This window comes from Nocardia sp. CNS-044 (assembly GCF_059570515.1).
Map to the genome: position 1 here is coordinate 115,966 of NZ_JCANSX010000008.1, position 230,686 is coordinate 346,651.

General features: G+C 67.8%; 193 protein-coding genes, 1 tRNA gene and 5 pseudogenes (2 of these 199 running past the window's edge). 91 read left to right on the forward strand and 108 right to left on the reverse strand.

Annotated elements, in window-relative coordinates:
• The 6 genes and pseudogenes from T333_RS19775 to T333_RS19800 all read left to right on the forward strand — a co-directional run.
• Positions 1-413, forward strand: partial view of an arylsulfatase gene (locus T333_RS19775; RefSeq protein WP_496425398.1) — the 3' portion only. It extends 1,939 nt beyond the left edge of the window; only the last 413 of its 2,352 coding nucleotides appear in the window; its start codon lies off the left edge, out of view; it ends in the stop codon at positions 411-413.
• A 102-nt stretch (positions 414-515) separates the two neighbouring features.
• Positions 516-815 carry a hypothetical protein gene (locus T333_RS19780; RefSeq protein ID WP_496425399.1) on the forward strand — a complete coding sequence of 100 codons (300 nt, stop codon included), beginning with the start codon at positions 516-518 and terminating at the stop codon, positions 813-815.
• Positions 816-874: 59 nt separating this feature from the next.
• Positions 875-2,581: a dihydroxy-acid dehydratase gene (gene ilvD / locus T333_RS19785; protein ID WP_355003193.1), complete on the forward strand. Its 1,707-nt coding sequence runs from the start codon at positions 875-877 to the stop codon at positions 2,579-2,581.
• 13 nt (positions 2,582-2,594) lie between these two features.
• Positions 2,595-2,801, forward strand: a pseudogene (locus tag T333_RS19790) (mycothiol transferase); the annotation flags it as partial.
• 188 nt (positions 2,802-2,989) lie between these two features.
• Positions 2,990-4,018 carry a methyltransferase gene (locus T333_RS19795; RefSeq protein WP_496425400.1) on the forward strand — a complete coding sequence of 343 codons (1,029 nt, stop codon included), beginning with the start codon at positions 2,990-2,992 and terminating at the stop codon, positions 4,016-4,018.
• 120 nt (positions 4,019-4,138) lie between these two features.
• Positions 4,139-4,546, forward strand: coding sequence for a GlcG/HbpS family heme-binding protein (locus T333_RS19800; RefSeq protein ID WP_496425401.1), 408 nt, complete (start codon positions 4,139-4,141; stop codon positions 4,544-4,546).
• A 102-nt stretch (positions 4,547-4,648) separates the two neighbouring features.
• Here the strand turns inward: T333_RS19800 and T333_RS19805 are convergent, their stop codons facing one another.
• Both T333_RS19805 and T333_RS19810 read right to left on the reverse strand, forming a co-directional pair.
• The gene (locus tag T333_RS19805) at positions 4,649-5,803 is read right to left on the reverse strand and encodes an FAD-dependent monooxygenase (protein WP_496425402.1); all 1,155 of its coding nucleotides are present in this window, start codon (positions 5,801-5,803) and stop codon (positions 4,649-4,651) included.
• A gap of 288 nt (positions 5,804-6,091) precedes the next feature.
• On the reverse strand, positions 6,092-8,218 hold the full coding sequence (locus T333_RS19810; RefSeq protein ID WP_496425403.1) for a type VI immunity family protein: 2,127 nt from the start codon (positions 8,216-8,218) through the stop codon (positions 6,092-6,094).
• Positions 8,219-8,436: 218 nt separating this feature from the next.
• Between T333_RS19810 and T333_RS19815 the strand changes: the two are divergent.
• Positions 8,437-8,589, forward strand: a pseudogene (locus tag T333_RS19815) (hypothetical protein); the annotation flags it as partial.
• Positions 8,590-8,671: 82 nt separating this feature from the next.
• Here T333_RS19815 and T333_RS19820 read toward each other — a convergent pair.
• Both T333_RS19820 and T333_RS19825 read right to left on the reverse strand, forming a co-directional pair.
• Positions 8,672-9,406 (reverse strand): GTP pyrophosphokinase, encoded by a 735-nt coding sequence (locus T333_RS19820; protein ID WP_355003200.1) that lies wholly within the window; start codon positions 9,404-9,406, stop codon positions 8,672-8,674.
• A gap of 77 nt (positions 9,407-9,483) precedes the next feature.
• Positions 9,484-10,137: a TetR/AcrR family transcriptional regulator gene (locus T333_RS19825; protein ID WP_496425404.1), complete on the reverse strand. Its 654-nt coding sequence runs from the start codon at positions 10,135-10,137 to the stop codon at positions 9,484-9,486.
• Between the two features lie 134 nt (positions 10,138-10,271).
• Here T333_RS19825 and T333_RS19830 point away from each other — a divergent pair, with 134 nt between their 5' ends.
• The 5 genes from T333_RS19830 (at position 10,272) to T333_RS19850 (ending at position 18,228) form a co-directional block, all read left to right on the forward strand.
• Positions 10,272-11,405: a VOC family protein gene (locus T333_RS19830; protein ID WP_496425405.1), complete on the forward strand. Its 1,134-nt coding sequence runs from the start codon at positions 10,272-10,274 to the stop codon at positions 11,403-11,405.
• Positions 11,402-12,340: a fumarylacetoacetate hydrolase family protein gene (locus T333_RS19835; protein ID WP_496425406.1), complete on the forward strand. Its 939-nt coding sequence runs from the start codon at positions 11,402-11,404 to the stop codon at positions 12,338-12,340. Before T333_RS19830 ends, T333_RS19835 begins: the two co-directional genes overlap by 4 nt.
• A complete protein-coding gene (locus tag T333_RS19840) occupies positions 12,337-14,250 on the forward strand; it encodes an acyl-CoA synthetase (RefSeq protein WP_496425407.1) in 1,914 nt (637 codons plus the stop codon). Before T333_RS19835 ends, T333_RS19840 begins: the two co-directional genes overlap by 4 nt.
• Positions 14,251-14,341: 91 nt before the next feature.
• The gene (gene mhpA, locus T333_RS19845) at positions 14,342-15,880 is read left to right on the forward strand and encodes a bifunctional 3-(3-hydroxy-phenyl)propionate/3-hydroxycinnamic acid hydroxylase MhpA (RefSeq protein WP_496425408.1); all 1,539 of its coding nucleotides are present in this window, start codon (positions 14,342-14,344) and stop codon (positions 15,878-15,880) included.
• 113 nt (positions 15,881-15,993) lie between these two features.
• Positions 15,994-18,228 carry an MMPL family transporter gene (locus T333_RS19850; RefSeq protein ID WP_496425409.1) on the forward strand — a complete coding sequence of 745 codons (2,235 nt, stop codon included), beginning with the start codon at positions 15,994-15,996 and terminating at the stop codon, positions 18,226-18,228.
• Between the two features lie 17 nt (positions 18,229-18,245).
• Here the strand turns inward: T333_RS19850 and T333_RS19855 are convergent, their stop codons facing one another.
• Positions 18,246-18,785 carry an LLM class flavin-dependent oxidoreductase gene (locus tag T333_RS19855; RefSeq protein WP_357255296.1) on the reverse strand — a complete coding sequence of 180 codons (540 nt, stop codon included), beginning with the start codon at positions 18,783-18,785 and terminating at the stop codon, positions 18,246-18,248.
• Between the two features lie 323 nt (positions 18,786-19,108).
• Here T333_RS19855 and T333_RS19860 point away from each other — a divergent pair, with 323 nt between their 5' ends.
• Positions 19,109-21,316, forward strand: a complete 2,208-nt coding sequence (locus T333_RS19860; RefSeq protein WP_355003208.1) for a serine/threonine-protein kinase — start codon at positions 19,109-19,111, stop codon at positions 21,314-21,316.
• 31 nt (positions 21,317-21,347) lie between these two features.
• Here the strand turns inward: T333_RS19860 and T333_RS19865 are convergent, their stop codons facing one another.
• Together T333_RS19865 and T333_RS19870 are read right to left on the reverse strand one after the other, a co-directional pair.
• Positions 21,348-22,016 (reverse strand): hypothetical protein, encoded by a 669-nt coding sequence (locus T333_RS19865; protein ID WP_496425410.1) that lies wholly within the window; start codon positions 22,014-22,016, stop codon positions 21,348-21,350.
• 63 nt (positions 22,017-22,079) lie between these two features.
• Positions 22,080-23,405 (reverse strand): cytochrome P450, encoded by a 1,326-nt coding sequence (locus T333_RS19870; RefSeq protein WP_496425411.1) that lies wholly within the window; start codon positions 23,403-23,405, stop codon positions 22,080-22,082.
• A 242-nt stretch (positions 23,406-23,647) separates the two neighbouring features.
• Between T333_RS19870 and T333_RS19875 the strand changes: the two genes are divergently transcribed.
• From T333_RS19875 to T333_RS19885, 3 genes are all read left to right on the forward strand, one after another.
• Positions 23,648-33,742: an HAD-IIIC family phosphatase gene (locus T333_RS19875; protein ID WP_496425412.1), complete on the forward strand. Its 10,095-nt coding sequence runs from the start codon at positions 23,648-23,650 to the stop codon at positions 33,740-33,742.
• 380 nt (positions 33,743-34,122) lie between these two features.
• Positions 34,123-36,171 carry a thioester reductase domain-containing protein gene (locus T333_RS19880; RefSeq protein ID WP_496425413.1) on the forward strand — a complete coding sequence of 683 codons (2,049 nt, stop codon included), beginning with the start codon at positions 34,123-34,125 and terminating at the stop codon, positions 36,169-36,171.
• The gene (locus T333_RS19885) at positions 36,168-37,241 is read left to right on the forward strand and encodes an alpha/beta hydrolase (RefSeq protein ID WP_496425414.1); all 1,074 of its coding nucleotides are present in this window, start codon (positions 36,168-36,170) and stop codon (positions 37,239-37,241) included. The genes T333_RS19880 and T333_RS19885 overlap by 4 nt, the downstream gene beginning before the upstream one ends.
• On the opposite strand, the gene T333_RS19890 is transcribed toward T333_RS19885, so the two are convergent.
• Positions 37,224-38,219: a Gfo/Idh/MocA family protein gene (locus T333_RS19890; RefSeq protein WP_496425415.1), complete on the reverse strand. Its 996-nt coding sequence runs from the start codon at positions 38,217-38,219 to the stop codon at positions 37,224-37,226. The two genes, T333_RS19885 and T333_RS19890, sit on opposite strands and share 18 nt — an antisense overlap.
• 98 nt (positions 38,220-38,317) lie before the next feature.
• Here T333_RS19890 and T333_RS19895 point away from each other — a divergent pair, with 98 nt between their 5' ends.
• The 3 genes from T333_RS19895 to T333_RS19905 are packed head-to-tail and all read left to right on the forward strand — an operon-like array spanning position 38,318 to position 41,313.
• Entirely contained in the window at positions 38,318-39,622 is a 1,305-nt protein-coding gene (locus tag T333_RS19895; protein ID WP_496425416.1) for a glycosyltransferase, read from the forward strand.
• A gap of 3 nt (positions 39,623-39,625) precedes the next feature.
• Complete coding sequence (locus T333_RS19900) at positions 39,626-40,861, forward strand: glycosyltransferase (RefSeq protein ID WP_496425417.1); 1,236 nt, start codon at positions 39,626-39,628, stop codon at positions 40,859-40,861.
• A gap of 44 nt (positions 40,862-40,905) precedes the next feature.
• A complete protein-coding gene (locus T333_RS19905) occupies positions 40,906-41,313 on the forward strand; it encodes a transcriptional regulator (protein WP_496425418.1) in 408 nt (135 codons plus the stop codon).
• 32 nt (positions 41,314-41,345) lie between these two features.
• Here T333_RS19905 and T333_RS19910 read toward each other — a convergent pair whose 3' ends face one another.
• Positions 41,346-41,975 carry a TetR/AcrR family transcriptional regulator gene (locus T333_RS19910; protein ID WP_355003218.1) on the reverse strand — a complete coding sequence of 210 codons (630 nt, stop codon included), beginning with the start codon at positions 41,973-41,975 and terminating at the stop codon, positions 41,346-41,348.
• 322 nt (positions 41,976-42,297) lie between these two features.
• On the opposite strand from T333_RS19910, the gene T333_RS19915 reads away from it, so the two are divergent.
• Positions 42,298-43,548 carry a PucR family transcriptional regulator gene (locus T333_RS19915; RefSeq protein WP_496425419.1) on the forward strand — a complete coding sequence of 417 codons (1,251 nt, stop codon included), beginning with the start codon at positions 42,298-42,300 and terminating at the stop codon, positions 43,546-43,548.
• 2 nt (positions 43,549-43,550) lie between these two features.
• Here T333_RS19915 and T333_RS19920 read toward each other — a convergent pair whose 3' ends face one another.
• The 5 genes from T333_RS19920 to T333_RS19940 all read right to left on the reverse strand — a co-directional run bounded on the left by T333_RS19920 (position 43,551) and on the right by T333_RS19940 (position 47,017).
• Positions 43,551-44,933 carry an ABC1 kinase family protein gene (locus T333_RS19920; protein ID WP_496425764.1) on the reverse strand — a complete coding sequence of 461 codons (1,383 nt, stop codon included), beginning with the start codon at positions 44,931-44,933 and terminating at the stop codon, positions 43,551-43,553.
• A 118-nt stretch (positions 44,934-45,051) separates the two neighbouring features.
• Positions 45,052-45,348, reverse strand: a complete 297-nt coding sequence (locus tag T333_RS19925) for a hypothetical protein (protein WP_355003221.1) — start codon at positions 45,346-45,348, stop codon at positions 45,052-45,054.
• A gap of 76 nt (positions 45,349-45,424) precedes the next feature.
• A complete protein-coding gene (locus T333_RS19930; RefSeq protein WP_355003222.1) occupies positions 45,425-45,577 on the reverse strand; it encodes a hypothetical protein in 153 nt (50 codons plus the stop codon).
• A gap of 209 nt (positions 45,578-45,786) precedes the next feature.
• On the reverse strand, positions 45,787-46,044 hold the full coding sequence (locus T333_RS19935; RefSeq protein WP_355003223.1) for a DUF2798 domain-containing protein: 258 nt from the start codon (positions 46,042-46,044) through the stop codon (positions 45,787-45,789).
• Positions 46,045-46,312: 268 nt separating this feature from the next.
• On the reverse strand, positions 46,313-47,017 hold the full coding sequence (locus tag T333_RS19940) for a DUF8020 domain-containing protein (RefSeq protein ID WP_357255255.1): 705 nt from the start codon (positions 47,015-47,017) through the stop codon (positions 46,313-46,315).
• Between the two features lie 343 nt (positions 47,018-47,360).
• Here T333_RS19940 and T333_RS19945 point away from each other — a divergent pair, with 343 nt between their 5' ends.
• The 8 genes from T333_RS19945 to T333_RS19980 all read left to right on the forward strand — a co-directional run bounded on the left by T333_RS19945 (position 47,361) and on the right by T333_RS19980 (position 62,259).
• Positions 47,361-48,320, forward strand: coding sequence for a FecCD family ABC transporter permease (locus T333_RS19945; RefSeq protein WP_496425420.1), 960 nt, complete (start codon positions 47,361-47,363; stop codon positions 48,318-48,320).
• Positions 48,317-49,369 carry a FecCD family ABC transporter permease gene (locus tag T333_RS19950; RefSeq protein ID WP_496425421.1) on the forward strand — a complete coding sequence of 351 codons (1,053 nt, stop codon included), beginning with the start codon at positions 48,317-48,319 and terminating at the stop codon, positions 49,367-49,369. Before T333_RS19945 ends, T333_RS19950 begins: the two co-directional genes overlap by 4 nt.
• An 8-nt stretch (positions 49,370-49,377) precedes the next feature.
• The gene (locus T333_RS19955) at positions 49,378-50,214 is read left to right on the forward strand and encodes an ABC transporter ATP-binding protein (protein WP_355003227.1); all 837 of its coding nucleotides are present in this window, start codon (positions 49,378-49,380) and stop codon (positions 50,212-50,214) included.
• A 148-nt stretch (positions 50,215-50,362) separates the two neighbouring features.
• Entirely contained in the window at positions 50,363-58,918 is an 8,556-nt protein-coding gene (locus tag T333_RS19960; RefSeq protein WP_496425422.1) for an amino acid adenylation domain-containing protein, read from the forward strand.
• Positions 58,919-58,952: 34 nt separating this feature from the next.
• Positions 58,953-59,951, forward strand: a complete 999-nt coding sequence (locus T333_RS19965; RefSeq protein WP_496425423.1) for an ABC transporter substrate-binding protein — start codon at positions 58,953-58,955, stop codon at positions 59,949-59,951.
• Positions 59,948-61,177, forward strand: a complete 1,230-nt coding sequence (entS, locus tag T333_RS19970; RefSeq protein WP_355003230.1) for an enterobactin transporter EntS — start codon at positions 59,948-59,950, stop codon at positions 61,175-61,177. The genes T333_RS19965 and entS overlap by 4 nt, the downstream gene beginning before the upstream one ends.
• On the forward strand, positions 61,177-62,013 hold the full coding sequence (locus tag T333_RS19975; protein WP_355003231.1) for a siderophore-interacting protein: 837 nt from the start codon (positions 61,177-61,179) through the stop codon (positions 62,011-62,013). Before entS ends, T333_RS19975 begins: the two co-directional genes overlap by 1 nt.
• A 6-nt stretch (positions 62,014-62,019) precedes the next feature.
• On the forward strand, positions 62,020-62,259 hold the full coding sequence (locus tag T333_RS19980) for a phosphopantetheine-binding protein (protein WP_355003232.1): 240 nt from the start codon (positions 62,020-62,022) through the stop codon (positions 62,257-62,259).
• Positions 62,260-62,297: 38 nt separating this feature from the next.
• Here T333_RS19980 and T333_RS19985 read toward each other — a convergent pair whose 3' ends face one another.
• Entirely contained in the window at positions 62,298-63,947 is a 1,650-nt protein-coding gene (locus T333_RS19985) for a (2,3-dihydroxybenzoyl)adenylate synthase (RefSeq protein ID WP_496425424.1), read from the reverse strand.
• A 98-nt stretch (positions 63,948-64,045) separates the two neighbouring features.
• Here T333_RS19985 and T333_RS19990 point away from each other — a divergent pair, with 98 nt between their 5' ends.
• From T333_RS19990 to T333_RS20000, 3 genes are all read left to right on the forward strand, one after another.
• Positions 64,046-64,834, forward strand: a complete 789-nt coding sequence (locus tag T333_RS19990) for an SDR family oxidoreductase (RefSeq protein ID WP_496425425.1) — start codon at positions 64,046-64,048, stop codon at positions 64,832-64,834.
• A gap of 9 nt (positions 64,835-64,843) precedes the next feature.
• Positions 64,844-65,986, forward strand: coding sequence for an isochorismate synthase (locus tag T333_RS19995; protein WP_496425426.1), 1,143 nt, complete (start codon positions 64,844-64,846; stop codon positions 65,984-65,986).
• Positions 65,987-66,057: 71 nt separating this feature from the next.
• A complete protein-coding gene (locus tag T333_RS20000) occupies positions 66,058-66,723 on the forward strand; it encodes an isochorismatase family protein (protein ID WP_496425427.1) in 666 nt (221 codons plus the stop codon).
• Positions 66,724-66,876: 153 nt separating this feature from the next.
• On the opposite strand, the gene T333_RS20005 is transcribed toward T333_RS20000, so the two are convergent.
• The 5 genes from T333_RS20005 to T333_RS20025 all read right to left on the reverse strand — a co-directional run bounded on the left by T333_RS20005 (position 66,877) and on the right by T333_RS20025 (position 70,751).
• A complete protein-coding gene (locus T333_RS20005) occupies positions 66,877-67,539 on the reverse strand; it encodes a DUF3159 domain-containing protein (protein ID WP_496425428.1) in 663 nt (220 codons plus the stop codon).
• An 80-nt stretch (positions 67,540-67,619) separates the two neighbouring features.
• The gene (locus tag T333_RS20010; RefSeq protein ID WP_496425429.1) at positions 67,620-69,074 is read right to left on the reverse strand and encodes a sulfatase family protein; all 1,455 of its coding nucleotides are present in this window, start codon (positions 69,072-69,074) and stop codon (positions 67,620-67,622) included.
• Between the two features lie 62 nt (positions 69,075-69,136).
• Positions 69,137-70,078: a formylglycine-generating enzyme family protein gene (locus tag T333_RS20015; protein ID WP_496425430.1), complete on the reverse strand. Its 942-nt coding sequence runs from the start codon at positions 70,076-70,078 to the stop codon at positions 69,137-69,139.
• Positions 70,075-70,386, reverse strand: coding sequence for a DUF202 domain-containing protein (locus T333_RS20020; RefSeq protein ID WP_496425431.1), 312 nt, complete (start codon positions 70,384-70,386; stop codon positions 70,075-70,077). The genes T333_RS20015 and T333_RS20020 overlap by 4 nt, the downstream gene beginning before the upstream one ends.
• Positions 70,383-70,751, reverse strand: coding sequence for a YidH family protein (locus tag T333_RS20025; RefSeq protein WP_496425765.1), 369 nt, complete (start codon positions 70,749-70,751; stop codon positions 70,383-70,385). Before T333_RS20025 ends, T333_RS20020 begins: the two co-directional genes overlap by 4 nt.
• 319 nt (positions 70,752-71,070) lie before the next feature.
• Here T333_RS20025 and T333_RS20030 point away from each other — a divergent pair, with 319 nt between their 5' ends.
• On the forward strand, positions 71,071-71,772 hold the full coding sequence (locus T333_RS20030; RefSeq protein WP_496425432.1) for a DUF8020 domain-containing protein: 702 nt from the start codon (positions 71,071-71,073) through the stop codon (positions 71,770-71,772).
• Positions 71,773-71,824: 52 nt separating this feature from the next.
• On the opposite strand, the gene T333_RS20035 is transcribed toward T333_RS20030, so the two are convergent.
• Positions 71,825-72,433, reverse strand: a complete 609-nt coding sequence (locus T333_RS20035; protein WP_496425433.1) for a TetR/AcrR family transcriptional regulator — start codon at positions 72,431-72,433, stop codon at positions 71,825-71,827.
• A 371-nt stretch (positions 72,434-72,804) separates the two neighbouring features.
• On the opposite strand from T333_RS20035, the pseudogene thrS reads away from it, so the two are divergent.
• Both thrS and T333_RS20045 read left to right on the forward strand, forming a co-directional pair.
• Positions 72,805-74,028 (forward strand): annotated as a pseudogene (gene thrS / locus T333_RS20040) (threonine--tRNA ligase); the annotation flags it as partial.
• Positions 74,029-74,120: 92 nt separating this feature from the next.
• Positions 74,121-75,449, forward strand: coding sequence for an alpha/beta hydrolase family protein (locus T333_RS20045; protein WP_496425434.1), 1,329 nt, complete (start codon positions 74,121-74,123; stop codon positions 75,447-75,449).
• Here the strand turns inward: T333_RS20045 and T333_RS20050 are convergent.
• Positions 75,433-75,621, reverse strand: a complete 189-nt coding sequence (locus T333_RS20050) for a hypothetical protein (RefSeq protein ID WP_496425435.1) — start codon at positions 75,619-75,621, stop codon at positions 75,433-75,435. The two genes, T333_RS20045 and T333_RS20050, sit on opposite strands and share 17 nt — an antisense overlap.
• 928 nt (positions 75,622-76,549) lie before the next feature.
• On the opposite strand from T333_RS20050, the gene T333_RS20055 reads away from it, so the two are divergent.
• From T333_RS20055 to T333_RS20065, 3 genes are all read left to right on the forward strand, one after another.
• Positions 76,550-78,184 (forward strand): CocE/NonD family hydrolase, encoded by a 1,635-nt coding sequence (locus tag T333_RS20055; RefSeq protein ID WP_496425436.1) that lies wholly within the window; start codon positions 76,550-76,552, stop codon positions 78,182-78,184.
• A gap of 243 nt (positions 78,185-78,427) precedes the next feature.
• Positions 78,428-79,315 carry a cyclopropane mycolic acid synthase family methyltransferase gene (locus T333_RS20060; RefSeq protein ID WP_496425437.1) on the forward strand — a complete coding sequence of 296 codons (888 nt, stop codon included), beginning with the start codon at positions 78,428-78,430 and terminating at the stop codon, positions 79,313-79,315.
• Positions 79,316-79,557: 242 nt separating this feature from the next.
• The gene (locus tag T333_RS20065; protein WP_496425438.1) at positions 79,558-79,950 is read left to right on the forward strand and encodes a VOC family protein; all 393 of its coding nucleotides are present in this window, start codon (positions 79,558-79,560) and stop codon (positions 79,948-79,950) included.
• Positions 79,951-80,098: 148 nt separating this feature from the next.
• Here the strand turns inward: T333_RS20065 and T333_RS20070 are convergent, their stop codons facing one another.
• Together T333_RS20070 and T333_RS20075 are read right to left on the reverse strand one after the other, a co-directional pair.
• Complete coding sequence (locus T333_RS20070; RefSeq protein WP_355003243.1) at positions 80,099-81,049, reverse strand: sterol desaturase family protein; 951 nt, start codon at positions 81,047-81,049, stop codon at positions 80,099-80,101.
• Positions 81,050-81,092: 43 nt separating this feature from the next.
• A complete protein-coding gene (locus T333_RS20075; RefSeq protein WP_496425439.1) occupies positions 81,093-81,821 on the reverse strand; it encodes a helix-turn-helix transcriptional regulator in 729 nt (242 codons plus the stop codon).
• Between the two features lie 145 nt (positions 81,822-81,966).
• Here T333_RS20075 and T333_RS20080 point away from each other — a divergent pair, with 145 nt between their 5' ends.
• Complete coding sequence (locus tag T333_RS20080; RefSeq protein ID WP_496425440.1) at positions 81,967-82,215, forward strand: hypothetical protein; 249 nt, start codon at positions 81,967-81,969, stop codon at positions 82,213-82,215.
• 199 nt (positions 82,216-82,414) lie between these two features.
• Here T333_RS20080 and T333_RS20085 read toward each other — a convergent pair whose 3' ends face one another.
• A complete protein-coding gene (locus tag T333_RS20085) occupies positions 82,415-83,308 on the reverse strand; it encodes an alpha/beta fold hydrolase (protein ID WP_496425441.1) in 894 nt (297 codons plus the stop codon).
• A 124-nt stretch (positions 83,309-83,432) separates the two neighbouring features.
• On the reverse strand, positions 83,433-83,843 hold the full coding sequence (locus tag T333_RS20090; RefSeq protein WP_357255205.1) for a MerR family transcriptional regulator: 411 nt from the start codon (positions 83,841-83,843) through the stop codon (positions 83,433-83,435).
• 50 nt (positions 83,844-83,893) lie between these two features.
• On the opposite strand from T333_RS20090, the gene lipP1 reads away from it, so the two are divergent.
• Positions 83,894-84,847, forward strand: coding sequence for a LipP1 family hormone-sensitive lipase (gene lipP1 / locus T333_RS20095; protein WP_496425442.1), 954 nt, complete (start codon positions 83,894-83,896; stop codon positions 84,845-84,847).
• Positions 84,848-85,011: 164 nt separating this feature from the next.
• Here lipP1 and T333_RS20100 read toward each other — a convergent pair whose 3' ends face one another.
• The 3 genes from T333_RS20100 to T333_RS20110 all read right to left on the reverse strand — a co-directional run bounded on the left by T333_RS20100 (position 85,012) and on the right by T333_RS20110 (position 87,722).
• On the reverse strand, positions 85,012-85,446 hold the full coding sequence (locus tag T333_RS20100; RefSeq protein ID WP_496425443.1) for a hypothetical protein: 435 nt from the start codon (positions 85,444-85,446) through the stop codon (positions 85,012-85,014).
• Positions 85,447-85,608: 162 nt separating this feature from the next.
• Positions 85,609-86,718: an alanine dehydrogenase gene (ald, locus tag T333_RS20105; protein ID WP_496425444.1), complete on the reverse strand. Its 1,110-nt coding sequence runs from the start codon at positions 86,716-86,718 to the stop codon at positions 85,609-85,611.
• Positions 86,719-87,011: 293 nt separating this feature from the next.
• On the reverse strand, positions 87,012-87,722 hold the full coding sequence (locus T333_RS20110) for a GAP family protein (RefSeq protein ID WP_496425445.1): 711 nt from the start codon (positions 87,720-87,722) through the stop codon (positions 87,012-87,014).
• Between the two features lie 198 nt (positions 87,723-87,920).
• On the opposite strand from T333_RS20110, the gene T333_RS20115 reads away from it, so the two are divergent.
• Positions 87,921-88,445: a MepB family protein gene (locus T333_RS20115; RefSeq protein ID WP_355003253.1), complete on the forward strand. Its 525-nt coding sequence runs from the start codon at positions 87,921-87,923 to the stop codon at positions 88,443-88,445.
• 6 nt (positions 88,446-88,451) lie between these two features.
• Here T333_RS20115 and hutG read toward each other — a convergent pair whose 3' ends face one another.
• From hutG to hutU, 4 genes are read right to left on the reverse strand one after another with little or no spacing between them, the layout of a single operon-like run.
• Complete coding sequence (gene hutG / locus T333_RS20120) at positions 88,452-89,387, reverse strand: formimidoylglutamase (RefSeq protein ID WP_496425446.1); 936 nt, start codon at positions 89,385-89,387, stop codon at positions 88,452-88,454.
• A 13-nt stretch (positions 89,388-89,400) separates the two neighbouring features.
• Positions 89,401-90,576, reverse strand: coding sequence for an imidazolonepropionase (gene hutI, locus T333_RS20125; protein ID WP_496425447.1), 1,176 nt, complete (start codon positions 90,574-90,576; stop codon positions 89,401-89,403).
• A gap of 9 nt (positions 90,577-90,585) precedes the next feature.
• On the reverse strand, positions 90,586-92,022 hold the full coding sequence (locus T333_RS20130) for a purine-cytosine permease family protein (protein WP_496425448.1): 1,437 nt from the start codon (positions 92,020-92,022) through the stop codon (positions 90,586-90,588).
• 46 nt (positions 92,023-92,068) lie between these two features.
• Positions 92,069-93,742 (reverse strand): urocanate hydratase, encoded by a 1,674-nt coding sequence (gene hutU, locus T333_RS20135; protein ID WP_357255187.1) that lies wholly within the window; start codon positions 93,740-93,742, stop codon positions 92,069-92,071.
• Positions 93,743-94,169: 427 nt separating this feature from the next.
• Here hutU and hutC point away from each other — a divergent pair, with 427 nt between their 5' ends.
• A complete protein-coding gene (gene hutC / locus T333_RS20140) occupies positions 94,170-94,940 on the forward strand; it encodes a histidine utilization transcriptional repressor HutC (RefSeq protein ID WP_355003258.1) in 771 nt (256 codons plus the stop codon).
• Between the two features lie 58 nt (positions 94,941-94,998).
• On the opposite strand, the gene T333_RS20145 is transcribed toward hutC, so the two are convergent.
• Positions 94,999-95,394, reverse strand: a complete 396-nt coding sequence (locus tag T333_RS20145) for a hypothetical protein (protein ID WP_357255182.1) — start codon at positions 95,392-95,394, stop codon at positions 94,999-95,001.
• A gap of 164 nt (positions 95,395-95,558) precedes the next feature.
• Positions 95,559-95,949 (reverse strand): annotated as a pseudogene (gene proY, locus T333_RS20150) (proline-specific permease ProY); the annotation flags it as partial.
• Positions 95,950-96,342: 393 nt separating this feature from the next.
• On the opposite strand from proY, the gene T333_RS20155 reads away from it, so the two are divergent.
• Positions 96,343-96,416 (forward strand) — tRNA-Pro (locus tag T333_RS20155).
• 86 nt (positions 96,417-96,502) lie between these two features.
• Here T333_RS20155 and T333_RS20160 read toward each other — a convergent pair.
• From T333_RS20160 to T333_RS20190, 7 genes are all read right to left on the reverse strand, one after another.
• Entirely contained in the window at positions 96,503-97,771 is a 1,269-nt protein-coding gene (locus T333_RS20160) for a hypothetical protein (RefSeq protein WP_496425449.1), read from the reverse strand.
• A 213-nt stretch (positions 97,772-97,984) separates the two neighbouring features.
• Positions 97,985-98,185 (reverse strand): helix-turn-helix domain-containing protein, encoded by a 201-nt coding sequence (locus T333_RS20165; RefSeq protein ID WP_496425450.1) that lies wholly within the window; start codon positions 98,183-98,185, stop codon positions 97,985-97,987.
• A 2,002-nt stretch (positions 98,186-100,187) separates the two neighbouring features.
• Positions 100,188-101,024 (reverse strand): ABC transporter ATP-binding protein, encoded by an 837-nt coding sequence (locus tag T333_RS20170; RefSeq protein ID WP_496425451.1) that lies wholly within the window; start codon positions 101,022-101,024, stop codon positions 100,188-100,190.
• Positions 101,021-102,805 (reverse strand): dipeptide/oligopeptide/nickel ABC transporter permease/ATP-binding protein, encoded by a 1,785-nt coding sequence (locus T333_RS20175; RefSeq protein WP_496425452.1) that lies wholly within the window; start codon positions 102,803-102,805, stop codon positions 101,021-101,023. The genes T333_RS20170 and T333_RS20175 overlap by 4 nt, the downstream gene beginning before the upstream one ends.
• Positions 102,802-103,743, reverse strand: coding sequence for an ABC transporter permease (locus T333_RS20180; RefSeq protein ID WP_496425453.1), 942 nt, complete (start codon positions 103,741-103,743; stop codon positions 102,802-102,804). The genes T333_RS20175 and T333_RS20180 overlap by 4 nt, the downstream gene beginning before the upstream one ends.
• 4 nt (positions 103,744-103,747) lie before the next feature.
• The gene (locus T333_RS20185; protein ID WP_496425454.1) at positions 103,748-105,247 is read right to left on the reverse strand and encodes an ABC transporter substrate-binding protein; all 1,500 of its coding nucleotides are present in this window, start codon (positions 105,245-105,247) and stop codon (positions 103,748-103,750) included.
• A 160-nt stretch (positions 105,248-105,407) separates the two neighbouring features.
• On the reverse strand, positions 105,408-106,970 hold the full coding sequence (locus T333_RS20190; RefSeq protein ID WP_496425455.1) for a sulfatase family protein: 1,563 nt from the start codon (positions 106,968-106,970) through the stop codon (positions 105,408-105,410).
• Positions 106,971-107,257: 287 nt separating this feature from the next.
• On the opposite strand from T333_RS20190, the gene T333_RS20195 reads away from it, so the two are divergent.
• Positions 107,258-109,471, forward strand: coding sequence for a glycoside hydrolase family 3 N-terminal domain-containing protein (locus T333_RS20195; protein ID WP_496425456.1), 2,214 nt, complete (start codon positions 107,258-107,260; stop codon positions 109,469-109,471).
• A gap of 192 nt (positions 109,472-109,663) precedes the next feature.
• On the opposite strand, the gene T333_RS20200 is transcribed toward T333_RS20195, so the two are convergent.
• The 4 genes from T333_RS20200 to T333_RS20215 form a co-directional block, all read right to left on the reverse strand.
• A complete protein-coding gene (locus tag T333_RS20200) occupies positions 109,664-110,284 on the reverse strand; it encodes a TetR/AcrR family transcriptional regulator (protein ID WP_496425457.1) in 621 nt (206 codons plus the stop codon).
• Positions 110,285-110,533: 249 nt separating this feature from the next.
• On the reverse strand, positions 110,534-111,271 hold the full coding sequence (locus tag T333_RS20205; RefSeq protein ID WP_496425458.1) for a DUF8020 domain-containing protein: 738 nt from the start codon (positions 111,269-111,271) through the stop codon (positions 110,534-110,536).
• A gap of 22 nt (positions 111,272-111,293) precedes the next feature.
• Complete coding sequence (locus tag T333_RS20210) at positions 111,294-112,001, reverse strand: DUF8020 domain-containing protein (RefSeq protein ID WP_496425459.1); 708 nt, start codon at positions 111,999-112,001, stop codon at positions 111,294-111,296.
• A 243-nt stretch (positions 112,002-112,244) separates the two neighbouring features.
• Positions 112,245-114,008, reverse strand: a complete 1,764-nt coding sequence (locus T333_RS20215) for a sulfatase family protein (protein WP_496425460.1) — start codon at positions 114,006-114,008, stop codon at positions 112,245-112,247.
• A 122-nt stretch (positions 114,009-114,130) separates the two neighbouring features.
• Between T333_RS20215 and T333_RS20220 the strand changes: the two genes are divergently transcribed.
• Positions 114,131-115,048 (forward strand): lipase family alpha/beta hydrolase, encoded by a 918-nt coding sequence (locus tag T333_RS20220; RefSeq protein WP_496425461.1) that lies wholly within the window; start codon positions 114,131-114,133, stop codon positions 115,046-115,048.
• 50 nt (positions 115,049-115,098) lie between these two features.
• A complete protein-coding gene (locus T333_RS20225) occupies positions 115,099-115,713 on the forward strand; it encodes a PadR family transcriptional regulator (RefSeq protein ID WP_496425462.1) in 615 nt (204 codons plus the stop codon).
• Between the two features lie 26 nt (positions 115,714-115,739).
• On the opposite strand, the gene T333_RS20230 is transcribed toward T333_RS20225, so the two are convergent.
• Entirely contained in the window at positions 115,740-116,054 is a 315-nt protein-coding gene (locus T333_RS20230; RefSeq protein ID WP_496425463.1) for a DUF202 domain-containing protein, read from the reverse strand.
• Positions 116,051-116,416, reverse strand: coding sequence for a YidH family protein (locus T333_RS20235; RefSeq protein ID WP_496425464.1), 366 nt, complete (start codon positions 116,414-116,416; stop codon positions 116,051-116,053). The genes T333_RS20230 and T333_RS20235 overlap by 4 nt, the downstream gene beginning before the upstream one ends.
• 320 nt (positions 116,417-116,736) lie before the next feature.
• Here T333_RS20235 and T333_RS20240 point away from each other — a divergent pair, with 320 nt between their 5' ends.
• On the forward strand, positions 116,737-117,696 hold the full coding sequence (locus T333_RS20240; RefSeq protein WP_496425465.1) for a formylglycine-generating enzyme family protein: 960 nt from the start codon (positions 116,737-116,739) through the stop codon (positions 117,694-117,696).
• Between the two features lie 132 nt (positions 117,697-117,828).
• Here the strand turns inward: T333_RS20240 and T333_RS20245 are convergent, their stop codons facing one another.
• Together T333_RS20245 and T333_RS20250 are read right to left on the reverse strand one after the other, a co-directional pair.
• On the reverse strand, positions 117,829-119,094 hold the full coding sequence (locus T333_RS20245) for an MFS transporter (protein ID WP_496425466.1): 1,266 nt from the start codon (positions 119,092-119,094) through the stop codon (positions 117,829-117,831).
• Between the two features lie 82 nt (positions 119,095-119,176).
• A complete protein-coding gene (locus tag T333_RS20250; protein WP_496425467.1) occupies positions 119,177-119,749 on the reverse strand; it encodes a helix-turn-helix domain-containing protein in 573 nt (190 codons plus the stop codon).
• A gap of 73 nt (positions 119,750-119,822) precedes the next feature.
• Between T333_RS20250 and T333_RS20255 the strand changes: the two genes are divergently transcribed.
• Positions 119,823-120,785, forward strand: a complete 963-nt coding sequence (locus T333_RS20255) for a TauD/TfdA dioxygenase family protein (RefSeq protein WP_496425468.1) — start codon at positions 119,823-119,825, stop codon at positions 120,783-120,785.
• A 45-nt stretch (positions 120,786-120,830) separates the two neighbouring features.
• Here T333_RS20255 and T333_RS20260 read toward each other — a convergent pair whose 3' ends face one another.
• The 11 genes from T333_RS20260 to T333_RS20310 all read right to left on the reverse strand — a co-directional run bounded on the left by T333_RS20260 (position 120,831) and on the right by T333_RS20310 (position 133,874).
• Positions 120,831-121,652: an alpha/beta hydrolase gene (locus T333_RS20260; RefSeq protein ID WP_496425469.1), complete on the reverse strand. Its 822-nt coding sequence runs from the start codon at positions 121,650-121,652 to the stop codon at positions 120,831-120,833.
• 166 nt (positions 121,653-121,818) lie between these two features.
• Complete coding sequence (dgoD, locus tag T333_RS20265) at positions 121,819-122,964, reverse strand: galactonate dehydratase (RefSeq protein WP_496425470.1); 1,146 nt, start codon at positions 122,962-122,964, stop codon at positions 121,819-121,821.
• Positions 122,961-123,713 carry an SDR family NAD(P)-dependent oxidoreductase gene (locus T333_RS20270; protein WP_496425471.1) on the reverse strand — a complete coding sequence of 251 codons (753 nt, stop codon included), beginning with the start codon at positions 123,711-123,713 and terminating at the stop codon, positions 122,961-122,963. The genes dgoD and T333_RS20270 overlap by 4 nt, the downstream gene beginning before the upstream one ends.
• Positions 123,714-123,749: 36 nt before the next feature.
• The gene (locus tag T333_RS20275) at positions 123,750-124,706 is read right to left on the reverse strand and encodes a sugar kinase (RefSeq protein ID WP_496425472.1); all 957 of its coding nucleotides are present in this window, start codon (positions 124,704-124,706) and stop codon (positions 123,750-123,752) included.
• Complete coding sequence (locus T333_RS20280) at positions 124,703-125,350, reverse strand: bifunctional 4-hydroxy-2-oxoglutarate aldolase/2-dehydro-3-deoxy-phosphogluconate aldolase (protein WP_496425473.1); 648 nt, start codon at positions 125,348-125,350, stop codon at positions 124,703-124,705. Before T333_RS20280 ends, T333_RS20275 begins: the two co-directional genes overlap by 4 nt.
• A gap of 31 nt (positions 125,351-125,381) precedes the next feature.
• On the reverse strand, positions 125,382-126,317 hold the full coding sequence (locus T333_RS20285; protein ID WP_496425474.1) for an SMP-30/gluconolactonase/LRE family protein: 936 nt from the start codon (positions 126,315-126,317) through the stop codon (positions 125,382-125,384).
• 107 nt (positions 126,318-126,424) lie between these two features.
• A complete protein-coding gene (locus T333_RS20290; protein WP_496425475.1) occupies positions 126,425-127,705 on the reverse strand; it encodes an MFS transporter in 1,281 nt (426 codons plus the stop codon).
• 280 nt (positions 127,706-127,985) lie between these two features.
• Complete coding sequence (locus T333_RS20295) at positions 127,986-130,997, reverse strand: glycoside hydrolase family 2 TIM barrel-domain containing protein (protein ID WP_496425476.1); 3,012 nt, start codon at positions 130,995-130,997, stop codon at positions 127,986-127,988.
• A 505-nt stretch (positions 130,998-131,502) separates the two neighbouring features.
• Positions 131,503-131,910, reverse strand: coding sequence for a VOC family protein (locus T333_RS20300; protein WP_496425477.1), 408 nt, complete (start codon positions 131,908-131,910; stop codon positions 131,503-131,505).
• A gap of 30 nt (positions 131,911-131,940) precedes the next feature.
• Complete coding sequence (locus T333_RS20305; protein ID WP_357255165.1) at positions 131,941-132,888, reverse strand: 3-carboxyethylcatechol 2,3-dioxygenase; 948 nt, start codon at positions 132,886-132,888, stop codon at positions 131,941-131,943.
• Positions 132,885-133,874: a zinc-binding dehydrogenase gene (locus T333_RS20310; protein ID WP_357255163.1), complete on the reverse strand. Its 990-nt coding sequence runs from the start codon at positions 133,872-133,874 to the stop codon at positions 132,885-132,887. The genes T333_RS20305 and T333_RS20310 overlap by 4 nt, the downstream gene beginning before the upstream one ends.
• 311 nt (positions 133,875-134,185) lie before the next feature.
• Here T333_RS20310 and T333_RS20315 point away from each other — a divergent pair, with 311 nt between their 5' ends.
• The 7 genes from T333_RS20315 to T333_RS20345 are packed head-to-tail and all read left to right on the forward strand — an operon-like array spanning position 134,186 to position 139,685.
• Complete coding sequence (locus T333_RS20315) at positions 134,186-135,367, forward strand: aromatic ring-hydroxylating dioxygenase subunit alpha (protein WP_496425766.1); 1,182 nt, start codon at positions 134,186-134,188, stop codon at positions 135,365-135,367.
• Positions 135,364-135,705: a Rieske 2Fe-2S domain-containing protein gene (locus tag T333_RS20320; protein ID WP_357255160.1), complete on the forward strand. Its 342-nt coding sequence runs from the start codon at positions 135,364-135,366 to the stop codon at positions 135,703-135,705. The genes T333_RS20315 and T333_RS20320 overlap by 4 nt, the downstream gene beginning before the upstream one ends.
• Complete coding sequence (locus tag T333_RS20325) at positions 135,702-136,913, forward strand: NAD(P)/FAD-dependent oxidoreductase (protein WP_496425478.1); 1,212 nt, start codon at positions 135,702-135,704, stop codon at positions 136,911-136,913. The genes T333_RS20320 and T333_RS20325 overlap by 4 nt, the downstream gene beginning before the upstream one ends.
• Positions 136,914-136,970: 57 nt before the next feature.
• Positions 136,971-137,540, forward strand: a complete 570-nt coding sequence (locus tag T333_RS20330) for a 3-phenylpropionate/cinnamic acid dioxygenase subunit beta (RefSeq protein WP_496425767.1) — start codon at positions 136,971-136,973, stop codon at positions 137,538-137,540.
• Between the two features lie 28 nt (positions 137,541-137,568).
• Positions 137,569-138,441 carry an alpha/beta fold hydrolase gene (locus tag T333_RS20335; RefSeq protein WP_496425479.1) on the forward strand — a complete coding sequence of 291 codons (873 nt, stop codon included), beginning with the start codon at positions 137,569-137,571 and terminating at the stop codon, positions 138,439-138,441.
• A complete protein-coding gene (locus T333_RS20340; protein WP_357255152.1) occupies positions 138,438-139,271 on the forward strand; it encodes an SDR family NAD(P)-dependent oxidoreductase in 834 nt (277 codons plus the stop codon). Before T333_RS20335 ends, T333_RS20340 begins: the two co-directional genes overlap by 4 nt.
• 42 nt (positions 139,272-139,313) lie before the next feature.
• The gene (locus T333_RS20345) at positions 139,314-139,685 is read left to right on the forward strand and encodes a hypothetical protein (RefSeq protein ID WP_357255149.1); all 372 of its coding nucleotides are present in this window, start codon (positions 139,314-139,316) and stop codon (positions 139,683-139,685) included.
• Between the two features lie 35 nt (positions 139,686-139,720).
• On the opposite strand, the gene T333_RS20350 is transcribed toward T333_RS20345, so the two are convergent.
• Genes T333_RS20350 through T333_RS20360 form a run of 3 tightly spaced genes read right to left on the reverse strand, consistent with a single transcriptional unit; the run spans position 139,721 to position 143,237 of the window.
• Complete coding sequence (locus tag T333_RS20350) at positions 139,721-140,512, reverse strand: IclR family transcriptional regulator (RefSeq protein ID WP_357255146.1); 792 nt, start codon at positions 140,510-140,512, stop codon at positions 139,721-139,723.
• The gene (locus tag T333_RS20355; RefSeq protein ID WP_496425480.1) at positions 140,509-142,374 is read right to left on the reverse strand and encodes an acyl-CoA synthetase; all 1,866 of its coding nucleotides are present in this window, start codon (positions 142,372-142,374) and stop codon (positions 140,509-140,511) included. Before T333_RS20355 ends, T333_RS20350 begins: the two co-directional genes overlap by 4 nt.
• Positions 142,371-143,237: a fumarylacetoacetate hydrolase family protein gene (locus tag T333_RS20360; protein ID WP_496425481.1), complete on the reverse strand. Its 867-nt coding sequence runs from the start codon at positions 143,235-143,237 to the stop codon at positions 142,371-142,373. Before T333_RS20360 ends, T333_RS20355 begins: the two co-directional genes overlap by 4 nt.
• Before the next feature lie 171 nt (positions 143,238-143,408).
• Here T333_RS20360 and T333_RS20365 point away from each other — a divergent pair, with 171 nt between their 5' ends.
• From T333_RS20365 to T333_RS20385, 5 genes are all read left to right on the forward strand, one after another.
• Positions 143,409-143,921 carry a TetR/AcrR family transcriptional regulator gene (locus T333_RS20365; RefSeq protein WP_357255527.1) on the forward strand — a complete coding sequence of 171 codons (513 nt, stop codon included), beginning with the start codon at positions 143,409-143,411 and terminating at the stop codon, positions 143,919-143,921.
• 253 nt (positions 143,922-144,174) lie between these two features.
• Positions 144,175-144,690, forward strand: a complete 516-nt coding sequence (locus tag T333_RS20370) for a VOC family protein (RefSeq protein WP_357255138.1) — start codon at positions 144,175-144,177, stop codon at positions 144,688-144,690.
• Positions 144,687-146,348, forward strand: a complete 1,662-nt coding sequence (locus tag T333_RS20375; protein ID WP_496425482.1) for an FAD-dependent monooxygenase — start codon at positions 144,687-144,689, stop codon at positions 146,346-146,348. The genes T333_RS20370 and T333_RS20375 overlap by 4 nt, the downstream gene beginning before the upstream one ends.
• A gap of 29 nt (positions 146,349-146,377) precedes the next feature.
• The gene (locus tag T333_RS20380) at positions 146,378-149,893 is read left to right on the forward strand and encodes an indolepyruvate ferredoxin oxidoreductase family protein (protein WP_496425768.1); all 3,516 of its coding nucleotides are present in this window, start codon (positions 146,378-146,380) and stop codon (positions 149,891-149,893) included.
• Between the two features lie 169 nt (positions 149,894-150,062).
• Positions 150,063-150,284, forward strand: coding sequence for a hypothetical protein (locus T333_RS20385; protein ID WP_496425483.1), 222 nt, complete (start codon positions 150,063-150,065; stop codon positions 150,282-150,284).
• A gap of 49 nt (positions 150,285-150,333) precedes the next feature.
• On the opposite strand, the gene T333_RS20390 is transcribed toward T333_RS20385, so the two are convergent.
• The 5 genes from T333_RS20390 to T333_RS20410 form a co-directional block, all read right to left on the reverse strand.
• Positions 150,334-151,200, reverse strand: coding sequence for a fumarylacetoacetate hydrolase family protein (locus T333_RS20390; protein ID WP_357256310.1), 867 nt, complete (start codon positions 151,198-151,200; stop codon positions 150,334-150,336).
• Positions 151,201-151,245: 45 nt separating this feature from the next.
• Positions 151,246-152,190, reverse strand: a complete 945-nt coding sequence (locus T333_RS20395; RefSeq protein ID WP_496425484.1) for an alpha/beta fold hydrolase — start codon at positions 152,188-152,190, stop codon at positions 151,246-151,248.
• Positions 152,191-152,233: 43 nt separating this feature from the next.
• On the reverse strand, positions 152,234-152,860 hold the full coding sequence (locus T333_RS20400) for a malonic semialdehyde reductase (protein ID WP_496425485.1): 627 nt from the start codon (positions 152,858-152,860) through the stop codon (positions 152,234-152,236).
• A 48-nt stretch (positions 152,861-152,908) separates the two neighbouring features.
• Entirely contained in the window at positions 152,909-153,505 is a 597-nt protein-coding gene (locus T333_RS20405) for a transposase (RefSeq protein ID WP_496425486.1), read from the reverse strand.
• A gap of 331 nt (positions 153,506-153,836) precedes the next feature.
• Positions 153,837-154,568, reverse strand: coding sequence for an IclR family transcriptional regulator (locus tag T333_RS20410; RefSeq protein ID WP_496425487.1), 732 nt, complete (start codon positions 154,566-154,568; stop codon positions 153,837-153,839).
• 201 nt (positions 154,569-154,769) lie between these two features.
• On the opposite strand from T333_RS20410, the gene T333_RS20415 reads away from it, so the two are divergent.
• The 5 genes from T333_RS20415 (at position 154,770) to T333_RS20435 (ending at position 158,789) form a co-directional block, all read left to right on the forward strand.
• Positions 154,770-155,594 (forward strand): 2-keto-4-pentenoate hydratase, encoded by an 825-nt coding sequence (locus tag T333_RS20415; RefSeq protein WP_496425488.1) that lies wholly within the window; start codon positions 154,770-154,772, stop codon positions 155,592-155,594.
• A 5-nt stretch (positions 155,595-155,599) separates the two neighbouring features.
• Positions 155,600-156,580: an acetaldehyde dehydrogenase (acetylating) gene (locus tag T333_RS20420; RefSeq protein WP_496425489.1), complete on the forward strand. Its 981-nt coding sequence runs from the start codon at positions 155,600-155,602 to the stop codon at positions 156,578-156,580.
• Positions 156,577-157,602, forward strand: a complete 1,026-nt coding sequence (gene dmpG, locus T333_RS20425) for a 4-hydroxy-2-oxovalerate aldolase (protein WP_496425490.1) — start codon at positions 156,577-156,579, stop codon at positions 157,600-157,602. The genes T333_RS20420 and dmpG overlap by 4 nt, the downstream gene beginning before the upstream one ends.
• Positions 157,603-157,997: 395 nt before the next feature.
• Positions 157,998-158,405, forward strand: coding sequence for a transposase (locus T333_RS20430; protein ID WP_496425491.1), 408 nt, complete (start codon positions 157,998-158,000; stop codon positions 158,403-158,405).
• 36 nt (positions 158,406-158,441) lie between these two features.
• Positions 158,442-158,789: an IS3 family transposase gene (locus T333_RS20435; RefSeq protein WP_496425769.1), complete on the forward strand. Its 348-nt coding sequence runs from the start codon at positions 158,442-158,444 to the stop codon at positions 158,787-158,789.
• A gap of 93 nt (positions 158,790-158,882) precedes the next feature.
• Here T333_RS20435 and T333_RS20440 read toward each other — a convergent pair whose 3' ends face one another.
• Complete coding sequence (locus T333_RS20440) at positions 158,883-159,869, reverse strand: helix-turn-helix transcriptional regulator (protein WP_496425492.1); 987 nt, start codon at positions 159,867-159,869, stop codon at positions 158,883-158,885.
• Positions 159,870-159,980: 111 nt separating this feature from the next.
• Here T333_RS20440 and T333_RS20445 point away from each other — a divergent pair, with 111 nt between their 5' ends.
• Positions 159,981-160,448: a VOC family protein gene (locus T333_RS20445; protein WP_496425493.1), complete on the forward strand. Its 468-nt coding sequence runs from the start codon at positions 159,981-159,983 to the stop codon at positions 160,446-160,448.
• A gap of 77 nt (positions 160,449-160,525) precedes the next feature.
• A complete protein-coding gene (locus T333_RS20450) occupies positions 160,526-161,566 on the forward strand; it encodes an aldo/keto reductase (RefSeq protein ID WP_357256320.1) in 1,041 nt (346 codons plus the stop codon).
• A 125-nt stretch (positions 161,567-161,691) separates the two neighbouring features.
• Here the strand turns inward: T333_RS20450 and eutC are convergent, their stop codons facing one another.
• From eutC to T333_RS20480, 6 genes are all read right to left on the reverse strand, one after another.
• Positions 161,692-162,483, reverse strand: coding sequence for an ethanolamine ammonia-lyase subunit EutC (gene eutC, locus T333_RS20455; RefSeq protein ID WP_357256321.1), 792 nt, complete (start codon positions 162,481-162,483; stop codon positions 161,692-161,694).
• Positions 162,480-163,892: an ethanolamine ammonia-lyase subunit EutB gene (locus T333_RS20460; protein ID WP_496425494.1), complete on the reverse strand. Its 1,413-nt coding sequence runs from the start codon at positions 163,890-163,892 to the stop codon at positions 162,480-162,482. Before T333_RS20460 ends, eutC begins: the two co-directional genes overlap by 4 nt.
• The gene (gene eat, locus T333_RS20465; RefSeq protein WP_355003071.1) at positions 163,889-165,322 is read right to left on the reverse strand and encodes an ethanolamine permease; all 1,434 of its coding nucleotides are present in this window, start codon (positions 165,320-165,322) and stop codon (positions 163,889-163,891) included. Before eat ends, T333_RS20460 begins: the two co-directional genes overlap by 4 nt.
• 25 nt (positions 165,323-165,347) lie before the next feature.
• Positions 165,348-165,851 carry a DUF779 domain-containing protein gene (locus tag T333_RS20470; protein ID WP_496425495.1) on the reverse strand — a complete coding sequence of 168 codons (504 nt, stop codon included), beginning with the start codon at positions 165,849-165,851 and terminating at the stop codon, positions 165,348-165,350.
• Positions 165,852-165,904: 53 nt separating this feature from the next.
• Positions 165,905-167,428 (reverse strand): aldehyde dehydrogenase, encoded by a 1,524-nt coding sequence (gene adh / locus T333_RS20475; protein WP_496425496.1) that lies wholly within the window; start codon positions 167,426-167,428, stop codon positions 165,905-165,907.
• Between the two features lie 91 nt (positions 167,429-167,519).
• The gene (locus tag T333_RS20480; protein WP_496425497.1) at positions 167,520-168,827 is read right to left on the reverse strand and encodes a sigma-54-dependent transcriptional regulator family protein; all 1,308 of its coding nucleotides are present in this window, start codon (positions 168,825-168,827) and stop codon (positions 167,520-167,522) included.
• A gap of 256 nt (positions 168,828-169,083) precedes the next feature.
• On the opposite strand from T333_RS20480, the gene T333_RS20485 reads away from it, so the two are divergent.
• Positions 169,084-169,848, forward strand: coding sequence for an alpha/beta fold hydrolase (locus T333_RS20485; RefSeq protein ID WP_496425498.1), 765 nt, complete (start codon positions 169,084-169,086; stop codon positions 169,846-169,848).
• Positions 169,849-170,125: 277 nt separating this feature from the next.
• On the opposite strand, the gene T333_RS20490 is transcribed toward T333_RS20485, so the two are convergent.
• A complete protein-coding gene (locus tag T333_RS20490; RefSeq protein ID WP_496425499.1) occupies positions 170,126-170,749 on the reverse strand; it encodes a TetR/AcrR family transcriptional regulator in 624 nt (207 codons plus the stop codon).
• Between the two features lie 106 nt (positions 170,750-170,855).
• Here T333_RS20490 and T333_RS20495 point away from each other — a divergent pair, with 106 nt between their 5' ends.
• The 4 genes from T333_RS20495 to T333_RS20510 all read left to right on the forward strand — a co-directional run bounded on the left by T333_RS20495 (position 170,856) and on the right by T333_RS20510 (position 176,362).
• Complete coding sequence (locus tag T333_RS20495) at positions 170,856-172,604, forward strand: amidohydrolase (protein ID WP_496425500.1); 1,749 nt, start codon at positions 170,856-170,858, stop codon at positions 172,602-172,604.
• Entirely contained in the window at positions 172,601-173,917 is a 1,317-nt protein-coding gene (locus tag T333_RS20500) for a M20 family metallopeptidase (protein ID WP_496425501.1), read from the forward strand. The genes T333_RS20495 and T333_RS20500 overlap by 4 nt, the downstream gene beginning before the upstream one ends.
• Positions 173,918-174,348: 431 nt before the next feature.
• Positions 174,349-175,710: a phosphatase PAP2 family protein gene (locus tag T333_RS20505; RefSeq protein WP_496425502.1), complete on the forward strand. Its 1,362-nt coding sequence runs from the start codon at positions 174,349-174,351 to the stop codon at positions 175,708-175,710.
• A 28-nt stretch (positions 175,711-175,738) separates the two neighbouring features.
• On the forward strand, positions 175,739-176,362 hold the full coding sequence (locus T333_RS20510; RefSeq protein WP_496425503.1) for a GFA family protein: 624 nt from the start codon (positions 175,739-175,741) through the stop codon (positions 176,360-176,362).
• 479 nt (positions 176,363-176,841) lie between these two features.
• On the opposite strand, the gene T333_RS20515 is transcribed toward T333_RS20510, so the two are convergent.
• From T333_RS20515 to T333_RS20530, 4 genes are all read right to left on the reverse strand, one after another.
• Positions 176,842-177,159 (reverse strand): hypothetical protein, encoded by a 318-nt coding sequence (locus T333_RS20515; protein WP_355003060.1) that lies wholly within the window; start codon positions 177,157-177,159, stop codon positions 176,842-176,844.
• A 220-nt stretch (positions 177,160-177,379) separates the two neighbouring features.
• Positions 177,380-177,778 carry a PPOX class F420-dependent oxidoreductase gene (locus T333_RS20520; RefSeq protein WP_357256333.1) on the reverse strand — a complete coding sequence of 133 codons (399 nt, stop codon included), beginning with the start codon at positions 177,776-177,778 and terminating at the stop codon, positions 177,380-177,382.
• A gap of 44 nt (positions 177,779-177,822) precedes the next feature.
• Positions 177,823-178,299, reverse strand: a complete 477-nt coding sequence (locus tag T333_RS20525; RefSeq protein WP_496425504.1) for a DUF1772 domain-containing protein — start codon at positions 178,297-178,299, stop codon at positions 177,823-177,825.
• 424 nt (positions 178,300-178,723) lie between these two features.
• Positions 178,724-179,089 (reverse strand): hypothetical protein, encoded by a 366-nt coding sequence (locus T333_RS20530; RefSeq protein ID WP_496425505.1) that lies wholly within the window; start codon positions 179,087-179,089, stop codon positions 178,724-178,726.
• 302 nt (positions 179,090-179,391) lie between these two features.
• Between T333_RS20530 and T333_RS20535 the strand changes: the two genes are divergently transcribed.
• Positions 179,392-184,854, forward strand: coding sequence for an ATP-binding protein (locus tag T333_RS20535; protein WP_496425506.1), 5,463 nt, complete (start codon positions 179,392-179,394; stop codon positions 184,852-184,854).
• A 256-nt stretch (positions 184,855-185,110) separates the two neighbouring features.
• Here the strand turns inward: T333_RS20535 and T333_RS20540 are convergent, their stop codons facing one another.
• Entirely contained in the window at positions 185,111-185,803 is a 693-nt protein-coding gene (locus tag T333_RS20540) for a class I SAM-dependent methyltransferase (RefSeq protein WP_496425507.1), read from the reverse strand.
• 319 nt (positions 185,804-186,122) lie between these two features.
• Complete coding sequence (locus T333_RS20545) at positions 186,123-186,353, reverse strand: DUF6400 family protein (protein WP_496425770.1); 231 nt, start codon at positions 186,351-186,353, stop codon at positions 186,123-186,125.
• 40 nt (positions 186,354-186,393) lie between these two features.
• Between T333_RS20545 and T333_RS20550 the strand changes: the two genes are divergently transcribed.
• The 3 genes from T333_RS20550 (at position 186,394) to T333_RS20560 (ending at position 187,794) form a co-directional block, all read left to right on the forward strand.
• A complete protein-coding gene (locus tag T333_RS20550; RefSeq protein ID WP_496425508.1) occupies positions 186,394-186,624 on the forward strand; it encodes a hypothetical protein in 231 nt (76 codons plus the stop codon).
• Between the two features lie 243 nt (positions 186,625-186,867).
• On the forward strand, positions 186,868-187,275 hold the full coding sequence (locus T333_RS20555) for a hypothetical protein (protein ID WP_496425509.1): 408 nt from the start codon (positions 186,868-186,870) through the stop codon (positions 187,273-187,275).
• An 81-nt stretch (positions 187,276-187,356) separates the two neighbouring features.
• Positions 187,357-187,794 (forward strand): VOC family protein, encoded by a 438-nt coding sequence (locus tag T333_RS20560; RefSeq protein WP_496425510.1) that lies wholly within the window; start codon positions 187,357-187,359, stop codon positions 187,792-187,794.
• 708 nt (positions 187,795-188,502) lie between these two features.
• On the opposite strand, the gene T333_RS20565 is transcribed toward T333_RS20560, so the two are convergent.
• Positions 188,503-189,636 carry an AraC family transcriptional regulator gene (locus T333_RS20565; protein ID WP_357256339.1) on the reverse strand — a complete coding sequence of 378 codons (1,134 nt, stop codon included), beginning with the start codon at positions 189,634-189,636 and terminating at the stop codon, positions 188,503-188,505.
• A gap of 72 nt (positions 189,637-189,708) precedes the next feature.
• Here T333_RS20565 and T333_RS20570 point away from each other — a divergent pair, with 72 nt between their 5' ends.
• The 6 genes and pseudogenes from T333_RS20570 (at position 189,709) to istB (ending at position 195,371) form a co-directional block, all read left to right on the forward strand.
• Positions 189,709-190,110, forward strand: a complete 402-nt coding sequence (locus tag T333_RS20570; protein WP_357256340.1) for a carboxymuconolactone decarboxylase family protein — start codon at positions 189,709-189,711, stop codon at positions 190,108-190,110.
• Positions 190,111-190,152: 42 nt separating this feature from the next.
• Positions 190,153-191,202, forward strand: coding sequence for a beta-keto acid cleavage family enzyme (locus T333_RS20575; RefSeq protein WP_357256341.1), 1,050 nt, complete (start codon positions 190,153-190,155; stop codon positions 191,200-191,202).
• Positions 191,203-191,284: 82 nt separating this feature from the next.
• Positions 191,285-192,604 carry an MFS transporter gene (locus T333_RS20580; protein WP_496425511.1) on the forward strand — a complete coding sequence of 440 codons (1,320 nt, stop codon included), beginning with the start codon at positions 191,285-191,287 and terminating at the stop codon, positions 192,602-192,604.
• 19 nt (positions 192,605-192,623) lie between these two features.
• Positions 192,624-193,208, forward strand: coding sequence for an RBBP9/YdeN family alpha/beta hydrolase (locus T333_RS20585; protein WP_496425512.1), 585 nt, complete (start codon positions 192,624-192,626; stop codon positions 193,206-193,208).
• Between the two features lie 105 nt (positions 193,209-193,313).
• A complete protein-coding gene (locus tag T333_RS20590) occupies positions 193,314-194,078 on the forward strand; it encodes a DUF8020 domain-containing protein (protein WP_496425513.1) in 765 nt (254 codons plus the stop codon).
• Positions 194,079-194,571: 493 nt separating this feature from the next.
• Positions 194,572-195,371 (forward strand): annotated as a pseudogene (gene istB / locus T333_RS20595) (IS21-like element helper ATPase IstB).
• A gap of 109 nt (positions 195,372-195,480) precedes the next feature.
• Here istB and T333_RS20600 read toward each other — a convergent pair.
• Both T333_RS20600 and T333_RS20605 read right to left on the reverse strand, forming a co-directional pair.
• Positions 195,481-195,903 carry a VOC family protein gene (locus T333_RS20600; RefSeq protein ID WP_357256344.1) on the reverse strand — a complete coding sequence of 141 codons (423 nt, stop codon included), beginning with the start codon at positions 195,901-195,903 and terminating at the stop codon, positions 195,481-195,483.
• Positions 195,904-196,325: 422 nt separating this feature from the next.
• Entirely contained in the window at positions 196,326-197,513 is a 1,188-nt protein-coding gene (locus tag T333_RS20605) for a L,D-transpeptidase (protein WP_496425514.1), read from the reverse strand.
• Between the two features lie 583 nt (positions 197,514-198,096).
• Here T333_RS20605 and T333_RS20610 point away from each other — a divergent pair.
• The gene (locus tag T333_RS20610; RefSeq protein ID WP_496425515.1) at positions 198,097-198,822 is read left to right on the forward strand and encodes a hypothetical protein; all 726 of its coding nucleotides are present in this window, start codon (positions 198,097-198,099) and stop codon (positions 198,820-198,822) included.
• A 16-nt stretch (positions 198,823-198,838) separates the two neighbouring features.
• On the opposite strand, the gene T333_RS20615 is transcribed toward T333_RS20610, so the two are convergent.
• The 4 genes from T333_RS20615 to T333_RS20630 all read right to left on the reverse strand — a co-directional run bounded on the left by T333_RS20615 (position 198,839) and on the right by T333_RS20630 (position 202,398).
• Positions 198,839-199,501: a trypsin-like serine protease gene (locus T333_RS20615; RefSeq protein WP_355003046.1), complete on the reverse strand. Its 663-nt coding sequence runs from the start codon at positions 199,499-199,501 to the stop codon at positions 198,839-198,841.
• A gap of 586 nt (positions 199,502-200,087) precedes the next feature.
• On the reverse strand, positions 200,088-200,828 hold the full coding sequence (locus T333_RS20620; RefSeq protein ID WP_496425771.1) for an SCO6745 family protein: 741 nt from the start codon (positions 200,826-200,828) through the stop codon (positions 200,088-200,090).
• A 74-nt stretch (positions 200,829-200,902) separates the two neighbouring features.
• Positions 200,903-201,787, reverse strand: coding sequence for an alpha/beta hydrolase (locus T333_RS20625; protein WP_496425516.1), 885 nt, complete (start codon positions 201,785-201,787; stop codon positions 200,903-200,905).
• Positions 201,788-201,792: 5 nt separating this feature from the next.
• Entirely contained in the window at positions 201,793-202,398 is a 606-nt protein-coding gene (locus tag T333_RS20630; RefSeq protein ID WP_496425517.1) for a TetR/AcrR family transcriptional regulator, read from the reverse strand.
• A 177-nt stretch (positions 202,399-202,575) separates the two neighbouring features.
• Here T333_RS20630 and T333_RS20635 point away from each other — a divergent pair, with 177 nt between their 5' ends.
• A complete protein-coding gene (locus T333_RS20635; RefSeq protein ID WP_496425518.1) occupies positions 202,576-202,908 on the forward strand; it encodes a thioredoxin family protein in 333 nt (110 codons plus the stop codon).
• Between the two features lie 55 nt (positions 202,909-202,963).
• Here the strand turns inward: T333_RS20635 and T333_RS20640 are convergent, their stop codons facing one another.
• Both T333_RS20640 and T333_RS20645 read right to left on the reverse strand, forming a co-directional pair.
• Positions 202,964-203,926 carry an alpha/beta hydrolase gene (locus T333_RS20640; protein ID WP_355003041.1) on the reverse strand — a complete coding sequence of 321 codons (963 nt, stop codon included), beginning with the start codon at positions 203,924-203,926 and terminating at the stop codon, positions 202,964-202,966.
• 131 nt (positions 203,927-204,057) lie between these two features.
• Entirely contained in the window at positions 204,058-205,047 is a 990-nt protein-coding gene (locus tag T333_RS20645) for a GlxA family transcriptional regulator (protein WP_496425519.1), read from the reverse strand.
• A 109-nt stretch (positions 205,048-205,156) separates the two neighbouring features.
• Here T333_RS20645 and T333_RS20650 point away from each other — a divergent pair, with 109 nt between their 5' ends.
• The 3 genes from T333_RS20650 (at position 205,157) to T333_RS20660 (ending at position 208,641) form a co-directional block, all read left to right on the forward strand.
• Entirely contained in the window at positions 205,157-205,741 is a 585-nt protein-coding gene (locus T333_RS20650; protein WP_496425520.1) for a TetR/AcrR family transcriptional regulator, read from the forward strand.
• Between the two features lie 342 nt (positions 205,742-206,083).
• On the forward strand, positions 206,084-207,607 hold the full coding sequence (locus T333_RS20655; protein ID WP_496425521.1) for a GMC oxidoreductase: 1,524 nt from the start codon (positions 206,084-206,086) through the stop codon (positions 207,605-207,607).
• Positions 207,608-208,293: 686 nt separating this feature from the next.
• Complete coding sequence (locus T333_RS20660; RefSeq protein ID WP_355003037.1) at positions 208,294-208,641, forward strand: NAD(P) transhydrogenase subunit alpha part 2; 348 nt, start codon at positions 208,294-208,296, stop codon at positions 208,639-208,641.
• Between the two features lie 99 nt (positions 208,642-208,740).
• Here the strand turns inward: T333_RS20660 and T333_RS20665 are convergent, their stop codons facing one another.
• The 8 genes from T333_RS20665 to T333_RS20700 all read right to left on the reverse strand — a co-directional run bounded on the left by T333_RS20665 (position 208,741) and on the right by T333_RS20700 (position 217,494).
• Complete coding sequence (locus tag T333_RS20665; protein WP_355003036.1) at positions 208,741-209,199, reverse strand: TetR/AcrR family transcriptional regulator; 459 nt, start codon at positions 209,197-209,199, stop codon at positions 208,741-208,743.
• Between the two features lie 100 nt (positions 209,200-209,299).
• Complete coding sequence (locus tag T333_RS20670) at positions 209,300-210,871, reverse strand: MFS transporter (RefSeq protein WP_357256356.1); 1,572 nt, start codon at positions 210,869-210,871, stop codon at positions 209,300-209,302.
• A gap of 209 nt (positions 210,872-211,080) precedes the next feature.
• Complete coding sequence (locus tag T333_RS20675) at positions 211,081-212,292, reverse strand: acetyl-CoA C-acetyltransferase (protein WP_496425522.1); 1,212 nt, start codon at positions 212,290-212,292, stop codon at positions 211,081-211,083.
• A 23-nt stretch (positions 212,293-212,315) separates the two neighbouring features.
• A complete protein-coding gene (locus T333_RS20680) occupies positions 212,316-213,470 on the reverse strand; it encodes an acyl-CoA dehydrogenase family protein (RefSeq protein ID WP_496425523.1) in 1,155 nt (384 codons plus the stop codon).
• On the reverse strand, positions 213,454-214,995 hold the full coding sequence (locus T333_RS20685; RefSeq protein WP_496425524.1) for a 3-hydroxyacyl-CoA dehydrogenase: 1,542 nt from the start codon (positions 214,993-214,995) through the stop codon (positions 213,454-213,456). The genes T333_RS20680 and T333_RS20685 overlap by 17 nt, the downstream gene beginning before the upstream one ends.
• Positions 214,995-215,780, reverse strand: coding sequence for an enoyl-CoA hydratase-related protein (locus T333_RS20690; protein WP_496425525.1), 786 nt, complete (start codon positions 215,778-215,780; stop codon positions 214,995-214,997). Before T333_RS20690 ends, T333_RS20685 begins: the two co-directional genes overlap by 1 nt.
• Positions 215,777-216,562 carry a CoA-transferase subunit beta gene (locus T333_RS20695; RefSeq protein ID WP_355003031.1) on the reverse strand — a complete coding sequence of 262 codons (786 nt, stop codon included), beginning with the start codon at positions 216,560-216,562 and terminating at the stop codon, positions 215,777-215,779. The genes T333_RS20690 and T333_RS20695 overlap by 4 nt, the downstream gene beginning before the upstream one ends.
• Positions 216,559-217,494 (reverse strand): CoA transferase subunit A, encoded by a 936-nt coding sequence (locus tag T333_RS20700; protein WP_496425526.1) that lies wholly within the window; start codon positions 217,492-217,494, stop codon positions 216,559-216,561. The genes T333_RS20695 and T333_RS20700 overlap by 4 nt, the downstream gene beginning before the upstream one ends.
• 106 nt (positions 217,495-217,600) lie before the next feature.
• On the opposite strand from T333_RS20700, the gene T333_RS20705 reads away from it, so the two are divergent.
• Positions 217,601-218,515 carry a LysR substrate-binding domain-containing protein gene (locus T333_RS20705; protein ID WP_496425527.1) on the forward strand — a complete coding sequence of 305 codons (915 nt, stop codon included), beginning with the start codon at positions 217,601-217,603 and terminating at the stop codon, positions 218,513-218,515.
• Between the two features lie 5 nt (positions 218,516-218,520).
• On the opposite strand, the gene T333_RS20710 is transcribed toward T333_RS20705, so the two are convergent.
• From T333_RS20710 to T333_RS20740, 7 genes are all read right to left on the reverse strand, one after another.
• Positions 218,521-219,678, reverse strand: coding sequence for an acyl-CoA dehydrogenase family protein (locus tag T333_RS20710; protein WP_496425528.1), 1,158 nt, complete (start codon positions 219,676-219,678; stop codon positions 218,521-218,523).
• A gap of 95 nt (positions 219,679-219,773) precedes the next feature.
• A complete protein-coding gene (locus tag T333_RS20715; protein WP_355003027.1) occupies positions 219,774-220,532 on the reverse strand; it encodes a DUF8020 domain-containing protein in 759 nt (252 codons plus the stop codon).
• 78 nt (positions 220,533-220,610) lie between these two features.
• Positions 220,611-221,861 carry an ABC transporter substrate-binding protein gene (locus tag T333_RS20720; protein WP_355003026.1) on the reverse strand — a complete coding sequence of 417 codons (1,251 nt, stop codon included), beginning with the start codon at positions 221,859-221,861 and terminating at the stop codon, positions 220,611-220,613.
• On the reverse strand, positions 221,851-222,918 hold the full coding sequence (locus T333_RS20725) for a branched-chain amino acid ABC transporter permease (RefSeq protein ID WP_496425529.1): 1,068 nt from the start codon (positions 222,916-222,918) through the stop codon (positions 221,851-221,853). The genes T333_RS20720 and T333_RS20725 overlap by 11 nt, the downstream gene beginning before the upstream one ends.
• Entirely contained in the window at positions 222,915-223,796 is an 882-nt protein-coding gene (locus tag T333_RS20730; protein ID WP_357256365.1) for a branched-chain amino acid ABC transporter permease, read from the reverse strand. The genes T333_RS20725 and T333_RS20730 overlap by 4 nt, the downstream gene beginning before the upstream one ends.
• A 2-nt stretch (positions 223,797-223,798) precedes the next feature.
• A complete protein-coding gene (locus T333_RS20735) occupies positions 223,799-224,524 on the reverse strand; it encodes an ABC transporter ATP-binding protein (RefSeq protein ID WP_496425530.1) in 726 nt (241 codons plus the stop codon).
• The gene (locus tag T333_RS20740) at positions 224,521-225,279 is read right to left on the reverse strand and encodes an ABC transporter ATP-binding protein (RefSeq protein WP_355003022.1); all 759 of its coding nucleotides are present in this window, start codon (positions 225,277-225,279) and stop codon (positions 224,521-224,523) included. Before T333_RS20740 ends, T333_RS20735 begins: the two co-directional genes overlap by 4 nt.
• Positions 225,280-225,504: 225 nt before the next feature.
• Here T333_RS20740 and T333_RS20745 point away from each other — a divergent pair, with 225 nt between their 5' ends.
• From T333_RS20745 to T333_RS20760, 4 genes are all read left to right on the forward strand, one after another.
• A complete protein-coding gene (locus tag T333_RS20745) occupies positions 225,505-226,788 on the forward strand; it encodes a PucR family transcriptional regulator (RefSeq protein ID WP_357256367.1) in 1,284 nt (427 codons plus the stop codon).
• An 81-nt stretch (positions 226,789-226,869) separates the two neighbouring features.
• Entirely contained in the window at positions 226,870-228,351 is a 1,482-nt protein-coding gene (locus T333_RS20750; RefSeq protein WP_355003020.1) for a long-chain-fatty-acid--CoA ligase, read from the forward strand.
• 611 nt (positions 228,352-228,962) lie between these two features.
• On the forward strand, positions 228,963-229,274 hold the full coding sequence (locus tag T333_RS20755) for an STAS domain-containing protein (RefSeq protein ID WP_496425531.1): 312 nt from the start codon (positions 228,963-228,965) through the stop codon (positions 229,272-229,274).
• Positions 229,275-229,417: 143 nt separating this feature from the next.
• Entirely contained in the window at positions 229,418-229,903 is a 486-nt protein-coding gene (locus tag T333_RS20760; protein ID WP_355003018.1) for a hypothetical protein, read from the forward strand.
• 4 nt (positions 229,904-229,907) lie between these two features.
• Here the strand turns inward: T333_RS20760 and T333_RS20765 are convergent, their stop codons facing one another.
• A protein-coding gene (locus T333_RS20765) for a helix-turn-helix transcriptional regulator (RefSeq protein WP_357256370.1) crosses the window boundary here: on the reverse strand, positions 229,908-230,686 show its 3' portion. Its footprint extends 175 nt past the window's final position; 779 of the gene's 954 nt are visible here — the last part of the coding sequence; its start codon lies beyond the right edge, outside the window — the gene reads right to left on this strand; its stop codon occupies positions 229,908-229,910.

Below are 230,686 nucleotides of genomic sequence, written 5' to 3' on the forward strand. Positions count from 1 at the left end.
ACACCCTGTTCATCGAAGACGAGCACCTGTACTACATCTACAACTTCCTCGGCGAGGAGGAACAGATGATCGTCTCCGATCGTCCGGTACCACTCGGCGACCACATCCTCGGAATCCGCTACGAACGCCACGGAACCCGCCCCGACAACTTCACCCCCACCGGCGAGGCCGTGCTGTACATCGACGAGACCCCGGTCGGCTCCCTCGGCGACATGCGCACCCAGCCGGTGACGTTCTCCGGTGTGGGCGAGGGAGTTTGCGTCGGCCGCGACAACGGCCAATCCGTCTCCACCCGCTACCCCGCACCGTTCCCCCTCACCGGCGGAACCGCACACCAGGTGGTCGCCGACGTGAGCGGAAAGCCATACCAGGATTTGGCAATCGCCGCGGCAGCGGCGTTCTCACGGGATTGAGGGGCCGAGCTGCGTTGGCATCTGGGGCTCGGTGAACTACCGGAATCCGGCCTTCGGATCGAGAGCGGTAGCCACTGGCTGATCGAGGACGATGAAGGGCAGTTGGTCGAGCTGGATCCGCAACCGCTGCTCGACCAGCGCGGGCCCGCGTGTGGAACCGGCGGAATGCTGACCGCGAGCCTCGAGCGAACGCCGACCGGTTGGCGTCTCGAGGCACGGCAGGAAGTGCATCCCGAAATGTTTCCGGAGATCGGCGAGCTGATGCGCTGGCTGTACCGGCGGGTGGACTTCGGCATGGTCCGACTCGATGGTTCCGTCGAGCTCGGTCGACTGCGGGGGTATGAGGACGAGAACTCGGAACCGCTCGTCGTGCGAGATGATCACGTCTTCTGGCCGAGGTAGGCGAAGCATTCGGCGTGGTCGGCGGCGTAATCGGGGTGGAGCGAGGATGATGGGGAATCGTGTCCGAGAATCAGAAGGTCTCCGATCTCAAGCCGCGTAGCCGCGACGTCACCGACGGACTGGAGAGGGCCGCCGCGCGCGGGATGTTGCGTGCGGTCGGCATGGGGGATGCGGACTGGGAGAAACCGCAGATCGGCGTGGCCTCGTCGTGGAACGAGATCACGCCGTGCAATCTGTCGCTGGACCGGCTCGCCCAGGGATGCAAAGACGGTGTCTTCTCCGGTGGCGGTTACCCGATGCAGTTCGGCACCATCTCGGTGTCCGACGGCATTTCCATGGGACACGAGGGAATGCATTTCTCCCTGGTCTCCCGGGAGGTGATCGCCGACAGCGTCGAGACGGTGATGCAAGCCGAGCGGCTCGACGGCTCGGTGCTGCTCGCGGGCTGCGACAAGTCGCTGCCGGGGATGCTGATGGCGGCGGCCAGGCTGAATCTGTCCAGCGTGTTCCTGTACGCCGGTTCGATCCTGCCCGGCATCGCGAAACTCTCCGACGGCAGCGAGCGCGAGGTGACGATCATCGACGCGTTCGAAGCGGTCGGCGCCTGCGCGCGCGGGCTGATGAGCCGCGAGGACGTCGACGCCATCGAGCGGGCCATCTGTCCGGGTGAAGGCGCCTGCGGCGGTATGTACACCGCCAACACCATGGCCAGCGCGGCCGAGGCGCTCGGCATGTCGCTGCCGGGGAGTGCCGCGCCGCCCGCGACAGACCGCCGCCGCGACGGTTACGCCCGGCGCAGCGGCGAGGCGGTGGTGGAGTTGATCCGCCAGGGCATCACCGCCTCCGACATCCTGACCAAACCCGCGTTCGAGAACGCGATCGCGGTCGTCATGGCTTTCGGCGGCTCGACCAACGCCGTGCTGCACCTGCTCGCCATCGCGCACGAGGCGAACGTCGACCTGTCGCTGGACGATTTCGCGCGGATCGGTCGCCGGGTGCCGCACCTGGCCGACGTCAAACCCTTCGGCAAGCACGTGATGACCGACGTGGACCGCATCGGTGGCGTGCCGGTGATGATGAAGGCGCTGCTCGACGCCGGTTTGCTGAACGGCGACTGCCTGACCGTGACGGGCCGGACGGTGGCCGAGAACCTGGCCGAGATCACCCCACCCGACCCCGACGGCAAGGTGATCCGCGCGATGGCCTCGCCGATCCATCCCACCGGCGGTATCACCATCCTCACCGGGACCCTCGCGCCGGAGGGCGCCGTGGTCAAGTCGGCGGGCTTCGACTCCGATGTATTCACCGGCACGGCAAGGGTTTTCGACCGCGAGCGCGCCGCGATGGACGCACTCGAGGACGGCACGATCACCGCGGGCGACGTGGTCGTCATCCGGTACGAGGGCCCGAAGGGCGGTCCGGGGATGCGCGAGATGCTGGCCATCACCGCGGCCATCAAGGGCGCGGGCCTGGGCAAGGACGTGCTGCTGCTCACCGACGGACGGTTCTCCGGCGGCACCACCGGATTGTGCGTCGGGCACGTCGCCCCGGAAGCCGTCGACGGCGGCCCGATCGCGTTCGTGCGCGACGGCGACCGCATCCGCCTCGACGTCGCCGCGGGCAAGCTCGATGTGATGGTCGACGAAAGCGAACTCGTGCAACGCCGCGAGGGCTGGAAACCCTTGCCGCCCCGCTACACCCGCGGTGTGCTGGCCAAGTACACGAAGCTGGTCGGCTCGGCGTCCGGCGGCGCTGTCTGCGATTGACAACGCGCGCGACGAACGAGTCGCAGCCTGTAGCGCGGAAATCATCGCCTCCGTGCCCGACCTGTCGGCGACGCACCCCCTGCCCGAGGCGCCGTGGCACGAGCCGGGCGCCACGCGGAGCGTGCGCCGGGTACTTCTGCACGTCATCGCCGAGACCGCCCAGCATGCCGGGCACGCGGACATCTTGCGCGAAACGCTGGACGGGCAGAAGTCGAGCTAGAAGAAAACGGGCGGTCGCGGGTCAGCCCGCGGCCGCCTCCCGGCGACATACCACGCTCGGCTCGTCCACCCGGCGAACAGTTCGGACCGCCAAGGCGCCGGTGCGTGAGGCCGTCACCTGGCGCAGCGAACGAGTCCACGCCGAATTCGTTGGCCCCGGACCACTTCGGCATGCCACAGTGCCTCCTCATGGGACATGACGATGCCGATGCGCTCCGTCGCATGGCGAGTCTGGCGACGCCGATGGCTCTGCGGGTCGCGGTGACCCTGGGGCTGCCGGACCGGCTCGTCGGCAACGGTGCCGACGCCGCTGAACTCGCGGTCGAACTCGACGTTGCACCGGTCGCGCTCGATCTGCTGCTGGGCCACCTCACCACACTCGGGGTCGTGGAACGGACAGCCACCGGCTACCGCACCACCGAGTTCGGAGCGAACCTGTGCGCCGACGCGGGCAACGGCTTCACCAACATCCTGCTGCGCCTGGATTCCGCCGCCGGTCGCGCCGAACTGGCCATCATCGAACTCGCCCACAGCATCACCACCGGCCAAGCGGCCTACCCACGCCGCTACGGACAGGACTTCTGGGCCGACCTAGCCGAAAACCCCTCCCTCCGTGCGTCGTTCGACCGGCAGATGACCCTGCGCTTCCGAGAGCAGATCCCGCGACTCGTCGCCGGTTTCGAGTGGTCCCGATTCACCACGATCGTCGATGTCGGTGGCGGCCGAGGAACCCTGCTCGCCGCGATCCTGAAAGCCCATTCACGGATGCACGGCCATCTCGTCGATCTCACACCCACCGCGACCGAGGCCCGCCAAACCTTCCGCGCTCACGACCTCGACGACCGGACCGAAGTGACGGCGGGCAGCTTCTTCGACACTCTTCCGGCAGGGGCGGACGCGTACTTGCTGTCCGACATCCTCCACGACTGGGACGACGAGCACGCCCACCGCATTCTCGCCCGTTGCGTCGAAGCTGCCCACCCGACCGGCCGCATCCTCGTCATAGAACCAGTAGGAGGACGGCGAGCCAGCACCGAGATGGACCTGTCCATGCTCGCGATCTACGGCGGTCGCGAACGGCGCATCGACGAATTCCGCACGCTCGCCGCCCCGCACGGACTGGTCCTCGACACCGTGACCGACCTGACCGACCAACGCTGCCTTCTCGAATTCCGGTTCGGGCCCGAGCTATTCGTACCGTCGCATCAGTTTCAATGAGCCACGCTCGTCTGCAGCGCCACCTTTCGCCGGCGCGGCTACGACAATGTGATGGCGTCACTCGAAGGCACGCTGCCAGCGGCAAGCCTATCGATGCTGTGGGTGCGGGAGGATGGGCTCATGGGTATTTCGCTGCATCAGGCCGGGGCAGTGATCTCGGCCGCTCGTAAGGTGGCAGCCGAGCTGGGGGAGGTCGTCTCGCTTGCGGTCGTGGAGGCCGGGGGCGAACTGGTGGCCTTTGCGCGTATGGACGGTGCGGCCTCGTATACGGCCGAACTCGCAAAACGCAAGGCAGATACTGCCGTTGCTCTGGGATTCGACACCGTGCACATGACCACTGCCGCGTCTCAGGGACAGCCGATCGTTGGCGGCCCGCGGCAATCGGGTGCACACTCGCTGGTACCCAATGGTGGTGGCGTGATCATCCGGGTCGGCGGCGCGATCATCGGCGCGCTGGGTGTATCCGGTGCGGCCTCCTCGATCACAGACCACAAGATCGGCACAGCTGCTGTCGCCCAGGTGGATTGACCATTCACTGACACACCACGTCGAGCGGTGTTGCCGTCCCATCGTAGGTGTGCGGCAACGCCATAACCGACCTACCGGGCCGGTCTCGGGGTGGTGTCGGGGCTATTGGCGACGGGGCGCTGACGGCGATTCGACGGTCGGGCGGGTGGCCTCCGAGGTAGTGGCGGTATCGGTGGAGACGGAAGCCGGTGCGCGCCAGCGGAACAGCCGGGATACGGGGGCCAGGACCAAAGCATCGGGTACCGCGCGGGCGCTGACGTCGCGCACGGCTGCGCGCCAGCGGGAGTTGGGCATGTTGTTGCCGGTGGCTTGGCGCGACATCCACGACACTGTCCGCACCCGTCGCCGCCGCGCCTTCGAATACGCGCGCAGATCGGGCGCGTGGGCCGCGAGCGTCACCGCGTCCTCGAGAGCCATGGCGGCGCCCAGTCCGAGTTCCGGACGCATCGCGTGCGCCGAGTCACCCACCAACGCGACTTTTCCGAGGGCGAGTGTCGCGGGCACCGGCACCTCGAGGAACTCTCCCCGCAGAATCCGTGCCGGATCGGCCGCCGCGAGGATTTCGGGCACCGGAGACGCCCACTCGGCGAAATGGTCGAGACTGTCGAAGCCGGGTTGGGCGGCCGCGAAGAAGTAAGTGCGTCCACCCGGCATCGGTAGCACGCCGAATTCCGCGTGCACGCCCAATATGCCACCGGCGAAAGGTGCGGGGGTGTCGAGCACGCCTCGCCAGGCGGTGATCCCGGTGTGGCGCACGGCGGTGTCGCCCGGCCACAGGCCCTGTCGGATCGCGCTGTGCACTCCGTCGGCGCCGACGATCAGATCGTGGCGCACCGTCTCGCCGCCGACACGCAGGGTGCCGTCGAGTGCGACGTTCTCGACCGTGCTGCCCGGCCGCAGGCACTCGCTCGGCACTGCTTGGACGAGAAGCGCGATCAGGTCCGCGCGGTGCAGCACCGTGAATCCGCCCGGCAGCGGTTTCGCCCAGCGGGTGAACAGAACCCGCCCCGCGGCATTACGAATTTCACCGGGCCCCTCGCCGATCCCCGTGGCCCGGATGGCGGCGCCCAGACCGAGCGCGTCCAATGCGGTGATCGCGTTGGGGAACAACGAGATTCCCGCGCCTACTTCGGTGAACTCCGGCGCCTGCTCGTAGACGGTGACCTGCCATCCGGCGCTACGCAGCGCGATCGCGGCGGCGAGCCCGCCGATCCCGCCACCCACGATTCCCGCGCTGCGTGCCTGCGAATGTGGCATGCTCTGCCCCCCTTGGCATCTCGATGGACGATCCGAACCCGTTGTTACTGGACAGTAACAACGGTTCGACAAGGTTGTCCAGAGTCGATATCGGGCACCGGATTCGGCGTGCGAACCCGACCGGTGCCGCTGTGTCCTGCCTGCTACGCCGAGTGACACGTTGCCGCACGACCCATCGAGACGGAGTTGATGTTCACACTCGAGCCGCCGGAGCAGAGCTGGTTGCACGAGCCGGTCGTCTCTGTGCTCGCATCCCCGGCGGGCATTCCCTGCTGCCTGCACGCTCTGCTATTCCTCTCCGGAGCCGGAGCCGGAGCCGGAGCCGGAGCCGGAGTCCGAGCCGACCTCGGTCGTGAAGAGTTCGACGAAGGCGGGGTCGTCGTGCAGACCACGCAGGTCCCCGTCCTCGCGGATCGACGCGAAATCGACGTACCCGTGCTGCTTCGCGGCGCGTACGAATTCCAAGGCGCGCTTGTGGTCGCCGGTGCGGGCCGCGACGCAGGCGGCGTTGTGGAAGATGTGCGGGGCGCGCGGGGCGTGTTCGAGGGCGGTCGGCAGCAGAGCCTCGGCGCGGTCGAGGTGGTCGTGCCGCAGGTAGGCGTAGATCAGCCGGTTGTACGCCTCGGCGGGCGCGTCGCCCGGGAAGCCGGTGACGAACTCCAGGGCGGTGACACTCTCCGCGCTCGCCGCGGGATGGGCGGCGTTGGTGAGCAGACCGAGCAGCCACGCGAAGTCGTCGGGATCGGCGCGCCATTGGTCGGCCCAGTCGCCGCCGTGTCGGCGGCTGAGCTGATCGAGAAGTTCCTCGGCCTGCTCGCGGGCGGTGGGGCCGAGGAAGCGTTGCGGGTCAACGAGACGGGTCAGCCAGGCCGATGTGGCGCGGTGGTCGGTGAAACCGCCGGGAAGCTCGTCGTAGGTCAGCTGCCAGACCTGGCCGGGTGTGGGCCACCAGGTCGACGTGTGATGCCAGCCGCCGGTCTCGAGCGGCAGCAGGTACCGGCCGATCTCGGCCAGGGCAGAAGGAAACTCACCGCGGTGCACATCGCCGAGGGAAGGGCGCTCGCCCGCCCGGATGACGACCCCGCCACCTTGCGCGCGGGTCACGGTGATGCCGGGGGTGGTGAAGGTCGGCAGTGCGGTACCTGCGAGGTGCGTGACGAATGCGGGGCCGAGGACGGTCAGCCAGCCGGCGCCCACCACGCGTTCGGTCGCCGCTTCGAGCCAGCCGTCGACCTGTCCGACGTCGAGGGCGAAAAAGCGACGGCACCAGGAGAACACGTGCTGGTACGGGTCCTTGGCGGAGTCGCGGTCCCAGACGTACGCGCTGTATCCGCCGTGGCCCGACCGTGCCGGCAGCAGCTCGGTCAACTCGGTCGCCAGCCGTGCGAGCCGCTCCGGGTCCTCGTCGACCGGGACGATGACCTCGCAGAACGAGGCGCGCGGGCGGCCGTCGTCGGAGGGCGGGATGCCGCGGACGTTGAGGGTGTAGGAGCGCTCGGCGGTGGCCCCGGCCCGCACCGAGATGCGGATGCCGAAGTGACCGCCGACATCGACGCGCATCTGCCCGGCCCACGACTCGTCGTCGGGGTGTTCGGCGTCCTCGGGAAAGCCGCCGAACGCGTTCGGCACGGCCCAGACCATGGCGCCGTCGACGGGGAAATGGCGACGGAAGGCCCGGAAGCAGCCGATCACCTCATCCGGTGCGGGATAGGAGCCGAGGTACAGCACCAGCGCGAGCATCACCGACGCCTTGGGATTCTTCTTGCCTACCCTCAGCTCGCCGGGCTCGACGGCAGCAGGCATCGGGTCGTGCGCCGGTGGCACCGCGGCAGCCGGGACCGCCGCGCGAGGTGAGGTCGTGGCACGGCGCAGTTCCTCGACGAGCCGCGCTTCCTTGGCGGCGCGATGTGCCGGGGTCCAGTCGGCGCGCGCGGCCTCCTCGCACTGCGACAGCTGCTCCAGATAGGACTCCACCGCGGCGAGCCTGTCGGCCAGGAAGGCCGCGAAGCCGGGATACCGGGCTCGCTCCTCGTACAGAAAGTCGACCACCTCGCCGGTGCCGAGCAGCAGGACCAGGGAAGGATCGTTGCCGGAGGCGCCCACGATCACGGCGTCCATCAGTTCCTCCGGCGCCTCGCAGTCCTCCAGCGTCTCCTCGTAGTACGGGTAGGTCTCGTCATCGGTCAGCTCGCTCGTGCCGAAGAGTGTGATGCCCCAAGGGAATTCCGGCCAGCCGTCGTGCAGATGCAGGAAGTCGAGATACTCCGGCGAGAAATTTCCGCCCCGCGCCCGGCGGGCCTCGGCGACGGCGGGCGCCGACGCGGGCGGGCGCGGTCCCGGATCCGGCTCGTCCCCCTCGCGCTCGGCGATCTCGGACAGCACGGTCAGGATGCGAGAGATCGTTGCCTCGAGCATCAGCCGCGAGCCCGGCCGAACCACAGACAGCCGTGCTCCCGCAGCTCGTCTGGCCCGTTCGCGGTATCGGAAAGCTGCACGTCGTTCTCCAGGTCGTTGTCGACACGGCCCCAATGGATTCGGGTGTCAACGGCATCGTAGAGGCGGCCTCCGACTGAAGAAGCGCGCCGGGCGTCGCGATGCCTGCGGGACGATCACGGTGAAGCCCGGGCCAGCGGCTCAGCTATCAGCGGCATCAGCGCAGGGCCGAGCACTGGTTCATCGTGGCCGGCGAGGGCATCGGCACCCTCGACGGCATCGAGCACAAGGTTCAGGCCGTTGGTGAGGACGACATCGAGCGTCTCGCCGACGACTACGGACGCGCCGGCTGAGGCGACATGACGTCACAGGTCGGGGACTCAGGCTCGGCAGAAGGGGATAGCTGGATGACCGAAGGTTTGCGAGGGCCGCTCGCTAGCGGGACATGCGGTGTTCCCGGGCGAGGGACTCGAGCAGTTCGACCGGGGCGGGCAGCGGGATCGCGCCCTCTTCGCCGGGGGCGGTGAGCCGGGATTGCGCGACTCGCTCGTGCAGGTGCTCCATGCGCATGTCGAGCCGGTTCGCGGCGTCCGCGGCGTCGGTCAGTTCGGCGAGCAACTCGTCCGGGATCTCGCCGCCGTACTTGTAGTAGATCTTGTGTTCCAGGCTCGCCCAGAAGTCCATGGCGATGGTGCGGATCTGCAGTTCGGCGGGCACGTGCTCGACGCGGTCGCTCATGAAGACCGGCAGCTCGAGCAGAATGTGCAGGCTCTTGTAGCCGTTGGGCTTGGGGTTGGCGATGTAGTCGCGCACCTCGTTGACGGTGACGTCGGACTGGCTGGTCAGCATGTCCGCGATCCGGTAGGTGTCCTGGATGAAGCTGCAGGTGATGCGCACACCCGCGATGTCGACGATGTTCTTCCTGATGTCGGGCAGTGTGACCGGGATGTTCTTGCGCCGCAGCTTGTGCAGAATGCTCTCCGGCGACTTCAGGCGGGATCGGACGTGCTCGATCGGGCTGTACTTGTGGATGTAGGTGAACTCGTCCTTCAGGATGTTGATCTTGGTCATCAACTCCGAGGTGACGAACTGGTACGACATCATGAATCGGGCGAATTCGGTGCGAAAGTGTGCCAGGTCGTCGTCGCGCACGGTGTTCGGTGAATCCATCAATCTCGCTATCCCGCCAATCCGGATCTGCCGTGTCCAGCCAGTCTGCCACCGCGGGCTGAGACGTTGCTGAGGTGTCAGGCCGCGGTGCCGTCCTGGGGCGCCGCGTCGAGCGACGGCAGCGGTCGGCGGCAGATCTCGGTGGCCTCGTCGGCGGGCAGACCGAACATGCGCAGCAGGTCCTCGGCCACCTGATCGGCGGCCTCGGCGTCGTCGCGCTCGGGGTGGTCGTGCAGGAGCCTGCCGAGGCACAACGCGGCGCCCGCGACGATGGTCATCGCAAGTTCCGAGTCGCGGACCTGGAACCGTCCCGCGCGGGCCGCCGCTTCGATATCGCGACGGGCGCGGGGTGCGAGTCCTCGCTCGGAGCTCACGAGACCGAGGCCGTCGGCGAGCAGGACCTTGCTGAGCGTGGGGCTGCGGCGGTGCAGGCGGCCGGTGAGGCGGAAGCTCTGGGCGAACACCTGGGCGGGGTCGTCCAGGTCCTCGCACAGCAAATCGAGGACCGCGCCGTGTCGGTCGAGCGCTTCTTCGACCGCGGCTTGGAACAGTTCCTCCCGGCTCTGGAAGTGGTTGTAGAACGAGCCCATGCCGACGTCCGCGGCCTGGGTGATCTCCAGGATCGGCACGTTGAGCCTGCCCTCGGCCAGCAGCGACTGGGCCGCGCCCACCAGCGCGGCGCGGGTGCGCGCCTTGCGGCGCTCCAAGCGGTTGGGTTCCGAACCGGTCATCGCAGTCCACCTCTCCTGACGTCTTCGCACGTCATAGTAGCGCGCGGGTCAGTAGTGACGAATTTGTCAGAAACACTTGACTGAATACTTGGTCGTGAGTGACGATATCGTCAGTACTTGGAAGGGAGTGGTCGATGAGCGGCCAGCACGATGTGCACAGCGGTCTGCACAGCGAGCGCGGCGCGTTGGCGGGTGAACATCCGGGCCGAGCGCGCAATCCGGTGGTGAAGGTGCTCGATCTGGCGTGGCTGGAGTTCGAGAAGCCGGATCTCGAGCGTGCCGAGACCTTCGCGCATGCTTTCGGGTTCACGACGGCGCACCGCACGGCCGACGAGGTGCGGTTGCGCGGAACCGACGTGGGCTCGCCGTGCGTGCTGATCCGCCGCGGCGCGCGGTCGCGGTTCGTCGGTCCGGCGTTCCAGGCCACCGACGCCGCCGATCTACTGAGACTGGCGTCCGGGACGGACTCGAAGGTGGTGCCGCTGCCGGAATCGCTCGGCGGGTCGACCGTCGATCTGGTCGATCCGAGCGGACTGCGCGTCCGGGTCGTCGCCGAGACGCACCGGCTTCCCGCCCAGCCCGTGCAGCAGCCGCATGTGCTGAATCTCGGACATGACGTGGTGCGCGTGAACGCCATGCAGCGGCCGCCTCGGGTACCCGCGCGGGTGCAGCGGCTCGGGCACGTCGTGGTCCAGTCGACCAGGTATCGGGAGACGCTGGATTGGTACCTGAGCAATCTCGGCATGATCGTCAGCGACTTCCTGTACTACCCGGGCCAGCGCGAGCGCGGGCCGGTGATGAGCTTCATCCGTTGCGATCTGGGTTCGACTCCGGCCGATCACCACACGCTCGCGCTGACCTTGGGACCGTCCAACCGGTATGTGCACTCGGCGTATCAGGTCGCTGACCTGGACGCGCTGGCCGCGGGTGGTGAGTACCTCCGCGAGCGCGGTTACCACCGGTCGTGGGGGATCGGCCGCCATATCCAAGGCAGCCAGATCTTCGACTACTGGCGTGATCCGGACGGTTTCATGGTCGAGCATTTCAGCGACGGCGACATGTTCGACTGCACCTTGGAGCCGGGCTGGGCGCCGATGAGCGCCTCGGGTCTGGCGCAGTGGGGTCCGCCCGCCACCAAGGATTTCCTCGGCATCTCGCCGGGCGCTGACTCGCTGCGGGAGTTGCGCGCGGTCGTCGACGCGCTGCGTGAGGACAACGAATTCGATCTCCGCCGTTTGGGCGGCCTGTTGAAAGTAGCCAAGTCATGAGTGTTTCCGTTCTCCGTACCGCCGACGCTTGGTGGGTGCGCACGCCCGCCGGTGCGGCCCGTATCGATACCGCCGCGACGACGACGCGGGAACTGCTGGCCGACCGTGCGGCGATCGCCGCGGCCGCTATTAGCGCGGATGTGGTTGCGGTGGAAAGCCTTTCGCTTGTCTCGCCGGTGACCGCGCCGTGCCGGGTGTTGGCGCAGATGACGAACTTCTCCTCGCACGTGAAGGACTCGGGCATGGATCCGGAGACCGTGCCGCTGACGTTCTTCCGCAAGGCTTCCGGCTCGATCAGCGGCCCGCACGACGATGTCGTCCGGCCCGCCCACGTGAATCTGCTCGATTACGAAGTGGAGATCGGTCTGGTCTTCGGCCGCGAGATGCCGGTCGGCTCGGAGATCGACGCGGAGAACCTGGCCGACTACATCGCGGGTCTCGTCGTCACCAACGACATCTCCGCACGAGATGTGCAGCTGCCGAAAACGCAGTTCTACGAGGCGAAGTCGTATCCGACGTTCACCCCGGTCGGTCCGGCGCTGGTGCTGCTGGAGGCCGACGAGTTGAAGCGGTTCACCGATCTGCGGTTGCGGTTGTGGGTCAACAACGAAGTGCGCCAGGACATGACGGTGGCGGACATGATCTACCGGCCGGTGCAGGCGCTGCGTGAGTTGACCCGGTTCCAGCGGATGGACGCCGGTGACCTGCTGCTCACCGGGACACCGGTGGGTACCGCGATCAGCGCCCCGCCCAAGCCGGTGGAGATCATCAGTTCGCTGTTGCCGCCGAAGGTCAAGTGGAAGATGTTCTTCAAGGGCCAGGCCAAGAATCCGAAGTACCTGAAAGACGGCGACGTGGTCGAGGCGGCGATCGGCACCGATGACGGCGTCCTGGACCTGGGTCGCCAGCGCACGGTCGTGAGGTACGCCCGGTGACCGAGACGACGCTCGCGGCCTCCGCCGAAGATCTGCTCTGGCCTCGCTACGCCGAGCCGGAGGATTTGGCCGCCATCGAATCCGTGCCCCTGGCGGCGCGCGGTCTGCCCGAATCCACCTACGCGCTGCTCGTTCGTGCCGCGGCGCGGTGGCCGCGACGCGAGGCGATCACCGTGCTGCCCGAGGCCGCGCGCTGGCGAGAACCGTTGCGCCGCAGCTACGCCGAACTGCTCGCCGATGTGCACCGGCACGCGAATCTGCTGCACGAACTCGGGGTTCGCCGCGGCGACGCGGTCGCGCTCATCGCACCCAATTGCGCCGAGTTGATCCCCGCCACCCTCGCGGCCCAGCTCGCCGGGATCGCCGCACCGATCAACGGCGGTCTCTCGCGTGATCACATCGCCAAGCTGCTGGGCCGATCCGGGGCTCGAATCCTGATCGTCGCCGGGCCCGAATTCGGCGCCGAGAGATTGGCGTGCGCAGGTGAGCTGGCCGCGCGGGGTCTCGTGGACGCCCTGCTCGTGCTGCGCCCCACCGCCGCGGCGGAGCAAGCGCCCGAGCTGCCCGCGATCGACGGTGTGCACGTCGGCTATCTCGATGACCTTGCGGCCGCGCAGGATTCGTCGCGCTTCGTCGGAGTGCCGCCCGCGGCCTCGGATCTGGCGGCCCTGTTCCACACCGGCGGCACCACCGGTGTGCCGAAGCTGGCCGCGCACCGGCATTCCGGTGAAGTGGCCAACGCGTGGATGATCGCCGCCAACTCCCTGCTCGACGAGGACGCGGTCGTCTTCGCCGCGCTGCCGCTGTTCCACGTCAACGCGCTCATCGTCACCCTGCTCGCGCCGTTGTTCCGCGGCCAATCGGTGGTGTGGGCCGGACCGCTGGGCTACCGCGACTTCACCCTGTACGCGGAGTTCTGGAACATCGTGGCGCACTACGAGATCGCCGCGATGAGCGCGGTGCCGACCGTGTACGCCGTGCTCGCGCAAAGCCCGATCAACGCCGACATCTCCAGCCTGCGCTACGCGATGGTCGGCGCGTCACCGCTGCCGCCCGCCGTGCGCGAGAACTTCCAGACACATACCGGCGTGACCCTGGTGGAGGGCTACGGCCTCACCGAAGCGACCTGCGCGACGGCGCGCAGCTTCCCGGATCGGCCGCGACCGGGTGCGGTCGGGCAGCGCATGCCCTACCAGCGCGTCGCGGTCGTCCGCCTCGCCGGAGACGCTACGTGGGAGAGGTTGCCGGTGGGCGAGACCGGCGTCCTTATCATCAGCGGCCCAACGGTTTTCGCTGGATATGTGACAGGCCGTGCGGTGGGCGGTCACCTCGTCGACGGTCTCGGCACACTGGTCGACGGCTGGCTGAACACCGGCGATCTGGCCCACATCGACGACGACGGCTTCATCCATCTGCACGGCCGAGCCAAGGACCTGATCATCCGCGGCGGCCACAACATCGACCCGGCCGCCATCGAAGACGCCCTGCTGGAGCACCCACGGGTCTGTGCGGCGGGCGCGGTCGGTCGCCCGGACGCGCACTCCGGCGAGGTGCCCGTGGCCTATGTCGCTTTGACCGCGGGCGCGGACATCTCCGAGGACGAGCTGGTCGCCTGGGTCGCCGAGCGGGTGCAGGAGCGCGCCGCTGCCCCGAAGACGGTCACCGTGCTCGACGCGCTGCCGGTCACCGACGTCGGCAAGCCGTACAAGCTGGGACTGCGCGCCGACGCGACCCGCCGCGAATTGCTCGAGGCCCTTGGCGACAATGCCGGAGTGCGCGCCATCACGGCGGTGGTCGAAGACGGTGCGGTCGTCGCGACGGTCGAACTCGATCCCGCCACCGACGAGCGGGAAGTCGAGGCGATCCTCGGCCGCTACGCGATCGCCTGGAAAGTCGTGGTGGCGCAATGACAATCGTCTCGACTGTGCTCGGCGGCGTGCTGGCGGCCGTGACCGGCCTCGCCACCGCCGCGTACGTGCTCACACTGGGCGGAGCCCTCCCGTGACCACGCGCACGATCCCGGTCGTGCTCGTCGGAGCGGGCCCGGCCGGACTCACCGCGGCGACCTTGCTGGCGCAATACGGGATCGAATGCCTCGTACTGGAACGGTGGGACGGCGTCTATCCGCAGCCGCGAGCCGTCCACCTGGACGGCGAAATCCGCCGCATCCTCGGGCATCTCGGCGTCGGTGACGAGTTCGACGCCATCTCTCGCCCGGTGCTCGGTCTGCGCTTGCTCGATCCCGGCCTGCGGGTGCTCGCGCAATTCGATCGCGACCCGGTAGGCACGCGCAGCGGGCATCCGGAGGCGAACCTGTTCGACCAGCCGGAGCTGGAAGCGATCCTGCGCGTGAACCTCGCGCGACATCCCGCCGCGACCCTGCGCGGCAACGCCGAAGTCACGGCCGTGGCCGAGGAGAGCGGTTGCGTCCGTGTCGATTTCACCGACCGGACGACAGGCCGCGCGGAATGCGTCCGCGCGCGATACGTCCTCGGTTGCGACGGCGCCAACAGCCTCGTCCGCGGTGCGGTGGGCGCGCGCATGCGCGAGCTACGGTTCGAGCAGCGCTGGCTGGTCGTGGACATCGCCACGACCGCCGACCTCGGACACTGGGACGGGGTGCACCAGGTCTGCGATCCGGCCCGGGCCGCGACCTACATGCGCATCGGAAAGACGCGGTACCGCTGGGAGTTCCGGCTTCGCTCCGGCGAGACCGCCGACGACTACCCGGATATCGCTATGCTGCGTCCACTGATCGCCCCGTGGACGGCGGACGTCCCCGACGAAGACCTCGAACTCGTGCGGGTCGCCGCGTACACCTTCCGCGCCCAGCTCGCCGACCGCTGGCGCGTCGGCCGGATCTTCCTGCTCGGGGACGCCGCTCACCTCACGCCGCCGTTCATCGGTCAGGGCATGGGCGCGGGGTTGCGCGACGCCGCCAACCTCTCCTGGAAATTGGCCGGTGTGTTGCGCGGCGAGCTGCCCGAGCGTGTGCTCGACACTTACGAGACCGAGCGAAAGCCGCACGCGCGAGCCATGATTCGACTGGCCAAGCTCACCGGCGTGATGATGACCCAGGGTGGCGAGCTGGGCAATCGCCTGCGCGGCCTTGTCGCACCGCGGCTCCATCGCCTCCCCGGCTTCACCCGCATGCTCACCAGTGGTGAATCCCCGCCCCTGCGCCGCTCCGATCTGGTCGACGCTTCGCTGTTTCAACGCGGTCCGGTCGGTCGGCTGACGCCGAACGATCGGCTTCCCGATGGGCGAGCGATCGACGAGATCGTCGGCGGACGGTTCGCGATCCTCACCACGGTCGACGTGGCGCCCGAGGACCGGGCGCGGGTCGAAGAACGCGGAGGTGTCGTGCTCGCCGCGGCGCCGGGAACGGACCTGCACCGCTGGCTGTGCCGCGGTCGCGTGGCCGCCGCCCTCGTCCGACCGGACGGCGCCGTGCGACGCTGCGGAAGAAACCCGTCGGTCCTCTGCGCGGCGCTGCCACTGTTCGCGCCCAGCGCCCGGCCCTCCCGCGTCGCCGAATGATTGCTGACCATTGGTGCGTTTATGAGGAAATCATCACTTGGCGTGCTATCGTACGGGCATTTCGCGTTGCGTGTCGTCGCTGTGTGCTCTGGTGACTCCGTGAGAGGACCCGCATGTCTCGGTATCTGTTCGCCCTAGGCCAGGTCGTAGCCCGTCGCCGCTGGTGGGTCCTGGCGATCTGGATCGTGTTGCTCGGCGCCGCGATCGCGTTCGCCGCGGGAACCGGTGGGAAGACGAACGACAACTTCACGGTCCCCGGCACCGAATCGCAGGATGCCGTGTCGTTGCTGCAACAGCGGATGCCCGCGTTCAGCGGCGCGCAGATGCAGGTCGTCTTCGCGACGCCCGGCATGGCCGAGGTGACCGATCCGCAGGTGACCGGTGAGATCGAGCAGGTGATGGCCGGGTTGAAAGGGCTGCCGCAGGTCGCCGCGGTCGTCGATCCGTTCCAAGCCAAGGCGGTGTCGCCGGATCAGCGCGTCGCACTCGGCAGCGTGCAGTTCTCGGTGTCGGCGGGAGAGGTCGAGGAGCACACCCTCGACGAGGTGAACCGCGTCGCCGACCCGGCGCGGGATGCGGGCCTCGATGTGGAGTTCTCCGGCGCGGTGTATCCGGGTTTCACGGCCGAGATTTCGCACACCCCTGAACTTCTCGGCGTCGTCGTGGCATTGATCATCCTGTTGATCACCTTCGGCGCGGCGGTCGCCGCGGGCCTGCCCATCGTCACGGCATTGGTCGGTGTCGGTATCGGTATCACCGGAATCCTCGGTGTCGCAGCGTTCGTCGATGTGCCGTCGGCGGCGACGTCACTGGCATTGATGCTCGGACTGTCCTGCGGCATCGACTACGCGCTGTTCGTCCTGTCCCGGCATCGGCACAACATCGTGCTGGGAATGACGGCGGCGGAATCGATTCCGCTCGCGGTCGGGACCGCGGGCAGTTCGGTGGTGTTCGCGGCGGTCACCGTGATCATCGCGTTGTGCGGCTTGGCGGTGGCGGGCATTCCGTTCCTCACCGTCATGGGTCTGACCGCGGCGGGCGCGGTGCTGGTCGCCATGCTCGTCGCGCTGACCTTGCTGCCCGCGCTGCTGGGGTTCGCCGGTGATCTGGTCGCCAAGTTCATCTCGCCGCCGCTGCACCCCGGACGACCGCAGGAGGTGGCGCGCATCGCCGCCTACGAGCCCGAACGCACCTTCGGGCACGCGTGGGGACGCTTCGTCACCCGGTTCCGGATTCCGCTGCTGATCCTCGGTATCGCGATCCTCGCGGTGCTGGCGATTCCGGCCACGCGTATGGAGCTCGGACTGCCCAGCGGGGCGACGCAGCCGGATTCGAGCACCGCCCACAAGGCCTACGACCTGGTGGAGGAGTCGTTCGGTCCCGGTTTCAACGGGCCGCTGCTCGTCGTGACCGACCTGTCCGGTGCCACCGGCCCGGACGCGGCGCAGACGGTGATGGGTCGGCTGCAACAGGAACCGGACGTCGTCGCCGTGCAGCCCGCGGGCACGGGAAACGGACTGCTGCTGATTCAGGTCGTGCCCAAGACCGGACCCGACGATCCCGCGACCGCCGACCTGGTCAACCGACTGCGGGACGACCGGGCGCGCATCGTGAACGGCACCGGCGCAACGTATCTGGTCGGCGGCACCACCGCGGCCAATATCGACACCTCGCGGCGGCTCGCCGAGGCGCTGCCGATCTTCCTCGCGGTCGTCGTCGGGTTGGCGCTGGTACTGCTGACCATCGCCTTCCGCACCATCCTGGTCCCGCTGTCGTCGATCGTCGGATTCATCCTCTCGGTCTTCGCCGCGCTCGGGGCGCAGGTCGCGGTGTTCCAATGGGGTTGGGGCGCCGAGCTTTTCGACGTCACGAAGGCCCAGACGCTGAGCTTCCTTCCGATCATCACCTTGGCCATCATCTTCGGCCTCTCCAGTGACTACCAGATCTTCGTCGTCTCCCGGATCAAGGAGGAGCACACCCGCACCGCCGACGCGACGGTCTCGGTGCAGAACGGTGTCGGTCACTCCGCGCGCGTCGTCACCGCCGCCGCGCTGATCATGTTCGGTGTCTTCGTCGCCTTCACCACCGTCGACAGTCCGATCGTCAAACCCTTGGCGTTCACCCTCGCCGTCGGCGTCCTGCTCGACGCGTTCATCGTCCGCCTGACCTTGGTGCCCGCCGTCATGGCTCTCGTCGGCAACCGCATGTGGTACCACCCGCGCTGGTTCGCCCGCTACGTCCCCGACCTCGACATCGAGGGCGCCGAACTCGAACGCCTAGTCATCCACGAGACCGAAAAAGAGGTGTCACCGGGCACCGCTCGGCCTCGAGTCGAACACGAAATCTGATTCTGGACAACGGCGTATCACCGCCAGTCCGCGAAGGCGGTCAGGGTTCGTTCGCCGCCCGGGTCGCCGTCGGTCGCGGGGACCAGCACCACCTCGTCGAGACCTGCTGCGGTGTAGGCCTTCAGCTTCTCCCGCACGAGTGCGGCGTCGCCAACCAAGCCGACCTGGTCCTCGGCGAACAGCGCACGCACCGCCGCCGCGCTCTCGGCCATCGCGCTCACGGGCCTGCTGCGCGAACGCCCGTGCACCCCTTCGACCATTCGCACGCTCGAGGTGCCCAGTGCCACCCCGACCGGTCTGCCGACCAGCGCCGCCGTCGACGCGGCCGCGCGTGCGATCGAGGCGGGGTCGCGCACCGAAACGGGAATCGGTCCCACAGTCAGCGCGGCCCGGGTGGTTCGCAGGCCGATCGCCGTGGCAAGGGCGAACGCGTCCCAGATCCACCCTTCCCCGACCCAGATGTCGCGATACCCGAGCCGGTCGGCCGCGATGCCGGTCGCCACGTCCTGCTCGGGCGAGACATTGGGGCGCGAAGCGACGACGACGCTCAGTTCCATACCTGTCCTCTCCGGGGTGGCGGGCCGAATGTCGCGGTCAACGCCTCCGATCGCGCGTGGATTCCTCGGCGGATGTCGGACGCGGAGTGGCTATCGAATTAGCCATGCGATAGCGATTTCACTGCTCAGAGAAACAAGTCTGAGCAGTGCGGCCTCCTGTGCTCGCCTTCCACGACCGATCCGCTGTTGCCGCCCGTGCGCTGGTCTGCGGGCGATACCCTGGATCGGGGAGGTTTCGCGGAAAGGAGTCACCGTGGGGCAACTACCGCAAGGCCGCATCGCGCACATTCGCGCGATCGCCCGAGGCTGATTTCGGACCACCGATGCACGAGCCGCTCGACGTGGTCGACTCCGCCGAACGAACCCGCACGGCACTGGCCACGGCCGTCGCGTTGTTCTCCGAGGCTTGGGAGTCCGGTTCACCACCCGACCTGGCGACGTACCTACCGAGCGAACCCGCCGCGCGGCGCATGGTGCTGATCGAACTGATCAAGATCGATCTCGAATACCGGTTCCTGCGCCATCGCATCCCGAAACGACTGACCGAATACCGCGCGGAGTTCCCCGAGCTGCGCGACGGACCGATGCCCGACGAGCTCGTCTACGAGGAATTCCACGCCCTGCGCCGCAGCGCGCTCGCGGCCGGTGCGACTCCACGCACGGTCGCCGCCGACACGGCGATCACCCCCGAGACCGCCCAGGCGAGCGACTACCACAGCACGATGGTCGCCCGCCCGAACGCGCAAGTGCGGCTCGACGCCTTCGACGTCGGCGACCACGTCGACGACTTCGACCTGCTGATGCGGATCGGCGCGGGCGCGTTCGCCCAGGTTTACCTGGCGCGGCAGCAATCGATGCAGCGCCTGGTCGCGGTCAAGATCTCGCACAACCACGGCAGCGAGCCGCAGACCCTGGCCCAGTTGGACCACGAGTACATCGTGCGGATCTTCGACCAGCGACTCATCGCCGACGGCGAGCTGAAGCTGCTCTACATGCAGTATCTCCCCGGCGGAACGCTGCTCGACGTGCTGCGCTTGCGGCGCTCGACGCCCGAGGGACAGCACAGCGGGCAACTCCTGCTCGACGCGGTCGACACCGTGCTCGCCGAGAAGGGCGAGGTGCGGCCCGCCGAATCGGCGATCCGAGAACGGACCGCCGCGCTGACCTGGCCGGAGACGGTCGCCTGGCTGGGCCGCCGACTCGCGGACGCACTGCAGCACGCGTCCGAACGCGGGGTGTTGCACCGCGACATCAAACCGGCGAACGTGCTGCTCAGCGCGGAGGGAATTCCGAAGCTGGCCGATTTCAACGTCAGCTTCAGCAAGCGCGTGAAGGGCACGAGTCCGCTGGCGTACTTCGGCGGATCGCTGTCGTACATGTCGCCCGAACAGCTCGCGGCCTGTCATCCCGAGCTGCCCGCGACCGCCGCCGACCTGGACACGCGCAGCGACATCTTCGCGCTGGCCGTCATGCTGTGGGAACTGCTGACCGGGCGGCGTCCCTTCGAGGACGAGTCCTTCGCGGGCGAGTCGGAGACGTCGCTGGCCCGCATGCTCGAACTGCGCCGCCGACCCGTCGACTCGAAGTTCCTGTCCGATCTACCGCCGGACTGCCCGCCCGCCCTGTGCCGGGTTCTGCTGAAGTGCCTGTCGCCCGACCCCGCGGACCGCTACTCGAACGGTTCGGAATTGGCGCAGCAGCTCGATCTGTGCCTCGAGGCTCGGGCCCGCGACCTCGTCTATCCGCCGCCGAACAGCTGGCGGGCGCGTCTTTCGCGGTGGCCGACCCCGATCCTCTGGTTGTCGTCGCTGTTCGGCATCGGCCTTGCGACGGCCTACCTGGCTGTACACGCCCAGAAACTGATCAGGGAGCGCGTGCCCGACGCCGTCAACGCGCAGATGGACCGGGGCGTGATCGCTTGCGTCCTCGGTGTCTTGCCGTTGGCCGTCGCCATCTACGTCTACATCTCGCGCGAGATGCTCGCGGTCCTGCGCGGCTTGCGCGAGGGCAGGCGCTACGACGAGGCCACGCTCGCGCGAGTACGGTCGCGAACGCTGCTGTGGGGCGACCTGTGCGCGCTGAACACCCTGCTCGGCGCGCTGATCGCCACGGTGACGGGCGTGCTGATGGTGCGCTGGATGACCGACCTGCCGTTGCGGTTGCAGATCCATGCCGCGATGACGGTGCTGGTGGCGGGCACCATCTCCGTCGCCTACACGTTCTTTCTCTCCACTTTCTACATCGTCCGCTGCGTCTATCCGCTCCACCTGCGCCACGGCCGGAGCACCGCGCGCGACTCCGCCGGTCTGCACTCGCTGCGCCGCAGGACCACGGTCTACCTCGCGATAACGGCGTCGGTCCCGGTGCTCGGCGTCCTGGCCGGATTCAGCGCCCTCGAATCCGACGAGCTCTACCTCGTCCGCGACTCGGTCCTCGGCTTGTGCGCGGGCGGCGGCCTCGCGTTCGTCGCCGCCTATTGGCTCTACCGAAAACTGGACGCCGACCTCCGCGCGCTGGACCGGGTGATCTGACGGGGCCCGTACGTCCGGATGTTCGTGCGGCTCAGTGCAATATGTATCGGCTGGTGGGGACGACGTCGATGTCGCGGTCGGCGCCGAAGGTGGCCACGCTGGCCATCATGCGTTGGATGCGCCGGTTCAGTTCGGCGGGGTCGCCGCCGCTGCCGTAGAAGGCGTGCGGGTCGCGCAGGGCGGCCGGGGGGAACAGTTCCTCGACGACCGCGGCGATGTCCGGCGCTGTGTCGGTGACCGGCTCGAGGACGCGGTTCTGCACGTAACCGAAGGTGGCCTGGGTGGTGATGGCGACCTCGGTGTGGTGGGTGCGCCACCGGTCGAGCCATTCGTCGTACGGCAGGTCCGGCGGCCTGCGCAGGAACGCGACGTTGGCCAGGGCGGGGGTGCGCTCGCCGATCGCGACCGGTGGCGGCGTGAGCGGCGTCCTGACCTCGACTCGCCAGCCCTCGTGGCGCCCGGAAACGTGGCCGAGTGCGTCGAGCACGGCGCCGAGGTCGCAGCCGGACGGGGACGAGAGGGCGAGCACGGCTTCGATTGGTGTGTCGAAGGTCGTCAACCGCAGCATCGCGTCGGCCACGTCGGCGTCGGAGACGTTCAGCCGCACGCTTTCGGCGCCCGCCGCGACCAGCCGCTGGGCCAGTCGCGAGTCGTGCAGGTCGCCGACTCCCCAGAGCGCGAAGATCAGCTCCTCCGCCACACCGCCTCCTAGAACAGGTTCTAATACGGCGAGTCTAACCAGCGAACCGGCTGTGCGGAGGGGTCAGCGGCGCCGAAGGGTGATTCGGGCGTTGTCCGCCGGGCTGAGCCCGGTGTGGTACCGGCGCGGCGGTTCGACGGGTCCGGGGACGACGTCGATGCGGCGCTGTTCGAGGACGGTGCGGAACAGGATGCGGGCCTCGACCAAAGCGAACTGGGCGCCGAGGCAGCGGTGCGCACCCGCGCCGAAGGTCAGCCAGGTGTGGCTGTTCGGTCGCTCGTCGAGGAAGCGTTCAGGGCGGAAGACCATCGGATCCGGGTAGTGCCGCGGTGATTCGTGGATGAGCAGGATCGGGACGATGACGATGGCCCCCTTCGGAATTCGGACTCCGTTGACCACGGTGTCGCGGATCGCGCGCCGCCCGGTGAACGGGGACACCGGGCGCAGCCGCATCGTCTCGGCGACCACGGCGTCCAGGTAGGCGTCGAGCCGGGCGCTGTCGCCCGCGTCGGCGGCGGCATCCAGTTCGGCCATGGCCTCCGGGTGGGCCGCCAGCATGGCGGCGATCCAGCCGAGCGTGATCGCGGTGGTCTCGTACGCGCCCAACAGGACCCCGCGCATGTTGCGGGCGAGCGCCGCGTCGTCGTGCTGATCGAGGTCGGTGTCCACGTACCGGGACAGCACGTCTTTCCGCTGGCCTTCGCCCGGCGCGGCGCGGCGCGCGGCGATTTCCTCGAGGATGACGGCGTCGACCTCGGCCTGGCGGCGGGTGAGCGGCGGATAGGGCAGCGTGAGCCCGCCGACCAGCGGCGTGAGCAGCGTGACGGCGAGGAAACCGCGACTCTCGATCTCACCGAACCACGCGCTGATCGCCTGCTTCAGCCGTCCCCGCCGCGGCTCCGCCACATCACCGAAGACGACGCCGAGCAGCACGCCGATCGCCAAATCGTAACCGGCCTTCAGGAATTCGAACGGTTCACCGACCGGCCAGGTGGGCAGTTCGCGCTGCACCACCTCCACCATGAGCTCCTCGTAGGAACGCAGCGCCTTGCTCTGGAAGGGCGGAGCGAACAGCTTGCGCTCGCGACGGTGCTCCTCGCCGTCGAGGAAGATCAACGTCTGCTTGCCGAACATCACGTCGTGGCTGGAGAACCGGCTCAGCACCTGGCCGATCGAGAAGTCGTCGTGATTGGCGAAAAGCGCCCGCACGTCGTCCATCTCGTGGGTGACCAGCATGGTCGGAAAGCCCGGCGGCGACACGACGAATCGTTCCCCGAGTCCCAGCAGGGGCGAACGATGGGTGCCGGGGCGCATCAGTCCACCGATCTGCCCGAGGTGGCGGTTGCGGAGCCGGGGGAGTTCGCGCAGTGATATCGGGGCTTGTGACACGTGGCAATCCTCACCGCTGTCTCGACGACTCGCAAGCACGAAATGGCTGCGGCAGCAGCGTACTTCGTACGACGGCTGCCCCTATTTTTCGGGGCGCGGGACGGTTGCTCGCGTCCCGGCGAGAGGCGCGGTGGCGGCTATATTGTGGAGCGCTGTCAGTCACAACGCACGGCCTGCCACTCCTCGTGCCGCGGGGGAACCAGACCGGCTGAATCTCGGTTACCGGCAAGAGGAAGTAGTTCGTGCTCAAGTCTTTCGTCGACACACTGTTCGCTCAGGTCGAGAACCGACCCGCCGAGTTGGTGTATCGATTCTTGGCCAGTGGTGACGTCGACGGCGTCGTCCGCGAAATGTCTTACGCGGACCTGGGCGTTCGCGCCAGGGCGATCGCTGCGGCCTTGCAAGACGCGACGCCGGAACGGGCACTGTTGCTGTACCCGGCGGGACCCGAGTTCGCCGAGGCGTTCTTCGGTTGTCTGGCCGCGGGCGTGGTCGCCGTCCCGGCGCCACTGCCAGAATGGGAGAACCGGTCGCTGCGCAGGCTGCGGCGGATGGTGGCGCACGCGGAAGTCGGTGTGGTGCTGGCTCCGAGCCGGGTCGTCGCGGAGTCCGCCGCCCTGTGCGCCGAGATCCCGGAGCTGGCGGGTGTGCGCTGGCTGGCGACCGACGAGATGCCCGGCGATCTCGCCTCGTCGTGGCAGGAGCCGGATCTCGGACCGGATTCGGTCGCGTTCATCCAGTACACCTCCGGTTCGACGAGCGCGCCGCGCGGCGTGCTGCTCACGCACGGGAATCTGCTGCACAACCAGGACGCCATCGCCGCGGGCCTCGGTCACGACCGCGCGCTGGTCGAGTCGTGGGACGGCGCGCTGTTCGCCAGTTGGCTGCCGATGTACCACGACATGGGACTCATCGCGCCGCTGCTGCACACGGTCTACCTCGGCGCGCATTCGGTGCTGATGTCGCCGCTGCATTTCCTGCAGCGGCCCGAGCGCTGGCTGCAAGCGATCTCGACCTATCGCGCCCACACCAGCGGCGGCCCCAATTTCGCGTACGAGCTCTGTACCCGCCGTATCGCGCCGGAGCAGATCGATCGGTTTGATCTGAGCCACTGGCGGGTGGCGTTCAACGGCTCCGAACCGGTGCGGGCCGCGACGGTACGGCGGTTCACCGAGACCTTCGGCCGGGCCGGGTTTCGCGCCGAATCCCACCACCCGGTCTACGGTTTGGCCGAAGCGACCCTGATCGTGACCGCACCACCCGTCGCGGCGCCGCCGACCTTTCTGGACGTGCCGGGACGAAACGCTGTCGGAAACCGCGCTCGCGGCGCGGAGTTGGTCGGTGTCGGCGGTGCGGCCGAAGGAATGTCGATCGCGGTCGTCGATCCCGAGACCGGCGTCGAACGCGGCGACGGGGACGAAGGTGAGATCTGGGTCGCCGGAAACAGCGTGGCCGCAGGCTATTTCCGAGACGAGCGGGCTACCGCCGAGATCTTCGGTGCGGCATTGCCCGACGACGATCGCCGTTTCCTCCGTACCGGTGACCTCGGATTCGTCGCCGACGGGGAGCTTTTCGTCACCGGCAGGCGCAAGGATCTGTTGATCGTCGACGGACGCAATCACTATCCACAGGACATCGAGCAGACCGTCGAGGCCGCGCACGACGGGATCCGGCCCGGATGTGTCGCGGCGTTCTCCGTGGACCTCGGGGCGGACGGCGAGCAGCCGGTCGTGGTGGCCGAGGTGCGCGGCGAGGAGCCCGTCGAGCTGGCCGAGATCGAGGGCGCGGTGCGCGCCGCGGTGGCGACCGACCACGGCCTCACGCTCGCGGCGGTGCTGCTGATCCGGCCCGGCGCCATCTTCAAGACCAGCAGCGGGAAGATCCAGCGTTCGGCCTGCCGGGCGGCGTATCTGTCCGGCGAGCTGCTCGCCCTGTCGGCGGGGCCGGTTCGCTCGCCCGAAGACGAGCTGGACGACTACGAAACCGACTCGGAGAGCGCCGAATCCGCGGAGCGGACCGGCGCGGAGCCGTCCGCCGCCGCGATCCGATCCTGGCTGGTGACGGCGATCGCACGGCAGGCGGCGCTGGATCCGGAACGCATCGACGTGCACCGGCCGATGGTCGAATTCGGTTTGGGCTCCGCGGATCTGGTCGAGATGGTGATCGACCTGTCGGATTTCGTCGGCCGTTTCCTCGACACCAATCTGCTGTTCGACCATCCCACGATCGACGGGGTGGCCACCGCGCTGGCCCCGACCGAAGCCGACGAGCCGGCGGCGTCCGGTGCCGAGGTTCTGGACTCGGCTCAGGACGGCGAGGCCGACGACGACGCGATCGCCATCCTGTCGATGTCCTGCCGATTCCCCGGTGCGGTGGATTCACCCGAGGCGCTGTGGCGCCTCCTGGACAGCAACCGCGACGCCCTGACCGAGGTGCCCGCGGGCCGCTGGGATATCGAGGGCCTGTACGACCCCGATACCTCCGCGACCGGCAAGGCGTACACCTTCCGCGGCGGCTACGTCGACGGCATCGACCGTTTCGACGCCGCGTTCTTCGGCATCGGCCCGCGCGAGGCCGCGGTGATGGACCCGCAGCAGCGAATGATGTTGCAGCTCAGCTGGGAAGCGATCGAACGGTCGGGTCGCGATCCGCGCGCCCTGCACGGCAGCGCGACCGGTGTCTATCTCGGCGTCTACAGCACCGGCTATCTGGCCGATCCCGCGCCGGAGCAGCTGAACGGCCAGGTCGGCACCGGGTTGTCGCCGAGCGTCGCGTCCGGCCGGGTCGCCTACACGCTCGGATTGCACGGTCCGGCAGTCACTGTGGACACGGCGTGCTCCTCGTCGATCGTCGCGGTGCATCTGGCGACGCAGGCGCTGCGCGCGGGGGAGTGCGACCTCGCCTTGGCGGGCGGCGCGACGCTGCTGATGTCGCCGACCGCCCATATCGAGCTGTGCCGGTTGGGCGTGCTGTCGCCGACGGGCCGGTGCGCGCCGTTCTCGGCCGACGCCGACGGGACCGTGTGGGCCGAGGGCGCCGGTCTGCTGCTGCTGAAGCGGCTCGGGGACGCGCGCCGCGATGGCGACAAGGTCCTCGCCGTCATTCGTGGTTCGGCCGTCAACCAGGACGGCCGCAGTCAGGGACTGAGTGCGCCGAACGGAGCGGCCCAGGAGCAGGTGCTGCGGTCGGCGCTGCGTGTCTCGGGTCTGGCGCCGCACGATATCGACTACGTCGAGGCGCACGGCACCGGCACGGCGCTCGGCGATCCGATCGAGGCACGCGCGCTGGGCCGGGTGTTCGGGCCCGACCGTGATCCGCGCCGGCCGCTCGGCATCGGATCGTTGAAATCCAACGTGGGCCACACCCAGGCCGCGGCGGGCGTGGGCAGCATCGTCAAGCTGGTGCTCGCGCTGCAACACGAGCGAATCCCCGCCACCCTCGGCACGAGTGAGCCGTCACCGCAGATCGACTGGGAGCGAAGCGGTTTGGTCGTGCGCTCCGAGCCGATGCCGTGGCCGAAGGGCGATCGGCCGCGCCGCGCGGGTGTGAGCGCCTTCGGTCTCAGCGGCACGAACGCGCACCTTGTCCTCGAGGAGGCCCCGGCCGAACCGACGGTGGCGCCGGACCCGACGGTCGAGGACCCGAGCGTGGCGCTGCTGCCGATCTCGGCCCGCAGCCGGGAATCGCTGCACGGTCAGGCTCGACGGCTGCTGGACTTGGTGGTCGCCGATCCGCGATTGCGGCCCGGCCCGGTCTCGCGCGCGCTGGCATTGCAGCGCACCCAGTTCGAGCGTCGCGCGGTCGTGGTAGCGAGCGATCGAGACGAGATGATCGGCGCCCTGCGCGATCTGGTGGACGGACGGTCCTCGGCGAACGCCGTCGTCGGCGCCGGCCCGGTGCTCACCAACGCCAAGACCGCCTTCGTCTTCCCGGGGCAGGGCATGCAGTGGGTCGGCATGGCCCGCGACATGCTCGCCTCCTCGGCCGAGTTCCGGGCCGAATTCGCGCAGTGCGACAAGGCTTTCGGCGCGCACATCGAATGGTCGCTGGTGGACAGGCTGGCGACCATGACCGACGCCGATCTCGCCGACTTCCCGGTCGTGCAGCCGCTGCTTTTCGCGACCATGGCCGCGCTCGCGGCCACCTGGCGGGCGGCGGGCGTCACCCCGGACGCGGTCATCGGCCACAGTCAGGGCGAGATCGCCGCCGCCTACTGCGCCGGTGTCATCGAATTGGGTGACGCCGCACGGATCGTCCTCACGCGTAGCCGCCTGATGCGGGGCATCACCGAACCCGGGTCGATGGCGATGATCGGCCTGCCCGAGGCCGAGGTGAGCCAGCGGCTGGCGAAGTTCGAGGACCGGGTGTCGATCGCGGCGGTCAATGTGCGCCGCTCGACGATCGTGGCGGGCGAGCAGGCCGCGGTGGCGGAACTGCTCGCCGAGATGGAGCGAGCGGGAATCTACACGCGGCTCGGCGCTACCGGTCCGGGCTTCGCCGGGCACTGCCGGTTGATCGAATCCATCCGCGATCCGCTGCTGGCCGAATTGGCGGACGTGGCGCCGGATTCGCCGGTGACACAGTGGTATTCGACCGTCTCGGGCGAGCCGATGACCGACGAACCGATCGGGCCCGACTACTGGTACCGGAACGCACGCGAGACCGTGCGATTCGCCGCCACGATCGAACGCATGATCGCCGACGGGTTCCGGTACTTCGTCGAACTCGGCGTGCACCCGTCGCTGACCGCGGCCGTCAAGACGGTGTCGGAGGAACTCGCGCGCGAGGTCGTGGCCGTCGGATCGCTGGTCAGGGACCAGGACGGACCGACCTGCTTGGCCAGGGCGCAGGCCGAACTGTACGTCTCGGGGCACGAACTCGACTGGACCAGGCTGGTTCCCGAATACGGCCGGGTGGATCTGCCCACCTACGCCTTCGACGAGCGGCGGTTCTGGACCGACTCCGCGAGCCGGAACACCGCCTCCCTCGGACTGACGGACGTCGCGCACCCCATCCTGGGCACCGCTGTGCCGCAGCCGGATTCGGGCGGCGTGACACTGACCGGCCGACTGTCGCGCGGGCAACAGCCGTGGTTGACCGATCACGCGGGACCGAACGCGGTGCTGTTGCCCGGTGCGGCGCTGGTCGACCTGGCGATTCGGGCCGGTGACGAGGTGGACGCTCCGGTGCTGCGCGAGCTCGTGCTGCGCGCTCCGCTGCTCGTCCCCGAGCGCGGATCCGCGCAGATCCAGACGGTGGTCGGCGGCCCCGACGCTGAGGACCGCCGGACGGTGCGCGTCTACGCTCGCGACGAACACGATCCGGATGCCCAGTGGACACTGCACGCCGAGGGTGTACTGGCCGAGGAGCCCGAACCGGCTCCCCCGCAATCGGATTCGACGGCGTGGCCGCCCGCCGGAGTGGTGCGCGTCGACGTCGACGACCTGTACGCGAAGCTGTTCGCGCGCGGGCACCACTACGGTCCGCTGTTCCGGGCGATGCGGGCGGCATGGCGACGTGAGGACGAGATCTTCGCCGAGGTCGAGCTCCCCGAAGCCGCTCACGGTGACGCCGCGCGGTTCGGTATCCACCCGGCCTTGCTGGACGCCGCGTTGCACGCCACCGCGCTGTTCGCCGCCGACGGTGGGAACGCCCTGCTGCCCTTCGTGTGGACGGATGTCGCGCTGTGGGCCTCCGGCGCGACCGCGTTGCGCGTCCGGCTCACCAGGTCGGGCTCGGATGCCGTCACCATGTCCGCGACCGATCGGACCGGGCAGCCGGTGGTGTCCGTGGGTTCGGTCCTGTCGCGCCCGGTAGCCGCCGCGCAGTGGGACGCCGCCTCGCTCGCGCCCGCGTACCGTCGGCTGTTCCGGATGGAGTGGTCGCGGATATCGCTGTCCGTGCCGAACCGGACGATCACAGTGAGCGAGTGGAATCTCGGTGAGCCGGAGGTCGCCGACGCGATCGTTCTGCCGGTGCCCGAGGGTGATTCGCCGAGTGAGGTACACGACACGGCCCAGCGGACGCTCGCCGCGCTACAAAAGCTGTTGGCGGACAACCGCTTCGAGCAAGCCACGCTAGTGGTGCGTACCCGTGGGGCGGTGGCGCTTCCCGGTGTGGACAGCCCGAATCCGGCGGGCGCGGTCGTGTGGGGACTGGTCCGTTCGGCACAGTCGGAGAATCCGGGCCGGATCATGCTGCTCGATACGGGCGACTCCGAAGTGGATTTCGCCGCGCTCCTGGCCGCGGGCGAACAACAGCTCGCGGTGCGCGACGGCGTGGCGTTCGTGCCGCGGCTGGTTCGGCTGCCGGAGACGGCAGGGCGCGCGCCGGAGGGCCGGGTGCCGCTGGGGGACGGAACGGTGTTGATCACCGGGGCCCCTGGTCGGCTGGGTTCGGCGCTGGCTCGTCATCTGGCCGACGCCTACGACGCCCGAGACCTGGTGCTGGTCAGCCGTCGCGGTATCGACGGACCCGGCGGCGCGGAGTTGCGCGACGACCTGGAAAGCCGTGGCGTGCGTGTGCGTTTCGCGCGTTGCGACATCACCGACCGATCCGCTCTGGCGCGATTGCTCGACGGTATGCCGCTCGCCGGTGTGGTCCACGCGGCGACGGTGCTCGAAGACAGCACACTTGGCGCGTTGACGCCCGACCGGCTCGCCGCCGCGCTGCGCCCGAAAGTCGATGCGGCACATCACCTGCACGAGCTGACGGCGGACCGGAACCTGTCGATGTTCGTGCTGTTCTCCGCGGCGGGCGGCCTGTTCGGCACACCGGGCCAAGCCAACTACGCGGCGGCCAACGCCTACCTCGATGCCCTGGCGCTGCATCGCCGGTCGCTCGGTCTGCCCGCGCAGTCGCTGGCCTGGGGCGCGTGGGAAGTCGACATGCACGACCACATGGCGCAGGCCGACATCCGGCGTATCACGCGAGCGGGCATCCGCGCGTTCTCGGTGTCCGAGGGCATGGCCTGTTTCGACGCCGCGCTGCGGCTCGGCGATCCGATGCTGGTTCCCCTGCTGCTCGACACCGACGTGCTGCGCCGCGCGTCGGCCGTCCCGCCGCTGCTGCGCGGGCTCGTGCGCCGCGCGCCCCGGCGGGCCGCAGCCGACCGCGCACCCGTCCACGCGGCGGCGGGATCACGCTTCGCCGAACAACTTCGGGCGCTGCCGCGCGCGGAGGCGACCACCCTGGCGACGGCCGCGGTCACCGAGTGGACCGGGGAGGTGCTCGGCCACAGCGCCGCCGAAACGGTCGCGCCCGAGCAGACGTTCCAAAGCCTGGGCCTCGACTCCTTGATGGCGGTGGAACTGCGCAACAAGGTGCGCGAGCACACCGGAATCGCCGTGCCACTCGGCACCATTCTCGCCGAGCGGAGCCTCGCCGACCTCGCCGACTATCTCGTCGAAGAAATGCTGAGCCAAGCCGATTCCGCCGGAACGGACGCGACCGCCGAGGTGCCCGAGGTCGAAGTGCTACCGGTGACCAGGGACATGATGCGGTTGCTGCGGACCGAGCAACTCGGTATCCCGAGTGCCGCGCAGACCGGCGGCGTCGCCGTGCGGCTTGCTACGCCGGTCACCCGGCAGGGGCTGGAGGAAGCGCTGGCGCGGCTGGCGCGCCGACATGCCGCGCTGCGCACCACCATCCGGCCCAGCGCCGAGCACGGGCGCCAGCTCGAGGTTCATCGCGAGCCAGGGGAGCTGGCGGCGTGGCGCGATCTCGATCGACTCGACGACGCCGTACTGGAGCGGTGTTTTCGAGAGCTGATGGCGCGGCCGTTCGACCTGGAGACGGGTCCGCTGTGGCGCTTCGAACTGCTGAACGCTGAAAATAGCGACCAGACAGTGCTTTTCGGCGCGCATCACAGCATGAGCGATGTGCAGTCGATGCTGCTGGTCGCCGGTGAGCTCGCCGCGGAACTATCCGGCGTCGACCTCGGCGGCGCCGTGACGAACCGCGACATGCACCAGCTGCTGGCCGCACAGTCGAGCGGACGCGCCGACGCGGACCCCGCGATCGCTCGGTGGCGCGACGCGTTCTCCGGATCTCGCAGGCTCGAACTGACTTTCGCGCATCCGCGTTCGGCCCGGCGCAGCTACGGCGCGGAGTCGGTCGCGCTCGACATGCCCGCCGGACTGCACGACCGGGTCGCGGACCGGGCCCGAGACCTCGGCATCACCCCGGCCGCGGTCTTCCTCGGCGCGCTGACCATTCTGCTGGCACGTCGGCAGCAGGTGGATCGATTCGCGTTGGCGGTGCCGGTGGACACTCGCATGCACGCCGACGCGACCGATGCCGTCGGATATTTCGGTGTGCCCGTGCCCTTCCCGGCCTCCGCACCAGCGGGTGACCTCGTCACCGATGTGCTGCGGCGCACCGGCGAGCGGCTGCGGAACCTGCTCGCGCCCGGCGCGGGCTTCGCCGAAGTGCTCGCCGCGCTGGCCGCCGAGGGGCTGCACCGCGACAACGCGCCGATGATCGAGGTGTACTTCAACTACCTGCGCGCCAACTCGGCTGTCGCCCCCGCCGCGATCGTTCCGGTGAGCACGGGATACTCCGATCTCGATCTCATGGTCGCGGTGCTGCCCGACACCGGCCAGGTGTGGTTCACCTACAACAGCGACATCATCGACGCGCGGACCTGCGCCGAATTCGGCACGGACTATCTGGCGACGGTCGCGGCGGTCGTCACCGACCCCGGTGCGGCGGCTCGGCCGGAAATCGCTGAACAGCAGTCTGTTTCCGGCGTCCGCGCGGCGCTGGGCGCGACCTTCGCGCTCGGCAGGTTGCCCGAGCTGGTTCCCGCGGCCTCCGATGCCACGGCGATCACCGTCGTGGAGGCGCCGTATCACCATGTGCTGTCCTGCCTGCGGGACCCCTCCGGCGTTTTCGCGCAGCCGTCGACGGACTTGGGCATCGTGCTGCTACGCGCGGCCGACCTGGAACGTTTCGGCGAGATCTCCGACGACCTGCTGGCCGAACTGGCCGCCGAATACCCGGCGGCAGTCCTCGAGGTAGTCGAACGCACGCGTCGGCCGATCATCGTCGGCATCCTGCCTTCCGCCGGTTCGGCGGAGCGGTTGCTCGAATGGGAGCGGTCGGTCGCCGAACGCCTGCGCGATCGTCCCGGTGTCGCGGTGCTGGAAGCGGGCGAGTGGACGCGCCGCCACCCGGTGGACAACCCCTTCGACGGCCGGACCGAGATCCTGGCACACCTGCCGTTCACGCCCGAATTCCAGGCGGCGGTCGCGCTCACCCTGGTCGCCACCGCGACCGCCGTGACGGAGCCCGTGCCGAAGGTCATAGCCGTGGACGGTGACGACACCCTGTGGAGCGGTACGGCTGGCGAGATAGGCTCCGACGCAGTCGTTTTCGATGAACCGCGCCAAGCGCTGGCGCAGCGGTTGCTGCAATGGCGCGCCGCGGGAACACTGCTGGCGCTGGTGTCCAACAACGACGAGGACGTCGTCCGCGCGATCCTGGACCGGCCCGACAGCCCGCTGCGCCGCGAGCATTTCGCCGCCGTGTCCGCGGGCTGGGACGGCAAGCCAGAGCGGCTGGAGCGGATCGCACGCACACTGCGGCTCGGGCTCGACAGCTTCTGCTACCTCGACGACAACCCGGTCGAGGTGGCGCGGATGCGCGCGTCGCTGCCCGAGGTGCTGTCGGTGACGTGCCCGCCCGCCGCGGAACTGGAGTCGTTCCTGTCGCGACTGTGGCCGATGGTTCCGGTCGCGGCGACGGCCGAGGATCGGGCACGGGCCGACTTCTATCGGCAAGAGTACGAACGCGACAGCGCCCGCGCCGCAACGGAATTCGCGGAATTCCTCGCGGGGTTGAACCTCGAGGTCGATATCGAGCCGCTGAGCGACGCCACCCTGGCGCGTGCTCGGCAACTCGTCCTGCGGACCAATCAGTTCACCCTCGCCGAGGTGACCACCGACGATCTCGACACATGGCGCGCCGAGGGCGAGGTGTGGACGGCGTCGGCGCGTGACCGCTTCGGCGACTACGGCCTGATCTCGGTACTCGCACTGCGGGCGGACACGGACGAGCTGCGGATTCGCGGCTGGCAGCTCAGCTGCCGCGCCCTCGGTCGCGGCGTCGAGGAGCGGCTGCTGGCTTGGGTGGCGGATCGGGCCGACGCCCTCGGCCGCTCGACGGTACGGATGTCCGTCGAGCACACCGCCCGGAACGAACCCGCTCGGCGGTTGGCCGCACGGCTGGTCGGAGGATCCGCCGACCAGCGGCTGGATGTGTCGGTGACTTTCCAGCGCCTGCGGGCGTTCCGGTCCTGGGAGACCGAGGCACAAGGAGAGGACGTGGCCCGGTGACCGATTCCGACGAGCCGACGACGGTCCGCAATCCGGCTGTCGATCGTCGCGTGCGCGGCGAAGCACTCGAACGGGGCGCTGGCGGGCTCGATGTCGCCGCTTTGCTCGCGCGTACCGGTGCTGCATCTGTTGCCGAAACATCGAGCGCCGCTGCATCTTCGATAGTCCGAAGGTCAGGCAGCAGTCGCACCACCGAAGCTCTCGGCCACTCGGTCGGAGGGATCGGTGACGTACCGACGGTCGACTCCGGATCCACCGCCGCGGCTCTCGGCGACTCGGCCCAGCGGATCGGTGGTACGCCACCGGTCGAACCTGGACCCGCCACGGCGCCCACCGACTCCGCCGCGCCGTCGGCTCATGCGGACGCGGTGATCGCGGCGGTGACCGCCCTGGCGAACCGGTTCACCGCGACAACCATGGACGCCGACACCGACTTCTTCGACGCGGGCGGCACCTCCATCGCGGCGGTGGAATTCGTCGCCGCGCTGGCGCGTGAGCTGGATATCCACCTCGACCTCGACACGGTGTTCTTCGACGCGCGCCCGCGCAGGCTGGCCAACCGCTGGCTGGCCGACCACCCGGAAACCGCTGTACCGCAGCGGGATACCGAAGACGAGGGCGATACCGACGATCTGGCCCAGCTCTTCGCCGATCTCGCGGGCGTCGACCGACTGCCGCTGGTGGCGCCACCGGAGCGGGTCGCGCCGCGCCACATCCTGCTGACCGGCGCGACCGGCTTCCTCGGCAGTCACTTGCTGCTGGATGTGTTGCGGCACAGCGAGGCCCACGTGGTGTGTTTGGTTCGCGCCGCCGACGATCAGGCCGCCGCCGAACGGCTGGAGCACGCCGTGCGGCGCTTCATGCTGCCGTGGTCGCGGGAAGTGCTACGCCGCGTGACACCACTCGCCGGGGATTTGCGCGAACCACGGCTCGGTCTCTCCGACGAGCGCTGGGCAACTCTCGCCGCCGAGGTGGATTCGATCGTCAACGCCGGGGCCGCGGTGGACTTTTTGCGCGGCTACCCGTCGCTGCGCCGGACCAACGTCCTCGGCCCGCTGACCCTCGCCGAACTGGCCTGCACCGGCAAACCCAAACCGGTGCACCACATCTCCTCGCTGGCGGTGTTCAACGGAACCGACGCCACCGCGTTGGGCGAGGACGATCCGACCGCCAACGTCGCCGCGTTGCCCATCGGCTACGACCGGTCGAAATGGGCCGCCGAGGCCGTGCTGCGCCGGGCGGGCGAACACGGACTCGTGGTGACCGTCCTCCGGCCGGGCGGCATCGGTAGCCACCCCGAGACCGGTGCGCACAACCCGCGCGATCTCAATGCCGGAATCACCGCGGCGCTGATGCGTTTCCGCACCGCACCCGGATTCCGGTACCTCAACGCCGCACCGGTGGATTGGGTCAGCCGGGTGGCCGCCGAGATCGTCGGTACGCCGAGCGCCTGGGGGCACACCTATCATCTCACCGGCGCCCCCACCTCACTCGATCGGATCGTCGCCGAAACGACGTTGGGCGGCATCGGCATTCGTGTGCAGCATTGGGAGCAGTGGTGCGACGACGTGGTCCGCCGGATCAGAGAGGAACCGGTGCCGGAGCTAAAATCGCTCGCGCAGGTGTTGCAGAGTCCGGTCGCCCGTCGGCAGCTGGCGGCTATGGTCACCGCGCCGCCCGCATCGGCCACACGCACCGAGGCCTTCGTCTCCGCGAACGGCTTGCCCGCGCCCGCCACACCCGGTCCGGCGGCGCGCGGCCGGATGCTCGCGGCCATGACCGGCCTCGGGCCGCAGGCGAGCGAACAGCCCTACCTGCGGTTCAACGAGACACTCGCCGGGATGGTCGGCCCGATCGGCGAGCCCGCCGAAATCCTCTGCGACCTACGCCTGACCCTGTCCGTCGCGAGCGGCGCGCAGGTGTTCACCGCGCGAACACTCGACGTCACCGGCGAACTCACCTGCACCGGTCTGCACGACGAGCCGCTCACCGTCGAGGGCATCGCGACGGTGCGACCGCACGACGGACTGCCGCTGCGCCACGAAGTGCGGCACCCGATCATGCATTACCGCCTCACGCTGCGCGACGCCTCCGGCGGCGAGTGGTGGCTGGAGGGATACAAGTTCGCCGCGGCGCGCAGACGCCTCGTGCGGCAGCTCGGAACACAGGTGATCGAGCTCGGCCGCGCCGGAGAGCCCGCGTCCTACACCGGCGAGGTCGCCGTGCCGATGCACACCTACCTACCCGACCAGATCGACGGCATCCAGATCGATCCTCGGCTGCCCGAACGGCAACAGCGCCTGGCGAAAATGCTGTGGCTCAGCTGGTTCGGCGGTCAGCTCGGCAAGAGCCTGGTGGAACCGATTCTGCGGGTCGGAACCGATCTGCTCGATCTGCGCCGAGCCATGCGGATGGAACACCGCCGATGACAGACCTACGCGCGACACCGGAACTACCTGCCGTAGAGATGTTTTCCTTTCGTACCGCAGACGGCGTCGATCTGACGTTGCGCCGCGTGGGACCGGCCGACGCGCCCGCGGTGCTGCTGGTGCACGGGCACGGAGTGTCCTCGGAGATGTTCGCGCTGCCCGAGATTCGCGATATCACCGATGTGCTGGCCGATGCGGGCTACCAGTCGTGGCTGCTCGACTGGCGTGGCAGTTGCCGCCTGCCCTACAACGAATCCGGTCCCGCCTACACCTTCGACGACGTCGCGCTCTACGACATCCCGGAGGCGGTCGCGCGGATCAGGGAGCGGATCGGGGACCATCCGCTGTTCGTCGTCGCGCATTGCATCGGCGCCTTGGCGCTCTCGCTGAGTATGACGGCGGGACTGCTACCGGGACTGGCGGGCGTCGTCGCGCAGGGTGTCTTTCTGACGCCGAAGGTCAGCACGCCCGCGCGGGTGCGTGTGTTGCTCGGCAGTGAATTGCTCGGTTCGCGCGTCGGCCACATCGAATCCGACTTCCGCAAGGTCGGGCTCTGGTCCAAGCGCACCCTGCTGTACGCGGCATTGTCGCGCAAAGGCGACTGCCCCGACCCCACCTGCCGCATGGTGCACCACGGGTGGGGGATGGGCGCCAAACTGTTCGAGCACGACCACCTGGACCCGCGCACCCACGACAGACTGGCCGAATTGTTCGGTGCGATACCGCTTTCGGTGCTGCCGCACCTGCGGCAGATGGAGTTGGCGCACGCCGCGGTCCGATGGAACGTCGACGACGACCGTTACGGCTCGCTGCCGGAGAACGCCCTCGACCACGCCGACCGCATCGACTGTCCGGTGCTGTTGCTGTCCGGCAGCCGCAACGAGGCGTGGCTCGATTCGAACAAGTTGTGCTACGAGGTGCTGTCGGCACGGAATCCGGGAATCGATGTCCGCTACACCGAGATCCCCTCCTACGGGCACCTGGACACGTTCATCGGCCGCGGCGCCGCGCTGGACGTGTTCGGGCACATCGTCGACTTTCTCGACGAGACCTCAGCTCGGCTGGCGTAGCGGCAGACCTGCGGAGCGGTAGATGGCATCGATGACGGTCATGGTCTGCACGGCGTCGTCCGGTGCTGTCGGCACCGGCTCGCCGCGCAGCACGGCGGACGCGAAGGCGTCGAGTTGATAGTCGTAGGAAGTCCGATTGCCGAAGCGCCGCATCCGCCTGCCGCTTTCCGAGCGGACCGTGAGCAGATGCCCGAGGTGCGGCAGCACCGGATTGACGAGCCGCATCCGGCCGCGTTCGCCGATGACGGTGGCGCCGACGCGCAGCACGTCGGCCGACCATATCGAGCACCGGATGCGGCCGGTGTGTCCGGACGGGAAGCGCAGTTCGGCGGCAATGGCCCGATCGATGTAATCGTCGCGCCGCTTCGCCTGCGCCGCTACGACTTCCGGGTTCTCGCCGCCGAGGACGCGGGCCATGTGCACGGCGTAGCAGCCAGCGTCCATCAGCGCGCCGCCCGCGAGGGCGTAGTCGTAGCGGAAGTCGGAGAACTTCGGCAGGGGAAAGCAGAACGCGGCCTCCACGCGCAGCGGCGTTCCCAATTCGCCGGAGGCGATGATCTTCTCGGCTGCCGCGATCAGTGGGTGGTAGCGGTAGTGAAACGCTTCCATGACGACACGATCGGAAGCGTTTGCCAGATCGGCGATCTCGCGTGCTTCGGCGGCGTTGGCCGTGAACGGTTTCTCGCACAGCACATGCTTTCCGGCTTGGACGGCGGCGCGGGTCCAGCGGCCGTGCAAGCCGTTGGGCAGCGGGATGTAGACCGCGTCGAGATCGGGGTCGTCGATCAGCGCCTGGTAGCTGTCGTAGCTCCTCGGTATGCCGTGCTTGCGGGCGAACAGCTCCGCTCGCGACCCATCCCGGGCGGCCACCGCCGTGACGACGACCTCCGGATTGCGCCCGGCCGGTTGGATCACGGCCGCGGGCGCGATGCGGGCAGCCCCGAGAATCCCGATCCGGAGCCGCGTGTCTTCGGTCATCAGCAGACATTAACATCGGCACCGCGCCGCGGCCGGGCCGCTTCGAGGGCCGGACGAACACTCAGCGCGGGCGTATCTCGCCTGTGGACGAACAAGGAATGGAAGTCGAGAGTATGCGAATCGCGTTGCTGACGGCGGGAACCCGGGGCGATCATCAGCCGTATCTCGCACTGGCCGACGAATTCGGTTCGCGCGGCCACCATGTCGAGATGACCGCCACCGAGAACTACGCCGACGTGGTGCGGCGCGCGGGGCTCGACCCGCACGTCATCCCGTTCAACTCCGCGGAACTGCTGGAATCGCCCGCGGCCAAGCGCGCGCTCTCCTCGGGGAAGACGCTGCCGTTCGTCCGGATCATGCTCGACACGGTCAAGATCATGGCGGGCGAGCGCGGCGATCGGATGCACGAAGTGCTCAGCGGCGCTTGCGAATCGGCCGACGTGATCGTCTCGTGCGCGTCGACGCTGCCCTGGGCGATGGAGCGCGCGGAGAAGACGGGTCAGACCGTCGTGGGCTGTCTGCCGTATCCGCTGGAGCGTACCGGCGAATTCCCGTCGTCGTTCATGGTCAAGCGGATGATCTCCGCGCGGCGACTACGGCTGGCCAGCTACTCGGCCTTCGAAATGGCGTACGGCCTGGCGTATCACCGGGTGGACCGGCGGGTGCGCGAGCTGATGGAGTTGCCGGGGAAGCCGCGAAACCCGTTCCGGCGCATACGTGAGGACGGTATCCCGCTGGTGCACATGGTGAGTCCGGTGCTGCTGCCGAAACCGGCCGACTGGCCCGACCGCTCGACTGTCGTCGGCGCGCCGATCATGCCCGCGCGGATGCGCGAGGCATGGGGCGAGGCGGTGGTCGATCCGGCGCTGACCGAATGGCTCGACGAGGGCGAGCCGCCGATCTACTTCTGCATGACCGGAATGCCGATCCTCGATCCCGCCGGTTGCTGCGAACTCATCGCCGCCGTCTGCCGCAGGCTGGGCGCTCGCGCCCTGGTCACCGTGCGCGGCGACGGGTTCCCCCGTGGGGTCGGGTACGACCGAAAGCTGTTCGTCCTGGATTCGTTCGATTACGACCGGGTCCTGCCGCGGTGTCGCGCGGTCGTCCATCACGGCGGCAGCGGCAACACCCACGACGTGCTGCGCGCCGGTCTGCCCGCGGTGGTCATCGGCGTGCACAGCGACCAGTTCTTCTACGGCTGGCGGATATCGGAGCTGGGCATCGGGGCCGACTTCCCGTATCCGTCGCTGACCGAGGACCGGCTGCACGACGCCTTGGTTCGGACGCTGACACCCGAGGCGAGCAGGCGGGCGAAGGAACTCGGCCGCGCCGTCTCCGCCGAGAACGGCGTCCGTGCCACGGCCGACGCGGTGGAGCGTCTCGTCGTCTCCGCGTCGGCCTGAGCCGTGGTCGATTCCGTGCACGTCGCGATCTTCACCGACTTCCACCCGGACACCCTGGGCGGCGTCCAGACCGCGATGCGGTCGCTGTGTGACGGCCTGCGGCGGCTCGGCCATCGGGTGACCGTATTCTGCGCTCCCGCACCGGGAGACACGACGCCCGACGCCGATACGGTGATTCTGCGCGCGGTGCCGGTCTCGATGTCCAACGGGCTGCCCGTCGTGCTGCCGACCCGCGCCAACCGGCGCCTGATCGACGCCGCGTTCGCCGAGCGCGGCCCGATCGACATCGTGCACGCGCTGACCACCTACGGCTGCGGGATCTCCGGCGCGCGCGCCGCTCGCAGGCACGGCATCCCCGTGGTCCAAACCATGCAGAGCCGCGACGACACCGTCATCGAAAAGTACTCGCCAGCACCGTATCTGTCCGCGTTGACCATGCGGCTGATGCACGGCTGGTTCGTACCGTTGCGCGGACGCCCAGCGCACGACGGCGACAGCCGTATCGCCAGGCTGGCCTGGCGGCCGCTGATCGCGCAGGCCCAGGCGGCCGACCGGGTGATAGTCCCGACCCAGCACTTCGCCCGCCGCCTTGCCCGGCACGGCGTGGCTCGTCCGCTTCACGTGGTGTCCAACGGAATCGATGACGAACTGCTCGACCGCGTCCGAGTCGCGGAGAGCACGACGGCGGATCCGGACGCACCGTTGCGGGCGCTGTGGTGTGGTCGCCTGTCGGCGGAGAAACGTCCGCTCGAGGCGATCGAGGTGGCGCGCCGCGTCGAAGACTGCACCCTGACCGTCTACGGCAGTGGACCGCTCGCCGATCAGGCCCGCTCGGCGGTCGCCGAGGCGAACCTCGGCCACCGCGTGCACCTGCACGGCGAGGTCGACCAGGCCGACTGCCTGCGCGCGATGCGCACCCACGACCTGCTGCTGCTCACTTCCGACTGCGACACCCAGGGCATGGTGCTCCTGGAAGCGATGGCGATGGGCCTCCCGGTGCTGTACTGCGATCCCGAACTCTCCGAAACCGTCCCGGACGAGGGCGGCATCCGCACCCCGGACCCATCGGTGGAATCGCTTGCCGCAGTGTTGAACTCCCTCACCCGAGACCGCGCCCGACTGCACGACATGCGCCGCGCACTCACGGCACACACCGACGTACCACGCCAATCGAGGCACACCAGCGGAATCCTGTCGGTCTACGCCGACGCCCTGGCTGCCTCGGTCGTGCGCGAATAGCACCGCCGCCCGACGTCTACGGAGCGTGTAGTAGACACTGGGGTGTGACTACGAGGTTCATTTCCAAGCGTGCGGTCCTGCTGCTCGTCCTCACCGCGGTGGTGTGTGCCGTTCTGGGGGCGTGGCACTGGTCTCGGACGGAATCGGCGCTGGGCATCGATCAGAACATCGGCTACGTTCTGCTGTGGCCGCTGTTCGCGGGTTTTCTGATTTTCGCGGCGGTCCGCGCCCGGCGACTGGAACGGGAATCGATGCTCGCGCGCGACGAGAACCGCTGGGCCGCAGCGACTGTGCGTCAGCCGCCGCTGCCATGGTCACGGCCGCCGAGCGCCGACGACATCGAGCTGGCCGCCTACAACCGGTACTTGGCCGACCTGAACGCCCGGGAACTGCGGCACAAGCTGCGTGCCGCGGGACTCGACATCAGCACCGATGTCGACCGCGCACCCTAGCCTCGTCGAGGGATCGATGAAGACGCCTCCGGTCAGCGGCGGACGTAGGTCGGTTGCGCTTCGATCCAGGCGGCCATCATTCGGGCGGTCATGTCGATCGCTTCCTTGCGTTGACAGCTGTCGAGTTCGATGGTCGATGCGCGCAGCACCGCAGCGAAACCGGTGTTGATCACCACGAAGGTCATGACGTCGTATTCGTGGTCGTTCCCGGGGCCCAGCAGCTGGATGATCATGACCTTGACCAGCAGCCGCAGCCGCGGTTCGAACTCGGGAATTCCGCTGCTGTAGAACTGCACACCCGCCACCAGTGCGCGCACCAGATCGGCTCGAGCGACCAGCTCGTCGGTGATCACCCCCAACACACCGCTCACCAACTGCTCCGCCGACGTCTGACTGACATCGAAAACCTGCTGGGTGAAGCGACGTTCGATGCTCACCAGCAACCGCTCGAGCAGCTCTTCCACGATTTCGGTGCGGTCGGAGAAGTACCGATACAAGGTGCCGATACTCAGCCCTGCCTCGGCAGCGATCCGATTCGTCGAGGTGTCGGCGATTCCCCGGTCCCCGAACAACCGCGCCGCGGTGTCGAGAATGTGTTCCCTCGTCGCCTTCGCCCGCTCCTGCGTCGGACGGCGCCGCTGGCCGACAACTCTCGACGGCATCACGCACTCCTGCCTTGCGAGTCTCGAAAATGAGCTTTGCTCACCTTAACCCGGCCGACGCGTGCGGGTACCCGGTCTTCGACGAGTGGGCACACCGGGGCGCCCACGGGCGGTGCGTTCGGAAGCGGGCGCGTCCAAGAAATGAGCACCCGAGCATATTCGGCAGCGGAAAGGCTCCGCCGACCGACGGAGCGGGCAGTCGTTTCCGCAGGCAGACGCACCGAACCGGCTCGTGTCTCGCCGAGCGCGAAGCGAAGTAGAAGGTGAGCGCAAACTCGGCTTACCGTGCAGTGACGGCTCTTCTACGACAGGGAGGTCACCAGTGACAAGCGAAACAATCGGCCGCCCCGAAGTGGTTTCCGGTGAGCGGCCTTCGCCGAACGAGGTGGCCAGGATGGCCCGAGACCTCATCGCCTACCTGCTGGACTCGGTCATGCCGTGCAAGACGTCGGGCGCGACGGCAGGCAGCGAGCTCACTTTCGTGGTGCGCACCTGCATGGAGTGGGTGATCGACCGGCTGAACGGACACCCTTCGCCCGAAGGCGTCGAGCGTATCCGGGTGGCCGCGGCGGGGTGGGCCCACGAGGGTATCCCGATCGACACCGTCTTGCACATCGTCCACGAGGGCTTCAAAGCCGGTATCGAAATGCTGCTTTCGAGGTCGCTCCCGCGGACGAACAGTGACGCCGTCGCGGCAGCCTTCACCGCTTTGGAGTTGTTGCGGTCGGTGACGGCCACCATCGGCAAAGCCTATGTGCGCGAATGCAAATCCGTCGCGGCACAACACCACAGTGCGATCCACACCCTGACCTCGGCGCTGCTGGGCGGTCACGCCACCTCCGCGATGGCGCGCGAATGCGGGATACGGATCGCGGAGGAGTACTTCGTGCTCGCGGTGTCGGTGCCCGCCCATCCCGACGAGAGCCGGCCTGCCGTCGACGGGCGGGTCGTCGCGCGACGCAAACTCCGTCGGCTGCAGGCAGCCCTCGCGCACCAGTTCGGTGACCAGGCACTGGCGCTGCTGTCGGTGGATGGCGGCACCGTTCTGGTCGCCACCACGCTGTGCCGCGACGAGGAGCTCGTCGGCGTCGTGGAAACCTTGTCCGAAGCCGCGCGGGTGCCGATCACCGCGGCCGTTGTCGTCGCCGGGCCCGACGAGGTGTCCGCGGCGGCCGATCGAGCACACGAATTGCTGGACACCGCAGCACATCTCGGCCTCGAACCCGGGCTCTATCGGTTCACCGACCTCGCTCTGCAACACCAGCTGAATCGCCCCGGCCTCGGCCGCGATGTCCTCGCCGACAAGCTCGCCGTCTTGGACGAACACCCGGATCTGCTGGAGACCTTGGAAATCTTCATCGCCAACGATCTCAGCCGCCAGAAGGCGGCTCGACGACTGCGAGTGCATGCCAACACCGTCGACTATCGGCTACGGCGTATCGGGCAGCTCACCGGATTCGATCCCGGCGATGCCCGCGGGTTGTGGCAATTGCGCTCGGCGTTGGTCGCCCGCGCCGACGGGGTTCGGCCGCCGCGCACGGCAGCTTCGGTCGGCATTCGCACACCGGCCTGATTTCAATTCCGCTGGCGCGTCCTGTTTCGCCACCGCGCCGTCTCCCGGCCGATGTCCGTGCTCGCTGGTTCGTCGTAGAGCCATTCCCGTGCGATCCGATGCCAATTGTTGGTCGCGTCGAGCTGGCCGATGGCGGCGAAGGTGAACAGGTCCGCACGCCGCGAGAAAACGTGCTCCGGCGGCAGGGATTGGCGTCGCATACCCCGAAACTCGGCGGCGCGGGGATCCATGGCGAGTACCACTGCTCCGGTCGCGAGCTCGGGGGTGATCGTGAGCTCCTCGTCGACCAAGTGCCAGCCCGCGGCGGCCCAGACGTAGTCGAGGCATTCCCGCGCGGTGACGCCCGCGTCCGGGTCGATGATGCCGCGACCTACCCACGCCTGGTAGAGGTCGTCGGCTCGGTGCTCGCCCGCGGCGCGGAGGCAGTCGCGCTCGAAGGCGACATGCGCCGGGTCCATGTTGTGGTACAGGCCGAAATCGACGAACGCGACGCGGCCGTCGGTGGTGAGCAGGATGTTGCCGGGGTGCGGATCGCCGCAGAATTCGTGATCGGAGAACAGGGAATTGATGTAGAAGCGGTAGACGAGTTCGCCGATCCGATCGCGCTCGCTGTCCGGCAGCGTTCGCAATCGCCGAAACGCCAGCCCGTCGACGAACTCCGTCACCAGCACGTGGTGTCCACAGTATTCGGCGATGCTGTCGGGGACCGCGATGAAGGGATGGTCGCGGAAGCGCAGGGCGACTCGGTGCTGGGTTCGCGCTTCCCGCAGGTAGTCGAGTTCACCGGCGATGTTGCGCGCGATCTCGTCGAGCACCGCCTCGTCGGCGGCGCTGGGCAGCATCGATTTCCACAGCCTGCTCAGCATCGCGAGATTACGCATATCGGATTCGACGGCGTCGTCCACGCCGGGGTACTTCACTTTGACCGCGACCGCACGCCCATCATGTAGCCGCGCGCGATACACCTGGCCGATCGACGCGGCGGCAACCGGAGTCTCGTCGAAATCGCCGAAGATCCGCGCCAACGGTCCCAGGTCGTTCTCGATCACCTTCCGCATGTCGGAGAATTCGACCGCGGGCGCCTTGTCGCGCAATTCGGCAAGCTTGACTCGGAACATTTCCCGATGCGGTTCGGGAACGAGATCCACGTCGAGGACGGACAACATCTGCCCGAGTTTCATCGCCGCGCCCTTCATACCGCCCAGCACCGTGACGATCTGCTGCGCGGTTTGCAGCGTGGACCGTTCGGCCAGAATTCGCCGGGCTTCCTCGGTCCTGCCCACCATCGACAGCCGGGTTCCCACTCCACGCATGGCTTGCTCGGCCGCCAACCGGCCCAGCCGGCTCCCTCGCGCGAAGCGACCCTGCGGTACCCGACCGGCCACCATGTACCTCCCTCGGCACGTCACAGCGAGTGCTGCCGCGGGCCACATTACCGTCGCGATCGCCTCGGCAGTCGGCTCCGCGGTGCCGCACTGCAGGTTTCGCGCCGACGCCGAAGGGCTACAACAGTTCCGCGTACAAACCCCCGTCCAAGACGCCGAATTCGATCTGGCGCGGGAACATTGGCGTCTCCCCGGCGGAGAGGCAGGCGTGGTGCTGGGCGATCACGTCGATCGCCCAGTCGTGCAATGCCGTCGGGAGCAGGAAGACGCGCGCGTCGGTGCACTGTATATAGGGGCGTATGGGTTCCTCGCCGATTGCCAGCGGGTTGACCAGTCCGACGGCAGCTACGTCGAGAACGAGTCCGGTTCGATTCGGTGCAGCCACAACCGGCGGATCCAGCTCCACGTTGTCCATGCCTGGGTACGGTAGCTCGGAATGTGCCGTGGCGTGACCGAGATCGCGAACTCCGCTCGAAGATCGCTGACAGCGGTCAGCTCGTGGCCGCGGTGGTGGCCGATGCGCGGGGCCGCACCGTCGATCCGGACATGACGTCGGCCCACCAGGAGCTGAGGGGGCTGGGGTCGGGCCAGACGACCGGATCGAAGTCCTGGTCGTCGCCGCTTCGCACAGTGGGATTGTCCATCACGATGTCGTTCCTCCGCGATACAACGGCCATGCGAAGGGGCGCTCGCGGCGTGTGCTTGTCGCCGAACATGCGTGTGCCCCTTCGCGGTTGGTCTCAGGTCCGACCGCGCTGTCGGTCCGATACGCCGGGCGGGTACCACCGCGCGGGCGAATCAAACGCGGTGGCGGAAGCACTGATCGGGTTCCCGCCGAGCAGCGGCCCGCCGCCTATGACGGCGTGCGCACCATGGCCGCGGTGAGCCTGCGGACCAGCGGGAGCATCAGCAGGAGGGTGGGGAAGGCGATCGGCCAGGACACCGCCCACGCGCGCAGCCATTGGCCGACCGCGAGGCCGTCGCTGATCACTGTGCTGATGAGCGAGACCACGCAGGTCATCAGAATCGACAGCAGCATGGGCAGCAGCACCGCGGCGTAACGTGCGGGCAGCTTGCGGACTGGGCGAGGGGCGGTTGTCGTCTCGGACATGGGACGCTCCGTAAGGTCGTCAAGGGCAACGATCCACCGGTCGGCGAGATCGGTGCGTTGATTGACGTGAACGCTTACGGCGACGAGTCGCGGCGTCGAGCATAGAGACGACGGTATCCGCGGCGCAAGCCCGGCCATCCAACTCGGCCGCGCTCGAAGAGGTCGGACGAGTCAGGCCCGACGATAGCGCCGGGCCTGACTCTCGATACGAAAGTCTGCCCATTCCGGTGCGGAGCTTCCGATCGAATCACGTTGTCGTGCCGCGGAATTACTTCGCGGGAGCGGCCTGGTTCGGCATCGGGGAGTTGATGGTGCTGAAGTACTGGACGGCGGCCAGGATGGCGACCGGCGCGGTGATGAAGATCTGGCCAGCCAGGGTGCCGAGGAAGCCGACGGCGGCGGCGCCCGCGATGCAGCCCGCGATCGGGCCCGCGCCGAAGAGCGTCAGCAGCGCACCGGTCAGTGCGGCGCCGGCGACGGCGCCCGCGGCGCAGCCGAGCGCCGCGCCACCGATGCCGCCCGCCAGGGTGGCGATGGAGGCGCCGAGGGAGATGGTGCTGGTCATGCGGCTCCAGGCGGCGACCTCACGGTCGTACTCGGACTTCCACGGCGCCTTGTCCTCGTACGGCAGGCCGACCGGCTTGTAGGTGGCGTGCGCGATGTCGAACAGCGGGGTCAGGACGGCCTTGCGGTCGGAGATCTCCGCGGCGATCGGGAACTCGAATTCGTCTACGCGGAACTTCAATTCGGCGCCCGCGACGGTGGCGCCGTTGTCGGCCTTGATCTTGAAGACGCCGTCCTCGACAACCATGGCGCCCGCGTCGGTCTCGATGGCCAGGTTCTTGTCGGTGCGGTCGGCGGTGTAGTTGATCGCGGCCGGTTCGGCTTGCGGTTCGGCATGACTCGCGCCCGCGGTGACGCCCAGTGCGGTGCTGAGTCCGGCGGCCAACAGAGCGACCTTGGTGAGTTTCACGGGTGGTGACCTTTCTCTGTTCCCTCATACGGCATGCGCCGTCCACCCCGCCACGTCGCTGATGAATAGCTGTGTGGGGCAACTGGATACGGCTCTCGTCCGGGTGGCATCCAAGGGATGCCGATGTCCTCGCCGCAGCTGAGTGCTAGCTGAGAAACCGGACAGCACGACACGCTAGGCTAGGCAAACCTAAGTTTCAAGACCTACGCATAGCTAAGCTTCTCGGACCCCGGCGAGCGTGCCCGTCGGACGAGCCGAAACGGCGCGAGACACCGTGGAGGAAACGAATCTGATGGATAGCAAGCCCAAGCGGCTACAACCCTGGTCGGGGTGGTTATCGATAGTGGTACTGCTGGCCGTGGCCGGCCTGCTCAGCCTGATCGTCGGCACCAAATCGATTCCGGTCGCCGAGGTCTGGTCCGCGTTGTGGAACAGTGACGGTTCGCCCGACGATATGGTCGTCACCGAGTATCGGGTGCCTCGAACTTTGCTGGGCCTGCTCGCGGGTATCGCGCTCGGCGTGGCCGGTTGCCTCATGCAGGGACTCACCCGCAACCCGCTGGCAGATCCCGGCCTGCTCGGAATCAACGCCGGAGCGGCCTTCGCCATCACCTTGGCGGTCGCCTTCCTCGGTGCGACCGAGATCACTTCGTATGTGTGGTTCGGCTTCGCGGGCGCGGCACTGGTCTCCCTCGTGGTCTATCGACTGGGTACCGCGGGCAGGCAAGGCGCCGACCCGATTCGGCTGACCTTGGCCGGTGTCGCGGTGACCGCCGTGCTGACCGGCGCCACCAAAGGCCTGATCCTGTTGCACGCCAGCGCCTTCGACGCCATGCGCCAGTGGGACTCGGGTTCGCTGACCGGTCGCGGCTACGACATCATCGGCGGGGCAGCGCCTTTCATCGCCGTGGGGCTGGTCGCCGCCGTGATCGCCGCGCGCTCGTTGAACGCCGTCGCACTCGGCGACGACATGGCGCATGCGCTCGGGGTGAATGTCGGCCGCACCCGGCTGCTCACCGCGGGGGCGCTCACCTTGCTGTGCGGCACCGCGACCGCGGCGGTCGGCCCGATCACTTTCGTCGGCCTCGCGGTGCCGCATATCGCCAAATGGATCGTAGGCCCGGACCAGCGCTGGATCGTCGCCTATTCGATGGTGCTCGCGCCCGCTCTGGTGCTGAGCTCGGATGTGCTCGGCCGCGTGATACTGCCCGGCGACGAGGTTCCGGCCGGTCTGGTGACCGCCTTCCTCGGCGCGCCGGTGCTGATCTGGCTGGCCCGCCGCGCGAAGGCGAGTGCCGCGTGACCGCCGGGATCGACTTCGGCCGCCGCACGCTGGTCGTGCGCCATCGCGTTCTCACCGCGCGGATCGGCCTCCGCACGGCCGTGGTGTGCGCGGTGCTGCTGACGCTGGCCCTCGCGGTGGCCGTCTTGGCGCTCGGCACCGGCGATTACGCGATTCCGCCGGATCGGGTGGTGCGTGCGCTGTTCGTCGGCGATCAGCGATTCGACCGACTCGTGGTGTGGGAGTGGCGTTTCCCGCGCGTGGTGCTGGCACTGGCACTCGGCGCGGCGCTCGGGGTGAGCGGCGCGATCTTGCAGTCGGTGACGCGAAACCCGCTGGGCAGTCCGGATATCGTCGGCTTCAACACCGGCGCCTACACTGGCGCGCTGATCGTCATCCTGACCCTCGGCGGCGGTGGCCACTTCCCGACCGCGGCGGGCGCGCTGCTCGGCGGTCTCGCCACGGCGCTGGCCATCCAGCTGCTGGCGTTCCGTCACCAGGTCAGCGGATTCCGGCTGATCATCGTCGGTATCGGCGTGAGCGCGATGCTGGCCTCGGTCAACACCTGGCTGGTCCTGCGCGCCGATCTGCACGCGGCCATGTCGGCCGCCGCGTGGGGCGCGGGTTCGCTCAACGGTCTGTCCTGGCCGCAGGTCGCACCCGCGCTCGTCGTGCTGGCGATCCTGGGCATCCTGGTGGTCCCGTTCGCGCCCAAGCTGCACATCCTGGAACTGGGCGACGATCTGGCGCACGCCTTCGGCCTTCGCGTCGGCCGCAGCCGGACGGTGCTCATCGTGCTGAGCGTGGCCCTCACGGCGGCGGCCACCGCGGTCGCCGGACCGATCGCCTTCATCGCGCTCGCCGCACCACAATTGGGCCGTCGACTGGCTCGCAGCCCGTCCATCGCCCTGGTGCCCGCCGCGGCCATGGGCGCGCTACTGCTGGTGTCCTGCGACTGGATCGCCCAGCGCGCATTCGCCCCGACCACCCTCCCGGTCGGCGTGGTCACCGTTTCGATCGGCGGGCTGTACCTGGCCTATCTGCTGGTCGTCGAGGCCCGAAGGAGCTAGAGGAAGCGATGAACGACAACGACGCGCCCGTCCCGGTGACGGCGAAAAGCGCACGGCTGCGCGCGGATTCGGTACGCCTCGGCTACCGCGGCCGAACCATCAGTGAACAGCTGTCGGTGGATGTGCCCGACGGGGCCTTCACGGTGATCATCGGCCCGAACGCCTGCGGCAAATCCACCCTGCTGCGCGCGCTGGCCCGCCTGCTGACCCCCGAGTCCGGTGCGGTGCTGCTGGACGGCAAGGCGATCGGCTCGTATCCGGCCAAGGAGGCGGCACGCCGAATCGGGTTGCTGCCACAGACTTCCACCGCCCCGGACGGTATTCGGGTCGCGGATCTGGTGGCACGCGGCCGTTTTCCGCACCAGTCGCTGCTGCGGCAGTGGTCGCGGGCCGACGCCGACGCGGTGGCTGCCGCCATGGCCGCCACCGGTGTCGCGGAACTGTCGGCGCGCTTGGTGGACGAGCTCTCTGGCGGCCAGCGCCAGCGAGTGTGGATCGCCATGGTGCTCGCCCAGGACACCCCGGTGATCCTGCTCGACGAGCCGACCACCTATCTCGATATCGCCCACCAGATCCAGTTGCTGGATCTCTGCCGATCCTTGCAGCGAGACTCGGGCCGCACTGTGGTCGCGGTACTGCACGACCTGAATCACGCGTTCCGCTACGCCGATCACCTCATCGCCATGCGGGACGGCCGGGTGGTAGCGGCGGGTTCGCCGAAGGCGATCGTCACCGCCGAACTCGTGCGCGAGGTCTTCTCGCTCGGCGCGCGGATCATCGACGACCCGGAAACCGGGGCGCCGATGGTCGTTCCGCTGGCCGAACAGACCGTGCCGGCGCACTGAAAGCGCAGGTAGCGGCGGGTGGCGAAGGAAGCTCCCCACAAATCAGCGCACTTAGGCTAGCCTACCCTTGCTGCTCTTTCGCGGGAGTCTCGCGGAGTCCTCAGGGGCGGAAGAGGGGCCGAATGTCGTTGCGGTGAGAGGAGTTGCGGTGGTTTCGGTGGAGCGGGACAAGCCTAGGACCGACAATTCCGAGCTACCTCTCACCGGAGCGCAACTCGGTATCTGGAACGCCCAGCGGCTCGATCCCGAATCGCTGAGCTACCTGGTCGGCGAGGTGCTGGAGATCTCGGGGCCCGAGCCCATCGATGTGGCGCTGCTGGACGGCGCGATTCGGCGCACCATCGCCGAAACCGACACCATGCGACTGCGTTTCATCGAAACGCCGGACGGCCCGCGCCAGCGGATGACCGACGCGGCCCCGGAACTGCGCCCGCTGGTCGACCTGCGGAACGAAGCCGACCCGGTCGCCGCCGCGCATCGGCTGGTCACCGCGGAACGCGAACGGGCGGCGCGCTTTTGCCGGGGCATGGTGGACCGGCAGCTGTTCACCTACACGCTGCTGCGACTATCCGATCGCGATGTGTGGTGCGTCCAGCTCTACCACCACCTGATCATCGACGGCTACAGCGCCGCGTTGGTGTCGCGCCGGGTCGCCGCGCACTACACAGCACTGCGCACCGGCGGCGCGGTTCCTCCGCTGCGGTGGGGGTCGGTGGCGACGATGGTCACCGAGGACATCGAGTACCGCGCGAGCGAGGCGTACACCCGCGACCGGGACTACTGGCGCGACCTGCTCACACCGCTGCCGCCGCTGGACGGGCGCGGTCGCGCGCACGAGGGACCGGCGGCGCACACCCATGAAGCGCGCGCTGTCCTCGACGCCGACCTGGTGGTGCGGATCAAAGCGGCGGCGGAAGCGGCGGGCACCACCTGGGCGGACGTAATCGTCGGCTGCTACGCGGGATTCGTGCACCGGCTGCTCGGTGAGACCGATGTGGTCATCGCGTTGCCGGTGATGGCGCGCGTCGGCAAGACCGCCCTCACCACGCCCTCCATGGCGGTCAACGTGCTGCCGCTGCGGATCTCGGTGTGCAGTCACGACCGGCTCGGTGAGCTGAGCAAGCGGGTCGCCGACGCGCTGCGGGATGTCCGCGGCCACCAGCGCTTTCGCGGTGAGGAGCTGGCGCGCGCCTTCGGTGGCGCGCAGACCGGAGCGCTGCTGCACGGTATCGGCATCAACCTCAAGGCATTCGACTTCGCACTCGATTTCGCCGGTGCGACAGGGACTTTGCGCAATGTCGCCGGTGGACCACCGGAAGACCTCGGCCTGACCGTCACTCCGCTGGCGCAGGACCGGATCCAGCTCGGTTTCGAGGTCGATACGCGTTCGCTCGACGCCGAGACGGTGCGGCGGCGGCTGGACGCGCTGGTCCGGATGATCACCGAACTGGTCGACGGAGAGGACCGGCCGATCGGCAGAGTCGCGCCTTATCCGCCGGAAATCGGCGCGCGTATCACCGCGGAGCGGGCGAGCGCGGCCCTTCCCGGTCATCCTGAGGACCCGACGGCGGTATTCGATCATCTCGTCGCGGCACAGCCGGACGCTGTGCTGCTCGTCAGCGGCGCGGACCGCCTCACCGCTGCCGAGCTGGGGGCGCGGGTCCACCGCTTGGCCAGGTACCTGCGCGGCAAGGGCGTCGGGCCCGAAGACATCGTCGGCATCGCGCTGCCGCGCACCGCGGACATCGTGATCGCGATCCTCGCCGTCCAGCACGCGGGCGCGGCCTACCTGGTGCTCGATACCGAGCACCCCGCACAGCGACTGAACGACATCGTCGACGACGCGGCGCCGGTTGCGATCCTGACATCCGGCGCGGCGGGGGACGAGCTCTTCGCCGACCGCACGGACAAGCTGATCCGATTGTCCTCCAGAGCTATTCGTGAGGCGATCGACGGGCTCGCGAGCGGACCGTTGGACGCGACCGAACTCGCCGCGCCGCGTTCGCCCGGCCAGCTCGCCTATGTGGTGTACACCTCGGGCTCCACCGGACGGCCGAAGGGCGTGCAGGTGTCCTGCGGTGCGGCGGCGCAACTGCTGCACCACCACCGGTCGACCATCTACGCCGAGGCCGCCGAGCGCGCGGGCCACCGGCAACTGCACACCGCGCACACCGCGTCGTTCGCCTTCGACGCCGCGCTGGACCAGCTGCTGTGGCTGCTGTGCGGCCACCGGGTGCACCTCTACGACACCGACGTGCAGAAGGACGCCGCGGCACAGGTCGCCGCGTTCGTTGCCGACGGCATCGACGTCGTCGACACCACCCCGTCGATGGCCGCGGCGCTGATCGACAACGGCCTGCTCGGCGCGGGGCACCGGCCCGAACTGCTGCTCATCGGCGGCGAGGCCACCCCGCCCGCGCTGTGGTCGGCGATCGCCGGCTCCGGTGTGCCCGCCCGGAACATGTACGGCCCGACCGAAGCGACCGTCGACGCGCTGAGCGCGCCGGTGACGGGCGCGGTCCCGCACGTGGGCGGTCCGCTGGCCGGTACCCGCGCCTATCTGCTCGACAGCGCGCTGCAACCGGTTCCCGAGGAGGAGATCGGTGAGTTGTATTTGGCCGGACCGCAATTGGCGCGCGGCTACCTGGGCCGCGTGGCGGTGACGGCCGAGCGATTCGTCGCCGATCCGTTCGGCGCGGGGGAGCGGATGTACCGCACCGGCGACCGCGCCCGCTGGCTGCCCGGTCACGGCTACGAATTCCTCGGTCGCGGCGACCAGCAGATCAAGGTGCGTGGTTACCGCGTGGAACTCGGCGAGGTCGAGGCCGTGCTCGGCGCCCTGCCCGGTGTCGCCGCGGCGGCCGCGGTGATCAGGAAGGTCGCCGACAGCACCCAGTTGGTGGGCTATCTGGTGCCCGCGGCGGGCGTCGCGCTCGCCTCCGCCGACGAGCTGCGGCACCGGCTCGCGAAAACCGTTCCGGACCACCTGGTTCCGTCGGCGATCGTGGTGCTGGACGCGTTGCCCACCACGGTGAACGGCAAGCTCGATCGCGCGGCACTGCCCGCGCCCCAGCTCGTTTCGACCGGACGACCGCCGCGCACCGAGCCGGAGCGGGCGCTGTGCGCCGTGGTCGCCGAGGTGCTCGGCGTGTCGCGAGTGAGCGCGACGGACGACTTCTTCGGACTCGGCGGCGACAGCATCACCGCGATCAGCGTCACCAGCAGGCTGCGCGCACACGGTCTGCTCGTCCAGCCGAAAGCGCTACTGGGACAGCGCGATCTGGCCACCATCGCGGCTGCTGCCGAGCGGGTGGACGACGCGGCGGGCAGCGTGGCGCCGGACGAGGCGACCGGTGTCGTTCCCATCCCGCCGCTCGTCGCCGCGCTGCTCGAAGCGAATCCGAGCCCGACGGCGATCGCCGGGTACGCCCAGTGGACCGCGCTCGAACTGCACGAGGATCTCGCCCTCGACCACCTGGTCGCGGGCATGCAGACGCTGCTCGACCGACACGACGCACTGCGGCTGGTACTCGACGGTGCGGACGCCGAGCCACGGCTGGTGGTGACCGAAGCGGGCGCGGTGCGCGCGGGTGAGTTGGTCGTCGAGACGGTACTGCCGACAGCGAACAATACTGACCAGCAAGCGGATTCCGTGGTGGCGTCGGTTCCGATCGGGTTGGAGGTCGAGCGGACAGCGGCCGCGCTGGCTGCCGAGTTGGACCCCGCCCGAGGCGTCGAGATCCGCGGCGCGCTGGTCCGTACCGCGCCGGGTACGGCCGATCGTTTGGTCCTGGTCGTCAACCACCTTGTCGTGGATGGTGTTTCGTGGCGCATCCTGGTTCCCGAGCTCTACGAGGCGTGTGCGGCGGCGCGCGACGAACGCCCGGCTCGGTTGCCCGCGAAGGGCAGCTCGTGGCGTCGGTACGCCACCATGCTCGCCGATGCCGGCGCAGCGGGCGGCTATCGATCGGAACTGGAGTCCTGGCAGCGCGCACTCGGCGACGGCACCGTGGCTCCGGTGGGGGAGCGGCCGCTCGACCGTGCTCGTGATGTCGTCGAAACCGGCTCCCGCAGTCGGACTCTCGCTGGCCCCGAGGTTTCCGAGGCGGTTCTGTCCACCCTGCCCGCCGCCTACCGCGCGCGCACCGACGAGGTGTTGCTCGCGGCCCTGATGCTCGCGGTCAACGGGTGGCGGCACGACCGCGACGAGGCGCTGGAGTCGGGACGTCCGGTGACTGTCGAGGGACACGGGCGCGACCCGCTGTCGCCGGATACCGACTTCGCGGGCACCATCGGCTGGTTCACCAGCGAGTACCCGGTCTGGACGCCCGCGACAGGTATCGACCACATCGATGGTCTGGCCGATGCGCTGGCGGGCGGAGCCGCCGCCGGACGGCTGCTGCGCGCGGTCAAGGAGGCCAAGCGCGCGGTCCCCGGCAACGGCGTCGGATACGGCGTGCTCCGCAGGCTCGATCCCGACACCGCACCGGTGCTCGCGGCACAGCGTTCGCCGGAGTTGCTGATCAACTACCTCGGCCGCTTCAACGGTGGGACCGATATCGGCTGGCGGTTGCCGGAACAGGACGCGTTCTCGGTGTTGGAGCCGCCGGAAAAGGCGCTGACGGAGGTACTTTCGCTCAACGTCTTCGTCCACGAAGCCAGCCCCGCGGCCGGTCCGCGTATCGCGGTGGAGTGGACGGCGGCGAGCCGGGTCCTCGGCGCGGCCACCGTCGCGCAACTACAGCGGCACTGGGAACTCGCGCTGGAGGCATTCGCGGCGCACGCGGTGCTGTTCCCCGGCGGCCTCACCCCGTCGGACTGCCAGGGCGTGTCCGTACCCCAGGATGCGATCGACGCGCTCGAGGCCGCGCACGGTCCGCTCGCCGAACTGCTGCCGCTCTCGCCATTGCAGGAGGGGTTGCTGTTCCACGCGATTCGCGACGGCGCCGCGGACGTGTACACCTTGACCGCCCGTGTCGATCTGACCGGACCGCTCGACGAGCGGCGGTTGTCGGCGGCCTTCGACACGGTGGTCGCCCGGCATCCCAATATGTGTGCCGCCTTCCACTACGAGGGGCTGGATCAGCCACTGCAAGCGGTGCCGCGCTCGGTCCGGATGCCGTGGCGACAGGTCGACCTCTCCGGCTTGCCTGTGCGCGCCGCGGTCACCGCCGCCGACCGGCTGGAAGCCGAAGCGGCCGAGCACCGCTTCTCGGTGGATGAGTCGCCGATGTTGCGCGCCACGCTGATTCGAATGCCGGGGCAGCAGTACCGGCTCGTGCTCAACGCACACCATCTGATCATCGACGGCTGGTCGACGCCGATCGTCCTGCGGGAACTGCTCGCGACCTATCACGGCGACGAACTGCCGACACCGGCCCGGTACAGCGACTACCTGACCTGGATCGCGGCTCGCGATCACGACACCGTCCGCGCGGCATGGGCGCGGCGGTTGGCGGGGGTCACCGCGCCGACGCTGCTCCGTGCGGATACCGGGCGCGAACGCGAGTTCCCGCGGCGGCAGGTGCCGCTGACCGCTTCGCTCGCAGCGGCGCTCACCGAACTCGGCCGCCGCCGCGGCCTGACGATGAACACCCTGGTACAGGGCGCGTGGGCGACGGTGCTCGCCGCACTCACCGGACGCCGGGATGTGGTGTTCGGCGCGACCGTCTCCGGCAGGCCCGCCGAACTGCCCGGCGTCGAGGGGATGGTCGGCCTGTTCACCAATACCGTTCCGGTGCGCTGCCTTCTCGACCCCGACCGCGCACTGCTCGATCAGCTGGCCGAACTGCAAGAGGACCAGTTCGCCATGCAGGAATTCGACCACGCCGGGCTGGCCGAGATCGAGCGGATCGCCGGTATCGGACAGCTGTTCGACACCCTGGTCGTCTTCGAGAACTTCCCGAATTCCGCTGCTCGGCAACCGGACTCGCACGAACTCCGCGTCGGCGCCTTCCACAATCATGGAGCGACGCACTATCCGCTGACTCTGGTCGCGCCGCCGGGCGACCGGCTGGAACTGCTGATCGGCTACGACCGCAGCGCCGTCGCCGACACCACACTCGACTGGATCGCCGACCGGCTCCGCGCCATCCTGTCCGCGGTCACCGGCACCGAGGATGTGCACGCCGCCGCGCTGCTGAATCCTCCCGGACCGCTGACGGAGCCGGTAGCGAGCACACGCGCCATCGAACGCACCGTGAACAGCGCACAGCCGATCGACGTGCCGGACCTGCACGGTGAAACCCTCGCCGACTGGGGAACAACGGTCGACCCCGACTCACCCGCCATCACGGCCGACGGGCTGACGATTACCTACCGAGAGTTCGATGCGCGCGCGAACAGACTTGCCCGCTGGTTGATTACGCAGGGTATCGGTCCCGAGACGGTGGTTGCGGTCGGCATGCCCCGCACCATCGACTCGGTGATCACCGCGCACGCGATCAGCCGCAGCGGCGGTGTCTACCTGCCGGTGGATCTCGACCAGCCCGCCCAGCGGATCGAGCGCATCTTCGAAATAGCCGCTCCGGCACTGGTTCTGCGCACCCTCGACGACGTGGATACCGGCGGCTTCGCCGACACCGAGATCACCGACGCCGAACGGCTAGCGCCGCTGCGGCCAGGCAATTCCGCCTATCTGCTGTTCACCTCCGGCTCCACCGGTGTGCCGAAGGGCGTGACGGTCTCGCACGCGGCGATCGTGAACACCTTCGAAACCCTCTGGCGGATGCAGCGATTCGGCCCGGACGACACGGTGCTGTACCGCACGCCACCCGTCTTCGACGCCTCGTTGCTCGAGCTCTACCTGCCGCTGCACGTCGGCGCGCGCATCGTGCTGACCAGGGCGAACGGGCATCGCGACCCCTACTACCAGGCTCAGCTCATGCGCGAGGAGCGGGTAACCACCATCCAGATGACGACCTCCATGCTCACCGTGCTCGCCGAGGAGGCCGATCTGTCCGGGTGCACGAATCTGCGTTGCGTCATCACCGGCGGTGAAGCGCTGCCACCGGCGACCGCGCATCGGGTGCGCGCACTCACCGGAGCGAAGGTGAACAACCTGTACGGCCCCACCGAGGCCGCGGTGTCGATCACCTACCACGAGACCGTCGATGCCGACGTCGTGATCGTTCCGATCGGCAGACCCGCCGACGGTTCCGGTGTGCGCGTCCTCGACGACAGCCTGCGGCCGGTCGCCGCCGGGGTCATCGGTGATCTGTACTTGACCGGGACGCAGCTGGCCCGCGGCTATCTGGCCCGTCCCGATCTGACCGCCGCCGCCTTCGTGGCCGATCCGCACGGGCACGGCGAACGGATGTATCGGACCGGCGATCTGGTGAAGTGGAATCCGGACGGCGAACTCGAATACGTCGGCCGCGGTGACAGCCAGGTGAAGTTGCGCGGACAGCGCATCGAACTCGGTGACATCGAATCCGCGCTGCTCACCTGCGCGGGTGTCGCCCAAGCGATCGTCCTGCTGCGCGAGGACGAGCCGGGCGACCAGCGTCTGGGCGCCTACCTGATCGCACGGTCGGGCACCGAGTTGGACACCGCCGCGGTGCGCGCGCACCTGCGAAAGGCGCTGCCCGCGCATATGATTCCCGCGGCCTTCGTGGTGCTGGACAGAATTCCACGAACGGCCAGCGAGAAGATCGACCGCCGAGCGCTGCCGGTACCGGAGTACGAGTCGGGACCGGCCACGCCCCAGCGGACATCGACCGAGAGCCGCGGCAACGGACCGGTCGACACCATTCGGGAAGCCATGGCGGCGGTGCTCTCGGCACCCGAAATCGGTTCGGACGACGACTTCTTCGCGGCGGGCGGCCATTCGCTCACCGCGGTCCGGCTGATCGGCCGACTCGGGCGCGCGGGCATCCCGGCCGTCCTCGACGACGTGTTCGCGGCCCCCACACCGCGGGGGCTCGCGGCGCGCCTGGGTACGGCGGAAGCGGCGCCGATCGCCGTCGACGGTCTCGCCATGCTGGGTCGACGCCTCGATCACGTTCTGGAGCTGCGCACCGGCGGGTCCGCCGCGCCGCTGTTCTGCGTCCACCCGGTGGGCGGCACGGCATGGCAGTTCGGGCCACTGGCTCGCCTGCTGCGCGCGGACCGGCCGATCATCGGCTTGCAGCTGCCTACATTGAGCGACAACGCTTTCCACGCGCGAACCCTCGACGACTTGGCGCGCCACTACCTGGCCACCATCCGCCGCATCCAGCCGCAGGGTCCGTACCACCTGCTCGGCTATTCGCTGGGCGGCAATATCGTGCACGCCGTGGCGGCCGCGTTGGAAGCCTCCGGGGAGCCGGTCGCCTACGTGGGTCTCGTCGATTCCCACCCCCTGGTGAATCTCACCGAACGGGCCGCTCGGAGTCTCGCGGAGCCCGCAGAACTCGACCGGCTGCTGCCCGAAATCCCCGAGGACGCACCGGAACTCGGGGCGGCCATCCGCGACGCCGCGACCGCGCTGCTGCGCATGGTCACCGACTCCGACTCACCACGCTACCACGGCGTCATGTCCCTGTTCGCCGGTGACACCGGAACCGAACCCGAACGCGCCGAGGCCCAGCTGACCGGCTGGCGGTCCGTGGGCGCGCGGCTGGTGGTCCGCCGACTTCCCTACTCGCACTTCGACATCGTGTCCCCGAGGGGCTGGACCGAGGTCGCGGCGCTGCTCGACGCGGATCCCGTCATCCGCGCGTGAATCTTTGCCCAACAAGAAGAAAGAACGCCTGTCCATGTCGCTGTACCGAATGCCGGCGCGCCTGCGCGCCGCCGTCGCCCTACTGATCCTCGCGCTGGTCGCGGTGGTGGCCGGTTGTAGTAGCTCGTCCTCGGACGAGACGAGCAAGTCCGGCACCCGCGAGGTGCAGACCGCCCGCGGCGCCGTCACCGTGCCCGCAGATCCGCAGCGCATCGTGGTCGTGAACGGCTCGCTCGCCGGGTACCTCTACGACCTCGGCGCGAAAGTCGAGGCGGCCGATCCGCGGGTGCTCGGCGTCGCGCTGAAGCCCGGTGAGTTCCCCGCCGCCTGGGCCGAGGACGCCAAGAAACAGGGCACCGAGGTGCTGCCCTCCGGCGACAACATCAATTTCGAGTTCATCGCCGCCCAGCAGCCGGATCTGATCATCGGCGGCGGACAGGGCTTCCCCGGCCAGCAGTCCATCGACAACTACGACAAGCTCGCCGCCATCGCCCCCACCGCCCTGGTGCCCTCCAACAGCCCGAACTGGCAGGACCAGCTGAAGGCGGTGGCGGAGTTCGTGAACCAGTCCGCGAAGGTGGACGGCCTGATCGCCGCGTACGACCAGAAGGTCGCGAAGGTCCGGAGCGGCATCGAGCTGCCGCAGGGCGCTGTGTCGGTCTTCCAGTCGCGCAAGGATCTGAAGCCCTCGGTGATCGCGCCGGGCACCCCGCTGGCCACGCTGCTGACCGCGGTCGGTTTCACCATCGACGACAAGGTCGAGGCCAAGGCGGGTAACCCGACGCGCGCGGCGGCCGCCGACTGGGTCGCCTTCAGTCCCGAACTGCTGAACACCGTCGTCGACGCCCCGGCGCTGTTCGTCGTGCAGCTCGAGGGTGGGCGCACCATCGCGCAGCTGAAGGACGATCCGGTGATCGGTCAGCTCCCGGCCTTCAAGGCGGGCCAGGTCTACGAGCTGCCCGCCACCAGCCAGCGGCCCGACTACCGCAACGTCATGGCCACCCTCGACCTGCTGGGGGAGCGCTTCAAGTGACAGCTGTCGGCGGCCTGCTCATCGATACCTCGCCGCTGCGCGCCAGCCGGGAGTTCCGCAATGCCTTCGCGGCCCGGCTGGTATCGGTGCTGGGGATCGGCCTGCTCATGGTGGCCCTGCCCGTGCAGGTCTACCAGCTCACCGGATCCTCGCTGCATGTCGCCGGCGTGACCACGGTCACCGCGGTCGCCCTGTTCGTCGGAAGCCTGGCGGGCGGGGTGATCGCGGACCGGTACGACCGGCGCGATGTCATCCAATGGTCGCGTAGCGCGGCGGGTTTCGGCTTCCTCGTGCTCGGACTGAACGCGCTGCTGTCCGACCCCTTCCTGGCGGTGATCTACGCCGCGGGTGTGCTGGACGGCCTGGCCGGAGGCGTCAGCAGTTCGGCGCTCATGGCGCTGATCCCCATGCTCGTCGGACGGGACAAGGTGGCGGCGGCCGGTGCGCTGACCTCGCTCACCACCGATCTGGGCACCATGATCACACCGGCGCTGGCCGGTCTGCTCATCGCCAAAACTGGTGCGGAGCTGGCCTTTTTCCTTTCGGCGGGCGCCACCGCGGCCACCGTGGGGCTGATCCGGTCGATCGGACCGCAGCCGCCGCCGAAACGCGATGTCGGGCATCCACTGCGTGAACTGGCGATCGGGATCGAGTTCGCCGCGCGGCACAGGATCATTCGCGCCGCACTGGTGACCGGGCTGATCGCCATGCTGGTCAGCGGGCCGCTGGTGCTGTTGCCCGCCCTCGCCGAACACGAACTCCGCGCCGGGGCAACGACTCTCGGCGTGCTCTACGCGGCTCCCGGCGCCGGTGCGGTGCTCGGGTCGCTGACCAGCGGCTGGATCGGCCGCAGCCGCCGCAACGGCCGCGCGTTGCTGATCTCGCTGGCCGCCATGCCGCTCGGTGTGATCGTGGCGGGACTCTTCCCGCACACCGCTCCGGTGTTCCTCGGCTTGGCCGGATTCGGCCTGGCTCGCGCGGTGAACATGGTGCTGCGCTACACGATTCTGCAACAGCAGGCCCCCGAGGAGCTGCGCGGCCGGATCTCCGGCCTGCTCATGGTGCAGTCCGTCACGGGGACGGCGGTCGGTTCCATGGTGGCCGGTGTGGTCGGTCAATTCTTCGCGCCCGGAACCGCTCTCGTGGTTTACGGGCTGTCCGTACTGGTACTCGGCGCGCTGACGGCACTGGCCGCCGCGCCGCTCTTGGGAAAGGAGAAGCTCTGATGGATCGTGCCGCCTACGCCGAACGCATCGTCGAGGTGCTGTCGGGTGAGCACGGAGCCAAGGTCGGCTATCCGATCGGACTGTGCGAGGTGGAGGTGATCCGCACCGAGCAGGTGGGCTCCGGGCTGCTGCGCATCACCTTCGGCGGAGCGGATCTCGCCGGATTCCACAGCTACGTGCCGGACGAGCATGTGCGCCTGATCTTTCCGGACGAGGAAGGGGTGTTGCGGCTGCCGGAGAAGGACGGACTGTCCCTGTCGTGGGGCAAGCCGCGACCGGTCTCGCGGGAGTACACGGTGCGCCACTTCAGCGCCGAGGACCGCGAACTGAGCATCGACTTCGCCATCCACCCCGGCGGCCTGGCCTCGGAGTGGGCACTGAAGGTGGTGCCGGGCACCAAGATTCACATCGCGGGCCCGCCCGGCGGTGTCGTGGTGCCCAAGACCTACGACAAGTACCTGCTCGCCGGTGACATCACCGCCCTGCCCGCCATCGCCCGCTGGCTGGAATGGCTGCCGCGCGAGGCATCCGGTTGGGCGTTCATCGAGGTGAGCGGACCCGACGAGGAGATTCCGCTCGATCCGCCCGCCGGTGTCGAGGTGCGCTGGGTGCATCGCGGTGCGGCCGAACCCGGGACGAGCGACCGCTTCGAAAAGGCGGTGCGCACCGTCGAAGTGTCCGCCGGAGAGCGCGTGTACGTCTGGCTGGCCGGTGAGGCGGGCGTGCTGAAACCGCTGCGCCGCTGGGTGCGCACGGACCTCGGGGTGGACCCGAAGGACTACCTGATCGCCGGGTACTGGAAGCGCGGCGTCGCCGACTACGACCGAGACGAGTGAGGAACCATGACCAACGAGAACACCGCGGTGGCCGACCGCGAGCGCGTAATCGGCGACGTGGCAGCGGCTCTGGGCGTGCGCCCGGACGAGCTGACCCACGAGACCAACCTCCTCGACGCCGGACTGGATTCGGTGCGCATCATGTCGCTGGTGGAGAAGTGGCGAGCGGCTGGGCATGCGCACATCGACTTTCCCACTCTCGCAGCGGATCCCGTGCTCGGGTCCTGGCTCGAAGCCCTGTCGTGAGGACCGGTGGCGCGGCTCGCACCGCGCCACCGTCGGCGTCACTTCGCGTGCGTGCCCTCGGCGAGCAACTGTCGCAGCTCCTTGCGGCTGGTCTTACCCACCCCCGTCTCCGGGAACCGGTCGACCACCACCACGGAGTCCGGCATCTTCCACGCCGCCACCCCGCGCTCGCGCACGAAGGCGCGGACGGTGGCGAGGGTCGGCTGGTGCTCCGGATCGGCGGCCTGCACGAACGCGGAAATGCGCTGTCCGAGTATGCGGTCCGGGGTGCCGACCACGACGGCGTCACGGATGCCGGGATGGGCGAGCAGGTGCTCCTCCAACTCCTCGGCCGACACCTTCTCGCCGCCGCGGTTGACCCAGTCACCGGCGCGGCCGAGCACCACCAGGTTGCCGTCGGGTCGCACCCGCACCATGTCGCCGGTGCGATACCAGCCCTCGGCGGTGAAGCTGCGGGCGTTGGCCTCGGGATTGTCGTAGTAGCCGCGAATCGTATACGGCCCCTGCGTGATCAGGTTGCCGTCACCGCCCGGCGGCACCTCGGCGCCGTCGTCGTCCACGACCTCGAGTCGGTCGTGCTCCGACATCGGCCGACCCTGGGTGGCGATCACCGCGTCGATCGGATCGTCGAGGCGGGTGTAGCAGACCAACCCCTCGGCCATGCCGAACACCTGTTGCAGGGTGACCCCCAGCGCCGGTCCGATGCGCCGCGCCAATTCCTCCTGACAGCGCGCGCCACCCACCTGCACCACCCGGAGAGTGGACAGGTCCGGCGTCGAACCGGCCTCGGCTCGCTCCACCCAGAGCCGGGCCAGCGGCGGCACCAGACCGGTGATGGTCACACCGAACTTCTCGATCGCCGAAAACGCCGTCGCCGGAGTGGGATCCGGAGTCATGGCCACAGTGCCGCCCGCCCACAGCGCGCCGAGGATGCCCGGCGAACTCATCGGGAAGTTGTGCGCGATGGGCAGCGTCGCCAGGTACACGGTGTCGCTGTCGAGTTCGCAGATCTCCGCGCTGCGCCGCACGCTGTACAGGTAGTCGTCGTGGGTGCGTGGGATGAGTTTCGGGATGCCCGTACTGCCGCCGGAGAGTTGCAGGAAGGCAACGTCACTCGCGTCCACAGGCGGCAGTTCGTCCGGCTCGTCGCGGAATTCGTCGATACGGCGCGCACCCTGGGGCAGCCGCTGTTCCGGATCGTCGGCCACGACGAGGACGTGCCGCAGCGTCGGCGACTGTTCACGAATCGAATCGGCGAGCGCCGCATAGTCGAAACGCTGATGTACACCGGTGGTGATCATGGCCGTCGCGGCGCTCGCCGTGGCGATCGGGACGAGTTCCGCCTGCCGGTGGGCGGGCAGACAGAAGACCGGCAGCGCGCCGAGGCGGAACAGGGCGAAGATCACTTCGACGAATTCCGCGCGATTGGGCAGTTGCACCAGCACGCGGTCGTGGCGGCCGATACCCAGTCGCGCCAGGCCGGTCGCCAGCGACCGGGAGCGATGGTCGAGTTCGGCGTAGGTCCAGCGGTGCGCGTCGTCCACGACGGCGACCGCCTCCGGGGTGGCCGCGGCGCGCGCGTCCAGCAGGTCGCCGAACGTTTCTCCGGTCCAGCAACCGAGCTCGCGATACCGTCTCGCCTCCTCCGACGGCCACGGCGTGAAGCTCGGTGGAACGGTCAATGCCATTGTGGGACACCTCATTTCGCAGGGCATTCGGGTCGCTCCGCGATCGTGTGGAAAGCGGAGCCACCACATTCTTATCAGGTTAGGCTAACCTCATGTTCATGATCGATTCTGGTGCGCGGGTGGTCGTCGTCACCGGGGCGGCCGCGGGTATCGGCGCGGCGGTCGCGGCCGAACTCGCCGACGGCGCGCGGGCGGTGGCGCTGTGGGACCGAGACCCGCGAGTGCACGACGTGGCACGGGAAATCGACGCCCACACAGCCGGAGCGGTGCACGCCGCCGAGGTGGACGTCGCCGACCGCGAGTCGGTGTCCGAGGCATTCGACCGTTTCGGCGCCGCGCACGGCACCCCCGACGTGGTGGTGCACGCCGCGGGGGTGATGGATCCCGGCGCGGCACTGGACATCACACCGGAGGCGTGGGAGCGCAGCTTCGCCGTCAACGCCACCGGCACCATGCACGTCACCCAGCGCGCCGCCCGCGACATGGTCGCCGCCGGACGCGGGGCCATCGTGGTGGTCTCCTCGAACGCGGCGAGCACGCCGCGGCTTGGCATGGCCGCCTACTGCGCCTCCAAGGCGGCGGCCACCGCCTTCACGCGCGCCCTTGCCCTACAGGTCGCCCCGCACGGCGTGCGCGTCAACCTGGTGTCGCCGGGCTCCACGAACACGTCCATGCTGAGCGGCCTGTACGCCGACGGTCTCGACGAGGCCACCCGCGCCGGTCTGCTCGATGGCGACCCCGAGGCCTACCGCCTCGGTATTCCCCTGCGGCGCATAGCCGAACCCGCGGATATCGCCGCGGCCATCCGCTTCCTGGTATCCGACGACGCTCGCCACATCACCATGCACGATCTCCGGGTGGACGGCGGCGCGACCCTCGATAGGTGAACCGAGAGGATGATCCCCATTTCCGACACATCAGCCGATACTTCGGACCCCGCTTTTGTGCTGTCGCGCCCTTATCGCACCGTGGTCGCGCACGGCAGCGGTCGCACCTTCCGTTCCGCGCGGGACGCGGTGACCGCGCTGCGCCGCGGTGAGGTCAGCCATATCGTCGGGGCGCTGCCGTTCCTGCCCGACGCTCCCGCGGCGCTGTGGGCCCCGGAATCGTTGTCCACCAGCGACAGCGGATACCGGCCCGCCGCGGCGCGGACGCCGCGCTTCGACTTCGAGGCCGCCGTTCCCGAGCCCGAAACCCATATGCGCCGGGTGGCCACCGCCGTCCGGATGCTGGCCGATTCCGCTCATCCGATCCAAAAGGTAGTGCTGGCCAGGGCGATTCGCGCGCGCAGCGCCGAATCCGTTCGGCCGCACGCCGTTCTGGATCGCCTTGTCTCCACCGACCCGATGGGCAACGGCTTCCTGGTCGATCTGTCCGCCGCGGGCGCAGCGTACGCCGGAAAGCATCTGATCGGTTCCAGTCCAGAGGTACTGGTCCGACGGGACGGGCCGGAGGTGCTCAGCCATCCACTCGCCGGATCGGCGCGCCGCGTGCTCGACGACGAGGCGGCCGATCGCGAGGTCGCTCGGAGGCTGCTCGGATCCGCCAAGGATCAGCACGAACACCGGTATGTGGTCGATCAGGTGAGCGGCGTGCTGCGCGACCGGTGTGTCGAAGTCAACGCTCCCGCACCGGAACTCACCAGCACACCGGAGATGTGGCACCTCGGTACGCCCATCACCGCCGCGGTGCGCGCGGACGGACCCTCGGCGCTGGAGTTGGCCGCGGCGCTGCATCCGACGCCCGCCGTCTGCGGGACGCCCACCGCGGCGGCCGCGCGGCTGATCGCCGCACTCGAGGGTGATCGCGGCTTCTACGCGGGTGCCGTCGGCTGGTGCGATGCCGAGGGCAACGGCGAGTGGATGGTGAGCATCCGCTGTGCCGAGCTGTCCGCCGATGGTCGCAGCCTGCTCGCGCACGCGGGCGGCGGCATCGTGGCGGAATCCGATCCGGCGGCCGAATTGGCCGAGACCACCGGCAAATTCCAGCGCATCCTCGCTCCGCTCGGTATCGCGGATCTTCCCCTCACGGTGGCCTGACCCGCACACCGCGACCGCTCTTCCGGCCCTCGGCCGTTCTCGCACAACGCACACGAAAACCGGAGATTCACATGCCCATTCCCCCGATCGCGCCCTACGACATGCCGACCGCGGCGGAAGTCACCGACAACCAGGTGCCATGGACAGTCGAGCCGTCCCGTACCGCGCTGCTGATCCACGACATGCAGCGGTACTTCCTCGCGGCCTACGACCTCGACCAGGAACCGGCGCACACTCTCGTCGCCAATATCTCCCGGCTCCGAAACCGCTGCCACGAGTTGAAAATTCCGGTCGTCTACACCATGCAGCCCGGAAACCAGCACCCCTCGCGACGCGGCATTCTCGCCGACTTCTGGGGCAGCGGGATGTCCACCGGCGCCGATACCGAGGTCATCGCCGAACTGCGCCCCGACGAGCGCGACATCCAGGTCACCAAGTGGCGCTACTCCGCGTTCCAGCGCACCGACCTACGCGAGCTGCTGGGCTACTACAACCGCGACCACCTCATGGTCACCGGCGTCTACACCCACATGGGCTGCATGCTCAGCGCCGCGGAGGCATTCATGAGCGACGTGCGCCCGTTCCTGGCACTGGACGCCACGGCCGACTTCAGCCGTGACGAACACCTCATGGCGCTGAACTACACGGCACGCCGCTGCGGTGCGGTGGTGACCACCGACGAGCTGCTCCGACAGCTCGACGAGGCCTCGGTACCCGCCGCGAAACGCGCCTCGTGACGGTATGGAGCCGACCGACCGTTACGCCGGGAGCAGTATCCGGCCGCCGAGCGAACCCGATGGCGCGAGAAGAGGCGGGCCGCCACAGCGCCGGGGGTCGTCCGTGTTCCGGGGAGTGTCGTGGATCGCGGTGCCGCCGGATGGATTCGACGGTCAGCGTTCGGCGGCGCGGTCGTCGGTCCGCGCAGTGCGACGCACCCAGACCCAGGTGCCCGCGAACGCGGCGAGGAGCATCGGTTTGTTGAGGACGAGCGCGAGAGTGCCCAGTAGTACGACGTTGTCGGCGAGGTAGACCGGGCCCATGATCACCACGTGAGCGACGCAGAAGACCATCCACGCCGCGGTGACGCGGCGGTGCAGGCGTGTGCGCGCGGCGGGATCCGGCGTTTCGGCGGGTTCGAACCGGATCCGTCGGCAGATCGGCAGGGTCACCGGAGTCGCGGTGAGCAGGCTCGCGCCGAACGCGATCGTCAAAACGGTGTAGAGGATCAGCGGGGGCAGGAAGAAGTCACGGCCCTCGCCGGTCGCTGCGGCCATCGCCGAGAACACGAGCACCAGAGCGGTGGATACGGCGACCACCCGCGGACGGTCACCGTGCCGCAGCCGGATCAGGGCCACCGCCACCGCGATGCCGATGGCGGTGGCGATGCCGGTGAGTATGCCGTGCAACTGGTAGCCGAGGACGTAGCCGAGGATCGGTGCCGCGCCGTCGACGAGGTGGCGGGCGCCACCGAGATCGCGGATCTTCGCGCGTAGCTCGGCGGCACCGGAGACGGCGGCGGGTGGATGGGGGTTTTCGGCGGGGGTTCTGTTCACAGGTTCAGCGCCTTCGGTGATCCGAGTGGTGAATCGAAATCGTTGATGAGGTTGGGAAATGGCGCGGGCGCGTCAAGCGGTCAGTCACCCAGGGCCGGCGGCGGGGTTTCCCCTGGCGTGCCGATCGACGCGGCGGCGACCGGGCCACCGAAGCGATCCACCAGTGCCGCCTGGTCGGCCTTGGCGCGTTTGTCGACGGTGTCGGTCGTATCGGGGGCGAGGATGCCGGCCAGTTCACCGGTCAGATTCTCGAGAACCTCCGCGTAACTCGGATCGGCGGCGAGATCGTGGCTCTGCTCGGGATCGTCTGCCACGTCGTACAACTCGGGTGCGTAGCCGACGTAGTGGTGCAGCGCGAAGTCACCCTTGCGAATCAAATACGCCGCGCTGGGCGCACCCATGGCGTGATACTCGCTGAACACCACCCGCTCGGAATCGGCGCCTTCCGCGGCGAGGTCGACCAGCGAACGCCCCGGCCGCGGCGGAGTTCCGGTCGCCTCGACGCCTGCCGCGCCGAGAATTGTCGGATACAGGTCGACCAGGCTGGCCGGGGTCTCGCATACCGCGCCCGCCGCTACCCCCGGACCGGCCATGATCAGCGGCACACCGGCCGATTCGGTGTACATCAGCGACTTGCCCCAGAGGCCGCGGCTACCGACCATGTCGCCGTGGTCGCTGGTGTAGACGACCAAGGTGTTGTCGGCTTGCCCGCTGGCCTCGAGCGCGCCGAGGATGCGGCCCAGGTTGTCATCGAGATAGCTGACCAGCCCGTAGTAGGCGGCCGCGGCGCGGCGGCGCTCCTCCTCGGTATTGGCGTCGTCGAGGCCGGGCAGTACGTCGGCGAAGGTCTGCACCCATGGGTGCCGTGTGTGACCGTGCTCGGGACGCATTGTGGGAAAGGGCATTTTCTCGGGGTCGTACATGTCGAAGAACCGCGGCGGCGCGAGGTACGGAAAGTGCGGCGCCAGCAAGCCGGCGTAGAGCACCCACGGTTCGCGGTGGTTGTCGGCGTCGCCGAGCCACGCGCAAGTGCGTTCGGTCACCGCGGCGTCGTAGCGGGTGTAGTCCGATTCCGCGCCACCGGAGATGCTGACCATGAACGGAGCATTGTCACGGCGCGGCAACGGATCTCGGACCGAACCCCAGACCTGACCGATTCCGTCCTTCAGGTGCATCGGTAGATGCTGTGCGTCGAAACCGGTCGGATCGCAAGCGTTGCGGTAGTGCAACTTGCCGATCGACTCCACCCGCCGCCCCGCGCGTTGCAATTGGTGACCCCAACCCTCCACCGCGCCGTCGTAGCCCATCGCGTTGTCCCAGTATCCGGTCTGGTGCGGATACAGGCCGGTGGCGACGGTCGCGCGGGAAGGCACACAGATAGGGCTGGCGCAGTAGGCGGAGTCGAATCGGGTGCCGCGCGCGGCGAGCGCGTCCATGTTCGGCGTGTGGACGAGCGAATTACCCGCCGCGCCAAGTATTTTCGGGTTGTGCTGGTCGGACATGACGACCAGCACGTTCATCGGTTGTTCGGACACCGGTGATGTCCCCTTTCTGTGAGAGTGCCTCGCCGCGAAAGGCCGCGGCGAGCGGAAGTTCGTCAGCGGGCGACGCGGAACCCGGTGTTGCCGCTGGTGGAGTCGGGGGCGTTGTGGATGCGGGCGGCGACCCGGTAGCGGTTGCAGTAGCTGTCGTGGCACAGATACGACCCGCCGCGCAGCACCCGCGTCGCACCGTCTTCGGGGCCGCGTGGGTCGGCGACCAAGTCGCGGCTGTGCTCGGTTGACCAGTTGTCCGCGCACCACTCCCATACGTTGCCGACGGTGTTGTACAGGCCGAATCCATTGGGGGAGAACGCATCCACCGGTGCGGTTCCGCGGTAGCCGTCGTCGGCCGTGTTGTGTGCCGGAAACCGCCCGCGGAAGATGTTGCAGCGAGAGCGGCCATCGGGTTCGAACTCGTCGCCCCACGGATAACGGGCCTGGTCGAGACCGCCGCGCGCCGCGTACTCCCATTCGGCCTCGGTCGGCAGTCGCACGCTCGCCCACGCGCAGTAGGCCTGCGCGTCACGCCAGGACACGTGCACCACCGGATGATCACCCCGGCCGGACAGATCGCTGCCGGGTCCTTCCGGCGCCCACCAGGTCGCGCCGGACACCGCGCACCACCACGGCGTGTCCCGCGGGCGGCGGGCGTTGCGTCGCGACTCGGCGGGCAGCAGCCCGGCGAAGACGTAGGACCAGCCGTAGCGTTCGGCGTCGCCGCGGTAGCCGGTCGCGGTGACGAACGCGGCGAACTGGTCATTGGTGACGGTGTGCGCGGCGATCTGGAACCCCGGCAAGCGCACCGGCCGGACCGGTCCCTCGCCATCGCGGGGATAGCCGTCAGGGTCCTCACCGCCCATGCGAAATCGTCCACCGGGCAGGGTGATCAGGTGTGGGGCGGTCCTCGTGTCCGACCGGGGTGCCATCGGGGTGCACGGCGCGGGGCCGGGTAGCGAGGCGCGGGCGTGCGGACCTTGTCCGGGTGCGCAGCAGGTCATAGGCCGAGCCCAAGGGTAGTGGCGGCTGCGGCGGCCGCGACTGTGGTGGCGGTGGTCGCGAACAGCGCTCCGCTGAGGTTCGCGCGGCGTGCTCGCAACGCGCGATTGCGGTGGTAACCGACGGCCGCGACGAGAACGAGCGCCAACGCAGCTGCCGTGCTGGCGAGAGCCGCGGTAGGCGTGGTGAGCGCGGTGTGCGCGAGGACGGCGAAGGCGACCATCGCCGACAGGGTGGTCCGCCGCCACGCCAGCGCCGTGCGTTCGATGGCCAGCCCGGTGTCGGGTGCGCACCTGGTCGGCGTGGTCATGAGAGCAGCACCGCGGTGCCCGCGGCGAGCGCGATGCCGGTGACGCCCACCGCGAGCGCGGGAACCAGCACCGATCCGGGCAAAGGTTCTGCGCGGTGCATCGCGGCTTCCACCCGTCTCCACTGGCGATGGGCCATCGCCGCGATCACGACGGCAAGCGCCCCGCAGGCTGCGGCTATGAGGCGGCGAAATTCCGAGGTCGAGAACTGTTCGGCGAGGGTTTGCACCGCAACTCCTCCGGCCAGCAGCCCCAGCGCGGTGCGGATCCAGGCCAGGAAGGTGCGTTCGTTGGCCAGGCTGAACCGATAGTCCAGCGGCGCCGCGGTTTCCGCGCCCGTTGGTTCGGTGGGGGCTGTGTCGGCGATTCGCCCGCCGGGCGGGCAGTGGTCGATGTCCTCGTTCAGCACGTTCGTCCTTGCTGTGTGACGGTCCAGCACGATCCCCCTTTGTTGAACATGATGCCTAAAAATAGACGTCATGTCTAGAAACTGCCACTAGCGCTCTCGATGTGGCGTGCGGCACTGCATCGGTTGACGAGTGGGATGTGTCACAACTACAGTCTGACCCGTCGTTCAATATCAGACTAAATGTCTATTTATAGACAGCTTGTCTGTTTAGTTGCAACGGCGGTCGTGACCCAGGCGTCGATCGAGATGCCCTCGCAGAGAACGGAATTCGAGCAGAATGCAGATCAGGACCGGCGCGGTCGCAGCGCTACTGACCGTCGGAGTAGTCGCGGCGTCGAGCGGAATCGCCCACGCGGAACTCGCGCAGGTGCCCTCGCCCGCGTCGGGCGTGAACTACACCGCCACCCAGGTCGGGAAATCGGCCGTCATCACTACCGACGCGGGCGCGATGTCGGTGACCGGGGATCAATTCCAGGTGACGGCTGCCGACGGGCAGTTGCTGGCAAGTGTGCCGCTGTCGTTCCACCTCGATGACAAGATCTTTACCATCGAGGCAACCGTCGAGGGCCGCACCGCGACGCTGACTCCGATCACCGATCCGGCCCGCGCGACTCCCGCGACGCCGATCGCCACCGTCGAGGAGATCGCCGCGCGCACCCGCGAGGAGCGCGACCGCGAAGCGTTCACCAAGATGGACGGTCAGATCCGCTTCGCGGTCATGATCGGCGCGATCATCGGCGGTGCGGTGGCCAGCGGCGTCGGCTGCGTCGTGGGCGGACTGGTCGCCGCCCCGAGCGCGGTGCTCACCGCCATCTTCGGCCCCCTGGCCGGCTGTGTGGCCGGAGCTCTGGTCATGGCGCCGGTCGGTGCGATGGGCGGGACCTTGTTCATCGCCGCGCCAGCCGCGCTCGCGGCTGCCGTGCAGTACTTCACGACCGTGAACGCGCCCATGCCTGCGTCCCCGCCCGCGACTCGCTGATCCCGAGCTGCGTACGGGCCCCGCGCATTACAGCGCGGGGCCCGTGTCCTGATCAATGCCGTGCTGGTGGTTCGTCATCGAAACCCGACGCCCAGTACCGGCCGCGTAGCGACAGATCGAGCAGTTGGCCGGTGATCTCTTCGGCGCTCGCGGTGCTGCCCGACTCCAGCCACCACGACAACAGCGCGATCAGCTCACCGACCCACGCTCGCGCCAGCACCTCCGCGTCGATACGCAACCGCACGCCCTGAGCGGCGGCTCGCTCGGCGAACATCTCCGCCGCCGCGCTACTGCGGTCCTCGGTGAAACGGCGCAACGCACGGCCATCGCCCTCCCCGCGCAGCACGACACGGTAGGCGTCGCGCTCCTCCGCGGCGTGCCGGAACATCTCCAGCACCGGTTTTCCGGTGAATCCCTTCACCGACTCGGCCACCAACGGCCGCACACGCCGCTGCATCTCCTCGATCAGCTCGGTGACGACCTGATCGAGCAGTGCGTCCTTGTCGGCATAGTGGGTGTAGAAGGTCGCCCGGCCCAGATCGGCGCGCTCGGTGATGTCCTCGACCGTGACCGCGGAGTAACCGCGTTCGAGCACCAACGACAGGAACGCCTCGCGGAGCAGGCGACGACTGCGACGGCTACGGCGATCTTCGGACGGCATCGGGCCCCTTCCCAGGCGAATCCTGGACACCATATCGGAACACGACATCGTGGCGAATATCGACACAATGTCCAATAACGTTCCGGTCGGCTTGCGGCATCGGTATGGGCATCGCCGCCCAAGCCGTTTCCGGGTTTCCGGACGGTCGATTGCTGTACGCCACAACGGATCTCGCACTTCGTCCGGTGTGGTGCGGGCGGTATCGCGATTGTGCAGCGGTGGCCCTTGGAGGTAGCGTGCTCGGCATGCAGCGCGCTCAGTCCACGACGACGCCGGACGACGTCCCGGAGCGCTGAACCCTGTTCTGATCGAAGCCCCGGGCGAATGCCCGGGGCTTTCTCGCGTGGTCATTCGCCCTCGACTGGGAGGAGACCCACATGCACGACCACCGAAAACTCGGCCGCGAACTCGACCTGTTCGACACCGACCCGCTGATCGGAGCGGGCTTGCCGTACTGGCTGCCCGACGGGGCGATCGTGCGCCACACCCTCGAGGAGTACATCCGCGCCGCGGAACGACGGGCGGGCTACCGGCACGTGTACTCGCCGGTGCTCGGCAAACGCGAGCTGTACGAGATCTCCGGGCACTGGGCGCATTACAACGACGACATGTACCCGCCGATGGATATCGGCGGTGAGCAGGTGGTGCTGCGTCCCAGCCTGTGTCCTGGCCACGCGGTGATCTACCGATCCCGCTCACACAGCTACCGCGAACTGCCGCTGCGGATCGCCGAGCTCGGTGCGATGTACCGCTCCGAATTATCCGGGGTGCTGGGCGGTTTGACCCGCGTGCGCGCCATTCAGCTCAACGACGCGCACATCTTCTGCACCCTGGATCAGGTCGCCGACGAGGTCGCCGCCGCGTTGGCCCTGATCTGCTCCGCGTACCGTGCCATGGGGATCACCGCCGCCCGCTACCGGCTGTCGCTGCCCGGAGCGAGCGGGAAATACGTTGCGGCACCGGATATGTGGTCGCGTGCGAGCAAGCTGTTGAGCGAGGTGCTCGACGGGGCCGGATTGTCGTACGAGGCAGTCGAGGGAGAGGCCGCGTTCTACGGCCCCAAGATCGACGTTCAGGTAGCCGATCACGCGGGGCGCGAATCCACCCTGTCCACCGTGCAGGTCGACTTCTACCAGCCCGAGCGGTTCGATCTGCACTACATCGGCCCCGACGGCGGCAAGCATCGACCGGTCATGGTGCACCGCAGCATCATCGGCAGCGTCGAACGCGCGGTCGCCCACCTGATCGAACAACACGGCGGCGCATTCCCGGCGTGGCTGGCACCTGTTCAGGTCGCGGTGCTGCCGATATCCGCCGCCGAGGAAGCCCCGGCTGCCGAGCTTCGTGACCGGTGCGTCGATGCCGGGCTGCGCGCCCGCGTCGCCGGTCTCGAAGCGGGCAGTCTCGCGGCGCGTGTACGCGAGAACCGTTTGGCGCCATACCAGTTCATTCTCGGACCCGCCGAGATCGCACAGGCGGAGGTATCCGTGCGGCTGCGAGACGGACGCCGCCTCCCCGCCCAGTCGATGGGTGCCGCCGTCGCGCGTATCCGCGCTTCGATCGAGCGCCACGACACCCGCTTGTGGACCGACTGACGGCTGCGTCGCTCAGATCGTGCGGACGTCCTGTGCCTGTCTGCCTTTGGCTATTCCCGGGATTCGAATCCCGAGCCGGAGGCGGCGGAGTAGTGAACGTAGGCGTCAGGGCCGCCATCAATCGACAACGGCGGCCAGATCTCCGCTGGCTTCGGCCTGTGGTCGATCTTGTAGGCTGTGGAACCGAGAGCCGCTCGACCTGGGGAGTTGTCATAGCGCGCAAGGGTTTACGGCGATTCGTGTTTGCCGTCGCAACAGCATTGATGGTCGCCGCAAGCACCGTGGGCGCGGCGGGAGCGTCACCCGAGACATCACCGAGCCACTCTGTGACTCTCTCGTTTCCTGCTCCGACAGGCCCATATTCCGTCGGCGTCACCGAACTACATCTGATCGACCCAGACCGCGCCGACCCGTGGGACGCCGGTCGACGCCGCGAACTGATGATCCAGATCTGGTATCCGGCCGAGGGCAGCACCTCACCGCCCGCACCTTGGATGCCGCTCGGCGGACAAGAGGCACAGCACGTCTACCTCACCGAACTCGGTGTACCACAAGGCAGTTGGACACTCGGTCTCAGCCACAGTCGCGAGGATCTGCCCGCCCGCACCGATATCGGCCGGTTCCCGATCCTGCTGAATTCTCCCGGGATGGGCGACACCACAGGCTGGAGCACCGCCCAAGCCGAGGATTTGGCCAGCCATGGCTACGTCGTGGTCGCGATGAACCACACGCATGAAGCGTTCGCCGTCCATTTCCCAGATGGCCGGATCGAACGCACGGTGGTTCCGCTGGATTCGCCCCAGGAAGTGCTGCGGGATCTCCTGCTGCCGACACGGGTCGCCGATACCAGATTCGTGCTGGATCGGCTCGCCGCCTACGTTGCGGGCCAGCCTTCGGATCTCGGCAATACGCTGCCTGCGCATCTTGCTGAAAACATGGACTTGTCACACGTCGGAATGTTCGGACATTCGCTCGGCGGTTCGACCACGACCCAGGCTCTGCACGACGACCCAAGGATTCGCGCGGGTGTCAATCTGGACGGACCCATCCTGGGGTCGGTCGCCGACGACGGAATAGATCGTCCGCTGCTGATGCTCGCGAGTGAATCGTCGCCATGGTTCGGTAAGCCCGGCTGGGAACCCTACTGGCGGAACAACACCGGATCGAAACTGCCGCTGCGGGTGTCGGGCACCGAGCACATGTCCTTCTGCGACCAGCAGGCGATCCTGCCGCAACTCGCTACGGCCGGACTCCTCCTCGCGGACACGAGAACCAAGGCGGTCGGCTCCATCGACGCGGATCGGTCGATAGAACTCCAGCGCGGGTATCTGCGCGTCTATTTCGACGTGGTCTTCGGTCGTGTCGATGCCGATATCATCGAGGCGATCGAGCACTTGCCCGAGGTCATTCCGCATCCGTAGCTATCCCGCCGGTGGGGGAGCGGGTGGTGGCGGGTAGCACTGTGCCCAGCCAGATCTTCTTGCCGTGGCGGTACGCGGTGGCGACGAGTTCCTCGTACCTGGCGATCGTCGGCGTCGGCGTCGGGGGGGGGGGCGGTAGTCCGAGGCCGTTGATGCCATCCAGGACCAGCACCCCGCTGACGCCTGCCTGCCGCAGCGCGTCGCGTTCGAATCGTGTTCGATGCGCCAGAGAGTAGCGTTGTTACTGGCATCGGTATATCTCTTGGTCAGTGCGGGCGGCGCGAGCCCTGCCCGGTCTCTGCGGGCCTGCCGTCGATGAAGTTCGGTCAGTGGCGCGATGACGCCTTCCGCTACCTCGTTGACCGGCCCGAAGGCCAATCCCATCGGTGGCTGCACTGTCTACTGAACACTGCAGGGAGGGGAGCCGAGATCCAGCTACGGTGTCGCGACCGTACACGACTTCCTTCGGTACGAAGCCGCACACGCGGATATTGTCCTCGTTCGGTAGTCGATACCGGAGTGCGCGCGAGGCGCTTGTCGAGTAGCCGTATTCGATCTCGCTTTCATACGGTAAAATCGGGAGCGGCAGAGATCGGTACAGCGTTCGAGACGTAAAGGCGCACAACGGTACTTGATCCGTACCTCGGGTTCGATTCTGTGTGGGCACTACGAGCAGGGGGCGCGGCATGGTCATCGACAGGTCTCTCGTGATAGTGGACGCAGTTCGTACGGTTCGATTCCTCGAATAGTCATCGCCATCTCGCCGTATTCGTGGAACCCCGGTCGCCATTTTGGCAGGCTGGGTGATATCGGTCGTCTATTGGCCACGGCGACAGCCGGACGGGGTATTCGGACCGTCGATCAAGCGGGTTGTTCGTCCTGGGTGACCCAGGTCGGCGACCACGAGATGTTCTTCGCTGAACAGTTTCGCGATCAACTCGGCGTTCGCCGGGCGCGATCGTCGGCAATTCGACCGGTGCGGCGAATCCGCCTCCCCGTCTGCAGGATCGACACTATTCGCGATTCCGATACCTACTCGCGCCTCGAAACCAGCGGCGCGGCTCAGGAAACCCTCTCGCACGGAACAGGAAAGGAATGCAATGACCCAGCCTCGCCAGGACCGACTGCGACTACTTTCCCCCGATCAGGACCACGACGTCGACGCGGTCGTGCACGATCTGCTCACCGGAGACGCGACCGGTGTCCCCGCGGACCTCGTCGACGATATCGCCGCGGTCCGAGCCCAGTGCCGCCTCGGCGCCGAGCAGATTCCCGGTGCGGAAGGCGTGCTGCTCGACGCCTTCGCCGCATGGCCGAACACCGGCGGCCCGCACCCGCTCGTCATTCTTCCCGCCGGACTGGACCCCAAGGGCTGGAAGATGTACGGCGGCGCCATCATCCGATTGCTGATGCGCCGATACGCCGTCGTCGCGTACACCGAACGGGGGCTGCCGGGTTCCGACGGGAAACTGACGGTGGCAGGTCCCGAGGACATCGCGGACGGACGCAAGGTCATCGACTGGGCGCTCGCCAACAGCGGACTCGACGCCGACCCGGACCGGATCGGCATGCTCGGCATCTCCTACGGTTCCGGCATCAGCCAGCTGGTCGCCAACGAGGATCGCCGGGTCAAGGCGGTGGTCGCGCTGAGCACCTGGGCGGACCTCGGCCAAGCGCTCTACGACAACCGGACCCGGCACATCGCGGCCGCGGAAGCCCTCGCCGCGATCAGCGACCGGCCGAGCGACGAACTGGTACAGGTCCTCGAAGACTTCCGCGAGAACACCAACATCGACGAGGTGCTGGAGTGGGCGAAGCCGCGCTCGCCCGCGCACGTGAGTAAAAAGCGTTCCGTGCCAACATTCTTCACCAGCTACTGGCACGAAACGATCTTCCCGCAGAATCAGCTGCTCGACTACTTCGATCGCTACCCCGGCCCGAAGCGCCTCGACCTCGCCGTCGGCGACCACGGTGCGGTGGAGATTCCCGGCATCCTCCTGGGCGTCTACACCCGGACCACCGAAGCCGCCTACGACTGGCTGGACCACCACCTGCTCGGTGTGGACAACGGCATCGACCGAGACGGCGTCGTGCACACCGAGACCATGTACAACTTCGCCACAGAAGCCGCCGCGGACCTGAAATCCTGGTCGAACTCGATGCTGCGCTACTACCTGAACGCACCGAGCGGCGGGTCCACCGACGGTGCGCTGACGACATCTCCGGCGCAGACCTACAGCCAGAGCATTCAGGCGGGCACCGAACAGGTCAGGGCGGCCAGCACGCTGGTGTTCGACGGTTTCCTCGAACGACTGCTGATGCCCAAGCGGCAGCTGCTCGACGACGTCGACCGTGGCGCCGCCGCGGTCTGGACCACCGAGCCGTTCCCCGAGCCCCGTCGCATCGCGGGCGCCCCTGAAATGCAGGTCACCGTCACTCCCTCCGACAAGACGGTCACCGTTTTCGCCTACCTGTTCGACCACAATCCCTTCACCGGCAAAATGCAGATCATCACCCATGCTGCCGTCACCGTGCAGAATGCGGAGGCCGGTCGCCCGACCGTGGTGAACGCTCGATTGCAGGCGGCCGACTACCGGATCCCCGCCGGTCACCATCTGACGATGATCGTCGACACCAAGGATCACCTGTACGGCGACGAAACCATCGCGGGTACGACCGTCACGCTCTCCAACCAGAACGGTCCGGCCTACGTGGACCTGCCCATGTCGTCCTGACCGCCCCGCGACCGAGTACACGGATTCCGCGAGCCGCCGAGCCTCTTCGGCTCGGCGGCTCTCGGAACGGGGGCGCCGCCGAGTTCCGGCGCTCTGGTCAGCTGGCCGGACCCAGCGCGCGGATGTCTCCGGTCTCGAGGGCGCACTCCTGCCGATCGCGCCCGCGCGACCTCACCGCAGAGTATTTTGTGGTACGCGCTCCTCCTGTTCGACGCACATTTCATCCAGCTGGCGAGGAGGACTATGTCTCCGGAGAACGGAACGAGCACGGAGGGATTGGTCCCGTTCTATTCGGACGTCCAGTCGCATTACGACCTGTCCGACGATTTCTTCGCGCTGTTCCTGGATCCGACTCGCACCTACAGTTGCGCGTATTTCGAACGCGAGGGGATGAGCCTCGAGGAAGCGCAACTGGCCAAAATCGACCTGGCGCTGGGCAAATGCGATCTGCGCCCCGGCATGACACTGCTCGACGTGGGGTGCGGCTGGGGCTCGACGATGATGCGCGCGATGGAGCGCTACGACGTCGACGTGATCGGGCTGACCCTGAGCCGCAACCAATACGAGCACGTCAACAGCCTGTTCGAGGCGCATCGCGGACCCAGGCGCGGCCGTGTGCTGCTGCAGGGCTGGGAAGAATTCGACGAGCCGGTGGATCGTATCGTCAGCATCGGCGCGTTCGAACATTTCCGGCGTGAGCGGTACGAATGGTTCTTCGACAAGTGTCACCGCATGCTGCCCGCCGACGGACGGATGCTGCTGCATACGATCGTGCAGTTCGACCGGCACGAGTGGCGCGCGAAAGGACTGCCGATCAATCGCGAGATACTCGAATTCGGCAAGTTCATCGCCAGCGAGATCTTCCCGGGCGGCCAGCTGCCGGAGCCGCAATGGGTGATCGATTACGCCCGCGCGGCGCACTTCGACGTCCAGCGCGTGCATCCGCTCGGCCCGAATTACACCGTCACGCTCGAGCATTGGGCCCGTGCGCTGAGAGAACATCGCGACGAGGCGATCGCGCTGACCTCAGAGGAAACCTACGACACCTATTCGAAGTACCTGAGCGGCTGCGGCAGGTTCTTCCGCGATGGCTACATCGACGTCGTGCAGTTCAGCCTGGTCAAGAAGTAGTACCCGTGGGCGAGCGCGGTCAGCGCGGCGCGGTGAACTCGTCCGCGAGACCCGGTGGCGAAAGCGGATGCCGCACACCGATCGCCGGATCCTCGCCTACCGCCGAACCGGCTGTCGCGTGTCGGATTCCGTCGACACAGCCGTGTGTGTGTCGGATTCCGGCGATCGCACGGCGGGACGGGGCGTTGTGCGCGGATGCCGCCTGACACTCGGTTCGTCCGTTCCGAGAAGGAGGTAAAGAAATGTTGACTGTGCTGCCGATCAGGTATGTGTCGGATGTGCAGTCGTGCCGGAGGTTCTACGCCGGTCTGGGGCTCGCGTTCGACGCGGACGCGAGTGTCAATGTGTGGGCGCAACTTTCGGCCGACGCCGGGGCCGTCGGGTTGCACGACTTCAGGGTCTCGAAAGGGCGTCCGGCAGGCTCGGTCGAACTCGGGTTCGCGACCGACGAGAAGCTCGAGGTGGTCGCGAACCGGCTGCGCGAGCAGGGCTACGAGTACGAGATCTTCGACGAGGACTTCGGTCGCAGCCTGCGGGTCGTCGATCCGGACGGTGTGACGATCCAGATCCAGGAGATCGACATGGAGGTCGCCAAGGCGTCCGAATCCGCCTTGGCGGCGCCGGAAGGTCACTGACCAGTTGCCGAACCCGAGGGCGGAACGCACGACGACTCGCTCTCGGGTGGCAGTCCGTCACCCCGATGTGGGCTGCGGCCGAATCGTTCGACCAACTTCCCCTCGGTTGACACATCGCGCATGCTTCGCGATTACATCGGCTGGCATGTTACGAACTGGCTCGCGCTCGACTTGGCGGCACCTGACTGATCGATGGTGCGTCCGAACGCTTTTCGGTGTGGTCGCCCGAGGCCGTGGTGCAGGCGCCGTGGCGGGTGAAGGGTTCGGCGAGCTGAGCGAGGTAGCCCACCGGGTAGTCGGGTTTGGCGGCCATGCCGAGGTCGGCGCTGGTGAAGCGGCGGGCGGGGTCGTAGCTGAAGGTGCGCAGCAGGTGATCCCAGACGAGGGTGAACAACCCGAAGTTGACGTCGCCGATGCCCGCCCATTTGAGGTGGTGGAAGCGGTGGCCTTCGTTGAGCGCCAGGACGTATTCGAGTGGGCCGACGCGGTAGTCGGCGTTGGAGTGCTGTAGCAGCAGCTGCACCGCGACCGCCAGCGACAACGCCGCCGCGACCGGCACCGGAATCCCGGCCACCAGCAGCGGGGTGACGCCCGCGGTCATCTCGAGTGTCTGGTGCAGGGGGTGCTTCATCAGGCCGTTGAGGCCGTAGAACCGCGTAACACTGTGGTGCACAGCGTGAAACCGCCAGAGCAGCCCGATCTTGTGGCTGGCGTAGTGCGTCAGGGTGATGCCGAAGTCGGCGACCAGAATCGCGATCAGTACTTGAACGACGAAAGGCCACTCGGTGGGCCAGATCCCGTCGCCGGGGACGAGCGCGGCCAAGGCCGGGATGGCGGCGACACTGGTGAGAATGAGCGTTTCGTTGACGAAGGTGTGCGCGGTGTCGCGCCCGACGTCGCCGTGGGAGCTGTTCCAGACACCTTGATACGGCAGCAGGCGTTCGGCGCCGAACGACAATGCGATAGCGGCAACCAGCAGGGCCAGCAGCCAGGCTTTGTTGGCTCCGCTTGCGGCCAAGGCGATTCCGGCGCCGTTGATGCCCAGCAGCAAGAGCGGTGCGTAGCCGTAGCGGACCAGGGGGCGAATGATTGTGGACATGGGTTCAGCGTCGCCGTCGCGGCCCGGTCGAGGCTTGTAGAAATCAGCTGAGCCGCGCGGGTGGTGGTCGCCAGCCGGTGGCGATGAGTGCTTCGGTGGGGGTGATGCCGAACAGGTCGCGGCAGGTCTTGGTGAGGTGAGCGCTGTCGGTGAAACCCGCGGCGTGCGCGGCTTCGGTCAGCGAGCCGCCCGCGCGCACGGTGCCGACGGCCAGCTGAAGCCGAGTCCAACGCCGCCACGCCGCGTACGGCAGACCGACGTGCTCGGTGAACAGATGCGACAGGCGGCTCGGCGACATCGCGACGGCGGCCGCGAGATCGCCCAGCGACGGTGGGCCGCCCGCGGAGACCGCTGCCACGCGCAGCGCCTCGGTCACCACCGGGTGCGCGGACCGGCGCGGCATCGAATGCGGTTGCGGTGCTTCCACTCTGGTGCGCGGCGTTGCCGCGGTGATCCAGCTGATGGCCGCATCGGCTGGCAGGCCACGCAGTCGAGTGAGGGCGGCACGGCCGACGAGATCGGCGGAGTCGAGGTAGGCGATGAAGCCTTTGGCTCCGGGGGTGGCGCGCACTTCGTGGCGTACACCGGGCGGGATGATCGCCACCTCGGCGGTCGTGGAGCGTCCGGCGGCGTCGATCACCGTCACGTCGCCCGCGGTGACGAGCAAGATCTGCACGGCGGCATGGGAATGAGCCGCGGTGTCGCCGATGTCGCCCGTGAAGGCCATCAGGCCCGGCGTGAACAGGACCCCGCCGAGCCAGCGCGGCGTCACCGCGGTGCGCTTCCGGCTGAGCGAAGCGGAACGAGTACAGCCGGGGTCGCGCTGATCGCTGCACTGACCGAAAACGCCGACGACATCGCGTGAGCGTACCCGGGGAGCCGACAGCCTCAACTTCCACGAGCACCATTTCTTCCGTATGGAATACGCGCCGGAAGATGTCGACCAGCGCCGGTTGGTGCTGCGTCTGCAGTCCTCGACGCTCGATTGGACGATCGTGCGCCCGAACTGGTTCCACCAGAACGTCAGGGGCCGCTCCGCGATATCGCCCTCGCGGGCGCGGGAACGCTGCGGCTCCCGGTCGCCGGCGGCGCTGAGTTTCGTGGACACCCGGGATATCGCCGCGGTGGTGACCGAGGCGCTCGTCGCGGAACGCCACGCGATGTAGCCGACGTACTCGGGGCATCGCCGCGCTCGTTCGCCGGTTCGCACGAGAATCTCGGCCTGACCCGTAGCTTGGCGACGGGGTACGAGATCGCACCGCGTGGCGCGGCCTACCTGCGGGCCATCGAGGCCGAACAGCCGCACCGGTTCCGGGCGGCGACGTGGGTAGGGTCGGTGTCGGCTGTCTGTCGTGACGGAGTTCGCTAGGTCGTGGCCGCCGCGAGCTCGATCAGGCGGGCGCGGACCAGGTCGGGGCGTTCGTCGGCGATGAAATGTCCGCAGCCGGTGACGGTTTCGAGGGTGTAGTCGTCGGCGCGGGCGGTTTCGGGGGCGGCCAGGGAAGGATGAAGAGCGACGTCGTCCAAGCCGAACAGTGCGCGAATGGGGATGGTGACGCGCCGACGCTCGGGATTGCGTGCGGCACTCGGGATTTCGCGCAGCCAGAACGTGCGGTAGGTGTCGGTGGCGGCGCGGGCGCAGACCGGATCGCGGAAGCGGTCGGCGAAGATTCGCACCACCTCGAGGTCGACCGCGCTGCGGTCGGTGATCGCGGCGGAGATGAGCCGTTCGAGCAGACGAGTGCGCTGTTGCAGCGGCACGCCCGCGATGGCGAGCAGCGGTTGATAGGCGAGGAAGCGCCAGAGATGCCGCGTCACCGTTGCCGCGGGTACCCAGGGATGCGCCATGTTCAGTGCTAGGTAGCCGTCGAAACGTTCGGGCTCGCGCAGCACCATCAGGTATCCGACATAACCGCCCCAGTCGTGTCCGACGAGCAGCACTCGCTTCAGGTCCAGCGCATCGAGGAGCGCGAGCACATCGGAGGCGACGTCGTCCTTCGCCCACCGATGCGGCGCCGGGCCCGACCAGCCGTAGCCCGGCAGATCGGGCGCGATGATCCGGAGTCCCTCGGGCGGGTCGGCGAGGAGATCCCGGTAGGCGTAGTGGTGCTGCGGCCAGCCGTGCAGCAGCACGACCGGTCGGCCGTCGACTTGCCCGGCTTCGGTGACGTGGAATCGAACGCCGCGGGCGGTGCTGAACGATCGGCGCACCCCGGGGATGACTGGCGGTTCGGTAGCGGTACCGGCGGTAACAGGCATGACGCCACGATAGTTCGCCGGGTGGCCACCGAACCACCGTCCGCAGGTGGAGACGGCGATCCGACCGTGGGTGGAGAGCGAACCCTTCGGCCTCGTCGAATGGGAGCGTCGTCGGCGGATTCGGCTACACGGGCGCCTCCGCTGCCTCGGCTTCCGGAGTGGCGAGAATGCGCTGGAATTCCGGGCAGTCGACCAGCGGTCGGTGGGTGCAGGTCGCGGTGTGGCGGAGGCCGTCGCGCATTCTGGTGAGGCGAGCGATGTCCTCGTCGAGCTGGTTCGCTCTCTTGGCCAAGTGGGCGCGGAGTTCGGCGTCGTCGGGGGTGGCTGTCAGGAACCTGGCGATCTGCGTGAGGGTGAAACCGGCCGAGCGCGCGCAGGTCACCAGGGCCAGTCGGGCGAGCACATCGGGGCGGTAGGTGCGGCGTAAACCGTTGCGGCCGTCCGGCTCGATGAGGCCGCGCTTCTCGTAGAACCGCAACGCGGAGGGAGCCAACCCGGCCCGCTCGGCGACTTCGGCGATATCCAGCGACGTCATGCCCGATCACTCCTTGACTTGAACCGTGCTTCAAGTTGCACCATAGGCGCATGACCGAAGAAACAGAAGGCCAGATCTCGTTGCACCCGCAGGTCGAGGCATATTTGGAGCGGCTCGCACAGTTCAATTTCGGTGAGCTGCACACGTTTCCCCTCGAGCTGGCGCGCGAAGGGGTGCGCAGGGGTGCCGCTCTCCTGGGGGAGCCCGAAGCTGTCGCCGCCGTCGAAGACCGCGTGATCCCCGTGGCGGATGGGGAGATCGGAGTCCGGATCTACACTCCGGCGGGCGATGGCCCCTTCCCGGTATTGGTGTTCTTCCACGGTGGCGGGTTCGTGCTCGGCGATCTGGACACCCACGATGGCCTGTGCCGGAGTCTCGCGAACGGCGCCGAGTCCATCGTGGTCTCCGTCGACTACCCGCGGGCGCCGGAGCACAAATATCCGGCGGCGCCCGATGCCTGCTACGCCGCGACGCGATGGGTCGCCGAGCACGCGGCCGAAATAGGCGGGGATCCCACCCGGATCGCTGTCGGCGGCGACAGCGCCGGAGGCAACTTGGCGGCGGTTGTCGCGCTGATGGCGCGGGAGCACGGCGGGCCTGCCCTGGCCTTCCAGCTCCTGATCTATCCCGACCTCGATTTCCGGAGGTCGAATTACTCCATCCGCGAGTACGCGGGTAAGTACGGCAATATCAGCAGGGCCACCCAGTACTGGTTCATGGACCACTACCTGACCACCGAAGCGGAGAAGCTCGATCCCCGAGTCTCACCCCTGCTCGCCCCCGACTTGGCCGGGCTTCCACCGGCACTCGTCATCACCGCCGAATTCGACGCATTGCGAGACGAGGGTGAACAGTACGGTCGGCGTCTCGAGGAGGCCGGCGTCCCGGTCACCGTCAGCCGCTATCCCGGAATGATCCACGAATTCGTCCGGCACCCCTTCGACGACAGCGCGAAAGCCCGATCCGAAGCAGCGACAGCACTGCGAAAGGCGTTCGTCCGCTGAGCTTGGTCCCCGGATCCTGAGATAGCGGAGAGGCATCTTCCTCGTGGCGGCCGCCGTTCACCTGTCGGTGGCTTACCGCGTTGTCTCTGGACGCACACTTCCATCGGCTTCAAGCCAGGCTGGGGTCGCGGGCGATTTCAATGTGCCGACTGCTCAGGAGACGGTCACCTCGGGCGGAAGCGATCGGTTCTTTGTGTCGATGTCAGGGGCTGCGGGGGCGGTTGTTCGGTGTCGGCGCCTCGCTGCTTCTCGCGTAACTTCGTGTCCGGATCGACCTTGTCGGCGCGTTCCCACTCCTTGTCCAATTCGGTTCGCGAATCCGCCGCCGCGCTGCGATCCATGTGCGCTTGCTGGGCAAGCTGCTCGGCTTGCGCCACCTTGGCCTCGCCTTCCGCCTTCGCCGCCCGGCTCCTGGCGGCGATCTCCTCGGCCCGCGCCTCCCGCTGAGCGACCTCGGCGTCGCGTTCGGCCGCGCGGTCACGGAGAGCCCGAGCCTCGACCCGCTGGTGTTCGCGCCGTTTGCGCAACAGCACCCAGGCGGCGACCAGCAGGATGACCAGGGCGATGACAATGATCACGATCAGAACAGTGGTGCTCATCTTTCGACTCCTCGCACTCACCCCCCTTCACCCTAACGCCACTCGACCACCCCCGAACTGCGAAAACGCACGGCGGTCGGGCAGCGCCGGAGGACGGCGAGGCGAGGGGGCGGTGCGAAGATGCGCCTGCACAACGCCCACCGCCCAGGCCTCGGACGACGCTCAGGCCGCGACGAGCCGTCCGGCGGTGTATCCGTGTGCGGCGGCGACGGATTCGGACAGCAGCGTGCCCTGGTGAGTGCTCAGTCCGGCGGCCAGGCCGGGATCCGCGGCGACGGCGTCGCGCCAGCCGCGCTCCGCCAAGGCGATGACATAGTGGAGGGTGGCGTTGGTGAGAGCCACCGTGGAGGTGTTGGGTACCGCGCCGGGCATGTTCGCGACGCAGTAGAACACCGAATCGTGGACCCGGTAGGTGGGTTCGGCGTGCGTGGTCGGCCGGGAATCGGCGAAGCAGCCGCCCTGGTCGATGGCGATGTCGACCAGCACCGAGCCGGGCTTGAGCTGTTCGACGAGATCGTGGGAGATGAGTTCGGGGGCTTTGGCGCCGGGCACCAGGACCGCGCCGATCACCAGATCCGCCTCGCGCACGGAGTTCTCGACCTCGAACGCGTTGGAGACGACGGTGCGGACCTGCCCGCGGTACAGGTCGTCCACCTCGCGCAACCGGGCGACGTTCAGATCCAGCACGGTGACGTCGGCGCGCATTCCGACCGCGACGGCGATGGCGTTGCGTCCGGAAACGCCCGCGCCGAGTACGACCACTTTGGCGGGTCGCACGCCGGGAATCCCGCCCATGAGCACGCCGCGGCCGCCTTCGCTGCGCATCAGGTGGTAGGCGCCCGCCTGGGGTGCGAGCCTGCCCGCGACCTCGCTCATCGGCGCCAGCAGCGGCAGGCTGCCGTCGCGTCCGGTCACCGTCTCGTAGGCCACGGAGGTGATGCCGGAGTTCAGCAGCGCGTCGGTGCACTCCTTGGAGGCGGCCAGGTGCAGGTAGGTGAACAGCAGCTGCCCGGCGCGCATCCGCGAATACTCCTCGGCCACCGGCTCTTTCACCTTGAGCACCATATCCGCGACACCCCAGACCTCGTCCGCCGTCGGCAGGACGTGGGCGCCGACACAGCTGTAGGCGGCGTCGTCGAACGCCGATCCGGCGCCGGCATCCGCCTCGAGGAACACTTCGTGTCCGCGAGAGACAAGCTCACGGACACCGGCGGGCGTGCACGCCACTCGGTATTCGTGATTCTTGACCTCGCGGGGGATCCCGATTTTCATCAGCACTCCTGATCGTCTCGTCGCTGTTCGAGCTAGAGCGAGTCCCTATCGGACGGGGTCGCTTCAGGATCTAGTGTGAAGATTCTGCGATATCAGATCCAGATGTCTGAAGATGATTCTCGAAAGAGGCGAATCACACGCGGATCTATCGGATCGATTGGTTACCGCGGCCGCCTGGTCGAATCATCTTCGCCGTTTCCGGGAGACCTCCGCGGTGTGGTGCCGCAGAGCGCGGACGCCAGGAGTGAACGGCTGGATGCCGGGTTGCTTGCCGGCGCGATCCCCTGATGGGTTCAGGTCGGGTTGACGGCGAGGACGGTCGCGGCGTTGAGAGTTATGCCGATGCCGATCCCGCCCACGGTCCACCCGAGGGCCTTCGCGCTGTTCCGGGTGAACCAGTCGTTGATTCGTTGCAGGAACGGATCGACCCGCTGGTGCGCGGCGAGGCGGGCCAGTGCCAAGGCGATGGCGGGCAGGGTCATGACGACGCAGTAGGCGGCCAGGGTGAAGCCGGTCAGCTGCCAGGGGAGATCGGCATTGGCGATCAGTCCGACGGCGGCGAGGTAGGGGAGCATGGTGGCGACTTCCAGGGCGGCGGCCACGAGTGCGAGCTTCATCAGGCTCCCCGCGCTGCCGTCGCCCGCCATCGTTCTGGACCGCCAGCGCTGGATCCTGCTTGGCGTCCCGGCCCGTCGTTCGGCCCTGGCCTCCAGCCGGTAGCTCAGCGCGATGATGAGGATGCCGAGGATCAGTTGCCCGATTCGCAGCGGAACCGGTGGGACTTCGATCGCGCCCACCGCTGTCAGCGCGGCGTCCGCGCCGAGGACCAACAGTATTCCGACCCCGAAGTAGAACACCGCGACGGTCCCGAGGTAGACCGCGATCCGCCCGGCCCGCAACCGCCCCGGAGTCAGCAACAACCAGATGGGGATCAGCAGCGTGCCGAAGCTGGTGCTGTCGATGAGCGCGAGCCCGATCAACGCCGCGACGAGAGTGAAAGTCATGCAATTCCTTTCGGACCGGCAGGACTCTCATCGTCGAGCAGCTGAACTCCCACCCACATCCGACAAAAGAAGGACACCGGGTCGTACATCGACGTGCGCCTCGTAGGCTGCCTTGCCGGGGGCTCCGGCCTGTTGTGCCGTGGTGTTCAGCATGGGACAGGCCGTCGCGGGTCTTTGTTCGGTGAGGAGTTGGTTGGTGTGCATCCCGATGTGGCCGAGGCGAGGCTTCTTCTCGACTCGCTGGGTTTGGCGTTCGCGGCGGCGCTTCCCGAGACGGAGAACGCCGAGTACGGGGCGTTCGTTTCCCGCGTGGGTCGCGGGTCGATCAGGTTTCGAGTCGGCAAGCTGACACCGACCAAGGTCGGCCTGTTCGTCACGGTGTGGAGGCGTGCGGCGGATGGGTCGACGGAGCCGTTGGCGGCCGAGGACGGCGTCGATCTGCTGGTGATCACCGCCCGAGAAGAGCAGCGTTTCGGTCAGTTCGTGTTCCCGAAGGCGGCACTGGTCGAGCACGGCGTCGTTTCCGTGGCCGGTCGCGGCGGGAAGCGCGGATTTCGGGTGTATCCGCCGTGGTCCGCGACCCAGAACCGGCAAGCGATGCGGTCCCAGAAGTGGCAGTGCGACTTCTTTCTCGAACTCGACGACGGCGAAAAGGTAGATCTGCGGCGGGCCCAGCGGCTCTACGACCCGGTGTGTCCCGGTCTCGATGATCGGTCCCGCTGATAGCGGTCAGCCGAGGGCCCGGTGCGGGACGTGCCGGGTGGCGATGCGGTGCAGCAGCCGTGCCGCGGCGCGCGCGGTCCGGTTGTCGATATCCAGGCTGGGATTCAGCTCGGCCACGTCGACGACGGCCAGTTTGCCGCTCATGGTCACCCGGTCACAGACGGATTGGATCGTCGAAAGGGGGATCCCGAACGCCGCGGGCGCGCTGACGCCCGGCGCGACGGCGGCGGGCAGGACGTCGAGATCGATGGTCAGGTGCACCAAGTCGACTTCGGCGAGGAAGTTCTCGACGAAGGTGAGCGACGTGGTGGGGTCACAGTCGTCGTCGAGGAGGTAGCGGACGTCGAACTTCGCGGCGGTGTCGAACAGCGCGGCGGTGTTGCTCGGCTGGCTGATACCGAGCACGGCGTAGCGCACGGCGTCGCCCTCGGCTTCGAGGATCTGCCGGAACGGGGTGCCGGAGCTGGGGACCGGATCGGCGCGGAGGTCGAAATGCGCGTCGAGATTGAGGATTCCGACACGGGTGGTCGAGGTACGCCGCGCGGATCCGGCGACGCCGAGGTAGGTGCCGTAGGCGATTTCGTGCCCGCCGCCGAGAACGATAGGGAAGTGACCGGCGTCGAGCAGGGCGCTGACGGTGGCGCCGAGGTCACGCTGGCCTTCCTCCAGCTTCTCGTCGGTCACCGCGACGGTGCCCGCGTCGAACGCGCGATGCGGTTCGGCCAGCGCCATGGGTGCGAGTGCCTGCCGCAGGGCATCGGGTCCGGCCGCCGCACCTACGCGGCCCTTGTTGCGCCGCACCCCTTCCTCGCTGGCGAAGCCGACGAACACGCAGGCGCCCGGCTCGGCGCCAGGTACGTACGGTTCGACGACCTGATGCCAGCGCAGATGCTCGGGCGTGGTGCCGTCGGTGCGGCCGGTCCAGCGGGGCGCGGGGTGCATCGTGGTGGCCTCCTCACTTCGAGTAGGCGAGCGTGCCTTCGCGCCACACTCGGCTGATCAGGGGAACACCGGGCCGGTAGGCCAGGTGCAGGTGGGTAGGTGCGTCGAGCGCCAGGGCGTCGGCGCGGGCGCCTGGAGTGAGGGCGCCGATATCGGTGCGGCGCAGCGCCCTCGCGCCACCGGCGGTGGCGGCCCAGACGGCTTCGTCGGGAGTCATGCGCATATCGCGCACCGCGATCGCGATGCAGAACGGAAGGCTGGTCGTGTAGCTGGTGCCGGGATTGCAGTCCGCGCCGAGTGCCACCGTGATCCCGGCGTCGAGCAGTGCGCGAGCGTCGGGATAGCTGCCGCGGGTGCAGAAGTCGGCGCCGGGCAGCAGAGTGGCGACGGTGTCGCTGTGGGCGAGCGCGTCGATATCGGCCGAGTTCACGTGCGTGACATGGTCGACCGACGCCGCGCCCAGCTCCACCGCCAGCTGCACACCGGGCCCCTGCCGCAGCTGGTTTCCGTGCACCCGTGGAATCAGCCCGTGCGCCACACCGGCGCTGAGGACGGCATGTGCTTGATCTCGGTCGAAAGCGCCCTGCTCACAGAACACATCGATCCATTTCGCGTGCGGCGCGCATTTCGGGATCATCTCCGCGCACGCCATGGCTACGTAGTCGTCGGCGCGCCCGGCGTACTCCGGCGGCGGGACGTGCGCGGCCAACAGCGTCACCTCGTCGGTGTAGCGTCCCGCCACCTGAACGCTGCGCAATTCGTGCTCGACCGACTGCCCGTACCCGGATTTGCACTCGACGGTCGTGCTGCCCGTCCGCAGTGATTCGTCCATCAACCGCCGGACATTCGCCTCGAGCTGCTGATCGGTGGCGGCCCGGGTGGCCTCGATGGTGGTCCGGATACCGCCCGCGGCGTACTGCTGCCCGGACATCCGGGCCGCGAACTCCTCGGCCCGATCCCCCGCGAACACCAGATGCGAATGCGATTCCACGAATCCGGGTAGCACGGCGCGCCCGCCCAGCTCGTGGCCGGTATCCGCCGCGGGCGCGTCGGCGGAATCGCCGACCCACGCGACGATGCCGTCCTCGAAGACGACCGCCGCGTTCCGGCGCAGGCCGAGGACGCCGTCGCCCAAGGCGGGATCGTTGGTGACGAGCAGTCCGATGTCGGTGAGTGCGGTGGTCGGCATGGATGACTCCTAGATCCGGGTATCGACCATCTCGGTCTGCGAGGGATAGATCATCTGCGCGGGCGGGTTGTTGGTGCGCTTGGCGACGGGGTAGTAGATCGCGCCGGTGAACACGATGCCGACGATCCACGAGATATCGGCGCCGCCGAGCATGTCGGTGATGGGTCCGGTGTACATCTTCTGCGCCAGGAACGGGATCTGTGCGACGACACCCAGGGCGTAGCAGACCAGCGCGGGCACGTTCCAGGATCCATAGCGGCCCTTCGGGTCGTAGAGCGCGGGCAGGTCGATGCGTTCCTTGGAGATCAGGTAGTAGTCGATCAGGTTGATCGCGCTCCACGGGGTGAACACCATCAGCAACACGAGCACGAAGTTCTTGAAGTTGTTCAGGAAGTCCGCGCTCGCGGCGATGGCGATCAGCATCGAGACCGCGACGAAGCCGAGGATGTAGAGAGCGCGCGCGGCGGTGGAGATATGGGACCGGCCGTTGAACGCGGTGACGGTGGTCAGGATCGACATGAACCCGCCGTAGGCGTTGAGCACGTTGACCGTCAGCTTGCCGACCACGATCACCAGGTAGATCAGGAACGCGAGGACGGCGGGTCCGGCGAGTTCACCCAGGAAACCGACCTGATTGCCGAGGAAGGCATCACCCGCGACGGCGGCGACCAGCGCGCCGAAGGTCATCGACCACTGCGAGCCGATCACGCTGCCGAGGAAGGTGGACCAGAAGGTGGTGCGTTCACTGGTGCCGCGCGGCAGATAGCGGGAGTAGTCGGCGACGTACGGGCCGAAGGTCAGCTGCCAACCGGCGCCGAGGGAGATCGCGAGCAGGAAGGTGACCGTGTCGAAGCCGACGATGCCGACGAAATCGCCCATGTTGTACTCGGCGAACAGCCGGATCGCCAGATAGGTGAACCCGATGATGCCGATGACGGTGGCGATGCGCCCGACGATGTGGATCAAGCGATAGCCGGTGATCGCGACGAAGGCGGTGAGACCGCCGAAGATCAGAATGCCGACCGTCGGACTGTCGATGTCGAGCATCTTGTTCACGGCCTGGCCTGCCAGCACGGTCCCGGTCGCGGCGAATCCGAGGTACATGAGGATCACCATGATCAGTGGCACCACCGCGCCTTTGACGCCGAACTGGGCGCGACTGGAGATCATCTGCGGCAGCCCCATACGCGGACCCTGGGCCGAATGCAGCGCCATCACCGCGCCGCCGACGACGTTGCCGATGAGCAGACCGAGGATCGCCCAGAGCGCGTCGGCACCGAACACCACCGCGAGTGCGCCGTCGACGATGGCGGTGATCTGCATGTTCGCCCCGAACCACAGGGTGAACTGACTGCGCGGGGTGCCGTGGCGTTCGTCGTCGGGCACGACGTCGATGGTGCGACGTTCGAGGGTGAGGAGATCCTCTTGGTTGCCGTCGTTCTTCATTGGCGGGAGTGGCTTTCTGCAGTGAATCCGGCGTATATACAAGCTGTCAAGAGTTCATCGGAATGCGCACGCCGCGCTCGCGGGCCACCTCGGCGGCATGGTCGTAGCCGGCGTCGACATGCCGGATGACGCCCATGCCCGGGTCGTTGGTGAGTACGCGCTCCAGCTTCTGGGCGGCCAGTTCGGTGCCGTCGGCGATGCACACCTGCCCGGCGTGGATGGAGCGGCCCATGCCGACGCCGCCACCGTGGTGGATCGACACCCACGAGGCGCCGGAGGCGGTGTTGACCAGGGCATTGAGCAGCGGCCAGTCGGCAATGGCGTCGGAGCCGTCGGCCATCGCCTCGGTTTCCCGATACGGCGAGGCCACCGAGCCGGAATCGAGGTGATCGCGGCCGATGGCGATGGGCGCGGAGAGCTCGCCCGAGGCGACCATCTCGTTGAACTTCAGCCCGGCACGGTGTCGTTCGCCGTAACCGAGCCAGCAGATCCGCGCGGGCAGACCCTCGAACTTCACCTTCTCGCCTGCCAGCTCGATCCACCGCCGGAGGTGCTCGTTCTCCGGGAACAGCTCCAGGATCGCCCGGTCGGTGGCGGCGATGTCTTTCGGGTCGCCGGACAGCGCGGCCCAGCGGAACGGGCCGAGCCCCTCCTCGAACAGCGGCCGGATGTAGGCCGGGACGAATCCGGGGAACTCGAAAGCGCGGTCGTAGCCGCCCTTTCGGGCCTCGTCGCGGATGGAGTTGCCGTAGTCGAAGACCTCCGCGCCCTTGTCCATGAAGCCGACCATGGCTTCGACGTGCTTGGCCATCGATGCCTGCGACTCCGTGGTGAACCAGGCCGGATCCTTGTCGGCGAGGGTGTGCCAGTCCTCGAGCGCGACGCCGATCGGCAGGTAGGACAGCGGGTCGTGTGCCGAGGTCTGATCGGTGACGATGTCGATCGGCGCTGCCATGGCCAGCAGCTGTGGGAAGACCTCGGCGGCATTGCCGAGCACGCCGATGGACAGCGGCCTGCGCTCGTCGCGGGCGCGGATCGCCAGGTCGAGCGCCTCCTGCACCGTCTCGGCCTTGGTGTCGAGATAACCGTGATCGATGCGGCGGTCGATGCGCGCCGGGTCGCATTCCACGCAGATCGCCACGCCCTCGTTCATCGTCACCGCCAGCGGCTGGGCGCCGCCCATGCCGCCGAGGCCCGCGGTGAGCGTGATGGTGCCCGCCAGGGATCCGCCGAATCGCTTGCGCGCCACCGCGCCGAAGGTTTCGTAGGTTCCCTGCAGGATGCCCTGGCTACCGATGTAGATCCAGGAACCGGCGGTCATCTGGCCGTACATGATCAGGCCGAGCTGCTCCAGCTTGCGGAACTCTTCCCAGTTGGCCCAATCGCCGACGAGGTTGGAGTTCGCCAGCAGAACGCGGGGCGCCCACTCGTGGGTGCGGAAGACGCCGACCGGCTTGCCCGACTGGACCAGCAGCGTCTCATCGGATTTCAGGGTCTGCAAAGTGCGCACGATCGCGTCGAACGCGGCCCAGCTGCGCGCGGCCCGGCCGGTGCCGCCGTAGACGAGGAGATCGTCGGGGCGTTCGGCGACTTCGGGGTCGAGGTTGTTCATCAGCATCCGCAGCGCGCCTTCTTGCTGCCAGCCGAGGGTGCTCAGTTCGGTGCCGCGGTCCGCGGAGACGGGACGTGGGCCGGGTTCGGGCGTGGATGCGTCGGTCATGTTCTCTCCTCTGGCGGGTGTGCGCGGGGTCACTCGATGGGTGTATAGTCCTGTATATACAACCGGCTGTCAAGCGTGCTCCGAGGTTCTCCATCTGCTCGCGCCACTACGCATCGGCCATTACGGAAAGCTATGAGCGACATGTCGATCCGAACAGCGCGCGGCGCGAGCGTCCCGCGTCGGACGCGGTCGAGCTGCGCCGAGTGGTCGAAGCGAACGCAGTGTCGCTGGCGTGGGGGCGGGTGTTCGGCGACGTCGAGTGCGGTGCCGACCGCGGCGTGGCCCGACCGGTCCGTCCGCGACGTATCCTCGGGGCGATATCGGAATCGGGCGACCGAGACTCGGCGGCGCTGTCGGTCGTCGCCCGGCGGCTACGGGTGTCGGCGCGGAGCGTGTCGGTGCGAAGCCCCGTGAGGCAAGGGAACGGATGTCGGTGGTGGCGATCGAAATAGTCGACGCGGACCTGGCCGCGCTCTACGACGGACTCGGTACCGAGTTCGCCGCGTACGAGCGCGTCAAGCAGCTGATCGCTTCGCAGATCAAGGGCGGCCGGTGGCGGCCGGGCGATCAGATCCCCTCCGAGAACCAACTCGTCAACGCGTTGGGCCTGTCCCGGATGACCATCAACCGGGCTCTGCGCGACCTCACCGCCGACGGCGTGCTGAACCGGGTGATGGGCGTCGGCACCTTCGTGGCGCAGGCCAAAACGGCCTCACCGCTGTTCGAGGTGAAGAACATCGCCGACGAGATCCAGCAGCGCGGGCATCGGCACCGCACCGAGGTGGTGTTCGTCCGGGCCGAAGACGTCGAGATGGGTCACCCGGTGCTGGGTAACGCACTGGGCGGCAAGGTGTTCCATTCGCTGATCGTGCATTTCGAGGACGACGTGCCGATTCAGGTGGAGGACCGCTACGTCAACCCGGCCGAGGCGCCGGAGTATCTCCAGCAGGATTTCACCACGCTGACCCCGAACACCTATCTCAGCAAGGTGGCCCCGCTGGAGCGTGGTGAGCACGTCGTCGAGGCGGTCCTGGCCAGCGCCGAGGAATGCAGATTGCTCGGTATACCACGCTCGGAACCGTGCCTGTTGATCCGGCGGCGTACCTGGTCGTCGACCGGCCTGGTCAGCGCGGCCCGACTGATCCACCCGGGTTCGCGGAACCGGCTCGAGGGTAGTTTCGGCAGCTCTCCGATCTGACGCACCCGCGCGACGGCAGGAGTGTCGCCGTACCTCGGCCTGATTCCGGAACTGGCGGCTACGTCCGAGCTCGAATTCCCATCCATCCCAATGGCAATTGAAGACGCCGTGCTCGAATCTCCTCCACCATTTCCGCGTAGCCCTCTCGGGCTTCGCTCAGGTGACACCATGCCTCGTGGCGCGTTTCGCCATCCGCCGAATGCAGCACTGTCCACCACGTCTCCGCATACAACTTGGCAATGTGGCTCAACACCTCGCCCAGCGAATGCGTGTGCTTGCGTGCGCCTTTCGTACGTGGAAGGTTGCGCGCCGCCCACGAATCGATCTCGCGCACGACTCGGTCGATCCTTAAGCGAAGCCGCTCACGAGCAACCGCTTTGTACTGCGGCATCGGGGCGATTTGTGCGGGTATCAGTTCGGCATGCATATCGCCGAGCTCTCGTACCCATTCCACGAGAGGCAGGCTGCCGGTACGGCATCCGGAGATGGCCTGAAGTAGATGCGCGGGTTCCAACAACGGGACTGTCCTGATTCGGTCCATTGTGGGTGTCGATCCGTTCGAATACATCACTTTCTGCCTGTAACTGAGAGACGAGTTGTTCGATCCGCCTTCGGATTTCATTCGGACTTGGCGTGGCGCACACGGCAAGCGAGGTACCCCGCCCCGACGGCCACCGCCCAGACGCGTGACCGCGACGGCGGTGCGCCCGCTGCCGGTGAACAACAGCAGAACGACGACGAGAACGAGGAGTCCGAGTGCGAACCAGGTGGTCACCGGCGCGGCGGGCAGCCGGTAGTCGCTGGCGGGCAGTGCACCGGCCCTGACGCGGGCGCGGTAGATCATGTGGCAGACGAGAATGATTCCCCAGACGAAGATGATGCCGACGGTGGAGACCGAGGTGATGTAGGCGAACGCCCTGTCGGGGGAGATGGCGTTGACGATTACGCCCAGAACCATGACACCGGCGGAAAGGCAGATTCCGGCGAAGGGCACCGAGTAGGAGTTGAGCGGTAGTGCCGCTCGGTGTTCGGAGGTGTTGGATCCAGCCCAGTGCTGGGTCTGAGCGCCTGCGGATCGACGAGGACGCTGCATCGGGTGCCGAGCTGCCCTGGCTCATCGCCCCTGTCCGCCATGCTTGGAGGGTCTCGGGCACCACTACGACCTGTCGCGTCGTCTCCGCACTCGGAGGGCCCTGGCTCGGTTGTCTCCGCATGCTCGCGCAATACGATTGGCGGGAAGACGTCGATGAGATACGGAAGGTTTCACAGCGGCTCGGATCGCGGCTACGCTCCACGGTGCGACCGACCGCCCGCGGCCCGGAGCCACCCCGTTTGACCAGCGGATTAGCTCTCCAGACATACACTGTTGTAATCTCTTCAAGCGCCCCAAGCGGGCGCACCACGGGCTGTGGCGCAGTTTGGTAGCGCACTTGACTGGGGGTCAAGTGGTCGCAGGTTCAAATCCTGTCAGCCCGACAACCAAAACCCCTTCCGACCTGGTCGGAAGGGGTTTTCTCGTCTCGGCGACACGCCGCCGCATTCGAACCGAGCCAGTCAAAATCTCATACTTTCGGGCTCTGGCTGCCCTGTGCCCAGGCCTCGGGCACGTCCCGGTTGTCGGGCACGGTCTCGGGGAGGTCGATGTAGTGCTTCTTGGCGACCGCCTCGGTGTTGCCCAGCTGGCGCGCCGCCCGTTCCGGGTCGTCGTAGGCGTGATCGACCGCGGTCGCCACGCCCTTGCGGAAGGTTCGCGGGGTCACCCAGTCGAAGTTCTCCCCGCGCGCCGCCCGCCAGGTGCGCCCGAAGTTGTTCGGGTTGCGCACCGAGCCGTTGCGTGCCGGGAACAACAGCCCCATCGGGTTGGGGCGCGCGGTGACCTCGAGGTCCTTGATCGCCTCGCGGGTGGCTTGCACGGTGTGCTCGGGCAGCAGGATGCGCCGCCACCCGTTGTCGGTCTTCGGGGCGGGTTTGCGCACCCATCCGCCCGCTCCGGCGCCCTTGACTTCGACCAGGGTGCCGGTGACATCGAGGTAGGGATCGCTGGCGTCGAGATCGATGTCGTCGAGCAGCAGCGCGAACACCTCGTGCGGACGCATCCCGGTCCCGGTGATCACATCGACCACCCACACCACCGTCCAATCCCGCGCCGGCCCACTGGTGTAGGCGGGCGTGCCGGGGATGGCTTCCCCGCGCGCCCACGCGCGCACCTGCGCCCGGAACGCCGGCAACGCGTTCTGGTCTTCGACCTTGCCCCGCGCGGGATTGCGGCGCCGGACGAACTGTCCCACGCCGTCGACGGGGTTGGTTTCCACCGCGCCGTGACGGACCGCGATCTGCATCATCGCCCGCAGAATGATCTTGTGCTGTTTGGCCTTTCGCCGAAGACCCAGAGCGACAAGGCGTTTGAGGTGACGATCGAGCTCACCAGAGGTGGCTTGCCAGACCTGCAGGTTGCCGACCGAATTCTCGATCTTGATCGTCTTCGGGTTGGCACGCCGATCGGTCGAGACGAAGATCTCGCGGCGGTAGTCCTCGACGTTGCCCTCGCTGTAGGCGTCGTCGTTCTCCAACTCCACCAACAGCTCGGTGGCCAGGTCGATCAACTTGGTGGTGCGGGTGATTCGCCCGTAGCCGAGCTGCTCACGGTGATCGCGCATCGCCTCGGCCAGGCGATTGCGTGCCTCGTCCGCACTGGCGCCGACCCGCTCGAGCTGGGTACGTCCTGCGGCCCCGTAGTAGTACACCGTCGTGCGCCAGCGTCCGTTCTTCTGCTTCTTCGGCCGGGTGGGCACCCCGAAGGTGCCCACCGGCTTCGGTAGCCGTCCTCCCACGTGCCTCCCTTCCGATTCATCTCGATTGCCGCCAATTCGCCCAACCTGATATCCGCCCGGTGTGGCGTCGTTTGGTCTCGATGGCCAAGGAGCCGTTGTGTCGTTGCGCCGGGTGAGCGTGCAGCGAGCGCCCGGCTGGACACAAGTGCCAGAATGTTGCTAGAAAGTTGCTAGTGATGGGTTGCCGCAGCTACGGATTCCAGCGTTAGGCGGTCACAAACCGCTGCGCCCGCCGCCTCCGCGCTCCACCTGTGCTTGCTCCCAGGCGAGCAAGTCGCTGAGCCGGTAGCGGCGGTACCTGCCCATCCGCGCAAAGCGTGGGCCGCGACCACCCGCGGCCCACGCCGCCAGCGTCTTCACCGGAATCTGCAGGCGGCGCGCAACCTCGTTCGTACTCAGCCAGATCTCGTCCAACCCGCTGGTATCGACACCTGAGGTGGGCTCGGTCGGTGCGAAACCGCCCGAGGATGGCAATGGTTTCGATGTCGCCTTACCACCCATGGGAGAACGCTTCGATCGAAAGTCCTGGGAGGCTATAGATCCGGCGGCTGTGCACCTCAGCGATGATCGAAATGGGATTGCGCCTCGACGGCATACGAAGCGGGCGAGACAGTGCCGCGACGGCGTTTCGATTGGGGATGCCTGACACAGCGGTTAGCGTCCCGTCGCGCGGGCTGTCCTGCAGGTGCCCTGCTCGTGCTCTGCTGTGTGAAACCTTAGCTCTGCCGGGCGCTTTCGCGTGCAGCACAGGATAGTAGATTGGTTTCGAACTCGAATTCGGCATGACGAACTCCTCGCAGGCCCGTCTGCCTGATTCCCATCCGCGAGCCTACCAGTACACGCGGGCCATCCAGCTCTCCTCGTAGCCGGCTCGGCGTCAACGCATTGCCCGGCCTCAGCGCGGAAGCGCCATGCCACAAAGACCTGGAACAAGAAAGATCGACACGTGGGAACGCGCCTTCGGCCGTAGCCGATTCGTGTCGGACGGGGGATCGGACCTGGAGACGCAGGCTCTGGCCGGTGCTTGGATCGGCAGTAATGGCCCAGTGAGAGGCTAGCGCCGGTCATTCTGTGGCGGGATCGGGTTGCGACGGCGTCTGGTGCGGCGCCGGGCCGATCGATCGATGGTTGGCGCAGTTCGGGCTCGCTGGGGAAGCTGTGTGGCCGGTTGAGCCGTGACTTCGATGGCCGCGGCGATGTCGCTCGCGGTGAGGAACCACGTTCGTCCCGCCTTGTGGCCAGGCAGGCGCCCTGCCTTCAGCTGTTCGGTATACCAGCGCACTGATTTCCGTAGCGCGGCCGCGCCTTCGGCAACGGAATATGTCTTCTCGTATGGCTTTTGGTGCGACGGTTCATCGGGCACCGCTGGGGTTGCCTCAGATGTATCGGTCACTGTCGGCTCCGGTGGTAGGCGAAGAGCTACGTGAGATGCTGATCTATCCCAACGGCGGTGGGGTCGTCATCGACATTGCGGTCGCCCGCGGAACCCTAGGAGTCGCGCGGTCGATGCGAGTCGGCGGTCTGCTAGTTCATACCTCACTCCGCGAGGAGATACTCCTTCCGGGGCCATGGTCTCACCGAGGTCTCGGTGTCCGCCGGGGCGGACATCCATCGTGATGGAGTGGTCGGTCCCGAGCAGCACCACGCGTCGCTTGATCCGATGATGCTGGGTTGATGACTGCTCCCGGGTGTAGCGAGTGGTCACCACCCATCCCCAATGAGTCGGCCTGTATGCCGTCTGTCCGGCTGCCGTCGTTCACTTCTACGTTCGCCCAAGCCGCAGTCGGCACCCTGCCGCAGCGCCGGTGTCAACGAGCTGTTGCGATAACCTCCAGCGCGTAGCGGGGTGGTGACGCCGTCATCACTTCGTAGGCCGGATTCTGTCGTCAAATGCAACGACGTGTCGTGAACGGCCGAAGAACAGCGGTGCCGAGGCGACCGGAGGCTGCTGACCAGGATCTTTCCTGTAGAGGGGGTCGGGGGTTCGAGTCCCCTCGAGCACCTATCAGGTTCGGTTGCGGAGTCTTCGCCAGCAGATGAGGGCGGCGGCGAGGTCGAGAGTCCTTGGTGGATGTCGGTGCGTTCCCAGCGGGTGGCGAGGTGGCGGTACTGGTGCAGCAGGGCCAGGGATTGTTCGACGATCCATCTGGGCTCGGACCGGTCGCGGCGCCCCTTTTTTCGCCCGCACGTGCGAGGCGTCGGCGATGACCCGGTCGAAATCGATCAACCCGGCGCTGTTGGCGTGGGCGATCATCGGTTGGCAGCACGGCGTTCGCACGACGTGGTCGGCTTCGGTACTCGGAATTGCGCGAAGGCTGTCGGCGGAATGTGCATGTCTACTCCTGTGGGGCATGCCCCCCGACCGGGTGCCATCTGCTCATGGTTTCTGCGTTCCGATAGTCGCCGAAATCGGTGCCTATGCCGGATCACGCGTTGCGGCCCCCAGCGATTGTCGCCGGGCTCGACGTACCTGTTGCCGCTCGGGATCGGCGACAAGCGTTGATAGCAGGAGTTTCTGGGTGAATCGGTCTACAGGGGCGGTGGTGACCTGGGCGCAGGAGCCGAACTCCACGATGCGGCCGTGTTTCATCACCGCGACGCGGTGGCTGATGTGGCGTACGACGGCTATGTCGTGGGTGACGAACAGGTAGGCGACTCCGGTCTGTTGCTGAATGTCGATGAGCAGGGACAGGATTCGCTCTCGAGTGGACAGGTCCAGTGCGGACACGGCTTCGTCGCAGACGATCAGTTCGGGGGACAGTGCCAGTGCCCGCGCGATGGCGACGCGCTGGCGTTGCCCGCCGGAGAACTCACGTGCGTAGCGGTCTGCCGCGTTGCTGGGCAGCCCGACCTGGTCGAGCAGGGTCGTGACGCGGACGCGAGCTTCGGGGCGGGGCATTCCGGCAGCCCGCAGCGGCTCGGTGAGGATGTCGGCCACGCTCATCATCGGATTGAGCGAACTGTAGGGGTCCTGGAACACCACCTGGATGCGCGCGGCCAGGGGCCGCCGCTGGGCGCGGCTCCAGCTCTGGATCTCGGTGCCGTCGAAGCGGACAACCCCTGCGGTCACCGGGGCAAGCCCCAGCACGGCGCGGCCGAGAGTCGTTTTCCCCGAGCCGGATTCGCCGACCAGGCCGACGGTCTCGCCGTGCCGGATGTCGAGGTTCACACGGTCCACCGCGGTGAAGGGTGCGGCGCGCCGTCCCCGTCGGCGGAATCGGACGACCAGATCGTTGATTTCGAGCAGGCTCATGCGCGGGCATCGGCTTTCGGGTCGGCGGTGGGGGAGTAGTCGGGGCGGACGCGGTCCTCGTCCGGGACCGCGGCGAGGAGCCGGCGCGAGTACTCGTGCGCCGGACTGTCGAAGAACGCACGCACCGAAGCATTTTCGATGATCTCACCGTCGCGCATGACCGCGACGTCGTCGCATAGGTCGGCCACCACCCCGAGATCGTGGGTTACCAACAGAATCGACATGCCCAGCTCCTGCTGCAGATCGCGCAACAGGTCGAGGATTTCGCTCTGCACCGTGACATCGAGTGCGGTGGTCGGCTCGTCCGCGATGAGAATGCGCGGTTCGGTGGACACCGCGCCGGCAATGAGCACTCGCTGGGCCATGCCGCCGGAGATCTCGTGCGGATAGGAGCGCATGACCCGATCCGGGTCCGGCAAACCCATGCGGTTCAGCAGACCGGCAGCACGCTCCCGGGCCGCAGCCCGGGACATGCCGCGGGCGCGCAGAGGTTCGGTCAGCTGGAAGCCGATTGTGAAGGCCGGATCGAGATTGGTCATCGGTTCCTGTGGCACATAGGCGATGGAGGCGCGCACCCGGCGTTCGCGGTCGGCCGCTGGCAGGGTGCGCAGGTCGACTCCGTCCAGCCAGATCTGTCCGGACGTGAGCCGAGCCTGTCCGGGCAGGAGATCGAGCAATGCGAACGCGGTCTGCGTTTTGCCCGAACCGGACTCGCCCACCAGCCCGAGTGTGCGTCCGGCACGGACGGTGAGTGTCGCACCGCGCACCACCTCGACCGGCTCGCCCGTGGTGCCGGGGTAGGCGATGCGCAGATCGCGTACGCACAGCGCCTCATCCGGTCCGGGTGGAATCGAGTCGACCGGCGCCGAGGCTGCGGCGACCGGTGCGGATGCGCGCGCTGGTCGGGCGGGCGCCTGCACGGTCTGCAGCGCATCACGAATTCCGTTGCCCAGCAGGAACAATGCCAGCACCGTCAGCGACACTGCCAGTCCGGGCCAAGCGAACAGCACCGGATTGTGATGGATCGCGTTGAACCCCTCGCTCAGCATCCCGCCCCAGGTGATCACGTCCCGGCTGCCCAAGCCGATGAAATCCAGCCCGGTCTGCACTGTGATCGCGATACCGGACAGCGCCGTGAGCATGAGCAGCAGCGGTGCGCGCACCACACCGAAAACATGCCGGGCGATGATGCGGGAATCAGGCAGCCCGGACACCCGGGCGGCGTCGAGGTAGAGCTCCGATCGGATGGCGTGTACCTGCGCGCGGATCAACCGGAACACTCCCGGCATCATCATCACGCCCAGCGCGCTCATGGTGATCCACATCGAATTGCCCAGTCCCGCAATGATCGCCATCAGCACCATGAGCGCGGGCAGTGACAGGATGAGACTGGACACCCAGTCGAGGGCGAGATCGACCCGGCCGCTGTAATAGCCCGCGATCAGGCCGGCGGGAACGCCCAGCGTGATCGCGACGCCCAGCGCGATGGTCGCGCTGACCAGCGTCGACTCGGTGGCGACCACCAGCCGGACGAGTACATCGCGGCCGCCGCTGTCGGTGCCGAGCAGATGGCCCGCGCTGCCCGGCGGTGCGTTCAGATTGTTCAGATCCGCGTCCGTGGCAGCGGTCGGGGCGACCCAGCCGATGACGATGGCGGCGACGAACATGCACAGGATGGCGGTCAGCAGCACCGATCCGGTGAGTGCCAGCGGATTGGCGTAGAGCATGCGCAGGCGGGACGGCCGCACGGCCGGCCCCGCGGGCGGTAGTGGTTCGGTCATGCGGTGCGCGCCTTCGGGATCAGCCACAGTTGGGCGAGGTCGGTGAGGAGATTGACGGCGACGACCAGGCCGGCAGTGAGCACCACCAGACCCATCAGGACCGGGCGGTCCCCCGCGATGGTGGAGTTCACCGCGAGCGTGCCCAGCCCCGGCATGGCGAAGACCTTTTCGACCATGAACGAACCGCCGAGCATCGCGACGCTGCCCAGCGACAACGCCGTCAGCCACGGCGGCGCGGCGTTGCGCACCGCGTGCCGCCACAGCACCGAGCGGGTGGAGATGCCGCGCGAGCGCAAGGTGCGGACATAGTCCGCGTCGAGCACATCCAGCAGCGCGCCGCGTCCCTGCAGCAGCGCCCCGGCCATCCCCGAGAGAGCCACCGCAGTGACCGGCAGCACCATGCCCCAGAGCCAGCGGCTCGGTGAGGTGCTCAGCGGGACGTACCCGAGCACCGGGAAAATCTGCCATCGCACCGCGAACAGCGTCAGCAACAGCAGGGCGAGCAGATAGCCCGGCACGGCGTGACCGGTCAGCGAGATCAACTGGATGACCCGGTCGACCCGGCCGCGCCCGGTCGCCGCGAGCACGGCCAGCACCAGGCTCAGCCCGGCCACCGCCAGCACACTCAACCCCACCAGCGACATGCTCACCGGCAGATGGGTCACCAGCTCCCGCCCGACCGGCTGATTGTTCACATAGGACCGGCCGAGGTCGCCCCGCAGTAGATCGCCCACCCAGTCCGCGTACTGCACCAGCAGCGGACGATCAACGCCGAGAGCGTGATTCATCGCCGCGACCGATTCCTCGTCGGCTTGCGGACCGAGCCTAGTGCGCCCGGGATCGGAACCGCCGACCCCGGTCAGAAAGAACGACAGGGTGGTCACTCCCACCAGCAGCAGTAACGCGGACACCGTCCGCTTGAACAACAGCTTCGGCATGCGGTCAGCGCTCCGCTCGCTGAAAACGAATCAGATCCGGAATGCCCTGGCTCTGCTGTTCGACCCGCACCCCCGGGACCGAGGCCCACACCGCCTCCGAGGCGAATATCGGTGCGAACCAGGCATTCTCGACCAACCAGCGGTTGATCCGCTGAAACGCGGCATCCTGTTCCGGGCCGGGCACGGCGTGCTGCGCGGCGGAGAGCAGTCCGGTGAGTGCGGGATCGGCGACGCGGAAGGGATTCCACGCGGCGGCGGGCAGCACCGACAGCTGCACATCTTCCCAGGGCGTCTTGGTGCCCAGCGACATGAAGAACATCGGGAACCGGCCGGACATCATCGAGGACATCAGCTGGGTCGGCGGCACCTTCTCCCAGGTGATGCGGATGCCGATGGTGCCGAGCTGCATGTCGAGCGCGGTATTGAGGGCCGGGCTGCCGGTGTAGGACGACATGTCCGGCATGGTGACCGCGAATCCGTCGGGATAGCCCGCGCGGCTCATCAGGTCTTTGGCCTTGGCGATGTCGCGCGGGTATACGGTGTCGAGCGTCTCATCGTAGGCGCCGGTGCCGCGCGCGAAGATCTGGCTGGTGGTCGGCGGGTTACCCGGTGCGAGCCGGTGGAACAGCTCCCGGTCGACGACCATGTTGATGGCCTGGCGCACGTCCACCCGGCTCAGCGCTGGCTGCAGTGTACCGGCCCGATCGGCGAGGACCAGGCCGTTCCACGAATTGGGCAGCTGCATGGTCGCCAGGCCCGCGGCCTGCAGTTCCTTCGCCTCGATCGTCGCCGTCGACGCCGCGTCGAGCCGCCCGGTGGTGAGTCCGTTGCGAATGGTGTTGGGGTCGGTCAGCGAGACCACCTCGAGCCGGTCGAACGGATAGGCCGAGCTGTCGGGGAAATCGGCGTTGCGATGGAAGACCGTTGTGCCCGGCTGGGTTTCGCCGGAATCGAAGACGTAGGGGCCGGATCCGACCGGGTTCTGCTCGACGCCGCCGGCGGTCAGCGCGGTCGGTGAGACCATCGCGCCGAGCGCCGAGGCCAGATTGGACAACAGCGCCGGGTCCGGCGCGGACAGCCGCAGGATGAGCTGGTTCGGCCCCACCGCTTCGATGTCGGTGATGGCCTGGGCCATCGCGCTGTGGGGTCCCGGCGTCGACCGGAAGCGGTCCAGATTGGTTTTCGCGGCTGCGGCGTCGAAAGCCGTTCCGTCGCTGAACTTCACGTTCTCGCGCAGGTCCAGGGTGAGGGTGGTATAGGCCGGGTCGTAGCGGAAGGCAGTCGCCAGACCGGGGATGGGTTGGCGGTTCGCGTCCAGGCGGAGCAGGGTGTCATATACGGCCTGCCAGTACGGTTTTCCCGGCCCGGTATCGATATTGACCGGATCGAAACTGCCCAACGGCACGGCGGCGGCCAGGCTCAGGGTGTCCTCGGGGCCGACCGTTCCGGTGGACTGTCCACATCCGGTGAGCGCGGCCACGGCTATCGCCGCCGCGCTTGCCATCGTGAGAATTCGTGAGCTACGCAAGGATCGTTCTCCTGGTGTTCGGTGCCCGCCTGTGGGGGAATTGCCACGACGGACGGGGGTTGCCACGCGCGGGCGGCCGGTGCTGGGTGAGGAGGCAGGGGTGGGTCGGATCGGGTCGACGCGAGAGCTCGGCGGGTCAGCGCCGAAGCTGTCCGGCTGCGGCCAACTCGCTCCAGCGGCGAACCAGCTCGGCGGTGCGCGGGCGATCGGGCGCATGCCAGGAGACCGTAATGGTGTGGCTGGACAGACGCTGTTCGAGATCCTCGGCGAGATGGGACCGCCCAGTCTCGCGCAGGTGCTGAGCGTAGGTCGCCGGATCGTTGTAGTAGGTCGGCCCGGTGTGCAGGGTCGTCAGCATAGGGTCGGGCAGTGCGCCCGGATGCCCGGCATAGGTGTTCCACCACTCGGCCAGACGGGAGCGCATGTCGGCGACCAGATCGGGCCGGGCGTCGAACAGGTCGCGGGTCAGATGCGGGTCGGCGGTGACATCGAACAGCTGCTCCCACTCGGCGCGGAAACAACCGGGATGGTAGGTGCGGATGTAGAGGTGGTCGCGGGTGCGGACCGCGCGCTGATAGGTGTGCGCGCCATGGCTCAGCACCAAGTGCTCGCGGGAGTCGATCGAGTCACCGCGTATCGCGCCCGCGAACGACTCTCCTTGCCACCCGGCCGGCGTCGCGAGGCCGAGCAGATCACAGAGGGTCGGCGCGTAGTCGATGTTGTAGAGCAGCGCGTCATTGCGCCGGGCGGCGTCGTCGAGCGCCTCGGTCACGCCGGGCCAGAAGATCACCAGAGGCAGGCGGTGTGTGGGCTCGTTGGCCAGACCGTGCTCGGCGTAGGAACCGTTCTCACCGAAGGATTCTCCGTGGTCGGCGCTGACGATGACAGCGGTGTCGCCGTCGATGCCGAGCTCCTCCAGCGTCGCCATCAGCCGCCCGAAGTGATGGTCCCAGTAAGCGATCGCCCCGTCGAACCCGTTGATCAGGTGCTCGAAATCCGCCCGCGAGGTGATGGCGTCGGGCATGTGCCGTGGCACGGGGGACGGCCGGTTTCCCTGGGCGGTGTAGTGGAGGTCGAGGGCGCTGCGCGGTCCGTAGATCTCGGCGTGGGCGGCGATGGTCTCGGCGTCCGGCCAGGCCGGGGCCGGACCCGACGCGGCCATGCGCTCGGTCCATTCCGGAGGGTGGGTGTAGTCGGTGTGCGGGTCCCAATAGGTCAGGTGCAGATACCAGTTGTCCTGGTCGGCGTGGCGGCGAATCCAGTCGATGGCGGCGCGGTTGACGTCCGCGGCGTCCTCGTCTCCCCAATTCGCGGTGGCGCGAATCGATTCCCGGAAATTCCCGTGGAAGTAGTACGCGCGATGGCGCTCGGCGAATACCGAGATCGCCGCGGTGTGGTAGCCGCCGAATTGCAGTACCTGGCCGAGTAGCGGGCGATCGGGCTCTGGTCCATGGCCCGCGTCGAGCCGGAACCGTGCGGCCGGACCGAAGTGCCCGATGACTCCGTTGGAGATGCCGAACTGACCGCTGGTCAGTGCCGTGCGGGAGGGCATGCACGGCGAGTCCGAACAGTAGTAGCGATCGAACACCACCGATTTCTCAGCGAGTCGCTGCAGGTTGGGGGTGGTGGGGCGGTCGTAGCCATAGGGCGTGGTGTGGTCGGCGCGCAGGGTGTCGACGTCGACGTAGATGATGCGCATGGGGTGAAGGTCTCCTGGGGGACAGCAGCGCCGCTGCCGGGTGACCGGCTGTTGGCCGGTGCTACTCCCCGAACGATACTATTCTACAAGTGGAATGCAACCGGGTGATTTTTGAGGGGACATCTGGCATGCTTACGGAGCGATAAGTAGGTTACTGGCTCGATGCCGATTCGCACCGGCGAATCGCTTGTCGTCCTCCGCTGTGACCGCTCGGCGCACGTCCCCCGTCCCTCCGGGAGAAACCACTCCCGGCCCGAAAGGCACTCTCTCCGTTGAAATTACATCCGTTGATCCCGCAACTGACCGATGCCGAGAAGGCGGCGCTGTGCACCGGCGCCACCTTCTGGGAACTGAACGGCGTACCGCGACTGGGCATCGACGGGATATCGGTCGCGGACGGCCCGCACGGGCTGCGTAAACAGGATCAGGTCGTGGACCACCTCGGCCTCGCCGAATCCAAGCCCGCCACCTGTTATCCCACCGCGGCCGCCATGGCCTCGAGCTTCGACGTCGACCTGCTCACCCGAGTCGGCGCCGCACTGGCGGTGGAGGCGCGCGCCGCCGGTGTCTCGGTGCTGCTCGGGCCGGGCGTGAACATGAAGCGAAGCCCGTTGTGCGGGCGCAACTTCGAGTACTACTCCGAGGACCCCCATCTTGCCGGTCGGCTCGGCGCGGCCTTCGTCCGCGGTGTGCAATCCGGCGGCGTCGGCGCCTCGGTCAAACACTTCGCCGCCAACAACCAGGAGCGATACCGCCTGTCGGTCTCGGCCGAGGTGGATGAGCGCACCCTGCGGGAGATCTACCTCCCGGCATTCGAGACCGTGGTGCGCGAAGCGCGGCCCTGGACGGTCATGTGCGCCTACAACCGTCTCAACGGCGTCTACTGCTCCGAACATCCGTGGCTGCTCACCGAGGTGCTGCGCGATGAATGGGGCTTCGAGGGCCTGGTCGTCTCCGACTGGCTGGCCGTCAACGACCGCGCGGCCGGCCTCGCAGCAGGCCTAGACCTGGAGATGCCGCACAGTCCGGACGGCCCCACCCGGGTGCTGGAGGCGCTCGAATCCGGCGAACTCGAAACCGCAGACCTGGACCGTTCGGCCACACGCGTGCTCGAGCTGCTCGACCGAGCCCACGCCGCCACCGGACCTGCCGTCGTGAACGCCGAGGAACACCACCGGCTGGCTCGTGAAGCCGCGCGTAAATCCGCTGTGCTGCTCAGCAATTCGGGCGCGCTGCCGCTGGCGCGGACCGGCGGGCCGATCGTGGTCGTCGGCCCGTTCGCCGAGCAGCCCCGCTACCAGGGCGCGGGCAGCTCACGGGTCAATCCGTACCGGGTGGACGAACCCCTGGCCGCCCTGCGCGCCGAATTCCCGGACCGCCGCATCGACTACCACCCCGCCTACGACGACGCAGCCGCCGCGGCCGTAGCCGCCGCCGCGGAGGCGATCGTCTTCGCCGGTCTGTCCGAGGACGCCGAATCCGAGGGATTCGATCGCGACACCCTCGACCTGCCCGCCGAGCAACTGGAATTCCTGGAGCGGGTGCGCGCCCGGGACGGTCGCCTCATCGTGGTGGTGCAGGCGGGAGCCGCTGTGCGCCTGCCTTTCGCCGATCACGCCGACGCCGTCCTGCTGACCTGGCTCGCCGGGCAGGCCGGCGGTTCCGCGCTCGCCGAGCTGCTCAGCGGAGCGCACTCGCCCTCCGGCAAGCTCGCCGAAACCCTGCCCGTCGACCCGCGGCACGATCCGGCGTTCGGCGCGTTCCCCGGTGACGGGCGCACCGTGGCCTATCGCGAGGGAATCCTCGTCGGCTACCGCTGGTACGAAACCCGCGGTCTGCCGGTTGCCTTCCCCTTCGGGCACGGTCTGACCTACACGCGCTTCAGCTACTCGGATCTGGCTGTCGAGGTGGATCCGGTGACCGCCACCGGCACCGTGTCGTTCACCCTCACCAACGCCGGCTCGGCCGCCGCCGCTGAGATCGCCCAGCTGTACGTCGCCGATCCCGTCGCAGCACTGCAGCGGCCCGTCCACGAATTGAAGGGCTTCGCGCGAGTTCATCTGGAACCCGCCGAATCACGAAGGGTGACGATCGAACTAGACCGTCGCGCTTTCGCCTACTGGCATCCGGACGCTGGCGACTGGGTGGTCGAGGCGGGCGACTTCGACATCCAGGTCGGTGCCTCCAGCGCCGACCTGCGCCTCACCGCGGCCGTGCGGCTCGACGGAGAACCGCTGCCGAGCCGCCCGCTCACCCCCATCGCGGCCACCGGGGACTGGTTGGCCGACCCCGAGTACGGCTCGCGCGTCCGCGAGGTGCTGGCCCGTGCGGGCGGCGGCCTGGTCGGTCTGCTGCTCGACGATCCGGACCTCAACCGCGCCCACTACGACACCCTGCTGGCGATGCCCATCAACCGTCTCGGCCGATTGGGCGAGGTCGAGTTCGACACCGCGGCGCTGGCTGAAATCACGAGTGCGGCAGAGGTATTCGACCTCGGGTGAATTCATGCGGTGGGCGGCGTGCACAGAGCGCCGCCGTCCACCGCGGCGCGGGTGGCCGGATGGATTCCGGCTGTTCCCGAGAGAAGGGCGTCACCGACCGGGCGCGGGCTTGGCCGCGCCCGGCTTCCGGCGTGCGCGGTTCGCCGGCGGCAAGTGCGGATTCATCGCGAGAAGCGTTCGCGGGCGGTCGGTTCAGGCTTGGGGTGCGGGAAGGCCGAACCGGTTCGCGAGCAATGCCGCGAAGGTCCGCATGCCGGCCACCATGTCGAAATTCTCGTCCAGTAGCCACTGGTGTTCCAGGCCGAGGAAGGCGGCGATGACCAGTCCGGCGATATTCTCGGTATCGGGTGGGTCGCCGGATATCTCGCCGTCGCGCAGGGCGCGTTCGGCCACCGCCTCGATCTCGGTGCGCATGCGGGCCAGGCGGGCGCGGGACCATTCGCCGGCGATCTCGGCGCTGTCGCCGGGGGCGAGGGCGCACAGGTGCTCCAAGCGAATCACCTCGCGGTTGCGGAGGTTCTGCTGCGCTGTGCGCACCATGAGGTTCAGTGCCTCGGCAACGGTCAGATCGCCGTAACCCTGGACCACCTCGTCGGCGGCCGGGTTGCCGCGGTCTTCGAGTACCGCGATCAGCAGCGCCCGCTTATCCGGAAAGTGGTGCAGCACACCGGGTGTGGACAATCCGACGGCTTTGGCGACCGCGGCGATGGAGGTGCCGGCATAGCCGCGCTCGGAGAACAGGTGCAGGGCCGCGCGGCGGATGCGCGTGCGGGTCTCCCGGCCGGTTTGATCAGCCACCAAGGTACGTGCCACGCCACACCCCTTCCTGTTGTCGTGCTGGGAGACGCCGTCGTGCGTCGCACAACTCTATCCAAGGGGGCGGATAGATCCTCGTGGGCCTGGTCGCCCGCCACAAGGCCGCCCTCGGACCAGCGGCGGTGATCCGAGGGCGGCGCGGAGCGGGACGATACTCGCCCGCGTGGGGAGGGCCGGTCTCGCGGTCTATGTGCCGCAGCCGTAGGAGATCCGGCCCCGGCCGCAGCCGCCGCGCGGCCCTATCGGCTACCTGCCGGAGCCGCTGGAGGAGCCGGCCTTGAGGCCGCTGGCCGAACCGCTCGGCAGCCGCAGGTTCGCGTCCGGAACGCCCGTACCGTTCGGATCGAGCATGCCGTCCTGGCCGGCGAAGGGGCTCTCACCCGGCGCTGCCTGCAGTGTGGTCAGGTACTTCCACACGCCGTCGGTCAGGGCGACGCCGCCGACGACGAGGGTTCCGAGGACTCCGCCGCCCGCGGCGAACGCGGCGATCGCCGCGGGCGCCGTCGCCAGGCAGCCGGGCCCCACCACGAGGCATGAGCCCAATCCGATGGCGGCTCCGACCAGCGCGCCGATCACCGTGCCCGCCAGCGTCCCGATGAGCGGGCCCTTGGACATATTGGAGGCCAGTTCGTTGAGCGCGAGCTGATTCTCCAGCGGTGAGGCCACCGGCTGTGCAACGGACGGGGTCAGCAGCAGTCGCCGGCCGTCGTCAGCGATCTCGTGCAGGATCGGATGGGCGGCACCGTCGAGTTCGAAACTCAGGGGCAACGTGAGCAGCGACCCCTCCCCGGATTCGCTCTGGACCAGAACGGACTGCCGGTCCGGGGCCAGCGCGAAGCGGGCGTGGGTGAGTTCGGTGATCACGGTGGCCCCGACCGCGGCGGACCGGTACTCCGGCGCTGCGGGCTCCGCTGTCGCGGTGCCCGTGGCGGCCAGTGCCCCGGTGGCCAGCAGCGCCGCGAAAGTCGTTGTGCGCAAGGTCATCTGCATTACCTCGAATCCGGCGTCACTGCCCGGCGGCCGGGGTCTGGCCGGACCGGTCACCGACGTACTCGCCGTACTTGCTCTGACCGGGCTCAGCCCGCAGGGTGCTGACGTATTCGAAGAGTGCGACCGCGACGGTCGGGCCGCCGCCGAGTACCAGGCCGGTCAGACCGCCGACCGCCGCGACCAGGCTGACGATCGGCAGCACCGCCACCACGCAGCCCAGGCTCAGCACCACACACGCCGCTCCGGAGACAGCGAGGCCGACGCCGATGCCGAGTACCGCGCCGATGGCGGTGCCCACCAGGCTGCCGACCGAGGTGCCGATGCTGACCGAGTTGATCAGATCGTTCATGGCCAGCTGGTTCTCCACCGGCGAGGCGATCGGTTGCAGCGCGGTGCGGTCGACCTCGCTGACATCCGGGGTGAGCCGCAGTGTGCGGCCGTCGGCGTCGATCGCCGGGCGCAGCGGCAACTGCTGCCCGTTGAGGGTGACCGTCGTGGGCAGGGTGTCGAGCACGGTCCCGGACAGGTCTCTGATGGTGATCGCCTTGTCGGCGGCGAAGGCGAAGATGCCGTGTTCGAGGGTGGTGACGACGGTTTGCTGATCCAGCACCGTGTGGTACTCGACCGGCTGCGGGGCGGCTGGTTCGGCGTGGGCGGTCGCGGTGGCCGCGAGAACACCGGCGGCCACCAGGGCCGCGGTATGCGTCGCGTGGCGAATCTTCATGGGGTTCCTCATTTTCGGAGTGCGCCGATTCGGTGTCGGGCGCGGTGCTGCCGCGTCGGGTGGCGAAGACGCCTGCACGAGGGCCGTTGATGGGTCCTCCTGTTCACGGTGTGATCCGTCGAATCGAAGCCGTGAATGACGGGCGGCACTAACTTACTTAGTAATCGGTATGCCTGTTGCGGGTTTCCGAAAATTTCCGAAATCCCCATGCGCCAAGGCGGCGGCCGCCGCCCCGGCGGCGTGCTATAGAACGGCCAGCTCGTCCGCGATGGCGTGCAGGGTCGGCGCGGGCAGCAGCCCGGTCGCCACGGCGGCCAGATCGAGCAGGCTGACCCGGCCGAGGGCCTGGATCATTTCCGAATCGGCCATGGCGGGCAGATGGCGGCGCAGAATCTCGGCAGCCGCCGATTCATCCACCAGCTGCCGGATCGGCGTCCGGATCGACAGCCGGGACTCCGGAAAGTCTCCCGGTCCCGGCAGTGGGGTGGCGGCCTGCAGCGTTCGCTCCCGATGGGCGCGCACCAGCAGATGTTCGTGGCCGACCGCTCCGGTGGCGGGCAGGCCCATCCGCTCGAACTGGCTCGGCGGCGCGTCGCTGGCCCGCATCGCCTCCACCATGAGGGTGGTCATACGCAGTTCGACCTCGTCGTCGACGAGCGGGCACAGCTGCTCGGGATCCTCGGTGAGGTCGAACAGCAGGGTGCCCTGGGTGTACGGGTTGATCAGAGTGCGGCCCGTAATTCGCAGGGTGCGAACACCTTTGGTGAAGTCGAAGGGCTCGGTCAGTTCCAGATCCGTCAGTTCCTCCGGAGTGAAGCGGCTGCGCATATGCGTGGGCATGAGGGTGTGCTCGTACAACGGCGTGTTGTCGGCCCGCACGGGTGCGCGCATATAGACGTAACGCCCGTCGGTGACGTTCACGTGACCGCCGTGAACGCCGAACAGAGCTGCCCGCCGGGTGGGGGAGTCGGCGGCGGTAGGCAGCGGCCTGCCCTGCATATCGCGTGGTCGCTCGACGCCGAAGTAGTCCAGCAGGGTGGGGGCCAGGTCGATCGTCTGGACCAGCGCCGACCGGCGCTCGCCCGCCGTGCGGGTGCGCGGATCCCAGACGAACAGCGGCAGGTGGACCAGTTCGTTGAACCACGGTTGCACCGATTTGCCCCACCAGTTCTTCTCGCCGAGCAGGAAGCCGTGATCGGTGCAGACGATGAGCAGGGTGTCGTTCCAGAGATTCGCCTCGTCCATGGCGTCGAGCACGCGTCCGAGGGAGTGATCGCACATCGACAGCAGGGCGGCGTACTCATAGCGCGCGTGCTGCACCTGGTCGTCGGTCTCGGAGACGCGTTTGTAGTCGGGCCAGTCGAAGTGCGGGCCGTCGTAGTCGTGAGGGTAGAGATCCTTGTACGCCTGATGGCTGAAGAACGGCTCGTGCGGGTCGAAGGTCTCGATCTGGACGAACCAGCGATCGGCGCCGGCGTTGGTGTGAATGAACTCCAGGCCCGCGTCGAAGGTCAGGGTCTGCGGATGGCGGTCCTCGGTGGTCAGGTGCTGCCGGTTGACCCAGTCCTGCCGGTAGGACTCCAGGCGCAGTATCTTCAGATCCTCGGGCATCTGCGGGTCCGCGACCTGGCCCTTCCACGGATCGCCCTCCTGGCCGCGGAAACACTCCCAGGTGCTGTAGCGCGGATGGTAGGTGGCGCCGCCGTCCTCCCAGTAGTGCGGGTGGTCGCTGGCCAGATGGGTGTGGATGCCGTTCTGTTTCAGCAGCTCGGGCATGGAGTCGTCGAACGGCTCCAGCGGGCCCCAGCTGCGGTGCAGGAAGTTGTAACGGCCCGTGTGGATTTCGCGCCGGGCCGGCATGCACGGCATGGAACCGGCGTAGGCGTTGTCGAAGGTTGTCGCGCGCTGGGCCAGGCGGGCGAAGTTCGGCGCGTGCGTCCACTCCGACCCGTAGGGCGGCAGCATGCGCCGGTTGAGGCTGTCGAACATCACCATGATCGCCTTCATGGGCTGGTCCCTTCATCGGTCGTGATCGCCGGTGGCCTGCGGCCGGGCGCGTTGACCCACTATGACACAAGTGGCATAGTCGCCGAAGTAATCCACGTCGGCCGAAGGGGCTTCGAGAAGTGATGTCAACGATCTCCACGCCGTGGCGGTGTGCCGCGAGCGCGTTCCTCGCCGCGGGCATACTCGCGGCCGCCACCGCGACACCCGCGTCGGCCGCGCCCATCCCCGAAACGCTCGACGAGGCCGCCGACATCGCGCCGCCGCCGGGCTCCAACGAATGGGACTGCCGACCGTCGCAGCGTCATCCGCGTCCCGTGGTGCTGGTGCACGGCACGTGGGGGAACCGGAGCGCGTGGAATGTGCTGTCGCCCAACCTGAAAGCCGAGGGCTACTGCGTATTCGCCCTCAACTACGGCCGCGACACCAGCAGCCTCGTCGGCGCGATGCCGGGGAAATACGGGACCGGCGATATTCGTGAATCGGCGCGTGAGCTGGCGCGCTTCGTTGATCGGGTACGCGGGGCCACCGGCGTGGAACAGGTCGATATGGTCGGCTTCTCTCAGGGGTCGGTAACCGCCCGGCAGTTTCTGCGGTTCGAGGGCGGCGCCGACGAGGTCGCGACTATGGTGCTGATCGCGGGTCCCAACCATGGGACGACTCTGAGCGGCCTGGGCGGCGAACTACCCGCCGAGCTGCTCGAGCGAGTCCGTGACATCGCGGTCGATCGGGTCGCGGGCGTTGCGCTGCCGCAACAGTTCGTCGGCAGCGATTTCATCACCACGCTGAACGCCGGAGGCGACACCGAGCCGGGCGTCGCCTACACGGTGATCGCCTCGCATGCCGATACCGTCTCCACGCCGCCGGAGGCGACCTTCTTGACCGCCGGTCCCGGCGCTACCGTCCGCAACCTCTGGGTGCAGGACCTGTGCGTCTCCGATACCGCCGGACACGGCGACATGCCGAAGTCGCCGACTGTCGGCTATCTGGTGCAGGCCGCTCTCGATTCCGGATATTCCGGCGACCCGTGCCCGGGCGCGTAGCCCTGCGGTGAACCCCGCGCCGCACAGCCGGATACCATGGCACTAGTGGCATGGCAACGCTGTTCGGTGGAAGGGATCTCACTACGGTGAAACTGGAACTGCTGCTGCTCGGCATCCTGGGTGTGCAACCCGCCACCGGGTACGACCTGAAGAAATTCTTCGACACCCACGGCCGCTTCATGCGGCCCAATACTCAGATGAGCCAGGTGTACCGGGCGTTGGGCAGGCTGTCGGAACAGGGGTTGGTCACCTATGAGGTGCACGAGCGGCCCGGTCCGCAGGATGCCAAGACCTATCACGTCACCGCCGAGGGCCTGACCGTCTTCCTCGACTGGCTGACCGGCCCCTACACTCCGTCCACCCGCTACAAGGATCCGGAATTCGAGGTGCGCCTGAGCTTCGCGGGCTTCATGAGCGAGGAGCATCTCCTGCGGCTGCTCGAGGTGGAGATCGCCGCGCGCCGGGATCAGGTGGTGCGTTTCCGCGATCGCGACCGGACCATCGAACCGCAATCGGGTTTCCCCTTCGATCTCGAGCTGGAAAACGCGATCACCGAACGCCTGCATCTCTGGGGAACGACCGACATCGATCTGCACATCGAGCGGCTGGAAGTGCTCCGCAAAGATCTTCTGGACGGACGCCTGCGATCGCAAGACGCGCGCTGACTGGGCTGCGGTCGGGACGGCTGCTCTCAGGCGTGAAGGTCGAGCAGCAGGACGACCGCGACCACGCAGACCGACACGGCCGATGCCGCGGCCAGCGGCGGCAGCGCCGGGTGATCGCCGGGGGCGTTGTCCCGGATCAGCGTGCGACCGCGCCTCCAGGCCGCCACCGCGATCACGATCAGGGCCAATGCCGAGGAGGCGGGGACCAGTGCCGCGAGAGGACCGGTGCGCTCGGTGCCGTGGTGCACCAGCAGCAGGGTCACCGTCCCGGCGGTGGCGGCAGTGCGCCGCCACGCCAAGACTGTGCGCTCGGCCTGGAGGCCAGGGTCGCGGGCGCTCATGAGGCGGCCATCGCGAATGCCGCGACCCCGCTGATCAGTACAACCGACACAGCGAGAATCGGTAGCAGAGGTGACCTCGGCAGCGGGCGGTCGGCGCGGATCGCGGCGTCCACTCGCCGCCAGCGCTGATATCCCCCGGCTGCCATCAGTGCGCCGAGTGCGATGCACGCTATGGACATGCACGTTCGCGTCCACGGGGTGCCGAAATGGCGGACGAGTTCTAGTACGGCCACGCCGCCGGCGAGGAGGGCCAAGGCCGTCCGGATCCAAGCGAGGAAGGTGCGTTCGGCGGCGAGAGTGAACCTGTAGTCGACGATGTTCGGTTCGTCGGCTCCGTCTTCGTGAAATGCGTTGTCGGGCATGGCTTCTGCTGGGCTCCGTAAGTTCGCTGCGGCTGGCTGGGGGAGGGGCGGCGCGGCCGCGTCTGGCCGCGTCTGGGGGACGCCCCCGGGGTGTATGGATGGCACGGCCGCGCGGGGACGAGTGGTGGACAGCTGGGCGGGCGGCTCGATCTCCTGGCCGACGTGGTGCAGACACATCGCCCAGTATGACACTAGTGTTATAGTCTAGCGTGGGCAGCAGCTCGACGCCCGGGCGGGATTCGGAAGCTGTCTCCACCACGGCAGTTGCCGAACGCGTGCGTGCTCCCCGATTCCCGCTTGGACCAGCGCAGGAGGTTGCGATGGCGGATACCCGTGAATCCACGCACTGTTGTATGCCCGCGCGGAATACCCAGCGATCATCGCGACCGGCGCCGCTCCGTCCCTCGGACCTCGCCCCGAGTACTACCGAGGGTATGGTGCTGCTGCTCGGCGGGGAATTCCGCATGGGCACCGATTCGGCCGAGGGCTACGCCTCGGACGGTGAGGGGCCGGTCCGTACGGTCCGGCTGGCGGCATTCCACATCGACGCCTGCGCGGTGAGCAATGCGCAGTTCGCCGCATTCGTCGCCGCGACCGGATATCGCACCGAGGCCGAACAGCTGGGCTGGTCCTATGTTTTCGCCGGGTTCGTCCCGGCCGCACTGCGCCGGGCCGCGCCTCGACCCGAACGCACCCCCTGGTGGTGCGGCATCGAGGGCGCGAGCTGGAATCACCCCGAAGGTCCGGGCAGCGATCTGGCGGGCCGGGCCGATCACCCGGTGGTCCACGTGTCCTGGAACGACGCTCACGCCTACAGCCGGTGGGCGGGCAAACGCCTTCCGACCGAAGCGGAATGGGAGTACGCCGCACGCGGCGGGCTGGACCAGGCTCGCTACCCGTGGGGCGACGACCTCGACCCCGGCGGCGAATACCGCTGCAATATCTGGCGCGGCAGCTTCCCCGCGAAGAACACCGCGGCCGACGGCTATCGCGGCACCGCGCCGGTGACGGCATTCCTCCCGAACGGTTTCGGTCTCTACAACATGTGCGGGAACGTCTGGGAGTGGTGCGCCGACTGGTGGAGCACCGACCACGGAGTCGGGCCGCTCAGCAACCCGCGCGGCCCGGAAAGCGGTGACGCCAAGGTGATTCGAGGCGGTTCGCATATGTGCCACGACTCCTACTGTTTCCGATACCGGGTCGCCGCCCGTTCGGCGAACACCGTGGACAGCTCCGCGGGGCACACCGGCTTTCGCTGCGCGAAATCACTGGAAGAATAAGAACATTCATCGCAGGTGAATGTTGAACGGTCTGCGTGGTGCGGGCGAAACCCGCTACGGGGCAGAATCGCTCGCGAAGGCGGCGGATTGCGAGCGGGGCCGGACGGCCGGTCGGGACGGGTCCGTACGGGGTCAGCGGGCCTTGATCGGCACCACGGCCAGTGCTCCGACCAGTCCTACGGCGGCGACGGTGAGATAGAGCGCGTGGTATCCGCCGAAGGCGTTCACCGCCGTCGCGGCGGCGACCGGTGCGAGCGCATTCGGTAGCGCGGCAGCGATATTCAGCATGCCGAGATCTTTGGCGGCGTCCGCGGAACTCGGCAGGACCTGGGTGGCCAGCGCCTGATCGACCGAAATGAAGATGCCGAACCCCGTCGACAGCATCATGAACGAGGCCACGATGCCCGGCACGGTGGGTGCGGCGACCGGGATGAGCGAGGAGGCCGCGATCGTCAGCCCGCCGATCAGCACGATGATCTTGCGGTTGCCGATCCGGTCGGAAATCGGGCCCGAGAGGCTCACCGCGAGAAGGAATCCTGGCAGGCAGATGGCGGCGATCTTCGGCGTCAGGCCGGTGGCTTCGCTGACGGAGAGGCCGATGTGGTCCTGCAGGATGTACAACTGGAACGTCTGAATCATGAAATACCCGCCGAACAGCAGGAACCGGCCGAGGAAGACCCAGAAGAAGTCGGGGTGGCGGCGAGGGTCGATCCACATGGACGCGGCCGTGGCGCGCAGGGATACCGGCGGCACGGGCACGGCGCGGTTGTCGGCGTCGGGGTTCCGGGCCAGGAACAGGACGACGATGGCGACGATGGCCGCCGCACCGATGGTGTAGCCCAGCGCGATGCGGGTGGCGAAGACCGAACCCACGGTCGGCGCGATCACGCCGGCCGCGATGATGCCCAGCCCGGCCAGCGAGGAGTAGCGGCCGCGCGCGTATTCGGGCACTCGGTCCGGCTGGATCGCCGAGAGCGGTCCGGCCAGAATATGGCAGCCGATATGCGCGCAGGTGGCGGTGACGAGCAGCATCGCGATCGAGGTGGACAGGCCGGTGGCGACCAGGGCGACCGCCCCGAACACCGTGCCGCCGAGCATCCACGGGGCGCGGGCGCCGAAGCGGCTGCGGGTGCGGTCCGACAGCATCCCGGCCAGCGGCTGAATCGCGATGGACGCGCAGGCGACGACGGTGTGCACCAGGGCGAGGGTCGCGACCTTGTTCGCCGGGTCGAGGAGTTGCACCTGCAGTGCGGTGAAGTAGGCGATGAGGGCGAACCCGAGTTGCGGGGCGGCGGACGCGAGCGGCGTCCAGCGGAACAGTCGGCGCAGGGCGGGGGAGAGCGGGGGGTGCGCGGTGAGCGGGTTGTCGGCCGGTGGGGCGGGGGCGGGATGCGTCACGCGGGTCCTCGAAGTTCGAACGGGAGAGGAATCTATTCCACAAGTATCACGGATACTATGACACTAGTGGAATAAGAAGCCGCTAAACCTCCGGCGTCGGCTCCAGGATCGCCCGGGCACTTCGGTCGGCGTGCCGGTGCAGTTCTTCCTCGGTGAGATCGGTCAATCCAGTTGCCGCGCAAAGGAAACCGCCGAACAGCTGCCAACCGAGCTCGAGGGCGGCGGCGTCCGCGGCGGCCAACGCCGCCGCGCGATCGTCGGGATGATGGACCCGCGCGCGGGCGACGAGCTGGGACATGATCGGGAACTGCTGCTGTAGTTCACCCACCGGGTAGCCGTCGAGCAGGCAGCGGGCCAGCACGGTCCAGTGCAGGCGGATCTGGCTGTCGTCGACGGTGAGCGTATTGAGATCTCGATCCGCGCCGGCGCTGCTCAGGTACTCGAGCACCCCGCCGACCAGGTTCTCCTTGGCCCCGAAATGGCGGAAGACCAGGCCGTGGTTGACGCCGGCTCGTTCGGCGATGTCACGGATCGAGGTGGCGGCCGGTCCGCGCTCGGCGAACAGCTGCGCCGCGCTCTCCAGAACCGCGGGAACGATCGCCTCGCGTCCGGTGTGTGGGGGTTTACCGCGATTCGTTGCCGAATTTGTAGTCATGTGACTACAGTAGCGGCAACCGGATGTAGTCAATCGACTACAGGCAGCCGGTTTCGCACAGGAGGTTTCCACCATGTCCGACAATGCTGTGATCGCCGACCGTGATCCGGGCGCGGATATCGGCGTCCGAGCCATTCGCATCCCAGGATCACCGCTGATCAGCGGCCCGTTCACACATCTCGCCGCCGAACGCGACCGGCTCGCGGCGCTGCGCTGGAAACATTTCGACGCTGTCGGAGTCGGTTCGACACTGGGCGCCGAGATCCACGGCGTCGACCTGACCACCGATCTGCCGGACCCGGTGATCGCGGAGCTGCGGCAGGCGCTGCACGACTACAAGGTGCTCTTCTTCCGGGATCAGCCGGTCACCCCCGAACAGCACGTGGCCTTCGCTCGCCGATTCGGCACGCTCGAGGTGCACCCGTTCATTCCCTCCAACACCGGACAGCCTGAACTCGTGCGATTCGAGAAGAGCGAGCAGGTGGCGGGTTTCGAGAACACCTGGCATCACGACGTGACCTGGCGTGAAACCCCGTCGATGGGTGCGATCCTGCACGCCCTCTCCGTGCCCGCGATGGGCGGAGACACCTTGTTCTCCGACATGTACGCGGCCTACGAATCCCTGGAGGAGGAGGTGCGGGACCGGATCGAGAATCTCGAGGCGGTCCACGATTTCACCCGGGCCTTCGGGCACTCGCTGCCCGAGGAGCAGCGCGCGCAGATGCGGGCGAAGTTCCCGCAGGTGCGTCATCCGCTGGTGTGCACGCATCCGGAGACCGGCCGTCGGCATCTTTACGTCAATCGGGTCTTCGTCGAGCGCATCGAGGGGCTCGACCCAGACGCGAGCGCGGATCTGCTGGACCAGCTGTGCCGTCAGGCCGACTATGCCGAGCATCAGGTGCGGTTGCGGTGGCAGCCGGACACCATCGCGTTCTGGGACAACCGTGCGGTGCAGCACTACGCGGCCAGTGACTACTGGCCTCAGATCCGAGTGATGGAACGCGCTTCCATCGTGGGCGGACGACCGGTCCGCTGAGTGCGCCCGGCCGTCGGCGGAGTTCGCCGGCGGCCGGTGCGCCCGCTACAGGCGCTCGGCGAAGAAGTCGAGTGTCGGCGTGAGGGCCAGGCCGGTGTAGGCGATGGCATGTCCCTTGCCGGGGACGACATGGGTGGTGACCTCGGTGCCCTGCGCGCGCAGACGGGTGGCGAAACTCGTCATCTGCTCGATCGGCATCAGTTCGTCCTGTGCGTTGAACAGCAGAATGGGCGGACTGTCCGGGGTCGTGTGCAGGGCGGGGGAGGACTGCGCGGCCTGTTGCGCGCAGTCGGGCAGCAGCGGGGCGCAACCGAGGTATACCACGGCCGCATAGGTCGCTACCAACGCGTTGCGCGGGGTATCTCGCGCGGTCAGGTCGTAGGGCCCCGACCAGCCGGCGGCCGCGGCCAGCGGCGATCCCTCGGTGACCAGCGCCTGCATCATCAAGTGCGCTCCCGCCGAGGTGCCGAGTCCCCCGATGCGGCCGGGATCGATGCCGAAATCCGCGGCGCGGTCGTGGATGTGGCGGATGGCCGCGCCCACGTCCTGATACTGGCGCGGGGCGCGGGGTGCGGCGAGGCTGTAATCGATGGTGATCGCGACGAATCCGCGTTCGGCCGCCGCACGGGCGATCGGATCGAGCAGGTCGCGCTTGCCGCCGACCCAGGCTCCGCCGTGTACCAGGACGAGGCCGGGTCGCGGGCCGGCGTACCCGTCGGGTCGGTAGACGGTCAGTTGCTCGTCGCCGTGGGCGGTCGGGTAGCTCGATTCCTGCATCGAGATGCCCGACGCGGTCGCGTCCGGCGTGGACGCTCCGATAAGCGCGGCCACGACCGCCGCTGCGCCGAGGAGATTCCTGGTGCGCACGAGTGACTCCTGTGTGGTTCTGTCGGGCGCTCGTCACGGTCGTGACAAGGCTGTGGCCCGTGGTTCTTCGGCAATCAGACTATTCCACTTGTGGAATAGATGGCGCAAGGCGTCGGTGTCTTGCCGCCAGCCTCGGGTTGGTGATCGCCGTGCGCTTCGGGGCCGCTCACCACTCGGCCAGTGCGCCGTCGTCGCGCCGCCAGATGGGGTTTCGCCAGCGCACCGCCGATTCGGCGGCCTGCTCGACGGCCCGTTCGTCGATCGTCACTCCGAGGCCCGGCCGTTCGAGTAGGGCGATGTAGCCGTCGCGGAATGTGAACGGCGTGGGGTCGACGAGGTAGTCCAGCAGGTCGGAATGAGTGTTGTAGTGGATGCCGAGGCTCTGTTCCTGGATGAGCAGGTTCGGGGTGGCGAAGCCGACCTGCAGGCAGGCCGCGAGCGCGATCGGGCCGAGCGGGCAGTGCGGGGCCAGGGCGACGTCGTAGGTTTCGGCCATGGCGGCGATACGGCGCACCTCGGAGATACCGCCCGCGTGGGAGAGGTCGGGCTGTGCGACGGCAATGCCTTGCGCCAGAACGTTTTTGAAGTCCCATCGCGAATAGAGGCGTTCGCCGGTGGCGATGGGCACGCTGGTCGAGCGCACGATGTCGCCGATGTGATCGCTCATCTCCGGCACGACGGGCTCTTCCACGAACAGTGGCAGGTAGGGCTCGAGTAGAGGGAGTACCCGCCGTGCCATGGCGCTGGTGAGCCGCCCGTGAAAGTCCACGGCGATGTCGAATTCGTCGCCGACCGCGTCCCGGACGGCGGCGAGACGGTCCACGATCGCCATCGTCGCCGCGGGGGTGTCGAGGAGCCGCATCTCACTGGACGCGTTCATCTTGATCGCGGTGAAACCGGCGGCTTTGCGGTCGCGGGCGGTCGCGGCGACGTCGTCGGGCCGATCGCCGCCGATCCAGCTGTAGATGCGGATGCGGTCTCGGACCGCGCCACCGAGCAACTGCCACACGGGCACGCCGAGTGCTTTGCCCGTGATGTCCCACAGGGCCTGATCGATTCCCGCGACGGCGCTGGCGAGAATAGGGCCGCCGCGATAGAAGCCGCCCTTGGTGAGGACCTGCCAGTGGTCTTCGATGCGCATCGGGTCGCGGCCGACGAGATAGTCGGCGAACTCGTCGACCGCCGCGGCCACGGTGTGCGCTCGGCCTTCCACGATGGGTTCTCCCCAGCCGACGATGCCCTCGTCGGTGTCGATACGCAGAAAGCACCAGCGCGGCGCGACGATATAGGTTCGCAGGGCGGTGATCTTCATTTGGAATCCTTCTTCACGCTCCACCCGCCGTCGACGACGAGTTCGGCTCCGGTGATGTACGACGCCTCCGGGGAGGCGAGGAAAGTGATCGCGGCGGCTACCTCCTCCGGTGCCCCCATCCGGCCCAGGGCCGTCGCGCGTGCGGAGAGTTCCCGGTCTGCGGTGGCAACGCTGTCCCAGGCCGGCGTGAGGATGGGGCCGGGCAGGACGGCGTTGACGCGAATGGCCGGCCCGTATTCGACCGCGAGTTGACGGATCAGCGCGCAGGTTCCGCCTTTCGCGGCAGCGTAGGCCGGATACCCGGGCAGCCCGAAGTGCGCGTGCACGCTGGCGACCGCGATGAGCGTGCCCTCACGGGCGAGCAGTTCGGCGTGGAAGGTCCGCATCGCGAGGTGGAGCGGGGTGAGGTTGATCGCGAGTTCGCGCTGCCATGCCTGCAGCGGCAACAGGTGGGCGGGTGCATCCGCGTGCTGGGTTGCGTTGCTGCACAGAATGTCCAGGCCGCCGAAGCGTTCGATCACGGCCTGTCGCACGGCGGCCCAGTCATCCTCGGAGGTGACGTCGCACCGGTGGTAGTGCGCGCCGCCACCGGCGGCGCGGATATCCGCGGCGACCTTCTCGCCCGCTTCGTCGGCGATGTCGGTGATGATCACGGCCGCGCCGGCGGCGGCCAGCCGGTGGGCCGCCGCCGCACCGATTCCCGAGGCGGCACCGGTGACCAGCGCGGCCTTGCCCTGCAGTGGGGGCATGAATGACTCCTCGTCGAGCTCGGGCTGACCGCGGGGTCAGCGGATGATGTCGTCGTCGCTGAGCAGCGTCAGTTCGTCCGCGCGCGGCAGACCGTCCCAGTCGCCCGGGACCGAGATGCCGAATGCGGCGCATGTCGCCGCCTGGTGGAGCCGTTGCGGGATCGGCGCGGCGTCCAGCACCGCCGCGAGGTACCCGGCGACGAACGCGTCCCCGGCGCCGACCGGATCGACACAGGTGACTGGCAGTGCCGGTTGGTGGTGGTCGCGCCCGTCGCGATGGGTCATCGCGCCGTCGGCCCCGAGTTTGATCACCACCTCGCCAGGTCCGAGCGCCGCGATGGCCCGTGCCGAGCGTGCGGGGTCGGCGGGCGCGCCGGTGAGCAGTTCGGCCTCGTCGGTCCCGGCGAAGACCAAGTGGGAGCGGGCAGCCAGTTCCTGCAGTTCCCGGGACGCCTGCGCGCGCGACCACAGCGCCGATCGATAGTTGACGTCGAAAGAGACGGTGACGCCGTGCTTTTCGGCGATGTCGAGCGCCCGGTGCGCGGCGGCGGCGCTGGTGCTGCTCAGGGCCGGGGTGATGCCGGTCAGATGCAGCACGTCGGCGGCGGCGATCAGGGATTCGTCGAGGTCCACTGGCGCCAGGCGCGAGCCCGCCATCGCTCGCCGGTAGTAGCCGACGCGGGTGCGGTCCGCGGTGCGTCGCTCGCGCAGCATGAGTGCGGTGGGCGCGGTGGCGAGTGTTCTGGCGGCTGTCACGTCGACGTCTTCGCCGCGCAGGCACGCCAGCACCAGGCGCCCGATCGCGTCGTCGCCGACGCACCCGATCCAGGCAGTGTGGTGGCCGAGTCGCCGGACTCCGATCGCCACTGTCGATTCGGCTCCGGCGGTGCCTAGGCGCAGCAGTGCGCCGTTGGTGAGGGGGCCGGGCACGATCGTGGTGAGCGCACCCATGGTCTCGCCGAGGGTGACCAGCCGGGGCATGGGCCGGGTCATCCGCGCAGGGCTTCCAGGAGTGCGGCCGCCCGCTCGCGCAGCGCCGGCAGCGAGCCGCCGCGGCAGGCGTCGCCGAGCAAGGGTGCGCCCATGCCGAGGCCGCACGCTCCTGCCGCGAGATAGTCTGCGGCGGACTCTATTTCGACTCCACCTGTGGGGAGAAGCGCGATATCGGGGAACGGGCCACGCAGCGCTCGGAGGTAGGCAGGGCCGCCGAGCTGTCCGGCGGGAAAGACCTTCACGACCGATGCGCCCGCCTGCCAGGCCGCGAGCACTTCGGTGGGTGTGGCGGCCCCGGCCGCGATCGGCACGGCGAGCGCGTGGGATTCGGCGATGACGTCGAGACGGGCGGCGGGTGTCACCAGGAATTCCGCCCCGGCGTCGCAAGCTCGGCGGGCGTCCTCGACGGTGCGGACGCTGCCCGCGCCGAGCAGGAGTGATTCGGGTGCGGCGCGCCGGCATTCGCGCAGTGCGTCGAGTGCTCCTGGTGTCGTGAGCGTGAATTCGGCGGCGGTGATGCCCGCCTCGTGCAGGGTCATGGCGACGTCGGCGAGGTGGGTCGGCTCGGCGGCGCGCAGGATCGCGACGATCGGTGGATCGGGGCGCAGGTGTAGGCGTGGGGCGGGACGGGCAGGAGATTGCATGTGATCATTCCTCGGCGGGCGGCGCTGATGGTCAGCGAAAGACGTTGGGAGGCAATCCGATCGCGCCGGTACGGCAGGTGAACAGGCGACCGGCGTGTGGTTCGGCGCGGCGTGTGTGCGCGTTCAGGCCTTCGGATGCCGTGGTGATGACCAGAGTGTCGAGGTCCGGTCCCGCGAAGACGCAGCTACTGACCTGGGACGCGGGTACTTCGACGATTCCGGCCAAGCGCCCGTCCGGTTCGTAGGCCCGCACCTGGCCCGCCCCCCAGGCGGCGACCCACACCCGTCCGGCGGCGTCCACGGTGAGGCCGTCGGGTTCGCCGGTGTCGAACTCCGCGAACGTCCGGCGGTGGCTCAGAGCGCCGGTCGCGAGGTCGTAGTCGAAGGCGTCGACGCGGCGAGTGGGGCTGTCGGCGTAGTAGAGGGTCGTCCCGTCCGGGCTCCAGCCCAGTCCATTGGAAATGGTGATGCCTTCGAGCAGGATGTGCACGCGCGCGTCGCGGTCGAGGCGATACAGGGCGGCGGCCGCGGGCGCATCGGCCTTGGTGCCGGCGAGTAGCCGTCCGGCCGGGTCGCAGGCGGCGTCGTTCATACGCCGGGCGACGCCGTCCTCGGGCACCGGAACCGTTGCGACCCGGCATTGCTCGCCGTTGCCGCCGAGCCGGGTGAGCGACAACCCTGCCGCTGCGATCAGTCCGCCCTGACCGTCCGGTACGACCGCTCCGACCGGTTCGGGAAGCGTGCGGGTGGCGTGGCGCGTGATATCGCTTCGCCCTGAGGTGTCGTACCGCAGGGTGCCGCTGTGGATGTGGCCCGCGGTGATGTCGACCCAGTGCAGTTCGCCGGTCGCGGGGTCCCAGAGCGGTCCTTCGGTGAGGACGCCGGGCGCGATGCCGCAGGGCGCGGCTTGCCAGTACCGGACCGGCGGGGTGTCTGGGATCGAGCCGCCGGGCGTCGCGAGGCTCATCGAGAGCCCCCGGTGCAGGACGCCGACCGTAGGGGATGGGCGCCGATGTGTGGCGTGCTGGTGGTGGTGTCGGTGAGAATCACTGCTGCACAGATTCTTTCGGGTGATCAGCGGACGGAGCGGATGGGCAGGATGCACAGGGAGCCGAGTGCGGTGACCGTGCAGGCGGTGGCGAAGAACATCGCGTACCCGCCACCGGAGCCGATGATCAGGCCCGCGAGCGCGGGTCCGAGCGCGGCCGCCAGATGCGTGGCCACATGGGCGAGGCCGACATGCTGGGCGGCCGACTCCGTGGACGGCAGCACCAGCGAGATGAGCGCCTCGTCCAGCGAACGGAACGCGCCGTAGCCGAGGGCGACGACGACCACGCAGGCCAGTACCGCGGGGATCGACGCGGCGAACTGGAGCAGCGCCAGCCCGGCGGCGAGGAGCACGGCCGCGCCGAAGACGAATGGTTTGCGGCGTCCCGCCCGGTCCGACCAGATCCCCGACACCGCCAGCGAGATGACCACCGCGACCGCGCTGACGGCCGACACGACCGGCAGGTAGTGCAGCGCGCGATCGCGGCCGAGCCCGACATGATCGCCGAGGATGTACAGCAGATATCCGTTGACCATGATGAACCCGGTCATCACCAGCAGCCTGCCGAGGAAGACCCACGCGAAATCGGGGTGTGCGCGCGGGTCGACCCACAGCTCACGCCACGAGAACCGTGCGGCGTCGGCGGCTGGCCGGGGCTCGGGTCCGCTGACCACCGCGTACGCGATGGCGGTGCCCACGAAGATCAAGGCGATGACCGCGTAGGGCAGCAGGTAGCCGCCGCCCACCGATTTCGCCACCAGGAGCTGCCCGAGGATCGCACCCAGCACCCCGCCGAGTCCGATCACTGAGGCGAATGCCCCGCGCGCGGGTTCGGGCACCCGGTCGGGCAGTGCAGCGCCGAGGGTCGCGGTGGTGGCGGTGAGCGCGATGGAGGCGGCGCACCAGGCCAGCAGCAGTCCGAGGAACGTGTCGGTCACCGCCAGTCCCAGCAAGGCGACCGCGCAGGCCAGTGCGCCGCCCACGATGTAGGGTGCGCGCCGGCCGTATCGGCTGCGCGTGCGGTCGGAGACGATGCCCCACGCCGGCTGGGTGATGGTCACCAGGGTCGCGGCGACGGCGGCGAGCAATCCGAGCTTGAACTCCTTGCCGTCGGGATCGATGTCCTCGATCTGCATTGCGATCAGGACCTGGGGTACCGCATTGACCACCAGCTGCATTCCGAAATTGGCTGTGCCCAGGGTGATTCCGAAGCGGCGGCCGGGCGCTCGCGTGGCCGCCGCTTCGGGCGGCGAGACGGGGTCGTCGGACTGAGGTGGTTTGTCGTCGTTGACGGAGGTGTTGCGCACGAGCGCTCCTTCGAATGCGCCGCCGGCTGGCCGGCATGCTTACCAGTCGGTTGTTCAGTAGGGCCTGGCAGTGCACCGGCATCCCTGTCGTTCCGGTGCGCTGGCATCCGGAATCTCACCGCTGTGGGCGAGTTCCCGGCCACGTGGGCGCCGGGATGACAAGCGGCAGCTCTGTCCAGGCGCTGGTCAGTGGTGCGGCGGGTGCGTGGCGATATCGACCCGAACCAGGCGGGTGCGCCGATTCGGCCGAATCCGCGCACCCGCGAGCGTCTTTCGGGCGTCACGGTCGTGGTCGTGCGCTGTACTCCGGACGCGGGGTCGCCAGGAACCAACTCCAGGCCGTCCTACCGGGACCTATCCGGAACTCGGGGCGCACGTCCGGACCAACCGAGGCCGTTCCGAGCCCGCGGTGCGCCACGTCCATGTGCACGACGGTGTGCTCACGCGGCGGCAGCTCCCAGACATGGGCATGGGCGCTCAGATCCTCGACAGTGTGTCGTGACACCGAGATCTGCATCGGCTGCGCGAACCCGAATTCGATTGCCGCCGTGCCGGTCAGCGTCAGCCGTGTGACTCCGCCGCGGCCGCCGTTCTCCTGCGGGCGCAGATACGGCACCGCCATGTCATCGATCGGGGATTCCCAGCGACCCAGTAGCGCGGCCGCGCGCCGGTCCGCGTAGTTCTCGTGCGGTCCGTCGCCGAACCAGTCGCATCGGTCGAAGCCGGGTACGAGTCGCAGTTCAATTCCAATGCGGGGCAGTTCGGCGATCGCGTCGGGGACGTGCACGACCTCGTCGAAGCGGATCAGGCCGTCATCGAGCACGGTGATCTCCTGCGTGTGCTCGATCGCGACCCTCGCGGGGGTGAGCAGCCGCGCGCGGATTCGGGCTGTGTTCCCGGTCACGACGACCTTGTCGCAGATCCGAACCGTCTCCGCGAGCCCTGAATGCTGGAATCTGCCCCGCACGAAGCGGGACCGATCGTTGTCGGTGGGCGCGCGCCACAGGCACAGCCGGGGCGGCGCGGCGAGCAGCGGGTGCCGCAGCAGGCCGTCGTCATCGAGATCGAGGCGGTAGTCGCCGCGAGAGATCGGCCGCACCGCAACCCGATCGCGGATGATGATCTGCCGGACGTCCAGTTCGGTGCCGGCGTCGGCCCACCCGGTGGCGGTCGCCGTGCGGAGGTGGATGTGCAGGGCGGCCGGACCGGTGCCGACCAGCTCGGCGAGGGTCTCGCCGGGCAGCGCGACGCACGCCGTGGCCCCGGGGGCCGTGGGCGGCAGGGGTATCGGTCGCGCCGGGCCAGTGCCCGCGTCCGTCGCCACCGCGACCTCCAGCATCAGGCCGGTGAGGTCGGCGAAACTCTGCTCATTGCGGACCACCAGGCTTCCGGTGAGTGCTCGGGCGGCGTCACTCAGCACCGTCACCGGACCGAATACGTGGCGGACTTCGGTCATGGCCGGGTGCGGCGTCCCGTCCGGGAAGAGCAATCCGTCGATGCAGAACTCCCCGTCGTGCACCGCCTCGCCGAAATCGCCGCCGTAGCGGTATCGGCCGTCGTCGTCCGGGTCCAGCCCGTGATCCCAGAGCTCCCAGATGAACCCGCCCTGAAGGTAGGGTTCGCTGCGAATGACGCGCCAGTACTCGTCGAGCGAGCCGTTGGAGTTGCCCATGGCGTGCTGGTATTCGCACATGATCAAGGGCCGCCGGGCCTGCGGATGCCGGGCGTATATGCGCAGCGCCTCCGGGGTCGGATACATGGGGCACACGATGTCGGTGGCGGCGGCGCCGGTGTGCCAATCGTGGGCTATCGCGCCCTCGTAATGCACCGGACGCGTCGGATCGGCGCGCCGCACCCAGGCGGCCGCCGCGTCGTGATTGGATCCGTACCCGGACTCGTTGCCCAGTGACCACACGATTACGCTCGCATGATTCTTGTCCCGCAACACCATTCGCGCCACCCGGTCGACGAAGGCGGGAAGGTAGCGGGGGTCGTCGCACAGCGATGCCGCGAAGTCGTGACATTCGATATCGGCTTCGTCGAAGACGTAGAACCCGTATTCATCGGTCAGCTCCAGGAATTCGGGCTGATTCGGGTAGTGCGCGGTGCGGATCGCGTTCACGTTGTGCCGCTTCAGCAGCGCGAGCTCGCGTTCGAGGTCCGCGCGGGTGAGCGTGCGGCCGGTGCGCGGGTGGAAGTCGTGCCGGTTGACCCCCTGGATCCACACGCGCCGTCCGTTCACCAGCAGATCGCCGTCGCGGATCTCGACACGTCGGAAGCCGATGCGCCGGCTGACGCGCTCGATCAGCGTGCCGTCGGCGTCGCGCAGTTCGACGATGAGTTCGTGCAGCGCGGGCGTCTCCGCGGTCCACGGAGCGATGCCCGGCAACCTCAGCCGCAGTGTGGCGACCCCGGCAGGGCCGGGGAACAGGCGCGCACGCAGGGCTTCGGCGAACGGGGCGACCTGCGGCGGCAAAGGCTGCCCCGCGGTGGTGGCGCTGTGCAGTCCGAAGAGGTCGATGCCGTCGAGCTCGGGTGGAATGGCGCTGCCGCCGGGCAACTCCCGGCCCCGGCGGACCGGCACCTCAGCCTCCGCCGTGGCGCCCGCGACATAGGTGTGGACGGTCATTCCGGGGCGGAGGTCACCGCCGACGCGTGTGGTGAGATCGAGCGTTCCGGCGGCGCTGTCGCTGTCGTAGTCGGCGACGACAGTCAGATCCTCGATATAGGTCATGGCGGTGGCGTAGAGATGGACGTCGCGGGTGAGACCCGCGTGCCACCACTGATCCTGATCCTCCAGGTAGCTTGCCGCCGACCAGCGGACGACGTTGAGCACGAGTTCGTTGTCCCCGTCGCTCAACGCGTCAGTGATGTCGAACTCCGCGGCTAGATGGCTGTCGGTGCTGGTCCCGATCTCCTGGTCGTTGACCCGCACCAGCAGCAGACTCTCCGCCGCGCCCACCGACAGCACGACACGACGTCCGGCCCAGCGCTGCGGCACGGTGAAGGTCCGCGCGTAGACCCCGGTCGGATTGGCCGTCGGCACATGCGGGGGGACGCCGTCGAACGGCATCGTGACATTCGTATAGACCGGCCGGTCGCCGAAACCCTGCATGGTCCAAGCCCCCGGCACGGTGATCTCCGACCAGACGTCCCCGGGCGCCGCGTCGGGTGCGTTCAGCAACTGGAACGCCCACCGCCCGTTGAGATCCAGGCGGTCGTCGTGGGGGACGGCGTGTGCCGGCACCCGGCCGCTGCCGGTGTGTTCAGGAACGCTCCAGACAGCCTTCATGGGCGTCCTTTCCTTGTGGTGAAGTCTGCGTCGCGCCCGGGTTGAGTCGGGATGCGCGACGACAGAGTAGCCTACTTAGTTATAAGTAAGTTAGCTAGGTGGGCGGAGTCCCTGATCCACAGCGTGATCGGACGAGCGTGTACCGAGGACGGCATGACGCGCCTTTATGGTGGTCTCCACCGTCGTGTCATCGGCCCGCGACAACCGCCGCAGCTCGGCGGGTTGTTGGTCCCGACGTGATCATCGTCGGATGGGTGGCTTCCAGCGGCGGCGGTGAGCCCGGGGCGCTGGCCTCCCTAGTCCTTGGCGCCTACGACCAGGCGGGTCGCCTCGTCTATGTCGGGCAGGCGCCGGGGCCCTACGCCATCCCAGCTGGCGGGGGCTGCGTATAGAGATCGACGCCAACGCCGTCGGATTGCCCGAGTAACAACCTCGGTCCGAGCTAGGAGTTGAACGTCGGAGCGCTATGCGTTGTTGTCTCCACCGGCGTTGTCGGACCCCGCGATCAAGATGATGCCGGTGCTGGAGGGCCGAGTAGATCCCATCGGTTGCCCGAGATGTCGTTGAAGACGGCGACTCGGCCGTACGTCTCGGTGCGCGGCTCGGTGACGAATTGCACTCCCGCAGAACTCATTCTGTGATAACTGGCGTCGAAGTCGTCGACTCGGAGGAAGAACCCGACGCGACCCGCGACCTGGTTCCCGATCGCGGGTAGCTGCCGGTCGCCATCGGCGCGTGCGAGCAGGATTCCAGCAGCCGAGGCTGGTGGACGGACGACAACCCACCGCTTCGGCCGACCGTCGTTGGTCAGCGAAGGCGAGTCCTCTATCAGGTCGAAGTCGAGGATGTTCACGAAGAAATCGATGGCTGGGTCGTACTCGGCTACAACGATCGTGACCAGTTCCAAGTGCACGGCTCGAGCTTAGGCGCGCGGGTGGCCCTCTCATCGTGATCCTCGGGTGATCGCGGTGGTGATGGCGAAGCCGGCAATCCATTCGGGAATGGGCACGTAGAACCGTGATGTCATCCGATAGGGCCCGCTCGCGGCCAGCGAGGCGTATGCCGCGACCCACGTGCGCACCTCATGCGCGGAGCCGCCACCCTCGGCGCCCATCCACTCGGGCGTCCAGTCGTCGATATCGGTGAGTTCGCCGTGTTCGAAGGTATCGAGGACGAGGTTGTCCCACCGGGGATTGATCGGGATCATCGTGGTCGACCCCGCCGCGTAGGAATGCCCCGCCTGCAACACTCGATGCTCGCTGCGGGCGCGCTGTTCGGGCGTCGGCGGATGGCCCTCGATGAGCGCGTCGGCGACACGTCGCGGCGCGCTCTCCAGAACGGGCACCGGCGGGTCGTGGGACAAACCGCCGGATGCCACGAACAGAACCCGCGTGCCGAGTTCCCGCGCGGCCGCGCCGAGAGCGGTTCCGAGAGCGCGGATTCGGTGCAGGGGACCGAACGGCGCGGCGACGCCGTTGACGAAGACGGGGACGACCGGAACGCGGTCCATCCCGCCGAACAGTATCTCCAGCGGCTGGACGAACCCGTGATCCACCGCCATACGCGCGGAGATGGGCAGGTCGACGCCGCGTGCCAGCACGCCCCGCGCCAGCTGCTTCGCCGCGGCCGAGTCGACCGACAGCGAGCCGACTCTGGAGCCGAAGTCGCCGACCGAATACGCCTCGGTTCCGAGACAGAATGGCGGCATCTGGCGATAGAAGAACCCGTTGTAATGATCCGGTGCGTACAGGACAACCAGATCGGGCGCGAACTCGGCGACGAAGGCGCGCGCGGCCGAGATTTCCGCGTAGACGCTCTGCAGGATCTCCGGGGCCGGATCGTTCTTCCCGACAAGGGGTGAGTGCGACAGTCCCACGAGCGCGGCGGTCATGAACCCGCTCCTTTCCGGTCCGGACGGACGACGAGTTTCCCAGTCAGCGCGCCGTCGATCATGAGCTGAAAACCCTTGTGGATCTCGGTGAGTGGCAGCGTCCGGTCGATGACCGGTCGAACACCGGTGGCGTCCATCATTCGCAGCATCGAGACCAGCTCACCACGCGTGCATCCGGTCGAACCGAGGATCCGCTGCTGCAAGTAGAAGACGCGGTTGAGTTCCGCCGGTGGATTCGCTCCACTGGTGGCTCCCGCGACGACGACGGCTCCGCCCGGCCGAAGCGCTTTCATCGAATGCGACCAGGTCGCCGCACCCACCGTCTCGATCACGACATCCACTCGTTCGGGCAGGCGCGCGCCGGGTTCGACCGCGGCGCGCGCGCCCCAGGACAGCGCCATACGGCGTTTGTCCTCGCTGCGACTGGTCGCGTAGACGACGGCGCCCGCCGCGGCGGCCAGCATGATCGCGGCCGAGGCGACGCCACCGCCCGCGCCTTGCACGAGGACACGATCGCCCGCCCGGATTCGCGCTTGGGTGAACAACATTCGGTAAGCGGTGGTCCACGCGACCGGAAGGCAGGCCGCCTCGTCGAAGGACAGCCAGCCGGGCTTCGGGATCAGGTTGCGAGTGGGGACCGTCAGGTACTCCGCGAACGCACCGTTGTGCCGTTCCGACAACAGGGCGCGATTCGGGTCGAGCGTCTCGTCACCCATTCCGGCGTCCGGGTCGGCGATCACCGGAAAGACCAGGACTTCGTTGCCGGACTCGTCGTAACCCGCGGCATCGCAGCCGAGCACGATCGGCAGATGTTCGGGCGGATGACCGATCCCGCGCAGGGTCCACACATCGTGCATGTTCAATGTGGAAGCGACGACGCGGACAACGGACCATCCGGGTGGGGCTTCGGGTTCGGGGATTTCGCCGAGAACGAGGCCGGACAGTGGGTCGTCGGCGCTCTGCGAGATTGCGGTAGCAGCGAGCATGGTCGTCACCATGCCCGGTGAGCCGAGCTGGACCACAGCACGCGTTACCTACAGCGGAACGCGCTATGGATCGGCGCGCTCGCAGGCGCTTGTCTGACACCATGACCTCCACCATCCGGCCCGCCGCCGCGTCCGGTGCCTGCGGCGGAGCGGGCGAACCCCCACGCACCGCCCTCGGGCGAGCGCCCCGCGGCGCGCTGAGTCGTCCGGCCCCGATGTTCCGCAACCTGGACGTATCCGGGCTCGTCGACGTCGAGACCGGCTTGCTCGACCGCGCGATCTTCACGCACGAGGATCTGTACCAGCAGGAGATGCGGCGGGTATTCGCGCCGAGCTGGTTGTTCCTCGCCCATACCGATCAGTTCCACAAGCCGGGTGACTTCTTCGCCACCTATATGGGTGCGGATCCGGTCGTCGTCACACGCGACAAGGGCGGAAAGATCCGCGCGTTTCTGAACTCCTGCCGGCACCGAGGGGCACGGGTGTGCCGCGCGGATTCCGGCACGACGCGCAGTTTCACCTGTAGCTACCACGGGTGGTCCTACGATCTCGAGGGCCGTCTGATCAGCGTTCCGAACCGGGACGGATATCCGGATTCGTTCCACCCGGACGACTGGGGGCTGGTCGAGGTGCCGCACGTGCAGACCTATCACGGCCTGATCTTCGGCACCTGGAATCCCGATGCGGTCGCGCTGGTCGACTACCTCGGCGATATGGCCTGGTATCTGGACGCGATGCTCGACCACGACGCCGAGGGCACCGTGGTGGTCGGTGGGGTTCACAAATGGGTGCTCGACGGGAACTGGAAGCTCGCGGCCGAGCAGTTCGCCACCGACTGGTATCACGTCAACATGAGCCACGCGTCGGCTCTGATGGTGCTCTCGCCGGAAGGCAAGGCGCCCAAGGACGAGATCATCCATCGCACCGGACGCCAATACGTCGATCCGAACGGTCACGGTGCCGGATTCCCGGTGCACCCGAGGAATCGGTTCGACGCGGGCACCGTGCACGAATGGACGGACTATTCCGCATTGCGCGACCGGCTCGGTGACGCGCGTGTCGAAGGGCCGCTCACGAACGGGCATGCCACCGTTTTTCCCAACTTCTCCTACCTGCCGGTGAACGGGTCGATTCGGGTCTGGCACCCGAAAGGGCCGGACAAGATGGAGGTCTGGTCGTGGACCATCGTGGACAAATCCATGCCCGATGACGTGCGCGAGGCGCAGCGACTCTACAACTTGCGCACCTTCGGGCCGAGCGGCATCTTCGAGCAGGACGACGGCGAGAACTGGAGTGAAGTCCAAAGCATTTCACGCGGCTTCGTCACCAACGGCGTCGCGCTCAACTACCAGATGGGCATGGGCTCCGAGCGTCACGACGGTCGTTACCCGGGGCGGACGAGCGAACTCTACAGCGATGCCGCCGGTCGCGCCTTCTACGCGCGGTGGCAGGAATTGATGAATACACCGGCCTGGCACGAGGTGTCCGAATGAGCACGGGAATTCGAGTGGCGGCCCTCGCGGACATCGACGTCGGGACCGGCATCGCGGTCGGCAAGTCCGTGACCGGCACCGCCGACGACATCGCGTTGCTGCGTGACGAGCACGGCGCGGTCTGGGCGCTGGACGACACCTGCTCCCATGCCGACGCATCGCTGGCCGAGGGGTGGATCGAGGACGGGCACGTCGAGTGCCCGTTGCACGCGAGCAGGTTCTGTCTGGAAACCGGTGCGGTCGACGGACTTCCGGCCACCAAGGGGGTGTGCCCGCACCGGGTCGAGGTGCGCGATGGCGAGGTCTTCCTGTTTCCGAACGAGGCGCCTCGATCATGACCGGCTCGATCGATCGTGTGGTCGTCGTCGGTGGCGGCATCGCCGGTGTGAGTACCGTCGGCGCCTTGCGCTCCGGGGGGTTCGATGGCGAACTCACCCTCGTCGAGGCGGGCGAGTTCCCCTACGACCGACCGCCGCTGTCCAAGAAATACCTCTGTGGCGAAAGAACTTTCGAACAGATCGCGCTGCGCTCCCCGCAGTGGTATCAGGACGAGGAGGTGCGGCTGATCAACCGGTCCACGGTGACCGCGCTGCGGCCCGCCGAGGGCAAGGTCGAGTTGGGCGACGGCCGCTTGCTGGCCGCCGACCGGGTCGTGCTCGCGACCGGCGGGCAGGCGGCGCGTCCGCCGATCGCCGGAGTCGACAGCCGACGCGTCCACGTATTGCGGACCGCTGGCGACGCCGACCGCCTTCGCCGGGTGCTTGTCTCGGGCTCCAGGGTTCTCATCGTGGGCGCCGGCCTCATCGGCGCCGAAGTAGCCTCTACCGCTGTAGAACTCGGCTGCGAGGTCGTTCTGGTCGAGCCAACGTCACCGCCGCTCGCCGCGGCCCTCGGCGCGGAGGTCGCCGCGTGGCTGCACGCGATGCACGCGGACCGTGGCATCACCACGGTCGCGGGCCCGGTGGTGTCCTGCACCGAAGTCTCCTCGGGGATCGAGGTCCGGATCGGTGGGCATGCGCGGGCCCGTGTCGTCGATGCCGTGGTGCTCGGCGTGGGGATGGTTCCCGAGACGAGTCTCGCCCTCGGTGCCGGGATCGAGGTGGACCGCGGGATTCTGGTCGACTCCGGTCAGGTCACCTCGAATCCGGCGGTGTTCGCGGTCGGCGACCCGGCCCGCTGCCGCGACCAGCCGCGGGCCGAGCACTGGGAAGCGGCCCAACTGGACGGGCAGCGTGCCGCCGCGACAATTCTCGGCGCGGCGCCTCCGGCTTCGACGGCCGCGTGGTTCTGGACCGATCGTCATCACCGTCATGTCGAAGTAGTAGGACGGATGTCGGACGCAGAGCGAACAGTGTCACGCGGCGAATTCGGCGGAGAAGCTTTCTCGGTCTTCGGTCTTCGTGGCGAATCGATCGTGGCCGCGGTCGCGATCGACGACTCGATCGCCGTCCGTGCCGCCCGGCGGATGATCGACCGCTCGATGATCGTCGATTCCGCATCGCTCGCCGACCCGGCCGTCGACCTGCGCAAGCTCTTGCGCGGCTGAAGCGCACGCGGCGCCTGCCACCACTCGCCTCCAAAGGATCGAATCACCGTGAGCCCTATCGAATCCCCGCAGTCGACCGCATCGCCGTCGGAGCGGCCCGCGGACCGCGACACACATTTCGAAGTCGAGCAGTTCTACTACCGGGAAGCCGGACTTCTCGACGACGGCCGGTACGCGGACTGGCTGGAGCTGCTCGCGGACGACCTCGAGTACTGGATGCCGACCCGGACCAATCGGCTGCGACGCCAGCAGGCGCTGTCCATCGCGGCGCGGGGCGAGGCCGCGTACTACGACGAAACCAAGGAGAGCCTCGCCTGGCGTATCCGTCGTTTCGATTCCGGGATGGCGTGGGCGGAGGACCCGCCATCCCGAACCCGGCATGTGGTATCCAATGTCGTTGTCCACCACGTCGATACGGCTCGAACCCCCGGTTTCGCCGAGAGCGATCTGGTGGCGCGGTCGGCATTCCTGGTGTACCGCAACCGCCTCGAACGGGATGAGAACGTCTTCGTCGGCTCCCGCACGGATCTGTTGCGCCGTACCGAGCGACGACTCCTGGTCGCCCGGCGCACGATCCTCCTCGACCAGAGCGTCTTGCAGTCGAAGAACATCTCGACCTTCTTCTGACTCGGCTACCCCGCACCAAGGAAAGACGATGATCACGAAAACTTTCGACACCGACATCCGGCACCATCGTGTGCCCACCTCACTCGGTGAACTCGCCGTGGCCGAAGTGGGCAGCAGCGGACCGTGTTTGGTCATGTTGCACGGAGGCGGACCGGGTGCGTCCGGCCTGGCCAACTACCACCAGAACCTGCCCGCGCTGGCGCGGCACTTTCGCATCCTGCTGCCTGATCAGCCGGGATTCGGCGGCAGCTACCGGCCGACGCAGGACGACCTCGACTACCGATCCATCACCGAGATCACGATGGATGCGCTGTTCCAAGCGCTCGACGCGCTCGGTGTCGGCACCTTCCATCTGCTCGGCAACAGCCTGGGCGGCGCGGCGGCCATCGCCATGGCGCAGACACAGCGCGAGCGCGTCACGGGCCTGGTGTTGATGGCGCCGGGCGGGGGCTGGTTGCCTTTCGGTCCCACACCGACGGAAGGCCAGAAGGAGATGTTCCGGTACTTCAACGGCGGCGGCCCGAGCGAGAAGAAGATGGCCGCCTTCATCCGGGCAATGGTGTTCGACCACAAGCAGTTCGGCGCCGAAGTCGTCCGCGAGCGCTACGAAGCGTCCCTGGATCCCAGCCACATCGAGTTCTACCACCGGTACAACGCCGCTTTCACCGCCCGCGACGGCATGGACCCGCTGTGGAAAAATCTGCCCAAGATCAAGGCGCCGACCCTGCTGCTGTGGGGACGCGACGACCGCACGATCACACTCGACGGCGCCCAGATCATGCTCAAACAGATCCCGGATGTGCGACTGCACGTGTTCGGCCGATGCGGCCATTGGGTGCAACTCGAACGCCGACAGCAGTTCGAACGCCTGGTCGTCGACTTTCTGCGGGAACTGGCATGAGTGGCTGGCTCGAGGGATACGCGGCGCTTGTCACCGGCGGCGGGTCGGGGATCGGGCGGGCGGTCGCGGAGCGCTACCTCGCCGAGGGCGCCTCGGTGACGATCGTCGGACGTACCGCCGAGCAACTGGCCCGGGTGGTCGCCGAGTCGGCGGACCCGGGACGGATGCATGCGGTCGTCGCCGATACTCGCGACTCCGAGCAGTTGCGGAACGCGGTCGCCGAGACGGTGGAGCGGTTCGGGAAGCTCGATACTCTCGTCGCCAATGCCGGTGTGTGGGACTATCAGCGGCATCTCACCCGGCTGACGGCGCGGGAGCTCGGCGACACGTTCGACGAGATCTTCTCGATCAACGTCAAGGGCTACTTCCTCGCGGCCGAAGCGGCTTGGCGTGAACTCATGCGGACCAGAGGCAGCATCGTGATGACGCTGTCGAATGCCTCCTTCGATGTCAACGGCGGAGGCGTCGTCTACACCGCGAGCAAACACGCGTGTCTCGGTCTGATGCGTGAGCTCGCCTACGAACTCGCACCGAAGGTGCGCGTGAACGGGGTCGCCTGCGGCGGAATGAACACCGACCTACGCGGGCCCGAATCGCTCGCCATGCAGGACCGATCCCTGTCGGCGTCGTTCGCGAAGCGTAGTGCGAGTAGTCCACCGCCGCCGATTCCGCTGCACGACTCCAGCACCGACCCGCGTGACTTCACCGCGGCCTATGTCCTGCTGGCGTCGCGCGAGCAGAGCGGACCGATCACCGGCGAAGCGATCCGCGTCGACGGCGGCATCGGTGTGCGTGGCTTTCACACCTCCGCCGGTGGAGACCATCTCTGATCAGAGGCGACAGTGACACAGAGACGAGGGAGGACATACCAATTGTCGGCGGGTCCGGAGAACGTGCCGGTGATCATCGATGTCGAGCGTTGTGCCGACGGGAGGCTGCGGTCCGCCTATCCGGCCGGCGCCCATGATGTGGAGATTCGCATCACCGGGGCGCCGAGCGCGGAGGTTCTCACCGAGGCGCTCGCTGCGGCGGCATCCGCGGTCCTGGATGCCGATCCACAGTGTCGCCGTGTGGTTTTCGCGGTGACGGCGGGCGACGAATCCGGACTGGCCGCGGCGAAGCTCGCCGGTTTCCGGCATGTGGTCGACGTCGATGTTCCAGGGCGGACACTGGGGTTGCTGGTCGTGGAACCGGCGTGGGTCACGATGGTCGATATCGACATCGAGCGCGTACCGGGCACCTGATCGTACAGCCCAGACAATGTTGCCGACCGCGGCATTCAGAGCCGCGTGTTCTTGTTGATCGACTCCGTGAACATGTGTCCTGCGGCGGCAGCGACGCGGCGCAAGGTCGGAACATGCCGGCGGGTATCGATGCGTCCGGTCGCGCCCGCGATCGACAGCGCGGCGACCGGACGGCCCGCAGGCCCGAAGATCGGCACCGCCACACAACTGAGCCCGCGTTGAATTTCCTCGTCGTCGAACGCGATTCCGTCGCGACGCACGCGTGCGAGCTGCAACGACAGCGCGGCCGCGTCGGTCACGGTCCGCGAGGTGAAGGGCCGCAACGTGGCGGCCGCAGTCGCCGCGGCGTCGCTGTCGTAGGCAAGCAAGATCTTGCCGACGGCCGTGCAGTAGGCGGGCGCGCGGCCACCGATCCGGGAAGGCGACCGTATTCTGCGGTAGCCATACAGCTTCGCCAGATACAGCACGTCGGCGCCGACGAGTACCGCCAGATGCGTGGTCTCATGGGTGTGTTCGTAGACGTCTGCGACGAACGGAATCAACATGTCTCGCAGCGCTTCGTGATCCGGCGTGTAGGCGCCCCGGCTGAGTTCGTGCAGCCGCGGCCCCAGTCGATAGCTCGTCCCGACCCGCTCCACCACGCCGTTGCGCTCGAGGATGCCGAGCACGCGGAACGCGGTCGACTTGTTGAGGTCGGCGCGTCGAGCGAGTTCGCTGACGCCGACCCCGGTGTTCGCCTGGTCGCGAAACGAGACGAGCAGGCTGATCGCCTTGTCGATCGCGGCTCGATCGTCGCGGACGGCGTGGGTGAGCGGCTCTGTGGTCATACGATCTCGTGCGCGAAGGGGTAGGCGTTCAAGCGTGCGCGGAGTTCGCCGAGGCGGTCCGGGGCGGCATGGTTGTCCAGGTCGATCAGCGCGTGCGCGCGGCCGCCGCGATCGGTCACCCGCACCACGCCGGACAGGCTCGCCTCCCGGAGTTCGCGCAGCACAATACGATCGACCGAATCATGCGCCAGGGCGAGCTTGTTCACCTTGCCGACCGCGGTGACCGGGATGGCCGGGATGATGTGGATGAACTTCGGGACAGCGGCCGGTTCGGGCGCGTGCTGCGCCGCCCAGGCGCCCAGCGCCCCAAGATCTGGATCGGCGCCAGGCCGCAACACGAGGTAAGCGGCTGGGACTTCGCCCGAATGCGCATCGGGACACGGAACCACCGCGGCCCCAACGACATCGGGATGAGCCAGCATCGCCTCCTCGACCATGCGCGGGTCGATGTTGTGGCCGCCGCGGATGATGATGTCCTTGGCGCGCCCGGTGAGATAGACGAAGCCGTCGGCGTCGACCCTGCCGAGATCGCCGGTGATCAACCAGCCGTCGACGATCACACCCGTGGGATCAGGGGCAGGACCCTCCGGCCCCGGCCGGAGATATCCCGGAAAGACGCTGGGGCCCTTGATCGCCAATACGCCGACCTCGCCGGGCCCGCAGTCGCCGAACGGAAGTCCGTCCGTTCCGATTCGGAGGGCTTTGATCTGCTGATAGGGCAGCGGAAGCCCGATCGACCCTGGCTTGCCGCCGGTCATGGGTCCGATGGTGTTCGCGCAGGTCGCCTCGGTGAGTCCGTATCCCTCGATCATCGAAACACCAGTGGCGGACTCGAATTCGGCTCGTACCAGGCTCGGTAGCGGTGCGGCGCCGACGATTCCGGCACGCAGGCTGGAAAGGTCGACATCGTCGGACACCGGCGGCAGGGAGGCGTACACCGTCGGAACCGCCGAAAAGGTCGTGACCCGGTAGCGTTCCACGATTCGCCAGAAGTCGGCCACCGCCTCGCGATCCCGGAACCCGAGGCTGCCCAGCGATACCACCGTTCCACCCTTCAGGAAGGGCGCGAGGGTCGAGATGAGGATGGCGTTGACGTGGAACAGCGGCAGCCCGGTCAGAACCACCGTGTCACCGCCGAATGCGCCGTGCTGCCCGAGCGCCCAGGCGACGTAGACCTCGCTCGCGTGGGTATGCGGGGCCACTTTGGGCACTCCGGTCGTGCCGCCGGTATGGAAGTATGCGGCGATGGCGGATGCCTCCGGCCGGTTCTCGAGGGTGAGTTCGTGCGCGGGCCGGGAGGCAGCCAACTGTTCGAAATCGCCGACCCAGATACCCGGCGCGGTGCGCACTGGCCCGCCGACGGAGACCAGCGCGCGCAGCGAGGGCACCGCCTCGGCGACCGCGCACGCCTTGTCCCAGCCGTCGGGATCGAGTGCGGGTGCGGGCGCGACGAGTATCCGTGCCTCGGTGAGACGGAGAATCTCGACGATGTGTTCGGTGGCGAGCATCGGATTCACCGGGTTCGCGATGCCGATGGCCTGGGCCCCGAGCAGCGCCGCGTAAGTGGTCCTGGTGTTCGGGAGCATGAGGCCGACGACACCACCGGGCCCCAGCCCCAGTGCCGCATAGAGATTCGCGGCCTGCGTCGTCCGCCGAAGCAGTTCGGCGTAGCTCCAGGTCTCCGGTTCGTCCCAGCGGTTCCCGCCGGGGAGCAGGTGGAGAGCGGGCTTCTCGCCGTGTTGTCGCGCGGATCGTTCGAGCAGGTCGTAGGTGGTGGCGGGCAGATCGCGATCGGACAGCGGCACATCGGTGAGCCGCTCGATGTCGTGGCGGGCGGTGTGCACGTTCGTTTCGGCGTTCACTCGGACACCACCGGATTGCTCAGGACGCCGATCCGCTCGACTTCGACCTCCACGATGTCGCCGTGGCGCAGGAAGCGGCCGGAGAACAGTCCGGCGCCGCGTGGGGTCCCGGTGCAGATCACGTCGCCGGGCAGCAGCGTCTGGAACTTCGACAGGTGCGAGACGATCTCGGGAATCGAGTGGATGAAGCTGCTCGTCCGATCGTCTTGGCGCACTTCGCCGTTCACGCGGGTGCGGATACGGAGGTCGACTCGGTCGGTGAACTCGTCCGCGGTGACCAGGCACGGGCCGAGCGGTTTGAAGGTGTCGAAGCTCTTGGCCACACCGATCGAGGCGACGGGGTCGCCGATCATCGCGCGGCGCTGGATGTCGCGTGCCGAGACATCGTTCGCGATAGTCAGGCCCGCCACGTGATCCCAGGCGGTCTCGACCGGCACTCCGGTGGCCGCCCGTCCGATGACGACGGCGAGTTCGCCCTCGTAGTCCACTTCCCCGGCGGCGACCCCGGGCAGGACGACGGTGTTTCCCGATCCGGTCACGGCCGAGCCCGCGACTATCTGGAGGTTGGGTTCGGTGGGCATCTCGATGTCGGTGCGACCGATGGCGGCGAACGCCGCCAAGGCCTCCTCGGCGTGGCTGGGGTAGTTGAGTCCGACGATGACGACCTTCCCCGGTCTGCGCACGGGAGCATGCAGCATCGCCCCGTCCAAGGGGATCTCGCGGACCGTTCCCGCTGTCCGCGCGGCGTCCAGACCGGGGCCGTCGAGCAATTCCCCGAGATCCCGCTGCGGCAGGTCCAGCACGGAGAGTACGTCCGCCCGGTCCTCGCGGGCGATTCCCTCGTTGGTTGTGTACAGACGCATCTCGGTACCTCCGCGATCGATGGCGGCAACTTCGCCGCTCTTGTCTGACAGTTAAGAGCAGTCATGACGCGCAGTCAAGAGGTGATCGCGGGGCAGTAAGCTCACCTCATGCCCAGGAATCGACAGCAGATCCCGAAGGCCGAGCGTGAAGCGGCGGTCGTCGAACACGCTGTGGAACTGTTCGCCGCCAACGGCTATCGGGGGACGAGCGTGGCCGCGGTCGGTCGCGCCGCCGGTATCGCGCCCGCGGCGGTGCACTGGTACTTCCCGACCAAGGACGATCTGTTCGCCGCGGCATTGACCTCGATCTTCGCCACGGCGCGCCACAGCGTGGAGGCCGATCCCGAGCTCGGCGGGGATCCACGCAACGAGCTCGTCGGGCTGCTGGTCGCGGTGCAGCCGTACCGGGCGCTGCATCGCGAGGCGTATGAGCGGATGGCGGACTCGGAGTCGGTCCGCGTCGCTTATGAGCAGATCCAGCGATGGCTCGAGGGGCGCCTGTTCGCCGCGATCGCGAACAGGCTGCCCGAGGGCGCCGATGTGGCGCTGATCGCCGATGCGGGGCATGTGCTGTTCGAGGGGGTCCTGATCAGCTCGCGCCGCCTGGATCGACCGATCGGCGATCTGATCGATCTGGTGACCGATGCGCTGGTCGCCTCCGCGGCCGCTAAAGCTGCTCGCTGACGTCGTTGCCGCTGGTCGCGGCCATGTAGTTCGGTGATCCACCCGAGCGCGAGGCGTTCGGGGTCTGTGTGACGCCCTTGTTCGTGTCGATTCTGGCGACTGCTCTTGTTCGTCCGGTCGTGCGCTGAGGCGGGTCCGTCCTGTCTCGGCATCGGTTCGCGCTGTCTCTTGACTGTCATTCATGAGGGGGCTACCGTGTCTTGAGTCACATTCAAGAGAACTCTTCTCGCCATACCGTTCGGAGGTGCCAACGATGGCGTCACCCGTCAAACTCGCCCACATCGTGTTGCGAACCAATCGTCTGCAGGAGATGACCGACTGGTATCTGCACGTGCTGGAAGGTCGTGTGGCCTTCGCCAACGACATGTTGGCGTTCATGACCTACGACGACGAGCACCATCGGGTCGCGTTCATCGCGACCGGCGCGTCGGAGCAGCCCACCGACGCGCACACCGGCATGCATCACATGGCCTTCACCTACGCATCGCTCGGGGATCTGCTCGACAACTACAAGCGGTTGAAAGCTGATGGGGTGCAGCCTTTCTGGAGCATCAACCACGGTCCGACGATGTCGATGTACTACCGGGATCCGGACGGCAACCAGATCGAGTTGCAGATCGACAGTTTCGCCACCGAGGAGGAGACACAGGCGTTCTTCGAGTCCGACGCCTTCGTCGCCAATCCGATCGGCGTCGACTTCGTTCCGGAAGAGCTGATCGCCCGATTCGAGGCGGGCGAACCGCTGGCGGAGCTGGTGAAGCGGCCGTGAACGACGGACACATTCCGGTCTTGATCGTCGGCGCGGGCCCGGTCGGGCTCGCGACGGCGTATGTGCTCGGCAGGCACGGCGTGCGCAGTGTCGTCTGTGACCAGTTCGACGACATCAATCCGCATCCACGCGCGCACGTGGTGAATACGAGATCGATGGAGCTGCTGCGCCTTTGGGGCGTCTACGACGAGATCATCGCGGACGCGGTCGATCTGAACTGCGGGCTCAGCTTCGTCTGGAAGCACACGGTCGCGGGTGAGGAGTTCGGGCGGATCGACCTCGCGGACGCGCCCGTGGAGCACCTGGCGAGACGGCTCGGGGCGTCGCCGGTGACCGTCGGCTCGTGCGCGCAGGATCGGGTGCAGCGTCGGCTGCTGGAAGCGGTGTACCGGCAGGGAATGGCCGAGGTCCGCTACGGCACACGCGTCACCGCGGTACAAGATCTCGGGGATTCGGTCGACGTGCGCGTCGAAACACGCGAGGGCGAAGAACGATTCGGCGCCGGTTACGTCGTGGCCGCGGACGGAGCGTCCGGAAGGATCCGGCGCGGCCTCGGCATCGAGATCGAGGGCGTTCCGGAGTTCGGGCACCTGATCAACGTGTACTTCCACGCGGATCTGTCGCGCTGGTCGGACAAGGATCCCGCCTTGCTGTTCTGGGTACTGAACACCGCCTGTCCAGGCGTGTTCATCCGAATGGGCGGCGATCGCTGGACATTCCACCTCGAATACGACCCGGCTCGGGAGTCGGTCGCCGACTACACCGCGCAGCGCTGTGCCGACCTGATCCGGAGCGGTATCGGAGCGCCCGACCTCGACGTCGACGTCCGGTCCGTCGGCACCTGGACGCTCGGGGCGAGCACGGCGCGGCAGTATCGCAAAGGGCGAATCTTCCTCGCCGGCGATGCGGCGCATCGGTTTCCGCCGACCGGAGGTCTCGGCATGAACACGGGACTGGTCGACGCGGACAACCTCGGGTGGAAGCTGGCGGCGGTGATCGACGGCTGGGCGTCCGAAACCTTGCTCGACACTTATGAATCCGAGCGCAGGCCGATCGCCGTCGCCAATGCCGAAAGCAGCATCACCAACGCGGTGAAAATGGCCGACGCCGGGATCGGGCCCAACACCCTCGACATGGCCGCCCGGCTCGAAAGCGGGGACGCGGCGGTGGCGGCGGCCGAGCGAAAGCGATTGGCCGAGTCCGTCCCCGCACAGCGCCCCCACTTCGACTATCTCGAACTCGAGATCGGCTACGTGTACGGCGTCGGTTGCCCCTCGGAGACGCAGGCGGACCCGCTCACTGTGGCGGTGCCCGGTGGCAGGCTCCCGCACGCGTGGATCGACAGGGGCGGCGTCACGATCTCGACGCACGATCTCCTGATACCAGGATTCACGCTCATCACGGGGCCCGACGGTGCGGTCTGGGCCGCCGCTCTGGCGGAGATCGATACGGATGTCCCGATCCACGCGTGCGTTCCGGGACGTGACTTCGAGGTCACCGCGCCTGGCTTGTGCGGGATCCCCCATGACGGCGCGATCCTGGTTCGTCCCGATGGGCACATCGCCTGGCGGGCAGAGGGGTTGTCCACCAAGCCCGTACGAGACCTGTGGGCCGCGCTCGACGCCGCGTGCCGCGGGGCCGAGCACTCCGTCTCCTGACCATCTCCTTCGTTAGGAAATCCTCTGTCGTGACGAATCAATCAGCGCCGGTGGCGTCACCTCGTGACCGATATACCGTGCAACACGGGCGCGTCCATCTCACCGGAATCCAAGCCCTGGCCAGGATTCCCCTGGATCAGCGCCGGGCGGACGACCGAGCAGGACGCCGCACCGCCTGTTTCATCTCCGGATACGAGGGCTCACCGCTCGCCGGATACGACACCGAACTCGAACGCAATGCGGTGTTGCTCGACCAGCACGACATCGTGTTCCGACCGGGCGTGAACGAGGAGCTCGCGGCGACAGCCGTGCAGGGAACGCAGCTCGCCGCAAGGCAATCCGACAAGCGCGTCGACGGGGTCAGTGCGATCTGGTACGGGAAATCCCCCGGGCTGGACCGTGCGGCCGACGCGGTTCGGCACGGCAATCTGATGGGCGCCCATTCCGAGGGCGGGGTGCTCGCCCTGGTCGGCGACGATCCGGCGGCGAAGTCGTCGTCCGTGCCGGGAGCCTCCGAACTGCTCCTGGCCGACCTGGGGCTCCCGGTGCTCTATCCGGCCGATCCCCAGGAGGCGCTGGACTTCGGCCTGCACGGGATCGCCATGTCGCGTGCCTGCGGGTTGTGGGTGGCCATGAAGGTGGTGACCAACGTCGCGGACGGGTCGGGAACGGTGGATGTGGACCCGGAGCGGGTCCGTCCGGTCGTTCCCGATCTGACCGTGGACGGCGCCGAATACCGGCACGAGGTGACCGGCCAGGTCCTGCAACCGGCGTTGGGCGCGCTGGAACGGAGCCGGGACGGCGCGCGCCTGGAGATCGCCCGCCGATACGCCGCGGCGAACGGGCTCAATCGCATCACGCGTTCCAGTTCGTCGGACCGGGTCGGCATCGTCGCCGCGGGAAAGACATTCCTGGATCTACGGCAAGCCCTGCGCGCTTTGGGATTCGACGACGACGAGCTGGCGCGGCGCGGCGTGCGGCTGCTTCAGCTCGGCATGATCCACCCGCTCGAGCCGGGCGTGGTCGACGAGTTCGCCGAGGGGCTGTCCGAGATCATCGTCGTCGAGGAGAAACGGGCACTCATCGAGTCGGCGGTCAAGAGTCTGCTCTACGGCAGGCCCGACGCGCCCGCTGTCTCGGGCAAACGGACGCCCGGCGGCGCAGCGTTGTTCCCGGCCGACGGCGAATTCGACCCCGATATCGTCGCGACCCATGTGGCCGCGCGGCTGTCCGAACTCGGCGGTTTTCCCTCGGTCGACGACTGGTCGCGGAAGTCACGCCGCCGGCGTGGTCCGATCGCGCTGCCCCTCGTCACCCGGACGCCGTATTTCTGCTCGGGCTGTCCGCACAATGTCTCGACCAAGGTCCCCGCGGGAGCCACCGTGGGCGCGGGAATCGGGTGCCACGCCATGGTGACGCTGATGGACGCCAAACAGGTGGGCGAGGTGGCCGGGATGACGCAGATGGGCGGCGAAGGCGCCCAATGGATCGGTATGGCGCCGTTTCTGGAGCGCGACCACCTCATCCAGAACCTCGGCGACGGTACCTTCCACCACTCCGGCAGCCTGGCGATCCGGGCCGCGATCGCGGCGGGAGTCGACATCACCTACAAACTGCTCTACAACTCGGCCGTGGCCATGACCGGCGGGCAGCAGGCCGTCGGGCTGATGACGGTGCCTGCCATCTGCGAGGCGATGGTCGCCGAAGGCGTCGCCCGCATCATCGTCACCACCGACGACCTCAGGAGCTACCGCAAGACGAAACTCCCTCGCGGAGTGGAAGTCTGGCGTCGTGACCGGCTGATCGAAGCCCAAGAGGTCCTCGCGCGCACGCGCGGTGTCACGCTGCTCGTTCACGACCAGGAATGCGCGACCGAACTACGGCGCAAACGCAAGCGCGGGCTCGCGCCGGAGCCCGCACAGCGGGTGGTGATCAACGAACGGGTCTGTGAGGGCTGCGGGGACTGCGGCGAGAAGTCCAACTGCCTGTCGGTCCAGCCGGTCGCCACCGAGTTCGGGCGCAAGACGCGCATCGACCAGTCCTCGTGCAACAAGGACCTCTCCTGCCTGTCGGGCGATTGCCCGTCGTTCATCACCGTGGCGCCCGCGGGAAAGCGCACCAGCGGTACCCGGGCGTCGCTGCTCGACGCCGACGCCCTCCCGGAGCCGGTATTCGCGCTCGACGGAACCCACACCACGCGCATCACTGGCGTGGGCGGGACCGGTGTGGTCACGCTGGCGCAGGTGCTCAGCACCGCCGCGGCGCTGGCCGGTCGCCATGTCCGCACCTTGGACCAGACCGGTCTCGCGCAGAAGGGGGGAGCGGTCGTCTCGGACCTCAAGATCTCCGTCGAGCCGACCGACCAGGCTGGGAAGGCGGCGGCCGGGGAGTGCGATCTGTATCTCGGATGCGACATCCTGGTGGCCGCCGACGAACGGTACCTGGCGGCGGCGAGCGCCGAACGGACCACGGCGGTGATCTCCACCAGTGAAGTTCCGACGGGTCAGATGGTCATCGATACCACCGTAGGGTTCCCCGACGTCGGACCCATCCGGGACGCCTTGCGCTCGACGACGCGCGAGGCGATCTTCCTCGACGCCCGTCACGCGGCGAACGCCTTGCTCGGCGAGGACCAGTACGCCAACTTCCTGCTGGTCGGCGCGGCAGTGCAATCCGGTTCGTTGCCGCTGTCGCCCGCGGAGGTCGAGCACGCCATCACGCTCAACGGCGTGCAGGTCGAGGCCAACGTTCAAGCGTTCCGTTACGGCCGCCTGTCCGTCGCGGACGCCGCGGCCTTCGAGGCCGCGGTGGCGGAGAAGTCACCGGCCGAGCGCGCGAATCGTGAACTGTCACAGGCGGTTCGGCAGTTGATTGCTCGGGTGGCATCCGGTCCGGAGACCGAGTTGACGCGGCTGGTCACCGTCCGTATCCCCGATCTCGTCGGCTACCAGAGCCTCTCGTACGCAAGGGAATACAGCCGGTTCGTCGAGCACGTACGGCAGCGTGAGGACGAGCGGATTCCCGGTGCGACCGCGCTCACCGAGTCGGTCGCCAGATACCTCTACAAGCTCATGGCCTACAAGGACGAGTACGAGGTCGCCCGGCTGTCGGTCGACCCCGCCTTGCGCACCGCCATCGAGGCGGAGTTCGGGCCCGGCGCCCGCATGTCCTACCGCCTGCACCCGCCGATCCTGCGGGCGCTCGGCATGCGGAACAAGATCGAACTCGGTCCGTGGTTCCAGCCCGTGTACCGGCTGCTGACGGCCATGCGCCGGGTCCGGGGCACTCGCTTCGATCCGTTCGGAATGGCCGAGGTGCGCAGGCAGGAACGCGCGCTGATCGTCGAGTACCGTGCGCTGGTCGAGGAACTGCTGGCGGATCTACGACCCGACAACCACGCTCTGGCTGTCGAAATCGCTGATCTGCCGGACATGATTCGCGGATACGAATCCATCAAGCTGGCGAATGTCGACCGCTACCGCACCCGAGTAGCCGCGCTGTTGGACACCTATCGCGCCGCACAACCGGTGGTTGGTGTGGCGTAATGCCTCGTCCGGAGTCGACCTGGCCGCGTTGCGCCACTTCCACCGGTGTTGCCGGTGGAAGTGGCGCAACAGCCGGTGAGTCAGAGGCGTTCGTGCGGCCGTTCGCGACTCCGGAAGAAGATCGGAAGGTGAAGGAGTCCCTGATGTGCTTCGATCGAGGCGACAGGCCATGACCGCCGAAGTGCGGTTCCGCTCCGATAGTGATGTGTACCTGCGGATTTGGCTGGCCGACACCGCATTCGACTATTGGGCTGATGGCGCGGCGATACCCAGCTTGGTTCGTGACTGGCGGAAGAAGCGTTGGTGCACGATCGAATTGATCCAGAACGCCATCGACGACTGTCGGCTGTTGCCACGCCTGCCGTGTGAACGATTGTTTCTCGGGCCCTAACGCGCGGCCCGCCGCGGCAAACGCCGGGCGGGCCGCCTATGAGGTGCGATCAAGCTGTCAGGACATGATTGCCGAGTATCCCGACGCCTTCGACTTGCACATCCACGACATCTCCGTGCCGCAGGAAGCGCTCGGTGAACTGGCCCGCGCCGCGCGGGCTTCCGGTGGCGATGACGTCACCGGCGTCGAGCGTCTGATAACGGGACAGGTACGAGACGAGCTCCGGGATGCGGTGAAGAAAGTTGCTCGTCCGATCATCTTGGCGCAGTTCACCGTTCACCCAGGTCCGGATGCGCAGGTCGAGGGGCTCGGTGAACTCGTCGGTCGTCACGAGACAGGGGCCGATGGGCTTGAACGTATCGAAGCTCTTGGCGATCGCGATCGAGGCGATGGGGTCGCCCGCGTAGGCGCGGCGCTGGATGTCGCGGGCGGTGATGTCGTTGATCACGGTCAGCCCGGCGACATGACGCCACGCTTCGCCTGCCCCGATATCGGTGGCACGCTGACCGATCACCACGCCGACCTCGCCCTCGTAGTCGACGTAGCCGGGCGCCACCGCGGGCAGAACGATCGGCCCGTCGTGCGCGGCCGCCGCGGATCCGGCCGTGACTTGGACATTGGGCTCCGTCGGCAGCGTCACGTCGTGGCGCCCGGCCTCGGCGAACTTCTCCAGTGCCTCCTCGGCGTGGCTGGGATAGTTGAGGCCGACGGCGAGAATTTTGCCGGGACAAGGCAGAACGGGATGGAGTTTCGCTCGGCGCAGCGGCACGACCTGCCTCGGCGGCGCCGTCGCGGCGAGTTCGAGACCCGGTCCGCGTAGAAGTTCGCCCACGTCGGCGAACGGGAGGTCGAGCACGGTGAGTACACCGTGGCTGTCCTCCCGGGCGATGCCCAGGTCAGTGGTGTAAAGACGCATGATGTCTCCTCGGTGGAGCTTTACGGTGGTTTCGCGCTCGGCCGGTCAGTTGGGGAGCGACCCGAGGAACGACAACAGCGCGGCGTTGACCTCGTCCGATCGCTCCGCCTGAATCCAATGACCGGCCCCGTCCAGGAAGATCGCTGTTCCCATCGCCTCCGCCGCGGCGCGAAAGCCCGGGAAGTGCAATACCGTGTCGGCGGTGCCGCCGACGTAGCCGCAGGGCACCGGCAGTGCGGCGCCGTTCCACGGGGCGGTGAGTTCCCAGTTGCGATGGAACACCCGGTAGCCGTTCAGGCCGCCGCGAAATCCGCTGCGGGAGTAGGCGATCGCGTAGACGTCGAGATCGGCGTCGGACAGGAAGCCGATTACGCCCTCGGGTGCGGGGAGTCCGTCGATCAGGGTGCCGCCTTCCGGCACGGTCATGAGGAAGGGGGTGTTCGGATTCTCGCCGGAGTTGGCGTAGACGATGCGCCGCAGACTTTCGGCGACGTCGCGTTCGAGATCCCGTTCGGCCCGGCCTGGATCCTGGAAGTAGACCATGTAGAAGCCGGGCGGGACAGCGCCGTCGAAGGATTCGAGAATGCTGAGCGGACCCCGCGGAATATAGGGGACCGACAGCCCGAGCACGCCGCGCACTCGATCTGGCCGCATCAGGGCGGCGGTGTAGGCCGTCGACGTGCCCGCGTCGTGTCCGACGAAAGCCGCTCTGCCGATGCCGAGTTCGTCCATCAGGCCGATGACGTCGCCGACCGTGCGGCACACGTCGTAGTCCTCGATGTTCGGCGGTGCGTCGGATTCGCCGTGACCGCGCATGTCCAGTGCGATGGCCCGGTAGCCCGCCTGCGCGAGCGCGGGAAGCTGATGACGCCAGCTGTACCAGAGTTCCGGGAACCCGTGACACAGGATGACGGCCGGGCCTTCGCCGGCCTCGACGTAGTGCAGTCGGATGCGATTGACCTCGACATAGTGATGGCGCAGGTCGGTCATTGTGTTCTCCCCGAGAAGGAATCGGCAGTCTCGACAGCGGGCGTCACGCCCAACGCACGACGTCCGTGTGGGCCAAGCGAGGCAGCCGCTCGCGCCACGCGTTCTCGCCGTGGTGTCCGATGTTCACGACGAGGATCGATCGCCAGCGGCCGTCGGCGAAGAATGCCGAATCCACTCCGGCGCGGTCGAATCCGCCCATCGGACCCGCGGCGAGACCGACGCTGCGCACGGCCAGGACGAAGTAGCCCGCCTGGAGGGCCGAATTGAACGCGCCGGTGGCGGTGCGCAGCTCCGCGTCGGCCTCGAAGAGCCCGGCCAGTTCGGGCTTGAAGGGCAGCAAGGTCGGCACATGTTCGTGGAAGCGGGTGTCCACCGCGAGAACGGCGACGGCAGGGGCGGCCGCCGTCTTGGACTTGTTGCCCTCGTCCATGTGCTCGACCAGCTGGGTTCGGCCCGCACCCTGGCCGACGAAGAGCACTCGCAACGGCTGGGTGTTCGCCGCGGTGGGCGCCCACCGGGCGAGCTCCCAGATCTGCGTCAGCTCCGCGTCGGTGACGGGGGTATCGGTGAAGGTGTTCGCGGTCCGTGCCGCGGTGAACAAGGTCGCGCGCGCGGCGGGGTCGAGGGCCGGCAGGGCGGGTGTGGTGGGTTCGGTGGTGAGTTCGGTCATCGGCGGGCCTTTCCAGCAAACAAGTCTTGAACAACAGTTAAGAGCATCTCATGACTGATGGTCAAGAGGTGGTGTCGACCCGTCGAACGCCGACGGTCCGACGCACCCGATCACTTGGCGGGGCTGTCGGTCAGTTCCAGCCCGCCCCGCCACCGCTACCGCGCAGTGACGTCGCTGGAGGTCCGATCCGGGCGCTGGGTGAACGCGGCGCGATACGCACTCGGTGTCAGTCCGGTCCGTCGCGAAAGATGTTGGGCAGCGAGTCCATCGTCGCGAGTCTGCTGAGGCGAGCGACCTGGTCCATCGGCAAGTCGGTCGTTTCCAGCAGCTCCTGGGCCGTTTCTCGGCCACTAGCGCCGCAAACCGGGGATCGCGCGACAGTTTCGTCGGTTTCGGTCGCACTGCCCGCGCCCACGCCGCTCGATCCGCCGGCAAGGCCCGGTAGACGAAGCGACCGCCGCGTTTGGCGACCTCGCGGGAGATCGTCGAGGGCGCTCGTCCCAGGCTGCGGGCGATACTGCGCAGCGAATCCCCGGCCGCCAATCCACGTGAGATCTCTTCGCGTTCAGCCAGACTCAGATGCCGGCCGTTGCGGCGGCGCGGGACGGGCCGGACGCCTCCGCACCGTTTGAGGAGTTCGCGCACTGTTGGGGGGATGTCGGCGCATCTCCCGGGCTAGGACTTTGATCGCCTGCCCGGATCGCCACCGCCGCCACACCTCCTCGACCTGAGCTTCGGTCAGCGGGGTTCTCTTCTCCGACAGCGGTCTGCTCGAGGCCATCGCGCATCACATCCCTTGTTCACCAGGACAATCCCAGTGTTGCGTCAAACATTGGATTTCCGGACGAGTACGCCTGGCGCGAACGACTTCCTGGCCTGGCTCACGAGGACGCTTTCGGCTGGTGTCAGTAGGCTCTCGAGAGCCTGCTGAATCCTTGACTAGGTGAACATCGCGACCGGCCGGTTCTGGTTCCACCTAGAAGGGATGCGCTGTCAACATTCTGGACCGCCGGGTCAGCGTGAGTCCTATGCCGTCGGCCGCTGCTCGGACCGAGGCTGCATGGGTGTGGGGGTCAAATCGGTGTGATGGGCCGGCGACGCTGATCGCGGCGACCACCTCGTCCGTGTCGTGAACGGGGGCGGCTACGCATACGAGGCCGGGAGCCGATTCCTCGTATTCGTATCCAACGCCTTCGGCGGCGATGCGATCCAGTTGCTTGCGCAACGGGCCCGGCAGGATCGTTGTGCGCGGAGTGTAGCGACTGAGCGGGCCTGCCAATACCTGGTCGCGCAGCGCCGGGTCGGCGTGCGCGAGCAACACCTTGCCGATGGCGGTGCAGTGCACTGGCATACGCCCGCCGATGCGCGAGGGAGCGCTCGCTTGGCGTCGTCCGCCGATCTTCGTCAGGTAGACCACGTCCGTGCCATCGAGGACGCCCAGATGCACGGTTTCGTGGATGCGCGCGTTCAGCTCCTCCAGGAAGGGGATGGCCACCTCGAGCAGACTTCGCTCGACCGACGCGCGCATGCCCAGTTCGAACAGGTATCCGCCGAGCCGGTAGCCGGCCTGCGTTCGGTCCAGCAACCGCACCACCACCATGTCGGCGAGGATACGGTGCATCGTTCCCTTCGGAATGCCGGTCCGTCGCACGATCTCCGCCAGCGTCAGCGCGGTGTCGTCGATCGAGAACGACTCGAGCACCGCCATGATCTTGCCTAGGACGGTCGCACCGTCCACTGCGCGACCCGGCACCGCTGATGACACCGTCGACCTCCAACCATTCGGGCTTCCTGCCAACTCTATCGCTCGGCGTTCGACTCAGTGGAACGCGATGCTGGCCGACCGGATATCCCGGCGGCGACAGTGGGTGCCACTGCCAGTCCCATTCGAACGAATCCGAGAGCCCAGATGCCAACACCTTCCCGTCTTGACCGACCCGCCGTGGCCGCGGATTCCGCCACGATCGCCGCGGCGAACCTGCTGAACGCCGCTGCGCGCTCCGGCACCCCGTGCGCTCCGGTGCGGGATCTCATCGGGGCCGACGATGTGGCCGCCGCCTACGCGGTGCAGGAGCGGTTGACCGCCGAGCGCCTCGCGGCGGGCGCCACGATCGTAGGACGCAAGATCGGCTTGACGTCCCCGGCGGTACAGCGGCAGCTCGGTGTCGACCAGCCGGATTTCGGTGTGTTGTTCGATGACATGCGTTGTGAGCAGGACATTCCCGTGCCGCTGAGCAGGCTGCTGCAACCGAAGGTGGAAGCCGAGATCGCTTTCGTCCTGGCCGAGGACCTGATCGACGGACCACTCGATGAGGAGCAGGTGCGCGGCGCGGTCGACTACGCCGTGGCCGCGCTCGAGGTCGTCGACAGCCGCATCGCGGGCTGGGATATCGCCTTCGGTGACACCGTCGCCGACAATGCCTCCAGCGGCTTGTTCGTGCTCGGTACTCAGCGCCGCACACTCGATGAGTTCGAGATTGTTTCGGCGCGGATGTGGATGTCGATCGACGGCAAGTGCGTATCCACGGGGACCGGCGCCGCCTGCCTCGGTGATCCATTGCTGGCGCTGGCGTGGCTGGCACGTACCACTCGCGATTTCGGTCAGCCCCTGCGTGCGGGCCAGATAGTTCTGTCTGGAGCGCTCGGGCCGATGGCCGCGATCGAGGCGCCCGGAACCGTCACCGCGGATATCACCGATCTCGGCTCGGTGACCGTGTCCTTCGTCCAGGAGTGAAATCAATGAACGACAGCCCCGCCAAGATCGCAGTCGCGGTGATCGGGTCAGGCAATATCGGCACCGACCTGATGATCAAGGTGATCCGGCACTCGAACGTCCTGAAGATGGGCGCGATGGTCGGCATCGATCCCGACTCCGACGGTCTCGCCCGCGCGCGACGACTCGGTGTCCCGACCACGGCCGACGGTGTCGAGGGCCTGCTGAAGCTGCCGAACTTCGACGAGATCGACGTGGTGTTCGACGCGACCTCCGCCAAGGCCCACGCCGCTCACGCCGCGGTGCTCGAACCGCTGGGTAACTACCTGATCGACCTGACACCTGCCGCGCTGGGCCCGTTCGTGGTGCCGGCGGTGAACCTGGACGAACATCGCGACTCCCGCAACGTCAACATGGTCACTTGCGGCGGGCAGGCCACCATCCCGATCGTCGCGGCGATCTCCCGGGTCGCCCCGGTCGCCTACGCCGAGATCGTCGCTTCCATTGCGTCGAAATCCGCCGGGCCCGGTACCCGCGCGAACATCGATGAATTCACCGAGACCACCGCGCACGCGATCGAAACGGTCGGTGGCGCCCAACGGGGCAAGGCCATCATCATCCTCAATCCCGCGGACCCGCCGCTGATCATGCGCGATACCGTGCTATGCCTGATCGCAGCGCCCGATACCGGCACGCACCAGGCGATTCGCGAATCGGTGGAACAGATGGTCGCGCAGGTGGCCACCTACGTGCCCGGCTACCGCCTCAAGCAACGAGTTCAGATCAGCGCCGTCCCGCAGGATCAACCGGTGCGTACCCTGCTCGGCCCGGACACCGCGGCCGCGCCCACCCATCAGGTGACGGTCTTCCTCGAAATCGAAGGAGCCGCCCACTATCTCCCGGCCTACGCGGGCAACCTCGACATCATGACCTCAGCGGCGGTGCGCTACGCCGAATCCATCGCCGACACGATCACCGCACCGGCAGGACAGGAAGCGCTCCGATGACGAACCAGCTGTTCATCCAAGACGTCACACTCCGCGACGGCATGCACGCGGTGCGCCATCGCATCACGCCCGACGACGTCGGCAGGATCGTGGCCGCGCTCGACGCGGCGGGTGTCGACGGCATCGAAGTCGCCCACGGCGACGGTCTTGCCGGAGGCAGCTTGAACTACGGCCCAGGGAGCAACACCGACTGGGAATGGATCGAGGCCGCCGCCGACAATCTCACGAACGCCCGGCTGACCACGCTGCTGCTGCCCGGCATCGGCACCATCGCAGAACTGAAACACGCCTACCGGCTGGGCGTCCGGTCGGTGCGTGTGGCCACTCACTGCACTGAAGCCGATGTCTCGTCCCAGCACATCGCCACCGCACGGGAACTCGGCATGGACGTCTCCGGATTCCTGATGATGTCGCACATGGCCGAACCGATTCACCTCGCCGAACAAGCGAAACTGATGGAATCGTATGGGGCACAGTGCGTTTACGTCACCGATTCCGGTGGCCGGCTGACCATGAACGGTGTCCGCGACCGGGTCCGCGCCTACCGCGATGCGCTCGACCCGGGCACCGAGATCGGCATCCACGCGCACGAGAACCTTTCGCTGTCGGTGGCCAATTCCGTGGCGGCGGTCGAAGAAGGAGTCACCCGAGTCGACGCCTCGCTCGCCGGACACGGCGCGGGTGCGGGCAACTGCCCGATCGAACCTTTCATCGCCGTGGCCGACCTATCCGACTGGCACCACAACTGCGATCTGTTCGCCCTGCAAGACGCCGCCGACGACCTGGTGCGGCCGCTGCAGGATCGCCCGGTGCGCGTGGACCGCGAAACCCTCACGCTCGGTTACGCCGGGGTCTACTCGTCCTTTCTGCGCCATGCCGAAACGGCTTCGCGGCGCTACGGCATCGACGTGCGCACGATCCTGCTCGAGGTGGGACGCCGCGGGCTGGTCGGCGGGCAAGAAGATCTCATCATCGACATCACCCTTGACCTGCTCAGGGACTCCACTGGCGTGACATCGTAGTCTTCCTTGCCAGGGTTTCGATGGCTCGCTGGGCAAGGCTGTCTGGTGAGCGCTGGTCGGGTGGATTCACGGTGACTGCGGTGTTGGGGCGCGGGTGGTGGCATCGGTAGTCGGCCGTGGTTGCCGGGGTGGTCGCAGGGGGTGTCCGTGGGACTCCGAGCTGACCCGCGAAGTGCAGCCGTAGACCGCCCCGGCTCTGGCCGACGTGAGGTGCCGTCGGCCGCAGCCCATCGGGTCGCCGTGGTCGAAGTGATGCCGACCCGGACGAGCTTGCGGCTGCGCAGCTCGTGTCCCTTGGAGGTCGGGCATCGACCAGATTCCAGATCCCACTGCCAGCCGTGCAAATTGCAGGTAGGCGTAGCGCCCTGTCGCCTGCCAGGCTGAAGGGGCCACCGGTGCGGGTGCACGCGGTGCTGCGCCGGCGAGGCATCACGATGGGCCGCAAGCGCGTGGAGCGGCTGATGCGACGGGCCGGGTTGCAGGGCGCGTTCCTGCGCCGCAAGTGTCGAGCGGGACTTCACCGCGGACGCACCCAACAGACTGTGGGTTGTCGATGCCACCCGGATCCCTTGCGGCAGGGTGCCTTCTGGCTGGCGGCGGTGCGCGACGCGTTCTCCAATCGGATCGTCGGGTGGAAGACCTCCGACCGCGGCGACACCGATCTGGTGCTCGGCGCCCTCGAATACGCGATCTGGAGCCGCGATGTCCGCGACGGGCAGCTGATTCACCACAGCGACAGGGGCTCGACCTACACTGCCTTCCGGTTCTCTAATCGGTTGGCCGACAACGTAATCGCCCGATAGATGGGGACGGTCGGTGACAGCTATGACAACGCGGGGATGGAGAACTTCTTCTCCACCCTGAAGACTGAACTGGTCTACCGGCGGACCTGGCGCACCCGCGACGAGGCCGAGAACGCCCTGTTCGCCTATATCGATGCCTGGTACCAACTCCCAGCGCACCCAGAAGAGGCTGGGTTGGCGATCGCCGGAAGAGTTCGAAGCCGGTTACCATCAACCGGTTCCAGCCGCAACCAGATAATTCGCTCTCCGGGTAGGCGGGGGAACCTCAGCGTTCATCGTCGCGGCCTCTACCCGGGACGATCAATCGTTGGCAACGATCGCCTCGACCATCGGCAGTCTCGTCGCCGACAGCGACTCCGACTGACTGCTCCCGGCAGGCGCTGACGAGAGGACGATGGCGGTGCCGCTGCCAGTCCTGGCGGTGCACGGCGGAATGGTTCGGTTGCCGAATGCACTAGGTTGCGTCCTCAAAGCAGGTTATGCGCTCACCTGCGCGGCCCGGTTTGCGCGACCGGCTAGATCGGCGAAGGCGTCGCGTAGCGATTGCGGTGCCACCACCTCGATCTCGGTATCGAAGCGCGCCAGCGTCGCAGCGAGCGCCGCCCATGACCACGAACCGATCAGCAGTCTGGTTCGAGCTTGGTCGAGCGCCTCGACGACTGCATTGCCGGCGAACCGAACAACTTGCGGGGCAGGTAGATGGAGGATCACCTCGCCGTTGCACGGCCAGACGTCGGCACCAACAGAGCCTTTGAAGCGGGCGGAGAGGAAGGCCGAGACATCGCCGCCTGGGAGTTGCCGGGGTGAGAAGCGTGGGCCGTTGGGGATGCGGAGGGTCATTCTGTCCGCGCGGTAGGTCCGCCAGTCGGCGCGCTCGGGGTCCCAGCCGATCAGGTACCAGCGCCCGTTCCGGACTATGAGGTGGTGGGGCTGTATCCGGCGGGGCGGGCGCGGATCGACCGCGTCGGAGGGGGTCGCCCCCTGGTAGTCGAACCGCACTTCCTCCGCGGAACGAATCGCGATACTCAGATCCACCAGGATCTGAGTATCGACTTGGACGTCGGCCCCGGCCGCGGCGATCTCGAGCGCATCGACTCGCCGCCGTAATCGGGAAGGCAGGACCTGTCGCACGGTCGCGAGGGCTCGCGCGGCGTTCTCTTCGATTCCCGCCCCGGTCCCCACCGCGATCCGCAATGCCACGGCGAGCGCGACGGCCTGCTCGTCGTCGAACAACAGCGGCGGGAGCTCATTGCCCGCCTCCAGCCGGTAGCCGCCCTCAGGGCCCTTGATCGTCTGAATGGGATAGCCGAGTTCGCGCAGGCGATCGACGTCGCGGCGCACTGTGCGTCCACTGACGTCGAGCCGCTCGGCGAGCAGACCCCCTGGCCAGTCCCTGCGGACCTGCAGCAAAGACAGCAGCGAGAGCAGGCGGCGAGAGGTCGCCGTCGAGGTCGATATCGGCATGCTTTCCAGGTTGCCACGAGTAGAGGACAATCCCTGTCCGCTACCGGTGACAGTGTGGGAATTCGTCGCCCGCCGGCGGCGAAAAACTCACTCGAAGGGACACCAATCACCATGACGCTCAACGCTGTTGCCCACCTGAACTTCCGCGGTCAGGCCCGCGCGGCCCTGGAGTTCTACCAGTCGGTGTTCGGGGGCCAGCTCACCCTCGCCACCTACGGAGACTTCGGGATGCCGACCGAACTACCCGACGCCACCAAGGTGGTGTTCGGCCAGGTCGTCGCCGACAACGGGTTCCGAGTCATGGCCTACGACGTGCCCGGCCAGGACACGCCTGCGACCCCAACTGCGCCCACCACCCGCCGCGAAAACGGCACCACCATCACCGAGGAACGGTTCTTCCTCTCGGTGCGCGGCGAAACCCTCGAGGAGGTCGGCGCACTGTGGGAACGCCTCGCCGAAGGCGCGACGATCATCGAGGCATTCGGTCCAGCTCGATGGGCGCCCGCTTTCGGGATGCTCAGTGATCGCTTCGGCGTCACCTGGATCCTCGACGTCGCAGCCGAATACGTCCCGGCCTAACGCTCTCTTCGGGGTGCGACCAGACCCGGTCGCACCCCGAAGGTCCAGGTCGCGAACAACCACACAGGAGACACCGCATGCGCACTCGCCCCCTCGGCCGCACCGGAATTCAGGTGAGCCCCTATGCGTTGGGCACGATGAAGTTCGGGCGATTCGGCAACCCCGACCATGACGAGTGCGCACGCATCGTCCATCGGGCCCTCGACAGCGGCATCAACGTCATCGATACTGCCGACGTCTACGGTGGTGGTGACGGCGAGACCGAACAGATCGTCGGGAAGGCACTGCGCGGCCGTCGTGACGACGTCGTACTCGCCACCAAGTTCAACGGTGCGATGGGCCCCGGACCCAACCATCGGGGCAACTCCCGCCGGTGGATCGTCTCGGCCGTCGAAGCGTCGCTGCGTCGGCTCGGTGTCGACCACATCGACCTCTACCAAATGCACCATCCCGACTCCGGCACGGACATCGAGGAAACCCTGAGCGCGCTGACCGATCTGTTGCGCGCAGGCAAGGTTCGGGCCATCGGACACTCCAACCTCCCGGCCTCGGGCATCGTTGAAGGCCAATGGGTTTCGGAACGTCGTGGCCTGGCCAAGTTCCGTACCGAACAGCCGCACTACTCGATTCTCGATCGAAGTGCCGAGCGCGAGATCTTCCCGATCTGTCAGCGCTATGGGTTGGGGACCTTGGTCTGGAGTCCGCTGTCGATGGGACTGCTCACTGGTCGCTACCGCAAGAGTGGCGGAGAGCGGGCATCGGCGGCCCTCATGCGCTGGGTGCCACAACACATGAGCGACGAACGAAAGCTCGACGCTGTCGAAGCGCTCATTCCCCTCGCTGAACAGAGCGGACTGCCGCTGACTCACCTCGCACTCGCGTTCGTCATCGCCCACCCTGCGGTCACCACGGCGATCATCGGACCGCGCACTGTCGAGCAGTTGGACGACCTACTCGCGGGAACCGGCACGCCCCTGGCCGACGACCTGTTGGACCGCATAGATGAAATCGTGCCACCCGGCACCGACACCGGACCGATCGATGTGGCATATGTACCGCCAGACCTCCAGCAGCCGAGCCTGCGCCGACGTACTGCCGAAGACCGTGGCGCCGCGTGATCGTCAGCGCGGGTATTCGGTGGGATGCGCTGCGAGCAGCCGCGGCAGGTGGCGCACCGAAATCGTATGCCCGCAGCGATTTGTCGCGCGAAATCCGGCGGCGCGGATGCGGCGCTCGGAGCCCGCTATCCGGTTGGCCCCGGAATCGTCAGCGCCGCATGGGCGACCAGCTCGTCGGTGCGAGAGGTGTCCTTGAGGTCCACGCCGGATCTGCCCAGCCGCCGTGCGCCGGAGATCAAGCTGGACGCCACCTTCGCCGCTTGCTGGTAGCCGAGGCCTTCGGGCGGATGGATATTGGAGATGCAGTTGCGGTCGGCGTCGGTGCGCCCCGGTTTCGGTAGGTGGGTGAGGTAGATGCCGAGGCTGTCGGCCACCGAGAGTCCGGGGCGTTCGCCGATGAGGACGATCAGGGTCTGGACGCCCAGTGCGGCGGCGATGTGATCGCCCAGCGCTACCCGGGCTTGGGTGGCGATTACCGGTGGCGCAATGGAATACGTGTCGGCGAGTTCCGTCGCGAGGGCGGCCAGTAGGGGTGCGCCGTGGTCCATGAGGGCGCGGGGGGAGAGTCCGTCGCCGAGTACGAAGCCGAGATCGGCCCCGGTCCGGGGGACGGCGGTCAGGTCGGCGGGGAGCCGGCCGAGGTCGGGGCGGCGCAAATATTCGGGTCGGCTGGTGGCCCGGCTGCGAACGGTCACGGGGGTGCCGAGACCGACCGCTTCGACGCGAGTCGCCAAGGCCGACACGTCGAGTGGCAGGTGTACCGCGTCGCGGGCCGCGGCGTGGGCGGCGCGAAATTCGAGCACACTCGTGGTGGGCAGTGCGTCGCCTGCGCGGCCGAGGCCGATCCTGGATTGGGTACTCGAGCGCAGGCTGTTCCAGAAGTCCTCTGGCACTCGAGCTCTCCGGTCGATGCTCATAGAGCTCCCGTCAATTCGCGCAGCGGGGAGGAGGTGATCTCCACCGGCAGGATCCGGCCCGCCGCGTCGGCCATGCCAAGTCCTTGCAGCCATGTCTCGAATTCCGGTGCGGCGCGCAGGCCGAGGACGCGGCGGGCGTAGAGGGCGTCGTGGAAGCTGAGGCTCTGGTAGCCGAGCATGACGTCGTCGGCGCCGGGGACTGCGATGACGAACGCGGCTCCGGCCGCTCCGAGGAGGGTGAGCAGGGTGTCCATATCGTCTTGGTCGGCTTCGGCGTGGTTGGTGTAGCAGACGTCCACGCCCATGGGCAGGCCGAGTAGTTTGCCGCAGAAGTGGTCTTCGAGGCCCGCGCGGATGATCTGTTTGCCGTCGTAGAGGTATTCGGGGCCGATGAAGCCGACGACGGTGTTGACCAGTAGCGGGTCCAGGTCGCGGGCTACCGCGTAGGCGCGGGCTTCCAGGGTTTGCTGATCGACCAGTTTGCCGCCGGTGCCCAGGTGCGCGCCCGCCGAGAGCGCCGAGCCTTGACCGGTTTCCAGGTACATCACATTGGTGCCGACGGTGCCGCGCCCGAGTGATCGGCCCGCTTCGTTGCCCTCGCGTAGCAGTGAGATATTCACGCCGAACCCGGCATTGGCGCCCTCGGTGCCCGCGATGGATTGGAACACCAGGTCCACCGGAACGCCCGCCTCGATCAGTCCGATGGTGGTGGTGACGTGGGAGAGCACACAGGACTGGGTGGGGATATCGAAGCGCAGCCGGATCTCGTCCAGTAGGTGCAGCAGATCCGCGGTGGCCTGTGGTGAGTCGGTGGCCGGGTTGATGCCGATCACCGCGTCGCCGCAGCCGAGCAGCAGCCCGTCGAGGGTCGCCGCGGCGATACCGCGGGGGTCGTCGGTGGGGTGGTTGGGTTGCAGCCGGGTGCCCAAGCGTCCGGGCAGCCCGATCGTCGTGCGGAAGCCAGCGGTCACCACGGCGGCACGTGCGACCGCGATGAGATCCTGATTGCGCATGATCTTGCTGACCGCCGCCACCATTTCCGGTGTCAGCCCGGGCGACACCGCACGCAGCCGTGCGGCGGCATCGTCGCGCGCCGCCGTTTCCATCAGCCAGTCCCGCAGCCCACCGACGGTGAGATGCGAGATGGCTTGGAAGGCTACGCGATCGTGCGAATCGATGATCAGACGGGTGACCTCGTCGTCCTCGTAGGGCACCAGCAGTTCCCGGAGGAACCATTCGAGCGGTACTTCGGCGAGCGCCCACTGCGCGGCCGCCCGCTCGGCGTCGGAGGCCGCCGCGCATCCGGCCAGTTCGTCGCCACCGCGCCGCGGCGTCGCCTTGGCCATCAGTTCGACGAGGCCGTCGAAGGTGTAGTTGGTGCCGCCGATCTGCTGGTGGTAGACGGTCATTCGAGTTCCTCTTCCGCCTTGGCCAGGGCGGCGAATTCCTCGTCGGGCGAGTTGGCGACCAGATGATGGCGGCTGTAGAGGCCGAAGTACGCCATGAACCCGGCGAAGGCGACCAGGGTCCAGGTCGCGGCCGTGCGGTCGACGAGGAAGGTGGCGATGACTGCGGCGCAGGCGATGACGAGGGCGAAGGCCGTGGTGAGGATTCCGCCCGGAGTGCGATAGGGCCTCGGCATCTGCGGCTCGCGGACGCGTAGCACGATGTGGCTGATCATCATGAGCACGTAGCTGAGGGCTGCGCCGAAGACCGCCATATTCAGGAGCATCGCGCCCTCGCCGGTCAGCGAGAGTGCGAATCCGATGACACCCGGCACGATCAGCGCGAGCATCGGCGCCTTGCGAGCGTTGGTGACCGACAGACTCGTCGGCAAGTATCCGGCCCGAGACAGGGCGAATGTCTGCCGCGAGTAGGCGTAGACGATCGAGAAGAAGCTCGCGACCAATCCGGCCAGACCGATGTAGTTGACGAGTTTGGCGGCGCTCGAATCACCGAGCGCTTCGACCAGCGGGTTGCCGGAGGTCGAAATCGCCTGGGCGCCGAGCGCACCGGTTCCCAGGAACAGCACCGCAGCGCCGGTGACGATCAGCACCAGCATGCTGATGATGATCCCCTTGGGCACGTTCTTCTCCGGTTCCCGCGCTTCTTCGGCGGCCAGCGGCACACCTTCCACCGCAAGGAAGAACCAGATCGCGAACGGCACCGCGGCCCAGATCCCGAAGTACCCGAACGGCAGGAACGACGAACTGCCCACGGCCGCAGGGTCGGCCGGGATATCGGTCAGCTTTCCGGCGTCGAACGAATCCCACGCCGAAACAGCGAAGACGACCAACCCGACCAACGCGATGACGGTGATGACGAACATCGCCTTGAGCGCTTCGCCGGCGCCGGTGAGATGAATGCCGATGAACAGCGCGTAGACGGCCAGATAGACCCACCAGCCGTCGGTGATGCCGAACAGATTCAGCGATTCGACGTATGCGCCGATGAACGTCGCGATGGCGGCGGGGGCAATGGCGTACTCGATGAGAACGGCCGCGCCGGTCGCGAATCCGCCCCAGGGGCCGAGTGCGCGCCGGGCGAAGGTATAGCCGCCACCCGCCGCGGGCAGCGCCGAGGACATCTCGGCCATGCCAAGCACCATCGCGAGGTACATTCCCGCGATCACTACGGTGGCGATGAGCAATCCGCCGAAACCACCCTGCGCCAAGCCGTTGTTCCACCCGGCGTAGTCACCGGAGATCACATAGCTGACGCCGAGACCGGCGAGGAGTAGCCACCCCGCGGACCCCGACTTCAGGGTTCGCTTCGCGAGGTACGCACTGTCCTCGTTGTGGAAGTCCTCGTGTGCGGACTTGTCGGTGGGGATCGCCATCGCGACCTCCTTCTAGCTGAATGAATCACATAGAGTTCTGAGATGTCCCGCGACCGGGGACAGGGCAGGCATCGGCCGCCTCGGCGACGACCTGCGGTTCGGTGGAAGCGGCGGGACGCTCGCCGCGCGCCCAGCCTTCGCCGGTCACGGCCTCGGTCGTGGCCAGCGCCGTGAGTTCGGCATCGTCGAAAACCCTTCCGCGACTGAGGAATCGACACCCCTCAGGCGATTCCAGACTGAAGCCGGAGCCGCGTCCGGGCACGACGTCGAGTACGAGCTGGGTGTGCTGCCACGCGGCGAACTGCGGACCCGAGATCCACACCGGCGCGATATCTCCCGGCTCGGGAGCGGATGCGGGTTGCTCGCCGACCCGCAACCGCAGGTCGAGCAGTCCGAGCAGCACGTCGTGATCACCGATCACGAATTCGCTCGCGGGGTAACACATCGGGGCCGAACCGTCACAACAGCCGCCGGACTGGTGCAGCATCAGCGGCCCGTGCAGACCACGGAGGCGACGGAGCAGATCCATCGCCGCCGTGGTAGCACGCACTCGCCGGGGGAGCGCCGGGGTGGCGTCGACCATCAGAAGAAGCCTTGCGCCTTCGACGCGTAGCCGACCAGCAGGTTCTTCGTCTGCTGGTAGTGGTCGAGCATCATGTGGTGGTTCTCGCGGCCGATCCCGGACTGCTTGTAGCCGCCGAACGCGGCGTGCGCGGGGTACTGGTGGTAGGTGTTGGTCCACACCCGCCCGGCCTGAATGTCACGGCCGGCCCGGTAGGCCACCGCGCCGTCGCGCGACCACACGCCCGCGCCGAGTCCGTAGAGAGTGTCGTTGGCGATCTCGAGGGCGTCGTCGTAGTCCGCGAACGAGGTCACCGAGACGACGGGTCCGAAGATCTCCTCCTGGAAGATCCGCATGGCGTTGTTCCCCGCGAAGACCGTCGGCTGCACGTAGTAGCCGCCGGACAGGTCGCCGCCGAGGTCGGCACGCTCACCACCGGTGAGCAGCGTGGCGCCCTCACCTTTGCCGATCTCGATGTAGGACAGGATCTTCTCGAGCTGGTCGTTGCTGGCCTGCGCGCCGATCATGGTCTCGGTATCGAGCGGGTCGCCCTGCCGCACGGCTTTGGTGCGCACCACGGCCGCGGCCAGGAAGTCGTCGTAGATATCGGCCTGGATGAGCGCGCGCGACGGGCAGGTGCAGACCTCGCCCTGATTGAGCGCGAACATGGTGAAGCCTTCGAGCGCCTTGTCCTGGTAGTCGTCATTCGCGGCGAGTACATCGGAGAAGAAGATGTTGGGGCTCTTGCCGCCGAGTTCCAGGGTGACCGGAATCAGGTTCTGGGAGGCGTACTGCATGATCAGGCGGCCGGTGGTGGTCTCGCCGGTGAACGCGATCTTCCTGATCCGCGGGCTCGACGCGAGCGGCTTGCCCGCCTCGACGCCGAAGCCGTTGACGATATTGACCACACCGGGCGGCAGCAGATCGCCGATGAGGCTGATCAGGAACAGGATCGAAGCGGGGGTCTGTTCGGCGGGCTTGAGAACGACGGCATTGCCGGCGGCAAGGGCGGGCGCGAGCTTCCAGGTGGCCATCAGAATCGGGAAGTTCCACGGAATGATCTGGCCGACCACGCCGAGCGGCTCATGGAAGTGGTAGGCGACGGTATCGGCATCGATCTCCGACAGCGAGCCCTCCTGGGCGCGGATGGCGCCGGCGAAGTAGCGGAAGTGGTCGATCGCGAGCGGGATGTCGGCGGCCAGTGTCTCGCGGATCGGCTTGCCGTTGTCCCAGGTCTCCGCGAGGGCGATCGCGTCGAGGTGCTCCTCCATGCGGTCCGCGATCTTGTTGAGGATGACGGCTCGCTCGGCGACCGAGGTCTTGCCCCAGGCCGGCGCGGCGGCGTGGGCGGCGTCGAGGGCGAGTTCGATGTCCTCCGCGGTGCCGCGTGCGACCTCGCAGAACGGCTGACCCGTGATCGGTGTGGGATTTTCGAAGTACTGGCCCTTGACGGGCGCCACCCATTCGCCGCCGATCCAGTTGTCGTATCGGGCCTGGAACGACATCGCTGCATCGGGTGTTCCGGGGCGGGCGAAGACGGTCATCGAATGCTCCTCGTTCTGCTGACATTTCTGCATCGGGTGTGATCCGGAACACTAGGAGCGTTCATGTTGCACGACAGTTGCAAGTAACTGGTCAGATGCCCAGTTTCCGATCGAGAAGGCTCAGCTGCGTTTCGACCTGGGCATACATCGAAGACTGCCGGTCGAGGGAGGCGAGGTACGCGGTCCATGCCGCGATGTCTTCGCGCCCGTCGACCGAACTGGTCCAGCGGGCGAGCAGCCGACGGTCGCCCGCCCTCAGCAGTGCGGCGCGCAGGCGGCCGCGCAACTCGGCGCGGAGTTCATCGATGCCGGGTGCGAGCGAACGCGGCAGGATCGGACCCGGATAGGCGCGCAACGCCGCCGCCGTATCGCCGCGGGCGAGCGCGCGGCGAACCTCGTCCACATCGGTGTCGAGGTCCATCAGCAGTCGGTACGGGCGGGAGCCAAGGCCGTTGGCGCCCAACATTTTTCGAACCCTGGACAGCTCTGCCCGTATCGTCACCGGATCCAGCTCGGATTCGTCGAGCAGCATGGCGAGGTGGTCGGCGCTCAGGCCCTCCGGGTGGTCGGCCAGCAGCAGCAGGATCTCGGCATGTCGCTGCGACAGCCGGATTCGCTCGCCGTCGCGGGTCAGGGTCGGTCGGTTCGAGCCGAGAACCTGTAGACGCGGGGTCGTGGGATCGAGTGGTCCGGGCGAGTTGAGCAGGTGTAGTCGCAGCTCGGACTCCGCGGCCAGCACCGTCGCCCGGATCAGTGACAACGCCTCCATCGCGGCGACTCGTGGACCGCCGGTGATGTCGATGGCGCCGATGATCCGGCCGCTGAGCGGATCGTGTACGGGGGCGGCGGAGCAGCTCCAGTCGTGCACCACGCGGCTGAAGTGTTCGGCTCCGAAGATCTGCACGTGGTGATCGAGGGCGAGTGCGGTGCCCGGCGCGTTGGTGCCGACCCGGTCCTCGCTCCAGTCCGCGCCCTCGACGAAGTTCATCGCCAGGGCCCGGTCCTTGGCCTTCGAATCGCCCTCGATCCAGAGCAAACGTCCCTGGGCATCGCTGATCGCGACGAGCAGTCCGGCCTCGGCGGCGTCTTCGACCAGCAATTTACGGACCACCGGACGGATCAGCGCCGTCGGATGTCCGGCCCGGTACCGCTGCAGTTCCAGACCGTCGAGATCCACCGCATCGCCGAAGCCGTCCGGGTTGACGCCGTTGCTGCGGCTGCGCCGCCAAGAATCGAGGACCACCGGGCGCACCGAGTCGCCGTCGGGGCGCAGCGTCGGCAGGCGGTCGACACCTTCGAGAAAGGAGTGGTGCGCGGACGATATCCTCCGCGCCAACTGTGTGACATCGTCATCCGGTCGAACGGCGACCCAGGGGTTGGCGTGCGCTGCTGTGCTCAATCGGGTTCCTTCGTGTTTGCTCGGCAACTACTGTAACGCCGGTCACATGTCGTCTCATGCAAGGGTGAGGAAGATCGGCTGTTGAGCCAGGCGTCGGCGATGTCGGGGCGGGACCGGCCCGCCGCGACCGCCACGGCGTAGGCGTGGACGAAATCGACTGCGTCACCGGACCCGACACCGGCCGCGTGGGCGGCTCCCCGCCGGGCCCAGATACGACGACCCATGGAATCCGCCGATACTCAGGCATCATCCAGCGATGGCGAATTACGTTCAGCTCGGTGCGATTCGGACCTGGTACGACGAGATCGGTGCCGGTGAGCCGGTGCTGCTGCTGCACGGCGGGTTCGTGGACTCACGCTCGTTCGATCCGGCCGTGGTAGGTCTGGCCGAGCACTTCCACGTGTACCGGATGGACCGGCGCGGCCATGGGCGAACGCCGGATGTCGAAGGCCCGATCTCCTACGAGCTGATGGCGCAGGACACCATTGCCTTCCTGGACACAGTCGTCGGCGGATCCGCGCACCTGGTCGGCTACAGCGACGGCGCCATCGTCGCACTGCTGGTGGCGATTCAGCGCCCCGATCTGGTGGGAAAACTGGTGTCGATCAGCGGAAATTTCCATCGCGACGGCCTGCTACCTGGCGTGCTCGACAGCTTCGCGGACGAAGAGCCGCTGCAGCGTCTCGCCGCCCGGTACGGCGAGGTCTCGCCGGACGGCGAAGCCCACTTCCGTGTCATCGCCGAGAAGCTGCAGCGCATGGCGCGCGCGGAGCCGAATCTGACGGTGGAGGACCTGTCGGTCATCGGGAGCCGCACCCTCGTCATCGTCGCGGACGACGATGCGATGAGCCTCGAACACACCATCGCGCTCTACCGCGCGATCCCGAACTCCGAGCTCGCTGTCGTGCCCGGTGCTTCGCACCTGTTGGTCGTGGAGAAGCCCGCAGAGGTTTACCGCTTGGTCGGCGCATTCCTCACCTCCGAGCCGCCGCGGACGTGGCAGCCGATCCGCCGAGCGTGATCCGAGCCGAACCATCTTGTCGAACGATTACAGTGCGTCAAGAGGAGTGCCGGGCCGCTTCCTTCATCCGGTCGCCGACCACTTCGATTTCCTCGCCCGCAATTCGAACCCGGCTTGCTCAGCAGATTCGAGATGGACGTGCCAGTTGGCGGCGGTGATGATCTCGCGGTCGCAACAGCGGTCTCGCAGATAGCTGAGCGCCTTCTTCTCTTGTCGGCTCCTCCGCTGGATCACCGACTTACAAACTCCTCCCGTCCCAGCATCCTGCTCGACGCGCTCACCGGCTGACCGGACTCGAATCCGGCTGTGACGGTTCGGGGAAGAACCGGGCGATGGCCGGGTGTAGGCGGGTGGTCTCGAAGTCGTCGACGGGCAGCGCGAGTTGCTCGAGGACCAGGCCGTTGACGAGGGTGAGCAGGTCCGCGGCGTCGGCTTCGGGGTTCGGTGATCCGGCGCCGCGGAGTTCGGCGGCGAAGGCCGCTCGTTGCGTGGCTCCCCATTCGTCGAGGCTGGCCCGCAGGTGGGGGCGGCGCGCGACTTCGAGGAAGAACTCGTAGCGAGCGATGCCGGACTCGCGGTCGCTGGCCAGAGTGCCGGTGACGTACTCGGTGAGACGCGTAATACGTTGCGGAACAGCAACATCCGGCAGCCGCTCGAAGAGTGTGCGCACCTCCTCGACTTGCCGGGCGGCCAATTGCCGCAACGCTTCGTCGAGCAACTGGTCGAGGGTGCCGAAGTAGTACCGGGCGATTCCGTGTGTCGTTCCCGCCTCCGCCGCCACGGCCCGGTGGGTCACGGCGCGTGCGCCTTCGCGGGCCAGTAGCCGGATCGCGGCCTCCAGCAGGGCCTCGCGGCGGGCGGCTCCCCGGGCCATCCGCGGCTCGCGCACGGGTGTCGTCATGGCGCTCATCGTACCGGCGTCCAGAAACTCAAAAACTTCTCCATTTGGAGAAAACCTGAGGTACGGTGTGCGCACAGGACACAACGGTCGTTAGTGGAGGACAACGATGACCAACACGATCATCACCGGCGGGCGGGTGCTGACGCTCGCCTCGGACACACCCGAAGCGGAGGCGCTGGTGCTATCCGGCGGACGCGTGCTGGCGGCGGGGGACCGGGACGACATGCTCGCGGCGGCCGGGCCGGATGCCAGGCATGTCGACGCCGAGGGCGGTGTGGTGCTGCCGGGCCTGATCGATACCCATCCGCACGTCATGCACTTCGGGATGCTGGCGGGCGAGCTCGTCGATTTGACCGATGCCGTCGATCACGCGGACATCGTGGCGCGGATCCGGGCACGGGCCGCGCATACGCCACCGGGGCAGTGGATCATGTGCACGCCGGTCGGCGAACCCCACTACTTCATTCGCCGCTCGGAGCGGGATCTGCTCGAGCGGCGGCTGCCGGATCGGTGGACTCTCGATGCGGCCACCGAGGCTCATCCGGTGCTGATCCAGGCGTGGGCGCCGCGCATGCCGAATGTGGTGGTGTTCAACACATCTGGTCTGCGTGCGGTCGGGCTGACCGCGTTCGTCCCCGACCGTGTCTGCGATGTCGAGATCGACAAGAACGAGGCCGGGGAGCTGACCGGGATTCTGCGTGGACCGGTGACGAATTACTACACCTACGACCCGTTCTGGGGACAGATTCTGACCAAGCTGCCGCGTCCGAGCATGGCGGACGCCGTCGCCGGTACGACGGCGGAGATGGCGCGGTACTCGGCGCAGGGTGTGACCAGCGTGTACGAGGGGCACGCCATGGAACCGGAACACATTGCGCTGTACCGGCATCTGCGCGCGACCGATGCGCTGACGCTGCGCGTGATGGCGACACTGGATGCCGAGTCGGTCATCTTCTACCCGTTCGACCCGCTTCCCTACGCCGAGTTCGCCGACCGGTTGCGTCGGCTCGCCGCGGAGGCATCGGATGACGGTGACGACCTGCTGCGGGTCGACGGGCTCACCTTGAGTCCGGGCGGACCGTGCTTCTCGGGATACTTCGCCACCTACGATTCGTACCTCGATCCTTTCGGCCGTCGCACGCGCGGCGTGCGGTTCCTGTCGCTGGAAAAGGAAGAGGAATTCGTAAGGTTCTGCGCGGCCAATGGAATTCGCGCGAACCTGTGCCTCGGCGCGTTCCGTGAGCACGACGACTTCCTGGACATCGCGGAACGCGTTGTGCGCGAACACGATTTCCGTGACAAGCGCTGGATTCTGCAACATGCCATGACGATCACCCCTCGACAGGCTCGCCGCTATGCGGATCTCGGCTTCCAGGTCACCACCAGCGCGGGATTCGCGTGGGGGAAGGGCGCGATGTACGGCGAGCGGATGGGCGAGCACGTCTGGCGGGACCTGGAACCGCTGCACCGGCTCACCGAGATCGGTCTCGACCTCGGCGGCGGGTCCGACTGGGGCCCGAAGAACCCGTGGGAGCAGATCGAACTCGCGCAGACCCACCGGTTCGCGGGCAGCGGTCACCGCAACGACGGACCCGACCAGAAACTCTCCCGACTCGAAGCATTGCGCATGTGGACCACGGGCGCGGCGAAGGTGCTCGGCCGACCCGAGATCGGTTCGCTCGCACCGGGAAACCACGCCGATGTGGTAATCGTGGACCGCGATCCGCTGACCTGTCCGATCGTGGACCTTCCCGACACCAAGGTGCTGCGCACATATCTGGGCGGCTCGATCGTCCACGACAGCGGCGAACTCGCCTCGCCGTCCGCCGCGGAGACCGAGGAGGTTCGGTCGTGAACGCCGAAGCGACGAGCCGGGTGCTCGACCGGATCGACGGCCTGCGTGACGAATTGGTAGCCGCGCTCGCCGACGCCATCGCCATCCGCAGCGTGAACCCCACCTATCCGGACCAGGACTACGACGACCTGGTCGGTGGCGAATCGGAGGTCGCTGGGCTGCTGGCCGGGCTGTACCGGGAGGCGGGCGCGGAGACCGAGCTGTTCGGCGAAGCGCCGGGTCGGGACAATGTCGTCGGGGTGCTGCGGGGCAGCGGTGGCGGACGGTCGCTGATCTTCAACGGTCATGTCGACGTCGTTCCCGCCGATGACCCCGCGCAGTGGTCACACCCGCCGTTCACCGCCTACGTCGACGGCACCCACGTGTGGGGCCGTGGCTCAGTGGACATGAAGGGCGGACTGATCGCACAAGCGTTCGCCGCCAAGGCCTTACGGCAGGCGGGGGTGCGGCTGCGCGGTGACCTCGTCCTGCAAGGCGTCGCGGGGGAAGAGAACCTCGAACATCACATGGGGACCTCCGCCGTCTTGGAGCGGGGCTTCACCGCCGAAGGGGCGATCATCGCCGAGCCCACCGGCGCGCTCTCCCCGTTGACCGTCATGCCCGCCACTCCCGGCGTGCTGATCATGCGCATCAGTGTGACCGGGCGTTCGGCGCACGCGGCCATGCGTGCGCGGATGCGTGCCGAGCCCGCCGACGACCCCGTCGCCGCCAGCGCGATCGATGCGGCACTGCGGATCCACGACGCGCTGCGCCGGTTGGAGGACGAATGGGTCGAGGGACGGGTCGATCCGCTGTTCGAAAAAGGCCAATTCACTATAGGTCTCGACGTGATCGACGGCGGGGCGCGCGGCAGCCGCAATGTCGCCTTCATTCCCGACGAGACCACCCTCGACTACGCGATCTTCTACCCGCCGGCGGCGCAGCTGTCGGAGATCCAGTCCGAGATCGTGCAGACCGTGGCCGGTGTCGCGAAGCGGGATCCGTGGCTGCGAGCCAATCCGCCGCGCATCGACTGGCCCATGCACTATCCGGGCGGGCGAACCGACCGGGACCATCCGTTCACCCGGATGGTGTGCCTCGCGCGGGAGCGGGCCACCCTCGACACCCCGTTCGCCGGTGCACCCGATGTACGGCCGTTCCCCTCGGCGACCGATCTCACCTGGTTCACCGCCGCGGGAATCCCGGCCGTCGGACTGGGTCCAGGTGCCCTCACCATGGCTCATTCCGTCGACGAGCGGTGCGCGATCGACGAATTAATATGTGCCGCACGCACATACGCGGTCGCCGCTATCGAATGGTGTGGCGCGGAATGACCGGCGGACCGGCCTGGACTGCCGCGGCCTGCTGGCCGCGGCTCGAGCAAGCGGCGGGTCTCGCACGGGAACCCTTGGTGCGGGGGAGAGCGACCAACAGTCGACACCGCAGCGACGGCAGTAAAGCCCGCTCGCCCGCTCGGGCCGGAATGCAGCGCATTTCCGGCATTGGGGTGAGTTCGAACTAGTGCCGCGTCCACAAAGGTCGGACATGCAATCCGACCGAAGGCCACCGTCGGTCGGCCCACCGCGATCAAGGTCACCCTCGGTCGGTTCACCGGGGCACGCGGGATCCGATCACGCGTCTCCGGCCCCGGGACGTGCGGTGATGGGCTTCGGCGGGCGTGCGTGAGTTTCGCACTCGATCGCCGGTGTCGGTCTGCGTTCAGTGCCCCGTCAAGCCGTGTTCACGGCGTATTTACGATGTCCGAATGATTGTTCACGACGCGCACGGCAGTTCGACCTCACCCCCGGAGCAAGTGGGAGTTGAGCGGCTCCAGGAGCGTCGATTTCGGCCGTTCGTGGTGTGGGGCGGCATTGCCGCCGCGGTGCTGGTACTTGTCGCGGGTCAGCTAATCGCCGTTCACATCCACGCTCTCGGTCCACTGACCAGCCTCTTTCGCGACTACGCCGGGACACCCAAGTCGGCGACGACACCGTGGGCGGGCTTCCTACTGGCACTGATCGGTGTCACCGTCCGGGTGCGGGTGAGCGCCCTCGCCGCCGCGGTCGCCATCGATCTGATCTTCGTGGCGGTTCGGACATTCGACGGTCGGCCGTTCACCGTCGGCAACGGACCGACCATCGTGCTGACGGCGCTGGCGGTGATCGCCGCCCTACGGTGGAGCGGTGTGCGACGGCGGACAGCACTGCACACGATCGCGCTCGGAGCGCTGCTCATCCTCGCGACGAAGGTCGGCGAAATCTGGTTGGACATCACGGCCTGGTCCTGTCCGCAGGTCCTCGACCCGTATGTGGAGCTGGCCGATCGAGCGCTCGGCAATCCGGCCTGGGTCGTCGGGCATGCGCTCGACCTGGCCGGGCCGGTACCGATCGGGGTGGTGCGCTGGGTGTACTTCGAGCTTCCGGTGGCGGCCATCGTCGTCGCCGTCTGGCAGTTGCGCGGCGTGACCACGGGTTCGTGGCCGCGGCACCACTTGGTGCGCACGTTCTTGGTACTCGGTCTCATCGGCCCGATCTTTTACGTGATCTTCCCGGTGGTGGGGCCTGTGCTCGCATTCGGACCGCAGGGGAACGGCATGGAAATCGCCGACGTCTGGCCGAATGTCGTTCCGGCGCTTCCCGCGTCGGTCGAATCGATGCCCTTCGACGGCATCACACCCCGCAACTGTATGCCGTCGCTGCATACGGCGTGGGCACTCGCGCTGTTCATCCACTCCCGACGCGGGCCGGGCTGGTTGCGCTGGGGCGGTGCTTTCTGGCTGGTGTGCACTCTCATCGCGACGCTGGGCCTCGGTGCGCACTACGGCATCGACCTCGTGGCGGGCGCCGCACTGTGCCTGACGATCGAGTCCGCCCTGCGCGATCCAGACCGGGGCTGGGACCGTCCGCGCGTGCGGGTGGTGGCGATGGGAATCGCCACGTTCGCGGGAGTGCTGCTGTGCATCCGGTACCTCGCGATGCCGATGGCGACCTACCCGGTCCCCTTCGGCATAGCGATCCTCGGCAGTCTCACCGCACTGTCTGTCGTGTTCTACCGAACCTGGTTCGCTCCTGAAGTTCCGGAAGCCGTTGCGCGCGAGGCCGAGGAGGTCGAACTCGAGCGTCGATGAGAACACCGATCACGCCAGCTACGGCGAGATGGTCACCGCAGTAAGACAATTCCCCGACCGCGTGTGGCGATCGAGGGCTGCAACGGTGTCGTCCGCTCGCGCACCGGCTGGTCTACACGGCGAAACCGTTGTCGACGTTCCGAATAAGCTGTCGGCGCAGGTGCGGGTGGTCGCCACCGGAGAAAATCGAGTAGACGGCGGCGAAGACCTTGCCGAGCGTCGGGTGTTGTTGAGCAACAACGCGCGGCATTTGATGAAACGGCAATGGTGTCCAGCAAGAAGGAGCGATGTGAACGGCGGCTGTCTCTGTGGCAATATCCGGTTCTCCGCGACTGGCGACCCGGACTTCCCTCACCTGTGCTCGTGCGAGCACTGCCAGAGGCTTTCAGGCGCCCCGGTGATGTCGTGGGTGTCCTTCCCGGAGGAAGGATTCGCATGGACCGGTCCGGGTGGGGAACCGACCTGGTTCGAGACCTTCCCGCAGATCTGCCGCGGGTTTTGTCCGAAGTGCGGTTCCTCGGTCGCGTCCAAGGGGGATGAAGCCGGCTTGGTGGGTGTCACAATTACAGCCTTGGATGATCATGCCGACCTGGTGCCGGTCAAGCAGAGCTTCGCGCACAACGCAGTCCCGTGGATGGCGCCGCTGAGGTGAAGTGCCGCCTTTGCGGGACAACCCATCTGGGCTGTCCCGCAAGGGCGTTGGTTCACTCTTCTATCCCTGCTGGGCGGTCCGCGCCACGGTGATCATGACGGGCCCGGCTGGCATCAGTCGCGTCGATCGCTCTGTCTCGAGTGTTCTTGCCGCAGGAAGGACAACGTCAGATCGATCCCTTCGATCTCGCCCAAGCGTGACCACGTGGAAACTGCCAACCAGCCCGGGCACCCGCAGCGCTGGGCGGCCAGCATCGTCTACCGCGACCACGCGATCATCGAAGGTCCCGACGGCTGCGGGCGGGCCCCGTTGAGGTGAGAGAAATGTCGACTATTCGTGGTCTCCGCGGTCCGAGCACACGCTAACCCGCAGCACGCCCTCGCCCGCCGCACAACCTGAAACACCTGCACGAATCCCCTGCCGATTCCTCGGCGATGCCGCTACCGAGAGGGGATCCACCGTTCAGCCGATTGGCGCGGTCAGGCGCAGGCGCGGTTGAGCTCGTCGGTGAAGGGAGTGAGGTCGGCGACCCCGTCATCGATGAGGGCGCCGGCGTAGGCGGCGATAGCATCCCGTTCGGCGCCCTGCGCTGTCTCGGCCAGGCCGCTCAGCCTGCCGGACAGCGCGGTCGCGGTCGCCTCGTCCATGCTGCCGCCGGTGGTGTCGATGGCAATGTTGATCAGCTCGATGGCTTTGGCACAGCTCGGGGACTGGGCATGCGCGGGCGCGGCGGGCAGGGCGATCAGCGCGCCCGCAGCGATGGCGAGAGCTGCGGCGACGGACGAAGACTTGATCATGATTTCCTCCCGGAGGTGTACGAGCGAGACCGTAGCAGAGAGGGGCGACATCGTTGCTGGGAGTGTTGGTCAGGCGTCCTGTGGCATGGCATCGACGTTGTCCCACAACAAGAGCGGTCGCTGATGGCGCTGGTTTCAAAGCGATCAAATGGAATTCTGTTCTTGCCGTGTGTTCGAAGGTCGATACCTGACCACTTGCGGGATCGCCCAAAATTTCTGATTACTCGGCGCCACGACTGGTGAAGTCGAAGGACCCGCCGTCGATGCCCCAGGAAATGACCCGTTCGGGGTGAATTCGGATGACCGCGCGTTCCTGGTGTTGAAACGGTGGCTCCTCGTCATCGAGCGTCTCGGCCGTGCCGCGTACCTCGATGCCGCGAATCACATAGGGCTCCAAGGAAACCTGTTGGTCGACGACGAACGACACCCGGCTGCCCGCCTCGACGTTGCGGTACTTCCGACTGGCACGCATCCGCATGCCCCCGATGTCGATCGTGCCGTCGGCGTTCACCCGATAGTTGGTCGGATTGTTCTGCACGACGCCGTCGGGCGACACCGTGGCCAGCCGACCGATCCCGGCCTCCGCGAGGAACTGCCGTTCGTTGATGGTGAAGGTCATGTCGATTACTCCTCGGTGAATTCGTTATCAGGTGTGCTCTGAGATCAGAACAGGATGAGCGCGGCGCACAGTCCGGCAATGGCAATGAACTGCAGGGTGACCCGGTACTTCAGAATGCTGTCCCACTTGTCCTGCAGCGCACGGGCATTGGCCGGAATGATGCCGCTCTGCGCAGCGGCGGTCTGCTGGGAGTTGATCGGCTTGGCGATGCGGACGTAGAAGGCGAGCCAGGTGAGCAGTGCCGCCACCGTGGTCCCCGCCGCGACAGCGGCGCCGATCTGCCCGGCCAACAGCGCGATGAGCAGTGTGAGCACCGCGGTGACCACACCGCCCGCACCGACAATCGGCATGCGTTTGTCGCCGTAATAGTGACCCCATCCCGCACTGATGGTCACGGTCGCATCATCGAGCTTGCGGTATACGGACCGGGTGATCATAGCCCCGCAGACATCGGTGCCGTAGACGACGGCATTGGCGAGAACGGCGACGGCGGCAATGATCTGGCCGGTGACAGTGAGCATTTCGGCTTCCCTCTACCTTGTGTTCTAGCGGCGCTAGAATTGGGAGCAACGGTAGCAGCCGTTCGCATACCTGTCTAGCGTTGCTAGATTTAGACCGCTACAGGAGGTTGTGCTCGAATCGGCAGACCGCACAGGGCCATTCCGCCCGAGCCAGCGCTCTCACTCGCCAAGCCGGTGGTCACCGAATGCTGGCAGATCTTCGGTTGGTTCCGCTCGGGGTGCTGGGGCTCATCGCGGTCCCGGCCTCGTCGGCCCGAGCTGCGGGCGGTCTGACCGCTTCGGAGTCGGCGATCGACGGCGTCTGGCAACTCTCGTGTCGACGCCGGTGAGCTGACCTGCCGCACAGTGATGCCGTCGCAGCTCACGCGGCGAGCTGGGAGCGCTGTGGCAACTGGTGCACGCGCGCCGACCTATCCGCGGAGTGTCAACTCGCTGGCCCGTCGTTCACGCTCGCCGCGGTGAGATTCCGGGCGGCGAAATCGGCGATGGTGCATGCCTGGCGCGTACGGGCTTCTGGGTGCGCGGTGCGCTGTTCCAGCGCGGCACGGATCCGCTCCAACGAGGTGATGGCTTCGTGGGTCGCTCGACGTAGCACGGTGTACCGGTGGTCGAGTTCGCGGTGCGCGAGGGTGATGTCGGAGTAGCGGCGGTGTAGGTCCTCGATGTGGTCGAGCAGGTCCTCGACCTCGCGTGTGGTCAGTGTGAGGTTGGGGTGTTCCTCCCCCGAGAGGATCGCCTCACCCGCGATCTCGGCACAGCGAGCGTGCAGTACATCGAGGATGTCGGGCACGCGGATCACCTCCCACACTGCGGCGGAGCGTTCCAGAGATTCTCGGGCGCACTTCCGACGATCGTTACGGTCCGCCCTCGCGGACCGAAACAACAGAAACATTCGCGAGAGAAGAATTGTAGGTCAGCGCATCTGGCGAGTCGGGGGCTCCGAGGTTGTCATAACCTCAGTGGAGAGATTGCCCACGATACGCGTGAGTAACAGCCGCATGCCGTGCACCTGCGGAAATGGAGGTGCACACTACGCGGGACCGGTAGTCGCAACCCGCCCGACCGGGCCAGTTCTTGGAAAGGAGCCGGCGAGTGTTCAACCGCATCGCCATCGTGAACAGGGGAGAGGCCGCCATGCGCCTCATCCACGCCGCTCGAGATCTGGCGGCGGAAACTGGGCTACCGGTCGAAACCGTCGCTCTGTATACCGACGTCGACCGGAACGCGACGTTCGTGCGCGAGGCCGACATCGCCTACGACCTCGGTCCGGCAGCCGCGCGCCCGTACCTGGATCTCAAGGTGCTCGAGCGTGCGCTGGTGGCTACCGAGGCCGACTCCGCGTGGGTCGGCTGGGGTTTCGTCGCGGAGGACCCGGCGTTCGCGGAGTTGTGCGAGCAGATCGGAGTCACCTTCATCGGCCCGAGCCCGGAGGCCATGCGCAAACTCGGCGACAAGATCGGCGCGAAGCTGATCGCCGAGGAGGTCGGCGTGCCGGTCGCGCCGTGGAGCCGCGGTGCGGTCGAGAACGTGGACGCCGCGTTGGCGGCCGCGGCCGAGATCGGTTACCCGCTGATGCTGAAGGCGACCGCGGGCGGCGGTGGCCGCGGTATCCGCGTGATCACGAACGAGGCCGAACTCGTCGACGCCTACGAGCGCACCCGTCAGGAAGCCGCGCGCGCCTTCGGCAGCGGCGTGGTCTTCCTCGAGCGGCTGGTCACCGGCGCCCGGCACGTCGAGGTTCAGGTGATCGCGGACGGCCAGGGCACGGCTTGGGCACTCGGCGTCCGCGACTGCTCGGTGCAGCGGCGCAACCAGAAGATCATCGAGGAGTCGGCGTCGCCGGTGCTGCTCCCCGAGCAGGCGGCCGAGCTGAAGGCCTCGGCCGAGCGGCTGGCGATCGCCGTCGGCTACCGCGGCGCCGCGACCGTGGAGTTCCTCTACCACCCCGGTGACAAACAGTTCGCCTTCCTCGAGGTCAACACCCGCCTGCAGGTCGAGCATCCGATCACCGAGTCCACCACCGGTTTCGACCTGGTCCGGGCTCAGCTGCTGGTCGCGTCCGGAGGACGGCTCGAGGGCGAGCCGCCGGCCGAACGCGGGCACGCCATCGAGGCCCGGCTCAACGCCGAAGACCCCGACCGCGATTTCGCGCCCGCCCCTGGCCGCATCGCGCGGCTGGATCTGCCTGCGGGCCCGGGCATCCGCGTCGACACCGGAGTCAGCGAGGGCGACACGATTCCCGCCGACTTCGACTCGATGATCGCCAAGATCATCGCCTACGGCCGCGATCGTGACGAAGCGCTGGCCAGGCTGCGCCGGGCGCTGACGCAGACCAGGGTCGTCATCGAGGGCGGCGTCACCAACAAGAGCTTCGTGCTCGATCTGCTGACCCAGCCCGAGGTACTCGATGCCAGCGCGGACACCGGCTGGATCGACCGTGTTCGCGGCGAAGGCCGTCTCGTGTCGCATCGCCACTCCACCATCGCGCTGGCCGCTGCCGCCATCGACGCCTACGAGGAAGACGAGCGGGTGGAGCGGCACCGCCTGCTGTCCACGGCGTCCGGCGGGCGGCCCCAGGTGCAGCACGAGAGCGGTAGGCCGCGCGACTTCAAGTTGCGCGGAGTCGGCTATCGCGTGCGCGTCGCACGCGTGGGTGCTCATCGGTTCCGTGTCGGTGTCGAGGCGGGTGGCGACATTCGTACCGCCGACGTGGATCTCGAACGCTTCGATCGGCACTCCGGGCAGGTCGTCGTCAACGGTTCCCGGTACCGCTTGATCACCGGCACGCACGGCCCGATCCACATGGTCGACGTCGACGGTGTGGCGCATCGGATCAGCCGCGACGAGGGCGGCGTCGTCCGCTCCCCGGCCCCCGCGCTGGTCGTCGCCACGCCGCTGGAGATCGGTGACGAGGTCGAGGCGGGCGCGCCGGTCCTGGTGCTGGAGAGCATGAAGATGGAAACCGTGCTGCGCGCGCCGTTCCGGGCCCGGTTGAAGGAGTGCGGTGTTTCGGTCGGCACTCAGGTCGAGACCGGCGCGCCACTGCTGCGGCTGGAACCGCTCGCCGACGAGGACGAGGACTCGGACGCCGCGGCGGTCGGCTCGGTCGAGCTGGATCTGCCCGGCGAGCCCGCATCGATTCAACCGCATGTGCGTCTGACCCGCGCCCAGCAAGATCTGCGCAGCCTGCTCCTCGGCTTCGACGTCGACCCGCACGACGACCGCCGAGTGGTCGACGACTATCTCGTCGCGCGCCGGGCCGCCATCGCCGACAACCGCAGGCCTCTCGCCGAGGAACTCGAGCTCGTGCAGGTGTTCGCCGACCTCGCCGAACTGAGCCACAACCGGTCCTGGGACGAGGACGGCGGCCAAAGCCACGTCCACAGTGCCCGCGAGTACTTCCACACCTATCTGCAGAGTCTCGATGTCGAGCGGGCCGGGCTGCCCGCGGCGTATCAGGCCAAACTCGCCAAGGCGCTCGCGCACTACGGCGTCACCGATCTGGAGCGCACCCCCGACCTCGAAGCCGCGGTCTTCCGTATCTTCCTCGCCCAGCAACGCCCGGCCGACACCGTCACGATCATGACGACATTGCTGCGCGAGTGGCTGCGGGAGCCGGTGCCGGACAGGGCGCTTCGCGAGCCCGTCGGTCTGACGCTGGAGCGGCTGGTGGCCGCGACGCAGGTGCGCTTCCCCGTCATCGCGGACCTCACCCGCGGGCTGGTGTACGCCTGGTTCGGCCAGCCGTTGCTGCGGCGTAATCGCGCCCGCGTGTACGCCGATGTCCGCAAGCATCTGAGCTACCTGGACGCGCACCCCGATGCCCCCGATCGCGGCGAGCGCCTGGCCGAGATGGTGCGGAGCACCGAGCCGCTGGTGCGGCTACTCGGCCAGCGGCTGACGCGCGGAAGCGCCGACAACACGGTCATGCTGGAGGTGTTGACCCGGCGGTACTACGGCAACAAGGGCCTCGCCGACGTTCGGACCCGGGAGGTCGGCGGCCGCGCGTTCGTGATCGCCGAGCGTCGGGGTCTCTCCCTGGTCTCGGCCGCCGTGAGCTTCGACGCCCTCGGCACCGTCCTGCGCGGGCTCGCCGAACTGGCGAGCGGCGCCGCCTCCATCGAGGCCGACATCTACCTCGGCTGGGAGAAGCAGCCGGAAGACTTCGATGCGATGGCCGAGGCCTTGCAGGAGGTGCTCAGCGCGCACCCGCTGCCGAATCAGGTCTCCCGAATCACCGCGACGGTCGCGGGTAGCGGCGGAGCGGTGATGCACCATCATTTCACCTTCCGCCCGTCGGCCACCGGACTGGCCGAGGAGCGATTGATCCGCGGCCTGCACCCGTACATCGCGGAGCGGATGCAGTTGAAGCGGCTGCGCAAGTTCGACCTCACCCGCCTGCCGTCCTCGGACGAAGAGGTCTATCTGTTCCGGTGCGTCGCGAAAGAGAATCCGTCGGACGAGCGACTCATCGCGTTCACACAGGTCCGTGACCTCGCGGCATTGCGGGAGCAGGATGGCAGGCTGCTCGCGCTGCCGACGGCCGAGAGCACCATCAGCGCCTGCGTCGACGCGATTCGGCGAGTGCAGTCCCGGCGGCCGTCGGGCAAACGCCTGCACACCAATCGGATCGTGATGTACGTCTGGCCGCCGCTGGACCTCACCCGCGCCGAGTTGGAGTCGATCATCGAGCGCGTGGAAGCCACGACCGTCGGCGCCGGGCTGGAGGAGCTGCTCCTGATCGCGCGCCAGCCCGATCCGGAGACCGGCGAGTTGGTCAAGATCGTCGTGCGGGTCGTCTTCGACGTCACCGGCGGCACCACGGTGACCATCGGGGAACGGACCGACGAGGTGATCGAGCCGCTCGACGCGTACCGGCAGAAGGTGCTGCGAGCGGGCAGCCGCAACACCGTGTACCCCTACGAACTGACCGGGCTGCTCGGTGAGTTCGCCGAGTACGATCTCGACGACGACCACACGCTCGTCCCGGTCGACCGGCCCAAGGGACGCAACACCGCCGCGATCGTCGCCGGCGTGGTCACCACGCCGACCGAGCGGTACGCGGACGGCATCACCAGGGTGGTGTTGCTCGGTGATCCCACGAAATCGCTTGGCGCACTGTCCGAACCGGAATGCCGCCGGGTGATCGCCGCGCTGGATCTCGCCGAACGGATGCAGGTGCCGCTGGAGTGGTACGCGCTGTCCTCGGGCGCCCGGATCTCGATGGAGTCGGGCACCGAGAACATGGACTGGGTGGCGGCCGCGCTCAAGCGGATCGTCGAGTTCACCCAGGACGGCGGCGAGATCAACATCGTGGTCGCGGGCATCAATGTCGGCGCGCAGCCGTACTGGAACGCCGAGGCGACGATGCTCATGCACACCAAGGGCATCCTGGTGATGACACCGGACTCCGCGATGGTGCTCACGGGCAAGCAGTCGCTGGACTTCTCCGGCGGTGTGTCGGCCGAGGACAACTTCGGCATCGGCGGTTACGACCGGGTGATGGGTCCCAACGGGCAGGCCCAGTACTGGGCGCCGAACCTGCTCGCCGCGCGAGACGTGCTGATGTCGCACTACGACCACACCTATGTGGCGCCCGGTGAGCAGGCGCCGCGGCGGTCGGGGACCGACGACCCCTTCGATCGCGACGTCTCCGACTTCCCGCATGCCATGGCGGACAGCGACTTCACGACCGTCGGCGAGATCTTCTCCGCCACCGCCAACCCGGACCGCAAGAAGCCCTTCGACATCCGGACCGTGATGCGGGCGCTGTCCGACCAGGACCACCCGGTGCTGGAACGCTGGGCGGGCATGGCCGACGCCGAGACCGCGGTGGTGCAGGACGCGCGGCTCGGCGGCATTCCGGTGTGCCTGCTCGGCATCGAATCCCGAGGCGTGCCGAGGCGCGGCTTCCCGTCCACCGACGGCCCGGACACCTACACGGCGGGCACGCTGTTCCCGCGGTCGTCGAAGAAGGCCGCGCGAGCCATCAACGCGGCCAGCGGCAACCGGCCGCTGGTGGTGTTGGCGAACCTGTCGGGCTTCGACGGCTCACCGGAATCGATGCGGAAGTTGCAGCTCGAGTACGGCGCCGAGATCGGTCGCGCGATCGTGAACTTCCAGGGGCCGATCGTGTTCTGTGTGATCTCCCGCTACCACGGCGGCGCGTTCGTGGTGTTCTCGAAGGCGCTGAACCCGAACATGACCGTGCTCGCTCTGGAAGGCTCGTTCGCCTCGGTGCTCGGCGGCGCACCGGCCGCGGCGGTCGTGTTCTCCGGTGAGGTCGACACGCGAACCGCGGCGGATCCGCGAGTGCGGGAACTCGAGGCGCGCGCGGCGAACGCGACCGGCGCCGACCGCATGGCCCTGACCGCCGAGCTCGACGAGATCCGATCGTCGGTGCGTGCCGAGAAGCTCGGTGATGTCGCGGCGGAATTCGATCGCGTGCACAATATCCAGCGCGCCGTCGAGGTCGGTTCGGTGGACGCCATCATCAGCGCCTCCGACATGCGCCCGCGCATCATCGCCGCGATCGAGGCGGGCCTGCCTGGGTGATCTCACATGACCTCTCGATTGCTCGCTGCCGGTCGGCGGTGAGCAATCGAGAGGGCGAGGAGATCACGCTCGACCGCCTTCTGCGGATCTTCCATCCGATGCGGGTGAAGCCCGGGCCGCGTCGTGGACCCGAATGGTCGACGCGCGAACGTGACCGTCGCTGTATCCGACGAGCGATGGGCCGGGAGTGCCCGGGCGCTTCGATGCTCTGACGCATCCGGCCCGGGCGACGCACCCGAGATCCCGTGTCGCGAGATCAGTCCAGGTGGGCCGACAGCAGCCAGGCCGGAAGCGACTTGCGGCCACTGGGTTCGTCGCGCATGCCCTCGAACTGGAAGCCCGCGTCCGCTGGCAACGCCGCAGGCAGATTGCCATGGATTCGCGCCGGCCTGATCTCATCGATTACCCAGTACTGCGACACCACTTCGCGAAGCTCGTCGGCGGTGACCGGCGATGGCCCCGGTCGAGGTGCTTCGGGCAGCGCGGCTCTGTCGAACACCAGCACGAAATACGACGCACCCGGCGCGGCGGCGCGCGCAATCGACTGCTGATAGCCCTCTCGCGACTCGACGGGGATCGAATGGAACAACGTGCTGTCGACGATGGTGCCGAAGCGGTCGTCGTAACCGGTGAAAGAGGCGATGTCGGCGACCTCGAAGGAGGCTTTGCCGAGGCCGCGCCTTGCGGCCTCGGCGCGGGCCAGCTCGACCGCGGTCGGCGACAGATCCAGGCCGACGGTGGTGAAACCCCGCTCGGCCAGATACAGCGAGATCGCCGCCTCCCCGCATCCGACATCGAGGACATCGCCATGGAATTTGCCCTGCTCGATCAGCGCGGCGAGCTCCGGCTGGGGCTCCCCGATACTCCACGGTGGTTTGACGCCCGGCCCGAACGGGCCCCCTGTACCTCGGTAGATTTCTTCGAATTCGAAATCATGCGGGTTGGTCATAGCCCACGAATATCAGAGAATTTACGAGGGGCTCGGGACCTGGCCCGCGACGCGCTCGGACTGGTCAGAAGCCGGTGCGCCGGCGGGTGGGCATCGCCGATGGTGATCAACGGGCTCGGTGGCTTGCGGCCGCTTCCGATTCGGTCTTCGGACCCGCCAACAGCATCGTATTACGTTCTCTCAGTGGCACTTCCACGACTTCGCCGAGTTCACCACCATTGCCCGGCTGGGTGAGGACTTGCCGGTCTCGAGGCAGGAGAGAAGCCGCGCGCAGCTGCCGGCGGCCTGTGCCAGATCGAGCTGCGTCTCGGCGGTGCGATCAGTCGGCAACAGTGCGCGTCGCCCGATCCGGCAGGATCCCGGCCTCGACGAGTTCGTCGTAGATTCGCTGCTGCTCATCGTCGAGATTCGAGTACAGCATGTCGTATGCCAGCTCTTCCTCGGCGAGGACCGCCACCGGATCCCAGTTGTCACCGAGCGCCGCGACGACGGCGCTGCGCCGGCGTGCCTCGTCCAGCGTGAGGTCGTAGGCAAAATTGTGGTCGGCCATTTCGGGCATCTCCAACCAGGGTCTTTCCGATAACGAATTGATGACGATGCCCAACAACGTCTTCTCGGGCAATGACGTGCATCACGTTCCGCGGTGGGACTTCGTCACAGTTGATCGCCCGCGCACCTCCCATCAGGTCTGTGACAGCGCCGTGTTCGAATTCGTCGAAAAGGTGGTCGATCTGGTCCGGCAGTACGCGCCCGACGCGGCTATCGCCTTCAACAGGAGTCCCGAGGACTGCGCCGACGCGGCGCTGCGCTGGCTGCGTTGACTGTGCGATCGCCGAGCAGGTAGCAGGTATCAGTGCGACGGCCGTCCGCGGTCGTGGCCAAGACGCCGCTCGGCGACTGTCCCTCATCGTCGTGGTGACACCGCCGCGACGGCCGATTCGAGTGGTTTCCCGCCGCAGCGGGCAAAAGGGCTGGACCATGGATGCGAGCGGTGCGATGCGTACCGCGTCTCTTCCCGTTGTGTTCCGCGATCTATGTCCGCCACACAGGAGGAACGAAATCCCATGACGACTACCCCGAACTCTTGGCGTCCCGCTCGCCTCGCCGTCGCCTTCACCGCGATGGCCGCGGCCTCGGTGGCGGCTGCCGCTCCCGCGCTCGCCGCCGCGACTCTCGACATCACCGGTGCCGGATCGAACCTGATCCAAGTCGACTACACCTGCGACGGCTCCGCCGGAGTGACGAGCATTCAGGCGATGATGGGCGAGCCGGACGCCGACCGTCCCGCCGCCCAGGGCAGCCAGAACTCCGTCGTCTGCGACGGCTCCCCGCAGAGCGCCACCGTCTCCCTGACGGCGGACCCCGGCGAGCCACCGCTGACCTCGGGTTCCGAGGCGCAGGTGCGGGTAGCGCTCGTCGACAGCAACGGCATCGTGGTCTCCGGACAGGCGAAGAAGTTCACCGTGCCGTAGTACGCACCCCTCAGGTTCTGGTTCAGCGCAGTTCACAGCACGCCGCTTCCCACCGACCGACCGTGAAGGCAGGCAGCGCTCATGAACGACTCCGATTTACCCGCCCCTGACCAGGGGCTACTGGTGACCCACTTTTTGACCGTTTCCGATGTGAGCCGCTCCCGGACCTTCTACGCCGACATTTTCAACGGCCGGGTGGTGCTCGAGGAAAACCCGTGCATCGTCAAAGTCGCCAACAGTTGGATCATCATGAACCCCGGTGGTGGACCCACCCCCGACAAACCCGATATCGTCCTGCGTCCGCCCGAGCCCACCGATGCCGTTTCGGCGTTTTTGAACGTGCGGGTAGCCGATATCGCCGACTTCTATTCCGACGCACGCCGCAAGGGCGCCGAGTTCCTCACCGAGCCCCTCGACCGCAAAGCCGAAATTCGTTGCTATCTGCGTGATCCGGACGGCTACCTCATCGAAATCGGCCAAGCCACCGGCATGCTCGAAGGTGTCTTCGCCGACCGCTGAATCGGTGGCGCGGTGGTCGGCGAGCGCCGCGCCGGCAACGGCAATGTGCAGGCGGCGTCGGCAACCATCGGTGGTGGTCGACGCCGCCTGCACGTGAGACCAACCCGTACTCGCCGTTGCCCGCCGGTACTTGCCGAGCCGAAGTAGCGCACTACTCCGATTCCACCGCGGTCCGAAGGGGTTGAACTGCATGCGAATCGGTGTGCGCTCCGGGGCGGCGCTGCGCTTCTCCAGAACCGTCGTTCTCGTCGGTGCCTCGCGTGAAATTGGCGTAGTCGACTACCCGTGTCAACCCTCGCAGAGGTCGGCATTCTTGGGAGTGCAAGACAAACGAATCGATCTATCGGGCCTGAACGACAACGACGTCGGTGCGGCTGCCGGCGCAACGGTGCGGCGACATCCGCCTGAGTCCGAGATCGAATACACCTCCTTTCGGCTCCCCGCTCGCCTACGACGACGATCGGTTCGTGCAGGGCAACGCCCATTCGAACTCGGTCTGGCCTATCTGATGGGAGCCGACGGCCTGCCGGCGGACCTCGACGAGGACAGGGCCCACCTCGAGAAGTCCCCCGCCTGCCAGTGGCCATGGCGCGTGCAGCAGGGAAGATGCTGCTGGACGAGTCCCGCGCCATCTTGTCCGCTCCCAGCTCGCAGCATTCGACGAGGTATGTCGCGCCCGGTGAAACCGTTACGGGGCAGGCTATCCAGTTACTCGTCAGTCGGCCGGTGGTGCCTCCTCGGGATTTTCACCGGCCGGCGGGCGCGGGGTTCATGCGCCGGAGTCCAGGATTTCGGGCTGCATCCGAAGCGATCTTTGAACCAGCGAGAGAAGGAGCTGAGGGCGGCGAAGCCGAGGTCCTCGGCGATCTCGGTCAGCGGCCTGTCTCGGTGGACGACATAGCGTTGAGCGAGTTCGATTCGCGCAGCCTCCACCAGCGAGGTGAAACTCTCCCCGGATTCGGTCAAGTGACGGTGCAGTGTGCGCCGATCCATCCCGAGACTGCGCGCGACATAGGTGCTCGAGCAGCGCCCGGTGGGCAATAGCGACTCGATCATGCCTCGGACCTGATCGATCGTGGTGGTGTCTTCGCGGGGCAGCAGCGATTCGAGGTATTGACGCGCGTAGGGCCGCAGCAGCGGATCGGACATCGCGTTGGGTGCGTCGAGTTCACGCGAGTAGAAGACGACTCCGTTGAATCGGCGGCCGAATTCGACGTGCGGGCCGAGAGCGCGGTGGTGTGCGTCGAGATCGGCCGGAGCGTCGTGGACGAAGCACACCGTCAGCGGCTGCCAGTCGTCGTGTAGTAACTCGCGCAGTATTCGGCATGTCGCCGCGACCGCGATCTCCGTGCTCTGCCGCCCGAGAGTGAAGTTCGGCGCAGGACCGACCTCGGCTGTGACCAGCCCGTTCTCTTCGATCAGCCGGTTGCGCAATCCCTCGTTGTGCAGGCTGATATGCCGCATCATGATGCCCAAAGCGCCGCGGACGTCCGGTTCCTCGCGAGCGGCCAATGCCACCGGGCCGAGGTTGGACATCCCTCGGGCGGCCGCCAGCAGTAATCCGAAATCATCATGGCCGGTCACGGCGGCAGACATCTCGAACAAACGATCCACCGGCTCGACCGGCAACCATCCCTCCCTGGCAATCGTCGCGGCACCGATTCCCGCTTCGCGCATCAGCGATGACGGATCGTGCCCCAACGTCAACATGAGGTCCACGTACCCGTTGAGCACGGCTTTGCGGACTTGATACTGCGCCATCTGCTGCCCCAAATTGTCAAATTTTGTGTCCCATCTGGTGAAGAATATCAGCCCCCCTTCTCGTAGCGTGATCGGCGTCACCCCATACCGGATGAGTGCGGCGACACATACAGCGCCCACCGGGTATGACCGAGACCGCGAGGGAGCCATGTCATGACCGTTCAGAACACCAGCCCGGACCAGGCAGTCCCGACCCCGGTCATCGATCGGATGCGTGAGCTCGGCACCTGGAACCCGCTGTGGGACCAGCTGTCCGAGTGGGATCCGGAGTGGACCGAGCAATTCATGGCGATGGGGACTACACCGATCCGGCGCGGCGTGTTCCCGCCGCAGTTCGTGGAGCTGCTCAGTATCGCCATCGATGCGGCTTGCACCCACATGTACTCACCGGGCGTTCGCCGCCATATCCGGGCCGCGCTCGAAATCGGTGTCAGCCGCGACGAGATCCTGACCGTTCTCCAAATGGTCAGCGTGCTCGGAATCCACGCCTGCAACCTCGGTGCGCCGATTCTGGCCGAAGAACTCGAAGCATTCGAGCGCCGCACGCAGGCGTAGGCCGATTGCCCTGCCGATCACCACAACTGAAAGGACTGAATGATGCACTACCTCGACGATTCGCTGCTTCCGGAAACCCAGGACAAGCTCGTCATCCAGGTCGCCCCGTACGGGCCGGAGTTCCTGCCCGGGGACTCCGATGACATCCCGGTGACGATGGACGCCCAGATCCAGAAGGCCGTCGACTGCTACAACGCGGGCGCCCAGGTGCTGCATGTGCATGTGCGCGAGGAGGACGGCCACGGCTCCAAGCGGCTCGAGATGTTCAACGAGATGCTCGCCCGGCTGCGCGAGGCCGTCCCGGAGATGATCCTGCAGGTCGGCGGCTCGATCTCCTTCGCGCCGCCCAGTGACGGCGACGCGGCGAAGTGGCTGTCGTACGACACCCGGCACCTGCTCGCCGAGCTCGATCCCAAGCCGGACCAGGTGACCATTGCCATCAACACCTCGCAAATGAACATCATGGAGTTGTTGACCGACGACGACATCGCAGGCACCTCGCTGCAGAACCCCGCTTACTACCGGGCCTATCGGGACATGGTGGTAGAAGCCGGGCCCGAGTTCTACCTCGAACACCTGCGCCGGCTCACGGAGGCGGGTATCCAGCCGCACTTCATGCTCGGCAATCTGACGCAACTCGAGACGGTCGAGCGGTTGATTCGGCGTGGCCACTACACCGGACCCCTCGTGCTGAACTACGTCGCCATCGGCGGCGGCGCCGCGGGAATGCATCCGGCCGACCTGATCGAGTTCATTCGCCGCACACCGGATGGTGCGGTGCTGACAATCGAGTCGATCATGCGCAATGTCACCCCGATGTGCACGATCGCGATCGCGCTGGGCCAGCACGTCCGGGTCGGCATCGAGGACAACCTGTGGGGCCGCAAGGGCGAGCGCCGCACCTCGGTCGAGCAGGTCGAGCAGATGGTGCGCATCGCCGACGAACTCGGCCGAGAGGTCGCCACCTGTAAGGAATCCCGCGACATCTACAAGCTCGACGAGATCTACGGCGGCACCGACGAGGCGCTGGCCAAGATCGGCTTCCCGCCGAACCGCAAGCCGGGACAGGTCGGTTTCCTGCACCACGCCTGACCGATCACCAACCTGTTCCAACCCAGGGGGCGCGGACGCCCGAAGTCCGCGCCCCCAGCTTCACTCGGCCATAGGAGCGCCCATGGGCCTGCGCAACACCGCGATCGCCCCTTCGACGACCATGGAGGGAACGACGCGTACACGAACCCGCGGCTACCCGTGGCTCGTCTTCGCCCTGATCTTCGGCTTACTCCTATCGGACTACATGTCCCGGCAGGTCCTCAGCGCGGTCTTCCCGTTTCTGAAGGACGAATGGGCACTGTCGGATTCGAAACTCGCCTCGCTCAACAGCATCGTCGCCCTGACAGTCGGCGTGCTGGCTTTCCCGATCTCGCTGCTGGCGGATCGATGGGGACGCATCAAGAGCCTCGTCACGATGGCGGTGATCTGGAGCGCGGCAACACTGTTGTGCGCCTTGGCCGCCAACTACGGACAGATGCTCGGCGCCCGCTTCCTCCTCGGCGTCGGTGAGGCGGCATACAGCAGTGTCGGACTGGCTGTCATCCTCACCGTCTTCGGACCACGCCTGCGGGCCACCATCAGCGGCGCCTTCCTGTCCGGTGCCACCTTCGGCTCGGTCGTCGGCGTCGCCCTCGGCGGCATCATCGCCGTCCACATGAGCTGGCGCTGGGCATTCACCTCGATGGCGGTTCTCGGCCTGCTCCTGGTGGCGCTGCTTCGGGTTCTGGTCACCGAAGCCGGACTCGCTCGCCACCAGGCCGACGAGGCCGTCGCCGAGCAAGCCGCAACGGATACCTACCGCGCGCCGCTGTCGACGCTGGCCACCAACCCGGCGCTGCTGTGCGCCTACGTGGGCAGCGGGCTACTGATGTTCGTCAGCGCCGCCCTCATGCTCTGGCTACCCAGCTTCTTCAACCGTTCCCACGGTATGGCCCCGGACAAGGCGGGGGCGACCGCGGCGCTGTTCATCGTGCTCATGAGCATCGGCATGATCGTCTTCGGCGGCCTCACCGATCGTCTCAGCCGTGATCGCCCAGCCCGTAAGTGGCTCATCGCGGCCATCTACTGCACGGTGTCGGGAGTCCTGTTGTTCGCGGGATTCGGTGGCGCGTCCGGAACGCTACAGTTCGTACTGCTCGGAGCCGGGGCCCTCGTCAGCGCAGGCGCCACCGGACCGATGTCCGCGCTGGTCGCCGACCTGGCCCACTCGAGCGTGCGTGCCTCCGCATTCGGCATCGGCATTCTGGCCAACAACGTTCTCGGAATCGCACTGGGCCCGATGGTGATCGGCGCCCTGGCCGACGACATCGGCCTGGAGTCTGCCCTGAGACTGTCGCCCGTTGTCTACTTCGGCGCCATCGCCGCACTGCTGCTCGGCCAGCGGTTGTACCCGGCAGGACGAGCCAGGGTTGCCGCACTCGGCGCCGCAGATTCTCGCTGAACTCCTCCGAGGAACAACCGTGAACACTACCGTCGACCCGACCGTGGTCCTCGTGCCCGGCCTTGCACCCACCACCGTCGACCATTGGCAATACCTGCTGGCTCAGCGGCTGCCCAAGGCCCGGATCGTCGAGCCGCCCGCCCATGCTCCGCTCAGTCGAGAGGCACGAACGGCCGCACTGGGTGCCACCGTGAGCGCCATCGCGGGCCCGGTCGTCCTAGTCGCCCACAGCGCGGGGGTCCTGACCACCGTTCATTGGGCCCAGCAACCCACCCGCCCGATCCTGGGTGCGCTGCTGGCCACCCCGCCGGACTTCGAACTGCCCCTGCCCGAAGGGTTTCCCTCCCGCGGAGAACTCGAACGCCACGGCTGGAACACGATTCCGCGGCAGCGCCTGCCGTTCCCCAGCATCGTGGCCGCCAGTACCAACGACGCCCTCGCCTCTTTCCGGCGGGTCGCCGGAATGGCGGAGGCCTGGGGTGCCCGACTGGTCGATCTCGGTCCCGTCAGGCACCTGAATCCGGCATCAGGGTTCGGACACTGGCCTGACGCCGAGGGATTCGTGAACGACCTCAGCCGCACCCAGGCTGCCCCCGCGGACTGATCGAACGGTCTGTCCTCGCTCGCAGGGCACACAGCACGCACTGAATCCCCAGCGGGCGGCGGTCACAAGGGCGCTGCCCAACTCACCAATGAAGATGAGGAACCCATGAAGATGAGAACAACGGCTATGACCGCGGCGCTGGCCGCCACTGCCGTAGTGGTCGCAGCGGCGACCGCGCAGGCCGCACCCGCGGCCGGTGAGGAATCCGGTGGCGTGCACTACGAAGTCACCCGCCGCGGGGACTCCGCTGTCGTGGCGATCAGCGGTGGCACGCTGCGCCACGACGATCAGCAGCTCGTGCTGTTCGATCCCAGCGACAAGCCGGTCGCGGCGATCCCGCTGACCTACCGCGTCGACGACATCGCCTACCCCATCACCGCCAGCATCGACGGTGCGACCGCGACCCTGACACCCTCGGGTGATCATGGGAAACCGGTCACACCCGTGGCCGCCTCCGACATCGTGACCGTCGAACGAGCCGCCACCCAGGTCGCCGAATCCTTCACACCCCGTGATGCCCAGGCACTGGGTGTGTTCGCCCAACGCGCCGCCATCGGTGCCGCGGTCAGCGCCGTGCTCGGTGCGGTCATCGGCGCCGGAATCGGCTGCCTGGTCGGCGGCGCCGCCGGAGCTGTCGTCTCCAGCCCCGTCATCGCACTGCTGCTGCCCTTCGTCGGCGCCACCGTCGCAGGCTGCGTCCTCGGCATGGCCACCCTCGGCGCGGTCGGAACGATGGCCGGAGTCGTCCTGGCCGGCGGACCCATCACCCTGTTCTCCGCCATCCAGTACTTCTCCACCATCCTCGCCCCCTGCCCACCCGAACTGCCCTCCTGCAAGGACCCGGCACAGCCCGCGCTACCCGCGAAATAGCGGCTACCGGCATCGCGCGTCCGGGAAACCCTGCCTCGACCGCGAAATAGCTACTGCCGATGCCGCGCGCCCGGGAGCTACCCGCATCCGGGCGCGTGGCACGCGTACTGGGGGCTACCCGCATCCGGGCGCGGCTCGTGCACCATCACCCGCTGCCCGCTGCCCGCTGCCCGCTGCCCGCTGCCCGCTGCCCGCTGCTGTCGTGATCTTGGTTGCGGTGCAAGGATGCGTGTGCTTCGCCCATACAGACGCGTTGGAGGGAGTCGCCGTTGCCTCGCCAGACGAAGGTCGAGTTCCTACGCCGCGATCCGGCGCGACGCACGAGCGGGGATGTCGGGTCGGGCGTTACAGACGAAGTACGGGGTCGGCTGGCGCACAGTGCAAGCCGCAACGAACTCTGCGTGGCCGAACGAGGCGGCCGTTGCCCTCGGTCGCGGGCCTATGACCAGTTGCTTGTCCGAACTCCATCCTCGACGAAAGGGAGCACTACAGCATGAGCATCGCCGCACCACGCCGCCACGGCATGACCGATCAAGCCGCCGACGCCGCCGTCGACCAAGCCTGCCGAATGCTACGACTCCCCACCATCCGAGCCCAGTTCAACGAGATCGCCGAGGGCCCCACACGCGAGCAGATGACCTACCGGGCATGCCTGGCCGAACTCCTACTCGTCGAATGCGACGACCGCGCCCGCCGACGCAGCGTACGACGTATGGGCGCCGCGGGGTTCCCGCGAGACAAGTCGTTGCGCGCGTTCGATTTCGAGGCCAACCCCAACGTCGTCGACCCCGCCACGATCCACACCTTGGCCAACGGCGAATGTATCAAGAAGGGTTCCCGCTCTGCCTGATCGGTGACTCCGGCATCGACAAATCCCACTTGCTCATCGCGTTGGGCACCGAAGCCGCCATGCAGGGTCACCGGGTCGAATACACGCTGGCCACGAAGCTGGTCAACGAGCTTGTCGAGGCCGCCGATGACAAGCAGCTGACCAAGACGATCGCTCGCTACGGTCGCGTCGATCTGCTTTGTATCGATGAGCCCGGCTACATGGAACTCGACCGCCGCGGCGCGGAATTGCTGTTTCAGGTCCTGACCGAACGCGAGGAGAAGAACTCCGTCGCGATCGCCTCCAACGAGTCGTTCTCCGGCTGGACCAAGACCTTCACCGACCCCAGGCTTTGCGCCGCGATCGTCGACCGACTCACCTTCGGCGGTCACATCATCGAGACCGGCACCGACTCCTACTGTCTCGCCCGCACTGCCCAAGCCAAGGCTGCCGCTGCTGGGTGATGTCGGTATTCACCGATAGTTCCCAGGTCAACATCCAGAAATGGCCCTGCTGAGGACGACGCTGGGCTGGGGCGAGCCGGTCACCGATCAGAGAGGCGACGGGAGTCGGTCATTGGTGCCGGGCGGTGATGTTGAACATCCAGCTGATCCCGAATTTGTCCACGAGCGAGCCTGCCTCATCTCCCCATACCTGCGTTTCAAGAGGCAGCGTGACGGTGCCACTGACAGACAACTTCTCGAAGTAGTCGTGGAGCTCTCCGTCGTCGCCACCAAGGAAGATCGCAACGTTGTTGCCCGGCCGATAGGACGGGTGGCCGGGTCTTTCATCCGGAAAGTCCCATGCCATCAACGTGTAGCCGGCGGAAGTATCCAGACGAGAGTGCATGACCTTGTCAGCACTCGGCGAATCCGGTGAGCCGAAGTCCGCGACCGTTGAAACCTCCAGCGCGCCGCCGAAGACCTGCTGGTAGAACTCCATCGCCTCCCGCGCGTTCCCATTGAACGTGATACATGGATTGACCTGAGAACCCACTCGAACGCTCCTTCGTGAACTGACCGATCGCGCTGTCCGATGGCCGCCAAATCAAGGCTCCCAACAAATCACGACACCCTCTGTCGTGATTCTTGGTATAACTCTGGGTGTGTGCGTCGTCACGCCGTCACGCCGTCACCGATCGGACCTACCGACATCAGCGGCCCCTTGTATCTCTGCCGCCCACTGACAGCAGCCCGGAATCCGGGACAGTCGCCTCAGCGACCTGGTGACGTCAGAATTCACCGATCGGATCGGACCGATCCGCCATTGAACGACAACCAAATTCACCGGCGAACGACGTCAGAATTCACCGGCACAACCGAACACCCGATTCGGCGTCCGGTGCGGCCCGGTGATCGGCGTCTGCATGCCGGCCCCGCACCGGCCTCACGCGGAATTCGGTGAGCTGCCTTTTCGTGTCAGGCGGGGGTGCCGCCGCGAAGCCAGTCGGGCCAGGGGACGCTCCAATCGCCGTTCTGCCAGATGTCGAGGGGGTCACCGCCGGTGTTGCGGACCTCGACGACGTCGCCGGGGATGACGAAGTCGTAGAACCATGCGGCATCGTCGGGGGAGAGGTTCAGGCAGCCGTGTGAGACGTTGGTGTTGCCTTGGGCCCACATGCTCGAGGCCAGTGCGTGGACGAAGATTCCGTCGTGGCTGATGCGGACCGCGTGGTCGATGCTCGTGCGGTAGCCGCCGGAGTTGGTGGGCAGGCCGTAGGTGGCGGAGTCCATGATCACCGGGTTGTTCCGGTCCAGCACGGTGTAGATGCCGGGGCGGGTCCAGAACGACAGATATTTGCCTCCGACAGCTATGGTGCCGCCCTTGCCCATCGATGTGGGCATGGTGCGCACCAGGTTCCCGTTGTCGAAGACCTCGATGTGTTTGGTGTCGTCGTCGGCGATCGCGACGTGCGCGGGGCCGATGTTCACGGAAACCCGTTGGTCGCGCAGGCCGTAGCGGCCCTCGCCGAGCGCGCGTCCGAAGAGGTCGGCTTCGACCGTGATCTGGGTTCCCGGCGCGTGATAGTGCTCCGGCCGCCAGTGTGCGTTGTGATCGTCGAGCCAGTACCAGGCGCCGGTGACGGCGGGCTGTGTGGTGACCTTCAAGTGGCGTTCCGCGGCGGCCCGGTCGACGGGTTCGTCGAAATGGGCGACGAGCACGAAACCCACTCCGTAAATGTCGTTTTCGGTCAGCTCGACGAGATTGGCGGAGCGCAGCGAGACGTCGATGAGCTGTTGCGGTCGCACCGTGGCGCAGGTCGCCGTCGCGGTGACGTCGCCTGTTTCGCCGTGCGCGACGGCTTTCACGGTGTAGGTGTGTCCGTAACCGAGTGGTTCGGCGCTGGTCCAGGTTCGATGATCGGGCGCCGGTGCACCGGGTAGTGATCTGCCCGTTTCATCGATCCATTCGACCGACCGCAGCGTCCCGTCGGTGACCGTGACCGTGCCGGGGCTGCGCGCATCGACGTCGTGCGCGCCGGGTGGCGGATCGATCCGGATTGTGGCGGGTTTGGGAGGCGCGGGTTCCAACCGCCCGCATCCGGTCAGTGCGAGGCCACCCGCACCGGCGAAGCCGATCAGCATCCGACGACGTCCCAATGCCACCGTGTCTCTCCCTTCGCTGGGGTGCAGCAGGGCCGACCTCTGTCCGCCAGCATGTGGCAGCTACGCGTCGGCCGAGACGGCAACGGGCGGTATCTCCACCGATCCGTCGCGCAACCGACACCGTTCCGCGATTGATCGGAGTTTGCGGACAAGACGGTCACGGAACTGCAGGGCTCGGACAATCCCACGGTCCTGGCTACCTTCCGGCGAGCTCGGCGACGACCGGAGCGCATCGGTCGGCGAAGTCGGCGCCGAGTGCGCTTCCCACGCCGTCAGCCAGGCCGGGCGTAGCGGAGAGGCGTACACCCAGGTGCCAACGCGCAGGTCGGTCAGGGCCGCGACGGTGGCGAGCATGGGACCGGGCGCCGCGGGGGCAGCCCATGATCATCTCGTTCGGTATATCCAGAGGCTGTGACGACGGATCCGCCCGAAATTCACCGGTGCAGCAGAGATCGCGTGTGCGTTCCAGCGAACGCCTTCTATTCGGGATTCGTTCGGCGTCGGGTGCGCGATAGCGCAGTCGCGCGGTGGATCGAGCAGCCAGAGATAATGCCGCATGGGATTTTTCAAGCCGAGGTGCCCGGTGGGGGAGATCGAGCGGCTGTGGGTCGAGGAGATGTTGAGCTGGTGCGCAACGCAATTCGGGCACAGGACGCTGCGAACGCCGGTGATCCTGCCGACTTCGGACTTCTTTCCCGACGCGTACTCCGGCACCGAGCCGGAGGTCCGTTCCTTGGTCGAGCGCGTGAGCGGGTACATGGGTGTCCGTCGGGATCGCGTCGTCGTAGAGATCGACACGGACGGCGATGTGTTGCCGGAGGACGTCGCGTTTCTGGAGGGTTCTTCGCACGGGGAGGCGGGACACTACCGTCTGGAGCGCGGCCGCGCGGTGGTGTCGCTCTCGATGTCCCAGATGCGCTCGCCGGTCGCGTTGGTGGCGACGGTCGCCCATGAGCTGGCGCACGAACGTCTTCTCGGTGAGGACCGCATCGCGCCCGATCGGCACGATGGCGAGCAGCTCACCGATCTGGTCACCGTGTACCTGGGGCTCGGCGTCTTCAACGCCAATGCGGCGTTCCAGTTCGCCCAGAGTCGCCACGGCTGGCGATCCCAGCGGCTGGGCTATCTGTCACAGCCGATGTTCGGGTACGCGCTTGCCTGCTGGAGCGTGATGCGCGGCGACCCCAGACCGTTGTGGGCCGAGCACCTCGACACCAACCCCCGCGTCTACATGAAACAGGGCCTCAAATACTTGCGAGCGAACCCGGAGCGGGTCGTCTGCCCGCCTGGGATCGGAACGCCAGGTTGACGAACGAGCAGCTGTCCTAACCGATCGGCTTGAAGCCGGCGCCGACGCCACCCTGGGCCGCGAGATCCGCCAGCACGCCGCTGATTCCGGTGAACTGAATGGGCGCCCAGATACGCATCAGGTTGATCGAGGAGGCGATGCCCACCAGCCCGGAGCCCGCGTAGGCCGGACCACCGGAATCGCCCGGAAAGACGAGCTGCCAGGACCGTACCGCGTTGCCGTCGCGTTCGAGCATGTTGCCGCAGGTGTGCTCGGTGACCTGGCCGTACTTGCACAGCAGCTGACTGGGATCGGGATAGGGGGTGATGCGGTCGACGCGCCGACCCGCCGGGGTCAGGTTGGTGGGCTTGACGACCTTGGGATCGAGCTGGATCACCGCGTAGTCGAGCTGGGCGTCCTCCCGAAAGAGTTCCGAAGGCCACTTGCTGGACCACGCCGCGAAGTAACCCACGTCTCGACCGCCGACGCTCACGCGCTGGTTCGGGACCCGCATGCAGTGCCCGGCGGTCAGCGCGACGAGGTTGCCGTGCTTGTCCGTGCCGACGGAGGCGATGGTGCACACTCCGATCGAGGTTCCCGGGCCGACGACGACGGGGTCGTCGGCTTGCGCCGGAACGGCGGGGAGGATGGCAAGGCCGAGGGCGCATAGTGCGGCGGAGATGGTGGTCTCGAGATTCACGGGTATCCCTCTTTCTCGACAATGCTCAAGTTGTGGCGTCGGCCCGCGCTACGGGCCGGATCACGGCGGGACGGTGCGAATTTCGTGGGCTCGTCGGTTGGTTCGGGTCGGTCGGTATGGCCGGGCACAACGAGGTGTGGAGCATGAACTTGTCGGGCGGGAAGGTCCGACGCCGATTTCGGTCGCTACGGCAAGCCCGCGGCCATTGGCCTGGATTCGCTCGGTGATCCCGGCGGGCTTGCCCGGTCGTCGAGCGAATCGGCAGCGACCAGCGCGAACGTCAGCGGCTGCCCGGACAGCTGGAACTCACCCGCACATCCCAACACGGCTAACTGCACAGACGATCAACGACACGCTCGGAGAAGATTACCGGGACTCGATGCCCCGGTGGAGGTGAACGGGCCATCGGGGTGATTCGCCCCTGACCGGGCGTTTCGCGCGAAGGAGTCGACGCCGAATCAGGGGCGCTGGGCCGCGCGGCACCAAGTGGACCCCGCGAGTTCTGGAACAAGCTCGGCGCCGCCGCTTGCTCGGTGTGGACCTGCCGGAGGAACGCGAGAGGGCGACCGAGGCTGCCGCTCGTGGGTCAGCGGGTGAAGACGGTGGTGTGGGCGGCGGTGAGCAAGGCGGTCAGTTCGGCGCCCGCGGCCTCGTCGAGGACGGCGAAGGCGGGGGCGATGAGGGTGTCGGTGAGCGCTTCGGCGCGTTGCCAGCGGTCTTGGATGGTGGGGGTGATCTCTTCGAAGGGTTCGGGCCAGCCGTACCAGCGGGCCTGGTTGGGGCCGTTGTTGAAGGGGGAGCCCGAGACGAGGACGGCTTGCAGCGGAGTGAGGCCGCTGGTGCGCACGGCGAGGAGGTGCAGGCCGCCGCGGAGTTCGCGCAGGACGTGTGCGAGTTGCGCGACGCGGGCGGGGGCGTCGGCGGGAAGTGGCAAGGCGCGCCAGCCCGCGAAGAGGGGCAGGCCGGCCGGATCGGCCGCGGCGACAACGACTTCCAGCAGTTGGGCGAGGCGTTCGGCCTGGTCGAAATCGGCGAGTTTGCGGCGGCCGAAATCCTGACAGGCGGCGGCGTAGCCGTCGGCGGCCTTGGCGGCGGGCATCGGCACCGACTCCCAGGCCTTGCGGATCGAATGGGCGGGGAAGAATCCGAAGGCGGCGGTCACCACGTCGGCGTCGACGTCGCCGAGCACACCGCCCCTGCCGCGGACGTACGGGCCGAAGAACCCGTCGACCCCGGTACTGCGTGCGAATTCCTTCGCCTCCCGGGAGAACATGAATCCCCCGCCGAGTTCCTGGACCTGCTTCTTGACCGCGGCGGCGACCGACACGCGCACTCCCTTCATCGGACTGTCATCCAGTCGTCACCCTAGGTGATTCTTACACCGTACGGAAGGGGGCGTGATCAGACTTCGGGAAGTGCTCGGCGGAGAAAGTCGATCTGGTCTGCGAGGACCTTCTCGCGGTTGTCGGCGCGATACACCTCGAAGTGGCTGAACGGGTAGGTGCGCAGCTCGCCCCGGGGCGCGCGCTCGGCGAGTTCGACGGTGTTCTCGGCGAGGGTCTCGCGGTCGCCTTCCGCGATGGAGACCAAGAGCGGCATGCGGAGCCGCGGCGCGTGATCGCCTGGTTTGTAACGCATCATCTGGAGCAGGCCGCGCGGCGCCACGCTGTTGCGCCAGGTGTCGCTGCGCATCGCGTCGATGGTGGCCTGTGCTTGCGGGCCGGTCATGACAGCGAGTTCGCCTGGGCGGCCGACAGCGGGAATGTAGTGCGGCGAGAGGCCGAAGACGCCGCGCAACCAGTCCACGACCATCACGCGCAGCAGCGCGAAAGTGGCTCTGGTGGAACGTCCTTCGGCTCGGCGCGGAAATCCGTTGAAGGGCACCTGCGCCAGTACCGCCGCGATGCGCTCGTCGTCGGCGGCGACCGTCACGACATGGCCGCCGCCGAGCGAGGTGCCCCACAACACGATTCGATCGGGATCGACCAGTGGATGCTCGCGGGCGAAGCGGACCGCGGCGCGAATGTCGGCCAACTGGTCCTCGATGTCGACGACCTGACGCGGTCGACCCGCGCTCGCGCCGAAGCCGCGGTAGTCGAAGGTCAACGCCGTCATGCCCGCGGCGGCGAAGGTCTGGGCGGCCGTGACGACCGACGGGGTGTCCTGGGTGCCGCTGAAACCCGTGCACAGGACGACGCAGGGGCGGCCAGCGGTGTCCGTCTCGGTGTACAGGGCGCCCGCGCATTCGGTGCCCGACGAATCGAAGGTTATCGCAACGGTTTTCATCGTTCCTACGCGTGCCGATCGGAATGCGGGAGCTTCGTGCCGAGCATGCGCTCGAGGAGATCCACGAGCGTGGCGCGATGCGCGCGCAGGTCCAGGTCCGGGCGCTCGGCGTAGACCTCGTGCAGTTCCCGCAGTGCGCCGAGCAGGGCGATCGCGGTGAATTCCGGGTCGGTAACGCGGAATTCGCGCTGGGTCGCACCCGCTGTCAGCAGGGTGCACAGGGCGGGGCGTAGTTCGTTCGCCACGCTATCCACGATCCGATGGTGCATGTCGCGGAAGCGATCCCCGTGCAGCGTGGCCAGCAGGCCGGGCGCTTCGTTGCGTTCGGTGAGCGCGTAGCTGTGGTCGACGTAGCTGAGCAGCCGCGCGCTGGGCGATCGCGAATCGTCTTGCAGGATAGCGAGATAGGTCGCGCACAGCCGCTGCGCGATGGTGTCGACGGCGGCGGCGAACACCTGCTCCTTGGAGCTGAAGTAGTGGTAGAAGCAGCCTTTCGCGACGCCGAGCCCGCCGGTGATGGATTCGACGGTGGTCTGGTCGTAGCCGCGCTCCACGAAACTGCGCACGGCCGCGTCGACGATCTCGGCTTTGCGGACTTCGGGCTTCTTCACCTGTCGCACGGTGCACCTCCCTGCATTCGACGCTACCGACCGACCGTCGGTCGGTCAAGAGGTGAGGAGGGCGCGCCAAGCCTCGCCAAGGACACGGTTGCCGGCAGCGAATTCGGACGTTTGCCCGGTCAGCACCCGGCAATGCGATAGCTGAGCGCAGCGTCGAGGAGAGAAGCGATGAAGGTCCCGAACACCGTCTCCACCGAAACCTTCGCCACGACCGTGCTCGACTCCAGCAAGCCGGTGCTCGTCGCCTTCTCCGCCCCCTATTGCGCCCCCTGCCGCAGGGCCGCACCGACGCTGCGCCAACTCGCCGACGAACTCGCCGATCGGCTCGTCGTCGTCACGGTGAACGTGGAGGAGCAGCCGGAACTGGCCGAGCGGTACGGGGTCCGGGCTTTCCCCACGCTGGGCCTGTTCGTCGACGGCCGCCTCGTGCACCACAGCGTGGGCGTCGACCCGGTACCGGAATTTCTTGACGAGTTCGGCGACTTTCTCCCTGACCGGTGAGCCGCCGCGGCCGCGAAGTCCGCGGCCGCGGCGGACGGCTGATCAGGCGAAGCACTCAGTCGTGCAGTGCCGTGGACAGCGCCGCGACGGCTTGGGCGATCGCGGCCTTGGCGGCGTGGGTGTCGTGCAACGAGTTGACCATCACGAAGTCGTGCACGATCCCGCCGTAGCGGGTCTGCGTCACGGGCACGCCCGCGCGCCGGAGGTTGGCCGCGAAGGCCTCGCCCTCGTCGCGCAGCACGTCGGCCTCGGCGGTGATGACCAGGGCGGGCGGGAGTCCGGCGAGCTGCTCGGTCGTCGCGCGCAAGGGCGACGCGGTGATCTGCGCCCTGTCCTCTTCGCTGGTCGTGTACTGGTCCCAGAACCACCGCATGCCGTCCCGGCTCAGGAAGTAGCCCTCGGCGAAGTCACGGTACGAGCCGGTGTCGAAGTTCGCGTCGGTGACCGGGTAGAACAGCACCTGCTGTACGAAGGAGACGTCGCCGCGCTCCTTTGCCATCAGCGTCAACGCGATGGCCATGTTGCCGCCGACGGAGTCGCCCGCGATGGCGATGCGCGCGGAATCCAGGCCCTTGGTGCCGCCCTCGGTGGTGACCCACTGGGCGACCCGGTAGGACTGCTCGTTCGCCACCGGGTAGCGCACGTCCGGCGAGCGGTCGTACTCGGGGAACACCACGGCGGCGTTCGCGCCGATCGCCAGATCGCGCACGAGCCGATCGTGGGTGTGCGCGTCACCGAAGACCCAGCCCGCGCCGTGCGTGTAGAGGATGACGGGCAGCGGTCCCGCCGCGCCGACCGGCTTGACGATGCGCACCCGGACCGAGCCGGTGGGCCCGCCCTCGACGGTGATCCATTCCTCATCGATCTCCGGCTTGAAGATCGGACTGTCCTGTACGCCGTCGACCGCTTTGCGGCCCTCTTCCGGCGGAAGCTGGTACAGGAACGGCGGCTCGGAGGTCGCGTCCACGAACTCCTGCGCGGCTGGCTCGAGCGATAGACCGAGGGGATTTCCTGCCATGGTCCCTACCTTTCGGCGTCGTTGTTGAGTGGGGCCTCCAGTTTTCGTGAACCGGGCGCACACGCGCCCCAACCGTTGAGCCAAGTATCCGCCCGTTTTGGGACACCGGACGGCAAACCGCAGAACCAAGATCAGCGGCCCTTCGCGTACGCCGTGGAACGGAAGCGCTGCTGATACTTGCGCGGCGAGACGCCGAGTCGGGCGATGAAGGCGCGGCGCATCGCCTCGGCGCTGCCGTATCCGGCGGCCATCGCGGCTTCGGTGACGCTGTAGCCCGCGTCGAGTTTGTCTCTGGCGTAACCGAATCGGACGAAGGCGACGTACTCCGCGGGCGTGCTCTCCAGCTCGGCGCGGAACAATCGGGTCAGGTGCCGTGGACTCACCCTGGCGTGCGACGCGAGCGTTTTCACCGTGTACGGCTGGGCGGGATCGGCGCAGATCAGGTTGGCGACCGCGCGAATGAGCGGGCTGCGCGGGACAGGTCCGCTCAGCGCCGCCGAGAACTGTGACTGCCCACCGGCCCGCTGCATGTACACCAGCAACGACTGGGCGACCCGCCGCGCGACCGCCGCGCCGTGGTCCTCCTCTACCAGCGCCAGCGCGAGGTCGATGCCCGCGGCGACACCCGCGGAACTGTAGATGTGCCCGTCGCGCACGAAGATCGCGTCGGAATCCACTTGGACCGCGGGGAATTGGCGGCCGAGGTCTTTGGTGAACTTCCAGTGCGTCGTCGCGCGCCTGCCGTCGAGGAGGCCGAGGTGGGCGAGGATGGCGGCCCCGCTACAGATGGAGGCGAGGCGGCGCGTGTGCTCGGCGAGGTGACGGGTGGCCCGCAGTACTTCCGGCGTCACGAACTGGGCGGCGGGCAGCTCGCTGCCGGGGATGACCACGGTGTCGAAGCGGCCCGCGTCCGCCGCCGCGCAGGTCACGGCGACTCGCGCGCCGATGGAGGTCTGCACGTCGTTGCCGTCGGCGGAGACCAGCACTACGTCGTAGGCGGGGAGTGACTGGTTTGCCTCGACGAACACCTCGGCCGGGCCCGCGAAATCGAGCATTTTCACCCCGTCGAAGACCAGGATGCCGATGCGCCGCCGCGATGAGGTACCTGCTGTGGAATCCATTGGGCAATCATTGTGGAATCGCGCCTCCACAACCAAGCCGAACGGCCACCGTGTGCCGGACGTCATGCCCGCGACGGAGGCGAATGCCGGGCGTTGCTAGCGTGGAAGAATGGGGCGTCCGCGGCAGTTCGACGAGTCGGCGTTGCTCGATGCCGCCATCGAACTGTTCTGGACCGACGGTTTCGACAGCACCTCGGTCGAGGGGGTATCGGGTGCTTCCGGTGTCGGCAACGGAAGTATCTACGCCGCCTATGGCAGCAAAATGGGTTTGTTCCTCGCGGCTTTCGGTCGATACTGCGAGCGGCGGGCCGCGTTCGTGCACGAGGTGCTGTGTGCCGACTCGGGGTCGCCGCAGGCCGCGGTGCGCGCGTTCTTCGACGCGGTGATCGCGGACTGCCTCGCTCACCCCAACCGGCGCGGATGCCTGATGCTCAACAGCATCGGCCAACTCGGGCACCGGGTTCCGGAGGTCATCGCCATCGCCGATCGGACGACCGCGCGGATGGAGAGCCACGTCGCCGACCGGCTGCGCGCCGATATTCCGCGAAAGGTGCTGGACGAGAAGGAGTTAGCGGCGCTCAGCTCCCACATCGTGCTGGTTTCCCAGGGGTTGATCCAGCTGAGTCGGTTGGATGTGCCTCGGCAGCGTTTGCGGGATGTCGCCGAGATTTCTTGTGCCGCTGTCCCGCGATGACTACTCGAGTGAAATCGCCGGTGGCGTCGTAGGGACCGAAACGGCCCTCGGGTGAGCGTTCGGTCGAGGACGTCGAAAACCGCGGCGCCAGCGGTGAACATTCTGTTCACACTTCTCCCATCGGCCCAAGATCGAAAGTTTTCCTGCTTGCCCGGAAAATACCGCGCGGCCGCGTTTCACACCTCTATAACAGGTTCCAATCCATGACTCGACGAGGAGCCTGCGATGTCTGTTCGCACCCATGAAATTCCTGTTGGTAGCCGGTCCGGGCGGGGGGTGAGCAGGCGCGGATTCCTAGCGGCAACGGGTATCACCGTTGGTGCCGCGCTAGTCGGGAGGTCCATGGCGCGGGCGACCGCGGCGCCGCTGGCGGATGGCGAGAAGGTGTCCGCGCTCGTCATCGGCAGCGGATACGGGGGAGCGGTCGCCGCACTGCGGCTCGCGCAGGCGGGCGTGGAGGTGACCGTGGTGGAGATGGGCAGGTCGTGGACGACGCCCGGCTCCGACGGCAAGATCTTCTGTCCCGTGCTGAAACCCGACGGGCGGTCCTACTGGCTGCGCGACCGCACCGATCAGCCGGTCGGCTACTTCGCGGGCAGCAGTTACAACAAGGACATCGAAAGATACACGGGCGTCCTGGATTCCGAACAGTTCAGCGGGATTCGCGTGTATCAGGGCCGCGGCGTCGGAGGTGGCTCGTTGGTCAACGGCGGTATGGCGGTGACACCCAAGCGGGAGAACTTCGCGGCCATCCTGCCTTCGGTGAACGCCGACGAGATGTACAACGTCTACTACCCGCGCGCCAATACCGGTCTGGGTGTGAACAATATCGACCGAAACTGGTTCGAGAGCGCGGAGTGTTACCAATTCGCCCGCGTGGGGCGCAAACACGCGGAACGCTCCGGCTTCGGCTGGACTTTCGTGCCGAACGTCTACGACTTCGAGTACATGAAGAAGGAGCAGGCCGAGCAGGTCACCCGGTCGGCACTGGCCGGTGAGGTCATCTACGGCAACAACCACGGCAAGCGGTCGCTGGACAAGACGTATCTGGCCGCGGCCACCGGGACCGGCAAGGTGCGTATCACGCCCATGCACACCGTTACCGCCGTATCGCCCACGGAGGGCGGCTATCGGGTGGAGATGAAAGAGATCGACACCAGCGGCGCCGCGGTGGCGACCAAAACCGTTGTGGCGCAGAAGGTGTTCTTCGCGGCGGGCAGTATCGGCACCTCGAAGCTGTTGGTCGCCATGAAGGCGCAGGGCAAACTGCCGGACCTGCCCGATGCCGTCGGCAAGAAGTGGGGCAACAACGGCAATGTGATGGTGGGCCGCGCCAACCACATGTGGGACGGCACGGGCGTACTGCAATCCAGCATGCCTTGCCTGGGTATCGACAATTGGGCGGATTCGGGTGGCCCGGCCTTCGCCGAGGTCGCGCCGTTCCCCGCGGGGCTGGAGACCTACGTCAGCCTGTACCTGGCGATCACCAAGAACCCCGCTCGCGCCCAGTTCACTTTCAACTCCGGTACCGGCAAGGTCGATTTGAGCTGGCAGACCTCCCATAACCAGTACGCCATCGACGCCGCCAAGCGCATCTTCGACAAGATCAATCGGAAGGAGGGGACGATCTACCGGACCGACCTCTTCGGCGTCTACAAGACCTGGGGGGACGACTTCACCTATCACCCGCTGGGTGGTTGTGTGCTCAACGAGGCGACCGACAACTACGGTCGCCTCCCCGGCTACACCGGGCTCTACGTCATCGACGGTTCGCTGATTCCGGGCAATACCAGTGTCAATCCCTTCGTCACCATTACCGCTCTGGCGGAACGCAATATCGAGAACATAATCGCCGGCGATCTGTGACCTCGGCGTAGAGGGCGCTGTGGCATGCGTCCTCTACCGCCGCGCGGGGCCGTCGCGGTGAACGCCACGAGTCGTGTTGCCGCCCGGCCCGCTTCGTGTGGCGGGCACAGCCAGCGACGTTCACCTACTTCTCGCTCTGGCCTCGCCTGTTGTTAAGATCGGTTCGCTCGATCGGTAACAAGGGGGGGAAGACTGTGCGGGGCAATCCATCTGGGAACGTTCGTGCCGGCGGACGGCGCATGTCGCGGCGAGTGGCGTACGCGCTGCCTGCCGCGGTGGCAGCCTCACTGCTCGCCACGGGATGTGGCTCCACCCAACCGCGTAAAGCGCCCAAGCCGCCGACGTCGGTCACCACGACCGCGCCCCGGCCCGCACCGTCCGCCACCCAGTCACCGCGTACGACGCTCCCGCAACAGCCGACGGCGACCAAACCCCCGACAACCACCACGGAGCGTGGTGGTCTCGGGGGATCCAGTGGTGGCAGCGGTAGCGGCAGCTGAATCGAACCTGGCGGCTGTGCTCGCCCTCTTCCGCAACAGGTTTCGCGAGAAGATGGTGCCATGACAACGCAAAGCAGCACTGGTGGATCTGCGTCCGGGTCGGCCAGGGAGCCCCTGCTCGAACGAGTCCGCCTGGCGCGAAACAAGTTTCGGCGCGGGTCAGCCGGGTGGTCTGTGGCGCACCATGTGAGTCTCATCGGTGCGGCCGTCCTGAGTGCTGCTGCCGCGCTGGCGATCCAGATTCCGGACCCGCCTCAGGCTGACCTCGCGGCGATCTGCGCGACCGTCGCCGCCTTGCTGTCCACGCTCAATATCGTCGGGGGCTTCGAAACGAAATGGCAGGCGAACCGAAACGCGTTTTATGACCTGGACAGTCTGCTATTGGATGCGGACGACCCGGCGACTTCCCTCGAAGACATACGGAAAGGTTATAAGCAGGCCGTGTACGCGCAGCGAATGACTTGGATCGCGCCGTCCATGCGCGGATTGGAACAGGAGAAGACGACACTACCCGCCAACCGCGCAGCCGATTGATGGACTCGAGCGGTGCGACGGAAATCCGTGCGGGAGGCACCAATGGATTACATCGAACGCCGACTGTTGCGCGACTGGGAAATGTCGACCCGATCCGGGCTATGGGCTGGGGCGCAGTAGCGCGCCACTGAGGACTGCGCGGATGTGGTCCGGGTCGGCTTCGTGGTCGTCGAGGAGGATGGCTGTACACAGTCCGTCGCACAGTGCGACGAAGGCTTCGATGGTGTCGGGATCGGTGGTTCGTGTCCGGGCGAGTTCCGCGACACTGTCACGCCAGCGTCGCGCTGCGGGGCGTAGGGCGGGTCGGCGAGCCGCCAGGGTCGCGAGTTCACGTTCGGCGAGTGCGCGCTCCCGCCCGGGGCCCGCGGATTCGGCGATGATCCTGGCGAGCCCGTCCAGCGGGTCGTCCGCGGTGTCGACGAGTTGGCGGATGCGGTGCGTGTAGGCGTCTGTGACGCTGGTCAGGGCTGCCACCAGCAGGTCGTCCAGGGTGGCGAAGTAGTAGAGGGTCAGGCTGGTGGTGATGCCTGCCTCTTTGGCGACGGTTCGGTGGGTCACGCCGGCGGCGCCGTCGCGGTGAACGATCGTGAGTGTTGCCTCGATGATCTGGGCTCGGCGACGTTGGCCGCGCAGTTTGCGGCCATCGCCAGTGTCGTGTTCAACCACCGTGGTCCTCTCGCCGATCTTCGCCGCTGCCGGGAGTCGAGGCTATCGGCTCCGCCTCGGCGGTGGCGGCGCCGATCGGGCGGATGTGGCACAGCGTCCGGAAGCAAGCGATCGATGCGCCGGCGATGGCGAGACCCGCGGCGATCGCGGCGGTGTTGAGTCCGGCGGTGAACGCGTCCTGCGCTTGGTGGAGAGCCGCTATGGGCAGCTGGTCCGTCACGGAGACCGCGCCGGAGAGGGTGTCGCTGTACGACTCGGCCACGGATCGGGGTAGCCCCGATGGGACCTCGACCGCGGTCCGGTAGATCGCCGTCGTGAGGCTTCCCAGCAGCGCCACCCCGGCCGCGATTCCCAACTCTTGCACGGTCTCCGACAGCGCCGCGGCCGACCCGGATCTCTCTGACGGCGCCGCACTCACGACGATGTCGGTGCCGAGTGCGGCGATGACACCCAGGCCGAGATAGAGGAACGCGAAGCCGGCGACCACATTCGGCTTGCTGTCGGTGTCGGCGAAGGCGAGCAAGGCGTATCCGATCAGTGACAAGGCCAAGGTGCCGGCCATTACCGTGCCCGGCGGAATGCGACCGGCGATCAAAGGGGCACCGATCCCGCCGATCAGCATGGCCAGCGCCGGTGGTCCCATCCACAGCCCGGCCGCCAGTGGCGAGAGGCCCTCGACGAGCTGCAGGTACTGCGTGACCAGATACATCATCCCGCCGAAGCCGACAAGGCCGATCAGCAAGACTGTCGAGGCGGCGGAAAAGGCCCGGCTGTTGAAAAGCCTGATGTCCAGCAGCGGCTCTCGCAAGCGCAGTTGGCGATGGATGAAGGCGACCGTCGAACCGCCACCGAGCAGGACGGCTGCCAAGGCCTGGGCACCGATGCCGTGTGTGGCCACGTGCTTGATCGCGTAGACGATCGGAAGCATCGCCGCCAGCGACAGAGCGACGCTCCGCAGGTCGAGCCGTGAAGCATCGCTCCGATACTCCGGCAGTAACGCCGGTGCCACGACCAGCACTGCGACGCTGATCGGTACCGCGATCAAAAACGCTGCGCCCCACCAGAAATGAGCAACGAGGATCCCGCCGACAACCGGTCCCGCGGCCATGCCGAGGGCGAACATCGTGGCCCACACGCCGATCGCCAAAGCTCGCTGCCTGGCATCGGTGAACATGTTGCTGACCAGGGACAGGGTGGATGGCATCAGCGTCGCCCCGGCCACGCCGAGCAGTGCCCGCGCCACGATCAGCCAGAAGGCGCTGGGGGCGAATGCCGCGAACACCGACACCGCGCCGAACGCGGTCATGCCGATCATCAGCAGGCGCCGGCGCCCGATCCGGTCGCCCAGCGTTCCCATCGTGATCAGGAACCCGGCGATGAGGAATCCGTAGGCGTCCATGATCCACAGCGTCTCTGTCGCGGTGGGATGCAGGTCCGCGGTCAGGCTCGGGACCACGAGGTAGAGCGCCGTGACATCGAGTCCCAACAGGACGGTCGGCAACGCCAACACCGCTAGGCCGGCCCACTGCCGCCCGCCGGCACGTGACGACGGTTCTGTGTCCATCTCACCCTCAAATCTAATTGAACGTACGTACTATTTGTACCATCGTTCAACCTTGGATGCGAAAGAGTCCCGGCGGTGACATAGGAACGCGCCCGGCAGCGGTGGGTGATCGGCTGGAGAACCCGGCCGATCACCCACGTCGGCGTGGAGATGGGGATATCACGCGCGTGCGCGTCGAAGTGGGTCGACCGGGACGTCGTAGGTCGGGATCAGGACATGCGTTCGAAGACCGCGGCGAGGCCTTGACCGCCGCCGATGCACATCGTCTCCAGGCCGTATCGTGCTTCGCGGCGGTCCATTTCGCGCAGGAGGGTGGCGAGGATGCGGGCGCCGGTGGCGCCGACGGGGTGGCCGAGGGAGATGCCGGAGCCGTTTGGGTTGAGGCGCGGGTCGGTGGGGTCGAGGTTCCAGTGGTGGAGGACGGCGAGGACTTGGGCCGCGAAGGCCTCGTTCAGTTCGATGACGTCCATGTCGGCGAGAGTGAGTTCCGCGCGGGCGAGGGCGCGCTCGGTTGCCGGAACCGGGCCGATTCCCATGGTGCGTGGGGCTACGCCCGCCGCGGCCCAGGAGAGCAGGCGGGCGATTGGGCGCAGGCCGAGTCTGCGGGCCTGCTCCGGGGTGGTGACCAGGCAGAGGGCCGCGCCGTCGTTCTGGCCGCTGGAATTGCCTGCGGTGACCGTTGATTCGGGATCGATCGAGGAACGGATCGGCCGCAGTGCGGACAGCGCCTCGACGGTGGTGTCGGCGCGCGGGTGCTCGTCGGCGTCGACAAGGACGGGTGCCGAGCGGCGTTGCGGAACAGAGACTCCGACGATCTCGTCGGCGAATCGTCCCGCGCGCTGGGCGGCCACGGCGCGCTGGTGGGAAAGTACGGCCAGTGCGTCCTGATCCGCTCGGCTGATCGCGTACTCGGCGCGCAGGTTCTCCGCGGTCTCGATCATGCCGCCCGGCACGGGGAAGTCGCGGCCGCCCGCGGTGACCCGGGCCCTGGCGAGGCGGTCGGCCAGCGCGACGCCGTCGCCCTTGATGCCCCACCGCATTCCGGTCGCGTAGAACTCGGTCTGGCTCATGGATTCGACGCCGCCCGCGAGCACGAGATCGCTGCCGCCGGTGGCGACTTGCAGGCACGCCTGGATGATCGCCTGGAGTCCGGAGCCGCAGCGCCGGTCGACCTGCATGCCGGGGACGTCGATCCCGAGGCCCGCGTCGAGGGCGGCGATTCGTCCGATGGCGGGGGCTTCGCCGTTGGGCGAGGCCTGGCCGAGGATCACGTCGTCGATCGAGGCGCCGTCGATGCCGGTGCGGCGCACCAGTTCTTCGATCACGGTGGTGGCGAGTTGTTGCGGCGGAACGTCTTTGAGCACGCCGCCGAAGCGGCCGACGGGTGTGCGCAACGGTTCGCAGATGACTGCGTCGGGCATTCGTTGTCCTTGAAAAGGGGCGGTCACATCGCGTCGATGCCGGTGAGGGCGCGGCCGATGATGAGTTTCTGCAATTGGCTGGTGCCCTCGTAGAGGGTGAGGACTCGCGCGTCGCGCAGGTATTTGCCCATGGGGTACTCGTCGATGAAGCCGTAACCGCCGAAGACCTGTAGGCAGTTGTTGCTGACCCGCACGGCGGTCTCGCTGGCCGCGAGTTTGGCCATGGACGAGGCGAGCTGGATCTCGTCGCGCGAGGCTCCGGCGTCGACGAGGGCGGCGGCCTTCCAGGTGAGCAGGCGGGCGGATTCGACGTCGAGCGCGGAGTCGGCGAGCAGCTCCTGGACGAGCTGTTTGGTGGCGATCGGCTTGCCGAACTGGGTGCGTTCGGTCGAGTAGCGCACCGCGGCGTCCAAAGCTGCTTGCCCGACGCCGACGCTGCCCGCGGCCACGGAGATGCGGCCCTTGGCCAAGGCGCCCAGGGCGATACCGAGACCCTTGCCCACCGCGCCCAACCGCGCCGAGTCCGGCACCCGGACATCCTGAAGCGAGAGCGCGGCGGTCGCCTGTCCGCGCAGGCCGAGCTTGCCGTGGATGGTCGTCGCCGTGAAATCCGGTGTGTCCGTGGGCACGAGGAAGGCGGTGATGCCTTTGCCGCCGTCGGCGGAGGTGCGGGCGAACACCAGGGCGACCTTGGCCCAGGTGCCGTTGGTGATGAACATCTTCTCGCCGGAGATCACCCAGTCGTCCCCGTCGCGAACCGCCTTGGTGCGCAGGGAGGCCGCGTCGGAACCGCTGTCGGGTTCGGTGAGGGCGAAGCAGCCGAGCGCGCGTCCGGAGGTCAGCTCCGGGAGCCACCTGTGCTTCTGCTCGTCAGTGCCATGTGCCGCAATAGATTTGGTGACGAGTCCGAGCGACACCGAGACGATGCCCCGCACGGCGGAATCACCGCGCCCGAGTTCCTCGCAGACCAGGACGTAGGAGAGCATGTCGACCTCGGTGCCGCCGAATTCCTCGGCGATGCCGAGCCCGAGGAAGCCGAGTTCGCCGAGTCGGTCGACGATGGCCAGGTCGACGGTCTCGGCACGGTCCCAGTCGCGCGCATGCGGGGTGATCTCGGTGTCGACGAAATCGGCGGCCAGCGCGCGGATCTCGCGGTGGGTGTCATCGAGAACGAACATCGGTTCCTCGGTTCGTGAGCAGGTCTTCGGGACGGGTGCCCTTGGTGTGCAGGGGGATTCGCTGCTCGGAGCGGCTGCGCAACCAGGAGCTCACCCGGTAGCGGGGATCGCGGGTGTAGGCGTACAAGCCGTCGAGTATCGCGGTGACCCGCTCGGTGCCTACGGATTCGCCGAGTTCCAGCGGTCCCAGCGGGTAGCCGAGGCCCAAGCGAGCGCCGCGATCGATGTCCTCCGGTGTGCCGATGCCGTGTTCGGCGAGGGCGCAGGAGAGGTTCACGATCGCGCCCAGGATGCGTTGCGCGACAGGGGCGGTGCCGTCGGCGGTCGGCGTCGGTGTGTAACCGGCGGCGGCCAGCAGGCGCAACGCGGGCGCCGTGGCGAGCGGGTCGGCGGCGGTGGGCACCACGACGGTGAGGCGGCTGCGGTCGAGGCCCAGCGGATCGATGCCGAGGGTCCGGGCGGGGTCGAGGCCGTAGCGTGCGGCGAGGCGGTAGGTCGGTTCGCCGATCGGCAAGACGAGCGAAACCGCTTCGGCACTGGGCGATTCGAGCACCGTCGCACCGGCTCGGCGCAGCACCGCCGCGAAATCGGGGTGGTTGTGAACGTGGACCGGGGTGGCATCGGCATCCGGCGTGATGTCCGGTTCGGCGGGCAGCAGCGGTGCGCCGTCCTGGTAGCGGTAGAACCCTTCGCCCGTCTTGCGGCCGAGCAGACCGCCGGCGACACGGGCGGCCGCGATCGGGGAGGGGCGCAGCCGCGGGTCACCGTAGAAGCCCGCGGAGACGGTTTCCATGACGGGGTGGCTGACGTCCAATCCGGTCAGGTCCATCAGCTCGAACGGGCCCATCCGCAGGCCGAGTGTGTCGCGGACGATGCGGTCGATATCGGCGGGGGAGGCGATCTGTTCGGACAGGATGGCCAGCGCCTCGCTGGGCAGGGCGCGCCCCAGGTGGTTGACGAGGAAGCCGGGGGTGTCCCGGGCAAGGATCGGGGTGTGCCCGATTCGGTCGACGAAAGCCGTTGCGGTATCGGTGAGTTCGGGCGCGGTCCGCAGGCCGGGCACGATCTCCACCAGGGACATCAGCGGCACCGGATTGAAGAAGTGCAGCCCGATCAACCGGGTCGGGTCGTGCAGCGCCGACGCGATCGCGGTGATGGACAGCGAACTGGTGTTGGAGGCGAGCACGGCGTTCGGTGTCGCGGTCTCCAGCTCGGCGAAGATCGCCTGCTTGACCGGAAGCTTCTCGACGACGGCCTCGATCACGAGATCGATGTCGTCGGCGGGTGCGGTCGGGGCGGCGCCCGCGGTGAGCCGCGCCAGGATGGCGGCGGCCTCGTCGGCGTCGCGCTTGCCCTTGTCGACGGACCGCTGGATCATCGTCGCGACGAACTCGAGCGCGGACGGAACAGCGGCCGCGTCGGCGTCGGTCAGTTCGACCCGGTATCCGGCGGTCGCGGCGACCTGGGCGATGCCGCGGCCCATCGCCCCCGCGCCGACGATGCGGATGCGTTCGATCGGTTCCATCAGTGTCCTTCGTAGGTCGGCGTGCGCTTGGCCAGGAAGGCGGCGATGCCCTCGGCATGATCGGCGGTATCGAACAACATCTGAAAGGTCGTGCGCTCCAAGGCGATCGCGGTGTTCAACGGAGCGTTCTCGGCGTGCCGCGCGATGCTGCGAATCGCGCGGACGTTCAGCGGCGGCTGGCGCAGGATGGTCGCCGCGATCTCGACGGCCGCGTCCAGCGCGGTGCCGTCGGGCACGATGTCGGCGACGATCCCGATCTGCTGGGCGGTGGCGGCATCGATCGGTTCGCCGGTCAGCACCATGCGCAGCGCGCGAGCCCGCCCGGCCCGCTGGACGAGGCGGCTCAATCCGCCCGCGCCGGGGATGAGCCCGACCCGGATCTCCGGCTGCCCGAACCGCGCCGAGGCGCCGGCGACCACGAGATCGCACGCCATGGCGAGTTCGCATCCGCCGCCGAACGCATAGCCTTCGACCGCGGCGATCACCGGTGTGCCGAGTTCGTCGAGCACGGAAAAGACCTTGCCGGTCTCCTGAGCGAACAGATCGGTGGGCCGATACGTGCTCATCTCCTTGAGATCCGTGCCCGCGACGAAGACGCCCGCGTCGCCGGTGAGGACGACGACGCGGACCGCGGTGTCGGCATCGGCAGCTGAAAGCTCCTCGGCGAGCGAAGTTTTCGTGAAGGAGTTCAGCGCATTGCGGGCCTGCGGCCGGGAGATGCGCAGCACACGGATGCCCGCGTGTTCGCCGGACAGATCGGAACGGAGAACGGAAGGTTCGGTCATCGGAGATACACCCTGGTCGGATCGATGGTGGTGCGCAGCAGGTCGAGCTCCGCCGCGGTCGGGGGTTCGGTGACGGTGACGTTCTCGGCCACCCGGAGCCGCCAGCCGGTGGTGGCCACGACCTGTTCGACGGAGACGCCGGGATGCGTTGCGGTGAGGCACAATTCGCCATCGGCGTCCGCCGTGAGCACCCCGAGGGGCGTGATCACGGTGGTCACGCCGCGCCCGCGGGTGCGCACCCGCGGCTCGGCCCGGCGCGCCACCGACGGCGCCGGGCTGGTGGTGAAATCGAGCCGATCGACGAACGAGCGCGGATCGTGTCGACGCAGGACCACGAAGATTTCGTCCGCGTTCGCCATCACCTCGGTGGCTCCGCCCGCGCCGGGCAACCGGGCGGCCGGAGTGGCGTAGTCGCCGATCACGGTGCTGTTGAGGCTGCCGAAGCGGTCGATCTGCGCCGCGCCGAGGAACCCGACGTCGAGGTAGCCGCCCTGGAGGACGTACCCGAAGAGCGCGTGCATCCCGAGAATCGCCTCGGCTCCGGTGGCCAGCGGGGCGTCGCCGATGGTCTCGGGTAGGCGCGGGGGATGCGCGCCACAGACGCCGGACTCGTAGACCTGCTCGAGGTCGGGTGAGGTGGTCGCCCGCGCGAGCGTCACGGCGAGAGTCGGCAGGCCGATTCCGGCGAAGACCCGGCGTTTGCCGCGCAGATGGCGGGCGCTGAGGACGGTGAGCAGTTCACTCGTGGTGTGGGCGCGTGTCCTCTGCGGTGCGTCGGTCATCGTGCGCATCCGTAGTCGACGGGGTGCGACAGCGCGGGCTCCGGTATCAGGCGATCGAAATAGCCAGGGCCGAGCTTGTCCAGGTAGGCGGCGTGATCGGGCAAGTCGTAGATCCATTCGCGCAACCACCGGTCCAGCGCGGCGGGATCCTTGCCGATCTCGGGCCACGACCGGTAGAAGTCGTTGTCGCGGTCGTAGTAGCCCTGCACGTAGGAGGGGTGCGCGCCGCGCGGACACTCGACGACCGCGTCGACCGCGAATCCAGGGATCACGGTGCGGTTCGGGTCGGCGCGGATTACGTCGTCGTCGACGATCTCCTCGACCACCACGATGGTGCGCTCCGACGCGAACGCCACCTCTTGCATCGGCCCGAGAATGCCCCACGCCTGCACATTGCCCACGCGGTCCGCGCGCTGCGCGTGCAGGATCGCCACATCCGGTCGAATCGGCGGAACCACGTAGATCTCCTCGACGCCGCCATCCGGGGCGGGATACGGCGACGTCACCTTGGCGATGCGCGGATTGTGCGCGGGCAGATCGCCGCCCGCGTACGAACGCAGCGGGTAGAAGGGCAGATCGGCGGCCCCGGCGAGATAACGGGCGAGCAGGCCGTAGTGGCTGTATTCCTCGATCTCCAGTCCACGCGGTTCCCGGCGCTCCACGGCCCTGCGGATGGCGTGCAGCGAGCCGACCGAGCTGTTGCCGGTGAACGAGAAGATCATCTTGCGTGCCACGCCCGCCGCGACCAGCTGGTCGAAGACGATGTCGGGCGTCATCCTGACCAGCGTCAGCTCGCGCCTGCGCTGGCGGATCAGCTCGTGCCCCGCGGCGACCGGGATCGCATGGGTGAATCCCTCCAGTGCCACGGTGGCGCCGTCCTCGACGAACGCGGCGACGGCCTCGCGCATCGTCAGCTGTTTGGACCGGGGCATCGGGCTCCTTCGTTCGGATCGATCCTCACGGTGCCTTGTCGAACCGATATAGTCCAATACTCAATTCGCAATTCAGTGATACCGATTCTTACCTAATGGGGTCGTCGTGGAGTTCCGTCATCTCGCCGGGTTCGTCGCGGTCGCCGAGGAGTTGCACTTCGGCCGCGCGGCCGAGCGTCTGCACATGGCTCAGCCGCCGCTGAGCCAGCAGATCCGCGCGCTGGAGAAGGAGCTCGGGGTCGCGCTGTTCGAACGCAACACCCGGTCGGTGCGGCTGACCGCCGCGGGCGAGGTGCTGCTGCCGCACGCGCGCAAGGTCCTCGACGACATCGAGGTGGCCCGGCGCGCGGCGGTCGCGTCCGGGCGCGGCGAGGTCGGCCGGGTCTCGATCGGCTTCGCGGGCGCCAGCAGCCACGAGGCGCTGCCGACGCTGACCAGGGCAGTCCGCGCCGCGCACCCCGGTATCGAGGTGCGCCTGCGCGGACAGACCTACGCGGGCGCCGCGCTCAACCTGGTCGCCGCCCGCGAGCTGGATCTGGGCTTCGTCCGGCTGCCGGTGCGGCGCGAGGGCGTCGCGGTGCGGGTCATCCAATACGAGCGACTGGTCGCCGCGCTGCCCGCGGAGCACCCGCTCGCCGACGCCGCCGACATCGATGTGGCCGACCTCGCCGACGACGCCTTCGTCACCTTTCCCGGCACGCAGGGCTCGAGCGTGCGCGACCACCTGGTGCGCACGGCGCTCGACGCCGGGTTCACGCCCCGCATCGTGCAGGAGGCGCCGGACTCCTACACCATCCTCGACCTGGTCGCCGCCGGGGTCGGCGTGACGCTGACGCTCTCCTCGGTGCAGCACATCCACCGGACCGGCATGGTCTACAAGGAGTTGCGCGGCGACGTCCCCGCGCTCGCGTCCGCACTGGCCTGGCGGGCGGACAACGCCTCGCGTGCGCTGGCCGCCGTGCTCGAGGTGGCCGAGGAGGTGCTGCCCACTCCGCCCGAGCCGAGGTCGGGCGTGCGCTGAATCCCTTACAGGCCCATGTCCTTGGCGATGATCATGCGCATCACCTCGCTGGTGCCGCCGTAGATCCGGTTGACGCGGTTGTCCGCGTAGAGCCGGGCGATCGGGTACTCGGTGATGTAGCCGTAGCCGCCGTGCAGTTGCAGGCAGCGGTCGATCACGCGGGAGGCGGTCTCGGTGCAGAACAGCTTGGCCGAGGCGGCGTCGGCCGCGGTCAGCTCGCCACGGTCGTGCGCGGCGAGGGCGCGATCCACCACGGCTTCGGCCGCGTCCACCTCGGCGCGGCAGGCCGCAAGCTCGAATTTGGTGTTCTGGAAGCTGGCCACCGGCTTGGCGAAAACCAGCCGGTCCCTGGTGTATTGGTGCGCGAAGCGGATGGCCGCCTTGGCCTGGGCGTAGGCGCCGACGGCGATGCTGAGCCGCTCCTGCGGCAGGTTCTGGCCGAGATAGGAGAAGCCGCGGTGCTCCTCGCCGAGCAGATCCTCGACCGGAACTCGGACGTCGGTGAAGGTGAGTTCGGCGGTGTCGGAAACCCTGAGTCCCAGCTTGTCCAGCTTGCGGCCGACGGAGTAGCCGGGCGAGCTGGTGTCGACCACGAGCAGGGACAGGCCGTGGCGGCGGTCCTCCGCCGTCGAGGGCGCGGTGCGCGCGCACACGATGACCCGGTCCGCGTGCACGCCGCCGGTGATGAAGGTCTTGGCGCCGTTGAGGACGTAGTGCGTGCCGTCCTCGGACAGGGTCGCGGTGGTGCGGATGCCCGCGAGGTCCGAGCCGGTGCCGGGTTCGGTCATGGCGATGGCGAACATGATGTCGCCGCTGACGAAGCCGGGCAGCCAGCGCTGTTTCTGCTCCTCGGTGGCCAGCGCCTTGAGGTACGGAAGGCACAGCGACACATGGACACTGGAGCCGCCGAAGGACACCGCGGCCCGCGCGATCTCCTCGGTGAGCACGGCCTGGAAGGAGAACGATTCGATACCGGCGCCGCCGTACTCGGTCGGAACCTCGATGCCGAACACGCCGAGTTCGCCTAGCTTGCGGTAGAAGTCGCGAGGCACGATGCCGTCGGCGTACCACTTGTCGTACTCCGGGACGACCTCGGATTCGATGAACGACCGGACGGTCTCCCGGAACGCCTCGTGGTCGGCCTCGAAAACTGTTCTGCGCACGCTGATTTCCTTCCTCGTCGTCGGCGGCGTCGCACCGCCGCGCAGGCATGTCCGGCGGTGTGCCGGACAGGCCTGCGGGATCTTTTCTCGGGGTGTTACTTAGGGGGAGCCGGAACCGAAGGGTCCTTGCAGTAGGGCAGTTCCGCCGGGCAGGGGGTCAGGATGGTGGAGAAGTACTGGAACGCGGAGAACAGCGCGATCGGACCGCCCACCGTGATCAGCCCGACCATGGCGCCCACCGCGCCCAGCGTCGCCGCGCCGAGCACGCACCCGGCGATGGTCGCGCCGACCCAGGGGAGCAGCAGCGCGATCACCGGGCTGGCGACCGTCGCACCCGCCGCGCCACCCAGCAGACAGCCGACGCCGCCGCCGAGCACCGCGCCGACCACGGCACTCACCGCGGCGCTGATGGTCATCCGCTGGGCGAACACGCCGAGTGCGGATTGGTCACGCGGGGTGAAGGATTCGGCGACCTGCTTGGCCGCCTGCTCCTGGCTGATGACCTCGTTCGCCGACACGGCCGCCACCGGCGTTCCGCCCTCACGCGACGGCGTCAGGATCGCGCGGTCACCCTCGACCCGCGCCGCGATCGGATACGACATGGCATCCATGCGGTAGGTGAGTGGCACGGCCGCGACCGGCGTGTCGTGCACGTCGGTGACCACCAGCTGGTCCGCGACGACGCGCAACTTGCCGTCGCCGATGGCTACCACGGCCGAATCACCCTGGCGGGTGACCTCGTAGCGCACCGCACCCTGTTCCTCGGCGGGCTGGGCGTTGGTGACGCCCGCGCCGCAGACGCCGACGGCAACGGCCGCCATAGCTGCGGTCACGACGCTGTTTCGCAGTTTCATAGTTGATCCTCATCGATCGGTTTTCTTCGTGCTTGCCGACGACGCCGGAATGCGCCGCGGCACGTGGTGGGGGAGTGGCTACTTGCCGGTGTCGATGACGTCGCCGGTCAGCACCCAGTGGTCACCCTCGAACCTCTGGATGCGCAGGGACTCCATCGGGAACGCGTCGCCTTCGCCGGTCTTCAACGTGATGCCGGGCAGCAGCAGGTCGATGCCGACATTGTCGAGCGAGCGCATGGCGTCGCGAAGTCCTTCGCGGGTGGGGCATTTCGCGGCTTCCATGGTCTTGTGGAAGCTCTCCGCGGCCGCCCAGCCGACCACCGTGTACTGGTTGGTCGGGTCGGCGCCGGGCGCGTACTCGGCCAGCTTCTCCTGGTAGTGGCGCATGGCGGCGTCGGACGACCACTGCGGGTCGGACGGGTCCTTGGTGAACGCCGCAGACACCACGCCCTGGGCGTTCTCCAGGCCGACCGGCTTCAGCGTGCTGATGGTGTTGGCCACCTGGGTCAAGATGTGCAGCGGGTTCCAGTCGGTGTTGCGCCGCTCGGCGGCCAGCGCCTGGGAGGCGAACTTCGGTGTGGAGAAGTTCAGCAGCACATCGGCTTTCGAGTTCGCCAGGTTGCGCACCTGCGGTTCCACCGTCGGGTCGGTGACCTCGTAGCTCTGCTCGGCCACCACTCGGACGCCGCTGCCCGCGACGGCCTCGGTGAAGCTGGACAGCAGATCCTTGCCGAAATCGTCGTTCTGGTAGATCACGGCCACGGTCGCATCGGCTTTGTGCTGGCGGACGTACTGCGCGAAGGCGCGGCCCTCGGCGCGGTAGCTGGGCTGCCAGCCGATGGTCCACGGATGTCCCTCGTCCGCACCCCATTTCGTCGCACCGCCCGCGACGAACACCTGCGGCACCTTGCGCTGGTTGAGGTAGTCCCACACCGCCGAGGACGTCGGGGTGCCCAGGGTCTGGAAGACGGCGAACACCTGATCCTGCTCCACCAGACGGCGGGTCTCCTCGACGGTCTTCGGCGGCTGGTAGCCGTCGTCGCGCACCAGGTACTCGACGGCGCGGCCGCCGATTCCGCCGTGCTCGGCGTTGAGGTAGTCGAAGTAGGCGCGAACGCCCTTCGGCAGCTCGCCGTAAGCGGAGGCGGGACCCGACAGCGGGTAGACCCCGCCCAGCTTGATGCTGCTGTCGGTGATTCCCGTGGTCTGCTGACCACGGCATTCGCCCTGTCCGACGGTGCTGCCCGTGTCGTCGCGGCCGCCACAGGCGGAGACCGCGAGCAGGACGGCGGCCGCGACGCCGGCGGCGCGGATTGCCTTAGTGCGCATTGTTCTTCCCTTTCCGAACGAGATGTTCGAGCCAGCGCGCCATGCGGCCGAGGAGTCCGGCCAGTCCGTTGGGCGCGAGGTACATGACCGCGATGATCAGCAGTCCGAAGATCACTCCCGGCGCCGCCTGGTTGAGGTCCTGGGCGAAGCTCGGGACGTACATCACGAACAGCCCGCCCAGCAGCGGTCCCCAGTGCCCGCCGAGCCCGCCGACGACCAATCCGGCCAGCAGCGTGATCGACAATCCGACGGCGAAGGAGTCCGGCGAGACGAAGCCGATCACCCAGGTGTAGACGCAGCCCGCCGCACCGGCGAGCATGGCGCCGCAGGCGAAAGCGAGCGTCTTGTAGAAGGCCAGGCGCACGCCCATCACCTCGGCCGCGATCTCGTTGTCGCGGATCGCGTGCAGCGCCCGGCCGACCCGGGAGCGCAGCAGCCCCGCGACCAGGACGAAGCTCACGACGGTGACGAGCAGCGCCAGGAAGTACAGCCACTGGTCCTCGGCCAACCCGGTCCACACCGGCGGCGCGGGCTTGGTCAGCGTCAGCCCCATGGAGCCGCCGGTGACCGACTCGAACCGCTTGAGCAGCGGCACCAGGAAGATCGCGATGGCCAAGGTGACCAGTGCCAGGTACAGCCCCCGCAACCTCAGAGCCGGAATGCCGAGGGCGAATCCGAGCGCGAAGGCCACCGCCGCGGCGACCGGAAGGGTCGCGAAATACGGTGTGTCCGAGCGATCCATCAGCACCGCGCTGGTGTACGCGCCGACCGCGAAGAACGCGCCGTGCCCGAGCGAGATCTGGCCGGTGTGGCCGACGAGCACGTTCAAGCCGAGCAGCGCGACCGCGTAGATCATCGCCAGCGCCAGCTGGAAGGTGCGGAACGGCACCAGCTGGAACGGTGCGAGACAGGCGATCAGCAGCAGCGCGCCGATCCCGAGCCATGTCCAGTCCGGCATCCGCAGCCGTCGTGTTTCCGCGCGGGGAGCGACGGTTTCGGTTGGCGCCGACGATGTTTCCGCCGCGACGGCGGTGTTTCGAGTTCCCATGTCGCTCATACCCGTTCCACCACCGCGCGACCGAACAGACCCTGCGGCCGCAGCAGCAGGACGCCGAGAATGATCACCAGGGGCACGCCGATCTTGAGTTCGGTGCCGATGACGTCCAGGTAAGCGCCGGTGAGGGTTTCGGCCACCCCGACGATCAGTCCGCCCGCCACCGCGCCGCCGGGGCTGTCGAAGCCGCCGAGCGTCGCCGCCGCGAAGGCGTAGATCAGGACGCCGCCCATCATGTTCGGCTCGAGGAACAGCAGCGGCGCCGACAGCACGCCGGAGACCGCGCCGACCAGCGCCGCGAGGCCCCAGCCGAGCGCGAGCACGGTGCCCACCCGGATGCCGACCAAGCGCGCCGACTGCGGGTTGCAGGCCACGGCCCGCATCGCCAGGCCGATCTTGGTGTAGCGGAACAGCAGGTACAGCAAGCCCATCACCGCGGCGACCACGCCGAGCACCCCGAGGCTGCTGTACCCGGCGGTGACGCCACCGGCTCGGAAAGCCCCCTCAGGGAACGGATTCGGGAACGACTTCACCTGGTAGGACCAGATCCAGCCCGCGGCGGCGTTGATGAAGAAGAACAGGCCGACGGTGACGATCACCAGCGTCAGTTCCGGTGCGCCCTCGACGGGCCGGATGATCACCCGTTCGATCAGCATGCCGCCGACGAAGGACACCGCGAGGGTGGCCGGTAGCGCCACCCAGAACGGCAGGCCGCTCTGCACGCACTGCCAGGCGAGGAAGGCCGAGAACATGGCCAGCTCGCCCTGGGCGAAGTTGACGATGCCGGTGAATCGGTAGATGAGCACGAGCGCCAGCGCCAAACCGGCGTAAATCGCTCCGGCCGTGAGGCCTTCGATGATCTGTTGCAGAAATCCGGCCATGGTCACACCCGGTATCCGAGATAGGACTCGGCGACCTGCTCGTCGGCCTTGATCTGGGCCGCGGTGCCGGACAAGACGATTCGGCCGGTCTCCAGGACATGTGCCCGGTGGGCGGTCCCGAGCGCCAGATGCGCGTTCTGCTCGACGACGATCACGGTGGTGCGCTCCTCTTTGTTGATGGTGTGCACGATTTGAAAGAGCTCCTGGGTGACCAGGGGCGAGAGGCCGAGCGACGGCTCGTCCAGCAGCAACAGCCGGGGCCGGGACATGAGCGCCCTGCCGATGGCCAGCATCTGCTGCTGGCCGCCGGAGAGTCCGCCCGCCGTCTCGCGCAGCTTGTCGCGCAGGATGGGGAAGAAGTCGAAGACCCGGCGCAGGTCGGCCTCGGTGCGGACCCGGTCGCGGTGCTGATAGGCGCCGAGGCGCAGGTTCTCCTCGACGGTCAGCGGCAGGAAGGTGCCGCGGCCCTCGGGCACGTGCGCCACACCGAGCCGGGCGATGGCTTCCGGTGTGCGGCCGGTGATCTCGGCGTCGTCGAGGCGCACGGTCCCGCGCACCCGGATCATGCCGCACAGTGCGCGCAACAAGGTCGTCTTGCCCGCGCCGTTCGGGCCGAGGACCGCGCAAACCTCGCCGCGGGCGACCGAGAAGCTCAGGCCGTGCAGCACTTTGGCCGCGCCGTAGCCCGCGCGCAGGTCGGTGACGGTGAGGAAGGGTTCGCCGGTCATGCCGCCGTCCCCAGGTAGGCCCGGATGACCGCCGGATCACGTTGCACCGCTTCGGGTTCGCCCTCGGCGATGACGCGCCCGAACTCGAGGCACACCACCCGGTCGCAGGTGCCCATGACGAATCCCATGTGGTGCTCGACGACGATCACCGTCAGGTCGAACTCGTCGCGCAGCGCGCGCAGACGCTCGGCGAACACGTCGACCTCGCCGTGGCTGAGCCCGTTGACCGGCTCGTCCAGCAGCAGCAGGCGCGGCCCGACGGCCAGCGCGCGGGCCAGCTCGATCCGCTTGAGCGTGCCGAACGGCAGGCCCGCGGCCGGGTGGTCGGCGACATCGGCGAGGTCGAGCCGCTCCAGCAGCGCGTCGACCTCGGCGCGCAGCCGCCGCTCCTCCGCGCGGACCCGCGGCAGGCGCAGGCTCGCGGAGACGAAACCGGCGGAGGCCCGGTGGTGGGCGCCGACGAGCACGTTGTCCCGGACGGACATGCGGGGGAACAACCCCAGGTTCTGGAAGGTGCGGGCGATACCGAGTCCGGCCAGCGCGTCGGGGCGGACCGTCAGCAGGTCCTCGCCCTGGTAGCGCATCGTGCCCTCGGTCGGCTGGTAGCGCCTGGTGAGGCAGTTGAACAGGGTGGTCTTGCCCGCCCCGTTCGGACCGATCAGACCGACCATCTCGCCCGGCGCGACGCCGAAGCCGACGTCGTGCAGGGCGGTGATGCCGCCGAAGCGAACGGTCAGGTGGGATATCTCGAGCATTCGTCCTCCGGCCCGCGTCCGAGACGTGGGTGAAATTCCGTGCGGGTCGGCGCAGTCCTTGCGGTCTGGCCTGTGGATCGTGGTCAGCGTAAAGACGCTGGTCAGGGCGCACATCGGACGCGGAGGCCCAATCTCGGCGGCGCGATTTGTCCGGCGTGGACAGGGGTGGGTGCCTCCTTCGGCCCTGTTGACACCCGCGACGAGGGCCGTGGAGTATGCCGGGTTATGTCAGCTGGATCACATTCGACCGGGGTATCCGCGCCGGTCCAGGCCGAGCGCACGCGGATCGTCGGCAGCGTCTTCGAGCACGCGCACGACATCGCCGACGCGGGCATGTCCGCGATCCTGGCGCAGGTCCCCGGGTACGCGGCGCGGGACACGAGCTTCCACGCCGACGTACACGATCAGCTGACCCGGCTCTGCCGGACCGGACTCGGCGCGCTGCTCGACAAGCGGCGGGTCACCGTCGACGACATCGGCTACGCGCGACGGGCCGCGGCGCGCCGCGCGCAGTCCGGGCTGACGCTGGTCGACTACATCTCCGCGTTCCGGCTCGGGCAGCAGGCGATCTGGAAATCGCTGCTCGCCCACGCGGGAGACTCGGAGGCCGGGCGCGACGCGGCGCTGTCGATGGTCGTGCCGTTGACCCGCTACTGCGACCTGATCAGCACCCAGGCGGCCAACGCCTATCTGGAATTCCAGCAGTACCTGTCCGCCGAGGCCGGGCGCGACAGCCGAGAACTGGTGGAGAGTCTGCTGGACGGCGCCTTGCCCGACCGCGGGCCGCAGCTGGCCATGGCCCACGCGCACGGCATCGGCACCGAGCGGGCGACGCCCATGGTGGCGGTGACGGCGGTCGTGTTGCGCACGGCCCATCGCGGTGAGCCGGGCAGTTCCGAAGCGGAGGCCAGGCACATCGCGTCGGCGGCGCTCGCGCGCACCGGCGTCAACGGATTGCGCACGTTGTCGGTGGTGCGCGGATCGGAGATCGTCGCGCTGCCCGCGCTCGGTCGCAACGGGTCCGCCGACGAACTGTGCGCGCTGTTGCGGCGCACCCGCGACAAGCTGCACGCCGAAGGCATCACCCTCGGCATCGGCGTCAGCACGGTGTTCACCGAGATCGCCCAGTTCCCGCGGTCTTATCAGCAGGCGCGTTCGGCGTTGGATCTGCTGCCCGAGGACGGTGGCGTGCTCGCCCTTCCACACCTCTCGCCGTTCCGCTACCTCATGCTGCGCGCCGACGACACCGTCCGCCAGCTGGTGGATCCGCGGATCGCCGCCGCGCTGGCCGAGGATCGGCTGCGCGGCGGAATGCTCGCCGACACCATTCGCGCCTTCGCGGGCGCCGACATGAATCTGCGCGAGGCCGCGGACGGCCTCCGCATCCACCACAACACGGCCAAGTACCGGCTGCGCCGCATCCAGGAACTCACCGGCCGCAATGTCCGCAGCGTCAACGACCTCGTCGAATTGCTCGTCGCCATCGAGCTGCACGAGGCGTCGAAGTAGCCGCGAAACCAGAAACTTGCACCGCTAGTTTGGCTGATCTACGGTTGGCGAAAAACTTGCGACGTTAGTTTTGGAGGTGGCATGAACGCCACGCTGTCGTTGGCGAGCATCCTGGCCGAGCAGGCGCGCCGCCGCCCGGACCGGATCGCGCTGATCGAGGGTGCGCAGCGCATCACGTTCGCCGAATTGTGGTCGCAGGCCCGGGAACAGGCGGCCGCGCTGATCGAACTCGGTGTGCGCCCCGGCGACCGCGTGGCGCTGATGTGCCCCAACACCGCCGAGTTCCCGCGCGCCTACTATGCGATCCTCGCTGCGGGCGCCGCGGTGATTCCAGTACACCTGCTGCTGACGGCGAACGAGGCCGAGCACGTCCTGCGCGACAGTGGGGCGACGTTGCTGGTGTGTCACGAGCAGTTCGCCGAGGTCGGCAAGGCCGCGGCGGGCGCGGTCGGAATCGGCTGTCACGACCCGAACACCCTTGTGGCGGAACCGATTCGGTCGTTCGTCTCCCGAGCGCCCGGCGACACCGCCGTGATCTTCTACACCAGCGGCACCACGGGCAAGCCGAAGGGCGCCGAGCTCAGCCACTTGAACATGGTCATGAACGCGACGGTGAACGCCTTCGACGCCAACGACGTGCGCAGCGACGACGTCGCCCTCGGCGCGCTGCCGCTGTTCCACATCTTCGGCCAGACCGTCTCCATGAATTCCACCTGGCGCGCGGGCGCGACGCTGGTGTTGCAGCCGCGCTTCGACCCCGACGAGGCCATTCGCCTGATGCACGCCGAGGGCGTCAACACCTTCCACGGCGTGCCGACGATGTACGTCCGGCTCATCACCGCGGCGACGAAACTCGGTGCGCCGCAATTGCGTTTGTGCATCTCCGGTGGAGCGTCGTTGCCGCAGCCGGTGCTGGAGACCTTCCACGAGCTGTTCGGCACCTCGATCCTGGAGGGTTACGGACTCTCCGAGACCTCGCCGACCGCCGCGGTGAACCAGCCGGACTTCGGGCCGAAGGCGGGCACCGTCGGGCACGCGGTGTGGGGCGTCGAGGTCGAGATCGCCGACCCTGGCATCGCGGACGAGATCGTCCTGCTGCCGTCCGGCGAACTCGGCGAGATCGTGATCCGCGGGCACAACGTGTTCAACGGATACATCGGCAATCCGGCCGCCACCGCCGCCGCCGTCGTGCAGGGCTGGTTCCGGACGGGTGATCTCGGTGTGCGGGACGCCGACGGCTACGTGAACATCGCCGACCGGATCAAGGACATGATCATTCGCGGCGGGTTCAACGTGTACCCGAGCGAGGTGGAAGAGACGCTGCTGTACCACCCCGCCATCGACGCGGTCGCGGTGATCGGCCTGCCCGACGAGACCTACGGCGAGGAGATCTGCGCGGTCGTCGTCGCCGGAGCCCCGCTCACCGCCGACCAGGTCATCGCGTTCGGCCGCAAGCGCCTGGCCAAGCACAAGTACCCGCGCCGCGTGGAGTTCGTCGACCAGCTGCCGCTCGGCCCGAGCCACAAGGTTCTCAAGCGCGAACTCGTGCGCCACTACAGCTGAGCACGCCGTGTTCCGGCCCATCCGAAGGCATGTTCGACGCCCGTGAGGGTAGCCGAAAGTTGACTGGACGACCTGGCCGGAGAGGAGGTGTTCGCGATGATGGATATGTTCTCGCAGATGATCGGGATGCTGCGCGAGTGGTGGAGCAGCATGTTCCCCGGCATGCCGATGATGATGTGACGCCCGGGGTCGACGGTCGAACCGCAGGGGGACACAGGGGGATTTCCGGGCTGGGACTCCGGATCGCGCGCAGGTGGGAACGGTCCTTTGCCGCAAATGGTGAAGTCGATCGGCTACCGGCCTATGCTTGGAGCACAACATTGGATGGCGGCCGGGGCCGCGGATCGTGGCTACGATCCAGCGACGCCGAGGGCCGAAGGACAGGGCCGGCCGCAGGCTGAGATCTTCAGACGAGCACAGTCCCACGCGGTTCTCGGGCGAATCGCACCGACCATGGTGGCGCCGTTCAACGGTGCCGTTCGGCCGATGGGTGGGACACCATCCCGTTGGGAGGTTCTGCGATGTCGACGAAAATCGTTGTGCGGTCCGGTGTCGGGCGAGTTCACCGCTATATGTACGACAAGCGGCGGCCAGGGGGACGATCGGTAGCCATGCGCGGCAGTTGCGTGGTGATGGCGGTGGACGGCGAACTGGATCTCGCCGGACTGCCCGAGCTGTGCGCTGCGCTGGACTCCATACCCGAGCACGGCTGTCGCGCCGTGATCGTCGATTTCCGTACCACCCGTTTCGTCGGGATTCGAGCCGCCATCGCACTGGGGGAATTCAAGAGGAAGCTCGCGGAACGGGGGGTCGATCTGCGGCTTGTGTCGGGACATGCCGAGATCGACCGAGTGCTCGACGTGGTGGGAGTGCGGGCGCTGTTCTGTTACTACGCCAACCTGGACGAGGCGCTCGGGCGGTGAGCCGCCGACTTCGCGCTTCGTTTTCTGGAGGGCGACACTTCGTTCTCTGTGTTGTGGGGTTCGATCGGGTGTTGCCACGCTGATACCTCCGTGGTCGTGCGCGTCGTCGGCTGCGTCCATCGCCGACGTCCGAAGGAGCCACCATGCTCGAAACGAGCCCCTGCGACCAGGCTGGTGACCCGCCGCCCGCCGCGCAGGCGACCGCCGACATCCGGAATCCGCACACGGTGGCGCGCGAACTGGCCGAGGCGCTACCGCACAACGTGCTCGTCGGACTGACGGTCCGCGTGGGTGACGAGTTCGCGGTGCGCGCGTGGTCCTCACCGCGGGCGAAACTGGCCGAAGAATCCCAGCTCATCAGCGATGCCGCGCCGAACAGGACGGCGCTGAACGAGGACGTCGCCGTCACCGTCGCCGATCTGGACGGCGAGACCCGCTGGAGCGACTGCCGGGCGCAGCTGCGCCTGCTCGGCGTGCGCTCGCTGCACTGCCGCGGTATGCGCGCGGCGAACGGCACGACCGCTGTGCTGGCCGTCTACGCCGAGCGCCCGCACGTCTTGGACGCGAGCCTCGACCCCGCCGTCGCGGCGGCCTGCCACCAGATCGTCGCGATGATGGACGGCCGGTAGCCGGTCAGTCGTGCAACGTCGCCCGCGGGGCGACGCCGTAGGTCTGGCGATAGCTGCTCGCGAACCGGCCGGGATGGGCGAAACCCCAAGCCGCGGCGACACCGGTGACGGTGTGGCCGTCGTCGGGGGAGGCCGCGGCCAACTGCTCGTGCGCGCCGGCCAGGCGCACCTTCCGCAGATAGCCCATCGGCGTCGTGTCCAGGTGCCTGCGGAACGCGAGCTGGACGGCTCGAATGGTGACGTGGGCGCCCGCCGCGATGTCGGCGACGCTGATCGGCTCGGTGGCGTGCGCCTCGATATAGGCGATGGCGCGGCGGAGAGTGTCCGGGTGGGCGTCCCTGCGGTCGACGGACGTCGGTTCGGGCGTCGCGGTATTCGGGAAGGCCCGTAGCACGCTCGCCGCGAGACACTGCTCCGCCGAGGCGGCGATCAGCGACGATGCCCGCGCCTCCGGTACCGCGAGGACGTGCTCGCGCAGCCACCGGATCACCTGGCGTAACTCGGCGACCGCGGTGTCCGACACCGGTCGGTGGTGGGTCAACCTGACCGGCTCGGCGCTCCGGCCCGGCGCCGCCGAAGCCACCTGGGTGAGCAGGCGCGGATCGAACATGGTCAGCTGATAGCGCGCGCTGCGCACCACGCCGGAATACGGTTCGTCCGGCAGCGCGATCTGCGTGAGATCGCCGGGAAGGAAGGTGTCCGTCGAGCCGTCGGCGAAGGATTCCTCGATGGCGCCGGTCCGCATGTCGCACAGGCACACCCGGCCGAGCGGATCGGCGCGGT

Excerpts from the sequence above, each read along its gene's own strand:
- T333_RS19795 (WP_496425400.1), top strand. The coding sequence starts at position 2,990 with ATGGGACATGACGATGCCGATGCGCTCCGTCGCATGGCGAGTCTGGCG.
- T333_RS19800 (WP_496425401.1), top strand. The coding sequence starts at position 4,139 with ATGGGTATTTCGCTGCATCAGGCCGGGGCAGTGATCTCGGCCGCTCGT.
- T333_RS19805 (WP_496425402.1), bottom strand. The coding sequence starts at position 5,803 with ATGCCACATTCGCAGGCACGCAGCGCGGGAATCGTGGGTGGCGGGATC.
- T333_RS19810 (WP_496425403.1), bottom strand. The coding sequence starts at position 8,218 with ATGCTCGAGGCAACGATCTCTCGCATCCTGACCGTGCTGTCCGAGATC.
- T333_RS19820 (WP_355003200.1), bottom strand. The coding sequence starts at position 9,406 with ATGGATTCACCGAACACCGTGCGCGACGACGACCTGGCACACTTTCGC.
- T333_RS19825 (WP_496425404.1), bottom strand. The coding sequence starts at position 10,137 with ATGACCGGTTCGGAACCCAACCGCTTGGAGCGCCGCAAGGCGCGCACC.
- T333_RS19830 (WP_496425405.1), top strand. The coding sequence starts at position 10,272 with ATGAGCGGCCAGCACGATGTGCACAGCGGTCTGCACAGCGAGCGCGGC.
- T333_RS19835 (WP_496425406.1), top strand. The coding sequence starts at position 11,402 with ATGAGTGTTTCCGTTCTCCGTACCGCCGACGCTTGGTGGGTGCGCACG.
- T333_RS19850 (WP_496425409.1), top strand. The coding sequence starts at position 15,994 with ATGTCTCGGTATCTGTTCGCCCTAGGCCAGGTCGTAGCCCGTCGCCGC.
- T333_RS19855 (WP_357255296.1), bottom strand. The coding sequence starts at position 18,785 with ATGGAACTGAGCGTCGTCGTCGCTTCGCGCCCCAATGTCTCGCCCGAG.
- T333_RS19860 (WP_355003208.1), top strand. The coding sequence starts at position 19,109 with ATGCACGAGCCGCTCGACGTGGTCGACTCCGCCGAACGAACCCGCACG.
- T333_RS19885 (WP_496425414.1), top strand. The coding sequence starts at position 36,168 with ATGACAGACCTACGCGCGACACCGGAACTACCTGCCGTAGAGATGTTT.
- T333_RS19890 (WP_496425415.1), bottom strand. The coding sequence starts at position 38,219 with ATGACCGAAGACACGCGGCTCCGGATCGGGATTCTCGGGGCTGCCCGC.
- T333_RS19895 (WP_496425416.1), top strand. The coding sequence starts at position 38,318 with ATGGAAGTCGAGAGTATGCGAATCGCGTTGCTGACGGCGGGAACCCGG.
- T333_RS19910 (WP_355003218.1), bottom strand. The coding sequence starts at position 41,975 with ATGCCGTCGAGAGTTGTCGGCCAGCGGCGCCGTCCGACGCAGGAGCGG.
- T333_RS19925 (WP_355003221.1), bottom strand. The coding sequence starts at position 45,348 with ATGGACAACGTGGAGCTGGATCCGCCGGTTGTGGCTGCACCGAATCGA.
- T333_RS19930 (WP_355003222.1), bottom strand. The coding sequence starts at position 45,577 with ATGGACAATCCCACTGTGCGAAGCGGCGACGACCAGGACTTCGATCCG.
- T333_RS19935 (WP_355003223.1), bottom strand. The coding sequence starts at position 46,044 with ATGTCCGAGACGACAACCGCCCCTCGCCCAGTCCGCAAGCTGCCCGCA.
- T333_RS19955 (WP_355003227.1), top strand. The coding sequence starts at position 49,378 with ATGAACGACAACGACGCGCCCGTCCCGGTGACGGCGAAAAGCGCACGG.
- T333_RS19965 (WP_496425423.1), top strand. The coding sequence starts at position 58,953 with ATGTCGCTGTACCGAATGCCGGCGCGCCTGCGCGCCGCCGTCGCCCTA.
- T333_RS19975 (WP_355003231.1), top strand. The coding sequence starts at position 61,177 with ATGGATCGTGCCGCCTACGCCGAACGCATCGTCGAGGTGCTGTCGGGT.
- T333_RS19980 (WP_355003232.1), top strand. The coding sequence starts at position 62,020 with ATGACCAACGAGAACACCGCGGTGGCCGACCGCGAGCGCGTAATCGGC.
- T333_RS19985 (WP_496425424.1), bottom strand. The coding sequence starts at position 63,947 with ATGGCATTGACCGTTCCACCGAGCTTCACGCCGTGGCCGTCGGAGGAG.
- T333_RS19990 (WP_496425425.1), top strand. The coding sequence starts at position 64,046 with ATGATCGATTCTGGTGCGCGGGTGGTCGTCGTCACCGGGGCGGCCGCG.
- T333_RS19995 (WP_496425426.1), top strand. The coding sequence starts at position 64,844 with ATGATCCCCATTTCCGACACATCAGCCGATACTTCGGACCCCGCTTTT.
- T333_RS20000 (WP_496425427.1), top strand. The coding sequence starts at position 66,058 with ATGCCCATTCCCCCGATCGCGCCCTACGACATGCCGACCGCGGCGGAA.
- T333_RS20015 (WP_496425430.1), bottom strand. The coding sequence starts at position 70,078 with ATGACCTGCTGCGCACCCGGACAAGGTCCGCACGCCCGCGCCTCGCTA.
- T333_RS20020 (WP_496425431.1), bottom strand. The coding sequence starts at position 70,386 with ATGACCACGCCGACCAGGTGCGCACCCGACACCGGGCTGGCCATCGAA.
- T333_RS20030 (WP_496425432.1), top strand. The coding sequence starts at position 71,071 with ATGCAGATCAGGACCGGCGCGGTCGCAGCGCTACTGACCGTCGGAGTA.
- T333_RS20035 (WP_496425433.1), bottom strand. The coding sequence starts at position 72,433 with ATGCCGTCCGAAGATCGCCGTAGCCGTCGCAGTCGTCGCCTGCTCCGC.
- T333_RS20055 (WP_496425436.1), top strand. The coding sequence starts at position 76,550 with ATGACCCAGCCTCGCCAGGACCGACTGCGACTACTTTCCCCCGATCAG.
- T333_RS20060 (WP_496425437.1), top strand. The coding sequence starts at position 78,428 with ATGTCTCCGGAGAACGGAACGAGCACGGAGGGATTGGTCCCGTTCTAT.
- T333_RS20065 (WP_496425438.1), top strand. The coding sequence starts at position 79,558 with ATGTTGACTGTGCTGCCGATCAGGTATGTGTCGGATGTGCAGTCGTGC.
- T333_RS20070 (WP_355003243.1), bottom strand. The coding sequence starts at position 81,049 with ATGTCCACAATCATTCGCCCCCTGGTCCGCTACGGCTACGCACCGCTC.
- T333_RS20080 (WP_496425440.1), top strand. The coding sequence starts at position 81,967 with ATGGAATACGCGCCGGAAGATGTCGACCAGCGCCGGTTGGTGCTGCGT.
- T333_RS20085 (WP_496425441.1), bottom strand. The coding sequence starts at position 83,308 with ATGCCTGTTACCGCCGGTACCGCTACCGAACCGCCAGTCATCCCCGGG.
- T333_RS20090 (WP_357255205.1), bottom strand. The coding sequence starts at position 83,843 with ATGACGTCGCTGGATATCGCCGAAGTCGCCGAGCGGGCCGGGTTGGCT.
- lipP1 (WP_496425442.1), top strand. The coding sequence starts at position 83,894 with ATGACCGAAGAAACAGAAGGCCAGATCTCGTTGCACCCGCAGGTCGAG.
- T333_RS20100 (WP_496425443.1), bottom strand. The coding sequence starts at position 85,446 with ATGAGCACCACTGTTCTGATCGTGATCATTGTCATCGCCCTGGTCATC.
- ald (WP_496425444.1), bottom strand. The coding sequence starts at position 86,718 with ATGAAAATCGGGATCCCCCGCGAGGTCAAGAATCACGAATACCGAGTG.
- T333_RS20110 (WP_496425445.1), bottom strand. The coding sequence starts at position 87,722 with ATGACTTTCACTCTCGTCGCGGCGTTGATCGGGCTCGCGCTCATCGAC.
- hutG (WP_496425446.1), bottom strand. The coding sequence starts at position 89,387 with ATGCACCCCGCGCCCCGCTGGACCGGCCGCACCGACGGCACCACGCCC.
- hutI (WP_496425447.1), bottom strand. The coding sequence starts at position 90,576 with ATGCCGACCACCGCACTCACCGACATCGGACTGCTCGTCACCAACGAT.
- T333_RS20130 (WP_496425448.1), bottom strand. The coding sequence starts at position 92,022 with ATGAAGAACGACGGCAACCAAGAGGATCTCCTCACCCTCGAACGTCGC.
- hutU (WP_357255187.1), bottom strand. The coding sequence starts at position 93,742 with ATGACCGACGCATCCACGCCCGAACCCGGCCCACGTCCCGTCTCCGCG.
- hutC (WP_355003258.1), top strand. The coding sequence starts at position 94,170 with ATGTCGGTGGTGGCGATCGAAATAGTCGACGCGGACCTGGCCGCGCTC.
- T333_RS20170 (WP_496425451.1), bottom strand. The coding sequence starts at position 101,024 with ATGAGCCTGCTCGAAATCAACGATCTGGTCGTCCGATTCCGCCGACGG.
- T333_RS20175 (WP_496425452.1), bottom strand. The coding sequence starts at position 102,805 with ATGACCGAACCACTACCGCCCGCGGGGCCGGCCGTGCGGCCGTCCCGC.
- T333_RS20180 (WP_496425453.1), bottom strand. The coding sequence starts at position 103,743 with ATGCCGAAGCTGTTGTTCAAGCGGACGGTGTCCGCGTTACTGCTGCTG.
- T333_RS20185 (WP_496425454.1), bottom strand. The coding sequence starts at position 105,247 with ATGGCAAGCGCGGCGGCGATAGCCGTGGCCGCGCTCACCGGATGTGGA.
- T333_RS20190 (WP_496425455.1), bottom strand. The coding sequence starts at position 106,970 with ATGCGCATCATCTACGTCGACGTCGACACCCTGCGCGCCGACCACACC.
- T333_RS20205 (WP_496425458.1), bottom strand. The coding sequence starts at position 111,271 with ATGACCTTGCGCACAACGACTTTCGCGGCGCTGCTGGCCACCGGGGCA.
- T333_RS20210 (WP_496425459.1), bottom strand. The coding sequence starts at position 112,001 with ATGAAGATTCGCCACGCGACGCATACCGCGGCCCTGGTGGCCGCCGGT.
- T333_RS20215 (WP_496425460.1), bottom strand. The coding sequence starts at position 114,008 with ATGAAGGCGATCATGGTGATGTTCGACAGCCTCAACCGGCGCATGCTG.
- T333_RS20220 (WP_496425461.1), top strand. The coding sequence starts at position 114,131 with ATGTCAACGATCTCCACGCCGTGGCGGTGTGCCGCGAGCGCGTTCCTC.
- T333_RS20225 (WP_496425462.1), top strand. The coding sequence starts at position 115,099 with ATGGCAACGCTGTTCGGTGGAAGGGATCTCACTACGGTGAAACTGGAA.
- T333_RS20230 (WP_496425463.1), bottom strand. The coding sequence starts at position 116,054 with ATGAGCGCCCGCGACCCTGGCCTCCAGGCCGAGCGCACAGTCTTGGCG.
- T333_RS20235 (WP_496425464.1), bottom strand. The coding sequence starts at position 116,416 with ATGCCCGACAACGCATTTCACGAAGACGGAGCCGACGAACCGAACATC.
- T333_RS20240 (WP_496425465.1), top strand. The coding sequence starts at position 116,737 with ATGGCGGATACCCGTGAATCCACGCACTGTTGTATGCCCGCGCGGAAT.
- T333_RS20250 (WP_496425467.1), bottom strand. The coding sequence starts at position 119,749 with ATGACTACAAATTCGGCAACGAATCGCGGTAAACCCCCACACACCGGA.
- T333_RS20255 (WP_496425468.1), top strand. The coding sequence starts at position 119,823 with ATGTCCGACAATGCTGTGATCGCCGACCGTGATCCGGGCGCGGATATC.
- dgoD (WP_496425470.1), bottom strand. The coding sequence starts at position 122,964 with ATGAAGATCACCGCCCTGCGAACCTATATCGTCGCGCCGCGCTGGTGC.
- T333_RS20270 (WP_496425471.1), bottom strand. The coding sequence starts at position 123,713 with ATGCCCCCACTGCAGGGCAAGGCCGCGCTGGTCACCGGTGCCGCCTCG.
- T333_RS20275 (WP_496425472.1), bottom strand. The coding sequence starts at position 124,706 with ATGACCCGGCCCATGCCCCGGCTGGTCACCCTCGGCGAGACCATGGGT.
- T333_RS20280 (WP_496425473.1), bottom strand. The coding sequence starts at position 125,350 with ATGCAATCTCCTGCCCGTCCCGCCCCACGCCTACACCTGCGCCCCGAT.
- T333_RS20285 (WP_496425474.1), bottom strand. The coding sequence starts at position 126,317 with ATGAGCCTCGCGACGCCCGGCGGCTCGATCCCAGACACCCCGCCGGTC.
- T333_RS20295 (WP_496425476.1), bottom strand. The coding sequence starts at position 130,997 with ATGAAGGCTGTCTGGAGCGTTCCTGAACACACCGGCAGCGGCCGGGTG.
- T333_RS20305 (WP_357255165.1), bottom strand. The coding sequence starts at position 132,888 with ATGACCGCCGCGCTCGTGGGACTGTCGCACTCACCCCTTGTCGGGAAG.
- T333_RS20310 (WP_357255163.1), bottom strand. The coding sequence starts at position 133,874 with ATGCTCGCTGCTACCGCAATCTCGCAGAGCGCCGACGACCCACTGTCC.
- T333_RS20315 (WP_496425766.1), top strand. The coding sequence starts at position 134,186 with ATGCGGCGGGTATTCGCGCCGAGCTGGTTGTTCCTCGCCCATACCGAT.
- T333_RS20320 (WP_357255160.1), top strand. The coding sequence starts at position 135,364 with ATGAGCACGGGAATTCGAGTGGCGGCCCTCGCGGACATCGACGTCGGG.
- T333_RS20325 (WP_496425478.1), top strand. The coding sequence starts at position 135,702 with ATGACCGGCTCGATCGATCGTGTGGTCGTCGTCGGTGGCGGCATCGCC.
- T333_RS20335 (WP_496425479.1), top strand. The coding sequence starts at position 137,569 with ATGATCACGAAAACTTTCGACACCGACATCCGGCACCATCGTGTGCCC.
- T333_RS20340 (WP_357255152.1), top strand. The coding sequence starts at position 138,438 with ATGAGTGGCTGGCTCGAGGGATACGCGGCGCTTGTCACCGGCGGCGGG.
- T333_RS20350 (WP_357255146.1), bottom strand. The coding sequence starts at position 140,512 with ATGACCACAGAGCCGCTCACCCACGCCGTCCGCGACGATCGAGCCGCG.
- T333_RS20360 (WP_496425481.1), bottom strand. The coding sequence starts at position 143,237 with ATGCGTCTGTACACAACCAACGAGGGAATCGCCCGCGAGGACCGGGCG.
- T333_RS20370 (WP_357255138.1), top strand. The coding sequence starts at position 144,175 with ATGGCGTCACCCGTCAAACTCGCCCACATCGTGTTGCGAACCAATCGT.
- T333_RS20385 (WP_496425483.1), top strand. The coding sequence starts at position 150,063 with ATGACCGCCGAAGTGCGGTTCCGCTCCGATAGTGATGTGTACCTGCGG.
- T333_RS20390 (WP_357256310.1), bottom strand. The coding sequence starts at position 151,200 with ATGCGTCTTTACACCACTGACCTGGGCATCGCCCGGGAGGACAGCCAC.
- T333_RS20395 (WP_496425484.1), bottom strand. The coding sequence starts at position 152,190 with ATGACCGACCTGCGCCATCACTATGTCGAGGTCAATCGCATCCGACTG.
- T333_RS20400 (WP_496425485.1), bottom strand. The coding sequence starts at position 152,860 with ATGACCGAACTCACCACCGAACCCACCACACCCGCCCTGCCGGCCCTC.
- T333_RS20410 (WP_496425487.1), bottom strand. The coding sequence starts at position 154,568 with ATGGCGGTGCTCGAGTCGTTCTCGATCGACGACACCGCGCTGACGCTG.
- T333_RS20415 (WP_496425488.1), top strand. The coding sequence starts at position 154,770 with ATGCCAACACCTTCCCGTCTTGACCGACCCGCCGTGGCCGCGGATTCC.
- T333_RS20420 (WP_496425489.1), top strand. The coding sequence starts at position 155,600 with ATGAACGACAGCCCCGCCAAGATCGCAGTCGCGGTGATCGGGTCAGGC.
- dmpG (WP_496425490.1), top strand. The coding sequence starts at position 156,577 with ATGACGAACCAGCTGTTCATCCAAGACGTCACACTCCGCGACGGCATG.
- T333_RS20435 (WP_496425769.1), top strand. The coding sequence starts at position 158,442 with ATGGAGAACTTCTTCTCCACCCTGAAGACTGAACTGGTCTACCGGCGG.
- T333_RS20440 (WP_496425492.1), bottom strand. The coding sequence starts at position 159,869 with ATGCCGATATCGACCTCGACGGCGACCTCTCGCCGCCTGCTCTCGCTG.
- T333_RS20445 (WP_496425493.1), top strand. The coding sequence starts at position 159,981 with ATGACGCTCAACGCTGTTGCCCACCTGAACTTCCGCGGTCAGGCCCGC.
- T333_RS20450 (WP_357256320.1), top strand. The coding sequence starts at position 160,526 with ATGCGCACTCGCCCCCTCGGCCGCACCGGAATTCAGGTGAGCCCCTAT.
- eutC (WP_357256321.1), bottom strand. The coding sequence starts at position 162,483 with ATGAGCATCGACCGGAGAGCTCGAGTGCCAGAGGACTTCTGGAACAGC.
- T333_RS20460 (WP_496425494.1), bottom strand. The coding sequence starts at position 163,892 with ATGACCGTCTACCACCAGCAGATCGGCGGCACCAACTACACCTTCGAC.
- eat (WP_355003071.1), bottom strand. The coding sequence starts at position 165,322 with ATGGCGATCCCCACCGACAAGTCCGCACACGAGGACTTCCACAACGAG.
- T333_RS20470 (WP_496425495.1), bottom strand. The coding sequence starts at position 165,851 with ATGGATCTGCTCCGTCGCCTCCGTGGTCTGCACGGGCCGCTGATGCTG.
- adh (WP_496425496.1), bottom strand. The coding sequence starts at position 167,428 with ATGACCGTCTTCGCCCGCCCCGGAACACCCGATGCAGCGATGTCGTTC.
- T333_RS20485 (WP_496425498.1), top strand. The coding sequence starts at position 169,084 with ATGGCGAATTACGTTCAGCTCGGTGCGATTCGGACCTGGTACGACGAG.
- T333_RS20490 (WP_496425499.1), bottom strand. The coding sequence starts at position 170,749 with ATGACGACACCCGTGCGCGAGCCGCGGATGGCCCGGGGAGCCGCCCGC.
- T333_RS20495 (WP_496425500.1), top strand. The coding sequence starts at position 170,856 with ATGACCAACACGATCATCACCGGCGGGCGGGTGCTGACGCTCGCCTCG.
- T333_RS20505 (WP_496425502.1), top strand. The coding sequence starts at position 174,349 with ATGATTGTTCACGACGCGCACGGCAGTTCGACCTCACCCCCGGAGCAA.
- T333_RS20510 (WP_496425503.1), top strand. The coding sequence starts at position 175,739 with ATGGTCACCGCAGTAAGACAATTCCCCGACCGCGTGTGGCGATCGAGG.
- T333_RS20515 (WP_355003060.1), bottom strand. The coding sequence starts at position 177,159 with ATGATCAAGTCTTCGTCCGTCGCCGCAGCTCTCGCCATCGCTGCGGGC.
- T333_RS20520 (WP_357256333.1), bottom strand. The coding sequence starts at position 177,778 with ATGACCTTCACCATCAACGAACGGCAGTTCCTCGCGGAGGCCGGGATC.
- T333_RS20525 (WP_496425504.1), bottom strand. The coding sequence starts at position 178,299 with ATGCTCACTGTCACCGGCCAGATCATTGCCGCCGTCGCCGTTCTCGCC.
- T333_RS20540 (WP_496425507.1), bottom strand. The coding sequence starts at position 185,803 with ATGACCAACCCGCATGATTTCGAATTCGAAGAAATCTACCGAGGTACA.
- T333_RS20545 (WP_496425770.1), bottom strand. The coding sequence starts at position 186,353 with ATGGCCGACCACAATTTTGCCTACGACCTCACGCTGGACGAGGCACGC.
- T333_RS20550 (WP_496425508.1), top strand. The coding sequence starts at position 186,394 with ATGACGATGCCCAACAACGTCTTCTCGGGCAATGACGTGCATCACGTT.
- T333_RS20555 (WP_496425509.1), top strand. The coding sequence starts at position 186,868 with ATGACGACTACCCCGAACTCTTGGCGTCCCGCTCGCCTCGCCGTCGCC.
- T333_RS20560 (WP_496425510.1), top strand. The coding sequence starts at position 187,357 with ATGAACGACTCCGATTTACCCGCCCCTGACCAGGGGCTACTGGTGACC.
- T333_RS20570 (WP_357256340.1), top strand. The coding sequence starts at position 189,709 with ATGACCGTTCAGAACACCAGCCCGGACCAGGCAGTCCCGACCCCGGTC.
- T333_RS20575 (WP_357256341.1), top strand. The coding sequence starts at position 190,153 with ATGCACTACCTCGACGATTCGCTGCTTCCGGAAACCCAGGACAAGCTC.
- T333_RS20580 (WP_496425511.1), top strand. The coding sequence starts at position 191,285 with ATGGGCCTGCGCAACACCGCGATCGCCCCTTCGACGACCATGGAGGGA.
- T333_RS20590 (WP_496425513.1), top strand. The coding sequence starts at position 193,314 with ATGAAGATGAGAACAACGGCTATGACCGCGGCGCTGGCCGCCACTGCC.
- T333_RS20625 (WP_496425516.1), bottom strand. The coding sequence starts at position 201,787 with ATGAAAACCGTTGCGATAACCTTCGATTCGTCGGGCACCGAATGCGCG.
- T333_RS20635 (WP_496425518.1), top strand. The coding sequence starts at position 202,576 with ATGAAGGTCCCGAACACCGTCTCCACCGAAACCTTCGCCACGACCGTG.
- T333_RS20640 (WP_355003041.1), bottom strand. The coding sequence starts at position 203,926 with ATGGCAGGAAATCCCCTCGGTCTATCGCTCGAGCCAGCCGCGCAGGAG.
- T333_RS20645 (WP_496425519.1), bottom strand. The coding sequence starts at position 205,047 with ATGGATTCCACAGCAGGTACCTCATCGCGGCGGCGCATCGGCATCCTG.
- T333_RS20650 (WP_496425520.1), top strand. The coding sequence starts at position 205,157 with ATGGGGCGTCCGCGGCAGTTCGACGAGTCGGCGTTGCTCGATGCCGCC.
- T333_RS20655 (WP_496425521.1), top strand. The coding sequence starts at position 206,084 with ATGGCGCGGGCGACCGCGGCGCCGCTGGCGGATGGCGAGAAGGTGTCC.
- T333_RS20670 (WP_357256356.1), bottom strand. The coding sequence starts at position 210,871 with ATGGACACAGAACCGTCGTCACGTGCCGGCGGGCGGCAGTGGGCCGGC.
- T333_RS20675 (WP_496425522.1), bottom strand. The coding sequence starts at position 212,292 with ATGCCCGACGCAGTCATCTGCGAACCGTTGCGCACACCCGTCGGCCGC.
- T333_RS20680 (WP_496425523.1), bottom strand. The coding sequence starts at position 213,470 with ATGTTCGTTCTCGATGACACCCACCGCGAGATCCGCGCGCTGGCCGCC.
- T333_RS20685 (WP_496425524.1), bottom strand. The coding sequence starts at position 214,995 with ATGGAACCGATCGAACGCATCCGCATCGTCGGCGCGGGGGCGATGGGC.
- T333_RS20690 (WP_496425525.1), bottom strand. The coding sequence starts at position 215,780 with ATGACCGAACCTTCCGTTCTCCGTTCCGATCTGTCCGGCGAACACGCG.
- T333_RS20695 (WP_355003031.1), bottom strand. The coding sequence starts at position 216,562 with ATGACCGACGCACCGCAGAGGACACGCGCCCACACCACGAGTGAACTG.
- T333_RS20700 (WP_496425526.1), bottom strand. The coding sequence starts at position 217,494 with ATGCCCCGGTCCAAACAGCTGACGATGCGCGAGGCCGTCGCCGCGTTC.
- T333_RS20715 (WP_355003027.1), bottom strand. The coding sequence starts at position 220,532 with ATGAAACTGCGAAACAGCGTCGTGACCGCAGCTATGGCGGCCGTTGCC.
- T333_RS20720 (WP_355003026.1), bottom strand. The coding sequence starts at position 221,861 with ATGCGCACTAAGGCAATCCGCGCCGCCGGCGTCGCGGCCGCCGTCCTG.
- T333_RS20725 (WP_496425529.1), bottom strand. The coding sequence starts at position 222,918 with ATGAGCGACATGGGAACTCGAAACACCGCCGTCGCGGCGGAAACATCG.
- T333_RS20730 (WP_357256365.1), bottom strand. The coding sequence starts at position 223,796 with ATGGCCGGATTTCTGCAACAGATCATCGAAGGCCTCACGGCCGGAGCG.
- T333_RS20735 (WP_496425530.1), bottom strand. The coding sequence starts at position 224,524 with ATGACCGGCGAACCCTTCCTCACCGTCACCGACCTGCGCGCGGGCTAC.
- T333_RS20740 (WP_355003022.1), bottom strand. The coding sequence starts at position 225,279 with ATGCTCGAGATATCCCACCTGACCGTTCGCTTCGGCGGCATCACCGCC.
- T333_RS20745 (WP_357256367.1), top strand. The coding sequence starts at position 225,505 with ATGTCAGCTGGATCACATTCGACCGGGGTATCCGCGCCGGTCCAGGCC.
- T333_RS20750 (WP_355003020.1), top strand. The coding sequence starts at position 226,870 with ATGAACGCCACGCTGTCGTTGGCGAGCATCCTGGCCGAGCAGGCGCGC.
- T333_RS20755 (WP_496425531.1), top strand. The coding sequence starts at position 228,963 with ATGCGCGGCAGTTGCGTGGTGATGGCGGTGGACGGCGAACTGGATCTC.
- T333_RS20760 (WP_355003018.1), top strand. The coding sequence starts at position 229,418 with ATGCTCGAAACGAGCCCCTGCGACCAGGCTGGTGACCCGCCGCCCGCC.